Annotated in this window: 160 protein-coding genes and 1 tRNA gene; 80 read left to right on the top strand and 81 right to left on the bottom strand. The window is 33.7% G+C overall.

The features are described from left to right. Positions 1-101 precede the first annotated feature (101 nt). On the bottom strand, positions 102-1,094 hold the full coding sequence (gene lpxD / locus PSU83_RS11575) for a UDP-3-O-(3-hydroxymyristoyl)glucosamine N-acyltransferase (RefSeq protein ID WP_300589618.1): 993 nt from the start codon (positions 1,092-1,094) through the stop codon (positions 102-104). Between the two features lie 146 nt (positions 1,095-1,240). Further along, positions 1,241-2,336 (bottom strand): peptide chain release factor 2 gene (gene prfB / locus PSU83_RS11570; protein ID WP_300589617.1). Its coding sequence is split into 2 segments (ribosomal slippage): positions 1,241-2,272 and positions 2,274-2,336, totalling 1,095 coding nucleotides; the frame shifts between segments, so codons are not numbered across the junction. Positions 2,337-2,554: 218 nt separating this feature from the next. Here prfB and PSU83_RS11565 point away from each other — a divergent pair. From PSU83_RS11565 to PSU83_RS11545, 5 genes are all read left to right on the top strand, one after another. Next, positions 2,555-3,583: a GntG family PLP-dependent aldolase gene (locus tag PSU83_RS11565; RefSeq protein WP_300589616.1), complete on the top strand. Its 1,029-nt coding sequence runs from the start codon at positions 2,555-2,557 to the stop codon at positions 3,581-3,583. Between the two features lie 326 nt (positions 3,584-3,909). Beyond that, a complete protein-coding gene (locus tag PSU83_RS11560) occupies positions 3,910-5,052 on the top strand; it encodes an FIST N-terminal domain-containing protein (protein ID WP_300589615.1) in 1,143 nt (380 codons plus the stop codon). 10 nt (positions 5,053-5,062) lie between these two features. Further along, positions 5,063-6,586: an ATP-binding protein gene (locus PSU83_RS11555; RefSeq protein ID WP_300589614.1), complete on the top strand. Its 1,524-nt coding sequence runs from the start codon at positions 5,063-5,065 to the stop codon at positions 6,584-6,586. 235 nt (positions 6,587-6,821) lie between these two features. Then, positions 6,822-8,885 (top strand): S9 family peptidase, encoded by a 2,064-nt coding sequence (locus PSU83_RS11550; RefSeq protein WP_300589613.1) that lies wholly within the window; start codon positions 6,822-6,824, stop codon positions 8,883-8,885. 81 nt (positions 8,886-8,966) lie between these two features. Then, positions 8,967-10,007: a cysteine synthase family protein gene (locus tag PSU83_RS11545; RefSeq protein ID WP_300589612.1), complete on the top strand. Its 1,041-nt coding sequence runs from the start codon at positions 8,967-8,969 to the stop codon at positions 10,005-10,007. 81 nt (positions 10,008-10,088) lie between these two features. Here PSU83_RS11545 and PSU83_RS11540 read toward each other — a convergent pair whose 3' ends face one another. The 5 genes from PSU83_RS11540 to fahA all read right to left on the bottom strand — a co-directional run bounded on the left by PSU83_RS11540 (position 10,089) and on the right by fahA (position 16,031). After that, a complete protein-coding gene (locus PSU83_RS11540) occupies positions 10,089-10,511 on the bottom strand; it encodes a hypothetical protein (protein WP_300589610.1) in 423 nt (140 codons plus the stop codon). Between the two features lie 89 nt (positions 10,512-10,600). After that, positions 10,601-12,511: an SPFH domain-containing protein gene (locus tag PSU83_RS11535; RefSeq protein WP_300589609.1), complete on the bottom strand. Its 1,911-nt coding sequence runs from the start codon at positions 12,509-12,511 to the stop codon at positions 10,601-10,603. A gap of 300 nt (positions 12,512-12,811) precedes the next feature. Then, positions 12,812-13,522, bottom strand: coding sequence for a YebC/PmpR family DNA-binding transcriptional regulator (locus tag PSU83_RS11530; RefSeq protein ID WP_300589608.1), 711 nt, complete (start codon positions 13,520-13,522; stop codon positions 12,812-12,814). 98 nt (positions 13,523-13,620) lie between these two features. Next, positions 13,621-14,703, bottom strand: coding sequence for a glycine cleavage system aminomethyltransferase GcvT (gene gcvT / locus PSU83_RS11525; protein ID WP_300589607.1), 1,083 nt, complete (start codon positions 14,701-14,703; stop codon positions 13,621-13,623). A 44-nt stretch (positions 14,704-14,747) separates the two neighbouring features. Continuing rightward, positions 14,748-16,031, bottom strand: coding sequence for a fumarylacetoacetase (fahA, locus tag PSU83_RS11520; protein ID WP_300589606.1), 1,284 nt, complete (start codon positions 16,029-16,031; stop codon positions 14,748-14,750). A gap of 110 nt (positions 16,032-16,141) precedes the next feature. Between fahA and glyA the strand changes: the two genes are divergently transcribed. From glyA to PSU83_RS11480, 8 genes are all read left to right on the top strand, one after another. Next, positions 16,142-17,416 carry a serine hydroxymethyltransferase gene (gene glyA, locus PSU83_RS11515; protein ID WP_300589605.1) on the top strand — a complete coding sequence of 425 codons (1,275 nt, stop codon included), beginning with the start codon at positions 16,142-16,144 and terminating at the stop codon, positions 17,414-17,416. 105 nt (positions 17,417-17,521) lie between these two features. Beyond that, a complete protein-coding gene (locus PSU83_RS11510) occupies positions 17,522-18,115 on the top strand; it encodes a tRNA-(ms[2]io[6]A)-hydroxylase (protein WP_300589604.1) in 594 nt (197 codons plus the stop codon). A gap of 99 nt (positions 18,116-18,214) precedes the next feature. Further along, positions 18,215-19,306, top strand: coding sequence for an efflux RND transporter periplasmic adaptor subunit (locus PSU83_RS11505; RefSeq protein ID WP_300589621.1), 1,092 nt, complete (start codon positions 18,215-18,217; stop codon positions 19,304-19,306). Further along, entirely contained in the window at positions 19,306-20,562 is a 1,257-nt protein-coding gene (locus tag PSU83_RS11500) for an FtsX-like permease family protein (protein ID WP_300589603.1), read from the top strand. Before PSU83_RS11505 ends, PSU83_RS11500 begins: the two co-directional genes overlap by 1 nt. A gap of 16 nt (positions 20,563-20,578) precedes the next feature. Beyond that, positions 20,579-21,256: an ABC transporter ATP-binding protein gene (locus PSU83_RS11495; RefSeq protein ID WP_300589601.1), complete on the top strand. Its 678-nt coding sequence runs from the start codon at positions 20,579-20,581 to the stop codon at positions 21,254-21,256. 87 nt (positions 21,257-21,343) lie between these two features. Further along, entirely contained in the window at positions 21,344-22,384 is a 1,041-nt protein-coding gene (locus PSU83_RS11490) for a GMP reductase (protein WP_300589600.1), read from the top strand. Between the two features lie 90 nt (positions 22,385-22,474). After that, the gene (locus PSU83_RS11485) at positions 22,475-23,593 is read left to right on the top strand and encodes a VWA domain-containing protein (RefSeq protein WP_300589599.1); all 1,119 of its coding nucleotides are present in this window, start codon (positions 22,475-22,477) and stop codon (positions 23,591-23,593) included. Positions 23,594-23,706: 113 nt separating this feature from the next. Then, a complete protein-coding gene (locus PSU83_RS11480) occupies positions 23,707-25,170 on the top strand; it encodes a magnesium chelatase (protein WP_300589598.1) in 1,464 nt (487 codons plus the stop codon). Between the two features lie 169 nt (positions 25,171-25,339). Here PSU83_RS11480 and PSU83_RS11475 read toward each other — a convergent pair whose 3' ends face one another. Beyond that, the gene (locus PSU83_RS11475) at positions 25,340-25,912 is read right to left on the bottom strand and encodes a pentapeptide repeat-containing protein (protein ID WP_300589596.1); all 573 of its coding nucleotides are present in this window, start codon (positions 25,910-25,912) and stop codon (positions 25,340-25,342) included. Positions 25,913-26,053: 141 nt separating this feature from the next. On the opposite strand from PSU83_RS11475, the gene PSU83_RS11470 reads away from it, so the two are divergent. From PSU83_RS11470 to PSU83_RS11420, 11 genes are all read left to right on the top strand, one after another. Continuing rightward, on the top strand, positions 26,054-27,331 hold the full coding sequence (locus PSU83_RS11470; protein WP_300589595.1) for an MFS transporter: 1,278 nt from the start codon (positions 26,054-26,056) through the stop codon (positions 27,329-27,331). A 92-nt stretch (positions 27,332-27,423) separates the two neighbouring features. Next, a tRNA-Arg gene (locus PSU83_RS11465) sits at positions 27,424-27,497 on the top strand. Between the two features lie 109 nt (positions 27,498-27,606). After that, entirely contained in the window at positions 27,607-28,428 is an 822-nt protein-coding gene (locus PSU83_RS11460; protein ID WP_300589594.1) for a hypothetical protein, read from the top strand. An 88-nt stretch (positions 28,429-28,516) separates the two neighbouring features. Beyond that, positions 28,517-28,738, top strand: a complete 222-nt coding sequence (locus PSU83_RS11455; RefSeq protein ID WP_300589592.1) for a hypothetical protein — start codon at positions 28,517-28,519, stop codon at positions 28,736-28,738. Between the two features lies 1 nt (position 28,739). Continuing rightward, positions 28,740-29,345, top strand: coding sequence for a hypothetical protein (locus tag PSU83_RS11450; RefSeq protein WP_300589591.1), 606 nt, complete (start codon positions 28,740-28,742; stop codon positions 29,343-29,345). Between the two features lie 56 nt (positions 29,346-29,401). Continuing rightward, positions 29,402-29,770, top strand: coding sequence for a hypothetical protein (locus PSU83_RS11445; RefSeq protein WP_300589590.1), 369 nt, complete (start codon positions 29,402-29,404; stop codon positions 29,768-29,770). Beyond that, entirely contained in the window at positions 29,748-29,945 is a 198-nt protein-coding gene (locus PSU83_RS11440; RefSeq protein WP_300589589.1) for a hypothetical protein, read from the top strand. The genes PSU83_RS11445 and PSU83_RS11440 overlap by 23 nt, the downstream gene beginning before the upstream one ends. Continuing rightward, positions 29,920-30,123 (top strand): hypothetical protein, encoded by a 204-nt coding sequence (locus PSU83_RS11435; protein WP_300589587.1) that lies wholly within the window; start codon positions 29,920-29,922, stop codon positions 30,121-30,123. Before PSU83_RS11440 ends, PSU83_RS11435 begins: the two co-directional genes overlap by 26 nt. Before the next feature lie 124 nt (positions 30,124-30,247). Continuing rightward, positions 30,248-30,865, top strand: coding sequence for a recombinase family protein (locus PSU83_RS11430; protein WP_300589586.1), 618 nt, complete (start codon positions 30,248-30,250; stop codon positions 30,863-30,865). Then, positions 30,855-31,298, top strand: coding sequence for a hypothetical protein (locus PSU83_RS11425; protein WP_300589585.1), 444 nt, complete (start codon positions 30,855-30,857; stop codon positions 31,296-31,298). The genes PSU83_RS11430 and PSU83_RS11425 overlap by 11 nt, the downstream gene beginning before the upstream one ends. Positions 31,299-31,319: 21 nt before the next feature. After that, a complete protein-coding gene (locus tag PSU83_RS11420; RefSeq protein WP_300589584.1) occupies positions 31,320-31,742 on the top strand; it encodes a hypothetical protein in 423 nt (140 codons plus the stop codon). A 99-nt stretch (positions 31,743-31,841) separates the two neighbouring features. Here the strand turns inward: PSU83_RS11420 and PSU83_RS14805 are convergent, their stop codons facing one another. The 9 genes from PSU83_RS14805 to PSU83_RS11380 all read right to left on the bottom strand — a co-directional run bounded on the left by PSU83_RS14805 (position 31,842) and on the right by PSU83_RS11380 (position 42,068). Then, positions 31,842-31,955, bottom strand: a complete 114-nt coding sequence (locus PSU83_RS14805; protein ID WP_363319894.1) for a hypothetical protein — start codon at positions 31,953-31,955, stop codon at positions 31,842-31,844. A gap of 11 nt (positions 31,956-31,966) precedes the next feature. Beyond that, entirely contained in the window at positions 31,967-32,296 is a 330-nt protein-coding gene (locus PSU83_RS11415) for a hypothetical protein (RefSeq protein WP_300589583.1), read from the bottom strand. A gap of 72 nt (positions 32,297-32,368) precedes the next feature. Further along, positions 32,369-35,560, bottom strand: a complete 3,192-nt coding sequence (locus PSU83_RS11410; RefSeq protein ID WP_300589582.1) for a type I restriction endonuclease subunit R — start codon at positions 35,558-35,560, stop codon at positions 32,369-32,371. 3 nt (positions 35,561-35,563) lie between these two features. Further along, the gene (locus PSU83_RS11405) at positions 35,564-36,160 is read right to left on the bottom strand and encodes a mobile mystery protein B (RefSeq protein ID WP_300589581.1); all 597 of its coding nucleotides are present in this window, start codon (positions 36,158-36,160) and stop codon (positions 35,564-35,566) included. Next, positions 36,151-36,615 (bottom strand): mobile mystery protein A, encoded by a 465-nt coding sequence (locus PSU83_RS11400; protein WP_300589580.1) that lies wholly within the window; start codon positions 36,613-36,615, stop codon positions 36,151-36,153. Before PSU83_RS11400 ends, PSU83_RS11405 begins: the two co-directional genes overlap by 10 nt. Positions 36,616-36,784: 169 nt before the next feature. Beyond that, the gene (locus PSU83_RS11395; protein ID WP_300589579.1) at positions 36,785-37,921 is read right to left on the bottom strand and encodes a restriction endonuclease subunit S; all 1,137 of its coding nucleotides are present in this window, start codon (positions 37,919-37,921) and stop codon (positions 36,785-36,787) included. After that, on the bottom strand, positions 37,918-39,060 hold the full coding sequence (locus tag PSU83_RS11390) for a PDDEXK nuclease domain-containing protein (RefSeq protein WP_300589578.1): 1,143 nt from the start codon (positions 39,058-39,060) through the stop codon (positions 37,918-37,920). The genes PSU83_RS11395 and PSU83_RS11390 overlap by 4 nt, the downstream gene beginning before the upstream one ends. After that, on the bottom strand, positions 39,057-41,090 hold the full coding sequence (locus tag PSU83_RS11385) for a class I SAM-dependent DNA methyltransferase (protein WP_300589577.1): 2,034 nt from the start codon (positions 41,088-41,090) through the stop codon (positions 39,057-39,059). Before PSU83_RS11385 ends, PSU83_RS11390 begins: the two co-directional genes overlap by 4 nt. Positions 41,091-41,186: 96 nt before the next feature. Beyond that, a complete protein-coding gene (locus PSU83_RS11380) occupies positions 41,187-42,068 on the bottom strand; it encodes a WYL domain-containing protein (RefSeq protein ID WP_300589575.1) in 882 nt (293 codons plus the stop codon). A 109-nt stretch (positions 42,069-42,177) separates the two neighbouring features. Between PSU83_RS11380 and PSU83_RS11375 the strand changes: the two genes are divergently transcribed. Continuing rightward, positions 42,178-42,801 carry an SHOCT domain-containing protein gene (locus PSU83_RS11375; protein WP_300589574.1) on the top strand — a complete coding sequence of 208 codons (624 nt, stop codon included), beginning with the start codon at positions 42,178-42,180 and terminating at the stop codon, positions 42,799-42,801. Between the two features lies 1 nt (position 42,802). Then, positions 42,803-43,327, top strand: coding sequence for a hypothetical protein (locus PSU83_RS11370; protein WP_300589573.1), 525 nt, complete (start codon positions 42,803-42,805; stop codon positions 43,325-43,327). A 169-nt stretch (positions 43,328-43,496) separates the two neighbouring features. On the opposite strand, the gene PSU83_RS11365 is transcribed toward PSU83_RS11370, so the two are convergent. Then, positions 43,497-43,862: a helix-turn-helix transcriptional regulator gene (locus PSU83_RS11365; protein ID WP_300589572.1), complete on the bottom strand. Its 366-nt coding sequence runs from the start codon at positions 43,860-43,862 to the stop codon at positions 43,497-43,499. Between the two features lie 128 nt (positions 43,863-43,990). Between PSU83_RS11365 and PSU83_RS11360 the strand changes: the two genes are divergently transcribed. The 3 genes from PSU83_RS11360 (at position 43,991) to PSU83_RS11350 (ending at position 45,529) form a co-directional block, all read left to right on the top strand. Continuing rightward, positions 43,991-44,485, top strand: coding sequence for a hypothetical protein (locus PSU83_RS11360; protein WP_300589571.1), 495 nt, complete (start codon positions 43,991-43,993; stop codon positions 44,483-44,485). A gap of 10 nt (positions 44,486-44,495) precedes the next feature. Continuing rightward, complete coding sequence (locus tag PSU83_RS11355; RefSeq protein ID WP_300589570.1) at positions 44,496-45,065, top strand: hypothetical protein; 570 nt, start codon at positions 44,496-44,498, stop codon at positions 45,063-45,065. Positions 45,066-45,238: 173 nt separating this feature from the next. Next, on the top strand, positions 45,239-45,529 hold the full coding sequence (locus PSU83_RS11350; RefSeq protein WP_300589569.1) for a helix-turn-helix domain-containing protein: 291 nt from the start codon (positions 45,239-45,241) through the stop codon (positions 45,527-45,529). 32 nt (positions 45,530-45,561) lie between these two features. On the opposite strand, the gene PSU83_RS11345 is transcribed toward PSU83_RS11350, so the two are convergent. The 5 genes from PSU83_RS11345 to PSU83_RS11325 all read right to left on the bottom strand — a co-directional run bounded on the left by PSU83_RS11345 (position 45,562) and on the right by PSU83_RS11325 (position 51,164). After that, positions 45,562-46,872, bottom strand: a complete 1,311-nt coding sequence (locus tag PSU83_RS11345; RefSeq protein WP_300589568.1) for a site-specific integrase — start codon at positions 46,870-46,872, stop codon at positions 45,562-45,564. Between the two features lie 384 nt (positions 46,873-47,256). Next, positions 47,257-47,397 carry an SsrA-binding protein gene (locus tag PSU83_RS11340; protein ID WP_300589567.1) on the bottom strand — a complete coding sequence of 47 codons (141 nt, stop codon included), beginning with the start codon at positions 47,395-47,397 and terminating at the stop codon, positions 47,257-47,259. Between the two features lie 58 nt (positions 47,398-47,455). Further along, positions 47,456-49,450, bottom strand: coding sequence for a M56 family metallopeptidase (locus PSU83_RS11335; protein WP_300589566.1), 1,995 nt, complete (start codon positions 49,448-49,450; stop codon positions 47,456-47,458). Between the two features lie 6 nt (positions 49,451-49,456). After that, on the bottom strand, positions 49,457-49,816 hold the full coding sequence (locus PSU83_RS11330; protein ID WP_300589565.1) for a BlaI/MecI/CopY family transcriptional regulator: 360 nt from the start codon (positions 49,814-49,816) through the stop codon (positions 49,457-49,459). Between the two features lie 115 nt (positions 49,817-49,931). After that, complete coding sequence (locus PSU83_RS11325) at positions 49,932-51,164, bottom strand: MFS transporter (RefSeq protein ID WP_300589564.1); 1,233 nt, start codon at positions 51,162-51,164, stop codon at positions 49,932-49,934. Positions 51,165-51,259: 95 nt separating this feature from the next. Between PSU83_RS11325 and PSU83_RS11320 the strand changes: the two genes are divergently transcribed. Both PSU83_RS11320 and PSU83_RS11315 read left to right on the top strand, forming a co-directional pair. Then, a complete protein-coding gene (locus PSU83_RS11320) occupies positions 51,260-51,865 on the top strand; it encodes a DUF1684 domain-containing protein (RefSeq protein ID WP_300589563.1) in 606 nt (201 codons plus the stop codon). Next, a complete protein-coding gene (locus PSU83_RS11315) occupies positions 51,865-52,509 on the top strand; it encodes a TatD family hydrolase (protein WP_300589562.1) in 645 nt (214 codons plus the stop codon). The genes PSU83_RS11320 and PSU83_RS11315 overlap by 1 nt, the downstream gene beginning before the upstream one ends. Positions 52,510-52,511: 2 nt before the next feature. On the opposite strand, the gene PSU83_RS11310 is transcribed toward PSU83_RS11315, so the two are convergent. From PSU83_RS11310 to PSU83_RS11300, 3 genes are all read right to left on the bottom strand, one after another. Continuing rightward, the gene (locus tag PSU83_RS11310) at positions 52,512-53,039 is read right to left on the bottom strand and encodes a CIA30 family protein (protein WP_300589561.1); all 528 of its coding nucleotides are present in this window, start codon (positions 53,037-53,039) and stop codon (positions 52,512-52,514) included. Positions 53,040-53,116: 77 nt separating this feature from the next. Next, a complete protein-coding gene (locus tag PSU83_RS11305) occupies positions 53,117-53,782 on the bottom strand; it encodes an FAD-binding oxidoreductase (RefSeq protein WP_300589560.1) in 666 nt (221 codons plus the stop codon). 4 nt (positions 53,783-53,786) lie between these two features. Further along, positions 53,787-54,338, bottom strand: a complete 552-nt coding sequence (locus PSU83_RS11300) for a ferritin (RefSeq protein WP_300589559.1) — start codon at positions 54,336-54,338, stop codon at positions 53,787-53,789. Positions 54,339-54,524: 186 nt separating this feature from the next. Between PSU83_RS11300 and PSU83_RS11295 the strand changes: the two genes are divergently transcribed. The 3 genes from PSU83_RS11295 to PSU83_RS11285 all read left to right on the top strand — a co-directional run bounded on the left by PSU83_RS11295 (position 54,525) and on the right by PSU83_RS11285 (position 57,011). Continuing rightward, entirely contained in the window at positions 54,525-55,211 is a 687-nt protein-coding gene (locus PSU83_RS11295; protein ID WP_300589558.1) for a hypothetical protein, read from the top strand. Positions 55,212-55,414: 203 nt separating this feature from the next. Then, positions 55,415-56,137 (top strand): tRNA threonylcarbamoyladenosine dehydratase, encoded by a 723-nt coding sequence (locus PSU83_RS11290; protein WP_300589557.1) that lies wholly within the window; start codon positions 55,415-55,417, stop codon positions 56,135-56,137. Positions 56,138-56,354: 217 nt separating this feature from the next. Continuing rightward, positions 56,355-57,011 (top strand): HAD family hydrolase, encoded by a 657-nt coding sequence (locus PSU83_RS11285; protein WP_300589556.1) that lies wholly within the window; start codon positions 56,355-56,357, stop codon positions 57,009-57,011. Positions 57,012-57,132: 121 nt separating this feature from the next. Here the strand turns inward: PSU83_RS11285 and PSU83_RS11280 are convergent, their stop codons facing one another. From PSU83_RS11280 to PSU83_RS11265, 4 genes are read right to left on the bottom strand one after another with little or no spacing between them, the layout of a single operon-like run. After that, entirely contained in the window at positions 57,133-57,378 is a 246-nt protein-coding gene (locus tag PSU83_RS11280) for a hypothetical protein (protein WP_300589555.1), read from the bottom strand. Between the two features lie 45 nt (positions 57,379-57,423). After that, a complete protein-coding gene (locus tag PSU83_RS11275) occupies positions 57,424-58,710 on the bottom strand; it encodes a deoxyribodipyrimidine photo-lyase (protein WP_300589554.1) in 1,287 nt (428 codons plus the stop codon). Between the two features lie 9 nt (positions 58,711-58,719). Beyond that, entirely contained in the window at positions 58,720-59,418 is a 699-nt protein-coding gene (locus tag PSU83_RS11270) for an SDR family oxidoreductase (protein ID WP_300589553.1), read from the bottom strand. 7 nt (positions 59,419-59,425) lie between these two features. Continuing rightward, positions 59,426-59,890 carry an SRPBCC family protein gene (locus PSU83_RS11265; RefSeq protein WP_300589552.1) on the bottom strand — a complete coding sequence of 155 codons (465 nt, stop codon included), beginning with the start codon at positions 59,888-59,890 and terminating at the stop codon, positions 59,426-59,428. 136 nt (positions 59,891-60,026) lie between these two features. Between PSU83_RS11265 and PSU83_RS11260 the strand changes: the two genes are divergently transcribed. Beyond that, positions 60,027-60,881 (top strand): DUF2911 domain-containing protein, encoded by an 855-nt coding sequence (locus PSU83_RS11260; protein WP_300589551.1) that lies wholly within the window; start codon positions 60,027-60,029, stop codon positions 60,879-60,881. Between the two features lie 55 nt (positions 60,882-60,936). On the opposite strand, the gene PSU83_RS11255 is transcribed toward PSU83_RS11260, so the two are convergent. From PSU83_RS11255 to PSU83_RS11185, 15 genes are all read right to left on the bottom strand, one after another. Continuing rightward, positions 60,937-62,658 (bottom strand): sodium:solute symporter, encoded by a 1,722-nt coding sequence (locus PSU83_RS11255; protein WP_300589550.1) that lies wholly within the window; start codon positions 62,656-62,658, stop codon positions 60,937-60,939. A gap of 111 nt (positions 62,659-62,769) precedes the next feature. Further along, on the bottom strand, positions 62,770-65,262 hold the full coding sequence (locus tag PSU83_RS11250) for a PIG-L family deacetylase (RefSeq protein WP_300589549.1): 2,493 nt from the start codon (positions 65,260-65,262) through the stop codon (positions 62,770-62,772). Positions 65,263-65,430: 168 nt separating this feature from the next. Beyond that, the gene (locus tag PSU83_RS11245) at positions 65,431-65,805 is read right to left on the bottom strand and encodes a hypothetical protein (RefSeq protein WP_300589548.1); all 375 of its coding nucleotides are present in this window, start codon (positions 65,803-65,805) and stop codon (positions 65,431-65,433) included. A gap of 243 nt (positions 65,806-66,048) precedes the next feature. After that, on the bottom strand, positions 66,049-66,516 hold the full coding sequence (locus PSU83_RS11240) for a hypothetical protein (protein WP_300589547.1): 468 nt from the start codon (positions 66,514-66,516) through the stop codon (positions 66,049-66,051). Positions 66,517-66,535: 19 nt separating this feature from the next. After that, complete coding sequence (locus PSU83_RS11235) at positions 66,536-66,856, bottom strand: hypothetical protein (protein ID WP_300589546.1); 321 nt, start codon at positions 66,854-66,856, stop codon at positions 66,536-66,538. 126 nt (positions 66,857-66,982) lie between these two features. Beyond that, positions 66,983-67,720, bottom strand: coding sequence for an MlaD family protein (locus PSU83_RS11230; protein WP_300589545.1), 738 nt, complete (start codon positions 67,718-67,720; stop codon positions 66,983-66,985). 9 nt (positions 67,721-67,729) lie between these two features. Then, positions 67,730-68,500, bottom strand: a complete 771-nt coding sequence (locus tag PSU83_RS11225) for an ATP-binding cassette domain-containing protein (RefSeq protein ID WP_300589544.1) — start codon at positions 68,498-68,500, stop codon at positions 67,730-67,732. Beyond that, entirely contained in the window at positions 68,497-69,333 is an 837-nt protein-coding gene (locus PSU83_RS11220) for an ABC transporter permease (RefSeq protein WP_300589543.1), read from the bottom strand. The genes PSU83_RS11225 and PSU83_RS11220 overlap by 4 nt, the downstream gene beginning before the upstream one ends. A 102-nt stretch (positions 69,334-69,435) precedes the next feature. Then, positions 69,436-69,696, bottom strand: a complete 261-nt coding sequence (locus PSU83_RS11215) for a mechanosensitive ion channel domain-containing protein (protein ID WP_363319893.1) — start codon at positions 69,694-69,696, stop codon at positions 69,436-69,438. A gap of 138 nt (positions 69,697-69,834) precedes the next feature. Further along, a complete protein-coding gene (locus tag PSU83_RS11210) occupies positions 69,835-71,049 on the bottom strand; it encodes an AI-2E family transporter (protein ID WP_300589542.1) in 1,215 nt (404 codons plus the stop codon). Between the two features lie 29 nt (positions 71,050-71,078). Next, positions 71,079-71,663: a Maf-like protein gene (locus PSU83_RS11205; protein ID WP_300589541.1), complete on the bottom strand. Its 585-nt coding sequence runs from the start codon at positions 71,661-71,663 to the stop codon at positions 71,079-71,081. Continuing rightward, positions 71,656-72,582, bottom strand: a complete 927-nt coding sequence (locus PSU83_RS11200) for a geranylgeranylglycerol-phosphate geranylgeranyltransferase (protein WP_300589540.1) — start codon at positions 72,580-72,582, stop codon at positions 71,656-71,658. The genes PSU83_RS11205 and PSU83_RS11200 overlap by 8 nt, the downstream gene beginning before the upstream one ends. A 53-nt stretch (positions 72,583-72,635) precedes the next feature. Then, complete coding sequence (locus PSU83_RS11195; protein ID WP_300589539.1) at positions 72,636-73,163, bottom strand: HAD-IIIA family hydrolase; 528 nt, start codon at positions 73,161-73,163, stop codon at positions 72,636-72,638. After that, positions 73,147-73,908: a DUF2520 domain-containing protein gene (locus PSU83_RS11190; protein ID WP_300589538.1), complete on the bottom strand. Its 762-nt coding sequence runs from the start codon at positions 73,906-73,908 to the stop codon at positions 73,147-73,149. Before PSU83_RS11190 ends, PSU83_RS11195 begins: the two co-directional genes overlap by 17 nt. A 112-nt stretch (positions 73,909-74,020) precedes the next feature. Beyond that, positions 74,021-75,220, bottom strand: a complete 1,200-nt coding sequence (locus tag PSU83_RS11185; RefSeq protein WP_300589537.1) for a serine hydrolase domain-containing protein — start codon at positions 75,218-75,220, stop codon at positions 74,021-74,023. Positions 75,221-75,435: 215 nt separating this feature from the next. Here PSU83_RS11185 and PSU83_RS11180 point away from each other — a divergent pair, with 215 nt between their 5' ends. The 3 genes from PSU83_RS11180 (at position 75,436) to PSU83_RS11170 (ending at position 80,271) form a co-directional block, all read left to right on the top strand. Next, complete coding sequence (locus tag PSU83_RS11180; RefSeq protein ID WP_300589536.1) at positions 75,436-76,641, top strand: NAD(P)-dependent oxidoreductase; 1,206 nt, start codon at positions 75,436-75,438, stop codon at positions 76,639-76,641. Positions 76,642-76,711: 70 nt separating this feature from the next. Next, positions 76,712-78,808 (top strand): glycoside hydrolase family 97 protein, encoded by a 2,097-nt coding sequence (locus PSU83_RS11175; RefSeq protein WP_300589535.1) that lies wholly within the window; start codon positions 76,712-76,714, stop codon positions 78,806-78,808. 26 nt (positions 78,809-78,834) lie between these two features. Next, on the top strand, positions 78,835-80,271 hold the full coding sequence (locus tag PSU83_RS11170) for an MFS transporter (RefSeq protein ID WP_300589534.1): 1,437 nt from the start codon (positions 78,835-78,837) through the stop codon (positions 80,269-80,271). A 98-nt stretch (positions 80,272-80,369) separates the two neighbouring features. On the opposite strand, the gene PSU83_RS11165 is transcribed toward PSU83_RS11170, so the two are convergent. After that, the gene (locus PSU83_RS11165) at positions 80,370-81,014 is read right to left on the bottom strand and encodes a hypothetical protein (protein WP_300589533.1); all 645 of its coding nucleotides are present in this window, start codon (positions 81,012-81,014) and stop codon (positions 80,370-80,372) included. A gap of 263 nt (positions 81,015-81,277) precedes the next feature. Here PSU83_RS11165 and PSU83_RS11160 point away from each other — a divergent pair, with 263 nt between their 5' ends. Continuing rightward, positions 81,278-82,465, top strand: coding sequence for a M28 family peptidase (locus PSU83_RS11160; protein WP_300589532.1), 1,188 nt, complete (start codon positions 81,278-81,280; stop codon positions 82,463-82,465). A gap of 48 nt (positions 82,466-82,513) precedes the next feature. Here the strand turns inward: PSU83_RS11160 and uvrA are convergent, their stop codons facing one another. Next, positions 82,514-85,303 (bottom strand): excinuclease ABC subunit UvrA, encoded by a 2,790-nt coding sequence (uvrA, locus tag PSU83_RS11155; protein WP_300589531.1) that lies wholly within the window; start codon positions 85,301-85,303, stop codon positions 82,514-82,516. A gap of 417 nt (positions 85,304-85,720) precedes the next feature. Between uvrA and PSU83_RS11150 the strand changes: the two genes are divergently transcribed. The 12 genes from PSU83_RS11150 to PSU83_RS11095 all read left to right on the top strand — a co-directional run bounded on the left by PSU83_RS11150 (position 85,721) and on the right by PSU83_RS11095 (position 107,794). Further along, complete coding sequence (locus tag PSU83_RS11150) at positions 85,721-87,145, top strand: T9SS type A sorting domain-containing protein (RefSeq protein ID WP_300589530.1); 1,425 nt, start codon at positions 85,721-85,723, stop codon at positions 87,143-87,145. Between the two features lie 95 nt (positions 87,146-87,240). Then, on the top strand, positions 87,241-90,039 hold the full coding sequence (locus PSU83_RS11145; RefSeq protein ID WP_300589529.1) for a triple tyrosine motif-containing protein: 2,799 nt from the start codon (positions 87,241-87,243) through the stop codon (positions 90,037-90,039). 359 nt (positions 90,040-90,398) lie between these two features. After that, a complete protein-coding gene (locus tag PSU83_RS11140; RefSeq protein WP_300589528.1) occupies positions 90,399-93,527 on the top strand; it encodes a glycoside hydrolase family 2 TIM barrel-domain containing protein in 3,129 nt (1,042 codons plus the stop codon). Between the two features lie 19 nt (positions 93,528-93,546). After that, positions 93,547-95,469, top strand: coding sequence for a glycosyl hydrolase family 16 (locus PSU83_RS11135; protein WP_300589526.1), 1,923 nt, complete (start codon positions 93,547-93,549; stop codon positions 95,467-95,469). A gap of 24 nt (positions 95,470-95,493) precedes the next feature. After that, positions 95,494-96,303: a glycoside hydrolase family 16 protein gene (locus tag PSU83_RS11130; protein WP_300589525.1), complete on the top strand. Its 810-nt coding sequence runs from the start codon at positions 95,494-95,496 to the stop codon at positions 96,301-96,303. 161 nt (positions 96,304-96,464) lie between these two features. After that, on the top strand, positions 96,465-99,929 hold the full coding sequence (locus PSU83_RS11125; RefSeq protein WP_300589524.1) for a hypothetical protein: 3,465 nt from the start codon (positions 96,465-96,467) through the stop codon (positions 99,927-99,929). A gap of 2 nt (positions 99,930-99,931) precedes the next feature. After that, positions 99,932-101,230, top strand: coding sequence for a glycosyl hydrolase family 17 protein (locus tag PSU83_RS11120; RefSeq protein WP_300589523.1), 1,299 nt, complete (start codon positions 99,932-99,934; stop codon positions 101,228-101,230). A gap of 4 nt (positions 101,231-101,234) precedes the next feature. Beyond that, a complete protein-coding gene (locus PSU83_RS11115; protein ID WP_300589522.1) occupies positions 101,235-102,731 on the top strand; it encodes a glycoside hydrolase family 30 protein in 1,497 nt (498 codons plus the stop codon). A gap of 6 nt (positions 102,732-102,737) precedes the next feature. Next, positions 102,738-104,270 (top strand): MFS transporter, encoded by a 1,533-nt coding sequence (locus PSU83_RS11110; RefSeq protein WP_300589521.1) that lies wholly within the window; start codon positions 102,738-102,740, stop codon positions 104,268-104,270. Beyond that, complete coding sequence (locus tag PSU83_RS11105) at positions 104,260-105,189, top strand: glycosyl hydrolase family 17 protein (protein WP_300589520.1); 930 nt, start codon at positions 104,260-104,262, stop codon at positions 105,187-105,189. The genes PSU83_RS11110 and PSU83_RS11105 overlap by 11 nt, the downstream gene beginning before the upstream one ends. Continuing rightward, entirely contained in the window at positions 105,182-106,870 is a 1,689-nt protein-coding gene (locus PSU83_RS11100; protein WP_300589519.1) for a family 16 glycosylhydrolase, read from the top strand. Before PSU83_RS11105 ends, PSU83_RS11100 begins: the two co-directional genes overlap by 8 nt. A 336-nt stretch (positions 106,871-107,206) precedes the next feature. Continuing rightward, the gene (locus PSU83_RS11095) at positions 107,207-107,794 is read left to right on the top strand and encodes a sigma-70 family RNA polymerase sigma factor (RefSeq protein WP_300589518.1); all 588 of its coding nucleotides are present in this window, start codon (positions 107,207-107,209) and stop codon (positions 107,792-107,794) included. Between the two features lie 220 nt (positions 107,795-108,014). Here PSU83_RS11095 and nth read toward each other — a convergent pair whose 3' ends face one another. Then, positions 108,015-108,674 (bottom strand): endonuclease III, encoded by a 660-nt coding sequence (gene nth, locus PSU83_RS11090; protein ID WP_300589517.1) that lies wholly within the window; start codon positions 108,672-108,674, stop codon positions 108,015-108,017. Positions 108,675-108,727: 53 nt separating this feature from the next. Between nth and bcp the strand changes: the two genes are divergently transcribed. Then, positions 108,728-109,186, top strand: a complete 459-nt coding sequence (gene bcp / locus PSU83_RS11085; RefSeq protein WP_300589516.1) for a thioredoxin-dependent thiol peroxidase — start codon at positions 108,728-108,730, stop codon at positions 109,184-109,186. Between the two features lie 55 nt (positions 109,187-109,241). Here the strand turns inward: bcp and PSU83_RS11080 are convergent, their stop codons facing one another. Further along, positions 109,242-110,708, bottom strand: a complete 1,467-nt coding sequence (locus PSU83_RS11080) for a TonB-dependent receptor (RefSeq protein ID WP_300589515.1) — start codon at positions 110,706-110,708, stop codon at positions 109,242-109,244. Positions 110,709-110,847: 139 nt separating this feature from the next. On the opposite strand from PSU83_RS11080, the gene PSU83_RS11075 reads away from it, so the two are divergent. Genes PSU83_RS11075 through PSU83_RS11065 form a run of 3 tightly spaced genes read left to right on the top strand, consistent with a single transcriptional unit; the run spans position 110,848 to position 112,647 of the window. Next, positions 110,848-111,615, top strand: coding sequence for an MBL fold metallo-hydrolase (locus tag PSU83_RS11075; RefSeq protein ID WP_300589514.1), 768 nt, complete (start codon positions 110,848-110,850; stop codon positions 111,613-111,615). A 3-nt stretch (positions 111,616-111,618) separates the two neighbouring features. Beyond that, positions 111,619-112,128, top strand: a complete 510-nt coding sequence (locus tag PSU83_RS11070; protein ID WP_300589513.1) for a hypothetical protein — start codon at positions 111,619-111,621, stop codon at positions 112,126-112,128. 24 nt (positions 112,129-112,152) lie between these two features. Continuing rightward, positions 112,153-112,647: a hypothetical protein gene (locus PSU83_RS11065; protein WP_300589512.1), complete on the top strand. Its 495-nt coding sequence runs from the start codon at positions 112,153-112,155 to the stop codon at positions 112,645-112,647. Between the two features lie 40 nt (positions 112,648-112,687). Here the strand turns inward: PSU83_RS11065 and PSU83_RS11060 are convergent, their stop codons facing one another. Genes PSU83_RS11060 through PSU83_RS11045 form a run of 4 tightly spaced genes read right to left on the bottom strand, consistent with a single transcriptional unit; the run spans position 112,688 to position 116,848 of the window. Next, the gene (locus PSU83_RS11060; protein ID WP_300589511.1) at positions 112,688-113,326 is read right to left on the bottom strand and encodes an alpha/beta fold hydrolase; all 639 of its coding nucleotides are present in this window, start codon (positions 113,324-113,326) and stop codon (positions 112,688-112,690) included. 3 nt (positions 113,327-113,329) lie between these two features. Beyond that, a complete protein-coding gene (locus PSU83_RS11055) occupies positions 113,330-113,656 on the bottom strand; it encodes a hypothetical protein (RefSeq protein WP_300589509.1) in 327 nt (108 codons plus the stop codon). Then, a complete protein-coding gene (locus PSU83_RS11050; RefSeq protein ID WP_300589508.1) occupies positions 113,649-114,905 on the bottom strand; it encodes a dihydroorotase in 1,257 nt (418 codons plus the stop codon). Before PSU83_RS11050 ends, PSU83_RS11055 begins: the two co-directional genes overlap by 8 nt. After that, a complete protein-coding gene (locus PSU83_RS11045; protein ID WP_300589507.1) occupies positions 114,902-116,848 on the bottom strand; it encodes a BatA and WFA domain-containing protein in 1,947 nt (648 codons plus the stop codon). The genes PSU83_RS11050 and PSU83_RS11045 overlap by 4 nt, the downstream gene beginning before the upstream one ends. A 310-nt stretch (positions 116,849-117,158) precedes the next feature. On the opposite strand from PSU83_RS11045, the gene PSU83_RS11040 reads away from it, so the two are divergent. Continuing rightward, a complete protein-coding gene (locus tag PSU83_RS11040) occupies positions 117,159-118,262 on the top strand; it encodes a lactonase family protein (RefSeq protein ID WP_300589506.1) in 1,104 nt (367 codons plus the stop codon). A 118-nt stretch (positions 118,263-118,380) separates the two neighbouring features. On the opposite strand, the gene PSU83_RS11035 is transcribed toward PSU83_RS11040, so the two are convergent. Further along, positions 118,381-119,724 carry a DEAD/DEAH box helicase gene (locus PSU83_RS11035; protein WP_300589505.1) on the bottom strand — a complete coding sequence of 448 codons (1,344 nt, stop codon included), beginning with the start codon at positions 119,722-119,724 and terminating at the stop codon, positions 118,381-118,383. A gap of 273 nt (positions 119,725-119,997) precedes the next feature. Further along, the gene (locus tag PSU83_RS11030; protein WP_300589504.1) at positions 119,998-120,474 is read right to left on the bottom strand and encodes a Dps family protein; all 477 of its coding nucleotides are present in this window, start codon (positions 120,472-120,474) and stop codon (positions 119,998-120,000) included. Positions 120,475-121,052: 578 nt separating this feature from the next. Between PSU83_RS11030 and trxB the strand changes: the two genes are divergently transcribed. After that, positions 121,053-122,000, top strand: coding sequence for a thioredoxin-disulfide reductase (trxB, locus tag PSU83_RS11025; protein ID WP_300589503.1), 948 nt, complete (start codon positions 121,053-121,055; stop codon positions 121,998-122,000). 113 nt (positions 122,001-122,113) lie between these two features. On the opposite strand, the gene PSU83_RS11020 is transcribed toward trxB, so the two are convergent. The 6 genes from PSU83_RS11020 to PSU83_RS10995 form a co-directional block, all read right to left on the bottom strand. Next, the gene (locus tag PSU83_RS11020) at positions 122,114-122,950 is read right to left on the bottom strand and encodes a DUF2807 domain-containing protein (RefSeq protein ID WP_300589502.1); all 837 of its coding nucleotides are present in this window, start codon (positions 122,948-122,950) and stop codon (positions 122,114-122,116) included. 75 nt (positions 122,951-123,025) lie between these two features. Continuing rightward, a complete protein-coding gene (locus tag PSU83_RS11015) occupies positions 123,026-123,769 on the bottom strand; it encodes a head GIN domain-containing protein (RefSeq protein WP_300589501.1) in 744 nt (247 codons plus the stop codon). Between the two features lie 5 nt (positions 123,770-123,774). After that, complete coding sequence (locus PSU83_RS11010) at positions 123,775-125,505, bottom strand: PspC domain-containing protein (RefSeq protein ID WP_300589500.1); 1,731 nt, start codon at positions 125,503-125,505, stop codon at positions 123,775-123,777. Next, positions 125,502-125,843, bottom strand: coding sequence for a PadR family transcriptional regulator (locus PSU83_RS11005; protein WP_300589499.1), 342 nt, complete (start codon positions 125,841-125,843; stop codon positions 125,502-125,504). Before PSU83_RS11005 ends, PSU83_RS11010 begins: the two co-directional genes overlap by 4 nt. Before the next feature lie 102 nt (positions 125,844-125,945). Continuing rightward, on the bottom strand, positions 125,946-126,095 hold the full coding sequence (locus PSU83_RS11000; RefSeq protein WP_300589497.1) for a hypothetical protein: 150 nt from the start codon (positions 126,093-126,095) through the stop codon (positions 125,946-125,948). Between the two features lie 28 nt (positions 126,096-126,123). Further along, positions 126,124-126,579 (bottom strand): DUF4870 domain-containing protein, encoded by a 456-nt coding sequence (locus tag PSU83_RS10995; RefSeq protein ID WP_300589496.1) that lies wholly within the window; start codon positions 126,577-126,579, stop codon positions 126,124-126,126. A gap of 194 nt (positions 126,580-126,773) precedes the next feature. Between PSU83_RS10995 and PSU83_RS10990 the strand changes: the two genes are divergently transcribed. The 15 genes from PSU83_RS10990 to PSU83_RS10920 all read left to right on the top strand — a co-directional run bounded on the left by PSU83_RS10990 (position 126,774) and on the right by PSU83_RS10920 (position 144,358). Next, positions 126,774-127,229 (top strand): DUF4442 domain-containing protein, encoded by a 456-nt coding sequence (locus PSU83_RS10990; protein WP_300589495.1) that lies wholly within the window; start codon positions 126,774-126,776, stop codon positions 127,227-127,229. 76 nt (positions 127,230-127,305) lie between these two features. Continuing rightward, positions 127,306-128,211 (top strand): TIGR01777 family oxidoreductase, encoded by a 906-nt coding sequence (locus PSU83_RS10985; protein ID WP_300589494.1) that lies wholly within the window; start codon positions 127,306-127,308, stop codon positions 128,209-128,211. A 270-nt stretch (positions 128,212-128,481) separates the two neighbouring features. Beyond that, positions 128,482-129,045 (top strand): nucleotide exchange factor GrpE, encoded by a 564-nt coding sequence (locus PSU83_RS10980; RefSeq protein ID WP_300589493.1) that lies wholly within the window; start codon positions 128,482-128,484, stop codon positions 129,043-129,045. A 27-nt stretch (positions 129,046-129,072) separates the two neighbouring features. Then, entirely contained in the window at positions 129,073-130,194 is a 1,122-nt protein-coding gene (gene dnaJ, locus PSU83_RS10975; RefSeq protein WP_300589492.1) for a molecular chaperone DnaJ, read from the top strand. A 228-nt stretch (positions 130,195-130,422) separates the two neighbouring features. Next, positions 130,423-131,343 carry an ATP-binding cassette domain-containing protein gene (locus PSU83_RS10970; protein ID WP_300589491.1) on the top strand — a complete coding sequence of 307 codons (921 nt, stop codon included), beginning with the start codon at positions 130,423-130,425 and terminating at the stop codon, positions 131,341-131,343. Between the two features lie 114 nt (positions 131,344-131,457). Further along, on the top strand, positions 131,458-132,762 hold the full coding sequence (locus PSU83_RS10965) for an ABC transporter permease (protein WP_300589490.1): 1,305 nt from the start codon (positions 131,458-131,460) through the stop codon (positions 132,760-132,762). Between the two features lie 45 nt (positions 132,763-132,807). Beyond that, positions 132,808-134,145, top strand: coding sequence for a sigma-54 dependent transcriptional regulator (locus PSU83_RS10960; RefSeq protein ID WP_300589489.1), 1,338 nt, complete (start codon positions 132,808-132,810; stop codon positions 134,143-134,145). A gap of 18 nt (positions 134,146-134,163) precedes the next feature. Then, entirely contained in the window at positions 134,164-135,213 is a 1,050-nt protein-coding gene (locus PSU83_RS10955) for a DUF389 domain-containing protein (protein WP_300589488.1), read from the top strand. A gap of 251 nt (positions 135,214-135,464) precedes the next feature. Further along, complete coding sequence (locus tag PSU83_RS10950; protein ID WP_274783639.1) at positions 135,465-135,542, top strand: potassium-transporting ATPase subunit F; 78 nt, start codon at positions 135,465-135,467, stop codon at positions 135,540-135,542. Between the two features lie 2 nt (positions 135,543-135,544). Next, complete coding sequence (gene kdpA / locus PSU83_RS10945) at positions 135,545-137,245, top strand: potassium-transporting ATPase subunit KdpA (protein ID WP_300589486.1); 1,701 nt, start codon at positions 135,545-135,547, stop codon at positions 137,243-137,245. A gap of 160 nt (positions 137,246-137,405) precedes the next feature. After that, a complete protein-coding gene (gene kdpB / locus PSU83_RS10940) occupies positions 137,406-139,424 on the top strand; it encodes a potassium-transporting ATPase subunit KdpB (RefSeq protein ID WP_300589485.1) in 2,019 nt (672 codons plus the stop codon). A 53-nt stretch (positions 139,425-139,477) separates the two neighbouring features. Continuing rightward, positions 139,478-140,041 (top strand): K(+)-transporting ATPase subunit C, encoded by a 564-nt coding sequence (locus tag PSU83_RS10935; protein ID WP_300589484.1) that lies wholly within the window; start codon positions 139,478-139,480, stop codon positions 140,039-140,041. 178 nt (positions 140,042-140,219) lie between these two features. Beyond that, positions 140,220-141,302 carry a porin gene (locus tag PSU83_RS10930; protein ID WP_300589483.1) on the top strand — a complete coding sequence of 361 codons (1,083 nt, stop codon included), beginning with the start codon at positions 140,220-140,222 and terminating at the stop codon, positions 141,300-141,302. Positions 141,303-141,413: 111 nt separating this feature from the next. Then, on the top strand, positions 141,414-142,541 hold the full coding sequence (locus PSU83_RS10925; protein WP_300589482.1) for a sensor protein KdpD: 1,128 nt from the start codon (positions 141,414-141,416) through the stop codon (positions 142,539-142,541). Between the two features lie 98 nt (positions 142,542-142,639). Then, positions 142,640-144,358 (top strand): ATP-binding protein, encoded by a 1,719-nt coding sequence (locus PSU83_RS10920; protein ID WP_300589481.1) that lies wholly within the window; start codon positions 142,640-142,642, stop codon positions 144,356-144,358. 4 nt (positions 144,359-144,362) lie between these two features. On the opposite strand, the gene PSU83_RS10915 is transcribed toward PSU83_RS10920, so the two are convergent. From PSU83_RS10915 to PSU83_RS10905, 3 genes are all read right to left on the bottom strand, one after another. After that, positions 144,363-146,642: a BamA/TamA family outer membrane protein gene (locus tag PSU83_RS10915; protein ID WP_300589480.1), complete on the bottom strand. Its 2,280-nt coding sequence runs from the start codon at positions 146,640-146,642 to the stop codon at positions 144,363-144,365. After that, positions 146,635-151,611, bottom strand: a complete 4,977-nt coding sequence (locus PSU83_RS10910; RefSeq protein ID WP_300589479.1) for a translocation/assembly module TamB domain-containing protein — start codon at positions 151,609-151,611, stop codon at positions 146,635-146,637. Before PSU83_RS10910 ends, PSU83_RS10915 begins: the two co-directional genes overlap by 8 nt. Before the next feature lie 127 nt (positions 151,612-151,738). After that, positions 151,739-153,166: an L-serine ammonia-lyase gene (locus PSU83_RS10905; protein ID WP_300589478.1), complete on the bottom strand. Its 1,428-nt coding sequence runs from the start codon at positions 153,164-153,166 to the stop codon at positions 151,739-151,741. Positions 153,167-153,322: 156 nt separating this feature from the next. On the opposite strand from PSU83_RS10905, the gene PSU83_RS10900 reads away from it, so the two are divergent. Both PSU83_RS10900 and ytxJ read left to right on the top strand, forming a co-directional pair. Continuing rightward, complete coding sequence (locus PSU83_RS10900; RefSeq protein ID WP_300589477.1) at positions 153,323-154,090, top strand: hypothetical protein; 768 nt, start codon at positions 153,323-153,325, stop codon at positions 154,088-154,090. Between the two features lie 104 nt (positions 154,091-154,194). Further along, positions 154,195-154,581 carry a bacillithiol system redox-active protein YtxJ gene (gene ytxJ, locus PSU83_RS10895; RefSeq protein ID WP_300589476.1) on the top strand — a complete coding sequence of 129 codons (387 nt, stop codon included), beginning with the start codon at positions 154,195-154,197 and terminating at the stop codon, positions 154,579-154,581. A 54-nt stretch (positions 154,582-154,635) separates the two neighbouring features. On the opposite strand, the gene PSU83_RS10890 is transcribed toward ytxJ, so the two are convergent. The 5 genes from PSU83_RS10890 to thrA all read right to left on the bottom strand — a co-directional run bounded on the left by PSU83_RS10890 (position 154,636) and on the right by thrA (position 161,196). After that, on the bottom strand, positions 154,636-155,820 hold the full coding sequence (locus PSU83_RS10890) for a hypothetical protein (protein WP_300589475.1): 1,185 nt from the start codon (positions 155,818-155,820) through the stop codon (positions 154,636-154,638). 117 nt (positions 155,821-155,937) lie between these two features. Then, positions 155,938-157,227: a threonine synthase gene (thrC, locus tag PSU83_RS10885; protein WP_300589474.1), complete on the bottom strand. Its 1,290-nt coding sequence runs from the start codon at positions 157,225-157,227 to the stop codon at positions 155,938-155,940. 24 nt (positions 157,228-157,251) lie between these two features. Continuing rightward, the gene (locus PSU83_RS10880; protein ID WP_363319890.1) at positions 157,252-157,743 is read right to left on the bottom strand and encodes a DUF2237 domain-containing protein; all 492 of its coding nucleotides are present in this window, start codon (positions 157,741-157,743) and stop codon (positions 157,252-157,254) included. A gap of 9 nt (positions 157,744-157,752) precedes the next feature. Continuing rightward, positions 157,753-158,673: a homoserine kinase gene (locus tag PSU83_RS10875; protein ID WP_300589473.1), complete on the bottom strand. Its 921-nt coding sequence runs from the start codon at positions 158,671-158,673 to the stop codon at positions 157,753-157,755. A 75-nt stretch (positions 158,674-158,748) separates the two neighbouring features. Further along, the gene (gene thrA, locus PSU83_RS10870) at positions 158,749-161,196 is read right to left on the bottom strand and encodes a bifunctional aspartate kinase/homoserine dehydrogenase I (protein ID WP_300589472.1); all 2,448 of its coding nucleotides are present in this window, start codon (positions 161,194-161,196) and stop codon (positions 158,749-158,751) included. A 400-nt stretch (positions 161,197-161,596) separates the two neighbouring features. Between thrA and hutH the strand changes: the two genes are divergently transcribed. Then, complete coding sequence (hutH, locus tag PSU83_RS10865) at positions 161,597-163,099, top strand: histidine ammonia-lyase (RefSeq protein WP_300589471.1); 1,503 nt, start codon at positions 161,597-161,599, stop codon at positions 163,097-163,099. Here the strand turns inward: hutH and PSU83_RS10860 are convergent. The 11 genes from PSU83_RS10860 to PSU83_RS10810 all read right to left on the bottom strand — a co-directional run bounded on the left by PSU83_RS10860 (position 163,096) and on the right by PSU83_RS10810 (position 172,810). Continuing rightward, complete coding sequence (locus PSU83_RS10860; RefSeq protein WP_300589470.1) at positions 163,096-163,455, bottom strand: helix-turn-helix domain-containing protein; 360 nt, start codon at positions 163,453-163,455, stop codon at positions 163,096-163,098. The genes hutH and PSU83_RS10860 overlap by 4 nt on opposite strands. 2 nt (positions 163,456-163,457) lie before the next feature. After that, on the bottom strand, positions 163,458-163,754 hold the full coding sequence (locus PSU83_RS10855; protein WP_300589469.1) for a type II toxin-antitoxin system HigB family toxin: 297 nt from the start codon (positions 163,752-163,754) through the stop codon (positions 163,458-163,460). A gap of 148 nt (positions 163,755-163,902) precedes the next feature. Continuing rightward, a complete protein-coding gene (locus tag PSU83_RS10850) occupies positions 163,903-164,556 on the bottom strand; it encodes a hypothetical protein (RefSeq protein ID WP_300589468.1) in 654 nt (217 codons plus the stop codon). A gap of 80 nt (positions 164,557-164,636) precedes the next feature. Continuing rightward, on the bottom strand, positions 164,637-165,188 hold the full coding sequence (locus PSU83_RS10845) for a hypothetical protein (RefSeq protein WP_300589467.1): 552 nt from the start codon (positions 165,186-165,188) through the stop codon (positions 164,637-164,639). Then, positions 165,181-165,387 carry a hypothetical protein gene (locus tag PSU83_RS10840; protein ID WP_300589466.1) on the bottom strand — a complete coding sequence of 69 codons (207 nt, stop codon included), beginning with the start codon at positions 165,385-165,387 and terminating at the stop codon, positions 165,181-165,183. The genes PSU83_RS10845 and PSU83_RS10840 overlap by 8 nt, the downstream gene beginning before the upstream one ends. A 48-nt stretch (positions 165,388-165,435) precedes the next feature. Next, on the bottom strand, positions 165,436-166,617 hold the full coding sequence (locus tag PSU83_RS10835; protein ID WP_300589465.1) for a hypothetical protein: 1,182 nt from the start codon (positions 166,615-166,617) through the stop codon (positions 165,436-165,438). A 34-nt stretch (positions 166,618-166,651) separates the two neighbouring features. Further along, positions 166,652-167,845: a hypothetical protein gene (locus tag PSU83_RS10830; RefSeq protein ID WP_300589464.1), complete on the bottom strand. Its 1,194-nt coding sequence runs from the start codon at positions 167,843-167,845 to the stop codon at positions 166,652-166,654. Positions 167,846-167,919: 74 nt separating this feature from the next. Next, positions 167,920-168,288: a DUF1304 domain-containing protein gene (locus PSU83_RS10825; RefSeq protein ID WP_300589463.1), complete on the bottom strand. Its 369-nt coding sequence runs from the start codon at positions 168,286-168,288 to the stop codon at positions 167,920-167,922. Positions 168,289-168,291: 3 nt separating this feature from the next. Further along, positions 168,292-168,807, bottom strand: coding sequence for a YetF domain-containing protein (locus tag PSU83_RS10820; RefSeq protein WP_300589461.1), 516 nt, complete (start codon positions 168,805-168,807; stop codon positions 168,292-168,294). Further along, positions 168,804-170,180, bottom strand: a complete 1,377-nt coding sequence (gene rimK / locus PSU83_RS10815) for a 30S ribosomal protein S6--L-glutamate ligase (RefSeq protein WP_300589459.1) — start codon at positions 170,178-170,180, stop codon at positions 168,804-168,806. Before rimK ends, PSU83_RS10820 begins: the two co-directional genes overlap by 4 nt. Before the next feature lie 86 nt (positions 170,181-170,266). Continuing rightward, positions 170,267-172,810 carry an ATP-dependent Clp protease ATP-binding subunit gene (locus tag PSU83_RS10810; RefSeq protein WP_300589458.1) on the bottom strand — a complete coding sequence of 848 codons (2,544 nt, stop codon included), beginning with the start codon at positions 172,808-172,810 and terminating at the stop codon, positions 170,267-170,269. Positions 172,811-173,074: 264 nt separating this feature from the next. On the opposite strand from PSU83_RS10810, the gene gyrA reads away from it, so the two are divergent. Both gyrA and PSU83_RS10800 read left to right on the top strand, forming a co-directional pair. After that, on the top strand, positions 173,075-175,690 hold the full coding sequence (gene gyrA, locus PSU83_RS10805; protein ID WP_300589457.1) for a DNA gyrase subunit A: 2,616 nt from the start codon (positions 173,075-173,077) through the stop codon (positions 175,688-175,690). A 70-nt stretch (positions 175,691-175,760) separates the two neighbouring features. Further along, complete coding sequence (locus tag PSU83_RS10800; RefSeq protein WP_300589456.1) at positions 175,761-177,071, top strand: tetratricopeptide repeat protein; 1,311 nt, start codon at positions 175,761-175,763, stop codon at positions 177,069-177,071. A gap of 92 nt (positions 177,072-177,163) precedes the next feature. Here PSU83_RS10800 and PSU83_RS10795 read toward each other — a convergent pair whose 3' ends face one another. Further along, positions 177,164-177,532, bottom strand: a complete 369-nt coding sequence (locus tag PSU83_RS10795; RefSeq protein ID WP_300589455.1) for a hypothetical protein — start codon at positions 177,530-177,532, stop codon at positions 177,164-177,166. Between the two features lie 296 nt (positions 177,533-177,828). Here PSU83_RS10795 and PSU83_RS10790 point away from each other — a divergent pair, with 296 nt between their 5' ends. The 3 genes from PSU83_RS10790 to pdxH are packed head-to-tail and all read left to right on the top strand — an operon-like array spanning position 177,829 to position 179,776. Further along, positions 177,829-178,161, top strand: a complete 333-nt coding sequence (locus tag PSU83_RS10790) for a ribonuclease Z (RefSeq protein WP_300589454.1) — start codon at positions 177,829-177,831, stop codon at positions 178,159-178,161. Positions 178,162-178,185: 24 nt separating this feature from the next. Beyond that, complete coding sequence (locus tag PSU83_RS10785) at positions 178,186-179,094, top strand: ribonuclease Z (RefSeq protein ID WP_300589452.1); 909 nt, start codon at positions 178,186-178,188, stop codon at positions 179,092-179,094. Positions 179,095-179,131: 37 nt separating this feature from the next. Further along, a complete protein-coding gene (gene pdxH / locus PSU83_RS10780) occupies positions 179,132-179,776 on the top strand; it encodes a pyridoxamine 5'-phosphate oxidase (RefSeq protein WP_300589451.1) in 645 nt (214 codons plus the stop codon). The last annotated feature ends 345 nt before the right edge of the window (positions 179,777-180,121 follow it).

Here is a 180,121-nt window from a genome sequence, read left to right as displayed (position 1 = left end):
AAGAAGCCATTAATTTGGCTTCTTTTTATTTACTTTTATCGGACAACAATGATTTTAAATGTTTTTATATTAATTTAAAATTTATAATTTAAAATTCATAATTATTTATTGGAAGCTAATCGTTTTAAAATGGCCCATTGCTTCAATGCATCACGAGCATCAACTGCCGGATAACCTAATACAACTTTTCCCGCTTCAACATCTGCAGCAACACCAGAACCTGCACCAACAATAGCGCCGTTACCAATCGTTAAATGATCTTTAATAGAGGCACTTCCGCCAATCATAACTCCATCTCCTAAAGTTACCGAACCCGCTAAACCTGAATTTCCAGCCATAATACAAAATCTTCCGAGTTTGGAATTATGTCCAATTTGCACCAAATTATCAATTTTGCAACCATCTCCAAGAACCGTTGAACTGAACTTCCCTCTATCTACACAAGAATTGGCACCAATTTCAACACCGTTACCTATAATTACATTCCCAATTTGTGGAATCTTTACCAATCCTTTTTCAGGACAAGGTCTAAATCCAAAACCATCCGCACCAATTACGCAATTCGGATGCAAAATACAATGTGCTCCAATATGACAGCGTTCGCGAATTACCGTTCCAGACCAAATGGTTGTGTTTTTTCCAATACTGCATTCATCAAGAATAGTCACATTTGGATAAATTGTAACATTTTCTCCCAATTTTACGTTGGGTCCAACATAACTTCCGGCTCCAATTCGGGTTCCATTTCCTATCGTTACCGATTTATCAATAACAGCGCTTGGATGAATATCAACTGCAAAAATAGGGGGAGCAGGAGCGAAGAGTTCTAAAACCTGTGACATCGCCAAATCGGCATTTTTTACTTTTATAAAAGCACGATTTTCTCCTGGTTCAAGAGAACAATCCTGATTAACTACAGCAACGCAAGCTTTGGAATTCTCCCAAAATTTCTCGTATTTTTTGTTTCCAATAAAAGAAATTTCGGTTTCAGCTGCAACTTCTAATTGTTCAGGAGCCGTTATTTTGCAAGTTGTATTTCCAACAATTTCGCCTTTCAGTACGTCATTAATTTCTTGAATAGAATAGGAACTCATAATAGTCTGGTGTTATTCCGTTGCACTTCTATTAATAATTTTTATTAATATCAATTGCCTCGGTCGATTATATTTCAAATAAAGTGAATTGAATGTAAAAATCCTAATCCTAGTTAAAACTGATTACTAAATTTATTGACCATTGATCACTCCTCCTTCTGTCCCATCATCATCAGGTACGCTTTAAGGAATTTATCAATATTGCCATTCATCACGCCATCTACATCGCTTGTTTCAAAGCCTGTTCTTACATCTTTAACCAATTTATAAGGTTGCATCACATAATTTCGAATCTGAGAACCCCATTCAATTTTCATTTTTCCGGCTTCAATATCGGCGCGTTGTGCTTGTTGTTTTTTCAACTCAATTTCATACAATTGCGAACGAAGCATTTGCATCGCACGTTGTCTGTTATCTTGTTGCGATCGCGTTTCCGAACACTGCACTTGAATTCCGGTTGGTTTGTGAACCAATTGCACTTTGGTTTCCACCTTATTTACATTTTGTCCTCCAGCGCCACTAGAACGAGAAGTCGTAATTTCAATATCAGCTGGATTGATGTCAATTTCGATACTATCATCCACCAACGGATAAACATAAACCGAAGCAAAAGAGGTATGACGTTTGGCATTACTATCAAAAGGAGAAATCCGCACCAAACGATGCACCCCATTTTCACCTTTTAAATACCCAAAGGAATATTCGCCTTCAAATTCTAAAGTTACCGTTTTAATTCCGGCAACTTCCCCTTCCTGAAAGTTAAGTTCTTTAATTTTATAGCCTTCTTTTTCGCCCCACATCATATACATTCGCATCAGCATTGACGCCCAGTCGCAGCTTTCCGTTCCACCAGCACCAGCCGTAATCTGAACCACTGCACTTAAACTGTCGCCTTCATCAGAAAGCATGTTTCTGAATTCAAGATTCTCAATATGCGTGCTCGTCAGTTCAAAGTGGTCGTCAAGTTCCTCTTCTGAAGCATCACCTTCTTTGACAAATTCGTAAATGATTTGAAGTTCTTCTGCCATAGCATTGCCTTTCTCAAAATCTTCCACCCATTTTTTCTTAGAACGGAGATTTTGGACAATGATTTCGGCTTGTTTTGGATTGTTCCAAAAGTCGGGAGCGAAGGTTTTTTCTTCTTCATTGGTAATTTCTACAAGCTTGGCATCAATGTCAAAGATACCTCCTCAACGCACCAAGACGCTCCACAATACCTTTAATTTGTTCGGTATTTGTCATAAATTATGTAATTTTGTGTTTTATTAATTGAATTTATCCTGAATTTAATTTCTCTGAGTTTATTTCAGAGTTTCAGGAGCTAATCCCGCTATTCGCTATATCTTTTTTGTTTTTGTCAACCTGAGCCTAGTCCAAGGGCTTTTATATAAAAACAAAAAAGGATGCCGCTACTATCGGGGCTAGTGTAACAGCACAAAAATAGACTATCTAATCTTTATATGGAAATAAATTTAATCAGTGATACCGTAACCAAACCATCACCCGAAATGCTTCAAGCAATGTTCAACGCTCAAGTAGGCGATGACGTATTCAAACAAGATCCAACCGTAAATGCTTTTGAAAAAATTGTTGCCGATTTATTTGGAATGGAAGCCGCCTTATTTTTCCCAACAGGAACTATGGCAAACCAAACGGCCATTAAATTAAACACCAATCCGGGTGATCAAATTATCTGTGATAAATGGTCGCACATTCATTTGTATGAATCGGGCGGCGCTTCGGCTAATAGTGGCGTAAATTTTAATTTATTGGACGGAAAGCGTGGAATGATTACAGCCGAACAAGTAAAAGAGGGAATCAATGACCCCGAATTTTATCACACACCCATGTCAAAAATGGTTGGAATTGAAAACACTACGAATAAAGGTGGCGGCGCTTGTTACGACATTTTGGAACTACAAAAGATAAAACAGGTTTGTACTGAACATAATCTGAAATACCATTTAGACGGCGCTCGCTTATGGAATGCGATGATTGCTAAAAAACAACAGCCAAAGCAATTCGGGCAACTTTTCGATACGATTTCGGTTTGTTTCTCCAAAGGATTAGGCGCACCAATAGGCTCGGTTTTACTTGGTGATGCGGAAACGATGCACAGAGCTTTGCGTGTGCGAAAAATATTTGGAGGTAATATGCGTCAATCGGGTTATTTGGCCGCAGCTGGAATCTATGCATTGCAAAACAACATCAATAGATTAGAAGAGGATCATCGCCGAGCTAAGGAATTGGGAAGCCAATTAGAACGATGTTCTTGGGTTGCTGTTGTTGAACAAATCGAAACGAATATTGTTATCTTTTCACCAGCTGAAAACATCAGTGACAAGCAAGTTGTTGACAAATTAAAGGAGAAAGGAATTTCCATCAGTGTAATGTCTAAAGGCAAACTTCGCATCGTAACGCATCTTGATTACAGACAAATCATGCACGAATATGTTTTAGAAGCATTGGGAAAGACGGTCTTTAATTAAGAAGACATAAATTATTGTAAATCGTGTATTATTTTTAATTCCTGATTATTAATCTGGTACTTTACTATTTTATATGATAAAGTAAACATAAATCTCAATTGAATGTTTACTAATAATATTTTTCATTTTATGTTGTTTAATTTAAAATAATAGAAATATTTTTTTTCAATTCAATCACTATATAAATATAGAGTAAGAAAAAAATGTATTTAAAAAACAGTTCAACTATACATACTTATCGTTTATCGAATAATTATCATAAAAATAACTGAATATTTTTTTTTGACAATTATTTTTATTGCTTTAGTAACTAGATACAAGTTGTTATGAAAATAGAGCAGGGTTTTGTTAATCAGTTAATGCATTTTCAAATTATTAAAACTTCAGATTCATTTTCTGCTGCTAAGGCTAATTTGGTTTTTAGTTTTGGAGAAAGGGAAATAATTGAAAATTGTAAACTTTATGAAAAGTTAAAGTCAGTTTATCCCAATGCGGAAATTGTAATTTGCTCTACTGCGGGGCAGTTATTAGATTATAATTTAGTAAATAATAGTATTATAGTAACCGCTATAGAATTTGAAAAAACGCCAATAAAAATTTCTAAATATAACTTATTAGATGAGGAATCTTTGTCCAGACTTGGAGGGAGAGTCCAAGAAGAGTTAGTAACAAATGATTTATCTGCTATCATGGTTTTATCTGAAGGAACTTATGTAAACGGAACAGAATTAGTAAAAGAACTTTCGAAAGCAACAGATTCCAAAGTCAAAATATTTGGAGGTATCGCGGGTGATAGTTTGAATTTTCAGAAAACTTTACTCGGGGTTAATGAAAATCCAAAAGAAGGAGAGATTGCAATAATTGGTTTTTATGGTAATCATATGAAATTTGGATTTGGGTGTGAAGGTGGATGGACTGATTTTGGTCCGGAACGTGAAGTTACCCATTCTGAAAAAAATATTCTTTACAAAATAGGAGACCATTTTGCTTTAGACCTGTACAAGGAATATCTTGGTCAATATGCTGATGATTTACCGAGTTCAGCTTTGTATTTTCCATTATCAATGAAAGAAAATCCAATCGCTTCTCCCGTTGTTAGAACTATACTATCTATCAACGAAGAAGAAAAATCAATGACATTTGCCGGAGATATTCCTCAAGGAGCTTTTGTGAAATTGATGAAAGGTAATTTTGACAAATTGATTGATGCTTCTTATACAGCGGCAAAAGCTACTATGGATGAATCGAATGCAAGTCCTCAATTGATAATGGTGGTGAGTTGTGTTGGGCGTAAAATAGTACTTGACAACAGAATAGAGGAAGAAATTGAGGTTCTGAAAGATATATTTGGGGAGAATGCATTTTTATTCGGATTCTATTCTTATGGTGAAATTTCACCGGTCGTGGCTCATAAATCCTGTGAATTGCATAACCAAACATTTTCCATAACAACTATGCTAGAAGTGTAATAAAAATATTATGAATGAAAATTTACATAATTATTTAGGCCGTCAAGTTAAAAAATATCTTGATGATGATTTAGTAGCCCAAAATCCATCCCTTCAAAATTTCATTCAAATTATCAATCAAAGTTATTTAAACTATGAAAAAGACGCTACTCTTTTTGAAAAATCCATCAAGCTTAATGATATCGAATACAATCGAATAAACGCAAAACTTAAAGTAGAATTAGAACAGAAAAAAGATGTTCAAAAGAAGTTATTCAATACCATTAAACAGTTGGAAAGCTCAAATCATGTTGTAATTGAAGACAATAATAGTTCAGATTATTTATTTAAAATACTGACTGATGAAATTGAATTTAAAAAAAGACATCAAGAAGAACTATACATTGCAAAAATTAATGCAGAAAAGGCTAATGAAGCTAAATCTGATTTTTTATCAATTATGAGTCATGAGATTCGAACCCCTTTGAATGCAATTATTGGTCTAACTTATATTATTGAAAATGAAAAGGACATAGTTAATATTCATGAAAATATTTTTTTTTTAAAAAAATCAGCACAACACCTTCACCAATTAATTAATAATATTCTTGATTTTGGTAAAATAGAAAATGGCAAAGTAGACCTCGAAAATATTTCTTTTGATTATAAAACACTTGTTATTGATATAACTAAGTCATTAGAGTCTATGATAAGAGAAAACAATAATAAAATTACTGTTTATTTTGATGATGAATTTTGTGCTGAGATTATTAGCGATCCATTAAGAATTAGTCAAATAATTAATAACCTCTTATCAAATGCAATCAAGTTTACTAAGAATGGTTTAATTGAAATTAGAGTAAAAACTTTAAATAAATCTCAAAATAATATCGTTTTCAAAACAGAAATAATTGATAACGGAATCGGAATTGACCTTGATAAATTTGACGCCATTTTCGAAAAATTTTCTCAATTAGATAGCTCAACTTCAAGAAAATATGGGGGTAGTGGTTTAGGGCTAGTTATTACTAAAAATCTTTTAAAATTATTCAATTCAGAAATTCACATAACAAGTGAAGCCAATAAAGGTTGTAATTTTAGCTTTATTCTTGACTTGCCACTAAATGTTAATCAATTGGATAACTATTCTTCTAATTTAGAAAAAGATGTTCAAATACATATGTTGGACGGGATGAAGGTGCTTTTGGTAGAAGATAACTTAATCAATATAAAAGTTGCAGAGAAAATATTACATCATTGGAACATTGTTCTTGATGTAGCACAAAATGGTCTAATTGGTTTGGAGAAGTTTTATGCAAATACGTACGATCTTATCCTTATGGATTTATCAATGCCTGTAATGGACGGTTATGAAGCAAGTGCTAAAATACGCATAGTAAATTCAACAATACCTATTATTGCGCTAACAGCAACAACTTCTTATTTATGTCTTGAAAAAGCACTTCAAATCGGAGTAAATGAATATGTGATTAAGCCCTTTATTCCAAAGGATTTGAACCAAAAGTTGTTTAAGTATTATAAAAAAATCCAATAGAAAGCCTATAAATATTGATTGGTATTTACATTTTAAAAACAGCTTCTAAAGTCTTTATATTAATTATATTTCGTTTTAATTTTTCAGGTGTTACTAGGCTATAAGATCTTAATTTATTATATGAAATTTATTTGTAAACTATTATTTGTTAACTTTTAGGTTTATAACTTCCCGTTTACAAACAAAGTCGTTGCAATAGAATCGTTAATATTGTATGTTAATAAAAACACTTTAAATGCCTGAAGCTAAAATAAAACCGCCGGTTGCCAAAATTATTCCACATCAAATTGAAAAACATGGTCATGTTCGTACTGATGATTACTACTGGATGAACCAAAGAGAAAAGCCGGAAGTTATTGAGTATCTCAATCAAGAAAACGAGTATTATAGGCAATCTACAGCGCATACTGAAGCTTTTCAAAAGGATTTATTCGAAGAAATGAAAGCTCGAATTAAGGAAGATGATGAATCTGTTCCCTATTTGTTTAATGGCTACTACTATATTACGCGCTTTGAAAAAGGTAAAGATTATCCCATTCATTCTCGTAAAAAGGGAAGTTTGGATGCCAAAGAAGAAATTATGTTCGATTGCAATGTGATGGCTGAAGGACATACGTATTTTAATTTAGCTGGATTAAGTATTAGCGAAGACAATACGCTGTGTGCTTTTGGTTTTGACACGGTATCTAGAAGACAATATACGATTCAGGTTAAGAATTTGGTGTCGGGAGAAATTCTAGATTTCAAACTAGAAAACACTACTGGTGGTTCCACTTGGGCAAGCGATAATAAGACATTGTTCTATTCTAGAAAAGATGGAGTGACGCTTCGTTCGGATAAAATATTTAAACATAAAATCGGAACTGCTGCAGCTACAGATGCTATGGTTTATTTTGAAAAAGACGAAACTTTTGATGTTTCCATTTATAAATCGAAGTCGAAAAAGTATTTGATTATCAATTCAAGTAGTACAATAACTACCGAATTTCAAACGGTTTTATCAGCTACGCCTGATGCTAAATTCAGGATGTTCCAAAAAAGAACACGGGGATTGGAATACAGCATTTCACATTTTGGTGAGCATTTTTATATTCTGACTAATAAGGATAAAGCAACCAATTTTAAGCTGATGAAAACGCCCGAAAATGCGAGTTCAAAAGACAATTGGGTTGATTTGATTGCACATCGCGAAGACGTTTTGTTGGAAGACATTGATATTTTCAAAGATTATTTGGTAGTTTCAGAACGTTTTAATGGTTTAAATATGATCCGAATTATGCCTTGGAGTGGAAAAGGAGCATATTATCTTCCTTTTGACAGTGAAACATACATGGCTTACACAACAACCAATGTCGATTTTGATACCGAAATCCTCCGTTATGGCTATCAATCATTGGCTACACCAGCTTCTGTAATTGATTTTAATATGAAGACCAAAGAGAAAACTATACTGAAAGAACAAGAAGTTATAGGTGGAAAATTCGATAAAAACAAGTACATAGAAGAACGCGTTTGGGCAACTGCAAAAGATGGCACCAAAGTGCCCATTTCAATGGTTTATAGAAAAGGTATCAAAAAAGATAGTAAAAATCCATTGTTGTTATATGCTTATGGTTCTTATGGTATGACGATGGATTGTCATTTTTCTACGCTACGATTATCACTTTTAGATCGAGGTTTTATTTACGCCATCGCTCATATTCGTGGTGGAGAAGATTTGGGTCGTGAATGGTACGACAATGGTAAATTAACTAAAAAGAAAAATACATTTACTGATTTCATTGATTGTTCCCAATTTGTTATTGATGAAAAATTCACATCAAGTAAGCATTTATATGCAGAAGGTGGATCGGCCGGAGGGCTTTTGATGGGAGCCATTATCAATATGGCCCCAAATTTGTTTAATGGCGTTGTCGCGCAGGTACCTTTTGTAGATGTTGTTACAACTATGTTGGATGAAACCATTCCGTTAACGACAGGAGAATATGACGAATGGGGAAATCCGAACACGAAGAAATATTATAATTATATGTTGTCTTATTCGCCTTATGATAATGTTGTGGCTCAGAACTATCCAAATCTTTATATTTCAACTGGTTTGCATGATTCTCAGGTACAGTATTGGGAACCAGCTAAATGGGTGGCGAAATTACGGGTTTTGAAAACTAATAATAATCAGTTATATTTGGATACTAACATGGAGGCAGGTCACGGAGGAGCATCGGGAAGGTTTGAAGCCATTAGGGAAATTGCTAAAGAATTCAGTTTTTTATTAGATTTAGAGGGAATAAAAAAATAGTTTAAAAATATTTTATTAAATTTGCACAGGTTTGGAGTCATTAAATATTGGCTCCGAACTATTGCTTGACTAAATTATTTTATGAAAGAAGATATAAAAGCTCACGATAATGTATTAAGTTTAATAGGGAATACACCTCTAATTAGGCTTAACAAAATCACAGAATCTTTACAAGGAAATTTTTACGCTAAGGTTGAAGCATTCAACCCGGGTCATTCTACCAAAGACAGAATCGCACTATATATTATTGAAGAGGCTGAAAAGCAAGGAATTCTTACTCCAGGCGATACTATCATTGAAACTACATCGGGGAATACTGGATTTAGCTTGGCAATGGTAAGCATCATCAAAGGATACAGTTGCATTCTTGCCGTAAGTTCAAAATCTTCTAAAGATAAAATTGATATGTTACGTAGTTTAGGGGCAAAAGTATATGTTTGTCCTGCACACGTTTCTGCTGACGACGAGCGTTCTTACTACAATGTAGCTAAGCGTTTGCACGAAGAAACAAAAGGTTCAGTCTATATCAATCAATATTTCAACCAATTGAATATTGATGCGCATTATAAATCAACTGGTCCTGAAATTTGGGAACAAACCAACGGAAAAATTACCCATTTAATTGCGTGTAGCGGAACGGGTGGAACTATTTCTGGAGCGGCTAAGTTCTTAAAAGAAAAAAATCCAAATATTAGAATTTTAGGTGTTGATGCTTTTGGTTCTGTATTGAAAAAATACCACGAAACTAGAGAATTTGATGCTGATGAAATCTATCCATACCGAATAGAAGGTTTGGGTAAAAACTTGATTCCAACTGCTACCGACTTTGATTTGATAGATCATTTCATGAAAGTAACCGACGAAGAAAGTGCCCATACTACTAGAGAGATTGTTAAAAGAGAAGGCTTATTTGTTGGTTATACTTCTGGAGCAGTAATGCAGGCAATCAAGCAATATGCTGAAGAAGGAGAGTTCAACGAAAATAGTAATGTAATTGCAATTTTCCCAGATCACGGTTCTCGTTATATGAGTAAAGTATTTAGCGATGATTGGATGAATGAACAAGGTTTCTTTGACAGCATCAACGCTGAAGAAGTCCAGAAAGTAGAGTTTATTAAGTAGCATTACGATTTAAGTACTACTATTAAGATATAAAAAAACCTCCAAAGCGATTCGGAGGTTTTTTTGTTTTCTGAAAAGGTGCTATCGCATCATTGTATGATTGATATTCCGATCATCGTATTTTGCCGTAAAACGTTTTAGGTTTTCGAGATTAATTTCTCCTTTTAGATCAAATACTTTTTCTGAGAGTAATAAGGCTAACATAAATTCCCAATCGCGGCCACGGAAGTTTTTGGATTGTATTATAGTGTTTAGTTTAGTGAAAACAATCTTCTTGCTATCGTCCACTTTACTCTCGGTTTTATTGTTATCAACAATCATATTGACTAATTCTTCCTTAGTGTTTAGATTGTAAACGTACAATTCATTTCCCATCGCTTTTTTGGCAAAGCTAAAAGTTGCAGCATCATCTATGTAAACAATTTGCTTTTTTAATTTAACGGTTTGTGCCGAAAGGCTAGTAACTGTTAGAATTAATAGCACTATAGGATTAAGACAGTTCATAATTTACTAGTTGGATCAAAACGAATTTACAAAAAAATAACAAAAAAACGCCGAGCGTAACTCGACGTTTCATTTGAATAACTATTATATTATTTCTTTTTAGAATTATCGGTACTATTTTTAGTATCCATCATTTCCATAAGTTTCATTCCTAATAAACCGCTAATTCCTCCTTCAGAACCGTTCGCGCCAGTAATTAAAACATCTGGAATTACTTTGATATTTCCTTTACCAATTTCTTCGGTAACTTTATATCTGGTAAAATTATCGCCGCCCATCGCAGAAACCTGTAATTGATAAGCTTCGGCAGTAGATTTACCAATCGCCATAATCTTTTCAGCTTCAGCTAATCCGGTTTTAGAAATCTTTTCAGCTTCAGCACTTGCGTTTAGTTTTGTTGCTTCTGCTTGTGCACCAGCTCTAGCTTTGGTCGCTTCCGCTTCGGCATTAGCACGCATTTTGGTAGCTTCCGCCTCAGCATTTACATTCAATTTTAAACTTGTAGCATCACCTTCCGCTTTTTTTACGGTTGCATCTGCAGTTCTTTGTGCAATTTCAACACTTTGTGAAGCACGAACGATTTCTTTTTGCATATCAGCAATAGCCGTTTCTTTTTCCATTCCCTGACGTTGTTCTTGCGCCATTCTTTGGGTTTGATACGTCTTTTGCTCTTCTTCCGCAAGCTTTCTATCGGTTAATGTTTTCATTAAGGAATCCGGAGGTACAATATCACCAATTAAAGTATCAACAGCATTTACATTGTATTCATCTAATACCGCTTTAATATGATTCTTAGCCGATTCCTGACGTTCCTTACGCGTACTCAGAAACGATATAACATCACTGTCTTGAGCTGAGTTTCTAAAGTAGTTTCCAATGGTTGGTTCTAAAACCTGAGAAACTAAGTTGGTCATGCTACCAAAACGCGCAATTACTTTTGGAGCTTCATTGGCTGGGACATGAATGATTTGGGCCACATCAAGATTAAAAGGGAAACCATCTTTAGAACGAACGGTAATGGTAGATAAATTTTTATCTAAATCATGTGATTCACTTCGGGCGTTTGCCCAGTTTAAAACTAAGTTGGTTGTCGGAACAGCTTCTAATTTAGTGGTATATTTATTCAAAGCGTATTTTCCCGGGCCAAGTGGTTCCATCCAAACGCCACGTTGTCCTTTTGACACAATGTTTCCGTGTTTGAAAGTGTCTCCGGTTACATCTTTGCCATCCTCACCGATGTACGAAATCACCACACCAACATAACCAATTGGCACATCTGTCATTGGATTTTGCTCAATCTGAATTCCCCAAGTGTTGATATAATAAGAACCTGCAAGCATTACTTGTGGTTGCAGACCTCTGTTTCCACCCAAATCCAAAAACATATCAAAATCCTGAAAATTATTATGACCATCAATAAATTTACCTGCAATCTGACCTTGCGGAATTGGGTCGCCATCTAAAGCAGTTACAATTCCAATCATATTTTCGTAAATTTTCACCTGATCCACCACTACTATTTCAAATAAATAGGTATTAATACGATAAGAACCTGTTGTAATAAAAGCCGACTGACGCCCTTTTTGACCACCATTATCTAAGAAAGCAGTTGCATCTTGAAAATTATCACTTTCGACTTTTCTGGCAAGAATTCGTCCTGTTGGAATTTCTTTTCCATCTTTGCTTAAAACCAATCCAATTCTTCCTTCTGGGATTATGGTAAAGGCTGTCATGTCGATAGTATATTGCCAAATCCATTTTGACCAATATAAACCTGGTGCTAACGTTTGCGCTTGAAAACCAGCTTCTCCTTTGGTAGCAATAATTCTACTATCAGGGAGTGACTTGTCTGCTCCGAAAAGCACGAATTTTTTGGTTACCAAACCAATTTTGTCCTCGGGAACGATTACCATTCCAAAGAAAACGCGTAATACAAATTTGTAGAGAACGATAGATAATACAATTAAGATTACCCACCAATAAGATAAAATTACATCCATTGTTATTGAAGTTAGATTAAAAAGTGTGTATTGATTTTTAGAATAGATCCAAAAGAAAAAAAATGGGGGTTAGATAGGAATAAATTCATTTGATGAGACAACATCTAGTGTTATTTTTTTACTGTTTATCTAGGATAAAAATCTCTTATTGTACGTAAGCTTGCTTTAAATGTTACAACTTTTTAGTACTATTTTTTGTATTAAAAAAGTAAGTATTTGTTTATCAGTTGTATAAAAAAAACTCCAGGTTTCCCCGAAGTTTATAGTACTGAATACTTGTATCTGAATACTGAATACTTTTTATTCTTCCATTGTATGATATACGTTCATCACGTCTTCATCTTCTTCGATTTTATCAATTAGTTTCTCTACGTCAGCCATTTCAGCTTCAGTTAGTTTTTTGCTAATCTGCGGGATTCTTTCAAAACCGGAAGATAAGATTTCAATACCACGCGATTCAAGTTCTTTTTGGATAGCTCCAAAACTTCCGAAAGGCGCATAGATTAAAATTCCGTCTTCATCCGCAAAGATCTCTTCAGCACCAAAATCTATAAATTCCAATTCCATTTCCTCAATGTCAACATTGCTGTTTGGAATACGGAAATTACAAGTGTGGTCGAACATAAATTCAACTGAGCCTTGTGTTCCCATTGTACCATTACATTTGTTGAAATAACTTCTGATATTGGCAACTGTTCTGTTATTATTATCAGTTGCAGTTTCGATCAAAAGTGCAATTCCGTGTGGCGCATATCCTTCAAAAAGTTGTTCTTTATAATTGGCCGTATCTTTGTCCGTTGCTTTCTTAATAGCACGTTCCACATTTTCTTTCGGCATATTAGCCGACTTTGCATTTTGAATAACGGCACGCAAACGGGAATTAGCTTCGGGATTTGGTCCGCCTTCTTTCACTGCCATTACAATATCTTTACCGATACGTGTAAACGCTTTTGCCATTGCTGACCAACGTTTCATTTTTCGTCCTTTTCTGAATTCAAACGCTCTTCCCATTTCTTAATTTTTATTTGTTGCAAAAATACTTTATTCAACAGCAAGAATCAATGTCAATAACTAGTTTTTATTGCAATTTTTATAGCCATTGTCATTGATTACTTTTTATAAAATGGTAATTTTACTACTTTGGCCGCTATTTTGTTATTACGAATTTGAATAAAAATCTCACTGTCAACCACAGCGAATTCAGCTTTTACATAACCTAATCCGATTCCTTTACCTAAAGACGGCGCCATTGTTCCCGAAGTTACGATTCCGATGTTATTGACGTCAGCATCCACAATTTCATAATCGTGACGCGGAATTCCGCGTTCGGTCAGTTCAAAACCAACTAGTTTTTTGGTAACACCAGCTTCTTTTTGCTTTTTCAGATTTTCTGAATTGGTAAAATCTTTAGTGAATTTGGTTATCCAACCCAAACCCGCTTCTAATGGAGAAGTGGTATCGTTGATATCGTTTCCGTACAAACAGAATCCCATTTCCAAACGCAACGTATCACGCGCAGCCAATCCGACAGGTTTGATACCGAAAGCTTTTCCAGCTTCGAAAACTTTATTCCAAATTTGCTCTACTTCGGTATTTTTACAATAGATTTCAAATCCTCCAGAACCAGTGTAACCTGTTGCAGAAATAATCACATGTTCAATACCAGCAAAATCAGCTACTTCAAAATGATAATATTTAATTGCTGATAAATCTACAGATGTCAATGACTGCATAGCTTCAACAGCTTTTGGGCCTTGAATTGCTAGTAAGGAATAATCCTCAGAAATATTTTTCATTTCAGCTCCCACATCATTGTGAGAAGAAATCCAGTTCCAGTCTTTATCAATATTTGAGGCATTTACAACCAATAAATATTGATTTTCTTTAATTCGGTACACAATTAAATCGTCCACAATTCCACCATCGTTATTAGGTAAACACGAATATTGAGCCCGACCAATTTCTAGAACAGAAGCATCATTAGAAGTTACTTTTTGGATTAAGGCCAAAGCATTTTCACCAGAAAGCAAAAATTCACCCATGTGCGAAACATCAAAGACTCCGACGCCGTTTCTAACAATTTCGTGTTCGGCATTTACGCCTTCATATTGAACCGGCATGTTATAACCTGCAAACGGAACCATTTTGGCTCCTAAACTTTCGTGTATGTGTGTTAACGCTGTATTTTTCATTTTATTTTTTAAGGTATGCATTTAATTTAATCAAATTTTGAAATTCATTTCCTTACAAACGGAGGCAACAGTTTACTGGAAACTTCTCCGAATCCAATACGTAAAGAACTGTTTTGACAATATCCTCTCATGATAACGGTGTCATTGTCGTTGATGAATTTACGTTCCGATCCATCGTTCATTTTAATTGGATTTTTTCCGCCCCAAGTTAATTCAAGCATCGATCCAAAACTGTCCGGAGTAGGACCAGAAATTGTCCCGGATCCTAACATATCCCCAGAATTTATTCGGCATCCATTTGAAGTGTGATGTGTCAATTGCTGTGACATGGACCAATACATGTATTTGAAATTTGATTTTGAAACTAGAGTAGGTTCCACATTTTCCGGCTCTATATATGCTTCTAAATGGATATCATAAGCATTTCTTCCTTTCTGTTGAAGATACGGCAAAGGTGTAGGCTCCTGAATTGGTCCTTTACAACGGAAAGACTCCAAGGCATCCATTGTTACAATCCAAGGTGATATTGAGGAAGCAAAGTTCTTTGCTAAAAACGGTCCAAGCGGCACATATTCCCATTTCTGAATATCACGTGCGCTCCAGTCATTGAGCAATACCATTCCGAAAATATAATCCTCGGCTTCATTTATCGGAATGTTTTCTCCCATTACATTGGCGTCTGTTGTAATAAAAGCTGTTTCCAATTCGAAATCAATAAGGCGTGACGGACCAAAAACAGGAGTATTTTCACCATTTGGCAAGGTTTGTCCCATTGGACGGTGCACTGGAATTCCAGACGGAACTATAGTAGAACTTCTACCGTGGTAACCCACTGGGATGTGAAGCCAATTGGGTAAAAGAGCATTTTCAGGGTCACGGAACATTTTCCCTACATTCGTAGCGTGTTCTTTACTGGAATAAAAATCGGTGTAATCGCCAATCAAAACAGGAAGTTGCATTTCTACATCTTCCATTTTAAAGATAACAATATCGCAATGTTCTGGATTATCTCTCAGTAATGCATTGTTGTGATCAAATATATCTCCAATTCTGTTTCGCACTAATCTCCATGTCTTTTTACCATCTGAAATGAAATCGTTCAAAGTGTCCTGCATGAACATATCATCAGTCAATTCAATTCCGTTAAAATAATTCAGTTGTTGTAATGCTCCCAAATCGATGGCGTAATCTCCAATTCGTGTTCCAATTGTGATCACATCTTCTTTGGTTAAAAAAACGCCAAAAGGAATATTTTGAATAGGAAAGTCGCTGTCTTTGGGGACAGTAAGCCATGATTTTCGTTTAGGATTATTGGTATTTGAAGGCATGAGTTTGTTAATTTAGTTGTTGAAAATTTAAGTAATCAAATATATCATTTCCTATTAATTTACCAAACCATTTTTGTAATTTTGAACACAATTAATCGAAAAAAAATCAAATGCAACGCGACACACAAATTTTTGACCTAATTCTTGAGGAACAAGACAGACAAATTCACGGAATTGAACTAATTGCATCAGAGAACTTTGTAAGCGACCAAGTGATGGAAGCTGCTGGTTCTGTGCTAACAAATAAATATGCGGAAGGGTATCCAGGCAAAAGATATTATGGTGGATGTGAAGTAGTAGATGTAATTGAGCAAATTGCGATTGACAGAGCCAAGGAACTTTTTGGTGCCGAATATGTAAACGTACAACCACACTCCGGTTCGCAGGCTAATACAGCGGTTTTCGCAGCGTGTTTAAAGCCCGGCGATAAGATTTTAGGATTTGATTTATCACATGGCGGACATTTAACACATGGATCCCCTGTAAATTTTTCAGGAAAATTATATTCACCAAGTTTTTATGGTGTTGAAGCAGAAACTGGAGTTTTGAATTACGATAAAATCCAAGAAATTGCCACTAAAGAACAACCAAAAATGATTATAGCAGGAGCATCTGCGTATTCTCGTGATATGGATTTTAAACGTTTTCGTGAAATTGCGGACAGCGTTGGCGCCCTTTTATTAGCGGATATTTCACATCCTGCAGGTTTAATTGCTAAAGGTTTGATGAATGATCCAATTCCACATTGCCATATCATTACTAGTACAACTCACAAAACATTACGCGGACCAAGAGGCGGAATTATAATGATGGGGAAAGATTTTGAAAATCCATGGGGTTTAAAAACACCAAAAGGCGAAATTAGAATGATGTCTCACGTTTTGGATATGTCAGTTTTTCCGGGAAATCAAGGCGGACCGTTGGAACATATTATTGCAGCTAAAGCAATTGCTTTTGGTGAAGCTTTATCAGATGAGTTCTTTACCTATCAAATGCAAGTTCAGAAAAATGCCAAAGCAATGGCTGCTAGTTTTGTAAAAAGAGGTTATGATCTAATTTCCGGCGGAACAGACAATCACATGATGCTAATTGATTTAAGAAACAAAGGGATTTCTGGAAAAGATGCTGAAATTGCTTTGGGAAAAGCCGAAATTACGGTGAACAAAAACATGGTTCCTTTTGATGATAAATCGCCATTTGTAACTTCAGGAATTCGTGTTGGAACTCCGGCAATTACTACTCGTGGATTGATGGAAAGTGATATGGAAACTATTGTTGACTTAATTGACAGAGTGCTTTCAAATGCAACTAACGACGAATTATTAGAAGAAATCGCAGACGAAGTAAACGATATGATGAGCGAAAGAGCCATCTTTGTTTATTAAAAAATAGTTTAAAAGGTTAAAGGTGTAAAAGTTAAGTTTGTCTCCAATTTTTTAACCCTTTAACCTTTTTTAAACCTTTAACCTTTCTAAACCTTACCATAAAAAATGGGCGTACTCCGATTAGAATTGCCAACCGATCCGCGATGGGTAAATATTGTAGAAAAAAACATTGAGGAAATCTTAACAGATCACGCCTGGTGTGAACAAAAAGCAGCTACAAATGCTATAACAATCATCACAATTAATTCGGAACACGAAGATTTGGTTACCGATTTGCTGGCTTTGGCTAAAGAAGAATTGGAACATTTTGAAATGGTTCATGAAATTATTAAGAAGCGCGGACTCAAATTGGGTCGTGAACGCAAGGATGAATATGTGAATGAACTTGCGCAATACATGAAGCAAAGCTACACAGGAAGCCGCGTTTCCGGATTGGTAGAACGTTTACTTTTTTCGGCTATGATTGAAGCAAGAAGCTGCGAACGTTTTAAAGTACTTTCTGAAAACATAAAAGACGAAGAATTATCTAAATTCTACAGAGATTTGATGGAAAGCGAAGCCGGACATTACACTACGTTTATAACTTACGCTCGAAAATATGGCGAAGGAATTGACGTTGAAAAACGGTGGCGCGAATGGATTGCTTTTGAAGCTGCAGTGATTGCCAATTACGGAAACAAAGAAACCATTCACGGTTAAAAATTTAATCCTTCATTTTGAGGGATTTTTTATGATATATATTATCATTTTAGAGTGCTAATTATCGTAAATTTGGATAAATCCAATTCATAATCTTTGATGAAACTCAAAAATATTCTTTTCTATACCACATTTTTTCTTATTGTTTCTTGTTCAAAAAAAGACAATGGCGAATTACAACCCCAAAAAGGTAGCGTTACCGAAAGTGTCTATGCTTCTGGTGTGGTTAAATCTGAAAATCAATACACAGTTTACTCAACGGTTAATGGTGTTTTACAAAAAATAAATGCCGTCGTTGGCGAAACTATTATTCAGGGGCAATCCTTGTTTGAAATCGAAAGCGAAAAGGCGTCGTTGAATACTGAGAATGCTAGATTGGCTTACGAATTAAGTCAAGGAAATAGTCGGTATATACAAGATAAAATTTCTGAAATGGAAACCAAAGTCCAAATCGCTAAAGACAAACTGGCTTTAGATAAATCGGTATATAATCGAAATAAAAACATCAAGCAATACAATGTTATTTCTGAAGTTGATTATGAAAGGGTTGAACTAACGTATAAAAATTCAAAATCCAGTTATGAATCAGCCTTAAAGCAGTTGTCACAACTAAAAGCGCAATTAAAAAGCGATCAAAGTAGAAATAACAATAACTTAAAAATTAGTCAACAATCGGAAAATGATTTTAATATTAAAAGTGCATTTTCTGGTGAGTTATTTGATATTTTGGTAAAAGAAGGTGCCATGATTACGCCTCAAACACCTTTGGCAATTATAGGAAAAAAGAATTCGTATTTGCTTGAACTGGATGTTGATGAAAACGATATGGTGCGTGTGAAAATTGGCCAAACAATGTTGGTTTCTATGGACAGTTATAAAGGAAAAGTTTTTGAAGCTACTGTGGACAAAATTTATCCGATACTGGATGAGCGTTCGAGAACCTTTAAAATTGAAGCTCATTTTTCAAATCCGCCAGAAAAATTGTTTCCAAATCTGACAGCAGAAGCCAATATCGTTATTCTAAGCAGAAAAAATGTTTTGACGATTCCCAAAAGTTATCTGATTGATGGCGAATACGTTTTAGTGAATAAAGACAAAAAAAGAAAAGTAAAAGTTGGTTTAAGCGACTATCAAAATGTCGAAATTTTGGCGGGATTAACTGCTAAAGAAACCATTTATAGACCCAAATAATGAACTTCAAACTCATCTTAAACATAGCGGTTCATTTATTGCGTGCCCGATTGAAACAAACGGTGGTTGCCGCTGTGGGTGTTACTTTTGGGATTGCTATGTTTATTGCGCTAAATGGCTTTATGAATGGCTTGAATGATTTATTAGATGGATTAATGCTGAACAGAACCGCACATGTTCGGCTTTACAACGAAATAAAACCGACAGCTGATCAACCCATTTTACTTTCAGAAAAATATAAAAACAGTACTAATTTTATTAGTTCAGTTAAACCAAAAGACAGAGGAAAAGCCATTTATAACAGTCAAGCCATCATTGATTATTTAAAGAAAGATAAACGCATTATTGATGTTGCTCCGAAAATTAATGTACCCGTTTTTTTTAATTCGGGAACCATCGAAATTTCAGGAGTTATTGATGGCATAGACGTTGTGCCAGAAGAAAAGTTATTCAAAGTAAGTGATTATATTATTGAAGGCAAAGTTGCTGATTTGGTTCAGAATAACAGCATTATAATAGGTAAAGGTTTGGCAGATAAAATGTTACTTGCCAAAGGTGATGTGATTAAAGTAACTTCAGCCAAAGGTAATTTAGCCTCGTTAAAAATCATTGGAATTTCACAATCGGGTATTGCCGAATTTGATAATACGATGAGTTACACTTCGTTGGCAACAGCGCAAAAATTATTGGGTGAATCTACAAATTATGTTACCGATATTCAGGTCAAATTATACGCTATGAAAAGTGCCCCAGCAGTCGCCAAGGAATTTCAGAATAAATTCGATTTAGATGCCATTGATTATCAAACGGCCAATTCGCAATTTGAAACTGGAAGTTCTGTGCGAAGTATCATATCGTATGCCGTTGGTATAGTGTTACTTATTGTAGCAGGTTTCGGAATTTATAATATTCTAAACATGATGATTTTTGAAAAAATGGACAGTATTGCCATTCTAAAAGCCACAGGTTTTTCGGGTAATGATGTAAAATGGATTTTTATTTCCTTAGCACTTATTATCGGAATTGTCGGCGGTATTTTCGGATTGATTTTTGGCTATATCTTTTCTTCTATTATCGATAGTATTCCGTTTGAAACAGCATCGTTACCTACAATAAAGACGTATCCTATAAATTATAATCCAATGTTTTATGTGATCGGAATTGTATTTGCATTGATCACCACAACAATCGCTGGACTATTTCCTGCCTTGAAAGCCAGTAAAGTGGATCCTGTAGAAATTATTAGAGGGAAATAACTAGTATAGAAATAAAATGAGTAACGTAGTTTTAGAAACAAAAGGATTAACCAAATACTTCTATGACCCCGTAAAATTTCAGGTTTTGAAGCAAATTGATATGAGCATCAATCACGGTGAATTTGTTTCGATTGTTGGAAAATCAGGTTGCGGGAAATCGACTTTATTGTATTTATTATCAACAATGGATACCGATTATGAAGGACAAATTTCAATTAATGATCAATTAGTTACGGGAAAAACGGACAAGCAATTGGCCGAAATAAGAAATGAAAAAATTGGCTTTGTATTTCAGTTTCATTATTTGCTTTCGGAATATAATGTGTTAAAAAATGTGATGCTGCCTGGAATGAAATTGGGTAAATTATCCAATGCTGAAATTGAGCATAATGCTATGGAACATCTGAGAACGTTAGATATAGTAGATCAAGCTTTGAAAATGCCCAACCAATTGAGTGGCGGTCAAAAACAACGCGTTGCTATTGCCAGAGCCATGATTAATAATCCATTAATCATAATGGGTGACGAACCAACAGGTAATTTAGATAAAAAAAACAGCGATATGGTTTTTGATATTTTCAAGAAATTGACAGTTAATGAAAAACAAACATTGCTTATTGTCACTCATGACCAAGATTTCGCTGATAGAACCAACCGAATTATTACGATGGAAGATGGCAAAATTATAAGCTAGAATAGATTTATAAACCAACATTATTTTTAATATCTTCGAATTTTTTCCTTTAAATAATAGATTTACAACAATAGAATTTTAGACAAAATGAGAATTGAAACCGATATAAAATTAGGATTTAAAGACGTCATGATCCGCCCAAAACGTTCTACCTTAAATAGTAGGGCGCAAGTTAGTTTGGAACGAGATTTTAAATTTCTGCATAGTACTATGACTTGGACGGGAATTCCAATCATGGCTGCCAATATGGATACCGTTGGAACTTTTGAAATGGCGTTGGCTTTGGCCAAAGAAAAACTTTTTACATCAATTCACAAACATTATTCCGTACAAGAATGGAATGATTTCATTAAATCAGCTCCTAAAGATATTTGCGATTACATTGCAGTGAGCACCGGAACAGGTAAAAATGACTTTAAAAAAATTGCCGAAATATTTGAACACAATCCACAACTAAAATTCATTTGTATTGATGTGGCCAATGGTTATTCAGAGCATTTTGTAGACTTTTTGCGTCAAGCACGTAAACAATATTCAGATAAAGTAATCATCGCCGGAAATGTTGTTACGGGTGAAATGGTAGAAGAACTTCTTTTGGAAGGTGCTGATATTGTAAAGGTCGGAATTGGTCCAGGTTCCGTTTGTACCACGCGCGTTAAAACAGGTGTTGGTTATCCTCAACTTTCTGCAATTATTGAATGTGCTGATGCGGCTCATGGACTTGGAGGACATATCATTAGTGATGGCGGTTGTTCCACTCCGGGCGATGTTGCCAAAGCTTTTGGAGCTGGTGCTGATTTTGTAATGTTGGGAGGAATGCTTGCTGGTCATACCGAAAGTGGTGGAGAAATAATTGAAATCAAAGGCGAAAAGTTCAAGCAGTTTTACGGAATGAGTTCAGAAACCGCAATGAAAAAACACGTCGGTGGCGTTGCTGAATATCGTGCGAGTGAAGGCAAAACCGTTCAGGTTCCGTTTAAAGGAAATGTAATTGATACTTTACACGATATTCTTGGTGGAATCAGAAGTACTTGTACTTATGTCGGTGCGGCTAAACTAAAAGAATTAACCAAAAGAACTACATTTATTAGAGTTATTGAACAAGAAAATAGGGTTTTTACGAAATAAAGAGCACTACACTTTTTCTTCATTTACTTTAACTAAAAATTAGTATTCGTTCTACAACAACTTCTATTTAAAATAGTAATTTTATACAATATGGAAAAGAACACTAAAAAAGGATTTTTCTTCAAAAAATACGAAGCTCCATTTCAATCCCCATTTGATAAATTATTTGAAATTTTCAAGGAATTAATTACACATACCTCTGGTGATTTTGAGGAAGCAATCGATTGGTTACGCCAATTGGATGTGGAATATAAACTCACCGATGCAGCCTATACCATTGATAATTTTATTGAGGATTTAAAGAAAAAGGGATACATCCGTGAAGAATTAAAAGACGATGGAACTTCTGGAACCGGAATAACAGCAAAAACGGAGAGAGCCATTCGACAACAAGCATTGGATCAAATTTTCGGAAATTTAAAACGATCTGGAACTGGCAATCACAAAACCAAATATTCAGGAAGCGGCGATGAGCAAACAGGAGAATTCCGCGATTATCATTTTGGTGACGGACTCGAAAGTATTTCTTTGACCGAAAGTTTACGAAACGCACAAATTAATAACGGAGTAGAAGAGTTTCGTTTAACAGAGAATGATTTGGTGGTAGAAGAATCGAAATTTAAGGCGCAAATGAGCACCGTTTTGATGATTGACATCAGCCACAGCATGATTCTTTATGGCGAAGACCGAATTACACCCGCCAAAAAAGTAGCAATGGCTTTAGCCGAATTAATCACTACCCGTTATCCGAAAGACACGATTGATATTTTGGTGTTTGGAAATGACGCTTGGCCCATTGCAATCAAAGATTTGCCTTATTTAAAAGTGGGACCGTATCACACGAATACCGTTGCAGGTTTGCAATTAGCTATGGATATGTTGCGCAGAAAACGAAATACCAACAAACAGATTTTTATGATAACAGACGGAAAACCAAGTTGTATTCGTGAAAAAGATGGCACCTATTATATGAATTCGAATGGTTTAGACGAATATATTGTGGAGCAATGTTACAATCAAGCCGCGCAAGCCAGAAAATTGCACATTCCGATTACAACTTTCATGATTGCGAATGATCCGTATCTACAAAAATTTGTAAATAAGTTTACCGAAGCCAATCAAGGAAAAGCTTTTTACACCGGATTAAAAGGTTTGGGCGAAATGATTTTTGAAGATTATGAAACCAATAGAAAGAAGAAGATTAAATAGAAGTCAGATAGTAGATTACAGATTTTAGAAAAATAAATAAACTTAGCGAACCTTGCGCTGTCATCCTGAGCTTGTCGAAGGACTTTGCGCACTTTGCGGTTAAATAAAAAAACATGAAAATAGAAAACATAAAAACACTAGGAGAATTAGTAAAATCTGGATATGTTTCCAGAAGTATTAAAGACGAATTGCGTGAAAATTTACGTGAGAAAATAAAATCAGGTAAACCGGTTTTTGAAGGCGTTCACGGATTTGAAAATACCGTAATTCCAGAATTAGAACGTGCAATTTTATCACGTCACAATATCAATTTACTGGGTCTTCGTGGTCAAGCCAAAACAAGATTGGCGCGTAAGATGATTGAATTGTTAGATGAATATATGCCTATTGTTGAAGGTTCTGAAATTAATGACGATCCATTGAGTCCGATTTCTCGATTTGCTAAAGATTTAATTGCTGAAAAAGGAGATGCAACTCCAATAAAATGGATTCATAGAAGTGAACGATTTTCAGAAAAATTAGCTACGCCCGATGTAACAGTTGCCGATTTAATTGGTGATGTGGATCCAATAAAAGCAGCAAATTTGAAATTATCCTACGCTGATGATCGCGTAATTCATTTCGGAATGATTCCGAGAGCCAACCGTTGCATCTTTGTAATCAACGAATTACCCGATTTACAAGCAAGGATTCAGGTTGCATTGTTCAATATTTTACAAGAAGGCGATATTCAAATCCGTGGTTTCAAGTTACGCATGCCATTAGACATGCAATTCGTTTTTACGGCAAATCCAGAAGATTACACCAATCGTGGTAGCATCGTAACGCCTCTGAAAGATAGAATTGGTTCACAAATATTAACACATTATCCTGAAAATGTCGCTATTGCAAGAACCATTACACATCAAGAAGCAAAATTGGATACCAAACAATCGGAGAGTGTTCATGTTCCAAATTTGGCCAAAGATTTATTAGAACAAATTTCTTTTGAAGCTCGTGAGAGCGAATATATTGACAATAAAAGTGGCGTTAGTGCGCGTTTGAGCATAACAGCTTACGAAAATTTACTAAGCACCGCTGAACGTAGAGCATTAAAATCTGGAACTGATAAAACTACGGTTCGATTATCTGATTTTATGGGCATTATTCCAGCCATTACAGGTAAAGTAGAATTGGTTTACGAAGGAGAACAAGAAGGCGCTGCAGTAGTGGCACAACATTTAATTAGTGATGCGATTCATACTTTCTTTCCGGCTTATTTTCCTAAAATTGAAAAATTGGAACGCGATGCCGATGCTAGTCCATTTGCAAAAGTTTTGGAATGGTTCTTTACAGAATCAGGGTTTGAATTATTAGATGATGCATCGGATGCAGAATACAAAAAACAATTGGATGACGTGAAACCGTTAGAAGATTTAATTCAGAAATACCAACCTGAAATCCCATTGGAAGACAAAAATTTCTTAAAAGAATTTGTGCTGTGGGGTTTAGTAGAATATGATAAATTAAGCAAGGATAGAGTAGAAGAAGGCTATCAATTCAAAGACTTATACGGAAGTTACATTAGTAAATTATAACATAGATTTGCTAATCGACTTTCGGTCAATTCAAATTAGTTTCTTTTTTTTGCCACACATTCCCAGATTTTAAATCATGTTTTAATCTGTGAATCTGTGGCTATTTTTTTTCTAACTCAAATTTTTCTAAATTTCAGTCAGACAAACTCAAACAATAGACTTTTAGTTTTTACTTTATAACCAAATCATATTTTCCAAGTAATCCTTTTAATCCGTCTGTAGAAAAAATGGCTTTCTTAAGCTTGTTTTTCTCGGGATCGATAGTGTAATCGTAGCTGGTGTAAAAATCAGCTTTGTTGGCAATGGTGTCAATGAAAACGGCTTTTCTTAAATTACAGTTATCAAACAGCACTTCGGTTAAATCGCTTCCCATAAAATCTACAGCAATCATGCTGCAATTGATGAACTGCATTTTCTTAAGTTTTAGTGCGTAGAATTTGGCATAATCCAATAAACAATCTTTAAAACTAAACTCAAAAATTACCTGATCGGTCATTGCAAAGTTGACATTGGTAAAATTACATCCGTTAAACTGAACGCCACGTAGCGACACATAATTGATTTTTGTATCATTAAAATTGCAATCAAAAAAAGTGCAATCTATAAAATAAACACTCTGAAACGTGCATTGCGTAAAGTCACAATTGTGAAAAGTGCAGTTTTCGTATTCTTTGAATTTGATAGCTATTTCTTCAAAGTTGATGTCTTTGAATTGTTCGTCAAGTATATAATCTGATGACATAGTTCTTTTTTTGGAGGCGTAAAACTAAGCGTTTTTTTGGACCTATTATTTTCTATTATGTTAATATTGGTATAAACATGTTTATGTATTTATTTTATTTACGTTAAACAACTAATTTTACCGAGTAATTTTCTAGCAAGTATGAATCAGGAAACGACAAAGGTCTCCGGGTTTTTTTATAAAAATCCATCACTCAAAATCAAAGAATTTCAAGCTTATCTTACGGCACGTTTCGGCATTATATTCGCCCTAAATATGCAATCTACGATTTTGTATTATTGGGTATACCATATCACAAACGATAAACTTTCTCTTGGTATAGTTGGTCTTTCTGAGGTTATTCCCGCTATCGGATGTTCCTTAATTGCAGGTCATTATGTTGATTTAAACGAAAAGCGAAAAATGGTGCTCTTGTGTTTGTCCGGATATATACTTATTGCTTTTTCTTTGGCCATTTGGGCGCTTGAAATAACACATCAAAATTTTTCTACTACTAAGATTGTCAGTTTTATTTATTTTTTTGTTTTTCTTGGTGGTGTTTTGCGCTCGTTTTATAGCCCTTCCATGTTTTCATTATTTGGATTGGTAGTTCCAAGAGTACATTTTGCCAATGCGACGAGTTGGAGTAGTATGGCTTGGCAGATGGGTGCTGTTCTTGGGCCTCTAGTTGCTGGATTTGCAATTGCTTGGTTTGGAATTCCAGCTGGACTTTTTACGGTATTCGGAATTATGATTGTTCTCTATTTTCCGATTCTATATATTTCGGTTAAACCGATATTAAAAAAAGTAAAAGAACCGATTATGCAAAGTATTACTGAAGGAGTGCGATTCGTTTTAAAAACACCGACCCTTTTAGCAGCGCAATGTTTGGATATGTTCTCGGTTTTATTTGGAGGCGCTGTTGCTTTACTTCCGGTGTATCAAAAAGAGATTCTTCATGTCAACGAAATGGGATTTGGAATACTGCGTTCCGCTCCGGGAATAGGAGCATTGCTGACCTTGGGATTGTTGGCATTTCTTCCTTTAAAAACCTATCCTGGACGAAAATTATTTATCTGCGTAACTGGATTTGCTTTATCAATAATTGTGTTTGGAATTTCTACCAACTTTTACCTTTCTTTTTTTATGTTATTGTTTTCTGGAATGTTTGATGCCGTGAGTGTAGTTATCAGAAGTACCATTCTACAATTAGTGACTCCAGATGAAATGCGTGGACGAGTTTCTGCAGTGAATACCATGTTTGTAAGCTCTTCCAACGAACTTGGTGATTTTGAAAGTGGTGTTATGGCACATTATATTGGTACAGTTCGAGCTGTAGTTGTTGGCGGATGCTTAACACTTGGAGTTGTTGCTTTTACGTTCTTTAAAGCGCCACAGTTGCGAGAGTTTAGTTTTGAAGACAAAAAGAAGGATGAATAATGTCTTAGCCAATAATAATAATTTTTAGATTTAAAAATCAAATTAGATTTGCAGGTTTATCAAATATAACTATATTTGCACTCATAAAAAAAGGCCTTGTGGCGCAACTGAATAGCGCACTTGATTACGGCTCAAGAGGTTACTGGTTTGAATCCAGTCAAGGTCACACTTAACATCCCGAAACACTTGATTTACAAGGTTTCGGGATTTTTTATTATCTTCGTGTGACTATTTTGCGCCATTATCATAACTTTACTGCAAGATATATAATTAAAGTGAAACATAATGTTTTTGAAAAAATAATGAACTTGCCTAATCTAATTTTTGAAAGATTAGAATGGAAAAATAATGACTTTAATAATTTAGATGAGCACTTAATTGAATGTGCCAATTACTTTAGAGAGGAGATTTCAAAAAATTTATTTGGTCTTTCATTGTTGGAAAAGAGTGATTTAATTAAAAATTATTTTTTCTCAATTTCTGAAATATACCATAATTATCTTTCTGTTATTTTTGAAGAAGAAGAATTAGGTATTGTAATAAAAGTGACAAATGAAGAAGACAAAGTAGTCGAAGAATTAGAAATTGTTGATGTAGTAGAAGACGAAATCAAATTAGTTAAAATTTTTAAAGAGTTTTTTCAAGAAATCATAGACATTATTTGCTTAGAATGTATCAAGTATAATATTGATGCTTTATCAATCGTAAATGAAAACTTATTATCAAATTCAATATTAAATCTTAAAGTTGTTTACGAAGCCAAAAAGAATTCTTTTTTAGACTCTTCAATGGGTGAAACCAATCTTAAAAAGTCATTTACTTCAACACAAGCATTTGATTTTTTTAATTATTTAAATCAAGAATTTTATAAAAACAAATCTATTCTAACAAAATACAGTTGTATTTATACTAAAATGAAAGGTGATAAATTTTTAGATAACGACATAAAACCCGAACATTTTAAGCAGTTACTTAGTAAACCTCCCTATCGAATTAATTTTACACATCCTCTCAAAAGTCCACACGCTACTCCTAAAAAAGCAAGTAAAGAATACGAAGATAAAAAACTCCATTTTTTTTCGTTAGAAAAACTATAAAATCGTTATTTTCTTCAACGATTCTCGCTTTATCATACAATTTAATCCCTCTACATTTGTTCCCATAACTAAAAACAAAAAATAAATTATGGAAACACAAGAGCAAAGTTCAATGCCATTACTTTGGACAAAAAAAGAAGCAGGTGCTTACCTAAGAAAATCAGTTAGAAGTATTTCGAGGTATTTAGCAGATGGAAAGATTAAAGGATTTAAGTTAGGTGAAAATGGAGATGTTTTAGTTTATGCTGAAACTGTAACCGAAGAAAACCTAAATTCTATTAAACCTAAATTCAACAATAAATTTCGCTAAAATGTCCCAATTTATATTTACATCCCAACTCTCCAAAAGGTCTTCTTCTCCAATAGCAATTAACTATACCAATACAGAAAGACAACCAACAAGGGAAACGACTTTTTTAAACAGGACGACTTTAGAGAAATTTATTCGGAATGACGTCCAACTAATGAAGTACAGACGTAACGAAATAATAAAGGATTTTTTTAGAGTTTATGATTGTAACAAACTTTATACAATGATAGAGGTTGGATTTGATTTTTCGGTTGACGAAAAAACGGCAAATATTATTAGAAAATTGAAAAGAAGTTTGCCCAAAATAAAAACTGAAATATTAGGTTACGTTTGGTTAGTAGATAAGGGCAAAAATGAGGGGATGCACTTCCATTTGGTCATAGCAACTCCAAGAATTAATTGTAAAGGAAAATCATTACCAAAAGAACTAAAATTAACGATTAAAAATAAAAAAGTTCATAGCAGTTTTGTAGAATCCAAACGTAACATTATGAATTACCTTTTAAAGAAAAAAATCTATTACATAGGTAAACGAAAACGAGTGTATGGTAGAAGTTTAAAATTCAATGGAAAAACAACTTTTTTAAAAAGAAGCATAGAGGAATAAAATAACAAGATTACATCAATAAAAACGTTTTAGAACGTTTTAGAACCTTTAAAGTAATGAATATAACGCAATGTAAAGAGAGTGGAAATTGGTTTACACCTAAAAGAAATAACCAAAGGTTTGAGAACAACAAAGCACGTTCAAAATGGCATAACAGAAAGTATAGAAAAATGTTTGCTTATATCAACAAAACTAACAGATTATTATTTAAAAACTATAAGATACTTACTCAGCTAATTGGACTAACAGATTACTTGGAAATTGAAAAGATTATTTTAAAGAAACTTCGATACGATTTTTCATTATGTACAGGCATAATTGAAGAAAATGGGTTAAAAAGTTTTTTGATGTACGATATTCAACTTACTTATATTACAAACGATAAAATTTTAATAAAAAGATATGAAGATAAACGATTTATTTAAACACGACTTGCTAAATTCTCAACAAATATTTATAAAAGAAAATGGAGGGGTTTTAGAAACAAACAAACAGACTAACAATATTGATTTAATTGCCATTATTTTAATTTTTGGAGTAACAGTAATTTTAATGACAAAAATATACAAACCTTATGAAAGAACAAGAAAAGAAGATTAATCTCGCATTCGATATAAACAAAGAATTACAGAAGCAGATTTCAAACAGTAAATATATTAAGTATGCTGTTTATAGCGTTTCTGCGATTGCAGGAATTTTGGCAATAGGCTTCTTAGCCAAAGTGTTTAATTATTCCATTAAAAACATATCAGAACTTAAAAACACTTTAAAGCGATGATTTTTAGAGTACACTTTTAATTGTGATTGGTAAATGATATTGCCAAGAACCTTTTTAGCAGACAAAACAGTAAATTTTAAACAATAATAGGGTATGTATATACCCCAACCTAAAAATGTGAAATATGCATATAAAATATTCGAGGATTTCAAGCATTTCGCAACGCAATGACCGCCAAGTTCAAAACACCAAAGATTTCGATTTTATTATTGAAGACACTTGCAGTGGTTCGATACCGTTTTTTGAAAGAGAAGGAGGAAAACGCATTGAAAAGATGGTTGCCAAAAATGAAGTAACCAAAATCTCGGCGCACTCAATCGATAGATTCGGGAGAGACCTACTTGATGTGCTGAATTCAATTAAGTATTTTAGTCAAAAGGGGATTTGCATTGAATTTAGTCAGCAAGGTTTACGAACTTTAGATGACGACAATAAAGAAAACCCGATTTCTAAAATGATTATTTCCATACTTGGTGTTGTAGCAGAGATGGAACGAAACCTTATTCGTGAGCGTCAGTTAGAAGGAATTGCAATAGCAAAGGCAAAAGGAACATACAAAGGACGTGCTAAAGGAACTTCACTATCCAATTTAGACTTTCTTAACAAACCAAAAGTTAAAAAAGCCATTGACTTAATAGAAAAAGGATATAAACAATCTGAAATTGCCACAATAGTAAGATTGCATCCAAACACCTTATCTAAGATTAAAAAAACATATCAGTCAGTAAACAATGGAAAATAAATTCAAATTAGGTCAAATACTTTGTGAAAGGTGCAGTTTAAAAAAAACTGCCATCCAACGTTACTATTATGTAGTTATTCAAGAAGAAACGGATGACAAATATTTGGTCATACAAGCAATTAATACAACCTCTTTGTATGCTTCGGGTACATCAATAAGCCCTACTCACCCTGAAGAGGATTTAGTAGCGACTGAATTAAAAGCCTCTTATTTACTTTATCAAGAAATTACTGTTTTAGATACTGATAATAAAAAATTTATTATTTTTGATGCTATTGGATTTGAGGGAAAAGACAGACTTGTTAAATTTACTCCGACCAATAATGGTGATTTAATAGGCAATATTTATTATGAGTTAAGAAACAAAACAAAATTAACCTCAACAGGTTTTTTATATTGTGATTTTTATCGAAAAGAAAAATTTATAAAATGAAAAACTTTTAAAACCTTAAAAATGAAAAACCTCAAACATAATTCTACCTACCAAATATTAAAGCTACGCTTAGAACTTATCAAAAGCCAAGAAAGAGAGCATTTTAATATTATAAAATTTGGCTACGGAGAAGAGGCAAATAAGTTTCGGCTAATTAGAAAAGACATCAATAATAAATTAGTGGCAAAGGAGCAAGATTTAAAGAAACAATATGATAGTTTGGAATTGACTTCGGAGAATCTTGGTGAATTAGAAAGGATTTCAACGATTTTACTTGAATTTAAAGATTTTGATGAATCACTTTTGTTTACTGTTAAAAATAAAATTGATAAGCTAATCGAAATAAAAGAAAATGCCACAAAAAAATATGATTTCAAGACTGCAAATAATGCTCGTGAAGAAATTCATTTATTACAAAAATATTTGAATCAGCATAAACTTTAAGATAAAGTTTTGGCATTTACTTACTATTCAATTCCTGAATTGGTTTTTTAAATGCTCGTTAAAAACTTGGGACGGCATCTACCATAAAGGAAATCATTTTCACCAATTTTCGTCATTAAAAACACTAACGTTTTTTAATTCAAATTTTACTCGAGCAGTAACATTATCATCAAGTCGTTCCCAAGTTAAAGGCTCTCCAAAATCTGCCTCTATTAATTCCTTTTTTAAGAATAATGCTCAATATTATCAACATCAATAATTGTAAAGAACAACCCATTTTCAGGTATTTCTTTATACTTCATTTTAATTTCGTCCATCACTTCGCCTGCCAAACTAATACTTGTTTCCAATTCTTCATCGACATAAAATTTTATTTCTGTATAAAAATCTTCAGAGTCTGACCCTTCATTTTCAATAAGCGAATCATATTCAAAACCCGTATATATTCTTATGCCATCTAAATCATAAACTGATTCTATATCTTCTAATAAATTTCTTGCTTGAGCGGGTGTTAAATATAAATCAACTGCTGATATTACTACTTCGTACCTCATAATATGTTAATAATAAATTTTTTAAATTATTTATAGTTTTAGTTTGTAAAAATACAAAAATAAAATATTTGTCTAAGCCACCTTCCCATAATCAGCATATCTACCTTTAAAATAATTAAATAATATTTCGGTCTTAACTACAATGTCACCATCACAGTATGTTGGATAAGGCAATGATTTATACAAATAGTCGTTGATGGCTTTTTTAACAGCCGATGAAGTTTGAATTTTTTCTACCCAATGCTCCACTTGAAATTCATTGCTTTTAAGCCTATCCAATAGTTTTCGAGCCGTATCTTTAACTTCAACTTTTTCATTGTCGGTTACTTTTTTACCGCTGTTTAGCATATCGAACACAGTAAGTTCGTCTTCTTCTAAATGCTCTCTTTCTGCTCTTTTATCTTCTTCTGATAAATCCCCTAAAAGCACAATCAGAGCATCAAACAATTCTTTCACTGTTTGATATTCTTTGCCATTATTGTAGTTCTCAATAATCTCCTGATAGCGTTCATAGTAATCAACTCTTGTTGGATTTTCATCCACCATTTTGTTTAGTTTTTTGTTAACCCTATCTTTTAAGGATTGAACGGCAATATTTTTATTACTCCCTACTTTTAAAAATTCTTCTTCTATCTTTTTAAAGTCTAAACTGCTAATATCAATCTTTTGCCCATAGCCCTCTGCTTGTTCTAAGACCATATTCAGACTTTCAATAGATTCATTAACTACGTATTGAACTCTTGAAACGATATGCGTAATATCTGCTTCGTCAACACCATCAGTTAACATAGAGTAAATAGCATTAATGGCATCTCGCTTGTCTTTAAATTCGTAAATCGCATTGTCGGGCATTAATGCCTTGTATTTCTTAAAGACTTCTCTTGCTAAAATACCAAACTTATTGCGACATTCATCATTGATACAAATGGCATTATAACCTTCCTGAATGTACTTTATTTTATATAAATTGTCTTTGTTTTCAGTAATCAACTGTATTGAAAATTTACATTCATCTTGCAGAAACAATTCTGTAGCCAGTACCGTTTCATTTAAGTCTGCAATTAAATCTTCCAAAGGTCTTACGGGTACATCATCGCCACCATCTCCTTTGCTTCCGCTATCTCCGTAAATGGCTAATGCTTCTAACAAGGCTTTGTAGGTTTCAATATAATCGACGATTAATCCATTATTTTTACCTTCGTGAACACGGTTTGCCCTTGCGATTGTCTGCATCAACGTATGTGACTTCATAGGTTTATCTAAATACAAAGTCGATAAACTCTTTACGTCAAACCCTGTTATCCACATTGCGCAGACAATGGCTAAACGAAATGGATGGTTTTCTTCTTTAAATTCTTTTTCAAGGTCACGGGTATTCATTTTCAAGCGATGTGGCTCAATGTCCAATCCCCAAGCTTCAAATTTGTCTATCTCATTCTGTTCTCCACTGACAACCACTGAAATTTCGGTTTCCCTTGTCCATTCCAATTCTCGTTGCTGTGTTAATTGCTCTTGTAAATCTTCAATTTTAGCGACTTCCCTTTGTTTTTCTTCCAAGTATTTTTGCCATTCATCTGTAATCAAATCATACATTTTAACGGCAGTTACTTTGTCCATTGCCACATACATTGCTTTGCCTTTATAACCCCTTGTGTTGAAATGTTGCACCACATCTTTGGCAATCGCTCGTAGTCGTTTTTCGGCTGTAAGAATTGGATATTCTCTTGCAAATAGTTTAGTTAATTTGGCTTGTTGGTCAGCATCTAAATCTTCCGATTCGATGGCTTCTCTTATTTGGTCATTGATTTGTGGATTGTCCAAACGTAATTTCTCCCCACGATTTTCATAATACAACGGAACGGTTGCACCATCTTCTATAGAACGCTTGAAATCGTATTTAGAAACGTACTCCCCAAAAATTCTTCGGGTAAGTTCATCATCTTTAAACAATGGTGTTCCTGTAAATCCAATGAAGGAAGCATTTGGTAACGCCTTGCGCAAATTCATCGCCAACGAACCGCCCTGCGTTCGATGCGCCTCATCGCTTATCACGATAATATTATCACGATTCGTAATAATTTCTTCAAAGTTGAATTTGTGAATTAAGGAGAAAATATACCGTTGGTCTGTTTTTAATAACGATTTTAAATGTTCCCCACTTGTGGCTTTTACATTAACATCTTGAACAGCTCCAACACCCGTGAAGGTATTATATATCTGTGTATCTAACTCATTTCTGTCGGTCACTAAAAGAAACGTATAACCACCACCCAATGCACGTAATATCTTTTGACAAAGAAATACCATAGAATAACTCTTTCCGCTTCCCTGTGTGTGCCAGAATACCCCTAATTTTTGAGCATCTTCTTTAGTAACCAACCCTTTTTTGGCTTGTTCTTGCACTGAAACAAAATGGTCAACGGCTTTGTTTACGCCAATGAATTGATGGTTACGAGCAATTAACTTTACAATTGAACCTACCGAACTATCAAACAGTACAAAGTTCTCAAACAAATCCATCATTCGTGTTTTCTCGCATACGCCTTTCAAGATGGTGTCTAAACTGATAATGCCTTCTTGCTCTTCTGTAATTCGTTTCCAATCATTAAAATGTTCGTACTTGGAAGTTATTGCGCCTATCTTACTTTCAATACCGTTGCTTAAAATTATAAATGCGTTTGCGTGGAAAATCTTCGGAATGGTTTGTTTATAATCCTTAAAATTGGTTTCATACGCTACTTTTATTTTTCTGTGGTGCGCTTTCAATTCTATGAATAGTAACGGAATACCATTGACAAAACCAACAATATCAGGGCGTTTTCTTCTTTTTGATTTTCCTTCCACCCACAATTGCTGTACGGCTAAAAAGTTGTTGTTTTCGGCAGTATCAAAATCAAAAACTCTGATTTTTTTGTTTCTGATAATTTCCCCTTTTTCATTTTTATACGTTACAGGAATGCCTTCTTTGAGGTAGTTGTGTTTGTCGTGATTTATTTCTGCTAAATCCTTTGTGGAATCATCGCTATTAATCGTTTCATAAGCCAAATCATACGCCTGTTTAGGAAGATTAGGATTCAGTAAAGTAACCGCATCATAAAACCTATTTTTCAAGATGATGTCTGCTTCGCTTTCCCTGCCTATTGTGCCATTTACTCCAAAAGTTTCTCCCTTGAACACATTGGCAATTTGCCAATGCAATTGGTTTTTGAAAATATCAATACAGGTTTGTTCGATTAATTGGTCTTCTGAATAATTATTTCCCATAGGTTATGATTTTGCAAAAGCAATCAAAGGCAGAATGTCCTGTTGGTCTGCCTTTTTTACTGCTTTTATATAATTGCTTCTTGTTCCGGTGGCTTTAACTAAATTAGTACTTCCCCATGAAAAGAAAGTCTTGTTATATAATTTCTCCATTATTAAATCTGCCATTAGGCGTGAATGTCTTCCGTTACCATTAGCAAAACAATGGATGCTTACCAAACGATGTTTAAACCGAATGGCTATTTCTTCTGCATTATAGGTTTGGTTGTTATACCAAAACAAAACATCGTCCAATAACAGTTTTAGTTCAACTGAAATAAGATAACTTTTACTACCTATGTTCTTTTCAGAGGTTCTAAATGTACCTGCCCATTTCCAAACTTCTCCATACATTTGCTTATGCAAGTCTTTGATGAATTTCTCTGAAAACAATTGTTCGGCTTTTAGTTTCTTGCCAAAAGTCCATTGAATCGCCTTTTCGATATTGAGTTGCTCAAATTCGTCTAATTCCTCACGAGTAGTAATAGAAGGTATTTTCAAACCTTCTTGTTCTTCCTCGTTTATTGGCGTTTGCCCATCAATATATTCAATGTTTAATCCCATAAATACTTAGGCATTTCGTTTTTGATTTCTGCCGTTTTTTGAGCAATCGCTTGTTCGATGCGTTCCTTTGAATTTTGTTGGTTTTCCAATGCCATTGAATTATGGGTTCGCATTACAATTTCTGTGGCTAATTCCTTTGCCCGTTTTTCTATCATTTGTTCCAATGATTCGTGTTTGGAAACAAAACCATACACCAACTGCATATCTAATGCTTTGGCTACTTCTTGCAAAGAGTTTAACGAAAGCGTGCCATTTACTTCTCGTTCTTCAATTTGGTTTATATTTTGTGCCGAAAAATCCATCTTATTTCCTAATTGGCGCAATGACATTTTTAATGCCGTTCTTAAGGTATGAACCCAACCTTTAGAAGGTATTACAACCGATTGAAGCAAGCGAAAACCCGCTAATTTCTTGTCGGTTTGATTGATTAATAAGTATTGTTTTGTATTTTTCATCAAGCTAAAGGTTTAAAATTATAAACAAATTTAAAGCTATAACTTGATAAAAACAAATTTATTTTAAAGCTATAGCTTGATAAAACAAATATAATTTAAACTTTTACGTTTAAAATTCAGTTTATAAACTTAAACTTGTCATTTTTTATCAGCCTTTAGACTGAAAACTTTACACCTCTATCGTTCTATTCATCAATCTCGGTAACAATATATCTCGGGCTTCTTTGAGTTTTTGGTTTTGAATTTCGATGTTTTCAACTTGTTTAAAAATATTATCACATAGTTTAAAAAAGTCATTAGCAACATCAGAATTTGGTTCTACTATATCCATATTTTTAAAAACTCCTTTCGAAATCTCTTTAAAAGTAGTTCCGCTTGCATTCGCCTCTATTTCGTGTTTTCTATAAATGAGATTGAATAAAATATAATATCTTAAAAGTACATTATTGGGTATAATATTTATAAATCCTTGATTTGTTGAACACTCTTTATTTAACATTCCAAATAGACCAATAGTTGCTCTACTTGACATTAAAATAGTCATTGGAGGTAATAATTTAGCCGATGATTTAGATAAGCCTTCATTTGTAATTTTTTTTGAACTATCAAGAAGAATTAACGAAGTGTTTTTTCCTAAATCTGTCGGTGAAAACCATAATATTTCTCCATCCCAATAATTAGGTTCTTTTGTTGAAGGAGTTCCTCCACCACTAATCTGCATTACCTCATCCATTTTCGTCATCTCCCACCCAACAGGCAAACCACTTTCCCCATCAAAAGCCATACTCTCATAATTTGGAAAACGAAAGTGTACAAACCATTCTTTGTAAATATTTTGCGCTGTTTCTTCTAATAGTTTGATGCGTTTTAGGTTGTTTTCTATCAAGTCATCATACGCAGAAAGTATGGAAGCAATGCGTTTTTGGGTTGGGAAAGAGGGAATTTGAAATTCAAGTTCCTTCAATGTCCCTTGAGTTATTAGTGGCTGTGCTGAACCACCCGCATAATTATTAAGATTTGAATTTTGTAAAAGATAGAACCAAAAATCGTTATCATTATTAAGTTTTGATTTTACAACTATAGTATTATCTGTAGCCCAAAAATCACCCTTTTCTCTTTTTACTGCTCCACAATATGCGCCAACACGACCAACTATTATAGAATCATTATAATTAAATTTACTACTACTTCCAATAATACCATTTGAACCATAGATTGGATTTTCTCCTTTATTATTGTCAACTTTAATTGTTTTACCATTATAAAAGTCTAAACAAATACCAATTTTTTTTAATTCCCAACTCATACTCCCATTTCATTAAGTTTCTCTTCAATTTCTTCTACACTTGGCAGGCTTCCTTTAAATTGTTCGGGCAAAATGCGGGTCAATTCATATTCAGAGATGCCAATGGGTTTTGTCATTCCACGCAAAGTGTATTCGGCAAACACTTTGTCTTTTCCTTGACAGAGTATCAAGCCCACTGTTGGTTGGTCGGTTTCGTGTTTCAACAAATCATCTACCGCAGAGCAATAAAAGTTCATTTTCCCTGCATATTCGGGCAAGAAATCGCCTTTTTTGAGGTCTATCACTATAAAGCAACGGGTTTTTAAATGGTAAAAAAGCAAGTCGAGATATACGTCTTTGTCGCTAACTTCCAGTTTGTATTGTCTTCCCACAAAGGCAAAGCCAGCACCGAGTTCTACCAAGAATTTCTCTACATTTTTGGTGAGTTCCACTTCCAATTCCCGTTCGGAAAATTCAGTTGCTAAAGTGGTAAAATCAAAAATATACGGGTCTTTAAACACACTTTTCGCCCATTGCGAGTGAATGTCGGGCAAGGTAGCATCAAAATTATGTACTAATGTTCCTTGTCGTTCGTGTACGTTGCTTTTTATTTGGGCAACTAAGGTATCTCTGCTCCAACCTTGCTCCACCACTTGTTGCATATACCAATAGCGAGTAGGCAAGTCTTTTATTTTTTGCATCAAAATAAGATGATGCGACCAAGTTATTTTATTAAATAACTGTATATCAATGATTTCTAATTGCGCAACGGGCGGTTGCACAATTAAGTTTTCAATAGTATCTAATTGCGAAACGGATAGTTTCGTAATTGAATTTTCAGTATTCTCTAATTCCGACACTGGCAGTGGCGAAATTGTAATTGATTGATATTCTGTGTAAAACTGAATCATAAATTGTATGTTTCTAACAGAAAATCCTTTCACTTCCGAAAGTTCGTTTTTCAAATCAATTGCCAAACGAGGAATCACTCCTTTTCCCCAACCTTCTGCTTGTTGGCGTTCGTGTATCATTTTTCCAATGTCCCAATAGGTTGCCAAAAGTTCCGTGTTTACAGCAACGTAGGCTTTTATTTGCCCTTGTCGCACACGGTTTTTAATCCCTACTAATAAATCAGAATAAATGGTCAATTCGCTACTCATAATCCCAATTCTGTTAAGTTCAATTGTATTTGTTCGGCTAAACCAACGGCTTCTTCATTCAAACTTAACAGTTCTACTTTAATTTCTGCCATTCGTTCTTCATAGTCAAAATCTTCATCAATTTGCGGTGCAACGCCTACATATCTTCCTGCGGTAAGGCTGAAATCGTTGTTGGCAATTTCGGTTTTATCCACCACTTTACACAATCCTGCTACATCGGCATATTCGCTATTCGGGAAACGGCTTATGAGCCAATGCGCTTCTTTGTTAAAATACAATATTTGGTCAATAGCATGGCTGTATTGCACAAAATCCAATTCCATTTGTTTCAGTTTGTCCAACACATCGGTTTTCCAATCCTTGTTTTTGCGCAAGTCGTCTTCTTTTCCTGCTTCTTTTACAAAGGCATTAATGGCTTTCAAGAAATTGTTATACCCACGTTTGGCTTTTTTTAGATGGTCGGTAAAGGCTTTGTCTAAGGTTGCCAAAGGTTTGGTATTGTTATACACCAATCGGGTTTTGGCTAATTCATCTGCCACTTGTTCCGTAAACGCAATATCGTCTTGGTCTATGGTTTCTTTCCATTTGGCAATCCATTCCTTTGGTAACGAATTTTCAAAAGTGGGTTTTAAGCCATTGGTATAATCATCGGCTAAATTTTGTGCTTTGGCGGTAAGTTCGGTTAAATGTTCGTTGATGGTTTCAAAATAATGCACCATTGTTTTGTCAAATACTTCCCGTTTTCCACGATACAAACCAACAATAGCTTGAATATTATTCAATTGTTCAGGCGTGAAATCGTGCAGATTTGACGATACTTTTCGGTACACATCACGCAAATCGAGCATCAGGGTTTTATTGGCTCTAACGCTATCTTTTTCTTTGGAACGGTCAAAAAACCATAACGTACAAGGCAACGAACGGGTGTAAAAGAATTTTGTTCCAATAGAAACCATTACATCTACTGCACCTGTTTCTACTAATTTCTGGCGAATGTCTTTTTCAGAATGTCCCGCATCTGAAGCCGAAGAAGCCATAACAAAACCTGCTCTTCCTGTTTCGTTGAGCAACGAATAGAAATATTGAATCCAAAGGTAGTTTCCGTTATCGTTTTTTGGCAAACCAAAAGGCAGTCGTTTGTCTTTCTTGACGCTGTCTTTGCTCTTATCAATGCCATCTACGTTAAAAGGCGGATTCGCCATTATGTAATCACATCTGCCTAAAAGTTCGTGTTTGTCTTCATAAAACGTATTTCCTTGCAAAATGCTACCTTCCAATCCGTGAATTGCCATATTCATTTTGGCTAATCGGGTGTTGGTATCGGCTTTCTCTTGTCCGTAAAATGTCACTTTGTTGGATGGGTCAACACCTTCTTCATCTTCAATAAAGTGAGCCGTTTGCACAAACATACCTGCTGAACCTACGGCAATATCAGCAACGATTCCGTGATTGGGTTCAATAATTTTAACGATGGTATTTACCAATGATGGTGGAGTAAAAAATTCGCCTCCTTCTTGTGCGCCAATCATCGCAAACTTGTTCAAGAAGAACTCATAAATACGCCCAAAGACATCGCCTGTGACATCATTCAACGATTCGTCATTAAAAACACGAATAAGGCGTTGTAAGAGGTCTTTATCAAACAGATTATAATCTTTAGGTAAAACACCCACGAGTGCTTCATATTCGCTTTCAATGCCTCGCATCGCTTCATTGATGTATTCGCCTAAATCGGCACTATCGGGTAAATTGGCGATGGTATTCCATTGTGAGTTTTCAGGTAAGAAAATTGCCTTTGCAGTGAGGAAGTCATTTTTTTCAATTGGTCTAACACCACGAACAGGGTGAACAGGCAAATGCTTTTCTATTTCAATCTTTGCATTTACATATCTGTTAAAGGCTTGGCGAAGGAAGATTAACCCCAAAACAGGAAAACTGTATTCGGAAGCGGTAAGTTTACTGTTGGCTCGTAAGTCGTCTGCGGTTTTCCAAAGACGAGATTCTAATTGTTTGAGTTGTTCGGCTGTCATAAATTTCTTGATTAGAGCAAATATATCTAATAATATATTCCATATAATGTTTATTACTTGATATAATATTTATTATTGTAAAAAATAAATTTGCTATTAATTTTCAGTATTTAAGTGAGCAATAAAGGCATTAGAGCCAATAACTTTTATCTCAACAGAAAAGCCTCTAATCAAACTTGTTATTGGTTTCGGGTTATTGACTTTGATTTTAAGCGTATAATAGTCTGAATTTTCATTTTTGATAATGTATTTTTCCAATCCTTCATTTGCTTCTCTGAACAGAATGTACGCTCGTAGCGATAGTTGTAATTCTACTTCAAATTTTTTACCAAAACGTTCTGTAAATCCAAAGACATCTGTTTCTTCAATTAGGTGCAAATGGTCAAATTCTTGTTCGTCATCTAAAATCTCTACATCTATAATCCGTTCCAAGTTAAAGTACTTTGTAATTTTACTTTCAATTTCATAAGCACATAATGAGTGATAACTTTCGGTAAATTGTATTGGCTCAACTAATCTATCTGAAATTTTATTAGAATTAACCGAATGGTACTGTTTTAAAACTACTTTTTTATGGTTTTTGAGAGCAAGGTTTAATTTTTCAATTAATTTGCTTAAATGGGCTTTAAATAGCAAATTCCCCTGTTGCGAGATTTCCGACTTCAAGTATATTTTTTTTAGAACAGCATCTTTTAAAAGATTTCCTTTTCCAACTGTTTTGACTATCTCTATTAAGAAATGTGCTTCTTCATTTGTAAAACTATCTGTTGACGTTTGTTTTTCGGCAAAAATGTAAAATTTTTGATGTTCATCTTTTTGAATATCAAAGCCCAATTGTTTTAGCAAATCCAAATAACGATAGGCAGTTCTTTCTGTACATTCCAAGAAGTTTGCCATAAATCTGACTGATTTTGCAGGTTTGTTTTGAAGTTGCGTAATAAGTTGAAGTACCCTTAATATCTTATGCTGATTGTACATACAGTAATTTTTCGGACAATTTAAGTCAAAAAGCGAACAGCGCCAAATCAATGACCCAAGTTGACACGAAACTTATAGTTCTTTGATTTTTAATTTAAAATACAACAATATGAAAAAAATAATTTTTTTTATCCTTTTTGGATTCAGTACAACAATTTATGCACAACTCGCTGACACACTATTTGTTTCAAAATTAAATGATGCTGAATGGGTAAAGTCGATACCAAATTCAACAAAATTTAAAGTTTTAAAATTTGCTGATAATTCAGTTATTCAACCTGGTGAAAAAATGACTATTGGTAAACCAAGTGGAACTAATCTATCAAATCAACAAACAACAGGACTTTTTAGTTCAACAAGCCAAGTAGCAAATAATTTTTCCTATTTAATGTTGGGCAGAATGGGGAATGCAATATTATCTGGTGTAACCTACTTACCTGAGACGTTTAAGGGAAACGAAGTGGAAATAGAAGATATAAAATTTACAAAAAGTGGAAAAAAAGCAACTTCGGCAGGAGTTATGCTAATTTTTAATAATCCTGCAATGGATATAACAGTATTAAATTTAGAGTTTGCCTTAAAATATGGCGAGTTAATAAATCCAAAAGCAACAATCACAAGCGACCAAGCACTTACCGAATTAAAAAAAGCAAAAGACAAATTAGATTTAGGGTTGATAACTCAAGAACAATTTGAAATATTGAAATCTGAATTAAGTAAATATATAAAATAAAATGAAAAAAATATTGCTATTAGGAGTGCTACTACATTTAAGCACAATTAGTTTTGGTCAAATCAATTTAGGTACTTATTACGGTACAACAGGAACTTTAGGTTTGGATTTGACATACCACAAAAAATACATAATTGGTATTGGTGGGTCGTTTTCTGTTTTAGAATCAAAAACTATTGGTGAAGATTATACAGATAATGATTATACCTCATCATTTTCAGACCAAATTATTGAAAGTACAGTTGAAGAAAAAATCTATTCAATTTATGCCGTTGGAGGCTATCGCTATAAACGAATAACATTTATAGGTAAACTTGGATATGGTGCTAAAGGAAAGTATAATAATTACTTCGACCCTGACCAAGTGTTTGGCAATCAGGGATATTATTATAAAAAAATTGATGAGAGCGGTAGTTTATTGATAGGGAGCAATATTGGTGTAAGTATATCAAAAAAGATTTCCTTATTTGCAGGATATGACAACTATAATGAAGCCACTATAGGAATAGGTTATGAATTTAATTAAAGGAAAACTTATTATAAACAATAAGTTTTTGAGAACATAAAGTTGGAATAGTAAAGTGGTATCTATTGAACGTATATGGTCTTCAAATAAGCCCTCGCTTTAAGTGAGGGTTTGTTTTTTAGTTAAATTCTATGGGGTGATTGTTTTAAAATCTCTTTAGTGTATTTATTTAAGGTGTGTTTTGTTTTAAACGCTCAATTTCAATTTCTAACATCAATATATATTTTTTGGTATAATCATCAACAATATTGGAGTTGTTGGTGATGTTACTTTCTTTACTGCCTAAACCTTGAACTTGTTGATTATTTGATATGTTAAAGATATTAGTTACGTCAAAATTAAGTATTTCTGAAACAGATACTTCGAGTATTTCTGCTATTTTCTGAAGTTTTGATAGTGTTAAATCAATTTCGCCTCGCTCTATTTTGCTATACCCTGAAACGCTCATATCTAATTCTCCTGCAATGAACTCACGAGTCAAATTCTTCAATTCTCTAAAGCGTCTGATATTTGAAGAAACATTTTTAATATCCATAAAGCGATTTTTTCAATTTACCCCTCAAAAGTAGTAATTAATCCTTTATAGGGAATAAATACAACTCAAATAAACAACTTTTTTTATTTGGTTAGTTAATTTCGCTAATTAATTTAATATTTTTTATTATGAAAAAACTTATTTATGGAATTTCTCTTGCATTAGTTGCAACTATACTTTTTAGTTGTTCTAAAGATGAAAAAACTGCTGAGGTTGTCAAAACCAAAGTAAAAGTTACAGGTTATGAAATTGAAAATTTCTCTTTTGTTGCTCCTGACGGATTTGGTTGGGATGGAATTAATGGATTTCCTGATGTTTACAGTGGTCTTTTTAACGGAAATACATTAAAGATACAGAGTAATATTATTGACAATTGCACATCATCTATGTTACCCATAACTGTTAATTTTAATAATGCTTATCAAGTACCAAATTTCTCTGACACAATTAATATTGTTGTTGTGGATAGTGATAATAGTACTTTATGGTCAGCAACAGATGATGAGATTGGTTACGTTCCCTATATAATAAGCGATTATACAAGTGGTACTAACAAATACCCTTCCTCAGTAACTAAGTCTGCTAACGGAGTTACTGTAAAATTGTTTTTAACTTGGGAGTAATATAAAAGTTATGAAAAAAATATTTATTTGCCTATTTTTTCTTATGCCGTTGGTTAATCATAGTCAAACAATACAAGAGTTGTATGATAGACTAACAAATAAAAAGTCTTCTGAAGCTAAACGTACAGAATATAAAGAGGTTTTAAACGAAATCGTAACTTTAAACTCGACATCAAATGCGTTTTGGTCAGGAGGAAATTCTAAGACTGCTTTGTCTGTAAAACTGCCAATAGGTACTATAAAATGGTACTATAGAGTAACTTTAATGGATGTTAGGCAGAATTATTCCTATAATCCAAATGAAAGTTTATTTTCGTTGGTTTCAAATAAACACCCTTTATTTGTAAATAACCAAACCTCACTTGGAGTTAATTTTTATATAATCAATGATTACGCTTTGAGTGACTTTTATGCTGACAGGAATTTTAAATTGTATTCAGACTATCAGAATGAAAAGACAAGAGGCTTTAATGGTATATGTAATTTAACTTATAACAATCTAATGATTTGTCTTAAAAATTACAATTTAAAAGATGGATTAAAGGCTATAGTTGAAGTGGTTGCATATGGTAAATATTAGATAATTTACCTTTATAATTATTAAATAAAAACAGGCAGTAAAGCCTGTTTTTTATTGTTTTATGGGAATCGTTTGGCACTATTTAATATTGACTATCAGGTTTTTAGATTAATATTTGGGAATTTTTTGGGAATTTGAGAGGGTAATTGACACAATGTTTTTTAAATTATTTTATGGAAAAATCAATATTACTACATTGTCTAACTCCTGAGGAATTTAAGGTTATTATTAAAGAAGTCATTCAAGAAGAATTAGTTACAATAAAAAAAGAACTCGAAAACAATGATTCCGATGTTCTGCTTACAAGAGCAGAAACTTGTGAGTTGTTGAAAATAGATAGTAGTACCCTTTGGCATTGGACAAAAAATGGAAAAATAGATTGTTATGGTATTGGAAACAGGCGTTATTACAAGAAAGAAGATGTTCTCAATAGTTTAGTTCTTTTAAAAGTAAAAAGGGCTTAAAAAGCCCTTTTTTAATAAAATGTCTAATTGAATTATTGGAGAAATGGATATTTTGAGATTCTCAAAGCATTTACTTGTTTTTCTACCTTGATATAATTGAAAAATATTTTTTCAGTTTTATGTCCTGAAATTGCCATAATATCGTGTGGAGGGATGCCTGAATAATAGGCATTAGTGCAGAATGACCTTCTTGCAGTATGTGTACAAATGAACTTATATTTAGGTTTAGAATGTTCAACTTCGATTCCTCCCTCAGTTCTAATATATGAGTAATTATCAACTATCTTTGCTCTTTTACAAATAGATTTAATATGTTCATTTATTATGTTTTGATGAAGATAATTTGGTAAATTACCATCTCTTTTATCTAAGATTCTTTTTATCACGGAATTAATGGGAATAACAACTGCATTTGAAGTTTTCTTTTGTGAAATCTGAATTAGTTTTGTGTTGTCTTTAGAAATAATTTTTGGTTTTTTGATAAAATCTAGTAAATCTCCTATTCTTAATCCCGTGTTACAACCTATTAGAAAAATATCCCTTGCAGTATTTAAATATTCATCTTCTAAAACTAATTCTTCAATTTTAATCAATTCCTCGCTATTCAAATATGGGTGATTGATAACCTCCGTAACCTTTGAAAAATAGTTTTTCTTATATTCGAGATTAGTGTGTCTGTCTTCATCATAAGCATACCCCATAACAGTTTTCAATTTTTGAATCACAGTTCCAATATAGTTCTTAGTATATTTTTTTTCATTGGTCAAATAATCGATGAATTCATTATAAAATTTTCGATTTATATCATTAAAGTATAAGATTTTGATTTTCTTGTAAGCAATAAAATTTTTCACGACATTTAGGGCACTTTTTAAAGTTGTTAGAGTTCCTTTAGTGAGTATTTTTTTTGAATAAGGTGAATTATTTTTGGAGTAAAAAACTAAAAACTCTTTTTCATAATAAGTTATAAAATCTTCACTTAATTTCCCATCTACGGAAGCCACATTAAAACACTCATTTATAACTTTAGATGCAGATTTTCCGTTTACTTCAAAAACTTTAATAAAGATGCTTTTAATGGATTCATCACCAATGTACTTTTCGTTTTCTCTGTAAAGTAATTCATTGACGAGATTCTCAAATTCTGATAATTTGATGTTAATAAGTTTTGCATTAACTGTTGAAGAAAACAATTTCATTTTTTGCTTGTCAAAATCCCAATCATTCTCGGAATTAATTACAAAATTTGTTGATGCTCTAAATCTTGAGTTTGTTCCGTTTCTAAACTCAAAATTGATAGTACTTTTTTTACTACCTTTGCGAAGGAAAAATTTCATTTTCATACTTAAAAAATTTAAATTATTAATAATTTTAAAGGTATGATAACGTGCTTTTTTGGTAGTTTTTTGTGACCATTTTTATGTCCACTTGTTTCCTATTATTTCCATTTAAGTCCTCATTTCAAAAAAAAGGCAATCTCAAAAGACCATAAAAAACGCCACAAAGTCAATAAATGCGTTGAAAACCATCTAAAAAAACTATTCAGTCAAGGTCACAAATAAATGCATACAATAAGAAAAAGCGCCAAGTTCACTTGAGCGTTTTTTGTTTTTTTATGGATTTTAAAAGCGGAGCTTTTTATGGATATATCCTCTAGTCAAGGTCACAAAAAAAAAGTCTACATGAAAATGTAGACTTTTTTGTACTCATAAGATTTTGATTTAGGGCTACTTCAAAGCTCTAGTAGTGACAAAATAGCGCCATCCAATTAGTGCCATTTGCCATTTCTTGGCTTTAGCTAAATCCAAATGTTGTTTGGTTAAACTAGGTAGGAGGAGTTTATTAAGTTTGGCGAGTGCTTTATACATTGTTAAAAGTTTATACAAAAATAAAAAAGCAAGTCATAATTGACTTGCTTTTAGGTTTTTATTTTTCTTGTTCTAATATTTCAAGTTGCTTTTGGATTTTCCCCGAACCTTTTGAAAAATCTTTACTTCCTTTATAATTGAATAATTTAAATCCTCCTTCACCATCAATTGATTTTTCATTTCTTTTTAAAATTTCATCAATTTCTTCTTTAGAATAATCCGTTCCGCCTTCAATTACTCGACCATCTTCAATCACTAATGGAAGACGATGTTCTCTTGTAACAATAATTCTAGTTTTAGAACTGTAACTATTTTTTGGTGGATTTGCTTGATAGTACAATCCATTTCGTACTTTCTCATCTTCTATTCGATTACTTTCATTTTTTTTTGTAGTTACAATAATTACCCCATTTTTGCCTTTAGCACCAATCTTTTCAATTGATTCTTTATCTTCTAAAACTTCTACTTTTTCAATAAGATTTGGATCTAAATCATAAAAAGTTTTTTCATCAGCTATTTGACCATTAATAATGATTAATTTTTTAATAAAATTATTAGTTGATGCAACTTTAGTTTCTCCAATAATTTTAGTTGTAACTAAAACCACACCATATTTACCTTCTTGACCATATTTGGATAGCCTATCACTATCTTTTATTTTAGTCAATTTGATGATTTGATCTATTTCTCTATCGTTTGATATTTCAATAGGTCGTTTGTTATTTTGCTTTACACCATCAATAATAATTAAAACACTTCTGCCATTTTCTTTTAGGTTATTAATTGTCCAATAATTTTCTTTCTTTTCTTTAGAAATAGCTATTTTATCATCTTTAACTTCATGATTAATTTCGATATTGTTTATTACTTTTCCATAAAAACTAATTTGACCCTCTCCTAAATTGTTAATGTAACAACCAAATTTTATTGGAGTGATAGGTTTTGTTGTTTTTTGATGAAGACTATATTTTTGTCCGTCATTCTGTGATATATCAACACTAATAGCTACTATTTCATTATCAGAATTTCTTTTAATATCTGATATAGAATATTCAATGTTAAAATCTTTTTTTAAAGACTTAACGTCTTCAGAGATTTCTTTATCTGTTGAATTTTTTTCGAGAATATAATATACGATCATTAATTCGGTCTTGACATTCTGAATTTCTTTCTCCTGAGCAACAACCTTTATCTGAAATAAGAATACAAAGCCAATTAGGGCAGGAATTACCATTGCGTACTTCCACGAGTTTTTTTTCTGTGATTGATTTTTGTTTAACATAACGATTCGTTTTTTGATTAATGATTGATAAAAATTATTGGTTATTGGTAAGCCGTTTTGATTAGAAACTACTTTAAGTAAAGCGTGTTGATAGGATTTTTTGTCTTCCAATTGTGCTATTGCTTTTTGGTCAGCAATGTATTCCAAATTTTGAGTAATTGCTTTTTTGTAAAACCACATAAAAGGATTAAACCAAAATACACAACAGAATAATTCGGCAATCAAAACATCCGCGGAATGCTTTTGTCTGCTGTGAATCTGCTCATGCAATAAAATGCTTTTTAGCTCTTCATTGGAATACAAATCCGGATTGTACACGATGTAATTAAAGAATGAAAACGGTGCTATATTTTCATCTAGTTCAATTAGTATAAGTTCTCCTTTTAGAGTCACGTTCTTTTTATGTAACATTCGATACAGTGAAGCCATATTGAATGCGATTTTTATAATTAAAATAGCAGCAATAATTCCATAACTAATCCAAATTAATTGCATCCAATCAATAGCTTCAACAATCGGAGTATTTTGTATTGGTTGCAATTGTTGGCTTTGAAAAACAGGAAATTCTTGAACCGATGCTTTTGGTTTTGCTATCCAAATAATTTTTTTAAAAAAGTATAATGGAAGTACAATTGAAGTCAATAATCCACTTAAAAGAAACCACCGATTCGTGTTGAAAAAAGTTTCCTTTCGAACTAAAAAATGATATGCTAAATAAAATACTGCAATTAATCCGCCTGACTTTAAAAGATATATGAATAGCTGATCCATTTTCGACTATTTTTTATTCTCAATAATTTCTAATATCTCCCGTAACTCCTGCGCAGAAATTTTTTCTTCTTGCGCAAAAAATGATACCATATTTTTATACGAACTGTTGAAATAAGTATCAATTGCTGTATTCATAAAACGCTTTCTATAGTCTTCCATTTTAACAATAGGGAAGTACTGGTGCGTGTTTCCGAAGGCATTGTGTGAAACAAATCCTTTTTCTTCTAAGTTTCTGATTATTGTAGAAAGTGTGTTGTAATGTGGCTGATCTTCTGTGATTTCTGCCATGACTTCTTTTACAAAAGCTTTTTTGAGCTTCCATAAAATTTGCATGATTTCTTCTTCTTTATTCGTTAACTTTTGCATAGTTGTTTAATTTGATATCAAACTTACAACTATATTTTTAGTTGTACAACTATTTTTATAGTTATTAAACTATTTTTGTAGTGATACAGAAGAGAATCTAAATTAAATCCTTGTTTTAAAAGGTTTTATGTTCTTTCTGAATGAGTTTGTAAACCCAAATTCCTGCAAGTACTCCTAATAAACCAAGAATTCCCATTATAAGCCAGTTCATAGGATAGCCATTCGGCTTGAAATAATCGATAATTCCGAAACCTACTTTAGCACTTAAGATATGTGCCAAACTAAAGCTCATCGTAAAAATAGCCATGTAACGGCCTTCATGCCCTTTTGGCGCTCGACTCAAAGCAACTGAATTAGAGAAGGGAAAAGCGAACATTTCGCCAATGGTCATAAATACCATCATAATGATTAAAATACCAGACCAAGTATTGACTAGCATCAAAAACAAGCTTATCGCCATTAACAATGTGCCAACAGTAACAACTTTTATTTTGTTGATATTATTGCGCTCAACATAGCTTACAAAAGGCATTTCAAGAAAGAAAATCATTAAACCGTTCATGGTCAAAAGTAAACCCGTTTGCAGTTCGGTCAAATTAAATTGTTCTTTATGATAAAGCGGAATCGTGGTAAATACTTGAAAAAATAAAATTCCTGTAACCAAGCAAGTAAAAAGGAAAACCCAAAATGGTTTGTCCTTAAATACGGAATGGGTCAGTACTTCGTCAGGATTTTTTTTGTCAATAAAAGCACTTTTTTTCTTCTCTTTTACTTTGAGCCAAAAAATAAGTATCGCAATTATGCAAGTTGTGCCATCAATCCAAAATAATCCGCGGTAACCTATTGACATGATAATCAATCCTCCTAAAGCTGGACCTGCGGCAAAACCAAGATTAATGGCCAGTCGTACTAATGTTAAGGCACGTGTTCTGTTTTCGGGTTTTGCATAGGCACCAAGCGATACAAACATGGCTGGTCGGAACATATCGGCAACAATCATTAAAATGAACATTCCGGTGCAAAGTCCAACAAAAGTCGTAATGTATTGTATCAGAAACATTAGAATTCCGGTAGTAAACAAGCTGAAAATCATGATTCTGTAAAACCCAATTTTATCTGAGAGTTTTCCGCCAAGCCAAGAACCAATAATAGATCCGCTTCCAAAACAAACCATAATCCAACCTACTTGACTATAGGAAAAGCCTAAATCCTCTTTTAAATATTTGGATAAAAATGGCAAAACCATTGTTCCAGCACGGTTGATAAATGTGACGAGTGTTAGAATCCAAATCTCTCTCGAAAATCCCTTGAAGTTATTGATGTAACGTTGAAAACCTGATTTAAGCATTAAATGTTTGTTGATACTGCAAAGGTAAAAAACTTTAATACTTCAAATCTTGGAAACGGAGTTAGTTTTGCTTTATTTTTGTTAAAAACTGAGTTATGAAAAATTTGTTAGTACTATGTTGTCTTGCCTCAATTTCGTTCGTTTCTATTGCTCAAGAATCACATGAAAAATTAACGGCCAAAGATTTTCAGGACAATTTAAATAAAGAATATGCTAGTAAGGAAGAAAGTCCACTAATGGCTGAGGATTTGAAGAATTTTAAAGGTTTGGATTTTTATCCGATAAGCGAAAAATTTATAGTGGAAGCCCAATTTGTAAAAGCTTCAAAAGAAAAAGTATTCAAAATGAAAACCACTGGAACGCGAACACCAGAATATATAAAATATGGTGAATTGCTTTTTAAATTGGATGACAAAGAATACAAACTTAACGTATATCAAAACGTTGAATTAACCAAAAAAGAAGGGTATGCAGATTATCTCTTTCTCCCATTTTCAGATTTAAGCTGTGGAAAAGAAAGTTATATTGGTGGCCGTTATATTGATATGAGAATTCCGAAAGGGAATACTGTTTTAATTGATTTCAACAAAGCGTACAATCCTTATTGCGCTTACAATCACAAATATTCTTGTCCAATTGTTCCGCTGGATAATAATTTGGAAACAGAAATTTTAGCAGGTGTTAAAAAATTCCATGATTAATGCAATTCTATAATTTACATACGCACAAATACACGGCAAATCCTTCAGTTTTGGAATTGGTAAATCAATATCCGTGGGAATTTGATGCTTCTATCCCAAACTATTCTATTGGAATTCATCCCTGGTATATCGATGAAAACCGATTAGAATCTGATCTAAATATAATAGAAGAGAAGTTGCAATTAAAAGAATGTTTGGCCTTAGGCGAATGTGGATTGGATAAACGAATCGAAATTCCAATGGAATTGCAAATAGTAGTTTTCGAAAAACAAATCGCTTTAGCGCAAAAATATAATAAACCTTTGGTACTGCATTTAGTTGCCGCGTTTGATGAACTTATTGAAATAAAAAAAAGACTAAAAATTTCTGTTCCGATTATTATTCACGGATTTTCTAAAAATAAACAAGTCGCCAAACAATTATTGGATAACGGATTTTATTTGTCTTTTGGAAAATACTTATTGCGTAACCCAGAACTCAAAGAAGTCTTTCAATCTGTTCCAAATCATAAATTTTTTCTTGAAACCGATACAATAGAAGAGACGCTTGAAGAAGTCTATTCATTAGCAGCTACTTACAAAGCGATTAGTTTAGAGGCCATGCAAGTGATAGTACGCGAAAATTGGGTAAGAGTTTTTGAATAAATTTATTTTAATTCTATTTTATCCAAAATCAGTTTGAAATTTTCGTTTTTCTTGTTTCCAATTAAGAATACTATTTCTTCAAAAGATTTACTTGAAAAGTTAGGCAAATCTAATGTTCTTCCTCTAAACGAAGGATATAAATCTTTTAATGGAATTTCTATTTCTTCCCATTCACCAGAAGTTTTAAAAGTGGTAATATAGGAATAGTAGCTGTTTGCATTGTCTTTAATTCTGAATTGGTATTCTTTTTTATCACCTTTTACAAACAAACAAATTCTTGAAGCAGGTGTAACTTGTACTTTATCAAATTGATACCTAACGGATGAAAAACCACCATTATTTTCTAGGGATACAGCGCCCTCAAAAACACCATTTCCCTTTTCATCAATGCTAAAGTTTCCCTGCGACTTTCCGCCCATAACGCCATCATCAATAATACGCCAATCTCTCGAATTGGATTTAGTAGAAAAATTATAGATAAGAATTGGATTCATATACAATAGTAGCATTAAGCAAATAAATAGTTTCATTTAAATACGAATTAAACTCAAAAATAAGCATTTAATTTTGGCTTTACTCGAAAGTAATACGGCAATCATTGTTTAATTTATTTTTCAAAAACGACTGCATCTGTTTTAGCACCTAAACTGCTTAATGCTTTTGAAATAGCTTCCACAAACGGTGGTGGACCGCATACATAAAAGTGTTGTGAAAAATTAGTTATTTTTTCTTTTAAAAAGTCAGTATCAATTCTACGGTTTTCGAAACCACTTTTCTTCTCATCTGTTAGGGTATTGATAAAGTTATCACCAAGCATTTCATCCAATTCTTTTTCCAGAATTATATCACTTTCCGTTTTATTGGTAAAAATCAGCGTGTTATTAGCTATTTTATTTTCAGAATTCAACTGTCTAAGAATAGCGATAAAAGGAGTGATTCCGGCACCTCCAGCAATAAAAACACCTTCTCCTTTATATTCAATTGCACCCCAAACATCACGAATTATAAGTTCGTCGCCACGCTTTAGGTTTCCCAATTCTTTGGTAATGCCATTGTGATTTTCATAAATTTTAATGGTGAATTCAAGATGTCTATTGTCATTTAAACTCGTAAAAGTAAAGGGTCGTTTTTCATTTTTCAATGCGGGTGTGTTTATAGAAACCTCCGTTGCCTGTCCGGGTTTGAATTTAAAACCGTCTGGTTTTTGAATTGTAAATCGCTTTACATCGTGTGTTACCGGTTCTACTGAAATTATTTTTACAATGTGATTCATAGCATTAAGGATTAGTGGTTGTTACATTCTGAGCTAAAGTAGCATCATCTGGAGTTTTTTCTAAATCTTTATCTAATTCATAAAGAGCTTCTGGAGTAGCTTTTTCTCCGCCTGATATTTTGATTTTATCCAATAAATTCATGGCAAGCGTTTCTTCTTCGGTTTGTTCTTGCACGAACCATTGCATTAAATTCCAAGTAGCCCAATCTTCTTCATCAAATGACATTTTGACAATTTTATAAATTGCTTGAGTATTATCTACTTCATGTTCAAACACTTTTTCGAAACAGTTATTTACACTTGAAGGATCAGCTGGCGGCGCCGGAATTGCTGTTACTACAGCTTTCGCACCTCTTTTTAAAATATATTCTAATATTTTCATCATGTGATTTCGCTCTTCAGCCGCGTGACGGAATAAGAAATTAGAAATGCCACCATAGCCTTGATTATCAGCCCAAACGCCGTACGATAAATATATTTGAGCTGCATGAGCCTCTTTGGTCATCTGTTCGTTCAAGGCTTGAGCAAGCTTTGCTGAGAGTCTGTTCGTTTTCATCTTGTAAAAGTTTAATTTTTCGATTATAAAATTAATTAAAAACAGAAGCTTTATGTTGTACGATCTCAGTAAGAAATTATAATATTTCCATATAACGATTCCGGATTTATTTAGGAAAATACTTTTATAAAAAAGCGTAGTCAAACGTAAAAAAAAAGTGTAATTTTAAACTTTAAAAAAAATAAAATGAAAATAAAAAATTTAATAATAATTTCATTTGTATTGTACTCAATGTTAGGTTTTAGCCAACGACAAGGCACAATTACAAAATTAGAAGATTCAGGTATTCGATTGTCGGAAACGCGTTATCGAGCGGCGGTGAAAACAACATCAGGTACTCCATATATAAATAAAGCATTTTTTCATGCGAAAGTTGGAGATATTATTTCAAATGCTTTAATGCGTTATAACGCTGCTAATGACGAATTCGAATTTATCAATTCAACAAATGATACTTTGGTTCTGAACAAAACAGCAGCCTTTAGTAACATCACGTTCACTTATCCTAAACTGGATTATTTTTTAGTGAATTATGCAGAAAAAAACGGAAGAATGAATATGGGATATCTCATTAAGCTTTACGATAAAAACAACATATTACTCTATAAAAGACAAAAAATAGCTTATTACGAAGCAACTAGTGCTAAGTCATCTTATGATACACCGACGTCTGCTAAATATGTGCTTAATAAAGACACGTTCTTTATGAAAAATAACGAAAGCGAAGTGACGGAAGTGCCAACAAGTAGAAAAGGATTTCTAAAATTATTCCCTGAAAAGAAGACAGAGATTGAAGCTTTTGTAAAACAAAATAATACTGATTTTGAGAAAGAGCAAGATTTAATCAGACTTGTGGATTTTTTAGCGCAATAATTTTTTAACCAAATAATTTTTAAAATGTGAAGATTTTATTTCCAGGTATGCCTAGTTGTAAAATCTTCATTATTTTTTCTACAGTAAAATTAAATTTAGTAGTGAATAAAATCTTCTTTCAAAACAGATAATTCTCTTGCTAAATTTTAATTAATCTGTTGCTAATTTTTCCCTATTTTTGCGACTTTAATTCGTATTTCAAAATGGCAAAGTGGCAAGAAAGAGCTGAACTTTTATTTAAAACAGAGGGATTATCTAATTTAAAAAATGCCAATGTGTTGATCGTTGGGCTTGGTGGTGTGGGTTCTTTTTCGGCAGAATTTTTAACACGAGCGGGTGTTGGTAATTTAACTATTGTGGATGGTGATATTGTTGATATTACTAATATAAACAGACAATTACCCGCATTACATTCTACAATTGGAATGTCAAAAGTTCAACTTGTTGGCGATCGATTGATGGATATTAATCCCGAATTAAATCTAATAAAAATACAAGAATTCCTTTCTCCAGAAAGAGCTTTTGAAATTGTTACTCCACAGTTTGATTATGTTTTAGATTGCATTGACAGCATAACTCCAAAACTTAATTTGATCATTGCTTGCAAACGCAAAAGAGTTAAAATTATCTCTTGTATGGGCGCAGGAGGAAAAATGGACGCTGCTAAAGTGAAAGTGGCGGATATTACAAATACAACCAATTGTTTCTTAGCAAAAACCATCAGAAGACGCCTAAAAGAATACAAGATAGACAAGCTTAAAGTCGTTTTTTCTTCTGAGATTCAGGATGAAAATAGTTTAAAAATGACTGACGGAAGCAATTATAAAAAGTCTTTTTACGGCACAAATAGTTATATGCCAGGGCTTTTTGGATTGTATGCTGCAGAAACCGTGATTCGTTATTTGTTGAATAAGAAAGACAAATGAAATCTGAATTTAGACCAATAATTAAAATTTCATGGACTAAAACAGATTGCGGTATTTAAAAATTTGCTTAATCATTATTTTCTTTGCTATAGAATATAAAACGATAGATAATTCTTATACTATTTCTGATTCGGGAGGATGGTTTATGTTGTTGATAATGAGTTTACTTTTTGTTCCGATTTTTTATTTTCTAATCCAATTTTCTAAAAATAGTTAAATGATAAAAACTGTAATCTTCGATATGGATGGCGTAATTGTTGACACAGAACCAGTGCATCATTTTGCTTACGATCAACATTTTAAAGAATTAGATATTGCAGTTACGCCTGAAATGTATGCTGAGTTCACGGGAAGTTCGACAAAAAATATTTATTCTATAATTAAGGATCGATTTAATTTAAGCGATGAAGTTCAAGCGTTGGTCGAAGGCAAACGAAGACTTTTCAATGCCGCTTTTGACCATAAAGAGGATTTGTACTTGCTAGAAGGCGTTGAAGATTTAATTAAAGAATTACACGCTAAAGGAATGCAGTTGGTTTTGGCTTCTTCATCCGCAAATGAAACGATAGACCGTATTTTTACTCGATTCCAATTACATCCTTATTTTACGTATAAAGTTTCAGGTGAAGATTTTCCTAAGTCGAAACCGCATCCGGCTATTTTCTTAAAAGCTGCTGAATTATCTAAGACAACTGCAGAAAACTGTATTGTAATTGAAGACAGCACTAATGGAATTAAAGCAGCAAATGCCGCCGGAATATACTGCATTGGTTATAAAAGTGTGAATTCAAAACTACAGGATTATTCATTGGCAGATAAAGTTATTAGCCATTTTGAGGAACTTGATTATGACAAAATTCTAAATATAAAATAGAGTAAAAACTACTATCTAGTTAGTTGAATGCATTGCACAAATTGTTTTTTTTGACACATTTGACACATTGAATCACTAAACAATAAACAATAAAAAAGCCAGTCTAAAACTGGCTTTACCTTTATTTTTTTACTTCAACAGAAGTGCTTTTATCTCCGTTTTTGCTTTTAATTTCAACACCGTCACTACCTACTTTTACAGTAGTACCCTCTTTATCTTCTGGTGCTTCTACTTTAACGGTATCTACTATAACAGTTTTTTCTACTGTTTCTGTAGTATTAATTACTTCAGTTGGTTTTTCTTCCTCTTTCTTACCGCACGACGCTATCATCATAGCAGCTAAAATTACCATACCAATATTTTTCATAAAAATGCATTTAAGATTAATTGTAAATGTAGTCAATTAATTTACTTATCCTACAGCATCTTTATATACTCGTAAACACTTTTCCCGCGCTTCCTTATGATCTACAATTGGTTCGGGGTAGGCCGAAGTTCCGAATTCTAGAATCCATTTTTTAATGTAAACCAATTCTTTGTCAAACTTTTTAATTTGTTCCGATGGATTGAATATTCTGAAATACGGCGCAGCATCTACGCCACTTCCTGCAGCCCATTGCCAATTGCCAACATTGCTAGATTGCTCGTAATCTAAAAGTTTGATGGCAAAATAGGTTTCGCCCCAACGCCAGTCAATCAATAAATGTTTACACAAGAAACTGGCAACAATCATCCGAACCCGATTGTGCATGTGTCCCGTTGTATTAAGTTCTCGCATTCCAGCATCTACAAATGGATAACCCGTTTTTCCGTCGCACCATTTCTGGAACAAATCTTCGTTATTATTCCATAGTATTGCATCATATTTTGGCCGAAAACTGGAATTAACAGTATGCGGAAAATGCCAAAGAATCTGCATAAAAAATTCACGCCAAATCAATTCTTTTAGGAATGTTTCATTGTTACTTTCCAACGCTTTGGATATCATCTTCCGAATGGAAACGGCACCAAAACGAAGGTAAATTCCAAGATGAGATGTTTGATCTAATGCCGGAAAATTCCGAGTTGCTTCATAATTATCTATTAAAGAATCGGAAATGTCATACCCTGGAACTTTGATAGATGAAATTGTAAAACCAATATCCGTTAAACTCAAAAAAGGATAGGAGTGAAATTTAATTTTTTCCAGATAATCTTCTGAATTGTAATTTTTTAAAGCAATTTGACTAAAGTTATATTTCCACTTATTTGAATAGGGTGTGTAAACCACATAAGGTGTTCCGTCCTCTTTTACAACTTCGCTTTTTTCAAAAATAACTTGATCTTTACTTGTTTTGAATTCAATAGTATTTTCTTTAAATAAATGATACAGTTCTAAATCGCGTTTTCGAGCGTAAGGCTCATAATCGTGATTGGTATAAATTGCATGAATTTTGTTTTCGGAAATCAATTTGGTAAATATTTCTAAAGGATTTCCGTGAAAAACAGCCAATGATTTTCCACTAGATTTCAACTGGTCTTGAATCTTTTCTAGTTGTTGATGAATAAAAGTTACACGAGCATCATTTTTCGGTAATTGAAAAACAATAGATTCGTCAAAAATGAATATGGGCAATACCTCTTCTCCGCTATTTAAAGCATGAAAAAGCCCCACATTATCTTCTAAACGCAAATCACGTCGAAACCAAAATATATTCATTTTGCTGTGCTATCCATTAACTAATAAAGAAGACATTCCACCATCAACAGGAAAAATTTGTCCAGAAATCCAGCTGCTTTTTTCACTTAAAAGGAAACTTGCCATTTGAGCGATATCTTCCGTAGTTCCAACTCTTCTTAAAGGATGACGTTGTGCAGATTTTTCTCTTTTTTCATCCGTACTCAAAAACTTTTCAGCTAAGGGCGTATCGGTTAGTGATGGCGCAATTACGTTAACTCTGATTTTTGGAGCGTATTCTGCGGCTAATGCTTTCGCAAAACCTTCAATAGCGCCTTTTGCAGCTGCAACACTAGTATGAAATGGCATTCCCATTTTGACCGCAACCGAACTAAACAGTACGATACTCGATTGTTCTGAGGCTGTAAGTTGTGGCAAAAGACTTTGAACCACTTTTATCATAGAAAAGAAATTAATTTGCATATCGCTTTCAAAGGTTTCTAATTTTAAACCACGAAACGGACGCAAATTAATACTACCTGGACAATAAACTAATCCGTCTATAACAGCGGGAAGCATTGAAGTGTCCAACGTATCTACTGTCGCATCGTAAGTAATATGAATAACATTTAATCCCGAAAGATTTTCATTGGTTCTAGAAGCTAAATAAACCTTACAATCATTCTGTAATTCTTTTGCTAATTCTAATCCTATTCCATAGGAACCACCAATTAATAGTATATTTTTCATCTTATTGTTATTTATATATTCCAAAAAGTTCGACTAATTTTTTTTCGCGGTACTCAAATATTTCTTTTAATTTAGGCTTAACCAATAATGGGTGAACCATTTGGCCTAAAATTCCCATTGGAAGTTTATAATCTACAATATCTTCCATTTCTACACCGCCGGGAATTTCTTTTAGGAAATGTTTATGATGCCAAAGAGCATAGGGTCCGAAACGCTGTTCGTCGACAAAATATTTTTTATCCACAACATGCGTGATTTCAGTTACCCATTTCACCGGAATTCCTAACATCGGCTTTACAATATACTGGATAATTTGACCTGCGTAAATAGCTCTATCATCACCTGAAATAGTTTTAAAAGCCATAGATTCGGGTGTTATAACTTCTAAATTTTTAGGATTGGATAAAAATTCCCATGCTTCATCAATTGTTATGGGCAATTTCTGTTTGGTATGTAAAGTGTAAATTTTCATTTAAAATTTTTTGTAAAAGTAGCGCTTTTTGTTTAAACATTGTAAATTTTAGTTAAACAAAATATATTTAAGTTATTGTTAACATTCATTCAATTTTAGTATTCGTAAATTTGGTCAACTTCTAAAAAGCACATTTATGAAAAAAATTATTTTTGTTTTAGCATCTTTAATTGCTAGTTATGTTCTTAATGCTCAGGTAAAAACTCCGGCACCAAGTCCACGTTGTACAATCACTCAAGTGGCAGGATTAACCGATGTTTCATTAGATTATTCTCGTCCAAGTTCAAAGGGAAGAGCTGTTTTTGGTGATTTAGTTCCTTTTGGAAAACTTTGGAGAACGGGTGCGAATGCAAATACTACGGTAAGTTTTAGTGAAGATGTAGTGATTAACGGAAACACATTGAAAAAAGGAAAATATGCTTTGTTCACTACTCCAAAAGCGGATATGTGGGAAGTAGTTTTTTATTCTGATACAGATAATTGGGGAACACCCGAAGAATGGGATGCAACTAAAGTAGCAGTTTTAATTAATGTTGATCCAGTTAATTTGAATAATAATGTGGAGTCATTGACTATTGGAATTGGAAACTTAACAAATGACAGTGCAACTTTAGATATCTCTTGGGAAAAAACTATGGTTTCAGTAAAGTTTGAAGTTCCTACGAAAAAAGCAGCGATGGCTAGTATAGAAAAAACATTAGCAGGAGCGGGAGCAGGGGATTATTACTCTGCAGCACAATACTATTTCCAATCAAATGGAGATATGAATAAAGCATTAGAATATGTAAATAAAGCGCTTTCGATGGCTAAAGCAGGAGAAGATGCACCATTTTGGCAATTGCGTCAGAAGTCTTTAATCCAAGGAAAATTAGGCGATAAATCGGGAGCAATTGCTACTGCAAAATTATCATTAGCTGGAGCTGAAAAAGCTAAAAATAATGACTACGTTAAAATGAATAACGATAGTATTAAAGAATGGTCTAAAAAATAATTCAATTTCCCACAATTGATTAGCCACGATTTCTCTAGTAGATTTCGTGGTTTTTTTATGCAGTTATTTTTTGCCTTCTTCTCATTATAACTTGGAACAGTATCGATAAAACTACCGTTAAAGACGCTCCAATAAAATTCAACCACAGATAGCCTAGCTTTTCTTGACCCGTTGGATAGATGTGAATCGTGTAATAATAGATAAAGAAAATGGTGGTTTGGCTGATAACAGCGCTGTAGAAAATGGCATTGGCTTTCACAAACTTAATGTAAAAACCAACTAGGAAAACTCCCAAAACTGTTCCATAGAAAATGGATCCTACAATGTTTACCAACTGAATTAAGTTTTCAAATAGCGTTCCTACGCACGCAAAACCAATAGCGATTGCGCCCCAAAGTAGCGTAAAATATTTGGTTGCATTCACAAAATGTTTTTCCGATCTATCGCCTTTGAGATTTCGTTTATAAATATCTATAGCTGTTGTAGAGGCTAATGCAGTCAGTCCAGATGCGGAAGAAGACATCGCTGCAGATAAAATGACGGCCAATAAAAGTCCGATTAATCCAGAAGGAAGATAATTTAAAATGAAGTAGATAAATACATAATCCTTATCATTTGTCTCCGCCTTTTTATCCACTTTACTGATGATTACTTTGGCTTCATCATGTAAATCTTTTTCCTTTGCAGAAAGTGATTTTAATTTATCTCTAAGGATTTGGTTATCATATCCTTGATTTAGGTGGTCGATATAAATCAAGTTAAATTCCTTTTTCTCTTCAGATAATTGTGTTAATTGATTTTCCAATGCGTGATATTCTCCGGCAAATTTTGATTTTTCAATTGCAGCAGTATTCACGGGATTGAAATTAAGCGGCACCGGATTAAATTGGAAGAAAACAAAAACCATAACTCCAGTAAGCAGAATAAAGAATTGCATTGGTACTTTCAGAAATCCATTCATGATTAGTCCCATCTGACTTTCTTTGTCTGATTTTCCAGAAAGATAGCGTCCCACTTGTGATTGATCGGTACCAAAATAAGAAAGCATCAAGAAGAAACCTCCCGTAATTCCGCTCCAAAATGTATATCTGTTTTCCGGGTCAAATGAAAAATCTAGTATATTCATTTTATCATTCGCACCTGCAATGTGCATCGCGTTAGAAAACGTCATATCATTGGGTAACAAATGCAGAATTAAAAAGAAGGTCGTAAACATTCCGAGCATAATAATGAACATTTGCTGTTTTTGGGTAACATTTACCGCTTTGGTTCCGCCTGTGAACGTGTAGATGATAACTGAAATTCCAATGATGATATTCAACATTGTTAAGTTCCATCCCAGAATGGAAGACAGAATAATAGAGGGCGCGTAAATTGTTAAACCAGTTCCTAAACCGCGTTGAATCAGAAAAAGAATTGCTGTAAAGGATCTTGTTTTTAAATCAAAGCGTTGTTCGAGATATTCGTAGGCCGTAAAGACTTTTAGCTTGTGGTAAATTGGAATAAAAGTCATTGAAATAATAACCATAGCAATTGGCAAACCAAAATAGAATTGGACAAATCCCATTCCGTCATGATACGCTTGTCCGGGTGTAGAAAGAAACGTAATTGCACTGGCTTGCGTTGCCATTACAGATAAACCAACCGTCCACCAGGGCGTTTGTTTATTGCCTAAAATGTAATCTTCAACGTTTTTGCTCCCTTTGGTTTTATATACACCATAGGAAACGATAAAGAGTAAAGTTACTGATAAAACAATCCAGTCGAGTTGCTGCATGGTTAGTAGAATAATTGCATTAGTACAAAAAATATAATAATGTAAATGGCATTGATGACCAAAACCCAAGTGTAGCTATTCTTCCAAACAGTTGTTTTTTTATTTTCCATATTATTTTCCGATTGCTATAATATTAGCTAATAATCTGAAGGCTCCCGAAACACCTTCTGGTAACTCTCTAAAGAAACTTAAACCTGTATAAACGTAATTTCCTTTCCCGAATTTTGCAATTAAAAGCGCTCCGTTTTTTGGCGTTTCTCCTTTATCATTCGCAGATAGGATAGGAGTGAAGGCTTTGTCCCATTCATTTGGATAGTATAATCCTTGTTCTTGTTTCCATCCTTTAAAATCTTCAGAGGTAATTTTGTTTGGATAGTTTAAAACAGAATGATTTGGCGCTAAAAAGCGAACTTCAGCATTTTCTTCGGTAACACGGTCACGCGAAATTTTCAACGGAAAAGGAGCAATGTCATTGGTTACAAAATCACCAGCCGTATTGTATTGTACAATCATTGTTTTGCCATTTTTGACAAAATCAAATAATATTTTTTGTTTAAAAGCCAATTTATCTACCACATTGTAAGCTCGGATTCCAGTCATTACCACATCAAAATTCGCCAATCTTTCGGTAGTAATTTCTTCAGGTTTCAGGATTTCTACAGTGTACCCCATTTGACTTAAGCTTTTTGGAATCTCGTCGCCAGCGCCCATAATATAGGCAATCCTTTCATCTTTAGTTTTAATATTTAAACGAATCGCTTTGGCTTCAGAGGGCTTCAAAATCATTTGTTTGAAAATGTGTGGATAATTGATGTCAATCTTATTTTTATCAAATGTTTGTCTGTCAACCGTTACAATACTTTTTACGTCGATCTCACTAGCTTCTTGTGAGGGCGAAACGGAAAAAATAGCCAAGATTTCCTGACCTTTTTTATCAATTGAGACCTGTATTTCCGCTGGTTTTACGCTCCAACCTTCAGCTACTTGAAGTTTTACATTGCCAGTAATACTGTCTTTACCCGCTTTCACTTTCACCGTAATCGTTTTATCTCGATCGTTATTGAAAATATATACTTTCTCAGCAAATGAAGAAGTTACTGTTGGAACAATGTCAAGTGGCTGATAGACTTCACCTTTAACATCATCGTTGTATTTATAAACTACGTTTCGTTCAAAAGTCATCTCTGTGCCAGCGATAGTTATCCATATGCCAACTTTTACTTGTCTGATTACATCTGGTAAACCAATATTTTCTTGATTAGCTACACGATACATTCCCACTGTTCCGTTTTCGTTTAGCCAATATGGATTAGTATACTTAAAATCCGTTGGAATTTCTAAAGTATTATTTTCGGTGTAAGGAATATTATTTTTTAACTCAATAGTTTTTTGTTTACTATTCATGTAAACGGGGACAGAACCAATTCCCATTAGTGTCATTGGAATATCGCTTCTGTTGACAAGTTCAACTTTTATTTTTATTGTACTTCCCGGCGTAGCATCTTGCACGTCTGTGGTGGCTTCAAAATACAAACCAGCGCAACCATAAATGATTTTTTTTATTTCTTCAGATTTGATCTCTTTCCAATGTTTATCCTCTAAATTTTGAATTAATTGGTATGCTTTAACTAATTCAGGAATAGAAGCCGATGGATTTTTAAAATTATAATTTTTATCCACATTTGCTAGAAGATCTCCAATAGTTATTCCGCCTTTTACACGATTCCACGTCGTATCAATTCCGTCAAATAGGTTACTTTTATTATTTGGAGCATCGCCTTTTAGGAACTCAAGAAATTCGTCTTCTTCTCCTCGCGTTCCTGTTGAACCAAATCCCTGAGATTGGTGACGACTTCGACTTAAAGCAGCAATTTCTTGATTCGATTTGCCTACAGATTGGTAGTATGTTCCGATTTGGAGTTTGCTTTGGCTTGATTTATCGGCGGCTTCAAATTTTTCCTTGCTTCCGTAAAACCACCAAGAAGTATTAAAGAATAAACGTTTGGGCTGCCAAATAGAGGTATACTCTAATTGGTTTGGATAGATAGTAGGATCATTCACTTTGTCGAATGCTTCAAAACTTAGTATAGCCGAAGCGGTATGATGTCCGTGTGTAGTTCCTGGTGAACGATGATCGAATCGGTTAATAATTACGTCGGGTTGGAAAGTACGGATGGTCCAAATCATATCACTAAGTACTTGATCTCTATCCCAAATCTGTAATGTTTCCTCTGGATTTTTAGAAAAACCAAAGTCATTCGCTCGTGAAAAAAATTGTTCACCACCATCTATTTTACGGGCTTCAATAAGTTCTTGTGTTCGTATAACTCCCAATTGCTCGCGTAATTCCGGACCTATTAAATTCTGTCCACCATCTCCGCGCGTCAATGATAAATATCCCATTCGTGCTTTGATATCATTTGACAAATAAGCAATTAATCGCGTGTTTTCATCATCTGGATGTGCGGCGATATACAAAACGGATCCTAGAAAGTTTAGTTTTTGAATTTGATTATATAGTTCGACAGCATTAGGTTTAATTGGCTGCTGTGCAAAAATTGTTAAGCTTAAAAGAAGTAAAGAGAAGGGTATAAATCGTTTCATAGTTTATTGTATGACAATTTTCAAATATACTATTATTTGAAATTAGGTTTTGGGTTTTTTGCTTTGTTTAACATATTTTCAACCACAATTCTGTAATGCAAAAATGCCTCTTCTTGGGGAGGAAGAGGCATTTTTATTTAAATAATAATTTTAAAACGTGAAAAAACTTTAATCTGATTCTGCAGTTTGAACTGGAAACCTTCCTTTTGAGTTATAAGGGAATCTCTTTTTGTGCACTTGTAATAGAAGATAGGGCTCTTCACCTTTATAATCGGTGATCGCTACTCTAGATTTATTATACAAAGAATAGCCTCCATAATTTTTAGGCAATTCTTCCGCTTCAGTCCACTCGCCATTATCTTTGTACAGATATACTTTTTCCTGGGTATCAAAATAGGCCTCAATATTTGGGAAGTAAAAGTACCTGAAATCTGTACTCTTTTCATTTGATAAAGAATACTGTTGGTTGTTGGATGTTTGTGCGTTAGAAAAATAACAAGTAAAAATAAACATTAAAAACAGTACTTTTTCTATTGGTTTCATAATCGATATTAATTTAAAGTTTGGGGCAAACAGTAAAAAACTTCGATACAAATATAAAAAGTTTATTTCAAAAACAATAGATTAAATGCAATATTTATCGATTAAATGCATAATTTTTATAAATTAATAAGAATATTTTTACTTATTAGGGTGATTGTAAAGTGAATAAGCGTAAAAAAAGCAAAGATAAAATTCTTTGCTTAATTAATTTGAAACTATAGATTTTTTTAACGCTATGTTTTTCTAATCTTTCTTGCCATGTTTTTTTCCATGATGATTATCGTGGTCATTGTCCTTTTCATGATTTCTGTGTTCTTTTTTATAATAATTCGATTTCCATCTACCTTTTCCTTTATATTTCACTTTATGTACTTTGTACAATGTGTAAGGAGAATTACCTTTATAATCTGTTAGATATACAGGACTTGAGTTGTACATATTATATCCTTTATAACGAGCAGGTAGAGCAGAAGTTCTTACCCATGAGCCATTATTTAAGTAAATATAGCGTTGTGCTGGAACATCATAATAAGTTTCAATGTCTGGAAGATAATAGTAATTTACGTTTGCTGGAGCTGCCTTTGCCCATACCGGAGTGGCTTTAACTCGTACAACTGGAATATCTTTACCGTACTTTTTATCTACTTTTGCTGCGGGCTGTGCAAAAATATTGAATGCCCCTATCAAAAACGCAGCAATAAAAAATTTCATGTTCTTCATTTTAACGAATTTAAAGTAATATTATTAATAAAAGAACAATGATAATAATTGCTCCAACAGAAAGATAAACGCCACCATTTCTTGATTTTAACTCAGATTTGATAGTTCGAACTTCTTTTCTAAGTTCTTTTTTCTCAACTCTAGTCATTTCTGATTTGTCTGTTTTTTTTATGACTTCTAACCGGTCGTATAGAACTTGAACATCTGCTGGTACCGCTTTAGTTGTATTCGCAGTGTTTGTTATTGGCTCAGCAGTATTAGCTGATACAAAATTGGGAGAAATGCAAAATGAAGCCATCATGACCATAATGCTAAAAGTGGTTTTTTTCATTGTTATTTAGTTTGAATTAAGCAATTAATTTTAATTTCTAATTGCTCAGTAAATTTCCAACTTATCGATTAAAAAATGTTACATAATTTTTAGTAAAGCTTATGTAATTCATACTATTTTGCCAATCTATTTTTTTGCTTTTTCGGCTCTCTCTTTAGCTGCTTTTTCTTTGGCTTCTTTTTCTTTTTTCTCTTTCTTCTCTTTCTTTTTGAAAAAACCTCTAAGTAGGAAATTGTGTTGCGCCGCTTCCATATTCTCATCCAGTTTTTTAGTGCTGGTTTTCATATTTATAATGGTTTTGTCAATATTATCAGCCATATCTTTATCTTGAATTAGTCTGCCCAATGTTCCTTCGCCGTTGTTAATTTTGGCTACAATTCCAGCAATATCGTCAGAAGCCATAGCTGCATTATCAGCTGTAACTTGAAGACTTCGCATTATCGCATCAGTTTCTATAGGTTCGTTAGCCAAAATACGTTGATTATTTTGTACAATTTTTTCTGATCCATTTCCTTGCGAAATAACGACAACTTTATCACCGATAATTCCTTCAGAACCTATACTAGCTCGACTGTCCACTTTTATGAATTTTTGCACATCTTTTTTAATCAGCATTTTAACTTTTACCGTTGAATCATTAATAATTTGAATGTCATCAACAGTTCCAACGTTTATTCCAGAAAAACGAATCGTGTTGCCCACTTGTAATCCACTTACATTTTGAAAATTTGCCCTCAATGAGAACACTGGATTAAAGAGGTTTTTTTGTTTTCCAATGATAAAAATACCAAGAATGAACAAGATTATTCCAACGATGATGAACAATCCTAAACGAAATTTAAATTGCGGTGTATGAGCTTCCATAGTAGTAGTTTAATTATTTTTTTTAGTTTTAAAAAAGGACTGAACCATTTTATCTTTTGATTTTTCAAAATCCTCAAGGGATCCTTCCATATATACTTTGCCTTCGTGAAGCATTATTATTCTGTCGGCAACTGATCGTACACATTCAATATCATGCGTAATAATTATAGATGATGTTTTATATTTTTTCTGTATATCATTTATCAAATCGCTAATTTCACTTGATGTTACAGGATCCAAACCTGTTGTGGGTTCATCATAAAGCATAATTGAAGGATCAACAATTATTGTCCTTGCTAAACTGACTCGTTTTCGCATACCACCTGAGAGTTGAGAAGGCATTTTATCAATTACATCGGGAAGGCTAACATTTTCTAGTACTTCAATAATTTTAGCTTTTACTTGTTCCGAGGTTAAATCTTTCCTTATTCTTTTTAAAGGAAATGCTAAATTTTCTCTCACAGTCATCGAATCATATAGTGCACCACTCTGAAAAAGAAAACCAATTTTTTCTCTAGCAACATCAAGTTCTTTTTCTTTTAAGCTATTTATTTCTACACCGTCTATATCAATACTTCCTGCATCTGCGTTGAGTAAACGAACAATACATTTAATCAACACGGATTTCCCGCTTCCTGATTTGCCAAGAACAACAAGATTTTCTCCTTTGTAGAGTTTCATAGAAAAATCCTTCAACACTTCTAAACTTCCAAAGTGTTTTTCTAGATTATCTATTCTAATCACTGCTTCTCTGTCCTTTAATTTGTCTTCGTTTTTCATAATAAATCAGTTATTTGTACTGCAATTAAATCTACTATAATTACTAGAAGCGATCCCATAACAACAGCTGAATTAGCCGCTTTACCAACGCTTTCAGTTCCACGACCAGCATTAAAACCTTTGTAGCAACCGACTAAACCAATGACAGCCCCAAAAAAGAACGATTTAATTACTGCTGGAAGAAAATCCATGAAATCTACATCTCCAAAAGCTTGTGAAATAAAAAGTACGAAACTAACGTCTCCTTTTATGTTAGACGCTATCCAACTTCCTAAAATCCCTAAAATATCGGCATATAAAGCCAATAGTGGGAGCATTAAAGTGGTAGCTAAAACCCGAGGAACAATTAAAAAACGAACTGGATTTGTAGAAGATACTTCCATAGCATCAATCTGTTCTGTTACACGCATTGAACCTAATTCGGCTCCAATACCTGAACCTACTTTTCCAGCGCAAATAAGCGCTGTAATTACTGGCCCCATTTCTCGAATAATCGAAATAGCAACCATTCCAGGTAGCATATTGACCGCTCCAAAATCTACTAGAACAGGACGGGATTGAATGGTTAACACCAATCCAATTACTATACCTGTTATGGATATTAAACCTAATGATTTGTTTCCAACCTGAAAACATTGCTTTATGAACTCATTAAATTCAAATCCGCAAGAGAAAGTGTTTTTTACTACGTTAATAAGAAACAAACCGACATCAGCAGTATTTCGAACTATTTCCGATAACTTACTTTTACGAAATAGAGTTTCGTCAGTTAAGCTGATTGTTTTTTTGTGCGCGTATTTTTTAATGTTGGATATAGGTACAGTTTTCATCATGTGTAAATCAACTAATTACTAGTTGTACAAAGATGAAATTATTAGGTTTCTAAGATATTATAGAAATTAGTTCAAAATTTGTATAATTCACACCCAATATATTTAATCAGTAAATTCTTTATCATCAACATCTTGTCTGATAATTGAAATTCCTTTTTGAAGTAAAAGAGTATTCGGATGCGTTATGTATTCTCCTTTATCCGTTTTCAAGTAGACGTGAACCGCATTAATATCTTCAATTTCGGACTGAATGGGAAAGTCTTTGTCGTGAATTTGAATGATATCACCAATTGGGAAAGGAAAGAAAAAAAACAATGTAATTCCAGAAGTACTGTCACTCCGAATCGACCATTGGGAAAACATCGCTACACCTATAATAGTGGTTACTGAAGATAATGTTAAAAATAGACCTTCTTTTTGTACGACCCAAATTATGATTGCTGCAACAGTGGCAAGTATTACAATAAGAAAGGGTTATTATTTAGTACTTCTTATACTAAATTATTTAGCATCCGTTTCTTGATCCGTTTTATCATTAGGATCGGTAACTTCTTGATTTTCTGCTGGCGCAGTGTTAGTGTCCGTTTTAAAATCAATACTACTTGTAGTACTTTGGTAGCTGTAACTAGGTATTCTTATCTTATGCCATTCCGTCGTTTTGGGTAAGTCGTCACCAAACAAATAGCCCCAAGGTTCAAGTGAATCAATTCGGTCAAAAATCACTTTAATTATAGCAATAATTGGGATGGCTAAAAACATTCCAGTAATTCCGCCAAGAACGTTTCCAATGATAATTCCAATAATGGATACCAAAGCGTTAATTTGTACTTTTGAATTGACAAACATTGGAACCAAAATATTATTATCAATAAACTGAACAATAACATTAACAATAATAACTCCTAAAACTATAGAAATATCTGTTGAACCCGATAATGAAACAAGAATACTCAAAATTCCTGCAAACAAAATCCCGATGTAAGGGACAAGATTTAAAATTCCTGTTATTATTCCTAGTAAAATAAAATATTCGACACCAATTAAATACAAACCAATAGTTGTAAGTATAGAAACGGCAATCATCTCAAACAATAATCCAGCAATATAGCTTTGAACTGCAATTTTAATTTGATCCAATACCTCACGTAATTTTTTGTGATTTTCAGGCTTTACTATTTTGGTTAAAAAGTTAACGAAATGGCTTTGATAGTACAAAAATAGAAACGTGTAAATTGGAATAAGTGTTGCATTTAAAAATATATCTGCAAAAGAAGTTAAAGTGGTCCCAACAAGCTGCTTGCCTGAATCAAGGCTATCTTTTGTTGCCTTACTGATAAATTCATTCTGTTCCGTTTTACTTACATTGAATGTATCCCTGACCATTTGTTGTAAATGTTCTAGATGAAATATAAAGTTGTGTTTTATTTTCGCCCAATCATCCGCCATATCAGTGATTTGCATTGAAATGAAATAGAAAACTCCCAAAAACAACATTAGGAATAAAATGATGGCAAAAATAACAGCAATGAAATGCGGAAATCGAAGTTTTACAATAAAAAAACTCACAACCGGTCGCAGCATTATTGCAAAAAGTAACGCTAATAGAACTGGGAAAACTATTTCAGAACCAAAATACAGAATACAAAATAATGCAATCAAACAAAATAATAGGGCTGCGAGTTTGATGTAAAAGGGATACTTTATGGTTTCCGACATAGCTTTTTGTTTTTAGTAAAGTTACTATTTTAATTGAATGTACTCAGATACTGATAAACTTTTTCTGTTGGAAGTCCTACAACATTGGTGTAGGAGCCTTCTATTTTAGTAATCCCTATTAGGCCAATCCATTCCTGAATACCATAAGCTCCCGCTTTGTCAAACGGCTTGTAATGATCTAAATAATAACGGATTTCATCGTCCGAAAGCGTGGTAAAACTCACCTTCGTTACATCATGAATTGTTTCTGTTTTGTCACTAGTTTTGAAACAGACTGAAGTAATTACTTCATGAGTGGTATTGGATAAACATTTTAGAATTTCAAATGCGTCATTATAATCTTTTGGTTTGCCCAATGCTCTATTATTTAGCCAAACAATGGTATCGCTCGTAACTAGAATTTCATTTGAGGCAATTTCGTTTTCAAAAGCCTTTGCTTTCAATTCAGCTAAGTAATTAGTGATTTCTACTCCTTGCAAAGTATCAGGAAATAGTTCTTCAATTTCTTTAAGCCTTATTTCGAAATCTAAATCCAAATCGTTGAAAAACTGTTGTCTTCTGGGCGAACCTGAAGCTAGAATTATTTTAAAATCTTTTAGTTTTTTCTTAAGCATTGTTTTTTATATTTAAGGTGATGATCAAAACAGAAAGTATTCCGAAGAAAATTATCCACTTCAAAACAGTACTCAACAAATGAAATTCTTTTTTTGTTTGGGCTGTCCAAATTTTAATGATAAAGAAAATCATTGGCGCAACGATGAACAGCAAAGTATACACTACCGCATAATAAAGTTTCGAATTCATCAAATTAACATTGATGTATAATAATAAAAGTACCGTTGCCATTATACCCAATGCAAAAACAACTTTAGTAGTTTTATCTATTCCAATCGCAATGGGCAAAGTGCTCATTCCTTGATTGTAGTCACCTTCTACGTCTTCCATGTCTTTAACAATTTCCCGAATCAGATTAATGATAAAAGTAAAGATTGCATAATGGATTAAAATGGTAAATATATCGCCCATAACTTGTATATTATCGCCACCAGTTGCGGGTAGTAAATCAAATAAACCGATGATAAGAACACTAAGTGATAGTAGAAGCGCCACTATTATATTACCAAGTAAAAGCATTTGTTTCAAATTGGTGGCATACATATATAAGGTAGCCGAAATGATAATAAACAATCCAGCAAAACTTGGTCGTTGAATTACGTTAGCCAAATAATATCCAATTCCTACACCAAGAATATTTAGTACAAAGTACATATTGTAAGCCGTTTTCTCTGAGACAAGTCTACCCACAATAGTATTCTCCGGTCGGTTATCATAATCCGTTTCTTGATCCAAAATATCATTAATAATATAACCTGCAGCAGCAATCAAAACAGTCGATAAAACTAATAATCCATACTGAAAATGACTCAATGCCAACGGAATACTTTGCAATTTTAAAAATCCGTAACGGAAAATTAACTGCATAAAAGCCAGTAATAAAAGGTTTTGGTAACGAATAAGTTTTAAAAAGTTCATTATTGTATGTTTAAAAATCTGAAATCTAAATTCTGTTAATCTGCAATCTTAAATCAATCGTGTTTTCCATTATAGTACAAATGCCATTTGCCCTGAACTTTCATTACTTGTTCAATCACTTCGCGAGCCGCACCTTTACCGCCATTTTTATGGGAAATATATTTAGATATGGCTTTAATTTCTGCAGTTGCATCTTGCGGACACGTTGGCATTCCGACCAATTGCATTACGTGGTAATCGGGTATGTCATCACCCATGTATAATACTTCCTCAGGTTTGATGTTGTACAATTCGATGTATTCCTTGAAAGTTGCGACCTTATCGGGCGTAGCCAAATGAATATCCGTAATTCCAAGATTTTTCAAACGGATGCGAACGCCTTCATTGTTTCCTCCTGAAATTATACAAACGTGATAGCCACTTTCCACCGCAGCTTTCAAAGCAAATCCATCGCGAATATTCATAATTCGAAGCATTTCTCCAGTTGGTGTAACATGAACCGAGCTATCCGTCAACACACCATCCACATCAAAAATAAAAGTGGTAACGTCGTTTAATATTTCTTTATAACTTTTTGCCATGATCAATAATAGATTTTGTTAGCATTTTGTATATTTCTTTTTGATTGTCATCTGATAAAAAATTCAGATGGGTATTAATTGTTTGCGTGTCGTTTCGTTTGGCCGGACCCGTTTGGGCCTCAATAGGCGAGAGTGTCAAAATTTTATTCGCCGTTTCCTGAATCAATGGCTTTAGAATATCAAATAAAATGTTGTTTTCAACGCAAATATCATTACCAATTTGATACAGATGATTCGTAAAATTAGATACAAATACTGCGGCAACGTGTAACGCTTTTCTTTGTTCCGAAGTAACAGTCGAAACGGAGTTGGAAATCGTTTTGGCTAGAATTTCCAATGTTTTAAAGTCGTTATCATTCTGAGCTTCTAAACAAATGGGAATTACTTTGAAATCAACTGCTTTTAATTTAGAAAATGTTTGTAAAGGATAAAAAACACCTTTGCGATTTTTGTCGGCCAATGCATCTATAGAAAGACTTCCCGAGGTGTGGATTACCAATTGATTTTTAAAAGGAATACGGTTCGAAACTTCTGCAATTGCATCGTCGGATACTGCAATTATCGTAACATCAACAGGTTCTAATTGGGTATAATCAGAAGTTATTTTATCAATAGATAGTAAATGGGAAATAGCTGCGGCTTTCCTAGCAAATACCTGAACCAATTCCACTTCAGCCGTTTTGCTGAACGCCTGAATCAGATGCTGCGCGACATTTCCGGAACCAATTATAGACAATCGAATCATGTGGCTAAAATACCGAAAAAAATAGGATTTAGTAAATAGAAATTAAAAATAGGTAACAAACTTCCAGCAGTGACTGCATGATGATGATAATTATAAAGTTAATGCTGAGAATTTATTCTTCTCCATCGTCACTCAATTTGAACGGATAATCCCCAAAGAGTGAAGCCAAACGTTTAGATTGATAAGTTTTGTGTGTGTATTTGTTTGATAAAACAATAATCGTAACTTTTTCTTTTCGCAGATTTATAAAAGAAGAAGTGTTTCCGTGCCACCATCCGTTATGAAAATAGAACGGCTCGCCTTTTTCCCATTCAATCATTCGAATGCCCAATCCATAGTTTTTGGTACCTTTGCTTTCATAGCTGTAGCCTTTATAGACTTTTTTAAGTAAATCCGCATTCAAAAAGAATGGCGCATAACGGGCGTTATCAAACTTCAGTAAATCTCTTGGTGTAGAATAGATGTTCTTATCTCCATAAATTCCATCAAGATAATCGATCGCAATTTCCATGTTTCCTTTATAAGAAGGCGCAATGTTTTCACGGTCTTTTACAATGTCAAAAACAAAAGTATTCGTCATTCCAAGCGGATCAAAAATCATTTCTTTCATCGCTTTTGGATAAGGTATTCCCGTAACTTTTTCAATCACTAACGCCAACATGGCATAATTGGTATTGCAATAGCTAAAGTGCGTATCAGTTTTGGTTTCCAACTGTATGTCATTGTCGATCATTACTTTAACAATATCTTGGTTGGTTAGGGTTTTGTGTCGGTCCCAATTTCCTTTATCGGTAAAGTACGCGTAATTTCTCATACCACTTCTATGGTTTAGAAGTGTTTGTATCGTTACATCTGGATAAGGAAAACCGTCAATTAGCGTAGTTACTTTTTGATCAAGTTTAATCTTTTTTGCATCCACCAACATTAAAATAGCCGTAGAAGTCAGTACTTTACTCACAGAAGCAATGTGCAACGGCATATCTTTGTCAATCATTTCGCCGGTTCTTTTATTGGCAAAACCCATATAATTTTCATAGATAATTTGGCCATTCTTAGCAACTAAAAACGCTACATTATCATTCTTTTCTGACCATAGTTTTTCAAAGAAAATACTTGTGGAATATTTCTTATCGTCAATATAAGATTTCGCTAGTGCAGGCAGTTCTTTCTGCAGTGGCATCATGATTGGAAGCCCATTTTCATTGGTTTTAACAATAGCATCTTCCTCACTTTTCTCAAGTTTTGAACATGAAATAGTAACTAGAAAAATTGCTAAAAACGGAAGGGTATATTGAGAAATTCTGAATGTCATTATAATAGTATTGAATCGCAAATATAAGTATTCAATAAAGGTATAGAATTACTTTTTAGGAAAGCTATCAACACGTTTTCCACAATGTTTTTTTAACAAACATTTAATACATAAGGCAGACTAATCGCATCAAAAAGGATCAACTGTTATTTTTGGCAAAAAACTTTGAAAACGATTTCGTTACTGTTACTTTTGGCATCATAAAAAATATGCAAATGAAATTCGGAATTATAAAAGAAAGAAAAAACCCACCAGATAGAAGAGTCGTTTTCACGCCAGAAGAATTAGTTCGTTTGCAAAAGGAACATCCTGAAGCTATTATAAAAGTGGAACGTTCGGACATTCGAGTTTTTAGTGATGATGCTTACGAAAAATTAGGAATTGAAGTTGTTGATGATGTTTCAGATTGTGATGTTTTCTTTGGTGTAAAAGAAATTCCTGTTGAGTATTTAATTCCGAATAAGAAGTATTTTTTCTTTTCACATACGATCAAAAAGCAAGTACACAACAGAAAGTTGCTAAGAGCTGTTTTGGATAAAAAAATTGAATTGTACGACCACGAAACTATCGTTGACGCCACTAACAGAAGACTAATTGGTTTTGGACGCTATGCCGGAATTGTGGGTGCTTATAATGGTTTCAGAGCATTTGGAATAAAATATGACTTGTTCAATTTGGCGAAAGCGGAAACACTTCCAAGTCAAGAAGAATTGATTATTCGTTTGAAAAGACAAATTTTGCCTAACATCAAAATTGTGTTGACGGGTCATGGAAAAGTCGGCATGGGCGCAAAGGAAATGCTTGACGGAATGAAATTGAAACAAGTTTCTCCTGATGATTTCTTAAACAAAATATATTCAGAAGCAGTTTATACGCAAATTGACGTTTTGGATTATAACAAACGAATTGACGGAACAGTAGCGCAAAGCAATAGCGATTTCTACAAAAACCCAAAAGAATATACTTCAAATTTTGAGCGTTTTTCAAAAGTAGCAGATATCTTTATGGCAGGACATTTTCATGGAAACGCTGCACCAGATATCTTAACCCGCGAAATGCTAAATGCCTCGGATAATAAAATAAAAGTGGTTGCCGATATTTCATGTGACGTTGATGGACCAATTGCTTGCACCATAAAAGCTTCAACAATTGCGGATCCGTTTTTTGGCTATTTGCCAAGTGAAAATAAGGAAGTTCCATATTCGCATCCAGGTTCTATAATGGTAATGTCGGTTGATAATTTGCCTTGTGAATTACCAAAAGATGCGAGTGAAGGTTTTGGAGAAATGTTTATGGAACACGTGATTCCGGCATTTTTTAATAATGATAAAGACGGAATTCTGCAACGCGCCAAAATCACCGAAAACGGAAAACTGACGCAGCGTTTTGCTTATCTTCAGGATTACGTCGACGGAAAATAAGACACTGAAATCTCGAGCAATCGGGATTTTTTGTTTTTAAAAAGTTAGTATATTTAGCGAAATTTTTTCCATGAAAAGCATTCTACTATTCAGTTTATTTCTATATGCACTGCCTACGATTTCTCAAACGGTGCAATCACCATCCAAAGAAATTACACTTAATTTTTCTTTATTTGAGGGAAAACCCACTTATGAAGTTTTGTATAAAAAAAAGTTGGTTATACTTAAAAGTTATTTGGGTTTAAAACTCAAAGCTAGTAGGGACTTAGATGCAAATTTTACGATTGTCAATACAACCACAAAAACGGTTAATGAAATTTGGCAACCCGTTTTAGGCGAACAATCTAACATTAAAAATAATTACAACGAATTGACAATTGAACTTTATCAGCCATTGTCAGACCGAAAAATGAATATTATTTTTAAAGTTTATGATGAAGGTGTCGCTTTTCGTTATGACTTTCCAAAACAGCCCAATTTGAATTATTTTATTATTTCGGATGAAAAATCAGAATTTAATTTAACCGGAAATCACAAAGCGTTTTGGCTTCCGGGTGATTTTGACAGTCAGGAATATCCATACATGGAAACTAAATTTTCTGAAATTAATTCCGAAAATGTTGATATGAATAATGGTATCGCACTTAAAAGTATTGTTGGTAAATACGTTGTACAATCACCGTTAATGATGAAAACGGCAGAGGGAGTATATCTAAATATTTTTGAAGCTGCGGTGGTGAATTATCCCGTTATGCATTTGGATTTAGTTCCCAATGAATATAAACTGACTTCTCGTTTGGTTCCTAATGCCATCGGTGCTAAAGCTTATTTGCAAGTACCATGCATTTCGCCATGGAGAACCATTATGGTTAGTGATGATGCACGAAATATTGTAGCCTCGAAAATGATTTTAAACCTAAACGAACCTTGTAAAATTGAAGATACTTCTTGGATTAAGCCGATGAAGTATGTTGGGATTTGGTGGGAAATGCACGTTGGAAAATCAACTTGGGATTATGCAGGTTCACAAAATGCACAAAATGCAGCCGATGGACAATTAAAACCAAGTGGAAAACACGGAGCAACAACTGAAAACACAAAACGGTATATTGACTTTGCGGCCAAAAATGGTTTCGATGGCGTTTTAGTAGAAGGTTGGAATGTAGGTTGGGAAGATTGGTTTGGCAATTGGAAAGAAGACGTTTTTGATTTCACCACGCCTTATCCTGATTTTGATTTGAAAGCAGTAAACGATTACGCAAAATCAAAAGGGATCAAGATGATTATGCATCAGGAGACTTCAGCTTCCGTTGGGAATTTTGAAAGACATTTGGATCGAGCCTTAAATTTGATGAAAGAATACGGCTATCCTGCAGCAAAAACGGGATATGTGGGCCGAATAATTCCACGTGGCGAATTTCATGACGGACAAGTGATGGTAAATCATTTTAACTTTGTTGCACGACGATTTGCAGAGTATAAGCTGATGGTCAATTCGCATGAAAGTTCGCGTCCAACAGGTTACAGCAGAACGTATCCAAACTATATTGCGGCCGAATCGGCAAGAGGTAACGAATTCAATGCATGGAGCACGGGAAATCCGCCAATGCATGAAACCATTTTACCCTTCACCAGATTATTGGGTGGACCAATGGATTATACTCCAGGAATATTTGAAATCAAAATGAGCGCTTACGATCCGAAGAAAACAGAACAAGTGCATACGACTTTGGCAAAACAATTGGCATTATATGTTACCATGTATTCTCCATTGCAAATGGCAGCTGATTTGCCTGAGAATTACGAGCAGCATATGGATGCCTTTCAGTTTATAAAAGATGTGGCAGTTGATTGGCAAGAAAGTCGTTATTTAGAAGCAGAGCCTGGCGATTATTTAACTGTTGCACGTAAGGATAAACAATCAGAAAACTGGTTTTTAGGTTCGATTACGGATGAAAATGAACGTGATACAGAAATCAAGCTGGATTTTCTTTCTCCAAATAAAAAATATCAAGCTATTGTTTATCAGGATGGTGCAGATGCAGATTGGAAAAATAATCCAAAATCGTATGCTATAAAAACTATACAAGTCACATCAAAGTCGAAAATTAAATTACATTTGGCTAAAGGTGGCGGAACGGCCATCAGTTTTAAACCAATACAATAAAAAATAAACCAACTAACCAAAAAATTATGAGTTCATTAAACCAAAAAACAAATTGGGCACAGTTTATTCCGCTTGCTACCGTATTTTTCTTTTGGGGATTTGTTGCCGCTAGTAACGACATTTTAATTCCCGTTTTCAAAAAAGCATTCAATTTGACACAAGGAGAAAGCCAACTTGTATCCGTTGCATTTTATGTAGCGTACACGGTTGGATCCATTATTTACATGATTATTTCATATTTAACCAAAGGCGATTTGATTAATAGAATTGGATATAAAAACTCTTTGGCATTAGGACTAACAATTTCTGCTCTGGGAACTTTACTATTTTATCCTGCGGCCAATATGCATTCCTTTCCTTTAATGTTATCAGCACTTTTCATAGTTGCATTGGGATTTTCGTTACAACAAACGGTTGCAAATCCATTAGCGATCGCTTTGGGTCCAATAAAAACGGGTTCACAACGATTGACAATGGCTGGTGGAATCAATAATTTAGGAACAACTATTGGACCACTGATTGTGAGTTTTGCTATTTTTGGTTCAGCTACATCAGGAAATACAGATATGAGTATTGAAAGTGTCAAAATTCCTTATTTAATATTAGGTGCGGCTTTTTTAATCGTAGCTGTTTTATTAAAAATGTCTTCATTACCAGATAAACCAGTCGCTGTAGTTGAAGATGAAGGCCAGGAAAATAACTCAAGAAGTTCAGCCTTAAAATATCCGCAATTGATTTTGGGTATGATTGGTATCTTCGTTTATGTTGGAGTAGAAGTATCAACTGCGAGTAATTTACCTGCTTATATGGAAAAGAATTTAGGATTTATGACTAAAGATGTTGCGCCATTTATTTCGTTGTATTGGGCAAGTTTAATGATTGGACGTTGGACTGGAGCAGTGGAAGCTTTCACGGATAATATGAATACTCAAAAGATTCTTCGTTTCGTTGCTCCTTATTTAGCTTTCGGCATTTTTCTTGGAGTTAACAAATTTATGAATCATGATTTAACTCCATTTTACATTTATGGATTGATCATCTTAGTTTTGATTTTTGCTGACATGGCGAGTAAAGGAAATCCAGCTCGAATGTTATTAATTTTCTCATGCTGCGGTATTTTAGCTTTATTAATAGGAATGTCAACCGATGGAATGACAAGTGTATACGCATTTACATCTGTTGGATTGTTTTGCAGCACTTTATGGCCTTGTATTTTTACTTTAGCAATTAGTGGATTAGGAAAACATACAAGCCAAGGAAGTAGCTTTTTGATTATGATGATTATGGGTGGCGGAATTATAAGTTGGTTACAAGGTTATATTGCTGATTTATCTAATATTCATATTAGTTACGTTGTTGGTGTTGCTTGTTTTTTGTATTTAGCATTCTACGCATGGAAAGTTACTGGAATATTAAAAAATCAAGGAATTGATTTTGATAAAAAAATTAGTGGTGGACATTAATTTCACTACTACATAAACTAAAAATCCCGCATCGTTTTTACACTTTGCGGGATTTTTTCATCAAAACCTAACCAATCCATCTTTAACTTAACCAAACCTTATTTTTTATCTTCAATTACTGCTTTTGTCCCATCAGCTTTATAATAGTAATAATCAGTATTGTTAACGTTTGATGCTGTATAATTGCTATTATAATTGTTACTGCTATTGTAATTGCTACTGTCATTAAAGCTATTGTTGTATACGTATCCGTACTTTCCACGGCCTTTTACATTTCCAACCAAATCCACAATATCACCACGACGGTTGTAAACAATTTGCATTCCACCAATTTGTACCAGTGCTGTTCGGTTGTACCTCATATAAACTGTTCCAATTCGGTTTACTCTATCTCTGCTATCATAATTGATAAACGTGTTACCAATTCTTCTAACTCTACCAAAACTATCATGTTCAATACGAACACCGTAATTTACGGGACCTCTATTTATTGATGCTTTTGATACTCTTCTTCCAGCAGTTTTATAAAAGTAGTCGCCTTGACTATCTTCCGGACGTGTGTTGAAATCAAATTCTCCATTTGGGAAAACGAAAAACTCAATATCTCTTTCTGTAAATGAAATCGGCTCATCAAAGCGGTATGTCATTCTTTTTTCTTCACCAGAATTTCGAGTTACTTCTGATGCTTTCGCTACATTTCCAACTAGTAAAATAGTAGCTACTAAAAGGGTAATTTTTTTCATGATGTTCTAATTTGAGTTTTTTGCTTACTATTTCGATTTTCAGCTTCTTCGAACAAAATAATTTTGTTGATAGGCGTATTTCAAATGACGTGCCATAATACCAAAATAAATTCTTAAGGTTTGATTAATGTAAATTAAACAATAGATATTCAGCAGTTTACTATCGTTTCTTTTAAGCAAACAGATGTTAAATAATTTTAGCACTTAAAATTGTTACTGTTTTTTGATTACATTTGGACAGATTTAAAATCAAATATACAATGATGAAAAACCTACTATTTTCATTTTCTTTTGTGTTGGTAACGTTAAACAGTTTTAGTCAGGAATTCATTCCTTATTACGATTCAGTGGTTGGCCAATGTTCGCAAACAAATATAACTACCAACTTAACAGCCTATGAAGCTCTTGGATTAAAACGAAGAGGAACCAGTTCCTTGCAAAATACCTTGAATTGGCTTAAGGATAAATATTTGGCTTTTGGATATACTGCAAGTCAGATTCAGGAAGACTCGTATACCTATTCTGGTTCACCAGCCGTTTGTAAAAACTTAATTGTAACCAAAGTCGGCACGGTTTATCCAAATACCTACATAATTGTTTGTGGTCATTACGATTCTATTGGTGGAACAGGAACTAATGATAACGGTAGCGGTTTGGTTTCTATATTAGAAACAGCGCGTTTGTTGCAAAATATTCCAACAGAATATTCCATAAAATTCATCAATTTCAGTGGGGAAGAAGATGGTTTGTTTGGAAGCAAGCATTATGTAAGTGCCGTCGTAAATGGAACTACACCAAAAATGGATATTCGTTTGGTAATCAATATAGATGAAGTTGGCGGTGTTGCAGGTTTAGATAATAATACCTTAACCTGTGAAAGAGATACCAATAATGCGCCTTCTACAAACAATGCTCAGTCCAGTATAATGACTAATCAATTGATAAACTGTGTTGGATTATATTCGCCGTTAAATACTGAGCTGTCGTACGCTTACGCGTCTGATTATATGTCGTTTCAAAGCAATAACGAAATTATAACTGGTTTATTTGAAACCAATGAAACTACACATAAACATACTAATTCAGATTTGTTAATTAATATGGATCCGGTTTACAATTTCAATGTAGCCAAAGCACTTATTGGTGCAACAATGCACTTTTCCGTTGCCGCAACATCAACGTTAACTACTACTGAATATGAGCAAACTAAGCAGGTAAGTTTTTATCCAAGTCCGGCCAAAGACACCTTAAACATCAATTTAGGAAGCATTAAAGAAATAAAATACTCATTTACTATCTATGATATGAATGGAAAGGAAGTTCTTAAAAAAGAAATTGAAGATGCAAATCTAATAGAATCAATACCTTTAAACGGTTTACCTAAAGCAATGTACTTAGCGGTTTTACAAACTGACACACAAAGAATTACAAAAAAAATTATAATAGAATAATATAATTATCTTAATAAAAAGCCTCGATTACTTGAGGCTTTTTAAGTTTTATAATTTATCTTTCAGATATTGTCCCGTTACAGATTCCTTATTTTTAGCAACTTGTTCAGGAGTTCCTACAGCTAAAATTTGGCCACCATTTTCTCCACCTTCCGGACCTAAATCAATAAGCCAGTCGGCACATTTTATCAAATCCAGATTGTGCTCAATAACAATAATCGAATGTCCTTTATCTATCAAGGCGTCAAAGGAAGCCAATAGTTTTTTGATGTCATGAAAATGCAAACCTGTCGTTGGTTCGTCAAAAACAAACAAAGCTTTTTCCTTAGTAACACCTTTTACTAAAAATGAAGCAAGTTTGATACGTTGCGCCTCACCACCAGAAAGGGTTGAAGAGGATTGTCCCAATTGAACATAGCCCAAACCAACGTCTTGAAGTGGTTGTAATTTTTGAGTGATTTTTGTTTGTTTATTTTCAGCAAAAAAAGTTATGGCATCATTAATTGTCATTGTCAGTATGTTGTCAATGTTTTTACCTTCGAATTGAACTTCTAAGACTTCTTTTTTGAACCGTTTTCCTCCACAAGTTTCACAAGGCAACGAAACATCCGCCATAAAAACCATCTCTACATTTATAGATCCTTCGCCTTTACAGGTTTCACAACGTCCGCCATCCACATTAAAAGAGAAATGCTTTGCTTGATAACTACGAACTTTAGAAAGTTTTTCTTTAGAATACAAATCACGAATATCATCGTAAGCTTTGATATAAGTCACTGGATTTGAACGAGAACTTCTTCCAATAGGGTTTTGGTCAACGTATTCAATGTGTTTTATATGTGAAAAACTTCCGCCTAATTCAGAGAACTGTCCGGCTTTTTCTCCAATGCCTTCAATCTTTTTTTGCACGGCCGGAAATAATATTTTCTTCACTAAGGTACTTTTTCCACTTCCTGAAACGCCGCTAATTACGGTTAAACATTCTAATGGAAAAACTACATCTACATTCTGAAGATTGTTTTCTCTTGCGCCTTTTATTTCGATAAAATTCTTAGAAGTTCTGCGTTTCTTCGGAACCGAAATTTCGAGTTGGCCATTCAGATATTTTGCTGTCAAGGAATCCGCTTTCAAAATTTCATCAAAATTTCCTTCAGCAACCAATTCGCCACCAAAAGTTCCCGCCTCAGGACCAATATCAATAATCCGATCCGCCGCTTTCATAATATCTTCATCGTGTTCTACTACAATAACAGTATTGCCTAAATCACGCAAATTTTTCAAAACTTTAATTAATCGCTCGGTATCTTTTGGGTGTAAACCGATGCTGGGTTCATCTAAAATGTACATGGAACCCACCAAACTACTTCCTAATGAAGTGGCCAAATTGATGCGCTGCGATTCACCGCCTGAAAGTGTTGCCGAATTTCTATTTAAAGTTAGGTAATCCAAACCAACATCGCTCAAAAAGGTAAGTCGGCTATTGATTTCTATTAAAAGGCGTTTGGATACTTTTTGATCGTATTCAGAAAGTTCTAATTCTTTAAAAAAAGGAATCAATCGTTTGATAGAAAGATCGACCAAATCCGAAATTGTTTTTCCACCAACCGTTATATAAGTAGCTTCTTTTCGCAAACGCTTTCCTTTGCACGTTGGACATTTAGTTTTTCCACGGTAACGGGAAAGCATTACACGATTCTGAATTTTATAATTCTTGGATTCTAATTCCGTAAAGAAATCGTCAAGTCCCGTGAAATAAGTGTTTCCTTTCCAAATCAAGTCTTTTTGTACCTCTGTTAATTCGAAATAAGGCTTGTGAATAGGAAAATCAAACTTGTAGGCGTTGTTTACCAATTGATCCCGGTACCAACTCATACTTTCGCCTCGCCATGGAAAAATAGCGTTTTCATAAACAGAAAGGGCCGTGTTGGGTATCACTAATTCTGAATCAATTCCGATAATATTTCCGTAACCTTCACAAGTTGGACAAGCACCGTATGGATTGTTAAAACTAAATAAATGCACGTTTGGTTCTAAGAACATAATGCCGTCAAGTTCAAAATTAGCACTGAATTCCAAACGATTATTAGTGTCTAAATCTTGTAGATAACAAACGCCTTTGCCTTCAAAGAAAGCAGTCTGAGTAGCATCAGCCAAACGATTATAGAATTCTTCTTCTTCCTTTACAATAATTCTGTCAATGATTAAAAGAATATCCTTGTTGTTTAACGAATGTTGCTCCAATTCATCTAATCGAACCATTTCGTTATCGACTAAAATGCGCGCAAAACCTTGCTGCAACAACACTTTAAGTTTGTCCTCTAATTTTCTTCCTTCTTCAAGATGAATTGGTGATAACAGCAGCCACTTGCTGTCTATCGGAAAAGTTTTCACAATATTCATTACATCCGAAACCGTATCCTTTCTAACTTCATTTCCAGAAATAGGGGAGAATGTTTTACCAATTCGAGCAAAAAGTAATTTTAAGTAATCGTATATTTCAGTAGAAGTTCCTACGGTGGAACGCGCGTTGGTGGTATTTACCTTTTGTTCAATAGCAATAGCGGGAGCAATACCTTTAATGTATTCTACTTTTGGTTTGTCTAATCTTCCCAAAAACTGGCGTGCATAAGAAGATAGACTTTCAACATAGCGTCGTTGACCTTCAGCATACAAAGTATCGAATGCCAAGCTTGATTTTCCCGATCCTGAAAGTCCAGTAATAACCACCAATTTATTTCGCGGAATGGCTACATCAAGATTTTTTAAATTATGAATAGCGGCGCCTTTTATCAAGATGTTTTTCTTTGGTTCAAGAGTAGAAATATCTTTTATAATCATAGCAAAATTTTAGGAGTACAAATATAGTTAATTATAAGAATCTTAATCCTATCGAAACGCAGTCGATTTGTTATTTCTTAGTTAAAATAATCATTAACAAATGACTCGTGAAACACCGCTATTTTTACGAAAAGTGTTTTTTTAATGCTAAAATAATGCGTTTTTAAAAGTATTGCTTTTTTGGAATTGATAATAGTAGTGAATTTAACTCAACATTACCACAACATTTTTGAATTTGATGAAGAAACGAAAAGATGGACATAATCATTTAAAGTATTGATAGCAGCCAAACTCAAACGATTTCGTATTTGTTATTGTTGTATAGTTTTTATATAGTTCAACAAAAAATCATGTATTCAATTTACATCTAAATTTGATGAATCTAAAAAATCATTTAAATTCAATAAATCACTAATTATGAAAAAAATTACTTTTCTATCAATCCTAATGTTCTCTTTTTTAGGATTTTCGCAACAACAACAATATAATTTAGGATTTGAGCCTTCAACTCCTTCGGGAAACATTAACAACTGGACATCATTTGAAAATCCTAATCCTGGTTTATCTATTGTTGACAATCCAACTCCAAATGGTGTTAACACTTCTGCAACTACAAAAGTTTTGAAAGTTGATTTAGTGCAAGGTTCAGCTTGTTACGCAGGACTTATTAATTCGCATGGTACTTTAGGAACTTGGAGATTTGACACCTCTATACCTAATAATGTAACGGTTAGTCTGCAAGTGAACAAAAGCTTTGCTGGAAAAGTAGGTATTAAATTTATAACTCCAACTAATGCTACTGTGATTGAAGTAACTACAAATGAGGGATTAGTAAATACAGTTAATCAATGGGTCACATTATCATGGAATATTTCAACTTTAAATACTGCTGAGCAAGCCGCTCCTAACAGTAACGATCAGTTTGTTGTTTTTGTTGACTTTACTTGTGGTGGACCAGATAGGACTACAGGTGGTACAATACTAATTGATAATGTTACTTGGAATGCTAATAAAATAACAGATCCGGCAACATGTTCTGACGGAATTCAAAATGGTAGTGAAACAGGTGTTGATTGTGGGGGTACTTGTGCACCATGCGCTGGTCAAGAGCCATTAGTTGCCGCTCCAACTCCACCAGCTAGAAATGCTGCTGATGTTGTTTCAATCTATAGTAACGCTTACGCAAATGTCACCTTAAGCGAATTGCCAACATCATGGTCACAGTTAGCTTCATTTACTCCTGTTCAAATTCAAAGTAATGATACTTGGAAAATGACTGGTTGTGAATTTTTAGGAATGGTTACAAACTATGGAAGTGGAGTTGATTTATCAACTATGGAGAAAATGCACATTGATTATTGGACACCCTCTAGCAATGATATTGGCGTTAAAATTGTAAATACTATTGGTGGTGGTGAGGCTTTTGCATCATTAGGAACAACAGTTACTGGATCATGGCAAAGTATTGATGTTGATATGACGGCTTTTGCAGCTTTATCAAATAAAACGGCAATAACTCAATTATTGATTGATCCAAGTGCACCTTCAATTTTGTTTATTGATAATTTTTATTTCTATAAAGGAACAGCATTAAATACTTCGAATTTTGAATTGTCTTCTGTTAAAATGTATCCTAATCCAACAAAAAATACATTTACAATTGAGTCTAAAAATACTATTCAAAGTGTTTCAGTCATAAATATGTTAGCCCAAAAAGTTTTATTTGTTAATCCTAATGCAGTTTCAGCTTCATTAGATTTGTCAACTTTCCAAAATGGTATTTACATTGTGAAAACTACAGTTGACGGAAATGTTACTAGTTCTAAAATAATAAAAGAATAAGTTTTTAATAATAGTTTAGTTTTTTAAAGCACGTCTATGGGCGTGCTTTTTTTTGAATTTTTATTTCATACTTTAGCATACAAATTTTATTTCAGATGAACTTACGCAGTTATCTTTTAATTATACTATATCTCACAAGTTTACTTTGTTATTCTCAAGAGCTGCCTCCAGTTGTAAACTACCAATCGAGTGTTTATGGTGCTGGGAATCAAAATTGGATGATATCTCAAGATTCAAATCAATTCCTTTTTTTTGCAAATAATGAAGGCTTATTAGAATTTAATGGTTCAGCATGGACGTTATATCCATCACCCAATGAAACTATCATTCGCTCTGTCAATTGCATTGAAAATAAAATTTATACGGGCTCTTATATGGATTTTGGGTATTGGGAACGTCAGAAGGACGGGCAATTAGTATACCATTCTTTATGTAAAACGTTACCGGTGAAGTTGCTTTACGATGAGGAATTTTGGAATATTTTACCTTTTGACAATTGGATATTATTTCAATCATTACAAAGAATATATGCTTACAATATCAAAACGAAATCATTTTCTGTAATTCAGCCTAAAGAGTTTATTTTAAGAGCTTTTAAAACGTCGAAAGGAATATTTTATCAAACAAATGAAGGCTTGTTTGAGATAGAAGGTGGAAAAAGTAAAGTATTTTTAAACAATGATATAGTTAAAGAAAATCGCATTGTAAATATTATTGAATCGGTTGATGGATTGTTATTGATTACGCAAAACAATGGAATTTACTTATACCAAAATAATAGTTTTTCTAAATTTTCCACAGCTGTGGATAGTCAAATTCAACAAAGTAGTATTTACAGCGGACAAAAACTATATGATAACAGCCTAGTTTTAGGCACAATTTCAAATGGAATTTTTATTTTGGACCAATTTGGGAAAGAAAAATTCCATATAACTCAGAAAAACAGATTAGGCAATAACACTATTTTATCTCTATTTGAGGATATTGATAAAAATTTATGGCTAGGTCTTGATAACGGCATCAACTGCATCAACCTTCAATCGCCGATACGAAGTTATGTGGATGATTCTGGAATTTTAGGAACCATATATGCTTCTAAAGTTTTTAATGAAAAGTTATACATCGGAACCAATCAAGGTTTGTTCTACAAAAATGTAGCTTCAAATTCTGATTTTAGTTTTATACCAGGAACAAAAGGACAAGTTTGGTCCTTGTTTGTTTATGATAATACATTATTCTGTGGTCACGATTCAGGAACTTTTATCGTTTCGGATACCAGTGCCAATTTAATTTTTAAGCAATCAGGAACTTGGAAATTTGAAGTTTATGCCAACAAAATTTTTCAAGGAAATTACTATGGAATATCCATTTTAGAAAAACAAAATGGTCGTTGGAGCTTTAAACATAAGATTAAAAATTTTAATTATTCGTCTAAATATTTTGAAATTATCGATGGAAAAGAAATTTATGTAGGTCATGAATATAATGGGATTTTCAGATTAAATGTAAGTTCAGATTTTAGCGCAGTTACCTCTATCTTTAAATATAAAGATCCAAAAAAGAGTAAAAATGCATCTTTAGTTAAGTATAATAATCAATTGTATTATGCTTCAAAAGAAGGCGTTTTTAAACTTAATTCAAAGGATAAAAAGTTCTATAAGGATAGATTTTTAAGTCAAATATTTGATAAACAAGAGTATGTAACCGGAAAAATGATAGTTGATTCATCTAATATTTTATGGTTTTTTACTAAAAATTATATTCATTATTACTCTAAGGGCAAACTTTCAACAGAATTAAAAAGAAACAGTTTACCAATTCCAGCTTCATTAACCAATTCAATGCCTGGATATGAAAACATTTCACAAACAAACAACAACACCTATTTGTTGGGGACTACCGATGGCTATTATTTATTGAAAAACAATTTTATTAAATTTAATAAATATAAAGTATCATTAACTAGTATTTCTAGTAATGTTTTAAATAAAAAATTAAAAAACACTTCAATTATTGATGAAGGGAAGTTTAATTATAACGACAATAATATTACTATTAGTTATACTATTCCAGATTATGATATTTATTTGAACAGCGAATATCAATATAAGTTAGAAGGTCTTAATGACATATGGAGTGAATGGACTTCAAAAACAACTGTAAATTTTGAAAATTTACCTGCGGGTGATTACGTTTTTAAAGTTCGTGCAAAAGTTGCTAATTCCTTAACCGACAATATAGCAAGTTATTCATTTGTAATTAAAAAACCATGGTATGCTAATAATTTTGCGGTGTTAATTTATTTCGTATTATTTGGATTTTTAATTTATTATATCAACAAATTCTACACAGAATACCATAATAAACGTCATCAAAAAATTATTGTTGAAAATAATCTTTTACTTGAATTAAAAGAATTGGAAATTCAAAAAGAAATTATGAACATTAAAAATGAGCAATTGAGTATTGATGTGGATAAGAAAAGCAAGGAATTAGCTGTTTCGACCATAAATTTGATTGAAAAGACAGAATTATTAAACATTATCAAAGAGGATTTAAAAAATTCGGAGGATAGTAATTCTAGTGGAAGTATAAAGTCTATCATATCCACCATCAATAAAAGCGTTAAAGAAGAAGATACTTGGAATAAATTCAAAGATGCTTTTGATAGCGCCGATAAAGACTTTTTTAAGAAAATAAAATTAGCGCATCCAGCATTAACTCCAAATGATTTGAGAATGTGTGCTTATTTACGTTTGAATTTATCATCTAAAGAAATAGCACCGCTTTTGAATATTTCTGTCAGAAGTGTTGAGATTAAACGATATCGTTTGCGTAAAAAAATGGATTTACAACACGAACAAGGTCTTGTTGAATATATTCTCAACATCTAAACTTAACATCTTTCTGTTTTTACCTATACAACAACACAACATTCTTTTATTTTCGGTACTTCACCTTGCTGTATTTTTGTCATATTTTATTCATTTTTATCAGATTTAGTCTCTTTTTTCTACAGATATGATAAAAAAAGGCACAAATAATTAGCTTGTATATTTTTTGTTGTGGTTCTTTTTGTGTTGTTTATAATTTTAACTTTTATTTTTATGAAATAATTAACTTTTTGAAGCTGTAGTTAATTAATTGAATTAACTAACGAGTAAATTGTATGTTGAAATTAAAATAACTATTTCAGAACTCTAATTAAAATTAAAGCCTAAGTATAATCAAAATTCTAAATTAAGAACATCACATGAAAAAATTAATTCTATTTGTAATTTTTTGTTGTTTTTCATCTCACATTTATGGACAATCCGATAAGGTAGCTGTTCAGAAAGATAAAGATGATTTTAAACTTCTTGTAAATAACAAACCCTTTTTTATCAATGGTATGAATTGGAACTACGATCCAATTGGTACTAACTTTAATTACAGTTTGTGGAAACAATCTGATGATGTAATCAAAGCAGCGCTTGATAACGAAATGGGCTTACTTAAAAACATGGGAGTAAATGCTATCAGACAATACACTGGAATTCAACCAAAATGGATTACATATATCTATCAAAAATATGGTATTTATACAATGTTAAATCACTCTTTTGGAAGATATGGTCTTACTTTAAATGGAAAATGGGTTCCAAACACCGACTATTCTAATCCTGGGACTAGACAGTTGTTGTTAAAAGAAACTCAGGATATGATTCAGGAATATAAAAATACGCCTGGAGTACTTATATTCCTTTTAGGAAATGAAAATAACTACGGTTTATTTTGGGATGGAGCTGAAACAGAAAACATTCCTTTAGAAGATAGAAAATCAACCAAAAGAGCAAAAGATATGTACTCTATCTTCAATGAAGCTGTAGTTGAAATGAAAAAAATTGATACCTCACATCCAATAGCAATTTGCAATGGTGATTTATTATTTTTAGACCTTATTGTTGATGAATGTAAAGACATTGATATTTTAGGGCTTAATATGTATCGCGGTGTATCATTTGGAAATGCCTTCCAAGAAGTTAAAAGTAAATTGAATAAGCCAATTCTTTTCTCTGAGTTTGGAGCAGATGCTTTTAACGCCATTGACAATGCTGAAGATCAAAAATCACAAGCCTACTTTATGGTTGGAAATTGGAAAGAAATTTATGAAAATGCTGCTAATTTAGGAAAAGCAGGGAATTCGTTAGGAGGATTTACTTTTCAATTTAGTGACGGTTGGTGGAAGTTTGGACAAACAAAAAATTTAGATATTCACGACAGCAATGCGTCATGGTCAAACGGAGGATATACTAGCGATTTTATTCAAGGTCAAAATAACATGAATGAAGAATGGTTTGGAATTTGCGCCAAAGGTCCAGTTAATCCCAGAGGTTTGTACGATTTGTATCCGAGAGCAGCGTATTATTCTCTAAAAGAAGCACACAATATCAATCCTTATGAAAACGGAACAACATTAGAAGCTATCGATACCCATTTTAAAAACATTCAGTTAATGGATGCTGTTTTAAAGGCAAGAGGAGATAAAGCAGCTTTAGTTGGAAGCAGTACAGATATTTTAAAAATCAGTAATTTACGAGCTGAGTTTACAACCTTTAACACAGGTGGAAGTTTAATTACTACACCAGATAGTCCAACTCCAAATAAAACGCAATACCCTAATCAACTTGGATTTGACCATATGCAATCGTATTATATTGGCGTAGAAGGTAATCCAACTGCTAATATGAAAGCCAATATTAATGTTAACATACTTGGAAATGTAGCATTAAATCCAATCAACGAAATATTTTATGAAAATAGAGGTAGAACTCAAACTGTAAATACTCCGAGTGGTCCAGTTGAAATTGGAGATGCTAACAGAGTACAAATTTACAATGCCTCTTATGCTTGGAATGAAAAATATTTTGACTTAAAAGGATTTTACAGAACGGGACATTATCATTGGGGTTATGAAGGCGACTTTTTCGGATTATATCCTGAAGCTAACTACGGTCCAAATTTAGATATTTATAATGGCGAAGTATCAGGTTTTGAATTTGATGGTAAAAAAAGTCTCGATGGATTTAAAGCGGCTTTTGGACCACAACTTTGGTGGGGCGCAAATCCTGCATTATTATTAAAATATGGCCGAAAAATAGGGAAATTTGATGCAACCGTAGTTTATCACGAGGATATAGATGATGCTGCTGCAGCAACAACATCTATTGCAATTCCAATGCCTAAAACACGCAGAGTTACGTTACATTTAAAAAGAAAATTAGAAAATTTCGGATTTGAAGTAGGTGGAATCTGGGGCGGCCAACCTTTAAACGGTCGTACTTTTCAATATGCTGAAGGAACTTCAGGAAACTATACTGTTTATGATGATAAAGTAAACTCTAGCGATAATTGGGGTGGAAAAGCTAAAATTACATTTTCTAGCGGTCCATTTAATGTTTACACTCAAGGCGCCATTATGGGATTAGTTGCCAATGGGGGAGCAGACGCAACACAAACATTTACAGGATGGAGATTGAAAGATAGCGGAAGCGGAAACCAAATGAATTTTTTAACAGGTTTTACCTATAATGTAAATTCAAATTTTCAAATAGCTCCGAACTTTTTATGGCAAAAACCGTTAGTAGAGGCAATGCCAAATGATGTAAATGCACCTGGTAGATTGAGAAATATTCAAGCTGATCCATTCGTAGTAAGAGCCAATAGAGAAACGGTTGGAGGTGAATTATTACTAACCTATGATCCAACTCCTGCAACTTGGATGTACGATTGGGACAATGATATGTCTGAAGATGCAAAATTTGCTATTAGTTCAGGATTTGTGTACCGTCATTTGCCAACAACTCAGGATGCAGCTATTGGATTTCTAAGCAATCGTACTGCTTTTGCTTTTGCAAAATCGGCACCTGCACATGATTTATGGGAATCAAATACAAGAATCGTTTCTAAATTATCACCAGATTTCGGATTTATAACCAATATTTATTTTGGAAATGCTCAGTCTAATGGTAGCGATGCCCGATTAATTGAAAGAATTGGTGGAGATATCAGATTAATCTATAAAAAAATAAAATTAACTCATTCATTTAAATTAAATGATTGGGGTCCATACGATTACCATAAAGATTTTAACTTAACGTATCCTATTCAATTAATGTTAGATTTATCAACATCAGTTGGAAAACCGGATTGGTTTATTTTACCCAATACAAAAATTGGTATCATGGGAACTTGGAGAACACTTAATCAATATTCGCCTAGATATCTTCCAAATCAAACCGCTTCCGAATTTGCAACAGCACCAATCATCAGTCCAGTTGGTTTTCCTGATGGGTCAGAATGGGAAATTAGAACATACATACACATCAATATTGGAAAATAATAGTAAAAAAAATTACAAAATGAAAAATTTAAAAATTAATTATTTGAAAAAAATATTCCTTTTAGGATTAGTTTTATTAGTAGGTATTAGTTGTGAAAGAGAATTATCTGATGAAGCTCAATTGTCAACATATTCTAAGATTGGCGATGTGTTTACTGATACTCCAGTTGGACTAGGAAGTAATTTTTACTTTCCTTATGGTGGATCAAAAGCAACTGCTTGGTCAATAGATTCTGATGTAAGTTATAAAGGCACAGCATCTATGAGATTTGATGTGCCAAATGCAAATGATCCAGAAGGTAATTATGCAGGAGGTATTTTTAGAATTGATGGTGCTGGTAGAGATTTAACAGGTTATGATGCACTTACTTTTTGGGCAAAAGCTTCACAAGGAGTATCAATTGATCAACTAGGTTTTGGTGAAGATTTTAATACTTATAATGGAAATAAATACATCGCTACTATTACCAACGTAAGCATTGGGACTAATTGGCAAAAAATAATAATACCAATTCCTGATGCTTCTAAATTAGTGCAAGAAAGAGGTATGTTCAGATACGCTGCAGGAACACAAGGAACAAATGGATCGGGATATGTACTTTGGATTGACGAATTGAAATTTGAAAAATTAGGAACTTTGGCTCAACCACAAGCCAAAATATTTAATGGTCTAAATTTAGCTGAGCAAGCATTTAGTGGCTCAACAAAAACGATAACTGGTTTAACAGAAACTTTCAATACAGCAAATGGTCAAAATATTACAGTTAATGTAGCTCCATCGTATTATAATTTTGTTTCTTCTGCAACTAGCGTAGCAAGTGTTAATGAGGTTGGTGTTGTTTCTGTTATCGCACCTGGAACTACAACAATAACCGCAACTATTGGTAATGTAATTGCTATTGGTTCGTTAGTAATTACGTCAAATGGAGCTTTACCTTCTGCACCTGTTCCGCCTCAATTGCAACCCAATGTTAAATCTATTTTTAGTGATGCATACGTTCAAGCTACTACAATAAACACTAATCCTCAGTTTGGTGGTTCTACTACTCAAACTTCTATTGCAACAGCTGGTACTGATTCTTATCTTATTTATTCAAATAATAATTATACTGGAATTATTTTTGATAATACAGTAGATGCCTCGACTCTTGGTTTTATGCATGTTGATATTTATGCTCAACAGGCCGGTGTACAAGTAGAATTTCAAATTAGAGATATAGGTGCTAATGGAGTTTTGAATACAAATGTATTTACTGGTCAACCTGAGTTAGATGATAAAGATTATAGATTTACAGCTTCAGGATTAACAGTTAACGGATGGAATTCTTATAACATTCCTTTGGCAGGAAATATAGCAAATCAAAAAAATAATTTAGGAGCAATTATTATAGTTGGTGGTCCAAATTTCATTTTAGACAATATCTATTTTTATAAAGTTCCGACAACACCAACTATAGCTGCACCAACACCAACTGTAGCAGCAGCAAATGTAATTTCATTATTTAGCAATGCATACACAAATGTTCCTGTAGATACATGGAGAACTCCTTGGTCTTCGGCAACTTTTGCGGATGTTACAATTGCAGGAAACGATACCAAAGAATATTCAAATTTAGATTTTGTCGGAATCGAAACAGTTAATAATCAAATAAATGCCAGTGCAATGACTCATGTGCATTTGGATGTTTGGTCAGCAAACTATACTTCTTTTTCTATCAAACTTGTAGATTTTGGTGCTAACGCTGTATTTGGTGGTGGTGATGATAAAGAACATCAACTTAATTTCGCGAGTCCATTACTAGGGCAATGGATTAGTTATGATATTCCTTTAAGTAACTTCACAGGATTAACGACAAGGCAAAATTTAGCGCAATACATTCTAGTTGCCCAACCTTCAGGTTCTGCAAAAGTTTATGTTGACAATTTCTATTTTCACAATTAACTAAAAAACTAATAAATCATAAATATGAATACTAAAGTAATAATAAAAAATATATTTATAGTATGCTGTATTCTTTCAATTGTGAGCTGTTCTACAGATGAAAAACAAACAGTAACTACCAAGAACCGTCTTGTAATGCAAGATGAATTTGATACTGCCGGAGCACCAAGTTCTGCAATTTGGAATTATAATATTGGGACAGGAAGTAATGGTTGGGGAAATAACGAACTACAATATTATACCGATAGACCTGAAAATATTAAGGTTGAGAATGGAATGTTGAAAATTACAGCTATCAAAGAATCTTTTATGGGTTCGGGATATACTTCTGCTAGAATTTTTACTAAAGGTAAAGTCGAACAAAAATATGGTCGAATTGAAGCTCGTATAAAATTACCCTGGGGAAAAGGAATTTGGCCAGCCTTTTGGATGTTGGGCAATGATTCGGATGTTGTTGATTGGCCTCAAACTGGAGAAATCGACATCATGGAATATCTTGGTAATAATCCAACAACTATTTTAGGTACTGTTCATGGTCCAGGTTATTTTGGTGGTTCTTCAATTTCAAAAAGTTATTCTCTTACAAATAGTCGATTTGATACCGATTTTCACATTTTTGGAATCGAATGGGGTGAAAACTATATAAATTTTTATGTCGATGATGTATTGTATAATCAAATTACTCCTGATAAAGTTCCTGGAGAATGGGTTTTCAATAAACCATTTTATATCATTCTAAACATGGCAGTTGGTGGAAATTTACCTGGTTCTCCAAATAATGAAACTGTATTTCCACAAAGCATGTTAGTAGATTACATCAGAATTTACGAATAAAAAAATAACACTTTATAATTTCATTTTTTACACAGATTTAAGAAATTTTAAATTTTAATAATTTCTTAAATCTGTTTTTCTAAAAATTATTTTAAAGATACTATTTGGAATAATTGTAAAAAATAGTATCAAATTACAATAAAGAATTTCACAAAATAATCATGAATAGTAGCCCAAACCTATTAGTTGAGAATGAAGATAAATCGGTTTCAATGGATATCGTCACCATAAACGATGAAAATTTTTATACCATTAAAAATAACGATGTCATGCGTCCGTTTTTTATGAGTATTGTAAGTGATTCTAATCATTGGATGTTTATTTCAAGTAATGGTGGACTTTCAGCTGGTAGAAAAAATGCAGAATTTGCTCTTTTTCCATATTATACGGATGATAAAATAACAGAATCATACGATATTACAGGAAGTAAATCTATTTTTCAAATTCATTTTAATGACAAAATTGTAGTCTGGGAACCTTTTTCGGAACGTTTTTCAGATGATATTTATACTATTTCTCGAAATTTATATAAAAATGAATTCGGGAATAAAATCATCTTCGAAGAAATAAATCATGATTTAGAATTAACATTCCGATACCAGTGGAATTCTAGTAATACTTATGGTTTTATTAAAAAATCGGAACTTATAAATCATTCGGATACTAAGTGTCAAATTGAATTAATTGACGGAATTCAAAATATTATGCCATATGGCGTTAGTAGCGATTTGCAAAACGCAGCCAGTAATTTAGTTGATGCCTATAAAAGAAGTGAATTACATCAAAACACTGGATTAGGAATATTTGCTTTGAGTGCTATTATTGTTGACAAAGCCGAACCAAGTGAAGCTTTAAAAGCCAATGTTGCTTGGTCATTTGGATTGCAAAATGCGAATTATTTAGTTTCTTCTTTGCAGCTTTCAAAGTTCAGAAAAAAGCAAAAAATCACTGCGGAAAATGATATTAAAGGCGAAAAAGGAGCTTATTTTCTAAATGCTGAAATCACTTTAAAACCAAATTCAAATCACAAATGGACCATTGTAGCCAATGTAAATCAGGATCATTCTGATGTGGCACAATTAATCCATTCCATTCAAAACGAAGAAAATATCGAATATTTAATAAATCAGGATATTGAATTAGGAACTAAAAATTTAATTGCGCTAAATGCTTCTTCCGATGCGTTGCAATTAACCAATGATAATTTAAGAGATACGCGTCATTTTGCCAACACACTTTTCAATATTATGCGTGGCGGAATTTTCGATTTTAATTATCAAATGGAAAAGCAAGATTTCCTCAACTATATTCAAAAAGCAAATACAATAGTTTATAAAAATTTAAAGGAAAATAGCAATCAATTACCTGATTTATTTTCGTTAAACGATTTAAAACAATTCGCTTCCAAACAAAATAATTCCGATTTTGAACGGCTTAGTTTAGAATATTTACCTTTAAAATTTAGCCGACGACACGGTGATCCAAGCCGTCCATGGAATAAATTTTCAATCAATACACAAAGTGAAATTGACGGTTCTAAAATTTTAGATTACGAAGGAAACTGGCGCGATATTTTCCAAAATTGGGAAGCTTTAGCACATTCTTTTCCTGATTTTATTGAAAGTATGATTCATAAATTCCTAAATGCAACCACTTTTGATGGATACAATCCGTATCGAGTTACCAAAGATGGCTTCGATTGGGAAACAATTGAAGAAGATAATCCGTGGTCCTACATTGGCTATTGGGGTGATCATCAAATTATCTATTTGTTGAAATTCTTAGAATTCATTGAAAATCATCAACCTAAAAAATTAGAACACTATTTCAACGAAAATATTTTTGTTTATGCCAACTTGCCCTACATCATTAAATCGTATGAAGAGATTCTAAAAAATCCAAAAGATACCATTGCATTTGATCACAAATCGGACGAAAAAATCCGTGAAGAAAGATCAAAAATTGGTGCGGATGGAACCTTATTAAAAGATGCCAATGGCGACATTTATAAAGTCAATTTTATTGAAAAAATGTTGGCTACGGTTTTGGCTAAAATGTCCAATTTTATTCCAGAAAGTGGTATTTGGATGAACACACAACGACCGGAATGGAACGATGCCAACAATGCTTTGGTCGGAAATGGAGTTTCGATGGTTACGTTGTATTATTTGAGAAGATTTTTAAATTATTTCCAAAATTTAATAGCAAATTCGGATGTAGAAAATATTAAAATTTCTAATGAAATGGTAGCGTTTTATCATTCGATTAGAGAAAATTTAATCAAATTTGAACCTTTGTTAGAAGGGAAATTTAACGATACTGACAGAAAAACAGTTTTAGATGCTCTTGGAAAAGCAGCTTCAGATTACCGAACTCAAGTCTATCAAAATGGCTTTTGGGGAAATAAGAGAACGCATTCTATGTCGGGCTTAAAACGATTTATAGCAGTAAGTTTAAAATTTATCGACCATTCTATTGATGCCAATAAAAGAGCAGATAATTTGTATCATGCATATAATTTAATGACCGTTGAAAACGAAAATGAAGTTTCAATTTCCTATTTAAGTGAAATGCTCGAAGGCCAAGTTGCTGTTTTGAGTTCAGGATATTTATCGTCAAAAGATGCTTTAGATGTTCTTGATGGATTAAAAAACAGTAAACTTTTCAGAAAAGATCAATACAGTTATCTATTATATCCAAACAAAGATTTACCAAAATTTATTGAAAAGAATACCATTTCTAAAGAAGCAGTTTCAAATTCTCAATTGTTATCCGATTTAATTGCTCAAAATAATGCGCAAATCATTGAAAAAGATTGCTTTGGCAACTATCATTTTAATGGAAATTTTAAAAATGCAGCCGATTTAGAAAAAGAATTAGAAGACCTTGCTACTACTTCATTTGCTCTTCAATCCAAAAAAGATAAAAAAGAAGTTTTACAAGCTTTTGAAACTGTTTTCAATCACAAATCGTTTACGGGTCGTTCAGGAAATTTCTATGGTTACGAAGGTTTGGGTTCTATATATTGGCATATGGTTTCTAAATTGCAATTGGCGGTTCAAGAATGTTGTTTAAAAGCGGTAAACGAAAAGGCTTCACCAGAAGTAATTGGACGTTTGCTAGAACATTATTATGAAATAAACGAAGGAATTGGAGTGCACAAATCACCAGAATTATACGGCGCATTTCCAACCGATCCGTATTCGCATACGCCAGCGGGTAAAGGTGCGCAACAACCTGGAATGACAGGTCAAGTTAAAGAAGATATCATCAGTCGATTTGGTGAATTGGGCGTTTTTGTAACCAACGGAAAGCTATATTTTAATCCGTGTTTGTTGCGTAAAGATGAGTTTTTGACCGAAAATAAAACCTTTAACTATGTTGATGTAAATACTAAATCGAATACCATTCACTTATCAGAAAACAGCTTGTGTTTTACCTATTGTCAAATCCCAATTATTTATAAAATATCAAATCAAAAAGCAATTGAAGTAAATTACATTGATAGCAAAAATCTGCAATTTGATTCTTTGAGTTTAGATGTCAAAACAAGTACACAAGTTTTCGAAAGAACGAATGAAATTCAAAATATTGTTGTTCATGTTGTACAAAATGAATTAAGATAATAATGAAAATTACATCTTTTACAAACGATCAAATTGTAAAATCAATTGCTTCAATAATATTGATCTCGATATTGATTTGTTCATTGATACTGTTTTCATGTAAAAAAGGTGCTCAATTAAATTCTCCAAAAATAAAAGAAGTGACTGCAAAAGATATATTAGGAAATCCAAACTATTTAGCCATTTGTTATGGTGGTTATCGACAAGATTCAAGAGAGATTCAACCAACAATTGAAGAAATTAAAGAAGATTTAAAGCTTTTGTCAGTGTTAGATATCAAAGTTATTAGAACTTATAATGTTCATTTAGCCGAAGTTGAAAACACGTTAAAAGCAATAGCAGCACTTAAAAAAGAAGACAAAACCTTCGAAATGTACATGATGCTTGGCGCCTGGATTGATTGTCAAAATGCTTGGACAAATAGCGAACCAAACCATGACGTAGAAAGTGAACGAAATGCTATAGAAATTGATGAAGCCGTTCGTTTATCCAATAAATATCCGGAAATTATAAAAATTCTAGCCGTGGGAAATGAAGCCATGGTTAAATGGGCAACATCTTATTATGTGCAGCCAAATGTAATTTTAAAATGGGTAAATCATCTTCAAAAGTTAAAGAAGAACAACAAACTTTCTAAAGATTTATGGATTACTTGCTCGGATGATTTTGCCTCTTGGGGCGGAGCAGAAAATACCTATAAAACCAAAGATTTAGAAGCTTTAATCAATGCCGTTGATTATGTTTCGATGCACACGTATCCTTTTCATAATTCGCATTATAATCCTAATTTTTGGAAAACGCCTCAAAATGAAAATCATTTATCTGAAGTTGAAAAAGTAAATGCTGCTGTGAATCGTTCGGTAGAATTTGCTAAAATGCAATACAATACGGTTAAAAATTATGTGAAAAGTATCAATCCAAGTAAACCTGTTCATATTGGCGAAACAGGTTGGGCTTCAAGTTCAGACGGACATTATGGTAACCATGGTTCAAAAGCTGCCGATGAATATAAGGAAGCACTTTACTATGATGCTTTGAGAACTTGGACCAATAAAGAAGGAATTTCGTGTTTTTTCTTTGAAGCATTTGATGAAACATGGAAAGACAGCAAAAATCCTTCGGGTTCTGAAAATCATTTCGGATTATTTACTGTCGATGGAAAAGCGAAATATGCTTTATGGAAAAATGTGGATACTAAAGCATTTCAAAATTTAAAACGAAGCGGAAATAGGATTGCGAAAACTTTCAATGGAAGTAAAGAAGAATTGATGAAAACGGTTTTAATGCCACCAAATCATTAGAACTATGAGCTATCTAAAATGCGTACTTTTTATAGTAGTAGTAGTAGTGACAATGTGCAATTGTGCAACCAAAAAAAACATGATGAATATCGAAGTATATGAGACTTCCGAGAAAGGGAATGCTTTAACAAAAATCACAAAGTTTTCTTCGGATAAAAATTTGGTTACAATAAACCTAAATCCAGACCAAAAATTTCAAACCATTACTGGTTTTGGCGGTTCATTTACAGAAGCTTCGGCCTATTTACTTAATCGATTAAGTGCAGCAAATCGTAAAAAAATAATTGAGGCTTATTTTAGTGAACAAGGTGCTAATTATTCATTAACTCGCACACATATAGCGTCATGTGATTTTTCACTAAGCAATTACACGTATGCTAAAGTTCCAAATGATATGACTTTAGAAAATTTCACGATTGAAGACGATAAAGTCGATTTAATTCCGATGATTTTACAAGCAAAATCCATTTCAAAAGAAGGTTTCAAAATAATTGCTTCCCCTTGGTCGTGTCCACCATGGATGAAAGAAAACAACAACTATGTTGGCGGAAAATTATTACCTCAATACAATGATGTTTTTGCTTTATACTTTTCAAAATATTTGGATTCATACAAAAAAGAAGGAATTGATATTTGGGGTGTAACAGTAATCAATGAACCACATGGAAACGGAAATAATTGGGAAAGCACACTTTTTTCTCCAAAAGAGATGACCGATTTTGTGCAGAATCATTTAGGACCAAAATTAGAAAAAGACAATTGGGGAAAAGTAAATATTTTAGGGTATGACCAAAACCGTGCTGGATTAAAAGAATGGGTTGACGAAATGTATCGTGATGATAAATCGTCAAAATACTTTGCAGGAACAGCCATGCATTGGTACGAAAGTACGTATGACTATTTTCCCGAAGCTTTACAATATGCCCATCAAAAAGCACCTAAAAAATATTTAATTGAAACCGAAGGTTGTGTAGATTCTGAAATTCCAAGATGGAATGACGATGCGTGGTACTGGAAAAAAGAAGCTACCGATTGGGGTTGGGATTGGGCAAGCGAAAAAGATAAACATTTGCATCCAAAATATGCACCAGTCAATCGTTATGCTACAGATATCATAGGTTGTTTGAACAATTATGTTGATGGCTGGATCGATTGGAACATGGTTCTCGATAAACAAGGCGGACCAAATTGGTTCAAAAATTGGTGTGTTGCGCCCGTAATTGTTGATCCAGACAAAGATGAAGTCTATTTTACACCATTGTATTATACGATGGCACATTTTAGCAAATTCATGCGTCCAAATGCAGTAAAAATTGGGTGTCAAATTGATAGTAAAGATGTTATGGCAACTGCCGTTAAAAATCCTGATGGAAGCATTGCTTTGGTTGTATTTAATCCTACAGATGATGAAACAACCATCGAAATTAATTTGAACAATTTAAAAAATATAGTTTCAATAGATGCAAAAGCATTACAAACAATAGTACTAAAATCTAAATAAAATTTTATGACAAAATTTCCAGAAAACACAAGAAATAAAATACCTTTTCTGCAAAAAGCAGCTTTTGGTTCAGGTCATTTAGTTAATAATTTATTGCCCGGAGCTTTGGGTGTTTTTTCATTTTTTTTAATTACTGCATTTGGAATTGAACCTGCTATTGCTGGACTTTTAGCTGCAATTCCAAGATTTTTTGATGCGCTGTCGGATCCAATTATGGGTTTTATTTCAGACAATACAAATTCAAAATGGGGAAGAAGAAGGCCTTACATATTTGTTGGAGCAATCTTGTCTGCGATATTATTTGCAGTACAATGGCAATTATTTCAAGAAAATGGAACAACATTTAATTTTTGGTATTTTCTATTATTTTCCATTCTATTCATTTTTGCAAATACAATTTTTTCAACACCACTTATTGGTTTTGGATATGAAATGACATCGGACACTAAAGAGAGAACTCGATTAATGGGAATCGCAAATATGGTTGGACAAATTTCATGGATGATTGTACCACTATTTTGGGTATTAATCGCCAATAAAGATTTATTTGAAACCCAAGCCGAAGGAGTTAGAACTTTATCGATTTATGTAGGTTTTGCTTGTTTGTTTTTTGGGATTCTACCAGCCGTTTTTTGTAAAGAAAATGATGTGTCTGATTCAGATAGTAAAGCAAGTATTACCATTAAAGATTTAGGTAAAAATCTTAAAATTCTTTGGGCCAATATGAAAAATATGACCAAAAATGATCCATTCATGCGTTTGTGTGGTTCCACATTTCTGGTATTCAATGGATTCCAAATGGTAGGTTCATTCAGTTTTTTTATCATTGTTTTTTATATGTTTAACGGTAGTTATGAATTAGCTGGAACGGTTCCAGCTGTTTTTTCAATTTTAATAGCTGCAACTACATTTATTCTAGTAATTCCAATTGTAACATGGATGGCAAATAAATTTGGTAAACGCAACGCTTTTATTATTTCAACTTTTATTTCTGTTATTGGATACATATTAAAATGGTGGGGTTTTGTTGTGGTTGACGAGAATACAGCAGTGCTTTTCAACGATGTAATTTTACAAGTAGGAGTAGTTAAATTTTCAATAGAATTGCCAATTATATTACTACTTCCAATTCCGTTTATGGCTTTCGGCTTAGGCGGATTATTTACATTAATGATGAGTATGACTGCCGATGTTTGCGATTTAGATGAGCTACAAAATGGTTTACCAAGACGTGAAGGAACATTTGGTGCAATTTATTGGTGGTCTGTAAAGATTGGGCAATCAATTGCATTAGCTTTAGGAGGTTTAGTTTTATCAATGGTCGGTTTTGATGCCGGAAATGCTACACAATCGATGCAAACTATGAATGATTTGAGAATTGCAGATATTATTATACCTTCATCTACCGCACTATTAGCAGTTGCAATCATGTGGAAATATAACCTAAATGAAGACAGTGTAAAAATTATACAAAAAGAATTGAAAGAACGAAGAACTGAAAAAAGCAATAAATTAAAAGCGGAACAAAATGTCATTTAGAAAAGATTATTTTGAATATACCAATTCAATAGATTATACCAATTCGGATTATACAAATGGTTATGATTTTACTGAAAAAACTTCAGTAGAAGTTCAAAATCTATTTGTTGAAATTTTAGATGCAGGATTGCACGGACTTTGTTTTAGTATGTATGAAGATGGGCAAAAACCTGGCGACATCATTTCAGAAGAACAAGTTCGTAGAAGAATGAAAATTATTGCACCACATATCAAGTGGATTCGTTCGTTTTCATGTACGGAAGGAAATGAATTTATTCCTAAAATAGCTCATGAAATGGGTGTTAAAACGCTTGTTGGTGCTTGGTTAGGAAATTATGATGAAGTAAATCAAAAGGAAATTAAAGGTTTAATTCAATTAGCTAATGATGGATTTGTAGATATTGCAGCCGTTGGAAATGAAGTAATGTACCGAAAAGATTTAACCGAAGATGAATTATTAGATTTTATTGCGAAAGTAAAAAAAGAAATTCCTTCCAATATTCCTGTTGGATATGTCGATGCTTATTATGAATTTACCATAAAACCAAGAATTACAGAAGCTTGTGATGTTATTTTGACTAATTGTTATCCGTATTGGGAAGGAAGTGAAATTGATCATTCGTTAGCCCATATGAAAAATATGTTTTATCAAGCTAGTGGTGTTGCCAATGGAAAAAAAGTAATCATTACCGAAACGGGTTGGCCCAGTCAAGGGGAAAGTTTTAAAGATTCGCATCCTTCAAGAGAAAATGCTATGAAATATTTTATCAACTCACAACTTTGGTCTAAAGAAGCCAAAATTGACATTTTCTATTTTTCTTCTTTTGATGAATCGTGGAAAACGGGACCAGAAGGCGAAGTTGGTGCGCATTGGGGAATTTGGGATAAAAATGAAAATCTAAAATATAATGATGAGTAAACTAAATAGCGTGCTGTTTGTCTTTTTGTTTTTTAATTTATCTTTTGCTCAAGTAGATGTGGTTTATTCTGATTTAGTTTGGTCAGATGAGTTTGATACTAATGGTGTAGTAAATTCAAGCAATTGGTTTCATCAAACGCAATTGCCAGACGGTGGAAGTTGGTTTAATGGTGAAGTACAGCATTATACCAATCAACTAACAAACTCATCTGTTACGGGTGGTTTATTAAGTATTGTTGCCAAAAAAGAACCGTTTACAGATCAAGGTGTAACCAAACAATATACTTCGGCCAGACTAAATTCAAAATTTTCGTTTTTATACGGCCGTGTGGATGTTCGTGCTAAAATCCCAACAAATCAAGGAACATGGCCTGCCATTTGGATGTTAGGAAAAAATGTAAATGAAGATGGTGGTTTTTTTGATACTACTTACGGAACTACAAGTTGGCCGGCATGTGGCGAAATTGACATAATGGAACACGGAATTACGCCTTCCCAACCTGCAAATTACATTCAAAGTGCGCTTCATACACCATCCTCTTTTGGAAACACCACGAATATAGGAGGAACTGTTGCTAACAATTTAGGGAATGATTTTCATATATATTCTATGAATTGGTCCCCTTATCAAATATCATTTCTTCTCGATAACGTAGTTTATTACACCTATAATCCTGCCATAAAAACATTAAGTAATTGGCCGTTTAACGCGGAACAATATCTTTTGTTAAACATTGCAATGGGTGGAATAGCAGGAACAATCCCATCAAATTTTACACAAGCTACAATGGAAGTTGATTATGTTCGGGTATATCAAAACACTACAATTGATACCCAAGCACCAACTAATTTCACTGCTTCTATTGGAACTATTACAAGTTCAACTATTGAATTGTTGTTAAATGCTGATGATAATTCAGGAAATATATCCTACGAGATTAATTATAATGGTATTACTATTAATGTTGCAAGTCCATCTGGAGTTCAAAAATCGGTTGTAATTCCCAATTTATTAACGAATACAAATTATAGTTTCTCAATTTCTGCACGGGATCTAGCAGGAAATAATTTTGTTGAAAATCCTATACTTTTAAATGCAACTACTTCTGGTGTTTTAGGATGCTCTGGAGCAGATACTCAGTCTCAGCAAGGTACGTTCTCTATTGGTTACAATTATGCTTTCGAAACTATTGGTACCGATGTTAAGATTACATTTGAGATGTTGGATACAGGTCGCGTTGGAGTAGTAGCCTATTTGTGGAAACAAACTCCTTTTACGGAAACCCCCATGAACAATGTTTCCGGGAATATTTTTACTAAAACTATAACTGGACAAACTATTGGTTCTACTATTAGTTATGCCGTTAAATTTGCTTACGCAGGCGGTTTATCTGTAACCAAATATATCCCGTATGAAGTAGGTAATAATTGTTCGCTAGATACAGAGACTTTTGATAAGTTAAGTAAATTTACGTTTCAAAATCCTGCTAAAGAGTTTATTACCATAAATTCTGAAGTTACTATTGATAAAGTGTCCATTTACAGTTTGTTAGGTGCTTTAGTTACAACTTCTCATCAAAATACGAATGAAGTAGATATTAGAAACTTATCAAAAGGAATCTATTTATTAACTGTTTATTCTGATTCTCAAAAATGCGTCAAGAAATTAGTAGTCGAATAAAGTAAATACATACAGTAAAAAAGTAACTCTGAAGAGGTATCTTAGTTAATTTGGAGATTTAAAAATAAATCTAGAAAATGCTATATCATTTAAGATTTACAGACTTCTAATATAGTTCTGTAAAATATTTATTTCTAATTCAATTGGCATTAATTAAAAAATCCACTATAAAATAATAACTAAATTTTAACTATATTTTTATAATAAATTTGTTTTATTCCAAAATTGTTCTAAATTTGATTTATAATTAACTCACAAAACAGCTTTTGCCTATAGAAAATAATTACTTTTTAGATTAAAAATCTCTTTTTTTAACCCTTACTAAAAGGTAATATTATGGCAAAAACGCAACTCCCTGATGCGATATTAGTAAACGATTACATTGCTGGCGATGAAAAGGCTCTTGCGATATTAGTTGAAAGACATCAATCAAAAATATACGGGTACATTTATTCTAAAGTTTCTGATAGAGATTTAACTGAAGATATCTTTCAGGAAACATTTTTTAAAGTTATACATACTTTAAAAAGTAAAAAATACTACAACGAAGAAGGTAAGTTTTTATCTTGGGTTTTACGTATCTCAAATAATCTTATTGTGGATAAATTCCGTAATGATAAAAAAATGTACATGAAAAGAGATACAGAGGAATTCTCTATTTTTTCTGCCATTACAGACAACTCACCAAACATCGAAAAAGAATTGATTAAAAATCAAGTGGATTTAGATTTGAAAAATATAATTCAAAGATTACCTCAAGATCAAAAAGAAGTTTTGATGATGCGCTATTATTCCGATATGAGTTTCAAGGAAATTGCAGATATAACTGGTGTTAGCGTTAATACAACCTTAGGTAGAATGCGTTATGCCATTACGAATTTGAGAAAAGTGATAGAAAAAAATAAAATTTATTTACCGTCTTAAACAATAAAGTGTAACTATTTGCGTTATTATATAAATATCTAAACAAACATGATTTTTATATGGCAAAACTCTACTCTAAAAGAAAATTAGCATCCAAAAAAATGTTACCAAAAAAAGACACAATTCGTTTAATACTTCAATATTCGTGTGCATTGAATATTATAAAAGTAGGTAGTATGAGCTTCGACACTATTGCTAATTAACAAACATCCCGGTAGTATTATCGGGATGTTTTTTTATAATATTCCTCCAAAACCGCTTTCCTTCCAATTGTTTTTGTAATACTATCTTTTTCTAAATCCCAACCGCGTGCTGGAGAATATTCTCTTCCGTACCAAATAATCTGAAGGTGCAATTCATTCCATAAATTCTTTGGAAAAATAGCTTTCGCATCTTTTTCGGTTTGAACTACATTTTTTCCATTAGTTAAATTCCATCGGTACATCAACCGATGAATATGAGTGTCAACAGGAAATGCCGGAACTCCAAATGCCTGCGACATCACGACACTTGCAGTTTTGTGTCCAACAGCTGGAAAAGATTCCAAAGCTTCAAAACTTTGCGGAACTTCTCCGTTATACTTTTGAATTAATATTTCAGAGAGACCGTGAATACCTTTTGATTTCATCGGCGAAAGCCCACAAGGTCGGATGATTTCTTTAATTTCTTCTACAGATAATTTGACCATATCATACGGATTATCCGCTTTTGCAAATAGAATAGGAGTGATTTGATTCACACGAACATCCGTACATTGTGCAGAAAGTAATACTGCGATTAACAAAGTATACGGATCTTTATGATCTAGAGGAACCGGAATGGTGGGATATAATTCTTTTAACGTATTTATAACTACTGTTGCACGTTCGGCTTTGGTCATTTTTTTTTAAATTTGAACTGTAAAAATAACCTAAACTTTCTAAACTTTAAAATATGACAACACTAAAAAAAGGAGATAAAGCACCAGACTTTTCGGGATTTGATCAAGACAATAAGTTCCATCAACTCGAAGATTATTCAGGAAAAAAGTTAGTAGTTTTCTTTTATCCAAAGGCAAATACTCCAGGTTGTACTGCTGAAGCTTGTGATTTGAGAGATAATTTTGAACGGTTTAAAGCGAATAATTATGAATTACTGGGTGTAAGTGCGGATGATGCGAAAGCACAAGGTAAATTTAAAGACAAATTTAATTTTCCATTTCCGTTGCTTGCCGATGAAGACAAATCAGTAATACAAGCTTTCGGAGTTTGGGGACCAAAGAAATTCATGGGTAAGGAATATGATGGAATCCACAGAACTACTTTTGTTATCGATGAAAACGGAATACTGGACCATGTGATTACAGATGTCAAAACGAAAGCACACGCTGCCCAAATATTGACTGGAACTTAATTGAATTAGCAAAGCAAATAAAAAAAACCGGAAATTAATTTCCGGTTTTTTTGTTTTATACTTTTTCTAATACTTTGTTTGGGTCGTATCCAAAAAGTTTATATGTTTTTATAATTTCTGAAATTCCTTCTGGCAGTAATTTTTCCCATCCTGGAACTCCGTCATTAATCATTTTTAGTACCTCTCTTGAGAATATTTTTAAATGTTCTTTATCGAAATCGGTAATATCCACCACTTTTCCATTGTAAGCAAAGAATTTGTATAATTCTTTCATACGTGGATGAACTTTGAGGTTTTGTGAAGTAACAATATCTCCGTTTTCTTCTTCCATTGGATACAAGAAAACCTTCAAATCGCGGTAGAATAATTTTCCAAACGCTTCCAGAATTCCACCACTTAAATGACGGTAATATTTTTCATCAAAAATATCAACCAAGTTGTTTACACCCATCGCTAATCCCATACGGGCTTTGGTATAGCTTGCAAAATATTCTACTACTTTATAGTATTCTTGAAAATTAGATATCATTACGGTTTGACCTAACGAACATAAAAGTTGTGCGCGGTCCATGAAATCTCTTTCGTCAATTTCACCCTCTGAACGTAAGTTGGACAATGTGATTTCAAAAACAACTAAAGCATTGTCTTTATCAACTTTACTTTCATCAAGGAACATTTTTAATGATTTCTCATACATGTCCATATTTACTTGTGTAACCGGACGGAAACTTCCACGAAGCGCAAGAATGTTTTTCTTATAAAGAATGGCTGCAGGAAGAATATTTTGCCCATCTGGACCAAACATTACCGCATCAGTCATTCCGTTTTTAACCAATTGTAAACTCATCAAGCGGTTGTCAACATTAGCAAATCGAGGTCCAGAAAAGTTGATGGTATCAATTTCTAATTGGTCTTTGTCTAAATGATCATAAAGATAACGTAACAATTTTTTAGGATCATTGTATTTGTAAAACGCACCATAAATTAAGTTAACTCCAAGAACACCAAGTGTTTCCTGTTGTAATCTCGCATCATTTTCCTTAAATCGTATGTGTAGTGTGATTTCATTGTATTCTTCTTCAGCTTCAACTTGGTATTTTATTCCAACCCAACCATGACCTTTAAATTGTTTGGCGAAATCAATGGTGGAAACGGTATTAGCATAACTAAAAAACATCTTATTGGGATGTTTGTCTCTATTCAAACGCTTTTCAATCAATTCAACTTCATGAGAAAGCATTTTTTTAAGACGGCTCTCCGTTACATATCGACCATCGTCTTCCACACCATAAATAGCATCACTAAAATCTTTATCATAGGCAGACATTGCTTTCGCAATAGTTCCTGAAGAACCACCAGATCTAAAAAAGTGTCTTACCGTTTCCTGGCCAGCACCAATTTCAGCAAAAGTTCCATAGATATTTTCATTAAGGTTGATTCTTAATGCTTTATCCTTTAAAGAAGGGATTTGCTCAATGACTCGATCACCTTTTAATTTTATATCTGTTCCTGATGTTCCCATAATATAATTGTATACTTTGCAAAGTTACTAAAATAGCTACTTTATCAAAGAGAAATAACTTCTAATTTTGTAATTAATTAGGTTTAAAAAATTACTTTTATACATAATTAAAATTTTTTTTATCAAAAACCGTGCTATTATGCAAGTTTATTTTCTCGGTACCGGAACATCTCAAGGCATTCCCGTTATAGGAAGTTCACATCCGGTATGTAAAAGTAGCGATTTAAAAGACAAAAGGTTACGCGTTTCCGTTTGGATTACTTGGGATGAAAATTCAATTGTCATTGATTGTGGCCCCGATTTTAGGCAACAGATGTTAACTTCCGGTTGTTCAAAGCTTGATGCATTACTTTTCACACACGAACATGCCGATCATACTGCGGGTTTGGATGATATTCGTCCTTTTTTCTTTAAGCAAAAATCTGATATTCCTGTGTATGCAAGTCAAAGAGTTTTGGATAATTTGAAAAGACGATTTGATTATATTTTTGAAAACGAAAATAAATATCCCGGAGCTCCAAGTGTAGCGACTTTTGTGTTAAAAAACAACGCACATTTTCTTATTGACGAAACAGAAATAATTCCGATAAATGTCAATCACGGAAATGTTCAGGTTTTTGGCTATAGAATTCAGGATTTCGTATATTTAACAGATGTAAAAACTATCGATAATTCTGAATTAGAAAAACTAAAAGGAATAAAAGTATTGGTGGTTAATGCTTTGCGCGAAGAAGCACATCATTCACATTTTAGTTTGCAGGATGCTTTAGATTTTATACATTTGATTCAGCCTGAGAAAGCTTATTTGACACACATCAGTCATCATTTAGGTTTTCATGAGGAAGTGCAAAAACGACTGCCAGAGAATGTATTTCTGGCTTATGATAACTTAAAAATCACGATTTAGAAGATGAGAAAATCACTTTTTTTATATCTTTTCATTATTGCAGTGTTGATGAATGTTTTTACCTATAAATATTTTACATCAAAAGAAAGTAGTGAGCAAAATAGTACAACTACTGAGTCTACGACCGCTGAATCCAAAACAGTTGTAGATAGTTTGACCAACGTAATTCAGGATATTAATGCTTTTTCATTAGAAAATAATGATAGAGCTCAAAATTATTTGTTTGAAAGCAATAAGATAAATGATATTCCAGCTTTTGCTGAAAAAGTAAAACAAGCTTTATTCGCTTTTAATGATAGTCCAGAAGGCAATAAATATACGGATCAAGTTAAAATGGGCAATCAAAAGTTCATTATTAATAGCGTAAAACTTTTGAATCACCGTTGGATCATTGCGAACTACAGTAATGGAGAACTTTGGGGTGAAGTGATGTTAAAATATTTTGTAGATGATAAAGGAGCTATTTCTTTTGAAATCATGAATTCTTATTTATATCCAGCTGTACTTAATTAAGTTATTAATATTCTATCTGTCAAAATGAAAAAATTTAGTGTACTTATTCTTGTGATGTTTGCTGTTAGTTCTTGTAAATTAACCGATCAGAAAGAAGATCCCAAAGAAATAAAAACTACCAGAACTTTTCCTAAAGATACAGTTGTTGTAAATGATAAAGATGAAAATGGTTGCCTGGCATCAGCAGGATATGTTTGGTCAAAAGTGAATAAAGAATGTGTAAAAGGTTTTTCCGGAATTCAACTGAATCCTATAGATAAACCCGATAATGGTGACGAGACGTTGAGCGCTTATGTACTTTTTAACGAAGACGCCAGCAAAGCTGAAATATTCCTTCCAAAAGATACTACTTCGATAGTGTTGTCAAGAGCTTCCGAAGGAAAACTATGGATATTAAACGATTGGCAACTCATTCCTTGGAAAGGATATGTTCTTAAAAAAGGTGAAGTCAATAAGTTTGCTGGAGACGGTGAAATTGGTAAAAAAGTGACCGATAGCGATACACAAGAGCAGAATTAAAAAGTTTCGAAGCTTAGAAATTCAAATTCAAATTCTACATTTAGGATTGTAACCAGTTTTTAAAATCAAAGAAATTTTGTGGAGCCACACCATGTCCCACGGGATATTCTTTATACACTACTGAAATTCCCAATTCTTTTAAAACTGGAATCGACTTTCGGGCCCAATCTACCGGAATAACCTGATCCACGGTTCCATGTGATGCGAAAATTTTCAACATGGTCAAATCATTGGCAGCAAAATCATCTACTGCAATTTCCGTATTCAAATAACCACTCATCGCAACCAACCGCTGCACTTTTTGAGGATAAGACAATGCCACTGCGTATCCCAAAATCGAGCCTTGGCTGAAGCCAATCAACGTTACATTATTTGAATCGATAGCATATGTAGCTACCAATTCGTCAATAAAATTAGCAATCAAATCTCTCGATTGTTGCGCTTGTCCAATATCCGAAAACTTATTTTCATCGGCGTCAAAATTGATGGCGTACCAAGCGTAACTTCCGTAGGTCATGTCATAAGGTGCGCGTGCTGAAATTACATAATATTCTTCCGGAAGTTCAGTCGCAAACGAGAATAAATCTTCTTCGTTACTGCCATATCCGTGAAGCAATAGGAGTAAAGGGTTTTTATCTAATTTTAGTTTAGGTTCTCTAACTAAGTGGTGTAATGTCATAATTTAAACGCTTTTAAACCATTTCTGAAATAAATTCCCCAATAATGGTAAAGGGGTAGTTTCTCCTCTTGCTGCTGTGAAAATTCCATAAATAGTTAATATCGATATAAAAATCCACATAGGAGCTGCAATATTAATATTTTCAAAACTACTAATGGAAACTCCAAGAATAATGAAGGTTATCGTTAATCCCAAACCTTGACGGATGTGAAATGCTGCAAACGGATTCTTGTGTTCTGAATTCATCGAAAGCGCAATCAAAACGCCAATCAGCAAAATATAACTGGTAATGGCAATAGATTTTCCTTCGCTTATAGTCTGTTTATCCATTGATAACTAATTTTCCTTGATTGTAAATTCCGATTGCTTTCCCCTTCATTCTGTGTCCCAGAAAGGCTGAATTTTTTGATTTGGATAAAATACTTGCCTTGGTAAATATCCAATTTTGTTCTGTAGTAAATAAGGTAAATGAAGCTTTATTGTTTAATGCAATTATATGGTTTCCAATATTTAATAGTTCTTTACCAAAAGTTAACTTTTCAATTATTTTATCTAATGGTAACACGGTATTCAATACTCCAAAAGCACTTTCCAAACCTATAGTTCCATTCTTCGCCAAATCAAATTCCATTTTTTTATTTTCGATATCAATCGGATTATGATCGCTTGTAATGCAGTCAATCGTATCGTCTAAAACTGCAGCGATTAAAGCTTTTCTATCTTCGTCATTTCGCAAGGGCGGTGTAACTTTATATCTTGTATCAAAACCTTCGAGCTTCTCATCTGTCAAAATCAAATGATGTACCGCAACACTGCACGTAACCTTCAATCCTTTTGTTTTAGCTTCTTTGATTAATTCTATTGATTTTGCTGTGGAAACTGTTGGAATGTGCAATTTTCCACCAGTATATTCGAGTAAAAATAGGTTTCTCGCCACAATCAGCTCTTCGGCAAGATTCGGAATTCCTTTCAATCCCAATCGAGTAGAAACAATTCCCTCATTGGCAACACCATTTCCTTTAATATTTTCATCTTGCGAATAGGCGAGCACTAATCCTTCAAAATCCTGCGTGTATTGCAAAGCAATTTTCATCAAATTCGCATTGGGTAAACTCTTATTATAATCGCCAAAAGCAACTGCTCCAGCATTTTTCATATCATAAAGTTCCGCCATATCTTTTCCTTCACTGCCTTTGGTTAAAGCACCAATCGGAAACAATTCGGTAGCCGAGTTTGCGGCTTTTTGCTTTACAAAATGTACTTGCGATTGATTATCAATAATAGGATAGGAGTTGGGTTGTAACGCAATGCCCGTGAATCCACTTTTGGCAGCAACTTCCAATCCGTTGGCTATGGTTTCTCGATCTTCAAAACCGGGTTCGCCAAGTGAAACACTGGTATCAAACCAACCTTGTGAAAGATGTAAACCGTCGTGATGAAACTCTTCGTGCGTATCGATATTAAGCAGTGAAATGCCTATTTCCTCTATAATGCCGTTGGTTATTTTCACATCAACAATCTGATTATGAAAGTGACTTTTTGGGTCAAAAATCGTGGCTTTTCGGATAATTAGGTTCATTGTACAAATTTTTGAATGAGGAGTTCTAATACTAAAAAGATTAGCGCTAAAATTACAAACCATTTCCAGATTTGCGTATCGGTTCGGTCGGTTTGAATCGTATTGAATACGGTTTCGATATCTTCAATTTCCTTGAATTTATTCGCAATATCTGGATTTACTAATGCTAAATTACTTTCGGTTCTATTGTAATTAAAACTGATATTTTTTACCAAATTAACACCATTAAAGACACCAAAATTCCCTGCTTTTCCCGGATTATCATTGAAACTCATTTTGACTTTCGTATTCAATAACTGTTGCACCGGAATAAAACTTTCAGTTGAATTTTTTACAGTAAGTATTTCATCTTTTGATAAAACAGCGTCCACTACAAAAGGTTGGTTTGCACCAATCATAATAGCATTTACACCTGTTTTTTGAGTGTTCTGAGCCATATTGTAAAATGTTGGAACAATTAGTGGCGAGTTCTGAAAGTTGCTATTTCCTTTGTTTATTGGAGCCGCAAAAACATAAACCGATGATAAGGTATTGGGCAACGAAGTTAAAAACGGACTTTGATCGTCATACGTCAATATAGATGGATTTGCACTGCTCAAACCAAACGAATTCTTCGTCGATGGATATTGGAAGTTATCAATCTTCTTTTCGAATACAGAACTGAACAACGGATGATTGAAATTGATTTTGGTTATTTTCTTTTCAGCTTGCGTTACCGATTTAAATTGTAGCGCACCAAAGTTTCCTAAAAACGAATTCAGTGCTTCAGGATAACTTTCCTGATCTGGAATAAGGACCAAGTTTCCGCCTTTCAGTACAAAAGATTTCAGCGTAGTCTGCAATGCTTGTGGAATTTCCTTTAGTTCATTTACAACAATCGCATCTTGTTTCTCCAAAGAATTGTAATCTAAATTGGCAAGTGGAAAATTGTTGTAATTGAATTCGTCATTCGTATAAATTCGCCCAAGGAAATTACTCTTATCCGCAGCGCCAACGCTGATTACATTGGTTTTGGTTGGTTTTGAAATACTGAAATAATAGGTATTGTCGTAGTCCAAACCTTTATCGGTAATCGAAACATAACCATGAAAGTCTTCTTTAGGAATAGTAAATTTAATAGTTTGAATATTGCCATTGCCATTGCCATTGCCATTGAAATTGATATTGGTCTTCGCAGCAAGTTTGTTGTTATTGTACAATGCAATCGGAATATTTTTTAAATCCTCGCCATTCGCTGATAATTTTACACCAATTTCATAGAAACTATCCAACGTTTGCTGAATGTACACGCTATCAATGGAAATATTATCTTTTTGTTCTGCTTTCGGAATTATGAAAAAAACATTGTCTTCTTTTCTGAAACTCTTAGTCTGATTTTCTTCCAATCCAACAGCATCCGTTATTACGATAATATCTTTGTTGAAAGCCGATTTACGCGCATTTACTTTGGCAATCAAATTGTCTAATCGAAAGGGCGTCGCGCTGTAATTCAAATTTTGCAAATCTTTCTGAATCGATTTAATATCGGTATTCCAATACGTATCACTAGCCGTAATCAAAGAGAAATTCTGTACTTCCGGAGCATGTTCCAACAAATCCTGAATCGCGCGTTTTAGCAATTCGCCTTTTTTTCCTTTGGCCTGCATGCTATACGAATTGTCCAGAATAATGTACATTTCGTTCGTGTTCATTTTACTTTCCTTTGCTGCAAAAAACGGTTGAGCAAAAGCCAAAATCAGGAATGTAAGCAACATCAAACGGGTCATAAGCAACAGCCATTTCTTGATCGTAGAGCTTTTACGGGTTTGTACCGAAAGTTCTTTTAAGAATTGGACGTTCGTGAAATACTCTTTCTTGAAACGACGCAATTGAAACAAATGAACCAGAATTGGGATTACCAATAAGAAGAGGAAATAAAGGACTTCTGGGTGTTTGAACTGCATTTAATATAAAGTTTACCTCATGAGGTTTAATTATTACCGGGAATTCGATGAATCTTCGATTTGTCAAAAATAGTAAAAACTAGGGAGCTTTCAGTACTCATTTTTCAGATTTTTTGGATTCAAATTATTATAATAGCCGTTGGTAGTAATTATTATTGTGCAGTCATATAAATAAAAAATTGTCCCACTGAGTTTGTCGAAGTGCTATAAAAAAAAGGTATTCGAGTGGCTCAGACTGAAAATATGCTTTAAATTATAAAATGCTTATCCAATCGAAAACCTTATTTTTGTTTCTCTAAATGCCTTAAAAATGATAAAATACTCCGCCTTATTAACCGCTATTTTCTGCATTACAACGCAAGCTCAAGAAAACCACCACAATTTGGTTATCGGAACTTATACAAACTCGTGCGCGAGTGACGGAATGTATGTCTATGATTTTAATACGGATACCGCGGAAACATACTTAAAAGGGTCAACGAAAAGTATTGTGAATCCAAGTTTTTTGACTTTTTCGTTAGATAAAAAGTTTGTGTACAGTGTAAATGAAAACGGAAATGACAGTCAAGTAAGTGCTTTTCGATTTTATTCCGATAGTGGAAATCTACAGTTTTTAAACTCTAAAAGTTCGGAAGGAAATGACCCGTGTAACATTATTACAGATGAAAAGAATGTCTTTGTTGCCAATTATACTGGCGGAAACATTACGGTATTTGGTAAAAATGAAGACGGAACCGTTGGAAAATACAAACAAATAGTAAAGCACGAAGTTCAGACGGTTCATGCAAACAAATCCGAAGCTTCACAGATGCACATGCTACAGTTTTCAGCTGACAAAAAATATTTGATTTCTAGTGATTTAGGAAAAGATTATCTGTATGTGTACCGTTACAATCCTGAGGAAAAGTTGGATGTTTTAGCATTAAGTTATTTCTTAGAACTAAAGCCAGGAAGTGGTCCGAGACATTTTACCTTTAGTGAGGAATGTAAAATGATATACCTAATCAATGAATTCGATGGTTCGTTAGCGGTGCTTTCTTATACCAATGGTGAACTCAAGGTAATTCAGGAAACCACCATAGTCGATAGAAAGTTCAAAGGAAAAACCCGAGCGGCTGATATTAAAATGAGTGCTGATGGGAGATTTGTGTACGCTACCAATCGCGGAGACGCCAATACGATAAGTTGTTTTACAATTAAGGATAATGGAAAGCTGAAATTAGTTAGGACCACAAGCACATTAGGCAATGGCCCGCGCAATTTCACTATAGATCCTTCTGGGAAGTTTCTTTTGGTTGCACATCAATATAGCAATGAAGTAGTCATCTTTTCAAGAGATAAAACTACAGGAATGGTAACCGATTCAGGAAAAAGAATCGCCGTGTGCTCTCCAGTTTGCTTAGTTTTTGAATAAATTCTAACCCAATTATTTGCAATTTGTCACACTAAGCTTCGTCAACACAGGCGAAGCTCAGACTGGCATTTGTGGTTCTAATTGAATTCAGAATAAGTTGTAATCTAATATCTAACTTCTATTTCTTCTTTTTCTTCGCAGCTCTAGTTTTCAGAATGTTTCGGTTAACCGAACTCGATGTTTTCTTTTTGGTTTTAGATGGACCACCAAGGTTCACCTTCTGGTTTTTCTTAGATTTTTCATGATGCGAGGCGCCTCCTTCCAACTTATTCGTTTTCAGGATGACTTTCATTTTCTTTCTTTCTTTTTCGAATTCCAATAAACGAACAGCGACCTCAACAGTAGCAGGAATTGTGATCATCTTCAGTTCTTTCTCCATCAACATTTCGGCTTCAATCTGAATTTCACGTTCGTGAGGTGCAATTAAACTAATCGCAATACCCGATTTATCGGCACGACCTGTACGACCAATTCGGTGAATGTATTGTTCTGGAACTTCCGAAAACTCTACGTTGATAACGTGCGTAACATCGGATATATCTAAACCTCTAGCCATCACATCCGTAGTAACGATTCCTCTGATTTCGCCTGCTTGAAACGATGCCATAGTTTGCAAACGGTAATTCTGTGACTTGTTCGAGTGGATGATTCCGAATTGCTCCGGATAATGTTCTTCCAATTGTACCGCTAATAAATCGGCAGTCTTTTTATTGTTTACAAAAAGCAATACGCGCTCTAAAGATTCCTCTTTTAGTAATTCAACAATCAAATTTATTTTGGTCAAAAAGTTAGGCAAAAAATACCCCAACTGTTCTATTTTTTCTAAGGGTGTACCCGATTTTTCCAAAGTAACTTCTTCAGGAAAATCAAAGTAATCTTCTAGCATATCATCCACCTCATCGGTCATCGTTGCTGAGAATAAGATGTTCTGACGTTTGTTTTTCAACATCGATAGGATAGAAGTAATCTGCGTTCTAAAGCCTTGGTTCAGCATTTCATCAAACTCGTCAATCACCAGTTTCTGTAAGCTATCAAAACGAATGACATTGTCCAAAGCCAAATCCATTACACGTCCAGGAGTTCCTACCAGTACATCAATACCTTCATATACTGATTTCTTTTGAGTATTTATATTTACACCTCCATAAACGCCTAAAGTTCTAACCGACATGTAGGCTGTTAGTTTCTCTACTTCTGCAGCAATCTGAACCACTAATTCTCTTGTGGGTACAAGGATTACGATTCTTGGCGTATCGGTAGGTATAAACTTCCATTGTTTAAGTAAAGGCAACAAATAAGCAAAGGTTTTACCCGTACCCGTTTGTGCAATTCCCATCACGTCGCGACCGGACATAATCACTGAAAATGATTTCTCCTGAATTGGAGTAGGCGTAGTTAAGCCCAAGTCATCTATGGCTTTTTGTAATGATTTTGGAAGATTGAATTGCTCAAAAGTGCTCATTGGTAGTGTAATTTGCGGCAAAGATAGGCATTTCTATTTTAGGGTTTAGAGGATGAGGGAAAAGGGAAAAGTTAGAATTTAGATTTCAGAATTTAGAAAGTAAGGTTGGTTTTATATTAAATTAGATACACAAATGTCAGTCTGAGCTTGTTGTAGACCTTTTTTAAAGCAATTGTACGACGGTAGGGTGGTTTAAAACAACTAATCCTTTCATTCCTGAATTTAGGAATTATGAAAGGGTTTCTAATTTAATTACGTTGTAGAATCTATACCTTATTTACTCAAAAAAGAAGAATACATCCAAACCAGTTTTTCTTGCATTCTGATGTAATCACTCATTAAGGCGTTGGTTCCTTCATCATCTGCGTCGGCAGAAAGAGTTAACAACTCACGTTGCAATACAATGATCGTTTGAAATGAATTTAAGATGTTTTCAACTGCATGAATTCCGTCGCTTACCTGAATACTTTCTTTAACTGTAGACGTAGTTTTGTATTCAGAATAATTGTGTTTTGGAGTGTATCCTAATGTTAAGATCCGTTCAGCAACTTCATCTATTTTCAGAATCAAGTCGTTGTACAACTCTTCAAACTTTACATGAAGTTCAAAAAATTTCTCACCCTTTATGTTCCAATGATAGCCTCTTGTGTTTTGATAAAATATGGAATAGTTTGCCAAGAGTTCGTTCAATTTTTCTGCTAAATGTTTGGCTTTTGTAGTGTCAAGTCCGATTGCATTTATAGTGCCCATTTTAATTTAATTTACATGTTTTACATTACTTCTCTCAAAGGTACTCATTGTATTTTTCAATTAGGGTACTATTTATAACATTAGATTATAAACTTGATGTTTTATAGTTGGTAGCTAGCATTTACAATCAGTACGTAAGATCACTTCAAATTGATTCTAAGTAAATAATTTATAGAAAATTAGCCAACTACTATAATTTCTTAGTGAACTGATTGTGAACATTATGGTTGTTCGCAAAAGCACAATTAGGCGCGGAGCTTTTAACACAGATTTCGAAAAGAACCATACATTCTCTGATGTGTTTTACCTATCAATTAATACTATTTCAAAGATAAGTTTTTCATTCTTTTAACTTTAAGCAAACATATAAGCGGGACTGGAGGTCGTACGTAAATTACTGGTAGTGCTTCTAAAAAATAAAATACGGGTTTGTTAACGGAGTTACTGAGCAACGATATACGGTGTTTCAGGTTTTCAACAATAATATAATTTTATCCACAAATTGAATTTAGCGATTGGTTCAGAGATCTATTATAGATTGAAAAGTTTACATTTGCACCTTAAATAATTATCTAATCATGTCTGATACAATAGAAAAAATAAAATGCTTAATTATAGGGTCTGGCCCAGCAGGATATACCGCTGCAATTTATGCAGCAAGAGCTAATATGTTTCCGGTTTTGTACCAAGGAATGCAACCCGGTGGGCAATTAACCACAACCAATGAAGTAGAAAACTGGCCAGGAAATCCAGAAGGAATTACAGGTCCGCAGATGATGGTTGGATTAGAAGAACAATCAAAACGTTTCGGAACTGATGTTCGTGATGGTTGGGCAACCAAAGTTGATTTTTCAGGACCAATTCATAAAGTATGGATTAATGACACTAAAGAAATTCACTGTGAAACTGTAATCATTTCAACTGGAGCAACAGCAAAATATTTAGGATTACCATCTGAGCAGCATTACCTGAACATGGGTGGCGGTGTTTCGGCTTGTGCAGTTTGTGACGGATTTTTTTATAGAAATCAGGAAGTTGTCATTGTTGGAGCAGGGGATTCGGCTTGTGAAGAAGCGCATTATCTTTCAAAATTGTGTACGAAAGTAACTATGTTGGTTAGAAGTGAGAAATTTAGAGCTTCAAAAATTATGGAACAACGTGTTAGAAATACCGAAAACATTACTATTCTAATGAACTATGATACTGAAGAAGTTCTGGGCGACGGACAAGTTGTAACGGCTGTAAAAGCAAAAAACAAAACGACTGGAGAAATTATAGAGATACCGGCAACCGGTTTTTTTGTTGCCATTGGTCACAAGCCAAATACAGATATTTTTGCGGAGTACCTTACTTTAGATGAAACTGGTTATATTGTGAATATTTCAGGAACATCGAAAACAAATGTTGAAGGCGTTTTTGTTGGTGGCGATGCTGCTGATCATGTTTACAGACAGGCAATTACTGCTGCGGGAACAGGCTGTATGGCGGCTTTGGACGCTGAACGTTATTTGGCTTCGAAAGAGTAGTTGTAGAAGTAAGAAATTAGAATTTAGAACGCAGAAATTAGAATTTTGAAACTTGAAAACGTACTGAAAGTAGTAATCATAAAAAATCCCATCTCTTTAAGACGGGATTTTTTTTATTTTTTGACGGGTATTTTCTTGATCATGGCACTTTCTGCGAAGCGTTTGATTTCGATTTTGGGTTCGCCTGACAATTCTATTTCACTATTTCCAGAAGCATCAATTATGGCAGTGGTGCTTATGTTGATACTTGCTTTTGCGTAAGCGGTAACTTCTATCAAACCCGTTTTTGCAGTTAATTTTTTTCCAGTGAAATCGCAACTGTTATCAAGTCGTAATTTCAAATCATTTACATCACCTTCAATATCTGCGGAAGCTTTTTGGTACATATCAAATTTCATTTCAGTACTTGAAATTAAAGCTTTGACATACGCGCTTTTACTAATATCAACAGCTGTTTTTTCAGATTTCAGATTTAATTCTATTTTTGATTTATCATTTGCCATTAAGGTAAAGTTCTTGGTTTTGGCAGTCAAAAATAATTTGGCGTAATCATAACTTTTGAAAGTAACATTATCTAAAATCACATCAGATAATGCGGTTACATTGGTTTCATCCTTAGCAATAACCATATTAAGTTTATCCGTGTAGGTAACGCGAACACTTAGTTTTTTATAGCTCGACATATCTCTAGATGTTGAGATTCTAAGGTTTTTACCAGTAATTTTATATTCAACAAACTCAATAAGATTGTCATCGGCCTGAACTTCGAAGGCACATTCATCACCTTTTACCAAAAAAACTTCAAGATTATCTTCAACCTCAATACTTTCGAAGTTGCCAACTTCCTTCTGTTCCAATTTTACAATTTTGGAACCTTTTACTTTTTCTTTTTTCTGAGCGTATGTCAACAAAGAAATAAAAAGGAAACTTAGCGTAATTATTTTTTTCATTTATGGCGGGGACTAGTTAGTTTGTCAAAAATAGAAAAAAAAACATCCCAATTTTCATTGAGATGTTATATTAATTTAATCTTTTGAAACGCTTCCACCAGAACTTTCTTCTTTAGTTACTGTTTTCGGTGTACTATTATAATTTATAGAGCTGCCACTAGATGCTTTTCCAGTTAATTTAAGTATGGGATGTACCTCTATTGAGCTTCCACTTGATGCTTCTGCAACAACTTCGTTTACCAATAATTTTTTGGCTTCAATACTGCTTCCGCTAGAAGTGTCTGTGTTTAACATTAATGCTTTACCTTTTAGGATAATTGAACTTCCGCTAGTAGCTTTGGTTTTGATGTTGTCAAATTCAATGGTAACATCAGTTTCACTTCCACTGCTTGATCTTATGGTAAGGTCAGTGCCAGTAAAAACGTTTTTTGAGTTTACAGAAGCTCCGCTTGATGTTTCGATAGTTGTTAACGCTGGTAATTTTACATAAATAGTTTTAGCAGTGGCTTCATCAATATCTTCGTCTGATGTGACGAAAAGTGTACCGTTTTCAACTCGCGTGCTAATGTGTTCTTGTAAATTTTCATCGGCTTCCACTTCCACAAAATAATTGTTTGATTGTTCAAGTACAACTGCGAGTCCGCGACTAACATCGACTTTGGTAAAATTAGTTGCTACGTTTCTGGTTTGTTTTATAACAGTTCCGTTACCGTCGATTCCATTTCCTATATGTAAATCTCTAACGTTACATGAGCTAAATAATACTGCTACTATTGCTACTGTGATTACTTTGGTGCAAAATACTACGAACTTTACCATCCTATTTATTTTTTAATTATTACTCCGTTCTCGTCAACAACTAACTTTCCTTTTTTTGCTGGCGTTCCAGATTTAGTTTCGCTGACAACTTCTCCATTAATTTTAACCGTTACTTTATTTAAGCTATCAGTTTCAGTGGTTACGCTTACATTTTCCGTGTTGCCTTCGTCAGGATTATTTTCGTCATTTGGGCAATTTAAACATTTTAAATCTAAATTATCTACTTTATACTTGTAACCTTCTGGACCATAAAAATAATCAAAATCTGAATTAGATCCATCTAAATAATGCTCAACATTTGCATCTGGATAATAAACAATTCCGTTTGGCAAGTATAAATAAATATCCACTCTCTGATTGCGAAGCTTGTTTTTAGTATCGGTTAGGAAGTAATTATCTAAAATTAATTCGTTACCAACAATTTTAAAATTGTATTTCACTTTTTCAGCTCTTTCATTGGCTTCAGCAAATGATTTGCCGTTAGCTCTTCTTTCAATTTGGATGAAGGGAACCAGCTTATCGGTTCTTTTTAAATGGATTCCAACATTTGTAGAATAGATTATGGCGTTACCAGCTGAATCCTGCATAATACGGATATCGTCTCTGTCGTTAACGCTTTTTGAATAATAATCATTGTATTTAAATTTCACTTTCAAAGTGTCAGTAGCAGTAATGTTAAACGATTCTTTTTGAACTGTTTTTCCAGAATAGGCCATTTGGTTGAATTCATTTATACCCAATGAAATTAATATTCCAACCGCAATAATCCAAATGGCTAACAAGCTGTATTTTGCGATGTTTCCAATTAATTTTAAATTGGTTATCAATAATTTTAGTCCCAAAATAAGAATGAAGAATAACGGGATTCCAGCAGCTAGTATGAATAAGATTCCTTGTATCCAAAGAGGCGTTTCCAATCCAAGTGGCGTACTTATGAATTCTACAATTTTATTTTCGGGCATTGATGAAGAGAAAATCATAACTACAGAAGTTACGCAAACTCCAAGCAGCGCTATGGTTGAAAATAGTACGATAAAGGCGCCTAAAACTTTTGCAAAAGCGCCGAATATTTTTATTAACGCATCACCAATTCCGTTACCAACCCGTTCCGCACCGTTTTTTACCTGACTGTAGTCTGCATTTTTCAGCCTATTACTCACGGTGTCAAATTCTTCTCTAACTTTCTTTTCGATGTTTGAAATGGTTACTGGTTCACCAGTCATTTCCAATTTTTCAGAAGTAGTGATTGCTTTTGGCATAGCTATCCAAAGTACCAAGTAAGCTATTATTCCAGCGCCACCAGCCCAAATTAAAAGGATAAATGCAATTTTAATCCAAACAGAATCGATTCCGAAATAGTGTCCTAATCCGGTACAAACACCAGCAATGGTTCCTCTATCTTTATCTCTGTATAATTTTCTAGATTTTGTATATGAATTAAGTGATGCGGTAGCATTATCATCTGAATCGTCATCAATTCTGTAATCTTCGGGTTGACCCATCACTACAATTACTTCATCTACATCTTTGCTGTTGATCACGTGTTTGTCGCTTTTTTGTTTTTCTGCTAACAATTCCGCTACACGCATTTCAATATCTTTCATGATTTCATCTTTACCAGATGAGTTTGAAAGAGAACGTTTTATTGCCTCGAAATATCGGGTAAGTTTTTGGAATGCATCTTCATCGATATGAAAAAATAATCCTCCTATATTAATATTTACTGTTTTGTTCATGATTTCGTTGGTTTGTTAATTGTGATGATGTTTACAGCATCCGAAAGTTCAGTCCAGGTACTATTTAATTCAGTTAAAAATGTTTTTCCTAATTCGGTCAACCCATAATATTTTCTTGGTGGGCCTGAAGTTGATTCTTCCCAACGGTAGTTGAGTAAACCGTCATTTTTTAATCTTGTTAATAGCGGATAAACGGTTCCCTCTACCACAAGTAATTTAGCGCTTTTCAAGGTGTCTAGTATTTCGGAAGTGTATGCTTCTTTATCTTTTAAAACAGACAAGATACAAAACTCTAAAACACCTTTACGCATCTGGGCTTTTGTGTTTTCAATGTTCATAATACATGATTTAATTTTTTTTGATTACTACTGCGTTTTTTGATTTTGTTCCTTGACTAGCTGCAGCTTGTTTTGGGATGATGATTGAAACTGTGATGATTTTTAATCTTCTGAAACTAAATATTCGATTTGATACTCTTCGTTATGGTTTTCAATAGATTGTTGTTTTTTGATTTCGATTGCATTGTTTTGAGTGATTAATTCAGTTGCTAATGCTGCGATATATACTGTGATTAGGAGTAAATGTTTCATTTCGATTTGATTTTGATTGATGATTCAATTATTTAAAAAAAGGAATTGTTAATGGATATTTATAAACTTCTCCATTTGATGATTTTACGGCAGCATTAATTATTAAGGCGAATTCTATCACTTTTATTGCAAAGAATAATAAAGCAGCGATTATACCTAGAATTGAAATTCCTGTTATGTTATGAATATTAAAATTTTCGATTTCAAAATGATTGTTAGTGAATAGCGTATTGAAATTAGCCGTTTTAAAAATCGTATAAATTAATATCGGAATTGCGATCAAGCACAAAATCACACTATATACAAAGATGCTCAATTGAAAATTCAATACTTGTTTTCCGTTAGCGTCTACAAATTCAGATTCGTCTTTTTTTGAACTCCAAATGATTATTGGAAAAATATAATTCCCAAACGGAATAAAATACTGTGTCAATGCACTCAGGTGTACAACAGTAGCGAGATTCTTTTCGTTAGTAGTTGTCATAATTTTGTTTATTATAGGTTGATTGATGATGAGAAATTTAATACTATAGATAGACCATTAATTTCTTATACAAAGATACAATCAAAAAAAGGTATTATGCAAAGCAAAGTACTAAGATTTAACAAAAAATTAACATTTATGAAAAGTATGAATTACTGTCGTTTTATTGTACTTTTACAGTAAAATCAAGTGTTATGGAATTTTCTCCTTCTAAATTGAATACCTTTTTATTTTTAAAATTACCTTCGGCTTTTTGGAGCGGAGTACGCGTAAAGTCGATTTCAAAAGATAAATGTATTGTAACGGTGAAACATCGTTGGTTCAATCAAAACCCATTTAATTCGATGTATTTTGCTGTTCAAGCTATGGCTGCCGAATTGTCTACCGGCGCCTTAGTTATGATGCAAATTAAAATCAGCGGCAAAAAAATATCTATGTTGGTTGCCAATAACAATGGAAATTTCACCAAAAAAGCCACTGGAAGAATAACTTTTACTTGTGCTGATGGCAATCTAATTGAAGATGCCATAAAAAAAACGATAGCTACTGGAGAAGGGCAGACCATCTGGATGAAATCAATCGGACTGAACGAAAAAGGGGAACAAGTATCTGAAATGAATTTTGAATGGAGCATAAAATTAAAGCCATAGACAAAAGTTAAACCCTTTATAATTGGGTTTTAATTGTGAGATATTGGTTGTAAATTTGGCCGAAAGAAGGCAAATTATGAAGATTCTAATTACAGGCGCAACAGGAATGATAGGAAGCGAGTTGGTAAAACTTTTATTAGCCGAAAATCATTCTGTTAATTATTTGACGACTTCAAAATCAAAGATAGAGAGCAAACCAAACTATAATGGTTTTTACTGGAATCCCGAACAAGGCAAAATTGATGAAAACTGTCTTTTTGGAGTTGATGCGATTGTTCATCTGGCCGGAGCCAATATCTCTAAACGCTGGACAAATGCATACAAACAAGAAATTATCGAAAGCCGCACTTTATCTGCAGAATTACTTTATAATTTAATACGCAAAACGCCAAACCAAGTGAAGCAATTTGTTTCAGCTTCAGGAACGGCAATCTACCCAGAAAGTTATACTAAAGTGTACGATGAAACTACGGTAGAGACAGAAGATAGTTTTCTTTCTAATGTTGTTAAAAAATGGGAGGAAAGCGCCGATCGTTTTCAAGTCCTAAATATAAAAGTGTGTAAACTTAGAACCGGAATTGTATTGTCTAATTTAGGAGGTGCTTTACCTGCACTGGTTAAACCAATAAAATTAGGATTTGGTGCTGCTATGGGTTCAGGGAAGCAGGCACAATCTTGGATCCATATCAATGATTTAGTACAGATGTATTATTTTGCACTTGAAAACCAATTGGAAGGCGTCTACAATGCTGTTGCTCCTAATCCAATAAGTAATAAAGAACTAACCGTCGCTATTGCAAAAGTTTTAAAGAAACCACTTTTTCTACCTAATATTCCACAATTTATAATGAAGCTTGTGCTCGGAGAAATGAGCTATCTTTTATTTTCTAGTAAAAATTTGAGTTCGGAGAAAATTCAGAATTCGGGTTTTAAATTTGAATTTCCCAAAATAAAGGAAGCATTAAATGACTTATACGTATAAAAAAAGTGCTGTTACTAACAGCACTTTTTTTACTATAAAGAATCTTGAATTAATAATATTTTACAGCAATAAGCTAACCTAAATACCAAATACTTATTCGGTTTTGAATTACAAACATAATCAAAACGAAATCGTAATAGTCTTAAAATTTTATTAATTTTTATATAAAATTTTAAGACTATTTTAATTTATTTTTTTATCTGGCATAGTATAATGACAATTTGACATTTTATAACAAATGGCAGTACTTTTGCTATCCAAAAGTCAAAAATGAATATCAAAAATATATTTAAAAATAAAAGCACCATGAGTACCGACAATAGCGAGAAAGAATGCGAAGTGAATGAAAACACAGTAAATGAAATAGAATCTGCTGTAGAGCTAACTGTTGAAGAACAATTACAAGAAGATTTAGCCAATGAAAAAGATAAATTTTTACGACTTTTTGCTGAATTTGAAAATTTCAAAAAACGAACTACAAAGGAGCGAATAGATTTATTCAAGACTGCCAATCAAGATGTTTTACAGTCAATGTTGCCAGTTTTGGACGATTTTGACAGAGCTATGGTTGAAATCTCCAAATCAGATGACGATATTTTATTGAAAGGCGTTGAGTTAATTCATGAAAAACTTAAAAACACACTTGTATCTAAAGGTTTAGAACAGGTTGAAGTTCGTGCTGGTGATGCTTTTAATGCAGACTATGCTGAAGCAATTACACAAATTCCAGCTCCATCAAAAGAATTGAAAGGAAAAATTGTTGATGTAATTGAAAAAGGATATAAACTTGGAGATAAAATAATTCGGTTTCCAAAAGTGGTAATTGGACAATAATAGCGTCTTAATTTTTATAAAAATAGTATGAGCAAAAAAGATTTTTACGAAACATTAGGCGTTTCAAAAGGAGCTTCTCCAGAGGAAATAAAAAAAGCATATCGAAAGAAAGCGATCGAATTCCATCCTGATAAAAATCCGGGAGATAAACAAGCTGAAGAAAACTTTAAAACGGCAGCTGAAGCATATGAAATATTAAGCGACGGAAATAAAAAAGCGAAGTACGATCAATATGGTCATGCTGCTTTTGATGGTGGCGGAGGTGGCGGATACGGAGGTGGTCATCACATGAATATGGATGATATCTTCAGTCAGTTTGGTGATATTTTTGGCGGTGCTTTTGGCGGTGGTGGTTTCGGAGGAAATTCTGGAGGACAACGTCGAGTGAAAGGGAGTAATCTTCGTATTAAAGTAAAATTGACTTTAGAAGAAATTGCTAATGGTGTAGAGAAAAAAGTAAAAGTAAAACGTAAAGTTCAAGCTGCAGGTGTAAAATATAAGACATGTTCTACTTGTAACGGTCAAGGACAAGTTCTAAGAGTTACCAATACTATTTTAGGTAGAATGCAATCGGCTACAACGTGCACGACTTGTGGTGGAAGCGGGCAAACTATAGAAATTAAGCCTAATAACGCCGATGCACAAGGGATGATATTGGAAGACGAAACGGTATCAATAAAAATTCCAGCTGGAGTTGTAGACGGAATGCAGTTAAAAGTTTCCGGTAAAGGAAATGATGCTCCAGGAAATGGAATCGCGGGTGATTTAATAGTAGCCATTGAAGAAAGTGAACATGAATTTCTGAAGCGTGAAGGCGAAAACCTTCATTACGATTTGTATATCAGTTTTGCTGAAGCTGCATTAGGTGTTTCAAAAGACATTGAAGCAGTTAATGGGAAAGTTAGAATTAAATTGGAAGAAGGCATTCAATCCGGTAAGATTTTAAGATTAAAAGGCAAAGGGATTCCAAGTCTAAATAGTTACGGAAATGGTGACTTATTGGTACATGTTAACGTGTGGACACCAAAAAAATTAAACAAAGAACAACAACAGTTTTTCGAAAAATCATTGACAGATCCTAACTTCATTCCAAATCCAGAAAAAGGAGATAAATCTTTTTTTGAAAAAGTAAAGGATATGTTTTCATAGTTAAAAAAATATATTTACATTTGAATGTTACTTGGAAACAGGTAACTTCTTTTTCATAGCAATTTTTCCCATCCTTTTGTAAAAATTAGGGTGGGTTTTTTTGTAACTTTTTATTTCCTTTAATTACTTATTGAGTACTTTTACAAAATTCAATAGCATTACCAATTGCAATGACCAAAATCCATAGCAATACTACCAATTATTGAAACTTAAATTGAAATTTATAATATGAGTAATATACTTGAAGTAAACAAAGTCGTTAAGCAATTTGGAAATTACACCGCGCTTAATGAGGTTTCTTTAACCGTTCCTAAAGGCAGTATTTATGGACTTCTTGGCCCAAATGGCGCTGGTAAAACATCCTTAATCCGAATCATCAACCAAATTACCATGCCCGACAGCGGTTCCGTAATTCTCGACGGAGAAAAGCTAAAACCAGAACACGTTGGGATGATCGGGTATATGCCGGAAGAACGTGGTTTGTATAAAACTATGAAAGTGGGCGAGCAGTGTCTTTATTTGGCACAGTTGAAAGGGTTGTCAAAGCATGAAGCCAAAGCACAATTGGAATACTGGTTTAATCGTTTGGAAATTAAGGGATGGTGGAATAAGAAAATTGAGGAACTTTCGAAAGGAATGGCTCAGAAAATACAGTTTGTGGTTACCGTTATGCACAAACCAAAATTGCTTATTCTTGACGAACCTTTTTCTGGTTTTGATCCAGTGAATGCCAATTTGATTAAAGATGAAATCATCGAACTTAACAGACAAGGCACTTCAGTTATATTCTCAACACACCGAATGGAAAGTGTGGAGGAAATGTGCGATTACATTGCACTCATACATAAGTCGAACAAACTTATTGAAGGCAAACTTTCGGATGTCAAAAAACAATTCCGAACTAATAATTACGAAGTTGGAATTCTGAGCGATAACATAGAAGGTTTGATGTATGATTTGTCACAAAAATTCACGGTGTCAAAAACTGATTTTAAATCATTACACGATGAATTAAAATTAGAAATTAATTTGGGTAACGCAACTCCAAATGATTTATTAAACACTTTAGTTAATCGAGGTCAAGTTACTCATTTTGTGGAAAAAATACCGAGTATGAATGATATTTTTATTAAAACAGTAACGGATTAGATAAGTTAGATCATTTAGAATTCTTGGAAAGTTAGATCATATAATCTAAGTAGTCTAAAAATCTAAGCATGTCTAAAAATCTAAGTAAGTCTAAAAACCTAATCAGTCAAAAAAATGAGCAAATTAGCCTTAATCATAAAAAGAGAATTTATTGCCAAAGTGCGTAATAAATCATTCATCGTAATGACTTTTTTAAGTCCGTTATTGTTTGTCGGAATTGGAGTTTTCGTTGGATATTTAAGCACCATGAAAGCAGAACTCAAAACTATTGCAATTCATGACGAAACCGGAAGATTTGTCAACGAGTTTAAAACGAATGCCGAATATAAATATGTCAATCTTTCTCAAGTCGATTTAAGAACGTTGAAAGATAGCATTGTAAAAGAAAGTTACGAAGGGCTTTTAATCATTCCCAATACAACAGATAATACTAAACTTCAAAGAGGAATTCAATACGTTTCTAATGATAGTCCGAGTGTTAGTTTTCTGGGCGATTTAGAAGATGTGATTGCCAAGAAAATTACCTCTGAAAACTTTCAGAAAGTAGGTTTGGACACTTTAGCAATAAAAAATGCCAAAGCAGACGTTTCAATCAAATTAGAAAAAGCAACTGGAGAAGAAGCATTGAAAGGGTTCAACGAAATTAAAATAGCAGTTGGTGGTGCTTTTGGGTATCTTATTATGATGTTTATTGTTTTGTATGGTAATATGGTTATGCGAAGTGTAATCGAAGAAAAAACATCACGTATCATTGAAGTGATCATTTCCTCGGTAAAACCATTTCAGTTAATGATGGGTAAGATTATTGGAACTTCATTGGCGGGTATTTTGCAATTTATGATTTGGGCTATACTAGGATTGACTGCCATGTTTGTTGTCTCAAGCATGTTGGGCGTCCAAATGGGTGCAACATCTGGAGCTCAAGCTCAAGCGATTCAGGCGGCTCAGAGTACATCGGGAAGTCAAATTCAAATGTATATCAAAGAATTATGGAATCTTCCAATCGCCACAATCTTAATCTCTTTCGTGATTTATTTTATTGGAGGTTACTTTTTATACAGTTCGTTTTATGCTTCAATTGGTGCGGCTGTTGATAATGAAACCGATTCACAACAATTTTTATTACCGATAATAATGCCATTAATATTAGGGGTTTATATTGGATTTTTTACCGTAATCAATGATCCACATGGAACTGTCGCAACCGTATTTTCATTCATTCCATTAACCTCACCGATTGTTATGATGATGCGTATTCCGTTTGGAGTTCCGCTATGGCAGATTGTGCTTTCGATGGCAATCTTGTTTGCGACTTTCTTTGCAGTAGTTTGGTTCGCAGCAAAAATTTATCGTGTTGGAATTTTGATGTATGGAAAAAAACCTACCTGGAGAGAATTGATTAAGTGGTTAAGGTATTAACGTTCCAATTAAATAAATATTTTTCGTAACCAAACCAATTCCAACTTGAAAACTATTTTAATCATTGACGACGAAGAAAAACTTCGCAAATTGTTAGCCAGAATTGTAAAATCAGAAGGTTTTGAAGTTCTGGAAGCTTCAGATTTAAAATCGGGTTTCAAAAAATTGGAACACAATGATGTTGATGTGATGCTCTGCGACGTAAAACTTCCGGACGGAAACGGAGTCGATTTTCTTCAAAAGATAAAAAGTAATTTTCCCTTAACCGAAGTAATTCTTTTAACAGCTTACGGTAATATAGCTGATGGTGTACAGGCCATGAAAAACGGTGCTTTCGATTATATTGTCAAAGGCGATGATAACGATAAAATTATTCCACTGCTACACAAAGCATTAGAAAAAGTGCAACTTCAAAAGAAAGTTAAGCAACTCGAAAAACGCATTTCCGATAAATATTCTTTTGATACCATCATAGGAAAATCCAAAGCTTTAGAGCAAGTAATTGACTTAGCTAAAAAAGTAGCCAAAACCGATTCTACCGTTTTATTAACCGGAGAAACCGGAACCGGAAAAGAAGTTTTTGCTCAAGCTATTCATGAAAACAGCAACCGAGTTGGAAAATCATTCGTAGCTTTAAATTGCAGTACATTCAGCAAAGAAATCCTAGAAAGCGAATTATTCGGACACAAGCAAGGCGCTTTTACCGGAGCCATAAAAGATAAAAAAGGATATATAGAAGAAGCTAATGACGGAACTTTATTTTTAGATGAAATAGGAGAGATGCCTCTCGAACTGCAAGCCAAATTACTTCGGGTTTTAGAAACCAATGAATATATTCCGGTTGGAGATTCCACTCCAAAAAAGTCAAATTTTCGATTGATTGCTGCAACCAACAAAGATTTAAAATCCGAAAGTGAAAACCATACTTTTCGTTCGGATCTGTATTTTCGATTGAATATTTTTGAAATCAATATTCCGCCACTGCGCGAACGTGTCAAAGATATTGCACCATTAACTACTTATTTTGTCCAACAATTTTCTGAAAAAATAAATCGTAAAACACTAGAAATTGCTCCCGATTTTCTTCAAAAATTGGAAAGTTATCATTGGTCAGGAAACGTCAGAGAATTAAAAAATATCATTGAACGTTCGGTGATTTTGTGCAACGGAGCTACTTTAACTTCTGAGGTTTTACCCAATGAAATCCAGCATCAGGAAGATAAAACTAACAAATCAATGTCGGCATTTTCGATGCAGAGTATTGAAAAATTGCACATTCAAAAAGTATTGAATTACACCAAAGGCAACAAAGCCGAAACCGCAAGATTATTAGAAATAGGGATTGCTACATTGTATCGAAAAATTGATGATTTTGGATTGTAATGTAAAAACGAATGCATCATGACTAATAATTTAGAAGTACTAAAAAGGTATTTAAAAACGATTTTAAATTTAAAAACCGATCAGGAAGCTGAACAAGTAACTATTGATGAGATTAAATCAGGAGTTATTTTTAAAGGTACCAATTTCTGGATTATGGCTTTCGCTATTTTCATTTCCTGCATTGGATTGAATATCAATTCGAAAGCAGCAGTTATTGGAGCCATGATAATTTCACCATTAATGGGTCCCATTTTTGGCATCGGATTTTCATTAGGAACATCCAATTCTAATTTATTAAAATTGAGTTTAAGAAATGTGTTTCGGATCGTTTTGGTTTCCATTTTATGTTCCACATTGTATTATGTTTTGTCGCCCTATCACATTGCAACTGATGAATTATTATCCTTTTCCAAACCTACAATTTTTGATATTCTATTAGCTTTTATTGGAGGAATGGCAGGAATGATAGCTATTTCGCGCCATGATGGCAATCGGGTTTTAGTCGGAATTGCAGTTGCTACAGCATGTATTCCGCCACTTTGCACTGCTGGATATGGAATAGCAACAGTACAATGGCACTACATTTTGGGGGGTTTGTACACTTATTTTATCAATGCCTTGTTTATTTGTTTAGGTAGTTATTTAATCACTAAATATTTAAAGTTTGCGAAATTTTCAAATAGTAAAATCAAGCACATCAACAGTTATTTTGGATTTTTAGCTTTTATAGCTATAATTCCGGCACTATATTTAGCATATAATTTATGGGTAGTAAATGTTTATAAAGATAAAGTGAATTATTTTGTTACCAATGAAGTGGAAAAATCATATCACGTTATCAAAACAACTACAAATACAGAAACGAAGACCATCACAATTGATGTTATAGTGAATGAATTTCAGGAAAATCTAACCCAAATTATTACTTCAAAACTTAAGAAATATGATTTGAATGATAGTAGAATAGAAGTTTTTCAAACCTTGAAAGCTATAAATAACAGATCTGAGATTCAAATTTTGCAAAAGCAAGTAGATGAACTCAAAAAAGAGATTGATAAATTAAAGTAACATCCTATCATTTCAATAAAAACCTTATCAAAATGATAGGGTTTTTTTATGCTTTTTTTGGGCATGAATTCTCTAATCTTAATAAATACAACACTTTACAACAATTTTATTTTTTTGGACTGTTTTTTGGCATTGGCGCAGAAACAATTTAACACTTTCGGAGTATGATAACACTAATTCTCATTGCAAGCGGATTGCTACTATTCGCGCTATTTTTTAAAATGATAACCGTTTTTGAAAAAATCTAAATCATGACAGCACTTTTCATCATCGCAATAGCCGTGTTTATTTACATCTGCTATGTATTAGTTAAACCCGAAAAATTTTAAAAATGAACTCAGAAATCCTCGGAATTATGGTAACCTATGGTTTGGTTTTGCTGCTGGCAATTCCATTAGGGCGTTACATTGGAAAAATATTCAATTACGAAAGCACTTGGTTGGATAAAATTTTCAATCCAATCGATGCTTTATTTTACAAAGTTGGTGGTATCAATCCCAACAAACAAATGAACTGGAAACAACATTTGGTGGCTTTATTGTCAATTAATGTAGTTTGGTTTATTATCTCCATGTTAGTATTGACTAATATGGTCTGGTTGCCTTTAAATCCTGATGGAAATCCTTCCATGACTGGCGATTTGGCATTTAATACAACAGTAAGTTTCATTACGAATACCAATTTGCAACACTATTCAGGCGAAAGTGGTTTATCGTATTTAGGACAATTAACCTTGATGCTTTGGCAATTCATCAGTGCGGCTTGCGGAATGGCAATTTGTGCGGCTGTTTTTATGGCGATGAAAGAAAAAACATCTGATACTATTGGGAATTTCTATAGTTTCTTCATTCGTTCTTGTACTAGAGTTTTGTTACCATTGTCATTTATAGTTGCCATAATTTTAGTTTTTAACGGAACTCCTATGACGTTTGAAGGAAAAGATACCATCACCACTTTAGAAGGTCAAACCCAAAATGTAAGTCGCGGTCCAGTTGCCGCATTTGTTGCGATTAAACAATTGGGAACCAATGGCGGTGGATTTTACGGTCCAAATTCAGCCAATCCAATGGAAAACCCTAACTATCTGACCAATATTGTCGAAACGGTTTCGATTTTTCTAATTCCAATTGCAATGGTTTTTGCCTTGGGATTTGTATTGAAAAGAAGAAAATTAGCCTGGACGATTTATGCCGTAATGACCATTGGATTTTTGAGTTTACTGATTCCAGCAGTCATTAGTGAAATGAACGGAAGTACCAACATTCACCAACTCGGAATTGCTCAAAACATGGGAAGCATGGAAGGAAAAGAAGTCCGTTTTGGAGCTGCTGCTTCCGCGAATTGGGCAACCTATACGACTTGTACAAGTAATGGTTCTGTAAATGCAATGCACGATAGTATGACGCCAATTACAGGAATGACAACACTTCTAGGAATGATGATTAACTGCTTTTATGGTGGCGTTGGTGTTGGATTTTTAAACTTTTACATCTTCATCATTCTCGGAGTTTTCATCAGCGGATTGATGGTTGGTAGAACACCCGAATTCCTCGGAAAGAAAATCGAAGCCAAAGAAATGAAAATCGCGATGATGATTGCGCTATTGCATCCATTTTTGATATTGGTTGGAACAGCTTTGGCAAGTCATTTGTATGCTGGAAATCCGGAAGCTTTAGCGGGTTGGTTAGCGAATCCCGGTTATCACGGATTTAGCGAAATGTTATACGAATTCACTTCGGCATCTGCCAATAACGGTAGCGGATTTGAAGGTTTGGGAGACAATACTCCGTTTTGGAATATCGCAACCGGAATTGTAATGCTTTTCGCCAGATACTTACCAATCATTGGCCCAGTAGCTATTGCCGGAATCTTAGGAAGCAAAAGTTACGTTCCGGAAAGCAACGGAACTTTAAAAACAGACACTTCCACTTTTGGATTGATGGTTTTTGCCGTAATCGTAATCGTAGCCGCATTATCCTTTTTTCCAGCATTAACATTAGGACCAATTGCCGAATTTTTTACCTCTAAATAATAATTTGAACCGTTAAGAAATTTAAACCATTAAGAAATTAAGATAAATTAAGTTTTAATAATAATTAAGCAAGAACTTAATCTTAATGAACCTTAATACCTTAATGGTTCAAAAAATAAAAATTTTAATAGTAAAAACAAACAATCTAAATTTTAAAAAAATGAGTGCATCTCAAAATAATTTATTTCAAAAAGAGCTGGTTCAGGAAGCCTTCAAACAATCTTTTGTGAAATTAAATCCCAAAATAATGTTCCGTAATCCTGTTATGTTTACAGTAGAAATTGGAACGATAGTAATGTTTTTTGTGTGTCTTTGGATTTTATCCGGAGAAGCGTCACAAGGAAGTTTCATGTATAACTTCATCGTTTTTCTAGTATTATTAATCACGTTGTTGTTTGCCGATTTTGCTGAAGCCATAGCCGAAGCCAGAGGAAAAGCGCAAGCCGATAGTTTGCGAAAAACACGTGAAGAAACGCCAGCCAGATTAGAAAATGGTCAATTTATTTCGTCTGCCCAATTAAAAAAAGGAGCTATTTTCGTTTGCGAAGCTGGCAATATTATTGCCACCGATGGAGAAATTATAGAAGGTTTAGCAACTATTGATGAAAGTGCCATCACAGGAGAAAGTGCTCCCGTAATCAGAGAAGCAGGTGGTGACAAATCATCGGTAACTGGTGGTACAAAAGTCTTATCGGATAAGATAAAAGTGCAAGTCACATCAGAACCTGGTGAAAGTTTTTTGGATAAAATGATTACTTTGGTGGAAGGCGCAAGCCGTCAAAAAACTCCAAACGAAATTGCATTAACCATTTTATTAGCGGGATTTACATTAGTATTCATTATCGTAACCGTTACTTTAGCACCTTTTGCAAAATACGCAAACGCACCAATTACAATTGCTTCTTTCATTGCGTTGTTTGTTTGTTTGATTCCAACAACAATTGGAGGATTATTATCAGCTATAGGAATTGCAGGAATGGACAGAGCGTTGCGTGCGAACGTAATCACCAAATCGGGAAAAGCGGTTGAAACGGCCGGAGATATTGATGTTTTGCTTTTAGATAAAACAGGAACCATAACCATTGGAAACCGAAAAGCAACCAGTTTTTATCCAACGAAAGGAATTACATCAGACGATTTTATAAAATCTGCCGTTTTGAGTTCTTTGGCAGATGATACTCCGGAAGGTAAAAGTATTGTTGAATTGGCCGGAGCCGATGTTGCAAACAAATTATCAATCGAAGGCGCAACTTTAATCAAATTTACTGCCGAAACCAGAACGTCTGGTGTTGTTTTGAAAGATGGAACCAATATTAGAAAAGGCGCTCAAGATGCTGCCAAAAATATAGCGCAACAAGCAGGAAATTCTTTTCCCGAAGATACAGCGCAAAAAGTAATTGATATTTCTTCAAACGGAGGAACACCATTAGTAGTAATCAAAAACAATCAGGTTCAGGGTGTAATTGAATTGCAAGACATTATCAAAACCGGAATGAAAGAACGTTTTGAAAGACTACGTAAAATGGGAATCAAAACCGTAATGGTAACAGGAGACAATCCGTTGACAGCCAAATTTATCGCTGAAAAAGCCGGTGTTGATGATTTTATTGCCGAAGCCAAACCAGAAGATAAAATGAACTACATCAAAAAAGAACAAGCCGAAGGACGATTGGTTGCGATGATGGGCGACGGAACCAATGATGCACCAGCTTTGGCTCAGGCAAATGTTGGAGTTGCCATGAACAGCGGAACACAAGCCGCAAAAGAAGCCGGGAACATGGTCGATTTAGACAATGATCCAACCAAATTAATTGAAATTGTAGAAATTGGGAAACAGCTTTTAATGACACGCGGAACGCTAACTACGTTTTCGATTGCAAATGATGTGGCGAAGTATTTTGCGATAATTCCGGCCTTGTTTATTACGGCAATTCCAGCTTTGCAGGGTTTGAATATTATGCAGTTGCACAGTCCACAAAGTGCGATTTTATCAGCGGTAATTTTTAATGCGATAATTATTCCGTTCCTTATTCCACTTGCATTGCGAGGTGTTGCTTACAAACCAATTGGTGCATCGGCATTGTTGCGTAGAAATTTATTTATCTACGGAATCGGAGGGATTATCATTCCATTTATTGGAATAAAACTGATTGATTTGGCGGTGGCGTTGTTTGTATAAAAAAAGATAATAGATAATAGACTAATAGATAATAGACTTTAAAAATAGAAATTATGAAAGAAAATATAATACCAGCAGTTCGATTGACCTTGTTTTGTGCGTTGTTTTTTGGTGGGTTTTACACTTTGAGCATTTACGGAATTGCACAATTTGCGCCTAATAAGGGAAAAGGTGAAATCGTTAGTGTAAACGGAAAAAATCATCACAGTAATGTAGCACAGAAATTCACAGAAGATAAGTATTTTTGGTCACGTCCATCAGCGGTTGATTATAATGCGGCTGGTTCGGGTGGAAGCAATAAAGGAACTACCAATCCGGATTATTTGGCAGAAGTTAAAACCAGAATTGACACCTTTTTACTTAAAAATCCAACAGTGAAACGCAATGAAGTGCCATCAGAATTGGTAACGGCTTCCGGTAGCGGATTGGATCCGAACATTTCGGTTCAGGGCGTAAAAGTACAAGCAGACCGAGTTGCCAAAGCGAGAAAAATTTCAGCAGAAAAAGTGTTAACTTTAATCAAAAAAAATACAGTTACACCGCTTTTAGGATGTTTGGGCACCGAAAAAATTAACGTGCTGCAGTTGAATATTGCTTTGGATAAAATATCAAAATAGTAATTAATAAAAGAATGCCCTAGCCCAGATAGTAGTGGAAATCCTGTCATTGCGAAGTAGAATTATGATGAGATTGCTTCGTTCCTCGCAATGATAGATTGCAACGGATAGCTGGATTAGCTTCAAAAAATAAAAATTAGAGGATGAGATTGCTTCGTGCCTCGCAATGACAAATAAAATGAAAAAAATAATAGTTACAGCTTTATTAGCTTTCGGATTTACAACAATAAACGCTCAGGAAGTAGCGACAGCAAAAAGCCCGTTTACCTTTTCGGGATATTTAGAAACGTATTACAGTTATGATTTTGGGAATCCGGACCATCATTTGCGTCCGGGATTTGTGTACAGTCATAACAAACACAACGAATTGAACCTGAATTTAGGTTACGTAAAAGCCAATTACGCCAAAGATCTTGTGCGTGCCAATTTTGCTTTAATGGCGGGAACGTATCCGGAATATAACTTGGCTGGCGAACAGGATTTATTGAAAAATGTTTTTGAAGCGAATGTTGGTGTGAAAATTTCTAAAAAGGCTAATCTTTGGGTTGATGCCGGAATTATGCCTTCGCACATTGGTTTTGAAAGCGCAATAGGAAAAGATTGTGTGAATCTGACTCGAAGTATTTTAGCGGATAATTCGCCGTATTTTGAAGCCGGAGTTAAAATTGGTTACACGTCTAAATCAGAAAAATGGTATTTGGCTGCGATGTATTTGAACGGTTGGCAACGCATTCAGAAAATTGATGGCAATCAGACTCCTGCTTTTGGAACACAGATAACTTACAAACCAACTTCAAAAGCAACATTGAATTGGAGTACCTACATTGGAAACGAACAACCTGATTCCAGTCGAAAATGGCGTTATTTCAATAATTTTTATGGACAATTTAAAGTTTCGGACAAAACAAGTTTAACTGCAGGATTTGATATTGGAGTTCAACAAACTGTAACCGGAAGTAGTGATTATGATGTTTGGTATTCGCCAGTTTTGATTGCGCAATACAAACCAACTTCTAAAGTGCAATTGGGTTTTAGAGGGGAATATTATCAGGATAAACAAGGTGTAATTATTGCCACAGGAACAGAAAACGGGTTTAAAACTTTTGGAGTTTCGGCGAATTTTGATTATTTAATTGCTGATAATATTATGTTTAGAATTGAAGCTAGAAATTTAAATAGCAAAGATGACGTGTTTTTGAAAAATGGAAATCCGACGAATCAGAATACATTTTTGACTACGGCTTTGGCGATTTCTTTTTAAAATTAAGATTTATAACCATTAAGGGATTAAGAAAAATTAAGCAATTTCTTAATGAAGCTTAATATCTTAATGGTTCAATTTTATGAGATTACTTAGTATCTCGCAATTGTTATGGAACAAGAAATTCAAAATAACGCACAGCATTTCCTCGATTTAATTCAGAAATCGCGCAAAGGAAAGTTTAAAATCTACATTGGTATGAGTGCCGGTGTGGGAAAGACTTATCGTATGTTGCAGGAAGCGCATTCGTTGTTGAAAAATGGAATTGATGTAAAAATTGGCTATATCGAAACCCATTTCCGTAAAGAAACCCACGAATTGCTTGATGGTTTGCCGATTGTTCCCAGAAGAACAATTTTCTACAAAGGTAAACAACTCGAAGAAATGGACGTGCAAGCCATAATTAATCTGCGTCCAGAAGTGGTTATTGTGGATGAATTGGCTCATACCAATATTGAAGGAAGCAAAAATGAAAAACGCTGGCAGGATGTTTTAGAAATTCTGGAAGCTGGAATCAATGTCATTTCGGCTGTGAATATTCAGCATATGGAAAGCTTGAATGAAGATGTAAAACGCATTACCAACGTGGATGTTTTAGAACGTGTTCCCGATAAGGTGCTGCGTTTGGCAGACGAAGTTGTGAATATAGATTTGACGGCTGAAGATTTGATTTCTCGTTTAAAAGAAGGAAAAATTTACACTGCGGATAAGATCCAAATGGCATTAACTAACTTTTTCAAATCAGACCAAATTTTGCAATTGCGTGAATTGGCACTAAAAGAAGTTGCAAGTCAAGTAGTTCGAAAAGTAGAAAATGAAGTTCCGAAAAACACTGGAATAAAACACGAAAAGCTTTTGGCTTGCATTAGTAGCAATGACAAAACCGCTAAAATTGTGATTCGAAAAGCCGCGCGATTGGCAAGTTATTATAATGGCATTTGGTATGTTTTGTATATAGAAACTCCGAAAGAAAGTCCGGATAAAATTGCCTTGGACAAACAACGTCATTTGATTAATAATTTCAAATTGGCTACTCAATTAGGAGCAGAAGTGATTAAACTAGAAGCGTCTAATATTACCGAAGCGATGTTAGAAATTGTAGAAAAAAAGCAGATTACTACTGTTTGTATAGGAAAACCGCATTTCAATTTATTTAAAGTAATTTTATCAACAACAATTTTTAGAAAACTACTCAATAAACTAGCTGATTCTAATGTTGATTTAGTTATTTTATCTTAAATTTTTATAACCGCAAATTCACAATTTTTTATCCAAGTTTGCAGACAAAAATACATTTACAAAACATTTAATTCGCGAATTCGCGGTAAAAGTAAACTATGAAAATTAAAACAAAATTAAATCTCGGAGTAGGACTATTATTTGTGTTAATAATCATCCTTTCATTGGTGAGTGCTTATAATATATTTTTGATAAAAAAAGATACTCAAAATATTTTGAAAGCCAATTATAATACGTTGGAATATTCCCGAAACATGCTGCTGGCATTGGAAGATATTACTTCAAATGAAAATATGGCGATTGCCAATTTTGAGATAAATTTGAAACTTCAGCTCACTAATGTTACCGAAAATGGAGAAGACTTGGCAACTAGTAATCTTCAAAAAAGTTTTACTACATTAGAAAGTAATCGAACAGATGAGAGACTGAAAAACCAAATTCGGCAGGATATTTTTCAGATCATGAAGCTCAATATGAACGCTATTAAACAAAAAAGTGATGTGGCAACCAAAACGGCAGAACGAGCGAACTTTTCTATAGCAATTTTAGGCACTTTATGTTTTTTGATTGCGTTTAATTTGTTAGTGAATTTGCCGAATAATATAGCCAATCCTATAAAGGAATTAACGGCAAGTATTAAAGAAATTGCTAATAAGAATTACAAAGAACGGGTCAATTTTATGGATCATAATGAGTTTGGAGAACTGGCCAAGTCATTCAATACAATGGCTCAAAAGTTGGAAGAATATAGTAGCAGTAATTTACATAAACTAACTTTTGAGAAGAAACGGTTAGAAACCTTAATTAACAACATGCACGATCCCATTATTGGTATAGATCACGAAGGAACTGTTTTGTTTGTAAATGATGAAGCACTTAAAATTATGGGGTTGAAATCGGAAGATTTAATTGGAAAATCAGCTGAAGTTTTGGCTTTGACTAATGATTTGTTAAAGTCATTAATTAGGAATGAGTTAGAAAGTTCAAAATCGCAACCCATGACGATTTTTGCTGATGGAAAGGAAAGTTATTTTGAAAAGGAAACGGTAAATATTACGATTAAACCAACAGGAGAAGACACTAAAATTGATATTGGAAACGTCATTATTCTTAGAAATATTACCGTTTTTAAAGAATTGGATTTCGCTAAAACTAATTTTATAGCGACTGTTTCTCACGAGTTAAAAACACCCATTTCCTCTATCAAAATGAGTTTGCAATTGCTTCAAAAACAAGAGACTGGAACTATAAATGAAGATCAGAAACAATTGCTTGACAGTATTAAGGAAGACAGTCAGCGATTACTCAAAATTACAGGCGAATTATTAGAATTGTCTCAAATGGAGACCGGCAATATACAATTGAATATTGAGAAAAGTAATCCAAATGAAATCGTGACTTATGCACTTCACGCCGTAAAAAAGCAAGCAGATCAAAAAGAAATTGAAATTGTAGTGGATACTCAGAAAAATCTCCCAGATGTAAAAGCGGATTCTGAAAAAACAGCCTGGGTTTTGGTTAACTTTCTAACGAATGCGATTCGATATTCACCTGAAAAAAGTTTGGTAAAAATTAATTTAAAAATAGAAGATAAGCAGTTAATTTTTGAAGTTACAGACAAGGGTCAAGGTATTGACAATCGGTATCAGACAAAAGTTTTTGATAAATATTTTCAAGTTCCGGGAAGTCACAAATCAGGTACGGGTTTAGGTTTAGCCATCAGCAAAGAATTTATAGAGGCACAAAATGGACGTATTGGAGTAAAAAGCCAATTGGGATTAGGTAGTACATTTTTTTTTAAACTAGCAACAGTTTAAGCTATTAAAACGGATAACCAATCGCTAAATTAAACACCAGATTATCACTTCGCCAAGGGCCGCTTGCAAAATTAACTTGATCAATTACCCAACGCTTTCCGTCCGGTAAATAAGGTTTTCTTAAAGGAAAAGCCAAATCGGTTCTAAGTACTAAAAAGCTGAAATCAAATCGAAGTCCGGCACCAACCCCTACAGCAAGTTCTTTCATAAAATCTCTTGTTAATTGAGATCCGGGTTTATTTTCATCTTTATTTAGCAACCAAATATTTCCAGCATCCATAAATAACGCTCCATTGATAAAACGATATATTTTGGCACGATATTCAGAGTTGAATTCTAATTTTACATCTCCCGATTGATCAGGGATAAATTGACTTGTTTGAATCGAACCATCATAGCTTCCCGGACCTAATGTTCGCGAACGGAAGGCTCGCAAACTATTGGTACCTCCAATAAAGAATTGTTTACTGAACGGAATCAAATCGGAATTTCCATAGGCAAAACCTGCTCCAACAATAATTCTACTTTTTAGCTCTGAATTTTTACTGAATCTATACGTGTGTTTGAATTCGTTTTGTACTTTGATAAATTGACTGAATGGAATTCCCAAAACTTTTATTGTATCTCCTTTTTTGATGTCTGCACCCACAGCTAATCCGTAAATGTTTCCAGAAAAATCAATTGCACCTTTGTAGTAAAAAGTATTTTTCCTGTTTTTTTCCATTTCTGTATTGTAAGTATAGCTATAGGTTGGTCCAAAAATTAACTGTTTTGCAATCACATTTTTTAATGATGGATTTTCTAGTACTTGTTCCTTATACAAGGTTGTTATATTTGATGGACTCGCAAATGTGATTTCAGTGATGTTCAGCATATGTTCTTTACGAATGTTTTCCTTCCAAGCATAACCAAATGACGCTTTGAATGTCTGCAGTGAATACAGCTGTTTTCTGTTTTGGAATTCGTATCCAAGGGTTGTATTGGTTCTCGGAACATATCCACTAGAAGATTTAAATTTAAATGGAGAAATGAACCTAGGCCAAGTTAGGCTTGCTTCACCACCAAATCGATATACATTAAATCCGTTGTTTTTTCCGCCTAGTTGTACTTCAAGTCCACCAAAAGCAGAAACTTGAAGTAATTCGGCACCATGAAATGTATTTCGATTACTCCAATTTATTTTTAATTCCGTACCCGTATAATTGGCAGAATTAGTCTTTGCTAAGATTTCGATACGAATTGATTTTCGCGGAAGTGGTGTGAGATAGTAATACGCATCAAGGTAATTTCCGGTAGTATCAACAACTTTAAATTGATTTTTTACAAATTTGAATGTCCCCAAATTCACTAATCTGTTTAAGGATAGATTATGGTTTGTTCTGTTGTACAGATCATCTTTTTCGAAGTATAAAGCTCTATCAAAAATTCGAGGTTTGAATAAATTATTATTTCCAATAATGGCGTAATCCTTGTATTTTTCAACCTTAACCAACGAATCTTGATTCAGTGCATAGTTGGGATAGATAATTATCTTGTTGATTTTAAATGGTTTTTTTGCTTTATCTGGTGCTTCATCTTTTACTTTTAAGAATAAATCAACATCTCGTTTTCCCACTGTGCTGTCAACTTGAACCTTAAGATAATCTGCATTAAAAAAATAAAATCCTCTTTCTTTTAAAAGTAAATCAAGCCTGATTCTTTCCGCTTTGATATTATCTAAACTGTAGGATTGCCCAACTTTAAGCAAACTTTGTCGCTTCATTTTTAGTATTTCTTGGCTAATTACGGAGGAATCTGTTGGAAATTGAACCGATTTAATTCTGTATTTTTGTCCCGTTGTTACTTTATATTTGGCCGTCACTGTTTTGCCATGTTTGGTTGAATCGGCGCTAGTTCTGGTGTTGTAGTATCCATTATTTTCAGAGTAGTTTTGTAGTAGTGCTCTATTGTATTCTAAATCAACTTGACTGAATAAAACGGGAGCTTCACCAAGACTGTACTTTAGCCAATGACGGAACCCTTTTTCTTTTTTTACATTTCCTGCAAGATTATATAAGAATAATTTAGGACGCATCCCAAGAAATGATTTGTTAGGAATAGGACGTAGTATTTCTTTGAGTTTACCTTGTAATTTTTTACGCTCTTTTCTAGAAATAGAATCTTCTTTTACCACAGTTACTTTACCACCTGTGTATAGCAATTCACCTTCAGGCAAGCCTTTTGTACCGCTACATGCGGCTACAAATAAAACAAGGAAAAGGATGTATAGAAAGTTCTTATTCATTTGATTTCTTTTTGGCTTTTGGCTTTTCAGCTTCTTTTTTTGAATGAAATAATTCTCTAAATTGGTTGTAATCCAATGTTATTACGAATCCAACTCCAGTTTCAATCACTTGACCCTGCAACGCTACTTGATACAAATTTTTTCTGTATGCGCGAAGTTTGTAACGACCGTCTTTTGACAGTTGGTATTCGGCCCCAATATCTCCCGCAATGTTATTCGCTTCTTTATTAGGTTGTTCCGGACCTTCGATTCCAAAACTGCTTCCAATAGTAACTTTCAATCTGTCATTCAATAATTTTTTAGATAAACCAACATTCAAATCGGTTTTATTTTCTTTCTGACCTGTTGTATAATCTTCTGAAGAGGCCAAATCGAAATTCAATTCAAAACCTTTAATCAAATTACTGGCAAAATTATTAAGCTGTTGCGACAATATTTTACTCGCACTTTCCCTTACTAAACCTGAAGCAGTTGTTCCTCCACTTTCACTTGAAAATGGATCTTCACCAATGAATCGACCTAATAAAAGCAAAGCGAAGACTTGTTTGTTCAATTCGTCTGGTTCTTGACGTAATTGTGCTAATTTAGCATCTGTTTTAGTGATGATGTCGCCAGAAACATTATTATTTCCTTCGGGTAAAACGATATTAAACGAAATACTTGGTTTTAGTAATTCACCAGTCATTTTCAATTCGGTTTCAAATGGAATTTTTTGTTTGTAGGTATTTCTTTCTTCAGGTGTTAAGGATGATAACTGGTTACTTAACAAATCAATTGGCGCTGCCTCAATCTTATAAATCGCAGTAATATTTACATCAGCTGTCGTTGGTTCACCTGTCCAAAGAATATAGCTTCCGTTTTTGATATCAAATTTTCTTTTAATAAGATTAAAACTCATTTCATAACTACCTTCTGAAAGTTCGTAGCGTCCAGTTAAAGAAGTTTTTCCCGATGGATCAATTCCACCAGATAATTGCGCTTCACCTTTTAATTTTAAATAATCTCCATTTGCTTTATCAATAACTAAGGACAATTCGGCCTCTTTATCCACCTCAATAGTAACCGAAGCATTGATTCCTTTAATTTCAGTCTCACTTAGTGTTTCATCAAGCGAAACAGTGGTTGTGAATAACTTTGGTTGATCTTGATCGATAAACTCGACAATTCCTTCTCTATCAGCAATGGACGGATCATCTTGAGGTAAAACTATAGTGAACTTTGTGTCTTTGTTTATTTTGACAGTACCTTCAACTATTGGGCTGTTCAGTGTACCTTTAACTAGTAAATGATTGTCTAAAAACAATTGACCATAAAAAGTATCATTGTCTTTCGCTTTAGAATTTACAGCTTTAAAATTGTCAGCATCAACAGTCAGGTCAAATCCTAAATTAGCATAGTCCTGATTATTAATGTTTCCGTTAATAGTCAAATCATTATTTAATTCATCTTTAATTGTAAAGTTGTCAAGATGAATACCGTTTTCACTAAAAACCAGCTTATCATTCATAGATTTGAATTTGCCGTTTAGTTTTGTGGCTTTAAATCCGACGTCATTAAATTTCAATTCTCCAAGTAATTTTGGATTATTCAATTTTCCTGCAATCTTGAACTGTCCATTTAAATATCCAGCTCCGTCCGTAATATTATCCATTGAAAATCCCTGAATGCTCTTAATATTTAATTTTTGAATGTCCAGATTCATATTCAAATTATCTTTATTTGCGCTGTAAGTTCCGTCTAAATTCAACTGATTGTCTTCGCCAGTAAGTTCAATTTTAGCGGTATAGGTATTAGTAGTATAATTGTCAACATTCACATAGATTGTCCCCACAGGATTTTTCTTGAAAGCGAAATCTTCAATGGTAACATCAGCTGTAAAAAGGACTTTTGACATTAAATTTTTCAAAACTGCTTTGCCGTCGATGTTTCCATCTATTTGAATGTTTTTCAATTGAACAATATCCGTTAGGGTTTGAATCGCAAAATCTTTAAATTCGATGGCCAATGGAGGATTTGAACCTTGCGACTCCGATTGTAAGCTGATGCTACTTCCGTCTTTACTCAATTCAAAATCATTAATATAAATCGAGTTGTTCGCCAAACGGATTTTGTTCTCTTCTGAAAGTAACCATTTGTCGTAATTCAACAATAATTTCTGAGGATCAAGTGCAATCTCATCGCCACCATTTTTTGACTGTAAATTTCCAGCAATCTGATAACGATCCTTGTTTTTTAAATCTTTAATCAACAAGGTATACTCTAAAACATTATCTGCTAATTGGCCACTGAGACTTGTTTTTGGAAGCTCAATCGTTGTATTTTTAATTTGATCAACACTTAAGTTGTAAAGAAGAGCATTGTCTTTTTTATCAATTTTAATTACAGCATTTGCCATTGTATTTGCACCATAAACCAATTTTGGAATAGTTCCATTTACAGCAATAGTATCGTTGATAGAATTATATCTTCCAGTAATTGCAATAGGCTCCAAATTTTTCAATTCCGGAAAAATTTTAAGTAGGATAGGAGTACTTTTTACATTTACTTTAAAAGCTAATTGCTGTTTGCCATATGGAACATTTTTGGAACCCGTTTTTAAATTATAATAATTCGAAATGCTATTTTTAATAGAATTTGCAATAGTAGATAATTGATATTTTCCAACAAACTCAGCATCTAAGAATTGAGATTTAAGAACAATTGAATTTTTTTCAGATGTTGAAACGGCTACGACATTTATAGAATCGGTAACAAACTGATCTTTTTCTGTAGCAATTATTAAATTGTGAATACTAGCTTTTCCGTTAAGATAATCTATGTTTCCAGATTGTATGTCAGCATCCAAAACACCGCGTATTTTAAGCGGACCTGCGTGAAGGTTCAGTTTATTCAAGTCGGCAATATCCACATTCAACTGAATTTTTCCTTTTGGATATTTATCTTTAAAACTGCCGCTTGAAACCAAATCAAATTTCAAATTCGGATCTTGAATAGTAGCATTAGCATTAAAAACACCATTATTTATTTTGCCGTCAAGAACTAAATGTTGATACGTGTAGTTATTAAAATTAGCTTTTACAATAGTTGCGTCCACCATTGCGTTCGCAGTTTTTGAATCAAACCCGGTTCCTTTTATTTTTGTTTTGAGCGTTATCTTGCCAATAGAATCGTTTTTGATTAAGCGACCCAAGTCAAAATTATCTAGCGTAGCATCAAAATTGTATTTTTCGCCATTCTTAACTCTTCGGTCCAAATTGCCACTAATTTTTGCATTTCCAGAGGTTGTGGTTAGATTCAAATTGGTATTAAAGTTTGTAATTGTTCCTTTAAAAGTTCCTTTAGCCGTGAAGTTTGCAGGTAATTGTAGGGTGTTTGGAATCGTATTTTTAGGTATAAAACTATAAACATCTTTGGCGGTCGATTGTAAATTTTTAATATTTAAATTGAAATAGGCTTTTTCGAAGTCGGGTAAACCCACAATCTGTCCACTCACATTTACTTTTGTTGCTCCAATGCCACTAACTTGAAGATTTGGGATATTCAATTTATTCAATTTTCCCGAAATTTTAGTATCCAAAAGAACGATCGCGTTCGGATTGTCTTTAAACGGATTATTTTTTAAAAGTTCAGGCGCAAAAAATACTATATCCTTAAAACCAATCCTGCTTTGGTTTAGATTGGCGTTCATTGTAAGTGCACCAGGATTTTTTGAAAGTGACGCTATCGAAGGATACTCTATAGTGATTTCATTGCGTAAAGTGGTTTGCGGTGTTTTTAAATATAAGTCTTTTAGAAACGCATTCTTTTGTCCGTAGTAAAAAGTAGTTTTAAGTGATTCTACTTTAAATCCGCTCTTTTCTTCGACTTTCAAAGCATTGATTTTTCCGGATATTACTTCTGAATCGTATGCGATTTTATTAGCATCCAAGTTAAAATTGGTAATGTCTAAATGCCCGTAGTCGATGCCCTTTTGCACCGCTTTTCCATTGGCATCATCAAATTTGAAGTTGACATTTTCGAAAGCAACTTCGTTTGCTTTTATTTTCCAATTATTTGATTTAGAGTTAGATGGATTAGTATTAGTTTCTTTAAGAATTTCACCCAAACTTAAAGCACCTTTAGCATCGGATAATTCTAATTTATCTAAGTCAATTACATTATTTTTAAGGTCGAAATTATTGACTTTCACCAATAGTTTTTTCAACTCTAGATTTGTTGCCAACTTTGCTTCGTCATCCTGATAATCCAGTTGGATTTTCGACAAATCAATGGTGCCAAATTTTAGCTTTACGTCAGGACTTTTTGCCTTTGCGTTGGATGAAATTGGGTTATTCTGAGCAATTCCTTTTTTGTATGATAATTGCGAGCCTTCAATTTTAATTTGGGGAACTTCAAAATTCATTTGGTTCAGATCGAAAGTTTTTATTCTCGTATCCAAATGAACAAGATTCATTTTTATGTTGTTTTTTGAATAGTCATCGGCGTACTTAATTCTGATATTGTTCAATTCTACTTTGTCAATAGAAAATTCCATCGGCGGAGAAGTGCTTTTCTTTTTTTGCGACGCAAAGGCTTTGATGATATAATCAAAATTGAATTCTCCCTGTGAATTTCGTTCAACTTTAGCCGCTATATCTTCTAGTTCAACAAATTTAATATCAACTTTGTTGTTCAATAATCCGTACATGTCGAGGTTAACAGCAATTTTTTTTCCCCATAAAAGCGTATCTTTTTTTTGGTCTTCAAAATATACATTTTCAAGTGTGACATCTTTTGGGAAGCCGATGCGTACTCTACCAACTGAAACTTTTGTTTTGATTTTTGATTCCAAATAAGCAACGGCTTTGTCACTGGAATAGCGCTGTACTGCGGGAATTTGAAGCGCGATACTAACTAATAATACGAGACCTATTACTGCTAATAATATCCAAAGGATAATTCTGAGACCTTTTGTGAAGTACTTTTTCAAATCAAATAATATAGTTTAATTTAAATAAGTAATAAGCCACTCGTCATGTTTTACCTATTTTACTTCAAAGGTGAAATATTTATGACCTATAACGCTTATATAATTAAATTAAAATGTTATAGAATTTTTAACAATCTGCCATATTTACTGCTATTGCTAGTCCGCCTTCTGAAGTCTCTTTATATTTTGAGTTCATGTCTTTGGCCGTTTTCCACATTGTTTCAATTACTTTGTCTAAGGGAACTTTAGCATTTTTAGCATCAGTTTCTAAAGCTAATTCTGCTGCATTAATTGCTTTAATTGCACCCATAGTGTTGCGTTCGATACAAGGAATTTGTACTAAACCACCAATTGGATCGCAAGTCATTCCAAGATGATGTTCCATTGCGATTTCGGCTGCCATTAAAACTTGGTCTGAAGTGCCGCCCATTAATTCGCACAATGCTGCGGCTGCCATTGCTGAAGAAACACCAATTTCCGCTTGACATCCGCCCATAGCTGCAGAAATAGTGGAACCTTTCTTAAATATACTTCCAATTTCACCAGCAACCATGAGGAATTGTTTGATTTCCTTTTCGCCTGCTTGGTGATTTTCGATTACTAAATAATACATTAAAACCGAAGGAATTACACCAGCGCTTCCATTAGTTGGAGCCGTTACCACTCTTCCTAAAGCGGCATTTACTTCATTCACAGCTAGTGCAAAACACGAAACCCATTTTAATATTTGCCGAAATTTGACTTCAGTTTTTCGGATGCATTCTAACCATTCTTGCGGATTTGAGTAATTGGCCAATCCTATAAGATTTTGATGCATATCGAAAGCGCGTCTTCTAACATTTAAACCGCCAGGTAAAATACCCTCTGAATGACAGCCAATGTACATACATTCAAGCATCGTATTCCAAATGCGCATTAACTCGTGATTGATTTCTTCTTCCGTACGCATGGATTTTTCATTCTCATAAACGATTTCAGAAACCAATTTATTTTCAGTAATCGTATATTGTAATAGTTCTTCGGCATTTTGGATTGGAAAAGGAAAAGCACATTTTATTTTGGATTTTTTCTTCGCATTTTCCCGTTCTTCTTTGACTACAAATCCACCGCCAATAGAGTAGAAGGTAGAGGTATATTGGGTATCATCATTCAAAAAAGCAGTAAATGTGATACCATTTGCATGAAACGGTAGAAAGTTTTTATTGAAAATAATATCCTGTAAAAAGTAGAACGGAATTGTAGTTTTGTTGCCTAAATTGATTTCGTTTTTATTTTCGATACCTTTAATAATCCCGTCTATATCTTGCACTGGAATATATTCAGGATCTTGCCCGCTTAACCCCAGCATTACGGCCAAATCAGTAGCGTGACCTTTTCCCGTTAAGGAAAGAGAACCATACAAATCAACTTTAATGCGTGTGATATCAGCAAATAAACTGGCTGATTCGAGTTCTACTAAAAAACGTTCAGCAGCACGCCAAGGGCCAAGTGTATGAGAACTAGAGGGTCCGACACCAATTTTGAGCATATCAAATACGGAGATGCATTCTTCCATGTGCTTTATCGATTTAGTTAGGACAAATATAAAGTAAACAAATAAAGCTTTTAAAGAATAGAAGAATTAATTAGTATTAAAAAAATATCTACATAAAGTAGGGTAATTTAGATTGAATCTGTTTTATATTTACAACTTATAAAATTGATATTATTTATGAAAAACTTAAAAAAATTATTTGGAATCCTAGTAGTGTTCATCGCGGTAACTTCGTGTTCAAGTGACAGCAGCACAAGTCAAAACACAATGAAAATTTTAGCAAAAGCGACTTACACCAATGTAGCAAATAAAAGTGGTTCAGGTCAAGTTATGAATGCTGATGTTGTATTAACTAGTTTTACTATCAATATTAAAGAAATTGAATTCAAATTAGCTGAATCAGAAGGTGATGACAACAACGACAATAGTGGAAGTGATGATAATGGTCAAGGCGATGACAATCATGACGGAATGTATAATGGCGATGATGAAGTTAAGCTTAATGGTCCGTGGGAATTAAATTTGCTAAATCAAAGCGCTCCAATAACAACTGTAACTATTGCAAACGGGACTTACGAAGAAGTTGAATTTAAACTCAATAAAAGTTTAGTTAGTACTTCTCCAATGTATAACAAAACTGTTGAAATTAGAGGAACTATCAACGGAACACCTTTTGTTTTTTGGCATGATTTTGAACAAGAATTCGAAATTGACTACGATAACAGCGCTCAAAATTTAGTAGTAAACAATGGTTCTTTTGATTTGGTTTTTAACTTCGATTTAAATCAAGTTTTAAGTCAAGTTGACTTGAGTAGCGCTTTAGATGGTAATGGAAATGGCGTGATCGAAATTGGTCCAGATGATACTGATGGTAATAACGCTTTGGCTCAGTCATTAAATGATCATATTGAAGACGCAACCGAAATGGAAGACCAAGACGATTAAATAATTTAAAATTCTATATTTAAAAAACCATTCTATAACCAGAATGGTTTTTTTATCTTTGTAAAGAGTGAAACAACGAGTTTCACATTAATAAAAAGATAGTTATGAGTATTTTCGAGAAATTATTCGGAGGTGAGAATTCAAAACAAATGCCTGATGTATTTTGGAATTATTTAGAAGATATAGCAGAATTAGAGGCTATCAAAATAGAATCTTTTGAAAAACCGGTGGCCATTTTTAAACACAGCATCACTTGCGGAATTAGCAAAATGGCGTGGAATCAGTTTCAAAAAAACTATAACATTTCTAAAGACCAAATGAGTTTGTATTATTTAGATTTATTAGCTCGTAGATCCATTTCAAATGAAATTGCTTCGCGTTTTGGAGTAGTGCATCAATCGCCACAGTTAATTGTGATAAAAGATGGAAAAGCGATTTACCATTCTTCGCATGAAAATATTAATGCAACTGATTTAGAACGATTTATATAAAAAAGAAACCCGAATTACTAATTCGGGTTTCTTTTTAAATCTAATATCTAAATATTATCTTCTAATTTTATTTCTAACGATGATGTCTTTAAGCTTCGCTTTTAAGTCGTTACCGGTATCATAAACCATTTGTTCATTGCTCGGAAATGGAATCGCTCTTTTATTAAAGTTTTCATAATACGTTTCTTCCACTGCACGTTTATCCCCTTTGTATTTTGAATAGATATTCGAGAATACAAATTCGCTTGCTAAAGGGAATGTTTGAATAAGTTGGTTGGTTTGAAAATTAATATAATCCACTTTAGCTGTTACTTGACACGCTTTTATTTGTGAAAATTCATATACACTAACGCGAATCGTTTTCATATTATCCACTTTTATGGGATTCCCCAAACTGTCTTTCACAACGTTACCATTAGAATCTAAAAGGTTTTTTAAACCATCTTTCACTAATTTTTCCTTGTCAAATTGTTTTTCTTTAATTTGCTCTGGAGAAATATTGATTTCTCTAAAATTTACAATAAGACCATAATCATAGGTAATTCCTTTTTGACGGTTACTGTGATAAACCGTCCATTTATCGTTTAAACCATAAGTGCTGAAATCCAACAAGTCGTCTTGAAGACGTGTCGGAATCACCATATTGGTTTCGTTTTTGGTAAACACATTGACAAAATCAGTTCCTTTAAATTTAGCTTCTTCAATTAATTTGGAAACATCTTTAAAACCTGGATTTAAACTCTCTAAATAAACTAAATCATCATAAGCTCGGCGAAGAACCAACTTATCTTTATTAATTAACAAGGCTTTTGAATTGTCGTATAAGTATTTTGACAAGGCATTTTTGCTGCTTACAATTTGATCTGAATAATCATCGAATGGGAAAATAGCATCACGTCCTTCTTTTAATAATTTCAATGGTAAAAGAGGTCTTATTTGTTCTTGACGCGCATTGAGTTGAACATACGTGTTGTAAATTTTTTCTAAATTTTGGGGATTGGCATCCTTAAACCAAGTGGCGATATTGCGTAAATCACGCTCTTTAGATTTAGCGAACGCTTCTTCCAAAAGATAAACGTAGTCTTGTTTTCCTTTGGAATTTTTATTACCACGTAATCCGTCAACAGCATTGTTGATTGCGGCATCGTAATCGCCAGAAGTCACATAATTTCGGGTTTGTTTCACCCCGCAGGAAGCAACGATTAGGAATAGGGCAAGGAGAGAAGTAATTTTTTTCATGGTTTATTTAGATTAGATTAGCAAAAATAGAAAAAAACTGTTGCTTTTAAACGTAGTTTTTTAATGTTAAAAAAATCTAAACAATTTTAATGCCAAAGTATAAATTTTGAGTTTTAGCTATCGGTGCAAAAATGCTCTAAACTCTTCATAAGTTTTAATCTTTGTACTGACTTTTTCTTTGCCTAAAACACTTTCAATTTGTTTCGGAATGGGCAGTTTTAGATTTAATAATGGCTCAACCGTATCTAAGAATTTAATGGGATGTGCTGTTTCTAGAAATATACCAATACTGTTTGGTTTCTTTATCATTTCTTTTTTAAGTCCTAAATAACCAACTGCTCCGTGCGGTTCGGCAATGTATTTGGTTCTGCTATAAATGTCTTTTATCGCAATTTCAGTTTCAGTATCGGTAAAGGAATAGGAAGTGAAGTCTTTTTCAAATTCAGTTAAATCATTGTGATATAATTCCTGAATACGTACAAAATTACTCGGATTTCCAACATCCATAGCATTTGAAATTGTAGCTATTGAGGGTTTTGGATCGTAATTACCTCGTTCTAAAAATCTAGGAACGGTATCATTAGCATTCGTTGCAGCTACAAAGTGAGCGATAGGTAATCCTAATCGTTTTGCCATTATTCCAGCGCAAATATTGCCAAAATTTCCACTTGGACAAGATAGTATAATAGGTTTATTGTGTTTTTTTAATTGTTGGTACGCAAAGAAAATATAAAACATTTGTGGTAACCAACGTGCGATGTTAATTGAGTTTGCTGAAGTCAAGTTTAAGTGCTTCAGACTTTGATCTAAAAAAGCTTGTTTAACCATATCCTGACAATCATCAAAAACGCCATCAACTTGTAAAGCTTTTATATTTTGACCTAACGTAGTAAGCTGTCTTTCCTGAATATCGCTTACTTTTCCGGATGGATACAAGATGATAACTTCAACACCTTTTACACCCAAAAATCCGCTAGCAACAGCGCCGCCAGTATCGCCTGAAGTAGCTACGAGAACCGCGTTTTTTATATCTTTATCTCTATTGAAATAAGCCAAACATCTCGACATAAATCGACCGCCAACATCTTTGAACGCCATAGTTGGTCCGTGAAAAAGTTCCAATGAAAATACATTGTCTTCAATAGGAACGCAAGGAAAGTCAAAACATAAAGTATCGGCAATAATCCGTTTGAGTTCGGTTTCTGGAATTTCATCGCCGACAAATTGTTTTATCGCTTCAAAAGCAATTTCCTCTTGTGAGAGATTCTCAATATTTGCAAAGAAAGAATGGGGTAGTGGTGTTATAGTTTCCGGGAAATATAAACCTCGGTCTGGCGCTAAACCAGCTACAACGGCTTTTTCGAAACTAACTTTATGTGATTTATTATTTAGGCTGAAATAGTGCATAATTTGTAATGGGTAGTTATTAAATTATTTTACAACGTGTGACTTTAGATCATCCAATGACAGGTATTCTAATGCTTTTTGATTTGTTGCACTTAAAATTACTGGTGGTGCAACGCCAGCTTTTAAAGCTTCCTTCCATCGGTTAGCGCACAAACACCATACATTACCTGATTTCAAACCAGCAAAGCCATACATTAAATTGGGCGTAATTAAGTCATTGCCCTTTGCTTTTGAATAGTTTAAAAATTCGTCGGTCAGTACTGCTGCAACAACATGAATTCCGGTATCATTAGTGCCAGTTGAACAAAATCCATCTCTGTAAAATCCAGTTAATGGTTCTAAGCTTGCCATTTCTAAATCGGTTCCGAGTACATTTTTTTCCTGCTTCTTCATTTTGTTTTTCTGTAATTTGGAAATGTTTGTTTCTTTTGAAATCAAACAATTTTTCAACTGATCTTTATTTTGCCCCAATGTCATCGACGAGACCAATAAAAATAGTAAAATTGATTTGTTCATTTTGCTTATTTATAATGTTTTCACGCCTTGATCGTTTACTTTTGAGATATGGATATCAAAAGGAATTCCAGTTTCTAGGTAACTATTACTCATGCTGATTGCAACTTTCTCGGCGATGGTTTGTCCTTTACACAAGGCAAATATAGAGGGTCCAGCACCAGAAATCCCCGAACCTAATGCACCATTTGCCAGTGCACTGTATTTCACTTCATCAAAGTAAGGGATTAACTGTTTGCGCATCGGTTCAATAATAACATCTTGCAACGAACGACCAATTAATTCATAATCTTTTGTATATAAACCAGCAATTAATCCACCCAGATTTCCCCATTGAGTGATGGCATTTTTCAGAGATACTTCCGGTTTTAATACGGCACGTGAATCAGCAGTTTTCACTTCAATATGTGGATGTAAAACAACAGCATAAATTTCACTTGGACTTTCAATCTTAATCACATCTAACGGATTGTAACCACGAACAAGAGTGAATCCGCCGAGAAGACAAGGTGCAACATTATCCGCATGTTCGCTACCGCTGGCAACCACTTCGCCTTTCATGGCAAAATATACCAATTCTTTTCTGGTAAATGGGCTACCCATAAGTTCGTTGATCCCAAAAACAGCCCCGGCAGCACTGGCTGAACTGCTTCCAATTCCGCTTCCAGCTTTTATCTTTTTGTAGATTTCGATTTCAAAACCATATTCCGATTGTGTAGCATTCAATAAAGCTAATCCCGCGACACCCGCGACGTTTTTCTCTGTTTCTAAGGGTAAATCGGCACCAATTATTTTGGTAATTCTAATTCCTTTTTCGACTACTTTTCTAATAATCATTTCGTCACCGATGCCTTCAAGACACAATCCCATTACGTCAAATCCACAATTGAGATTGGCGATCGTGGCAGGGCAAAATATTTTTATTGTAGTCATAATGTTTAAAGTCTAAAGTCTAAAGTCCAAAATTGAAAAATACTTTTGACTTTCCAACTTTTGACTGTCGACTATTTATACGTTTCCAATTCGAATCACATCAGCAAAAATACCAGAGGCAGTAACTGCAGCACCGGCACCGGCACCTTTTATAATTAAAGGCTGGTCAACATAGCGATCCGTATAGAATTCGACGATATTGTCTTTCCCTTCTAGGTTATAAAACGGGCTTTCTTTTGGAATGAATTGCAGTCCAACAGATGCTTTTCCATTATCAAATTTGGCTACAAACTTAATACGACTATCTTTAGATTTAGCCTCGGCCAATAGCTTATTAAAATGATCTGCGTGCTTGGTTAATGATTTAAAAAAGTCTTCATTAGTGGTTGTGTCCATACATTCTTTTGGAAGGAAACAATTGTTTTCTATTTCTTCAATATCCATTTGGTAACCGCTTTCACGGATAAGGATTAAAATCTTACGAGCAACATCAACGCCACTTAAATCAATCTTCGGATCGGGTTCTGTAAATCCTTGAACACCTGCTTCTTTTACCACATCATGAAAATTGTAAGTCTCGCTGAAATTGTTAAAAATAAAGTTTAAACTTCCTGATAATACAGCTTGAATTTTATTCACTTTATCCCCAGAAGCAATCAAGTGTTTTAGCGTGTCAATAATTGGTAATCCAGCTCCAACATTTGTTTCGAATAAAAAAGGAGCATTGTATTTTCTGGAAAGATTTTTAAGGTTTTTGTAGTTGTTATATTCAGAAGAACACGCAATTTTATTACAAGTAACGACCGCAATATTTTCAGATAAGAATTTGTCATAGATTGCTGCAATGTCATAATTAGCCGTAATATCAACAAAGATACTGTTGCGTAAGTTGCCGTCTTTTACTTTGCTAATAAAGCTTTGTACGTTTGCTTTTTCGCCTTCAGCAAGAGCCGTTTTCCAATCTTTTAGGTTGATTCCTTCTTCATCAAAAACCATTGTTCTTGAGTTGGCCATAGCAATAACACGAAGGTTTATTTTTAGATTTTCTTTCAGGAATTTCTTTTGTTGGTTAATTTGATCTATGAATTTCTCGCCCACATTTCCAACGCCCATTACGAACAAATTCAACTGTTTGGTATTGTCTTCAAAGAATCGTTCGTGCAACGTATTTAGCGCTTTCTTAACATCTTTTTCATTGATAACCACCGAAATATTTCTTTCGGATGCGCCTTGAGCAATCGCACGAATATTGACGTTGTTCTTTCCTAAAGTGCTGAACATTTTTCCGCTTATTCCCTGATGGTTTTTCATACTTTCGCCAACTAAGGCAACGATGCATAAATCTTTTTCAACAATTGTCGGGTCAACTCTGTTTTGAGCGATTTCGGTTTCGAATGTTTTGTCAATTGCACTCTTTGCTCTGTCAGCATCAGCGTTTAAAATACCAATGCAGATGGAATGTTCAGAAGAGGCTTGAGTTATAAAAATGACGTTAATGCTTTCCTGCGAAAGTACTTCGAATAAGCGTTTGGAAGAACCGGAAACACCAATCATTCCTGAGCCTTCAAGCGTAAGCAACGCAATATTGTCAATATGCGAAATCCCTTTAATTGGGTTAGTAGAAGCGTTTGGATTATTAGAAATTAACGTTCCATAAGCATCAGCTTCGAAAGTATTTTTGATATAAATCGGAATACTATCTTTTAAAACGGGCTGAATTGTGGGCGGATACAATACTTTCGCACCAAAATGTGACAACTCCATAGCTTCCTGATACGAAATCGTTTCGATAGGTTGTGCTTGTTTTACAATTTTAGGATTCGCAGTAAACATTCCGTTTACATCGGTCCAGATTTCTAAAGCAGTAGATTTTACGGCTGCCGCAATAATAGCCGCAGTATAATCAGAGCCGCCACGACCAAGCGTTGTGGTGTTTCCATCAGTAGATGAAGCGATAAATCCAGGCAATAAAACCGCTTGATTGGTATTTAATTTGAAGAAGTCAGCAATTAGTTTATTCGTTACAGCAAAATCTACACTTGCCTTTCCGAAGTTAGAATTGGTTTTAATTAGTTCACGACTGTCTTTGAATGTTGAGTTGCTTACTTTCTGTTTTAGTGCCACCGCAATGATTTGTGAGGATAACAATTCGCCAAAACCAGCCACGATATCAGCCGTTCTGTTTGATAATTCCCCCAAAAGGTAACATCCGTCCAATAAAGTTTTTAGATGGTTGATTTCACGGTTTATGGTGTTGATGATGTCGCTTTGTTCGCTTAACGGAACTAATTCGTCTATAGCGTCTTTGTGCTTCCTTTCGATTTGACTTACGATATCTTTATAGCTTTTGTCTTTTGAAGAAGCTGTTTTTCCGGCCAGGATTAATAAATCGGTTACGCCACTAAAGGCAGAAACGACTACCGCTAATTTATCTTCTTTACTTTTGTTCGTTACAATCTGAATTGTTTTTGCAATATTTTCAGCATTGGCCACCGAAGTGCCGCCAAATTTTAATACTATCATTAGTTAATTATGAATTATGAATTACGAATTACGAATTATGAATTGTATGCTTTCTGTTGAAAGTCCATGAAATCGGATTATATGAAATGATTATACCCCAAATGGGGTTGTAGTTGTTGTGGTAACAACAGTCGTTACAGCTGTAGAAGCTGAAGTGGTAAAAGAAGGAATGTTGTTTTTGTTCCACATAATGTTTTCAAAAATACTATTTTTTGCTTACTAAAAAAGTTTTAACAGAAGTTTTGTGAATATCACAGTAATATGTAAAGTAGTTAAAAAAAATAAAGTTATTTCTAATTTAGAGTCGATTTCGTTAACAAATCTTCAATAAAATAGTATCAACAAAACTTGCTTTTTAACTATCGTTTATTGAATTTTGAGCACAATTTGCAAACAAAAAATGGAAAACACACATTACATCAGTACAGAGCTTTTGACTTTAGAGCAGTTACAAGAAATTCTCTCCCAACATAAATCGCTTGAACTTTCTGAAGAAGCCAAAGTAGACATCCAAAAATGCCGTGATTATTTAGATAAGAAAATGGCAACCAATGATAAACCTATTTACGGAATTAATACTGGTTTTGGGTCGTTATGTAATGTAAAAATTTCTAATGAAAATCTATCGCAGCTTCAGGAAAACCTAGTAAAATCTCATGCCTGTGGAACTGGTGATGAAGTACCTCAGGAAATCGTGAAGATTATGCTTTTACTTAAAATTCAGTCGTTGAGTTATGGGCATTCCGGTGTGCAGATGGTTACTGTTGAACGTCTGCTGGATTTTTATAATAATGATATACTTCCGGTGATTTATACACAGGGTTCATTAGGAGCAAGTGGTGATTTAGCGCCTTTAGCCCATTTATCTTTACCATTATTGGGTGAAGGTGAAGTGAATTTTGAAGGTAAAAAAGTGCATGCATCTCAGGTGTTGAATAAGTTTAATTGGAAACCAATTGTACTGCAGTCTAAAGAAGGATTGGCTCTATTGAATGGAACTCAGTTTATGAGTTCTTACGGAAGTTACATTTTGATGAAAGCGATGAAATATTCTTATTTTGCGGATGTTATTTCGGCAATTTCACTAGAAGGATTTGATGGAAGAATCGAGCCTTTTGATGAATTGATTCATTTTGTACGTCCACACAAAGGTCAAATTATGACTGCAAAACGCATGAAAGAAGTGTTGGAAGGCAGTCAGATTATTGCTCAGGAAAAAGAACATGTTCAGGATCCATATTCTTTCCGTTGTATTCCGCAAGTGCATGGTGCTTCGAAAGATACAATTGAGTATGTAAAGAAAGTTTTTAAAACGGAAATCAATTCGGTTACCGATAATCCGAATATATTTATAGAAAGTGATGTGATTATTTCTGGTGGGAATTTCCATGGACAGCCTTTAGCTTTAGCTTTAGATTTCCTGGCGATTGCTTTATCTGAATTGGGAAGTATTTCAGAAAGAAGAACGTATCAGTTGATTTCAGGCTTGCGAGGATTACCGCCATTTTTGGTTGAGAATCCGGGACTGAATTCAGGCTTTATGATTCCACAATATACGGCAGCGAGCATTGCCAGTCAGAACAAGCAATTGTGTACTCCGGCAAGTATTGATAGCATCGTTTCTTCAAACGGTCAGGAAGATCATGTGAGTATGGGTGCGAATGGTGCAACGAAATGCTTGAAAGTTATGGAAAATCTTGAAAGAATTCTGGCAATTGAATTGATGAATGCTTCTCAGGCTATTCATTTCAGAGAACCATTACAGTCGAGTGAATTTATTGAAATGTTTCTAAAATCATATAGAGCTGAAGTTCCGTTGGTAAAAGAAGATCGAATTCTGCATTACGATATTGAAAATTCTGTAGCGTTTTTGAATAGTTTTATGGTGGAGTTAGAGGATTAAAGCCCTAAGACAATTACTGGATCAATATCTAATTTTTGACTTATATCTCTGGCTGTTTTTAGCGTTGGTTCGCTCTTACCTGTTAAATATTCGCTAACTCTTGAAGTGCTAATTCCTAATAATTCTGATAAGCGTTTTTGATTTAATCCTCGTTCAAACATACGCAATTTCATGGTTTCGGAAAGCGTTGGTTTTCTTATAGGATAATAGTTTTCTTCATAATCCGCTACAAGATCAGATAGAATATTTAATTCAATGTAACCTTGTGCTTCCTGATTTTCGATATTTTCAGGAGTTTGTAAAAGTACTTGAACTCTTTTAACAATTGCATTGTATTCTTTTTCTGTTTGTATCATTGTTAACTGTTTTTAATGTCTTTTATTTTGTCATATTCTGCATGTGTTCCAATAAATCGGATGTAAACTTTTTTGGCATTAAAGGAAATAATGGCAATCAACCGATAAGCATTTCCTTTTATGTTAAAAACAAAACGATTATTACCTACATAATCAACAGTATTAAAATCATTTCTAATATCGTTTAGCGAATTCCATTCTTTGGATGATACATTGTGATACCAAAGATTTAAAGGAGTTTCTGCATCAGGATGTTTTTCTGAAAATTCTTTTATCCTCTTGAAAGTTACTATTCGCACACTAATTTATTTCATACAAATGTATAATTAAATTTTTAAAAACAAAATATAATTCCAAAAAGCAAAATTTATTTAATTTGGTGTTTGGATTAGAAAAGTAAAATATGTGGAGTATTTAATGGCGTTGTGGTGGAGTTGGAGGATTAGTTTATTCCTCTACACGAAGATTAAACAGCTGGTAACGGTATTTTAAAACGCTGTCAATTTCAACAGTTGACTGTTTTGTCAGGTTTTGATAGTTCGTATAATATTCTTTATCATTCTTTACACTTTCTAAAATAAAATCTTTTAGATTGCCTTTTGAGTACCGATTACTTTGGATTATTTTTAAGGTGCCGTTTTTTATAGCTTCTTTTTGTTTAGGTGTGTAATTAAGTTCTGTTTGGTAATAATCACATTGTAAAAAAATGAAAAAGCTTATAGCATCTTTTTTGCGAGATTCATTATTTTGCATTGTGTTATTAAATTGATTATAACCAAAAAGTGTCGCATAACTTCCGTTAAATGGCGAGTATTCATAAGTTAAGGTTTCGCCTTTATAATCAAATTCTCTTTTAAATCCATAATTACTATACCAAGAGTAAATTAAAACAGTGTAAGCAATCATTCCTAGGTAAAGAAGTAAGTTCTTTTTGATGCTTATTGGATTCAAGAGCTGAGAAAAATTGAGCAAAAGCAACAATAAAACTGCAATAAATAAATATGGGGTAGGCTCATTCCAAATTGAAAAAGAAGTTGTAATCACTAAGCAAAAGAATAATAATGTAAATATTCTTAATCCAAAACCTATTTTGTCTTTCATAACATTAATTTTTATGGGAAAGTTGCAGGATTAGATATTTCTTAGTCTGCAAGGAACGGTATTCCTTCTCGTAAATATTCTCAAGTAGTTCCGTCAAAAATTATTTCATAAGGGTAATATGAACCATCATTCATGGTTATGGTATATTTTACGAGATACAATTTGTTCTTATTATCCCTGTTAATGTAATAGGTTTTACGCATGGTGTCAATCTGCATATTACAATCTGATTTTACTTTCTTTATTAAATCAACAATACTATACTCAAATCCTTTGTCAAAATCGTGTTGCTTGATCAAATTACCGTTCGAATCATAGTTTTTCATAACGTCAAGATATATTGGAGCAGCCTTATTATAAATTACTTTCATTGAGCCGAATAGTGTACGGTCATATTTGAGATATGTATTACGAACTACTACCATAGAGTCTTTTAGAGCCCTTTTTTCTTCTAAATAAAATTTATCATGCACAGACATTGATATTAAAGTGTCGTCCATTGTAAATTGCTTATGCTTCTTGAAAGCTGCTATGTCAAATCGTTTAATGTTATTTTCTTTTAACGTACAGCTGCTAATTTCAACTATTAAAATGAAATAAATTATTTTTTTCATAATGGTAGTTTTACTCATCCAAATATTCTTTTCCATCAATGCTTAGCCAGCCTTTTTGACCATTAGGAAGTTCAAAACGGGCGAAAGTGTTGTGGTAGTCAAAATCCCCAAGCGTTTTATATTTTATTTTTTTTACGAGCGGATAATACGTAGATAGTCCATTTTTTTGAATTCTGTAAAACACGAATTTGGTCAAGTTGTCCAAATCTTTGGGCAAGGCCGCGTTTTCTTTTTCAATTTCAGGACTTGGTTTTTCTGAATACAGTTAATCAATGGTGTTTAGGTTGTACTTGCCGCTCTTCAATTTGGTATAAATTATAAAAGGTTTTTTGGTGTCATCCATTTCCATTTTTCGATCGCTTTCGCCGTAATATTCAATTTCAGTTACATTTTCTATGTGATACACTTTTGATTTATAATCGAAAGATTTCATTTCTGCGTTGCTCAAAAAGTCCTGGATGTAATCTGAGTAAAAGTAAAATTCGTTGTTTTCTTTTATGATATTGAACAATGTAGAACTTCGCGGAAGGCTTCCTTCAAAATTGTTTCTTAATGGAAAATCACCACTTTTAAAATTATTACCCAAAACATTTAATTTTTTAAGTTCATTGTTATAAATCACGGCCAAAATAGGGGAATAGTCAATAAATTTAAATGCCGTTACTCCGTTAAGATTTAGGTTCTTAAATGCGTAGTTATAGATATCTATATCTTTTCCGTTCAAGCCCACCATAAAAAAGTCATTATACTGAACTGAATCAAATGATTTCTGAATCACTTTTTTGCCAAATACATTTTTAATTACAATCTTCCTTCTTTTTATAGTGTCGGTAAAATAGAGCCCGCCATTTATTGCAGCCGGATTATAACTATCTATAAACAGTTCATTACCCTTGGTTTTGTCGAGCTTTTCGGTTTGATAGTTTTTATAGGCCGCTGTCATTCGATTGTCTTTGAAAAGAAATTTTAAGTTTGAATTGGTGTTTATGATTGAAACTTCATTACTGTAGAGAATGGTTTTCCCGTTTCCGAAATCCAATAGTAAAAAAGGAAAAGTCTTGTGGTGGTTTAGTCCGTTATTGTCCTTCAGTTTAATCGTTAAAAGCTCGTTGTTATATTGATAGAGATAGGGGGAGTAAAACTCGTAAACTCTCGCCGGGGTAGTGAATTTCAGTTGGCCAAATGCATTTAAGTCGAACCCAAAAATAGCATTAGAGAGTATTACATCAGAATCACTTTTTATTTTTTCGAATTCATCTGGCGAGACTTCAGTAAGCTTAGGCTGAAAACCAATTCTTTTTTGTGAATAATTGAAGAACTCAAAGCGGTAGTATTGATTTCCATTCTTGATTACTGGACCAAATTGCGGAGCTACATATTGAAGCTCGCCTTGTCTAACCTTATAGGTTTTCTGCCCAACACAAAGCTGAGTAAGTATTAGAAACACTAAAATTTTGAGATTGTTCAAGGAATGTTTCTATTTAAAAATGAATATTTTGGCTTAAATCCATCAAGTATTTGATTTCTCTATAATCCAGGCTCGGCTGATACATGGTGTTAGCAGATTTTTTGATTATCTGGTTCCTTGGTCCAAAGTAAAATTGGTTGACGGCATGTACTTTTTTCTGTTCGATAGCTGTTGCTGATTGATCAGATATCTGAATATAATTTGTTTCAATTTCAGCATATAACGGTACTCCATTTTTCAAATAGAGGGTTGTAGTTTCGTCGTTATACAATTTCCTCTCATAAATCTGAAAATACTTGATTTTTACGATTTCATTTCCTTGTTTATACACCGTAATCGAGTTGGCAGGATTGGTCACTTTAGTATCAACCAAAGAGCTTTCCTTCGCGGTTTTTTCTTTTAAATCTTTATGGGCTTTTATTGCTGCTACAAGATTTTCGCCTGCCCGGATAGGAGCATCATTGTAAAAGGCGATACTTCTCCCATTAAACATCAGATAATGAAAGCCATCGGCTGCTTTGATTAAAATATCAGTTCCGTCATAGGAAGGCTTATAAAAAACGATTTTATAATTATCGATTTTAAAATTCGTCATTGCCGTTTGAACTGCACTTTTCATTGATTTCGATCCAAAACTGAGCTCCATCCAAATCTGAACACTGAAGCGGTCAGCCATTGAATCCATTTCTGCTTTTAGGAAATCAATTTTATCAGAATAGGAAACATTAAGTTTATCCTGCTCTTGGTCTCCGTCGCTTTTAATGAGCCTGATTTCATTTTCGCCTTTATGGATGTAAAAAATCCCTAAATCCTTATTAGGCTCTTTGTGTCCGTTGCAATCACCTTCCTGGTCTATCTTTTCTAAGTAAAAACAGATGTAATTTTCACTGATGATTTTATATTTTCCGGAGGTAGTAGTAAAACAATCATTTCCGCATTCGGCACTGTAAGCACTTCTAAACGTTCCATTGGGATTCAGTGTTAAGCTGTTTCCATATAATCGTTCTCCGGCTTTTGGCTTTATCAGCAAATATTCATTATTGAATTCAGAATCTGTTATCAAAACATTGATGAGCCAGCTTCGGTGCAAATTGGCAAGGCTGTTGTTTTTTGCCAAATCAAACCCACTGTAGAAATTATTGTGCGTTTCCTTTTGGCAATTTGCAGATAAAGACAATATCAGTAAGAGCAATATGATTCTTTTCATTTTCTTTGGATTTAATTTACTTCCTAAAATATTTAGATGAATAATTTACTAAAAAGGTTGGGAAGCAATACAAATTAATTCATCTTCAACATAAAACTCAACAATCCCAAAATAGCAGGAACAGACTGAACATAAAATATTCTTTTGGAGGCTGTTAAAGCGCCATAAATTCCAGCTATTAAAACGCACGAAAGAAAAAAGACAGCTACGTTTTTACTCCAATCTGAATTCGTAATGAAAAGCGACCAAATCAATCCGGTGGCGAGAAAACCATTGTATAATCCTTGATTGGCGGCCATAAGTTTTGTTTTTTCGAACTGGTCTTCGGGAATCGTTTTGAAAACTTTTCTACCGTGTGTAGTCCAAGCAAACATTTCGAGCCACAAAATGTAAAGATGTAAAACGGCAATAAATGCAACGATAAGTTGTGACAGTATATTCATGATTTAATTGTTTAAATTTCCCAGCGTTTTATGAATTTTTCGTTTGTGATGTGTTTGTTTTAGGTTTTTATCTCCAGAAATGATGCTAATGCTTCCGTCAATTTCAAACATAGCCAGTTTGACGTCTTTATAATATTCTACGCCATGTTCGCGCATTGCTTCTTGAAGTTCATCATTCGTAATACCTAATCTTGAAATAGTTTCAAATGCTATTTTTCCATTGTGAATTAGAATCTCAGGAGTATCTTGAACCAAATCTTTTATAAATTTAGATTTTAACATCACTTTTTTGAAAATATAATTAACAATAAAAAGGGCTAAAGCCGCTACCATTCCGCCATAAAGCGATGTATTATTTCCGACCATAGCATTCTGAACCGAGTTACTGATTAATAAAATCAATATTACATCAGCCGTATTGAGTTGCGACAATTGTTTTTTGCCAAAAATACGCAATGCGATTACCATAAAAAGATAAACGGATACGCTTCGGATTACTATGTCGACATAAGGATTCATTTTAGCTTTGACTTAAAATTTTTTTCAATAGCTCGTATCATTTCGCCAGCAATATCTTTGTGTGTCGCGCCCTCAATCCCTTCTAATCCTGGCGATGAATTTACTTCCAATAATAATGGTCCCTTTGCGGAACGGATAATATCTACACCGGCTACTCTTAAATCCATTGCTTTTGCGGCTTTGATGGCGATTCTTTTTTCTTCGGGTGTTGGTTTTACTACAGATGCCGTTCCGCCCATGTGGATGTTTGCCCTGAATTCTCCCGGAGCAGCTTCTCGCTGAATGGAAGCCACCACTTTTCCGTCAACGACAAATAATCTTAAATCTTTACCGTTGGCTTCCTTAATAAATTCTTGAACCAAAATATTAGCATTCAAACTTTTAAAAGCATTGATAACCGATTCAGCAGCTTTTTTGGTTTCGGCCAAAACGACACCTTTTCCTTGCGTTCCTTCCAATAATTTTACGATTAGTGGTGAACCGCCAACCATTTTAATCAAATCGTCAGTATCTAAAGGCGAATTGGCAAATCCGGTTGTTGGAATATCCACGCCATTTCGCAAAAGTAATTGTAATGAAAATAGTTTATCTCGTGATTGAGTTATGGCTGAAGCCGAATTCAAACAATAGACTTTCATTGCTTCAAATTGTCGTGTCAAAGCACAACCATAAAAGGTAATACTGGGACGTATACGTGGAATTACAGCATCAAAATTATCCAATACTTTTCCGCCGCGGTAATGAATTTCAGGTTTGTCGGCGTCCAGTTTCATATAACATTCCTTAATGTTCAAGAAGTGCATTTCGTGACCGCGCATTTCGCCAGCTTCCATAATTCTTTTGTTGCTATATAACTCGGGATTACTTGCTAATAAACCAATTCGAAGTCCCGATTTTACATTGATTGCATTCAGATAAAACTCTTTTAATTGATCAATGCTGGGTTGTTCTAAAAGATATTTTTGTTCGGGATCTACCAGAATTCTTCCGCTCATGGCTTCACGACCTAAAAGCATTCGGAAACCCATTGAATCTCGATTGGTCAAGGTCATTTCTATCGGCCAAGTAGCATTGGCAATACATAAGTTGGTTTGGATTACGAATCGTTGTTCTCTGAATCCACTCGAACTTTTTACGACGCGTTTGTCAATCAGTTTGGCTTCGCAATGAATTACGGTTTTTAGATTGTTTTGGATAGGGTTGATGTCAAATTTTACCCAATGTTCTTCATCTTTGATAAAGGGTGCGATGTTGATAGCATGTAAAGCAGAAGTTTTTGCTCCCGAATCTACTCTAGCTTTAATGGCCGGAATTCCAAGTTCTGGGAACGAACACCATTCTTCTGAGCCTAATATAAATTTTTGTTGTGGCATTTATTTTAAATTAAAAAACCACGAATCTGCGACTATTTGTGTGAAATAATTCGTGAATTCGTGGTTTAAAATTACTTATTTAATTCTTAACTCGTTGGCTTTTTTGCTTTTTTTATAGAAACGGTCAACTCTTGTGCCGCTTCATCTAAATCCATAAAAATTTCATCTCCAGAAGCTATTTTAGAAGTGATAATTTCTTCCGCTAAAGCATCTTCAACATATTTTTGAATGGCTCTTTTTAAGGGACGCGCACCAAATTGTTTGTCAAAACCTTTATCAGCAATAAATGCTTTCGCTTTATCAGAAAGATTCAGTGTGTATCCTAATTCAGAAACTCTACCGAAAAGCTTTTTCAATTCGATTTCGATAATTAAATCAATATCGTGTTTTTCTAACGGATTGAATACAATTACATCGTCAATTCGGTTTAGGAATTCAGGTGCAAAGGTTTTCTTTAATGCATTTTCTATAACACTTTTCGAGTTGTCATCCGCTTGAGCAATTTTAGCTGCCGTTCCAAAACCAACACCTTGTCCGAAATCTTTCAATTGACGTGCACCAACATTAGAAGTCATAATGATAATCGTATTTTTAAAATCGATTTTACGACCTAAACTATCGGTCAAATAGCCATCGTCCAAGACTTGAAGCATCATATTGAAAACGTCAGGATGCGCTTTTTCAATTTCATCTAAAAGGACTACACAATAGGGTTTTCTTCTAACTTTCTCAGTCAATTGTCCACCTTCTTCGTAACCAACATATCCTGGAGGCGCACCAATCAATCTTGAAATCGCGAATTTTTCCATGTATTCACTCATGTCGATTCTGATTAAAGCATCTTCTGAGTCGAATAATTCTTTGGCCAAAACTTTCGCTAATTGCGTTTTACCAACTCCAGTTTGTCCCAAGAAAATGAACGAACCAATTGGACGATTCGGATCTTTTAATCCGGCACGATTACGCTGAATAGAACGCGAAATTTTTAAAACTGCTTCGTCTTGTCCGATAACTTTTCCTCTAATTAATTCCGGAAGTTTTGCTAATTTGTTGCTTTCTGTTTGTGCGATACGATTCACTGGAATTCCAGTCATCATCGAAACGACATCGGCAACATTATCTTCGGTAACTTTAATACGATTGTTTTTTGAGTCTTCATCCCATTGTTCTTGAGCAATTGCAAGGTCTTTTTCCAAACGCTTTTCATCATCACGAAGTTTTGCTGCTTCTTCATATTTCTGCTTCTTAACGACAGAGTTTTTGTTTTGACGGACTTCTTCCAACTGACGTTCTAACTCAAGAATTTGTTTTGGAACATCAATATTAGTAATGTGAACTCGTGAACCTGCTTCATCTAAAGCATCAATAGCCTTGTCTGGAAGGAAACGCTCTGACATATATCTGTTAGTCAATTTAACACAAGCTTCGATAGCTTCATCTGTGTAAATTACGCTGTGGTGGTCTTCGTATTTGTTTTTGATGTTGTTTAAGATGGTAATAGTTTCTTCAACAGATGTTGGTTCAACAATTACTTTCTGAAAACGTCTTTCTAATGCACCATCTTTCTCGATATATTGTCTGTATTCGTCTAAAGTCGTCGCACCAATACATTGAATTTCGCCTCTTGCCAAAGCTGGTTTGAACATATTGGAAGCATCAAGTGAACCTGTTGCTCCACCTGCGCCAACAATAGTGTGAATTTCGTCAATGAAAAGAATGATGTCATCATTTTTCTCTAATTCGTTCATCACGGCTTTCATTCTTTCTTCGAATTGTCCACGGTATTTTGTTCCGGCAACTAAAGACGCTAAGTCTAAAGTCACGACCCTTTTATTGAACAAAATTCGAGATACTTTCTTTTGAATAATGCGCAAAGCCAAACCTTCAGCAATGGCCGATTTACCAACGCCAGGTTCTCCAATTAGCAATGGATTATTTTTCTTTCTACGGCTTAAAATCTGTGAAACTCTTTCAATTTCTTTTTCACGACCAACGACTGGATCCAGTTTTCCTTCTTCAGCCATTTCCGTTAGGTCACGTCCAAAATTATCTAACACTGGAGTTTTTGATTTTTTATTAGTTTTGTTAGTTGGATTATTAAAGCTCCCTTCTTTCAAACTGTCATCTTGTCCTGAGTCATCATTATAAGATTCGTTTGTTGGCAAATTATCGTTAAAATCTTCTTCGCTTGGTGTCATATTTAAATACTGTTCTTTAACTACATTATAGTCAATTTTCAGACGATGCAATAGTTTGGTTGTTGGATCATTCTCATTTCTTAAAATACACAATAATAAATGTGCCGTACTTATCGACGTACTTTGAAACACTTTAGCTTCCAAAAAAGTTGTTTTCAGCGCACGTTCCGCTTGACGAGTCAAGTGTAGGTTTTTCTTTTCGTTACTGATCTCGACATTCGGGTTAGCTGGGCTTAATATTTCAACCTTTTTACGTAAATGTTCTAAATCAATCGAAAGATTATTGAGGATAGTAATAGCTTTACCATTTCCATCTCTTAATATTCCGAGCATCAAATGCTCCGTCCCAATAAAGTCGTGTCCTAATCGCAGAGCTTCTTCTTTGCTGTATGTGATTACGTCTTTAACTCTAGGTGAAAAATTATCATCCATAAATATATAATTGGTAATGTAAATTTAGTTATTCGAAATCATTCTAACAAAAATCATTCCCTCTAAAAGTACTGTCAGCTAATAGACAAAAAAAATGCCAATAAAAAAAGCAGTTGTACAAGTATTTTATTAACCAAAAACCGCACCTATTTTGTTAATAAATCATTGAAATTTACGAGCAAAAAAAGGTGTAAAAATTTTTAAATATTCTATATTAGCACGTTTTGAAATTAAAGTAATTTTTATTAAATAATTTATAATAATATGTCTGACGGAGAAAGGTTAATTCCTATTAACATAGAAGATGAAATGAAATCAGCTTACATCGATTATTCGATGTCTGTTATTGTTTCTAGAGCATTGCCTGACGTGCGTGATGGTTTGAAACCAGTGCACCGAAGAGTGTTATACGGAATGTATGATTTAGGAGTTTTTTCAAATAAAGCTCACAAAAAATCCGCAAGAATTGTTGGAGAAGTTTTAGGAAAGTATCACCCACACGGAGATACGTCTGTTTATGATGCCATGGTTCGTATGGCTCAGGAATGGAGTTTACGTTATTTATTAGTTGATGGTCAAGGTAACTTTGGTTCTGTAGATGGAGATAGTCCTGCGGCGATGCGTTATACTGAGGCGAGAATGAAAAAGATGTCGGAAGACATTATGGCAGATATTGACAAAGAAACGGTTGATTTTCAATTAAACTTTGATGATACTTTGTACGAGCCCACCGTAATGCCGACACGAGTTCCAACATTATTAATTAATGGAGCATCTGGAATTGCAGTAGGAATGGCTACCAACATGGCGCCACATAATATAGTAGAAGTTATTGACGGTACTTTAGCGTACATTGAAAATAACGATATAGAAATTGACGAATTAATCACGTACATAAAAGCTCCAGATTTTCCAACAGGTGGAACTATATATGGTATGGATGGTGTTCGTGAAGCATTCAAAACGGGTAGAGGACGAATTGTTATTCGTGCCAAAGTATCATTCGAAGAATCAAACGGAAAAGAAGCCATCATTGTAACCGAAATTCCATACCAGGTGAATAAGGCAGAAATGATTAAAAAAACTGCCGATTTGATTAACGATAAAAAAATCGAAGGTATTTCAAATATTCGCGATGAGTCCGATAGAACTGGAATGCGGATTGTTTACGAATTAAAACGTGATGCTGTTCCAAACGTAGTTTTGAATACCTTATATAAGTTCACTCAGTTACAATCTTCTTTTAGTGTAAATAATATTGCATTGGTAAAAGGAAGACCACAAATGTTGAACGTTAAAGATTTGATTCACTATTTTGTGGAACACCGTCATGACGTAGTAGTTAGAAGAACCCAATTCGAACTACGTAAAGCAGAGGAAAGAGCGCACATTTTAGAAGGTTTAATTATTGCTTCGGACAATATTGATGAGGTAATTGCCTTAATTCGTTCTTCAAAGGATGGAGAAGAAGCACGTGCAAAATTAATTGAAAGATTCAAATTATCGGATATTCAAGCTAGGGCCATTGTTGAAATGCGTTTACGTCAGTTAACTGGACTAGAACAAGATAAACTACGCGCTGAATACGACGAAATAATGAAGTTGATTCAAGGATTAAAAGATTTATTAGCAAGCAAAGACTTGAGAATGGCTTTAATCAAAGAAGAATTAATCGAAATCAGAGATAAATACGGTGACGCGCGTCGTTCCCTAATTGAATATTCTGGTGGCGATGTAAGTATTGAAGATTTAATTGCCGACGAAAATGTAGTAATTACAATTTCACATGCAGGTTACATCAAACGTACTAACCTTACCGAATACAAAACGCAGAATAGAGGCGGCGTTGGACAGAAAAGTGCTGGAACACGAGATCAAGATTTCTTAGAGCATATGTACGTTGCAACCAATCATCAATACATGATGTTCTTTACGCAAAAAGGAAAATGTTTCTGGATGCGTGTGTATGAAATTCCAGAAGGAAGTAAAACGGCAAAAGGAAGAGCATTACAAAATCTTATCAACATAGAATCTGATGATAAAGTAAAAGCATTTATATGTACACAAGACCTAAAAGATAAAGACTATACAACGAGCCATAATCTTATAATGGTTACCAAAAAAGGTCAGGTTAAGAAAACATCTTTAGATAAATATTCGAAACCAAGAGTTAACGGAGTTGCCGCTATTACTATCAAAGAAGGGGATGAATTACTAGGAGCTCAGTTAACAAATGGTGAAAGCCAAATTATCTTAGCGGTTAAGTCAGGTAAATTAGTTCGTTTTGAAGAAACTAAAACACGTCCGATGGGAAGAACCGCTTCTGGAGTGCGTGGAATTACCTTAAAAGATGAAAGCGATGAAGTAATTGGCATGGTTACTGTAAATGATATGGAAAGTGAAATCCTTGTCGTAGCCGAAAATGGTTACGGTAAACGTTCTTCACTTGACGAATACAGAATTACAAACCGTGGTGGAAAAGGGGTAAAAACATTGAACATTACGGAGAAAACAGGTAAACTGATTTCTATTAATTCGGTTACTGATGCTGATGATTTAATGATTATCAACAAATCAGGATTGACCATCAGAATGGCAGTTGAAGATTTACGAGTAATGGGTAGAGCAACCCAAGGAGTGAAACTAATTAATATAAAAGGAAATGACTCTATTGCAGCCGTAACCAAAGTGATGAAAGATGATGTTATTGAACCGGAACTAGATGAAGACGGAAACGTAATTGAAACAGAAGCTATTGAAAGAGTAAAACCTGTTTTAGAAGTTCTTGAAGATGATGGCTCGGTAGAGGACGATGACGAAGATGATGACGATATCGTAGAAGAGGATGACGCTGAAGATGATTCGGACGACGAAGAATAAACACAAAACAAATCACCAATTAGAATACTTTAATTGGTGATTTTATTTATAAACTTTAAATACTATAATCATGAAAATAAGACACATTTTACTTGCTTCTGCAGTACTAGTTTCTGTTTCGTCTTTTGCACAAAAGGACGAGTTAAAAAAGCTGAAAAAGATTTATGAAAAAGACGCTCCAACAGTAAGCGACGTTGCAGACTACAAAGCTAATTTAGAAAAGTTAGCACCATTGGCCTCTGAAGAAGTTGATAAGGTTTACTATAATTTCTTCAAAGGAATGTTACCGGTTGTTCAGGCTACTTCTTATGGGCCAACAATAACTCAAGCTCAAATAGCAAGCAACTATTCTCTTAAAACGGTTACCGATTTAACTACGGCTTTAAACGAGACTTTAGCGTATGAGAAAAAAACAGGTAAAAAACTTTATACTGATGATATTAATAAAAAATTAGGTTCCATTAAAGCTGGAATTGTAAGTGTTGCTATCGGATATGGCGATCAAAAAAAGTATAAAGAAGCTGCTGAAGTTTTATATTCGGTGTATCAATTGGATAAAACAGATCAGGACAAATTGTTTTATGCAGCCAGTTACGCATTTAATGCAGCCGACTATGATAAAGCATTACAATATTATACGGAGTTAAAAGAGGCAAATTATTCTGGCGAAGGAACTTCTTATTTGGCATCTAACAAAGCATCGGGAAAAGAAGAAACCTTTAATTCTAAAGATGAGAGAGACTTATTCATAAAAGCAGGAACACATGAAAAACCTAGAAATGAGAAAATTGCTTCTAAAAGAGGAGAAATTTACAAGTATATCGCTTTCATCTTAGTGGATAAGAATAGAACTGAAGAAGCTAAAACTGCGATTACTGAAGCTAAAAAAGCAAATCCAGAGGATGATTCTTTAATTTTGACTGAAGCAGATATCTATTTAAAGCTAAAAGATTATGATACTTACAACAGATTGATAAGTGAAGTATTAACAAAAGATCCCAAAAATGTTGTTTTGCTCTTCAATTTAGGTGTTACTAGTGCCAATGCTAATAAATTGGAAGATGCTGAGAAATATTATATAAAAGCTTTAGAAGTCGATCCGACTTATTTTGATGCCCTTATAAATTTGTCTGAATTGAGATTGCGCATTGATGGAAAGTTCGCTGATGAAATGGGTAAATTAGGAAATTCCGAAAAAGATAATAAACGGTATGAAGTCTTGAAAGCATCTAGAGATAAAAACTTTAAGTCATTATTACCTTATCTTGAAAAAGCCATACAATTACGACCAGACGATGAAGCGGTAAAGAAAACATTGTTAAGTATATATAATGCACTTGAAATGACCGATAAATACAAAGCATTGAAGGCTAAAATATAAATTTATAAGTAGATTTTATTAAAATTAAAAAGTCCCGATAAAAATCGGGACTTTTTGTTTCCTAAACTAACCAAATTTATATAGAAACATTATTATGCTACACCATTTTCTTGAGTACTTATTTTTTTCAAGAAAGATCTAATTAAAACACTGTTTGTATTAATACCAGAATTAATTAATTGTTTTTTGCTGAAAGAACCCGTTGATTTGTTTGAAGTTTTTTTAGAACCCATAAACCATACTGCGAAATCCATTGAAGCAGCTACACTGTATTCAGTTGAGATTACAATAGTAGCATCTTTAGAAATAGAAACTTCAGTTTCAGTAGTTGCAGCTAAAACTTCATTAGTTATGCTCGCTTGAGCAAATCCTGTAGATGATACCAGTACTAATACGAATAAAACAAATAATTTAACCTTAGTTATATTTTTTTGAGTTGAAGTAGTAGTGGCTGTTGTCATAATTTTGATTTGTTTCTTATTTCTTTGTCAAAACTACTGCAAGACTATGTTTGACGAAAATATTTTCGGTAACTAACCTCAAAAGTCGTTTAATCGACAAAATCAATGAATTCGGGGCTTTTAAGCGTTTTTATTGTGTCGTTCGTCTATGATATGTTAAAAAAAGAGGTATTTCATCGGTGAAAAACCTATATTTTCTATGAAATGCATCTTTCAAATTATTATCTAATCTCAAATCAAGGTTTAGTGACAAAATCTTAGTAAATTAGCATCATAATATATTTTTAGTTACCATTATGAAAGTTGAACAAAAAGGCCACACTACTACTATTAGAAACACACAATCTAATACTGCTGAGTTTTATCAAAAGCTATATCATGAATACAATAGTTATAAATCTCAAAACTTAATAATTGATCTTTCGTTTGATAAATCAATAACAATGGCTGATATTAAGTTGTTCCTAGAGATGGCAAAAATGCATAAGAAGGAAAAGAAATCGCTAGTTCTTGTTGTGAATGATATCGATTTTAATGATGCACCAACTAAACTTACCGTTGTTCCAACACTTTTGGAAGCTCATGATATTATCGAACTGGATGAAATTGAACGTGATTTAGGATTCTAGTTTTAAAAACCTGCTACTTTTATAATGAAATTAACCATTCTTGGCTGTTATGCCGCAACTCCGCGCACTATTACTAATCCTACTTCGCAGTTACTACAAATCAGGAACCGCATGTTCTTGATTGATTGCGGCGAAGGAACACAAGTGCAGTTGCGTAAAAACAAAATCAAGTTTTCTAAAATCAATCATATATTTATTTCGCATTTGCATGGGGATCATTTCTACGGATTAGTAGGTTTGATTTCAACATTTATGTTGCTCAACCGTCAAACAGATTTACACGTTTATGGTCCAAAAGGTATCAAAGAAATTATATTGCTTCAGTTGAGGTATTCCAATTCGTATACCGGCTATAGTCTTTTTTTTCATGAATTGGTTTCTAAAGAAAGCGAGATTGTTTTTGAAGATGATAAAGTAGTAGTGAAAACAATTCCGTTAAAACACCGAATTTATACGAATGGCTATTTGTTTCAAGAAAAAGTTGGAGATCGAAAATTAAATGTTGATGCAGTTCAAGAATACAAAATTGATACCTGCTATTTTCAAAAAATTAAAAATGGAAATGATATTACACTTGATGATGGTTCGGTTATTCCAAACGATGAATTAACGTATGATCCAATTCATCCAAAGAGCTATGCTTTTTGCAGCGATACACTATATGACGAATCGATTGTTCCTCTAATTGAAAACTGCGATGTGTTGTATCATGAAACTACTTTTCTAGAATCGGAAGCAGAGAAAGCAGAAAAAACGATGCATTCTACTGCGAAACAGGCGGCAACTATTGCGGTTAAAGCCAATGTAAAACATTTAATTTTGGGACATTACAGTACGAGATATACTAATATTAATTTGTTTCAGGAAGAAGCACTACCTGTTTTCCAAAATGTTTTATTGGCTGATGATGGTAAAGTTTTTGAATTCGATTAAGATGATGTTTTAATTTTGTAGATATAAAATTCAAATAATGAAAGATTTAAGCGATTACAGAAAATCCTACGAGAAAAGTCAACTTTTAGAAGCAACTATTCCAGAAGATCCAATTAATTTATTTAATACATGGTTTCACGAAACGAAAGAATCGGGTGGAGTAGACGAGGTGAATGCCGTGACCTTAGCAACAATTGGTTTAGATGGTTTTCCAAAATCTAGAGTAGTACTGCTCAAAAAGTACAACGAAGAAGGTTTTATATTTTATACCAATTACGATTCAGAAAAAGGACGGGCCATACTAAATAATCCGAATATTTGTCTTTCATTCTTTTGGCACAGTATGGAACGCCAAGTAATTATTAAGGGTATTGCAGAGAAAACTACAGCATCTGTTTCAGATAATTATTTTGATTCAAGACCAGATGGGAGTAAACTAGGTGCGATTGTGTCTGCGCAAAGCGATGTTATTCCATCTCGAGATTATTTGGATGAAAAGCTAAAAAAACTCGAGGCACAATATGAAGGGAAACCCATTCCTCGTCCAGAAAATTGGGGTGGTTTTTTAGTAAGACCCGTTGCCGTTGAATTTTGGCAAGGAAGACCAAATCGTTTACACGATAGAATTCGGTATCAATTGCACGATGATTTCAATTGGAAAATTGAGCGACTGTCACCATGATTTAAATCTTAAATAATTCTAACCACTCTTTTGAGTGGTTTTTATTTCCTTTTAAGTTAATAACAACCGTTCAGTGTAATTATAAATTAACGGCGATTATTTACTATTTGTCACACTGAGCGTGTCGAAGACTTTTTCTTTAAGCACTTCGACAAGCTCAGACTGACATTTTTGGATCTAATTGGACTAAAAATAATCTAAAAATTTATTTTCCATTAAACTAAAGATAATTACAGCCAACGGTTAACTAGTCGCTGAAAAATCATTAAGACAAAACATCGACGAATGGTAATTAAGTAGGAAATTTTCCTTTTGTAAAGTATTAAACATGTATTTCATCGATTT

Origin of the sequence: Flavobacterium sp., from assembly GCF_029945805.1 — a bacterium.
GTDB lineage: Bacteria > Bacteroidota > Bacteroidia > Flavobacteriales > Flavobacteriaceae > Flavobacterium.
The sequence above is the reverse complement of the archived record's forward strand: the minus strand, read 5'-3'. Positions and strand labels throughout refer to the sequence as shown.

Excerpts from the sequence above, each read along its gene's own strand:
- PSU83_RS11390 (WP_300589578.1), bottom strand. The coding sequence starts at position 39,060 with ATGAGTAGCGAATTGACCATTTATTCTGATTTATTAGTAGGGATTAAA.
- thrA (WP_300589472.1), bottom strand. The coding sequence starts at position 161,196 with ATGATAGTATTAAAATTTGGCGGCACTTCGGTGGCCAATGCTGAAAAT.
- trxB (WP_300589503.1), top strand. The coding sequence starts at position 121,053 with ATGTCTGATACAATAGAAAAAATAAAATGCTTAATTATAGGGTCTGGC.
- PSU83_RS11510 (WP_300589604.1), top strand. The coding sequence starts at position 17,522 with ATGGGCGTACTCCGATTAGAATTGCCAACCGATCCGCGATGGGTAAAT.
- PSU83_RS11280 (WP_300589555.1), bottom strand. The coding sequence starts at position 57,378 with ATGAAAAATATTGGTATGGTAATTTTAGCTGCTATGATGATAGCGTCG.
- PSU83_RS11490 (WP_300589600.1), top strand. The coding sequence starts at position 21,344 with ATGAGAATTGAAACCGATATAAAATTAGGATTTAAAGACGTCATGATC.
- PSU83_RS10830 (WP_300589464.1), bottom strand. The coding sequence starts at position 167,845 with ATGAAAAGAATCATATTGCTCTTACTGATATTGTCTTTATCTGCAAAT.
- PSU83_RS11425 (WP_300589585.1), top strand. The coding sequence starts at position 30,855 with ATGGAAAATAAATTCAAATTAGGTCAAATACTTTGTGAAAGGTGCAGT.
- PSU83_RS11370 (WP_300589573.1), top strand. The coding sequence starts at position 42,803 with ATGAAAAAAATATTGCTATTAGGAGTGCTACTACATTTAAGCACAATT.
- PSU83_RS10890 (WP_300589475.1), bottom strand. The coding sequence starts at position 155,820 with ATGAAAAAAATTACTTCTCTCCTTGCCCTATTCCTAATCGTTGCTTCC.
- gcvT (WP_300589607.1), bottom strand. The coding sequence starts at position 14,703 with ATGAAAAATACAGCGTTAACACACATACACGAAAGTTTAGGAGCCAAA.
- PSU83_RS10930 (WP_300589483.1), top strand. The coding sequence starts at position 140,220 with ATGAAAAAAATAATAGTTACAGCTTTATTAGCTTTCGGATTTACAACA.
- PSU83_RS11420 (WP_300589584.1), top strand. The coding sequence starts at position 31,320 with ATGAAAAACCTCAAACATAATTCTACCTACCAAATATTAAAGCTACGC.
- PSU83_RS11065 (WP_300589512.1), top strand. The coding sequence starts at position 112,153 with ATGAAAAAATTTAGTGTACTTATTCTTGTGATGTTTGCTGTTAGTTCT.
- pdxH (WP_300589451.1), top strand. The coding sequence starts at position 179,132 with ATGAAAGATTTAAGCGATTACAGAAAATCCTACGAGAAAAGTCAACTT.
- PSU83_RS11485 (WP_300589599.1), top strand. The coding sequence starts at position 22,475 with ATGGAAAAGAACACTAAAAAAGGATTTTTCTTCAAAAAATACGAAGCT.
- thrC (WP_300589474.1), bottom strand. The coding sequence starts at position 157,227 with ATGCACTATTTCAGCCTAAATAATAAATCACATAAAGTTAGTTTCGAA.
- PSU83_RS10860 (WP_300589470.1), bottom strand. The coding sequence starts at position 163,455 with ATGATACAAACAGAAAAAGAATACAATGCAATTGTTAAAAGAGTTCAA.
- PSU83_RS11000 (WP_300589497.1), bottom strand. The coding sequence starts at position 126,095 with ATGAAACATTTACTCCTAATCACAGTATATATCGCAGCATTAGCAACT.
- PSU83_RS10990 (WP_300589495.1), top strand. The coding sequence starts at position 126,774 with ATGGAATTTTCTCCTTCTAAATTGAATACCTTTTTATTTTTAAAATTA.
- kdpA (WP_300589486.1), top strand. The coding sequence starts at position 135,545 with ATGAACTCAGAAATCCTCGGAATTATGGTAACCTATGGTTTGGTTTTG.
- PSU83_RS11055 (WP_300589509.1), bottom strand. The coding sequence starts at position 113,656 with ATGGATAAACAGACTATAAGCGAAGGAAAATCTATTGCCATTACCAGT.
- PSU83_RS11095 (WP_300589518.1), top strand. The coding sequence starts at position 107,207 with ATGGCAAAAACGCAACTCCCTGATGCGATATTAGTAAACGATTACATT.
- PSU83_RS11270 (WP_300589553.1), bottom strand. The coding sequence starts at position 59,418 with ATGAAAAATATACTATTAATTGGTGGTTCCTATGGAATAGGATTAGAA.
- PSU83_RS11365 (WP_300589572.1), bottom strand. The coding sequence starts at position 43,862 with ATGGATATTAAAAATGTTTCTTCAAATATCAGACGCTTTAGAGAATTG.
- PSU83_RS11010 (WP_300589500.1), bottom strand. The coding sequence starts at position 125,505 with ATGAACAAAACAGTAAATATTAATATAGGAGGATTATTTTTTCATATC.
- PSU83_RS11105 (WP_300589520.1), top strand. The coding sequence starts at position 104,260 with ATGTCATTTAGAAAAGATTATTTTGAATATACCAATTCAATAGATTAT.
- PSU83_RS11040 (WP_300589506.1), top strand. The coding sequence starts at position 117,159 with ATGATAAAATACTCCGCCTTATTAACCGCTATTTTCTGCATTACAACG.
- PSU83_RS11170 (WP_300589534.1), top strand. The coding sequence starts at position 78,835 with ATGAGTTCATTAAACCAAAAAACAAATTGGGCACAGTTTATTCCGCTT.
- PSU83_RS11360 (WP_300589571.1), top strand. The coding sequence starts at position 43,991 with ATGAAAAAACTTATTTATGGAATTTCTCTTGCATTAGTTGCAACTATA.
- PSU83_RS10955 (WP_300589488.1), top strand. The coding sequence starts at position 134,164 with ATGACTAATAATTTAGAAGTACTAAAAAGGTATTTAAAAACGATTTTA.
- PSU83_RS11125 (WP_300589524.1), top strand. The coding sequence starts at position 96,465 with ATGAATAGTAGCCCAAACCTATTAGTTGAGAATGAAGATAAATCGGTT.
- PSU83_RS10925 (WP_300589482.1), top strand. The coding sequence starts at position 141,414 with ATGGAACAAGAAATTCAAAATAACGCACAGCATTTCCTCGATTTAATT.
- PSU83_RS10965 (WP_300589490.1), top strand. The coding sequence starts at position 131,458 with ATGAGCAAATTAGCCTTAATCATAAAAAGAGAATTTATTGCCAAAGTG.
- PSU83_RS10935 (WP_300589484.1), top strand. The coding sequence starts at position 139,478 with ATGAAAGAAAATATAATACCAGCAGTTCGATTGACCTTGTTTTGTGCG.
- PSU83_RS10980 (WP_300589493.1), top strand. The coding sequence starts at position 128,482 with ATGAATATCAAAAATATATTTAAAAATAAAAGCACCATGAGTACCGAC.
- PSU83_RS11310 (WP_300589561.1), bottom strand. The coding sequence starts at position 53,039 with ATGAAACTATTTATTTGCTTAATGCTACTATTGTATATGAATCCAATT.
- PSU83_RS11495 (WP_300589601.1), top strand. The coding sequence starts at position 20,579 with ATGAGTAACGTAGTTTTAGAAACAAAAGGATTAACCAAATACTTCTAT.
- lpxD (WP_300589618.1), bottom strand. The coding sequence starts at position 1,094 with ATGAGTTCCTATTCTATTCAAGAAATTAATGACGTACTGAAAGGCGAA.
- bcp (WP_300589516.1), top strand. The coding sequence starts at position 108,728 with ATGACAACACTAAAAAAAGGAGATAAAGCACCAGACTTTTCGGGATTT.
- PSU83_RS11255 (WP_300589550.1), bottom strand. The coding sequence starts at position 62,658 with ATGCAGCAACTCGACTGGATTGTTTTATCAGTAACTTTACTCTTTATC.
- PSU83_RS11535 (WP_300589609.1), bottom strand. The coding sequence starts at position 12,511 with ATGGATGTAATTTTATCTTATTGGTGGGTAATCTTAATTGTATTATCT.
- PSU83_RS11290 (WP_300589557.1), top strand. The coding sequence starts at position 55,415 with ATGGCAAAGTGGCAAGAAAGAGCTGAACTTTTATTTAAAACAGAGGGA.
- PSU83_RS11440 (WP_300589589.1), top strand. The coding sequence starts at position 29,748 with ATGAAGATAAACGATTTATTTAAACACGACTTGCTAAATTCTCAACAA.
- PSU83_RS10995 (WP_300589496.1), bottom strand. The coding sequence starts at position 126,579 with ATGACAACTACTAACGAAAAGAATCTCGCTACTGTTGTACACCTGAGT.
- PSU83_RS11200 (WP_300589540.1), bottom strand. The coding sequence starts at position 72,582 with ATGAACTTTTTAAAACTTATTCGTTACCAAAACCTTTTATTACTGGCT.
- PSU83_RS11470 (WP_300589595.1), top strand. The coding sequence starts at position 26,054 with ATGAATCAGGAAACGACAAAGGTCTCCGGGTTTTTTTATAAAAATCCA.
- PSU83_RS10880 (WP_363319890.1), bottom strand. The coding sequence starts at position 157,743 with ATGAACAAATCAATTTTACTATTTTTATTGGTCTCGTCGATGACATTG.
- PSU83_RS11235 (WP_300589546.1), bottom strand. The coding sequence starts at position 66,856 with ATGAAAAAAACCACTTTTAGCATTATGGTCATGATGGCTTCATTTTGC.
- PSU83_RS11150 (WP_300589530.1), top strand. The coding sequence starts at position 85,721 with ATGAAAAAAATTACTTTTCTATCAATCCTAATGTTCTCTTTTTTAGGA.
- PSU83_RS11350 (WP_300589569.1), top strand. The coding sequence starts at position 45,239 with ATGGAAAAATCAATATTACTACATTGTCTAACTCCTGAGGAATTTAAG.
- PSU83_RS11410 (WP_300589582.1), bottom strand. The coding sequence starts at position 35,560 with ATGGGAAATAATTATTCAGAAGACCAATTAATCGAACAAACCTGTATT.
- glyA (WP_300589605.1), top strand. The coding sequence starts at position 16,142 with ATGCAACGCGACACACAAATTTTTGACCTAATTCTTGAGGAACAAGAC.
- PSU83_RS11060 (WP_300589511.1), bottom strand. The coding sequence starts at position 113,326 with ATGACATTACACCACTTAGTTAGAGAACCTAAACTAAAATTAGATAAA.
- PSU83_RS11355 (WP_300589570.1), top strand. The coding sequence starts at position 44,496 with ATGAAAAAAATATTTATTTGCCTATTTTTTCTTATGCCGTTGGTTAAT.
- PSU83_RS11160 (WP_300589532.1), top strand. The coding sequence starts at position 81,278 with ATGAAAAACCTACTATTTTCATTTTCTTTTGTGTTGGTAACGTTAAAC.
- PSU83_RS11475 (WP_300589596.1), bottom strand. The coding sequence starts at position 25,912 with ATGTCATCAGATTATATACTTGACGAACAATTCAAAGACATCAACTTT.
- PSU83_RS10790 (WP_300589454.1), top strand. The coding sequence starts at position 177,829 with ATGAAAGTTGAACAAAAAGGCCACACTACTACTATTAGAAACACACAA.
- PSU83_RS11120 (WP_300589523.1), top strand. The coding sequence starts at position 99,932 with ATGAAAATTACATCTTTTACAAACGATCAAATTGTAAAATCAATTGCT.
- PSU83_RS11405 (WP_300589581.1), bottom strand. The coding sequence starts at position 36,160 with ATGGGATTAAACATTGAATATATTGATGGGCAAACGCCAATAAACGAG.
- PSU83_RS11245 (WP_300589548.1), bottom strand. The coding sequence starts at position 65,805 with ATGAAACCAATAGAAAAAGTACTGTTTTTAATGTTTATTTTTACTTGT.
- PSU83_RS11315 (WP_300589562.1), top strand. The coding sequence starts at position 51,865 with ATGCAATTCTATAATTTACATACGCACAAATACACGGCAAATCCTTCA.
- PSU83_RS10915 (WP_300589480.1), bottom strand. The coding sequence starts at position 146,642 with ATGAATAAGAACTTTCTATACATCCTTTTCCTTGTTTTATTTGTAGCC.
- PSU83_RS11225 (WP_300589544.1), bottom strand. The coding sequence starts at position 68,500 with ATGAAAAACGAAGACAAATTAAAGGACAGAGAAGCAGTGATTAGAATA.
- PSU83_RS11045 (WP_300589507.1), bottom strand. The coding sequence starts at position 116,848 with ATGCAGTTCAAACACCCAGAAGTCCTTTATTTCCTCTTCTTATTGGTA.
- hutH (WP_300589471.1), top strand. The coding sequence starts at position 161,597 with ATGGAAAACACACATTACATCAGTACAGAGCTTTTGACTTTAGAGCAG.
- PSU83_RS11210 (WP_300589542.1), bottom strand. The coding sequence starts at position 71,049 with ATGTCGGAAACCATAAAGTATCCCTTTTACATCAAACTCGCAGCCCTA.
- PSU83_RS11275 (WP_300589554.1), bottom strand. The coding sequence starts at position 58,710 with ATGAATATATTTTGGTTTCGACGTGATTTGCGTTTAGAAGATAATGTG.
- PSU83_RS11230 (WP_300589545.1), bottom strand. The coding sequence starts at position 67,720 with ATGGAAGCTCATACACCGCAATTTAAATTTCGTTTAGGATTGTTCATC.
- PSU83_RS10950 (WP_274783639.1), top strand. The coding sequence starts at position 135,465 with ATGACAGCACTTTTCATCATCGCAATAGCCGTGTTTATTTACATCTGC.
- fahA (WP_300589606.1), bottom strand. The coding sequence starts at position 16,031 with ATGCCTTCAAATACCAATAATCCTAAACGAAAATCATGGCTTACTGTC.
- PSU83_RS11325 (WP_300589564.1), bottom strand. The coding sequence starts at position 51,164 with ATGCTTAAATCAGGTTTTCAACGTTACATCAATAACTTCAAGGGATTT.
- PSU83_RS11195 (WP_300589539.1), bottom strand. The coding sequence starts at position 73,163 with ATGGCAAAAAGTTATAAAGAAATATTAAACGACGTTACCACTTTTATT.
- PSU83_RS10845 (WP_300589467.1), bottom strand. The coding sequence starts at position 165,188 with ATGAGTAAAACTACCATTATGAAAAAAATAATTTATTTCATTTTAATA.
- PSU83_RS11240 (WP_300589547.1), bottom strand. The coding sequence starts at position 66,516 with ATGAAATTTTTTATTGCTGCGTTTTTGATAGGGGCATTCAATATTTTT.
- PSU83_RS10970 (WP_300589491.1), top strand. The coding sequence starts at position 130,423 with ATGAGTAATATACTTGAAGTAAACAAAGTCGTTAAGCAATTTGGAAAT.
- PSU83_RS11340 (WP_300589567.1), bottom strand. The coding sequence starts at position 47,397 with ATGTATAAAGCACTCGCCAAACTTAATAAACTCCTCCTACCTAGTTTA.
- PSU83_RS10905 (WP_300589478.1), bottom strand. The coding sequence starts at position 153,166 with ATGGAAGAATGCATCTCCGTATTTGATATGCTCAAAATTGGTGTCGGA.
- PSU83_RS11075 (WP_300589514.1), top strand. The coding sequence starts at position 110,848 with ATGCAAGTTTATTTTCTCGGTACCGGAACATCTCAAGGCATTCCCGTT.
- PSU83_RS11015 (WP_300589501.1), bottom strand. The coding sequence starts at position 123,769 with ATGGTAAAGTTCGTAGTATTTTGCACCAAAGTAATCACAGTAGCAATA.
- PSU83_RS11450 (WP_300589591.1), top strand. The coding sequence starts at position 28,740 with ATGTCCCAATTTATATTTACATCCCAACTCTCCAAAAGGTCTTCTTCT.
- PSU83_RS11100 (WP_300589519.1), top strand. The coding sequence starts at position 105,182 with ATGAGTAAACTAAATAGCGTGCTGTTTGTCTTTTTGTTTTTTAATTTA.
- PSU83_RS11555 (WP_300589614.1), top strand. The coding sequence starts at position 5,063 with ATGAATGAAAATTTACATAATTATTTAGGCCGTCAAGTTAAAAAATAT.
- PSU83_RS10795 (WP_300589455.1), bottom strand. The coding sequence starts at position 177,532 with ATGACAACAGCCACTACTACTTCAACTCAAAAAAATATAACTAAGGTT.
- PSU83_RS11265 (WP_300589552.1), bottom strand. The coding sequence starts at position 59,890 with ATGAAAATTTACACTTTACATACCAAACAGAAATTGCCCATAACAATT.
- PSU83_RS11300 (WP_300589559.1), bottom strand. The coding sequence starts at position 54,338 with ATGAAAACGAACAGACTCTCAGCAAAGCTTGCTCAAGCCTTGAACGAA.
- PSU83_RS11140 (WP_300589528.1), top strand. The coding sequence starts at position 90,399 with ATGAAAAAATTAATTCTATTTGTAATTTTTTGTTGTTTTTCATCTCAC.
- PSU83_RS10875 (WP_300589473.1), bottom strand. The coding sequence starts at position 158,673 with ATGACTACAATAAAAATATTTTGCCCTGCCACGATCGCCAATCTCAAT.
- uvrA (WP_300589531.1), bottom strand. The coding sequence starts at position 85,303 with ATGATTATAAAAGATATTTCTACTCTTGAACCAAAGAAAAACATCTTG.
- PSU83_RS10900 (WP_300589477.1), top strand. The coding sequence starts at position 153,323 with ATGAAAAACTTAAAAAAATTATTTGGAATCCTAGTAGTGTTCATCGCG.
- PSU83_RS10850 (WP_300589468.1), bottom strand. The coding sequence starts at position 164,556 with ATGAAAGACAAAATAGGTTTTGGATTAAGAATATTTACATTATTATTC.
- PSU83_RS11035 (WP_300589505.1), bottom strand. The coding sequence starts at position 119,724 with ATGAGCACTTTTGAGCAATTCAATCTTCCAAAATCATTACAAAAAGCC.
- PSU83_RS11545 (WP_300589612.1), top strand. The coding sequence starts at position 8,967 with ATGAAAGAAGATATAAAAGCTCACGATAATGTATTAAGTTTAATAGGG.
- PSU83_RS11335 (WP_300589566.1), bottom strand. The coding sequence starts at position 49,450 with ATGGATCAGCTATTCATATATCTTTTAAAGTCAGGCGGATTAATTGCA.
- PSU83_RS10985 (WP_300589494.1), top strand. The coding sequence starts at position 127,306 with ATGAAGATTCTAATTACAGGCGCAACAGGAATGATAGGAAGCGAGTTG.
- PSU83_RS11400 (WP_300589580.1), bottom strand. The coding sequence starts at position 36,615 with ATGAAAAATACAAAACAATACTTATTAATCAATCAAACCGACAAGAAA.
- PSU83_RS11445 (WP_300589590.1), top strand. The coding sequence starts at position 29,402 with ATGAATATAACGCAATGTAAAGAGAGTGGAAATTGGTTTACACCTAAA.
- PSU83_RS11130 (WP_300589525.1), top strand. The coding sequence starts at position 95,494 with ATGAATACTAAAGTAATAATAAAAAATATATTTATAGTATGCTGTATT.
- PSU83_RS11530 (WP_300589608.1), bottom strand. The coding sequence starts at position 13,522 with ATGGGAAGAGCGTTTGAATTCAGAAAAGGACGAAAAATGAAACGTTGG.
- PSU83_RS11020 (WP_300589502.1), bottom strand. The coding sequence starts at position 122,950 with ATGAAAAAAATAATTACGCTAAGTTTCCTTTTTATTTCTTTGTTGACA.
- PSU83_RS11455 (WP_300589592.1), top strand. The coding sequence starts at position 28,517 with ATGGAAACACAAGAGCAAAGTTCAATGCCATTACTTTGGACAAAAAAA.
- dnaJ (WP_300589492.1), top strand. The coding sequence starts at position 129,073 with ATGAGCAAAAAAGATTTTTACGAAACATTAGGCGTTTCAAAAGGAGCT.
- PSU83_RS11540 (WP_300589610.1), bottom strand. The coding sequence starts at position 10,511 with ATGAACTGTCTTAATCCTATAGTGCTATTAATTCTAACAGTTACTAGC.
- PSU83_RS11110 (WP_300589521.1), top strand. The coding sequence starts at position 102,738 with ATGACAAAATTTCCAGAAAACACAAGAAATAAAATACCTTTTCTGCAA.
- PSU83_RS11215 (WP_363319893.1), bottom strand. The coding sequence starts at position 69,696 with ATGTTTTCCCAATGGTCGATTCGGAGTGACAGTACTTCTGGAATTACA.
- PSU83_RS11375 (WP_300589574.1), top strand. The coding sequence starts at position 42,178 with ATGAAAAAAATAATTTTTTTTATCCTTTTTGGATTCAGTACAACAATT.
- PSU83_RS11395 (WP_300589579.1), bottom strand. The coding sequence starts at position 37,921 with ATGAGTTGGGAATTAAAAAAAATTGGTATTTGTTTAGACTTTTATAAT.
- PSU83_RS11480 (WP_300589598.1), top strand. The coding sequence starts at position 23,707 with ATGAAAATAGAAAACATAAAAACACTAGGAGAATTAGTAAAATCTGGA.
- PSU83_RS11285 (WP_300589556.1), top strand. The coding sequence starts at position 56,355 with ATGATAAAAACTGTAATCTTCGATATGGATGGCGTAATTGTTGACACA.
- PSU83_RS11205 (WP_300589541.1), bottom strand. The coding sequence starts at position 71,663 with ATGCTTAAGAAAAAACTAAAAGATTTTAAAATAATTCTAGCTTCAGGT.
- PSU83_RS11295 (WP_300589558.1), top strand. The coding sequence starts at position 54,525 with ATGAAAATAAAAAATTTAATAATAATTTCATTTGTATTGTACTCAATG.
- nth (WP_300589517.1), bottom strand. The coding sequence starts at position 108,674 with ATGACCAAAGCCGAACGTGCAACAGTAGTTATAAATACGTTAAAAGAA.
- PSU83_RS11500 (WP_300589603.1), top strand. The coding sequence starts at position 19,306 with ATGAACTTCAAACTCATCTTAAACATAGCGGTTCATTTATTGCGTGCC.
- PSU83_RS10820 (WP_300589461.1), bottom strand. The coding sequence starts at position 168,807 with ATGAATCCTTATGTCGACATAGTAATCCGAAGCGTATCCGTTTATCTT.
- PSU83_RS11305 (WP_300589560.1), bottom strand. The coding sequence starts at position 53,782 with ATGAATCACATTGTAAAAATAATTTCAGTAGAACCGGTAACACACGAT.
- PSU83_RS11050 (WP_300589508.1), bottom strand. The coding sequence starts at position 114,905 with ATGAACCTAATTATCCGAAAAGCCACGATTTTTGACCCAAAAAGTCAC.
- PSU83_RS11385 (WP_300589577.1), bottom strand. The coding sequence starts at position 41,090 with ATGACAGCCGAACAACTCAAACAATTAGAATCTCGTCTTTGGAAAACC.
- PSU83_RS11415 (WP_300589583.1), bottom strand. The coding sequence starts at position 32,296 with ATGAGGTACGAAGTAGTAATATCAGCAGTTGATTTATATTTAACACCC.
- PSU83_RS11380 (WP_300589575.1), bottom strand. The coding sequence starts at position 42,068 with ATGTACAATCAGCATAAGATATTAAGGGTACTTCAACTTATTACGCAA.
- ytxJ (WP_300589476.1), top strand. The coding sequence starts at position 154,195 with ATGAGTATTTTCGAGAAATTATTCGGAGGTGAGAATTCAAAACAAATG.
- PSU83_RS11135 (WP_300589526.1), top strand. The coding sequence starts at position 93,547 with ATGAAAAATTTAAAAATTAATTATTTGAAAAAAATATTCCTTTTAGGA.
- PSU83_RS11250 (WP_300589549.1), bottom strand. The coding sequence starts at position 65,262 with ATGAAACGATTTATACCCTTCTCTTTACTTCTTTTAAGCTTAACAATT.
- PSU83_RS10920 (WP_300589481.1), top strand. The coding sequence starts at position 142,640 with ATGAAAATTAAAACAAAATTAAATCTCGGAGTAGGACTATTATTTGTG.
- PSU83_RS11175 (WP_300589535.1), top strand. The coding sequence starts at position 76,712 with ATGAAAAGCATTCTACTATTCAGTTTATTTCTATATGCACTGCCTACG.
- rimK (WP_300589459.1), bottom strand. The coding sequence starts at position 170,180 with ATGCCACAACAAAAATTTATATTAGGCTCAGAAGAATGGTGTTCGTTC.
- PSU83_RS11030 (WP_300589504.1), bottom strand. The coding sequence starts at position 120,474 with ATGGGCACTATAAATGCAATCGGACTTGACACTACAAAAGCCAAACAT.
- PSU83_RS10800 (WP_300589456.1), top strand. The coding sequence starts at position 175,761 with ATGAAAATAAGACACATTTTACTTGCTTCTGCAGTACTAGTTTCTGTT.
- PSU83_RS11560 (WP_300589615.1), top strand. The coding sequence starts at position 3,910 with ATGAAAATAGAGCAGGGTTTTGTTAATCAGTTAATGCATTTTCAAATT.
- PSU83_RS10785 (WP_300589452.1), top strand. The coding sequence starts at position 178,186 with ATGAAATTAACCATTCTTGGCTGTTATGCCGCAACTCCGCGCACTATT.
- PSU83_RS11220 (WP_300589543.1), bottom strand. The coding sequence starts at position 69,333 with ATGATGAAAACTGTACCTATATCCAACATTAAAAAATACGCGCACAAA.
- PSU83_RS11565 (WP_300589616.1), top strand. The coding sequence starts at position 2,555 with ATGGAAATAAATTTAATCAGTGATACCGTAACCAAACCATCACCCGAA.
- PSU83_RS11260 (WP_300589551.1), top strand. The coding sequence starts at position 60,027 with ATGAAAAAAATTATTTTTGTTTTAGCATCTTTAATTGCTAGTTATGTT.
- PSU83_RS11165 (WP_300589533.1), bottom strand. The coding sequence starts at position 81,014 with ATGAAAAAAATTACCCTTTTAGTAGCTACTATTTTACTAGTTGGAAAT.
- PSU83_RS11145 (WP_300589529.1), top strand. The coding sequence starts at position 87,241 with ATGAACTTACGCAGTTATCTTTTAATTATACTATATCTCACAAGTTTA.
- PSU83_RS11435 (WP_300589587.1), top strand. The coding sequence starts at position 29,920 with ATGAAAGAACAAGAAAAGAAGATTAATCTCGCATTCGATATAAACAAA.
- PSU83_RS11345 (WP_300589568.1), bottom strand. The coding sequence starts at position 46,872 with ATGAAAATGAAATTTTTCCTTCGCAAAGGTAGTAAAAAAAGTACTATC.
- gyrA (WP_300589457.1), top strand. The coding sequence starts at position 173,075 with ATGTCTGACGGAGAAAGGTTAATTCCTATTAACATAGAAGATGAAATG.
- PSU83_RS11430 (WP_300589586.1), top strand. The coding sequence starts at position 30,248 with ATGCATATAAAATATTCGAGGATTTCAAGCATTTCGCAACGCAATGAC.
- PSU83_RS10810 (WP_300589458.1), bottom strand. The coding sequence starts at position 172,810 with ATGGATGATAATTTTTCACCTAGAGTTAAAGACGTAATCACATACAGC.
- PSU83_RS11185 (WP_300589537.1), bottom strand. The coding sequence starts at position 75,220 with ATGACATTCAGAATTTCTCAATATACCCTTCCGTTTTTAGCAATTTTT.
- PSU83_RS11180 (WP_300589536.1), top strand. The coding sequence starts at position 75,436 with ATGAAATTCGGAATTATAAAAGAAAGAAAAAACCCACCAGATAGAAGA.
- PSU83_RS11070 (WP_300589513.1), top strand. The coding sequence starts at position 111,619 with ATGAGAAAATCACTTTTTTTATATCTTTTCATTATTGCAGTGTTGATG.
- PSU83_RS11190 (WP_300589538.1), bottom strand. The coding sequence starts at position 73,908 with ATGATTCGATTGTCTATAATTGGTTCCGGAAATGTCGCGCAGCATCTG.
- PSU83_RS11115 (WP_300589522.1), top strand. The coding sequence starts at position 101,235 with ATGAGCTATCTAAAATGCGTACTTTTTATAGTAGTAGTAGTAGTGACA.
- PSU83_RS11005 (WP_300589499.1), bottom strand. The coding sequence starts at position 125,843 with ATGAACATTGAAAACACAAAAGCCCAGATGCGTAAAGGTGTTTTAGAG.
- PSU83_RS11320 (WP_300589563.1), top strand. The coding sequence starts at position 51,260 with ATGAAAAATTTGTTAGTACTATGTTGTCTTGCCTCAATTTCGTTCGTT.
- PSU83_RS11080 (WP_300589515.1), bottom strand. The coding sequence starts at position 110,708 with ATGGGAACATCAGGAACAGATATAAAATTAAAAGGTGATCGAGTCATT.
- PSU83_RS10825 (WP_300589463.1), bottom strand. The coding sequence starts at position 168,288 with ATGAATATACTGTCACAACTTATCGTTGCATTTATTGCCGTTTTACAT.
- PSU83_RS11505 (WP_300589621.1), top strand. The coding sequence starts at position 18,215 with ATGAAACTCAAAAATATTCTTTTCTATACCACATTTTTTCTTATTGTT.
- kdpB (WP_300589485.1), top strand. The coding sequence starts at position 137,406 with ATGAGTGCATCTCAAAATAATTTATTTCAAAAAGAGCTGGTTCAGGAA.
- PSU83_RS11550 (WP_300589613.1), top strand. The coding sequence starts at position 6,822 with ATGCCTGAAGCTAAAATAAAACCGCCGGTTGCCAAAATTATTCCACAT.
- PSU83_RS11330 (WP_300589565.1), bottom strand. The coding sequence starts at position 49,816 with ATGCAAAAGTTAACGAATAAAGAAGAAGAAATCATGCAAATTTTATGG.